Here is a 225,279-nt window from a genome sequence, read left to right as displayed (position 1 = left end):
CACGGCCGACATCGTGCTCGCGCACGAGGTGCTGCCGGACGCCGACAACCGCCTGACCCTGTCCGACAAGAAGGACTGGCTGGGACTGCCCAAGCCGGCCATCCACTACGACGTCGGCGACTACACGCGCAAGTCGGCCGAGGTGTATTCGGTCCCCATCGGCAAGCGCATCGCCGAGGCGATGGGCGCGACCGACATCAAGCTGAGTCCGAAGTTCGCCCAGAGCAAGCACATCATGGGCGGCACGATCATGGGCCTGGACCCGCGCGACTCCGTCGTCGACGTCGACTGCCGCGCCCACGACCACGACAACCTGTTCCTGCCGGGGGGCGGGGCCATGGCCAGCACGGCCTGCGGCAACAGCACCATCACCATGGTATCGCTCGGCCTGAAGGCCGCCGATGCGATCATCCGCCAGATGCGAAAGGGCTGACATGAGGACCTGGATCACGAACCTGATTGCCATCGCGCTCATCGCCTGCGCGGGCCGGTCCGCCGCACAGGGCGTCGACGCCGCCACGCTTGCGCGCGGCAAGTACCTCGCCACGGCGTCGGACTGCATGGCCTGCCACACGGCACACAAGGGGCAGCCCATGGCGGGCGGCCTGGTGCTGTCCTCGCCGGGTGGAGACATCGTCTCCACCAACATCACGCCGTCGAAGCGCTACGGCATCGGCAACTATACGGAACGGCAGTTCGCCGATGCGCTGCGCAGGGGCATCCGCGCCGACGGGCAGCCGCTGTATCCCGCCATGCCATACACGGCGTATGCAGCGCTGTCCGACGCCGACGTCCATGCGCTGTATGCCTACTTCATGCAGGGCGTGCCGGCGGTCGAGAGGGAGACGACGCCGACCGCACTGCCGTTCCCGATGGGCGTGCGCGCTTCCATGAAGGTGTGGAACGCGTTGTTCCTGGACGAACAGCCGCTCAAGCCGGAGGCGGGGCGCTCGCCCGAATGGCTGCGCGGCCGCTACCTGGCCGAAGGCGCGGCCCACTGCAGCACCTGCCACACGCCGCGCGGCGCGCTGATGCAGGAAAAGAAGGAGCTCGCCATGGCCGGCAGCCAGGTCGGTCCGTGGTATGCGCCGAACATCACCTCGCACCCGACGGCCGGCATCGGCAGCTGGAGCGAGGCCGAGCTGGTGCAATACCTGCGCAGCGGCCGCGTCGAAGGCAAGGCCCAGGCGGCCGGCAGCATGGCCGAAGCGATCGGCTACAGCTTCAGCCGCCTCGAGGAGGCCGACCTGAAGGCCATCGCCGTGTACGTCAAGTCGCTGCCGCCGGTCGACGCCGGGGAAGGCAAGGGCCAGGCCACCGCGCGCTTCGGCCAGGGCAAGCCCGGCAACGCGCTGGCCGACATCCGCGGCAAGGGGTACGCCGCCGGCATGCAGGGCCAGCACATGGGTGCCCAGGTGTACTCGGCCAACTGCGCCTCCTGCCACGGCGCCAGCGGCGAGGGCAGCGCGGATGGCTACTACCCGAGCCTGTTCCACAATTCCGCGACCGTCAGCAAGAACAACCTGGTGGCGACGATCCTCCTGGGTGTGGACCGCGAGACGCAGGACGGCCACGTGTTCATGCCGCCGTTCGGCGCGCAGCCCAATGCCCTCAACCACTTGTCGAACGACGAGGTCGCGGCGCTGGCCAATTACCTGCAGGTCCGGTTCGGCAGCGGCGCGCCGACCGTCAAGGCGGACGACGTGGCCAGCATCCGCGCTGGCGGTCCCCGATCGCACCTGCTGCTGGTGGCCCGGCTGGGCATGGCCGCCGGGGCGCTGCTGGTCGTCGTGCTTGCCGTGCTGGTCGTGCGCCGCCGCCGCGCATCGCGAGGTGCGCGATGAAGCCGGCACCGATCTCGCGCCGCCGCGCACTGCAGGCCCTTGGCGCCGCGCTGCTGGCCGGCAGTGCCGGGCGCCTGCTCTCCGCGACCAGGGCCAGGGCGGCGGTCGATGCCGCCGGTCCGGGCATGGCGGACTTCACGGACGTCTCGCGCAGGTTGACGGGCAAGCCCGACCCGGACCCGGCGCTGGCGCTGGCGCTCTACCACGCCATGCGCCAGGCCACGCCCGACCTGGATGCCGCGCTGGCCGCCCTGCGCGACGTGCTGTCGCGCGACGGCCTGGCGGACGACAGGACCGCATTCGCCGAGGCGCAGAAGCCGCAGCAGGCACTGGCCCAGGCGATCCTCCAGGCCTGGTACCTCGGCGTCGTCGGCAAGGGCGGGAAGGCGTCCTGCATCGCCTATGTCGAGACGCTCGCCAACCGCGCCGTCGCCGCCGAACTGGTCCCGCCCAGCTTTTCCTACGGCCCCTGCGGCACCTGGTCCGCCAGGCCCTGAACGACAACTTCCACGAGATGTTATGAGTACCAATCTTTCTGCAAACGTCGCCGGCGGCCTGTCCGCCGACGTCGTCGTCATCGGCGCGGGCATCTGCGGCTCGCTGCTGGCGCGCAAGCTGGCGCTGGCTGGCCACAGCGTGCTGATGCTCGAGTCCGGGCCCCGCGTCAAGCGCGGCGAACTGGTCGAGCGCTACCGCGATTCGCCGTTCAAGTCGGACTTCATGTCGCCGTATCCGTTCTCCGAGAAGGCGCCGCACCCGACCTTCACACCGGAGCCCAACCATTACATCGAGCAGGCCGGTCCGCTCGCGTTCCAGGCACAGTACATCCGCATGCTGGGCGGGACCAGCTGGCACTGGGCCGCGCAGATGTGGCGCTACCTGCCCAACGACTTCCGCACGCACAGCGAATACGGCGTCGGCAAGGACTGGCCCATCGGCTACGACGAGCTGGAACCGTATTACTACGAAGCGGAGGCGATCGCCGGCGTCGGCGGTTCGCCCGATACCGGCTCGCCGCGTGCGCGGCCGTTTCCGATGGAGCGCGTGCCGGCGTCGTGGTTCCAGCAGCGCATCACGGAACGCCTGGCGCCGCAGTTCAGGGTGATCGACGACTGCACCGCGCGCAACAGCCGCAGCTTCGATGGCCGCCCCGCATGCTGCGGCAACAACAACTGCATGCCCGTGTGTCCGATCGACGCCCAGTACCACGGCGGCATTGCCGCCGCCAGCGCCGAGCAGGCCGGAGTACGCGTCGTCACGGAGGCCGTCGCCTACCGGCTGGAGCACGACGCGGGCGGCGCCATCGTCGCCGTCCACTACTACGACTGGAACAAGGTCAGCCACCGTGTCACGGGCAGGACCTTCGTGGTGGCGGCGAACGCGATCGAGTCGGCGAAGCTGCTGCTGATGTCGGCCAGCAGCGCCTACCCGACCGGCATCGCCAACCGCAGCGACAATGTGGGCCGCAACCTGTGCGACCACCCGGCCATCGGCGTCACGTTCGACATGGACGAGCCGGTGTGGCCGGGGCGCGGCCCCGTCAGCCCTTGCTCGATCGGGCAGTTCCGCGACGGCGATTTTCGTCCGGTACATGCGCCGTTCCGCATCGACATCTCGAACGCCTCGCAGGTGGCATCCGTCACCAAGGAGCTGATCGGCGAAGGCTACTACGGCGTCAAGCTGGAGGGTGCGATCCGCGACCGCGCGTCGAGGCGCGTGAGCCTCAAGAACGCGCTGGAGCAGCTGCCCGATCCGGACAACCGGGTGATGCTGGGAGGCGCCAGGGACGTACTGGGCCTGCCTGTGCCGCGCATCCATTGGAACGTCGACGACTACGTGCGCAAGGGGACCGCGGCAACGCGGGCGCGCTACGACGAGATCGCGCGCCAGCTCGGCGCGACCAACGTGAAGCACAGCAAGGAGGGTACCTTCGGCAACCGCCAGCACATCACGGGCACCCTGTCGATGGGCAAGGATGCCGCCACCAGCGTGACGGACCCGGACGGCCGCGCGCACGACCACCCGAACCTGTACATGGCGGGCACCGGCGTGATGCCGACCGTGGGCACGTGCAACGTCACGCTCACGGCCGTCGCGCTGGCCTTGCGCACGGCCGACCGGATCGCGGGGGAGATGCGCCATGGCTGACGCGATGTCCACCTTGCTGAAGCGGCTCGCCTGCGCGCTCGTCCTGCTGGGCGCGGCCGGCCTGGGGCGGGCGGCCGATGCCGATGCCAACCTGATCGAACGCGGCCGCTACCTGGCCGTCGCCGGCGACTGCGCCGCCTGCCATACGGCGGCCGGCAAGGCGCCGTTCAGCGGCGGCGTGGCGATCGCCAGCCCCCTCGGCACGATCTATTCGACCAATATCACGCCCTCGCGCGCGCACGGCATCGGCGCCTGGACGCAGCAGCAGTTTGCCCGCGCACTGCGCGCCGGCGTGCGTGCCGACGGCAGCCACCTGTATCCGGCGATGCCCTACACGGCCTATGCCAGGATCACGGACGACGACACGGCCGCGCTGTACGCCTACTTCATGCACGGCGTGCGCGCCGACGACACGTCGCCGCCCCGCACGGAGCTGCCGTTCCCCTTCAGCGTGCGCATGTCGATGGGCATCTGGAACTGGCTCTACCTGGACGGCAAGCCGTTCGAAGCCGACACGACCCGGTCGGCCGAGTGGAACCGGGGCGCCTACCTGGCCCAGGGCCTGGCCCATTGCGCGACCTGCCACACGCCGCGCAACTTCCTGATGGCGGAGCAGTCATCGCGCTACCTGCAGGGCGCGTCCCTGGGCACGTGGTACGCCCCCGACATTCGCCCGGGCAAGCCGGGGTGGGACCGCGCCATGCTGGTCGAGTACCTGCGCACGGGCCATGCACGGAACGGCGCCACGGCCGGCGGCCCGATGCTGGAAGCGATCGACAAGAGCTTCTCGAAGATGGCACCGGAGGATATCGCCGCCATCGCCACGTACCTGAACGACCTTCCGCCGGGCCAGCGCGCCACCGCGCCGCCGTCCGCCGCCGTCGCCGTCGTGGCGCCGCTGCCGCGCGGCGACGTGGAGGCACTGGCCGGCCGGATCGGTGCCGGCGAACGCCTGTACCGCAACAATTGCGCCTCGTGCCACCAGGCGGACGGCGACGGCGTGCGCGGCCTGCCGGCCCTGCGCAACCATGCGGTGCTGCGCACGCCGAGCGCGGACAACGTCGCCATGGCGGTGCTGGAGGGCGTGTGGCCAGAGGATGGGCAAGGCATGCCGGGTTTTGCCGGCGAGCTGTCCGACCAGGAGGTTGCGGACATCGGCAATTACGTGATGGCGACGTTCGGCGGCAGCAAGGTTGCGATCGACGCGGCGCGCGTGCGGGAGCTGCGTGCGGGCGGCGCCGTCTCGCCGCTCCTGCTGCTGGCACGCGTGGGCATGGTTGCGGCCGCGCTGGCGCTGGCGGTCGTGGTGTGGCAGTGGCTGCGCCGCCGTAAGCGGCGCGCCGGCATCCCGCGCTGAGCCTGGCCGGGCGGCCAGGCGGCCGGCCAGCCCTGCGATGCACCCGGCCGCGGGGAACCGGCGCCGGCGTCAGGGCGCGCCCGGATCTTCCTCGATGCGCATCACGTCCACCAGCGCGATGCGGTGCTCGCTCACCCGCGCCACCGCGAAACGGAAGCCGTCGATGTCGACCGTGGCGCCGACGGCGGGCAGGGCGCCGAAGCGCTCCAGCAGCAGCCCGGCCAGCGTGGCGTAGTTGCCGGCCTTGTCGCCGCCTTGCTCGGTGGCGTCGCCGCCGTTGCCGAGCAGGGCCCCGGTCTGCAGCACCTGCTGCAGGTAGTGCAGGTCGGCGCTGCCGTCGACGCGCCAGCGATCCGGTCCCGTCTCCTGCACGACGGGCAGCTCGTCCTCGTCCGGGAATTCGCCGGCGATCGCTTCCAGGATGTCGATCGGTGTGACGAGGCCCTGCAGCGTGCCGTATTCGTCGGCGATCAGTACCAGCTGGCCGTGCGAGCGCTTGAGCGTCTCCATCACCTTCAGCACGCCGCTGGCTTCCGGCATGACGATCGGGGCACGGATGCTGGCGCGGTCGATGGCGCCCGTCCGGGCGATGTCGGCGACCAGGTCGCGGGCCCTGGCCACGCCCACGATCTCGTCCAGCTGGCCGCGGCAGACGGGGAAGAAGCCGTGCGGCGTGGCCATCACGCGTTCGCGGACCACGGCCGGGTCGGCGTCGATGTCGATCCACGAGATGTCGGTGCGCGGCGTCATGACCGAGCGGATCGAGCGCTGCGACAGGCTCAGCACGCCGCTGACCATGTTCCGCTCTTCCGCCTCGAAGGCCGGCGCGATGCCGACGGCGGCGGAATCGCCCTCGTGGGCCTCCTCGGCCGCGTGGCGCGGCCGGCCGCCCAGCAGGCGCAGCACGGCGTCGGCGGTGCGGTCGCGCAGCGGCACGCGCGCCTCGCGCTTGACGAAGTTGCGGCGCGCCAGCTGGTTCAGCGCCTCGATCACGACCGAGAAGCCGATCGCCGCGTACAGGTAGCCCTTCGGGATGTGGAAGCCGAAGCCTTCCGCCACGAGCGAGAGGCCGATCATCAGCAGGAAGCTCAGGCACAGCACGACGACGGTCGGATGCGCGTTGACGAAGCGCGTCAACGGCTTCGAGGCGAACAGCATCACGCTCATCGAGATGACGACGGCGGCCATCATGACGCCCAGCTCGTCGACCATGCCGACCGCCGTGATGACGGCGTCCAGCGAGAACACGGCATCCAGCACGATGATCTGCGCGACCACGGCGGCGAAGCTCGCGTAGGCGCGCTTGCCGCCGGCGGCGTGCGTCTTGCCTTCGACGCGCTCGTGCAGTTCGATGGTCGCCTTGAACAGCAGGAACATGCCGCCCACGAGCAGGATCAGGTCGCGTCCCGAGAACGACAGCGGACCGGCGGAGAACAGCGGGGCGGTGAGGGTGACCATCCACGAGATCACCGTGAGCAGGCCGAGGCGCATGATCATTGCCAGCGACAGGCCCACGATGCGGGCCTTGTCGCGCTGGTGCGGGGGAAGCTTGTCCGCCAGGATGGCGATGAAGATCAGGTTGTCGATGCCGAGGACGATCTCGAGCACGATCAATGTGAGCAGGCCGACCCAGATGTTCGGGTCGAGGAGCGCTTCCATATTGGTCCGGAGTAGTAAAGGGACAACCATTGTAGGGGACGCCCCCCGCGTGACGGCTCAGTTTACATCGAAGGAATGGTGCGGTTTTTCAGGCATGCCTGAACCTGCCGTGCGCGCGGGTACAATCGAGGCCTCTCATTGCCGCGCCCACCATGGATCAACTACTCGCCATCCGCACCTTCGTCCGCATCGCCGAAGCCGGCAGCTTCGGCAAGGCGGCCGACCAGCTGAACATTCCGCGCTCCACCGCCAGCAAATTGATCCAGGACCTGGAACAGATGCTCGGTACGCGCCTGGTCCAGCGCACCACGCGCCAGGCCACGGTGACGCCCGAAGGCGCCGCGTACTACGAGCGCGCGCTGCGCCTGCTGGGGGACCTGGACGAGATGGACGGGGAGGCGCGGCGCACGCGCGCGCAGCCGAAAGGGCGGCTGCGCGTGGACATCGGGTCGGCCCACGCGAATTTCGCGCTGATCCCGGCGCTGCCGGACTTCCAGGCGCGCTACCCGGACATCGACCTGCGCCTGGGCGTGAGCGACCGTCCGGCCGACATGGTCGGCGAAGGCATCGATTGCGTGATCCGCGGCGGCGAACTGGCCGAGAGCACGCTCATCGCGCGCAAGCTGTGCGAGCTGGACATGGTGCTGTGCGCGCACCGCGACTACATTGACCGCCATGGCATGCCTGCGCATCCTTCCGACCTGGAGTCCAGGCACCGCGTGTGCGCCTATTTTTCATCGCTGACGGGGCGACCGTTCAGCCTGCGCTTCGAGCGTGGCGGGGAGCTGGTCGAGGTCCAGCCGGGCGGGAACATCGCCGTCAACGAAAGCACGGCGCACCTGACGACGCTCGTGTCGGGCCTGGGCATCGGCCAGACCTTCCGCTACCAGGTACGGCCCTGGCTGGAGCGCGGCGAAGTGGTGGAGGTGCTGCCGGAGTGGCGGCTGGCGCGCCATCCGCTGTATGCGATGTACCCGCAGAGCCGCCACATGAATGCCAAGGCGCGCGTGTTCATCGACTGGGCGATCGAGGTGTTCGGCGCCCTCGACGCGCGGGCACGCGTTTGACACCCGGTATTGTGTGGATTAAAGTCGCATTATGTCGCAGACCAACGTCCAGTTTTCCGTCGCTTCCCACGTCATGGCGGCCCTCGGGGCCCGCTACGGCGAGCCGCTGCGCTCCACCGAGCTGGCGGGCAGCGTGAATGCCGAGCCGAGCTTCGTGCGGCGCGTGGTGTCCAAGCTGGCCAAGGCCGGCCTGGTGACGACCACCCGCGGCAAGAACGGCGCCTGCACGCTGGCCAGGCCGCCGCAGCGCATCACGCTGCTGGACATCTACCGCGCCAGCGAGGCGCCGCCGGCGTTCGCCGTGCATGCCTATCCGGTGCAGGAACGCTGCCTGATCAGCCGCAATATCAAAGGATGCATGGACGACGTGCTGCGCGACGCCCAGGATGGCTTCGAGCAGCGCCTGGCGCGCCGCACGCTGGCCGATGTGGTGGCCATGGCGGGGCAGGAGCGCTGATTTTTTTTACTCGTATCTGTGTTTTTTCAAGTCACAATAATAAGGAATGTCCATGCAAGCACTCGATGACAGGCCGCGCGCCCATGCCGACGGCGCGTCTACCGCGGCCACCGCGTCCACCGCCGCCCCGGCCTGGCTGGCCGTCGCCTCGCTGGCGATCAGCACCTTCGCCTCCGTCACCACCGAATTCCTGCCGGTCGGCCTGTTGACCACCATCGCCGCGAGCCTGCACGTCAGCGAAGGCGCGGCCGGGCTGATGGTGACGATGCCGGCGCTGGTGGCGGCGGTGACGGGTCCGGCGCTCATCATCGCGTCCGGACGGCTGGACCGGCGCACCGTGCTGCTGGTGCTGTCGGCCGTGCTGGTCGTGTCGAACCTGCTCGCGGCGCTGGCGCCGAACCTGGCCGTCATGCTGCTGGCGCGGGCGCTGCTGGGCCTCGTGGTCGGGGGCTTCTGGACGTTCGCGCCGGGCGCGACGGGCCACCTGGTGCCGGCGTCGATGCAGCCGCGCGCCATGTCCTACGTCCTGGCCGGCATCTCGCTGGCGACGATCGCCGGCGTCCCGGCCGGGGCATTGCTGGGTGGGCTGGCCGGCTGGCGCGCCGCCTTCCTGGCCTCGGCGCTGGTGGCGGCCGCCGTGCTGGCGCTGCAATTGAAGGTGCTGCCGCGCATGCCGGCGGCGCGCGCCGTCGTGCCGCGCGACCTGCTGGCGCCGCTGGCGGAGCCGCGTGCGCGGGCGGTGCTGGTGGTGGCGCTGTTCCTCGTGTCCGGCCACTTCGTCGGCTACACGTACATGCGGCCCATGCTGCAGCAGGTATTCGGCCTGCCAAACGAATCGATCACCACGCTGCTGCTCGCCTACGGCGTGGCCGGTTTCGGCGGCACCTTCCTCGGCGGACGCCTGGTGGCGCGCAGCGTGCGCGGCACGGCGCTGCTGGCGGCCGCCACCATCGGCGCCGTGCTGCTCCTGTCCCTGCTGGCCGGGCAGGGCGTGGTGCCGGCCGCCGTCGCCGTCGTCGCCTGGGGCGTGGCGTTCGGCCTGGTGCCCGTGGCGATGACGACGTGGATGCTGCAGGCGCTGCCGCGCGCACAGGAAGCGGGACAGGCGCTGCTGGTGACGTTCTTCCAGGTGGCGCTCTCGTTCGGCGCCTTCGCCGGCGGCCTGGTGGTCGATGGCGCGGGCATCCACCGCGCGCTGCTGCTGGGCGGCGGACTGGCGATCGCCGGCGCCGTGCTCGTCGCCTGGACTTCGGCTACCATGCGAACACCCTGAAAGGAGAATCGAATGTCCCTCACCATGTCCCAACTGACCGTGCCCGTGTTCGTGCGCGGCCTGAAGATCCTGTCCACGCTGCTCGCCAAGGGCGAAGAACACGCCGCACAGCACGGCATCGTGCCCGAGGTGCTGCTGGGCGCGCGCCTGGCCGACGACATGCTGCCCCTGTCGGCCCAGGTGCAGCGCGCCAGCGACACGTCGAAGTTCGCCGTCCAGCGCATCGGCGGCGGCAGCGCGCCCTCGTTCGCCGACGACGAGGCCACGTTCCAGCAGCTGCAGGAGCGCATCGCGAAGACGATCGCCTACCTGGAAAGCGCCGATGCCGCGCAGCTCGACGCGGGCGCCGAGCGCGAGCTGACGCTGGGCTGGATCGAGGGCACCGTGTTCACGGGCGAAAGCTACCTGCTCACCTTTGCGCTGCCCAACTTCTACTTCCACGTCGCCACCGCCCACGACATCCTGCGCCACAAGGGCGTCAACATCGGCAAGCGCGACTACCTCGGCCCCTTCGGCCAGCGATAAGCCTGCGGCTGCGTCCGGGGCCGGCGCCGGGCCTGCTCGTGCGCCCAGCCGTGCGGCCCGGACGTGGGCCACAGCAGCAGCGCGGCGAGGAAGGCGATGACGCAGCCGATCAGGTTGTCCTCGAGCCGGGCCAGCGCATACAGCTGGCCGGCGGCCGGCGCCGCGAAGTCGGCGACGAGGATGAAGGCCGGCGTGAGGAAGGCGACGAACACGCGGTAGCTGTGCGCGCGCAGTGCCATCGTCAGCCCGAACAGCGGGAACACGGCCAGCGCGATCGCCAGCGGCGTCGTGGCGACGAGGCCCACGCCCATCGCGATGACGGTGCCCGCGATGGTGCCCACCGCGCGCTCCAGGCAGCGCGGCAGGATGCCGGCCGCCGCCGGCTGCAGGATCAGCAGGACGGCCATCGTCGCCCAGTAGCCGTAGTGCAGCCCCATCGCGTGGACCACGAGGTAGGCCAGCGCAGCAGCCGGTCCGAGGCGGAGCGCATAGTGGGCGATGGGCGCCGGCAGCTCGGCGGGCGGCGCTGCCGGCGGCGGCGGCGCCAGCCACCAGGCGACGGCGCCCACCACGGCCGCGAACAGGCAGCCGAGCGCGTACGGCACGATGAAGTGCCAGCCGGCCGCGCCCGCCGGGCGGTCCATCATCACGACGCAGGCCGTCGCCACCAGGATCGCGCCCTGGTAGGCATGCGGCTTCCACCCGCGCACGAATCCCGCCCCGCCGGCGACGGCCAGCACGGCCAGCGTCCCCGCGGCCAGGCCCTGGTCCGCGGCCCAGGTCGCGGCCGCGCCGCACGCGGTCGACCAGGCCGCGAAGTCGACCATGGCCAGCAAGCGCTGGCGCGCGGTGCCGGAAACGGCGGCCAGCGTCGTCCAGAACGCCCCGATGGCGGCCCAGGCAAAGCCCGGCGCGTCCAGCGCCCAGCCGAGCAGCAGCATCGGCGTGCAGGCGAAGGCGCCGCGCAAGCCCTCGCGCAGGTCGAACGCCGTCAACAGCGAGCGCAGGAACGATCCCTTCATGCGCGGCCCGGGAGGGTGGCGGCGATGGCGGGCGAGGGGTGGGACATGCGAACTCCGGGCAAAGTGACGTCAACCCCGAGTCTACGACAAAAATTGTGCGCCGCACCAGAAGCTGGGGCTCGGTGGCGCTCATGTGCGCTCATGTGTGCTCCGTTGCACTCATGCGCGCACGGCCCGCTCATCCGGCGCGGCCGCCCAGGCGGCGCGCGCCAGCAGCAGGTCCGACAGCAGCGCCAGGCCGAAGGCGATGGCGCCGATCAGCATGGGCACGCGGTGCGCGCCACCGGTGGCCGCGAAGATCCACGAATAGGCATAGCCGGCCAGCGCCTGGAACAGTGCGAACACCGTCGTCGCGCGGCTCCAGGCGGCGCCCTGGGCGGCCGTGTCGTGGCGCAGCGTGTGGCGGATGCGGCCCAGCGTCAGCGGCACCACGCCGGACGGGAAGGTGCCGATCACGAAGGTGGCGAGCACCAGCACGGCATGGCCAGGGGCCAGCACCATCGCGGCCGCCGCGGCGATCTGCAGCGCCAGCGTCAGGCGCGTGGCGTTGCCGATGCCCAGGCGGTCGCCCAGGAAGCCGTACAGCATGGGGCCGGCCGTGGCGCCGGCACCGTAGACGATCCAGAACAGCGCGGCCGTGTGCGTGTCCATGTGCAGGCCGCGCGCCACGTAGTCGACGAGGAACACCATCATGGGCACCAGGCCGACGGCCTTCAGCGCGTACTGGCCGTAGATCAGCTTCAGCGCGAAGCCCGTACGGGCCGGCGCCATCGTGGGGACATCGGCGGGGGCGGCGGCCGGCGCGGCGGCTTGCGGCCACCACGTCCAGCTGGCCAGCGTCAGCAGCAGCGACAGCGCGCCCAGTCCGGCCCAGGTGGCCGCCAGTCCCCGGTCCAGCAGCAGGGGCACGATGGTGCCGGAGGCGGCGATGCCCAGGCCGATGCCGAGGAAGATCGCGCCGCTGGCCAGGCCGCGTCGCGCCGGCGCCACCTGCGGCAGGATGGTCAGCGCGGCCAGCACCATGACGATGCCGCCGGCGAGGCCGGACAGGAAGCGCCAGCCGAAGAACCAGGCCGTGTTCAGCGGTACGGCGCAGGCGAAGAAGGCGAGCGAGGCCAGCAGCATCATCGCCTGCAGCGTGCGGCGTGCACCCAGGCGCGCGGCGAGCGGGCGGCCGGCCAGCGCCCCGGCAAGGTAGCCGACCAGGTTGGCGGCGCCGAGGAAGACGACGTCGCTGGCGGCGAACCAGCGGGCGCCGATCAGCGCGGGGATCAGCGGCGTGTAGGCGAAGCGGGCCAGGCCGATGCCGACCAGGCTGGCGCACAGGCCGGCGAGGATGGCGCGCGTGGAAGATCCCGGCGTTGCGGCGGATTGCATGACGATTCCTTGTCGTTCGTTAGGCATGTTTGACAGACTAGTCAAACTTGACAGGGCTGTCAAGGATCGGAATAATCGCTGCCATGGCTGGCACAAAACAATTCGACGAAGAGGTGGCGCTGGACCGCGCGCTGGAGCTGTTCTGGCGCCAGGGCTTCGGCGCGACCTCGATGCAGGACCTGGCGCAGGCGACCGGCGTGCTGCGCGGTTCGCTGTACCACGCTTACGGCGACAAGCAGGCGATCTTCCTGCGCATCTATGCGCGCTACCGCGAGCGCTACCTGGCGCGGGTGCGCGCGGCGCTGGCGGCGCCCACGCCGGACGAGGCGCTGCGCCGCTATGTCCGGTTTGCCGTCGAGATGATCGGCGCGGCCGACGACGCATCGATGTCGCGCGGCTGCCTGACCACCAAGACGGCGACCGACGAGACGGCGATGGATGCGCCGATCCGAGATGCGCTGCGCGAGCTGCTCGACGCCGTGCGTGCGCTGGTCGAGGAGCGCCTGGCGCAGCCGGACGCGCAGGGGAGGCTGGCGCTACCGCCCGCCGCCGCGGCGCTGTTGCTCGTCACCGCGACGCGCGGCATGGTCGTGATGGAGCGGGTGTACCGCGACGCCGCGCAGCTGCTGGCCGTGGGCGAGGACATGGTGCGCCTGCTGCTACGTCCCGCCTGAGCGCCGCCTGAGCGCCGCGGCGCCGGGGCCTGACCTTTGGCCAGGCTGGCGCGGTGGGAACGGGGGTAAGATGGTGCGCATTTTGCATGCCTGAACAGGAGCTTCCATGAGCAACGATTGCCAGCATTTCCACGAAGTCGGCCCGCGCGAGGGCAATACCGACGGCTGCGAAGAATGCCTGCAACTGGGCGACAGCTGGGTGCACCTGCGCGTCTGCCTCGTCTGCGGCCACGTCGGCTGCTGCGACCAGTCCAAGAACAAGCACGCGACGCGCCACTTCCACGCGACCGGCCATCCGGTGATCCGCTCCGACGAGCCGGGCGAGACCTGGGGCTGGTGCTATGTCGACCGGGTGTTCAAGGATCCGCTCTAACCCCTTCACGCCGGGTGGGCACCCCGTGCCCGCCGCACGTGGCTCATTCGGTCGCGCGCCAGCGCACCTGGCCGCGGCCGGCCAGCTTGGCCTGGTACATCCAGTGGTCCGCTTCCTTGATCAGCGCGTCCGCGTCGAGGGCGCTGGCGGGCGGGTACAGCGCGATGCCGATGCTGGCGCCCACCTGCACCTGGCCGCCGCCGACATCGACGGGTTGCGAGACGGCGCCGATCAGCTTCTCGGCGATGGCGACGGCATCGCGCGCCTGCTGCATGTTCTCCAGCACGACGGTGAACTCGTCGCCGGCCAGGCGGTACACGCCGTCCGTTTCGCGCACCGCGGCTCGCAGGTGCCGCGCCACCTGTTCGAGCAGGCGGTCGCCGGCGTCGTGGCCGCGGCTGTCGTTCACGGCCTTGAAGCCGTCCAGGTCGATGAACAGCAGGGCCAGCGCATGGCCGGCACGCTGGGCGCGCTTTTGCGCCACGGGCAGCTGTTCCATCAGCGCGCGCCGGTTCGGCAGCCCGGTCAGGGCGTCGTGGCGCGCCTCGAAGTCGCGCCGTGCCTCGACCAGCTTGCGGTCGCTGATGTCGTGCAAAAAGGCGCTGAACACGCGCCGGCCGTTCAGGTCCAGGGCGGCGACGCGCACTTCCAGCATCAGCGTGCTGCCGTCCTTGCGCCGGCCCGGCAGCTCGCGCCGCGTGCCCAGCACCGCCGAGACGCCCGTGCGCAGGTAGCGCTCCATTCCCTCGCGATGGGCCTCGGCGTAGGCGGGCGGGACGATCAGGTCCGCCAGCGGCTGGCCGATGGCCTCCTGCGCGGTCCAGCCGAAGGTCTGCTCGGCCTGGCGGTTCCAGGCCTGCACGACACCCCCTTCGTCCATGGCGATGTAGGCGTCGCTGGCGTTCTCGATCACGCTGCGCAGCTGGGCCTCGCGCTCGCGTAGCGCGCCTTCCGCGCGGCGCTGCTGGATCACGGACGCGGTCAGCATCGAATTGGTGTTCTGCAGTTCGCGCGTGCGCGCCGCGACGCGCTGCTCGAGTTGGATGTTCAGTTGCTTGATCGCCTCCTCGGCGGCCTTGCGCGCGCCGATGTCGGTGATGACGGAGACGTAGTGTTCGATGGCGCCGTCCGGCCCCGTCTTGGCGGACACGTTCAGGCTGGCCCAGACGACGTTGCCGTCCCTGCGCACGTAGCGCTTTTCCAGCTGGTAGCGCGGGATCTCGCGGCGTTGCAGGCGGTCGAGCAGCAGCAGGTCCGCGTCCAGGTCCTCGTGCCAGGTGATGTCCTGGAAGGTCAGCCCCATCAGCTCGCGCTCCGAGTAGCCGAGGATGGCACACAGCGCCGCGTTCACGCTGATCCAGGCGCCGTCCGGCGCGACCAGGGCGATCCCGACGTTGGCCAGCTCGACGATCGAGCGGAACCGGTCTTCGCTGGCGCGTGCGGCGGCGCCGCTCTCCGCCACGCGCTCGCGCGCGAAGTCCAGGCGTTCGCGCGCCTGCACTTCCTTGCTCATGATGTCCGCCAGGTCCTCCAGCGTCTGGCGGTCTTCGGGCGACAGCACGCGCGGTTTCGAATCGATGGCGCACAGCGTGCCGATCGCGTGGCCCTGCGTCGTGCGCACGGGGACGCCGGCATAGAAACGGATGTTGGGCGCGCCCATCACGAGGGGGTTGTCGGCGAAGCGCGCGTCGTGCGCCGCATCTTCCACCACCATCGGCGCGCTGCCCAGGATCGTGTGGGCGCAGAAGGCCTGCTCGCGCGGGGTTTCGCTGGCATCCAGGCCGACGCGCGACTTGAACCACTGGCGTTCGCGGTCGATCAGCGAGAACAGCGCGACCGGCACGCCCAGCAGGCGCGCGGTCAGCCGGGTGATGCGGTCGAAGACCGGTTCCGGCATGGTATCCAGGAGCTGCAGCGCGTCCAGCGACGCCTGGCGTGCGGATTCCGTGGGCGGTCGAGCGGCGATATGCATGGGCAAGGACAGGTGAGTGGCGATGCGCTTGATGGGATGCTAGCGCATTTGGCTGATCCATGAGCGCGCTGAGGTTTCCGACCTTTTCCAGCAAGAATGTTCATGAATGGATGATGGTATTCATGATAGCCGTTCATAAGGCCATGCAAAGTCCGACCCGTTCGGCATGACGTTTCGCCATTATCATGCGGGGCCTCGTTGGCGTCCTCCACCTTGCCTGGCGTCGCCACTGCCACGAATTGCAACGAACGAAAGGAATACCATGTCCGTCAAAGCCTACGGCGCCCACGCCGCCGACAAGCCCCTCGAACCGCTCGACATCGCGCGCCGCGCGCCGGGTGCCCACGACGTCCAGATCGACATCGCCTTCTGCGGCGTGTGCCACTCGGACCTGCATACCGTGCGCGCCGAATGGGCCGGCACGCTGTTCCCCTGCGTGCCGGGGCACGAGATCGTCGGCCGCGTGTCGGCCGTCGGCACCCACGTCACCACCCACGCGGTGGGCGACCTGGTCGGCGTCGGCTGCATGGTCGACAGCTGCCAGCATTGCGCCGATTGCGCGGACGGCCTGGAAAACTACTGCGACGGCATGGTCGGCACCTACAACGGGCCGACCGCGGACGCCCCGGGCCATACGCTGGGCGGTTATTCCGAGCAGATCGTCGTGCACGAGCGCTACGTGCTGCGCGTGCGCCACGACGAAGCGCAACTGGCCGCCGTCGCGCCGCTGCTGTGCGCCGGCATCACGACGTACTCGCCGCTGCGCCACTGGAACGCGGGTCCTGGCAAGACCGTGGGCATCGTCGGCATCGGCGGCCTGGGTCACATGGGGATCAAGCTGGCGCGTGCGATGGGCGCCCACGTGGTCGCCTTCACGACCTCGGAATCGAAGCGCCAGGACGCGCACGACCTCGGTGCCCACGAAGTCGTCGTCTCGCGCGACGCCGATGCGATGGCCGCGCGTGCCAAGACGCTGGACCTGATCGTGAATACCGTCGCCGCGCCGCACGACCTGGACGCCTTCCTGAACCTGCTCAAGCGCGACGGCACCATGGTGCTGGTCGGCGCGCCGGCCACGCCGCACCCGTCGCCGCAGGTATTCAACCTGATCACCAAGCGCCGCGCGATCGCCGGCTCGATGATCGGCGGCATCCCGGAAACCCAGGAAATGCTGGACTTCTGCGCCGAGCACGGCATCGTCGCCGACATCGAGATGATCAAGGCAAGCGAGATCAACGACGCCTACGAGCGTATGCTCAAGGGCGACGTCAAGTACCGCTTCGTCATCGACAGCGCGACGCTGGCGGCCTGACGGCCCTGACGACCCGGCCGGCCCGATGGCCGGATGCAGTGGTCAACCCTTGTGGCGGATGGCGTCGATGACGAGCATCAGCGCGCGCGAGGAATGGCGCCGGCTCGGATAGAAGGCGTGCAGCCCGGGGAAACGGGGGCACCAGTCTTCCATCACGCTGACCAGCCGTCCGGCGCGCACGTCGTCGCCCACCAGGCTCTCCGGCAGGAAGGCGATGCCGACGCCGGCCAGCGCCGCGTCGCGGATCGGATACAGGCTCGAGAACACGGCCTGGCCGCGCACGCGCGCTTCCAGGTCCTGCCCACCGTGCTTCAGTTCCCAGGCATACAGCCCGCCGCTGCTGGGCAGGCGCAGGTTGATGCAATCGTGCTTCATGAGGTCCGGCAGCGAGGCCGGCAGCGGGCGCCGTGCGAAATACGCGGGCGCCGCCACCATCATCATCAGCGTATCTTCCGTCAGGCGCACGGCGATCATGTCCTTGTCGACCTGGTCGCCGTGGCGCACGCCGATGTCGTAGCGTTCCGCCGCGATGTCGACCAGGCGGTACTCGGAACTGATCTCCACGTGCAGGTCCGGGTACTGCGGCAGCAGCGGGGCGATGCGCGGCCACAGGATCGTGTCGACGACGTGGTCGATGGCCGTGATGCGGACCGTGCCGGCCGGCTTGTCGCCCAGGTCGCTGACGGCCGCGATTTCCGCCTCGATCTCTTCCAGCCGCGGCGCCACGTTCTGCAGCAATCGCTCGCCGGCCTCGGTGGGCGAGACGCTGCGCGTGGTGCGCGTGAGGAGGCGCACGCCCAGGCGCGCCTCCAGCGCGCGGATGATGTGGCTGAGCGCCGACTGCGTCATGCCTAGCTTGGCGGCGGCGCGCGTGAAGCTGCGCTCGCGCGCCACGGCGAAGAACACGAGGATGTCGTTGATATTGTCGCGCGCCATGCGTCGGACCTGGCTCATAAAGTGGGGTGCGAAATCATACCCGGTATTCATGCGCCGCATTCATCGTACGGCTTCAGTGCGAGGACACGTACTCCGCGCCAGGATGCGCGGGCGGCACGGCGAACGCCGCCTTCATCCGCTTCACTTCCGCGGCCGGGCTCCTGCCGAACAGGCGCTTGAATTCGCGGCTGAATTGCGTGGGACTCGCATAGCCCACCGCGTAGCTCGCCGCGGCCGCCGTCATGCCGGCGCGGACCATCAGCAGGCGTGCCTGGTGCAGCCGCGTCGACTTCAGGTACTGCAGCGGCGAGGTATTGGTCACGTTGCGGAAGTGCGCATGGAAGCTGGGCGCGCTCATGCCTGCCGCCTGCGCCAGGCGCTCGACGCCGAGGTCGTCGCGGTAGGCGTGGTGGATCAGGCGGATGGCCTGGGCGATCCGGCCGAACGGGCCGCGCCGGGCCAGGGCGGCCCGCAGCGCCGCGCCCTGGTCGCCGGCCAGCACGTGCACATACAGCTCGCGCACCAGCGCCGGGCCGAGGATGGCGGCCTGCAAAGGATCCGCCATCGCCTCCAGGAAGCGCAGCACGGACGCGGCCATGCGGTGGTCCATCGGCGTGGCCACCAGCCCAGCCGGCTCCGCCGTCCCACCCTCCGCGCCGCCGTGCTGCGCGATCTGCAGCAGCGTCTCGGCGGCGAGCTGGACATCCAGGTGCATGTAGATGGCGAGCAGGGGCTCGTCCATGCTGGCGTCGGTCTCCATCGTGAACGGCACGGGCACCGAGACGGCCAGGTAGTGCTGGTCGTCGTAGACGTAGACCTCGTCGCCGAAGTAGCCGCGCTTGCGGCCCTGGCAGACGATGACGATGCCGGGATCGTAGAGCACCGGCGTGGCGCTCAGCGGCCGGTTGGAGCGCAGGAAGCGCACGCCGGGCAGCGGGGAGAGGTTGTAGCCCTCGGCGGGCGCGAGCCGCTCCAGCTGCCGGACCATGCGCATGCGCAGCAGGGCGCGGTAGTACTGGTCGTCGTCGTTCATCGGTTCAGGCAGGAGCGGCCGCTACGGGCGCGTTGCGCGCGGCGGCTTCCGGTCCTGTCACGCACGGCCGCCGCCGCAAGGTCTCAGCGTTCCCCAAAACGCTTGCGCAGCGAGAAGGTGCTCAGCAACAGGCCCAGCGCAATCAGCGCGGTCGACGGTGGTTCCGGAACGTCCGCGCTCGTATCGCTCGTGGTCAGCAAGAGATTGTCCAGGTTCAGGATGTAGTTCGGATTGTCCGGCAGTACCGAAAAGCCGTAGATCAGCTGGTTGCTCGTCAACGACAGCTCCCCGCGCAGCGGTGTGCTGCCTGCTTGGGGATTGGACAGACGGCTGCTGGCGATCGCGTTGCCGTCGATATCGTAGGCGGTGAGAACCGCGTCCCAGTACGAGTAGCTGCCGATGCTGATGCCGGTGACCGGCTTGGTCAACAGGGCGATCGGACTGGTCGAGCTGATGAAATGGTTTGCCGCATTGCCGTCATAAAACGACGCTTGAAGCAGCGAGCCCTGCGTGAAGGTCAGTCCGATCGCCGAGAATTGATCGCGCAGAGGCTGAAGGTACGTATCTGGCATCGGGGTGTCGTCCGCCGTCCCGAGCATCCCGTCCACACCCGGCAAGGTCTCGAAATCGATCAGGATCTGCCCGGCGTGGGCGGGCATGGCGAGCAGGGAACACAGGCTGAGCAGCATCGATGGCAGCACATTTTTCATCGCGGTCTCCAGGGCGTGGGAGGGAAGGTGAGAGGTTGCAGGACAGAAATCCCGGAAATATTATCCTTGAGTTAAATTAATGTCTAGCAATTTAATTATCGTCCAGCTTGCGCCACGGCGTCTCGATGTGGATGCGGCCGACGCATGCTCCGGTCTTGTCGGGCCGGGGACGCGGGATGCGAAAAATGCCCGGACGCGCACACGCATCCGGGCGAAAGTCCGGCCTGGCGGCCGGCTCAGGGGAGACACGGTTACGACATCAATAATTGCCGGCGCGCTCGTTCGAGGCGCTTGCAGGCGACGTAGCGGTGCGGCGGAATGCCGACGGCCGCGCTGAACAGCTGCGTGAAACGGTCCGGGTCCAGGCAGGCAGCGCGTGCCAGCGCGCGCGTGCCGAGGTCGTCGTCGAGGTGCGTCGCGATATAGTCGAGCACATCTTGCCAGTCACGGGGCGCGGAGGGGGCCGCCGCCGCGGGGAGCGGCCCCGGGTGCACGGCAGTGCCGAGAACTTCCATGTCCATGCGCGCCTCCTGTCGTGATCGCCTGTCGGTATGTTCCCACGATAGACCAGGCGGGCCCGGCCGGCAATCATACGGAAGGATGGGGTGCCGCATGCATATGCCTGCTCGGAATTTTAGGCAAGGAACTCGGACCATCGCCCATGGAGCCGCGGCCGCGCGCTTCGTAGAATGCTTCTTCGGCGTATTCCCGTCGCCTGCAAGAGGAGAACAACGATGCCCAACGATGCCACCCTTGTCTGGTTCATTGCCGATGCCTCCGCCGGCCTGGCGGCCGCGCTGGCCGAAGCGGTGCTCGATGCCGGCCAGCGTGCCGTGCTCGCCGCGCGCGACCCGGAACGCCTGCGCTCCCTGGTGGAACGGCATCCCGGCCGGGCCAGCGCCATCGCGCTCGACGTCCTCGACGGTGGCGCCGTCGATGCCGCCCTGCGCGATGCCGAGGCGCGCTTCGGCCGCATCGACGTGCTGGCCGCGAGCGCGCAGCAGCGCTACTTCGGGGCGGTCGAGGAGGGGGATGAATCCGCCCTGCGCGCCGTGTTCGAGGAAAACGTGTTCGCGCCCGTGAACCTGGCGCGGCGCGTGCTGCCGGGCATGCGTGCGCGCCGCGCCGGCCACATCGTGCTGCTGGCGCGCGGCGTCGCCCACGTGCCGGCCGGGGAGGGTTTCTGCCATGCCGCGCGCTCGGCGCTGGAGGCACTCGCCGAAGCGCTGTTCCACGAGGTCGAGCGGTTCGGCGTGAAGGTGACGTTGGTCGATCCCGGCGCCAGCGATGGTGCCGGCCACCTGCCGGCGCCACGCGCCGCCGGCATTGCCGACTATGCCGACCTGGCCGGACGCCAGGGCGGGACCGGCGCGCAGGTCGGGCAGGGTGCGCAGGTGGATCTCGCGCGCGCCGCGCAGGCGATCCTGCGCGCCGTGACGGACGGCCGCGGGCCGCTGCGCCTAGTGCTGGGCCGCGCGGCGCTGCAGCGCGCCTATGATCGCCTGCGCATCCTGAAAGTGGGCTTCGATGCCTGGGCCGACCTGGCGGCATCGGCCGATCCGGACCTCCCCGCGGCGACGGCGGCCCGTGCCCCGCGCCGCCCGCGCGCCAGCCGCGCCCGCGTCTCCGGCGCCTGATCCGCCTACATCTGCCGGAACAGGTGCGCGAACAGGGGACTGACGCGCAGCCGTTCGGCGCGCCCGCGCAGGTGCAGCGCCAGCTTGCCGGCGTCGTCGCGGCACGCTCCCGCCACGTGGCGCAGGTTGACGATGGTGCCGCGGCTCACTTGCAGGAACTGCTGCGGATCCAGCTGCGCCAGCAATTCCTTCAGCGGCAGCCGGATCAGGGCGTCGCCCTCGGTGCCGACCACGTTCACGTACTTGTCGAGCGCCTGGAAATACACGACGTCCTGCACGGGAATCAGCCGCACCATGGCGCCGACGGCGGCGCGGATGGTCGTCAGGTGGCCGCCGCCCTGCGCGTCCGGCAGCAGCGCGCGCACCTGCGCCACCAGCGCGGCCATGGCGGTGTCGCCGTCGCGGGCGCGCAGCTGTTCCTGCACACGGGTCACCGTGCGCTCCAGCCGCGCTGCGGACACCGGCTTGAGCACGTAGTCGAGCGCGGCCTGCTCGAAGGCTTGCACGGCGTAGTCGTCGTAGGCCGTCACGAAGACGACGATGGGGAAGGGTTTTGCGCCGTCCCAGCGCTCGGCCAGTTCCTGCGCCGCTTCCAGGCCGGACAGGCCGGGCATGCGGATGTCCAGGAACAGCACGTCGGGACGGTGCGCGAGCGCGGCGTCCACGGCCGCGAGGCCGTTCGGCGCCGCCGGCAGCAGCGTGAGTCCGGGCCACAGCCCGGCCAGCGTCCGTGCCAGCACGGCGGCGAGGATCGGTTCGTCTTCGGCGATGAGGGCGCTGGCGTTCATGCGGTCTCCAGGGGAATGGTCAGGCGCGCCAGCGTGCCGCGCGGGGTGGCGGGGGCCAGCACGAGGGCGGCGCGCGTGCCGTACAGCGCCTGCAGCCGTTCGCGCGTGGTGGCCAGGCCGATGCCGCCACCGCGGCCGCCGGCGTCGCCCGGAATGCCGATGCCCGTATCGCGCACGCACACTTCCAGCATGCCGTCGCGCGCGGCCGCTTCGACGACGATCTCGCCGCCGTCGACATGCGGTTCCAAGCCATGGATGATGGCGTTCTCGACGAGCGGCTGCAGCAGCATCGGCGGCATGCGGGCGCCGCGCAGCGCATCGGGCAGCGTCACGCGATGGCGCAGCCGCGGCCCCATGCGCACGCCCATCAGGCCCAGATAGGCGTCGATGGCGTCGCATTCCTCGGCCAGCGTGGTCGTGTCCAGGCGGGTGGCGGCCAGCGTGGCGCGCAGGTACTGGATCAGGTGGTCGAGCATGGCGCCGGCGCGGGCCGGGTCGATGGCAATCAGGCCCTGCAGGTTGGCCAGCGTGTTGAACAGCATGTGCGGCTCGATCTGGGCCTGCAGCAGCCGCAGCTGCGCCTGCAGGGCCTGGCGTTCGATGCGTTCTGCGCGGGTGCGTGCCTCGGCCCGTTCGCCCTTGATGCGCTCGACGCGTTCGCGGGCCAGCACCAGCAGCACGACCACGCAGATGGCGAGCAGCGTGAACAGCACCAGGCTGACGCGCGGCACGCTCGGATAGCCGGCCAGGTCGGGTACGGGGCGGCCGAGGACCAGTCCCCCAAGCGCGATGCCGGCATAGTGGGCGACGGGCGCGGTGGCGACGATGAGCACCAGCATCGTGCGCGCCCAGCGTGGCCGCTGTGCCGGGTCGCCCAGCACGAGCAGGCGCATGCCGTCCAGGATCAGCAGGGCGACGAGGCCGACGCACAGCGAATACACGACCTGCTCGTACAGCTCCTGCGGCCGGCCGGCGGCGAGCGTCAGCACGACCCCCGCCCAGGTACTGACGATGACGGTCCAGCCGAGATCGTCCGCGAAGCGGCGCAGGCGCGGCCAGGCGGACGTGCCGGGCGCGCAGGCGGGGAGGAAACGGTCCAGGGTCAGCATGATCTTGCCTTTTTGTAATTCGATGGGTGATTGTGCCGCCGCCGTCGTGGCCGGGCAAGGCGCCTGCGACGAACCCCTTCCGGCACGGCGCGAAACCGTCCTGCGGGCGACGAAGCGAGGCGGACGCTGCGCCGCGCTGCCGTGCCCGATAATAGGGCATTGCCATTCGCATCGACCACCATGGAATTCCAGTTTCTCGGCACCTCGTCCGGCACACCCAGCCGCGCCCGCAACGTCAGCGGCCTGGCCCTGCATTCGCCCGCATCGAAGGGCTGGGTGCTGGTGGACTGCGGCGAAGGCACCCAGCACCAGATCCTGAGGACGAACCTGACGCTGCACGGCCTGCAGGCCGTCTTCATCACCCATATGCACGGCGACCATTGCTACGGCTTGCCGGGTCTCCTGGCCAGCGCGGGCATGGGCAACCGCACGGCTCCGCTGACCATCGTCGGGCCGCCGCCACTGTGGCGCTTCCTGCAGGCCGTGATGGAGACGAGCGAGCTCGCGCTGCCGTTCGCGCTCGACTTCATCGCCATCGACGACCTGCCCGGCCACGCCCCGTTCTGCGACTTCGACGTGCGCGCGACGGCGCTGTCGCACCGCTTGCCGTCGTGGGCCTATACCTTCACGGAACGTGTGCTCGAGCGCCGGCTCGACCCGGACCGCCTGCGCGCCGCCGCCGTGCCCCGCGGCGAAGCGTGGGGACGGCTGCAGCGCGGCGAGGACGTCGCCATGGACGACGGCCGCCTGGTGCGCTCGGACGACGTCGTGCAGACGCCGCGCCGGCCGCGCACGATCGTCGTCGGCGGGGACAACGACCGCCCGGAACTGCTGCTGGAAGAAGCGCGCCGGGCCGACGTGCTCGTGCACGAAGCCACCTATACGGAGTCGGTCCGCCTGAAAGTCGGGCCGGGACCGCAGCACAGTTCCGCGCTGATGGTGGGGCGCATGGCGCAGGAGGCGGGCGTCCCGCACCTGGTGCTGACGCACTTCAGCCCCCGCTACCAGGAGCGGCCGGCGCCGGGGCAGGCGGGCATCGCGGACGTGGAGGCGGAGGCGCGCGCCGTCTACGACGGCCGCCTGTTCCTGGCGCGGGATTTCGATCGGTATGTGCTCGACAAGGAGCACCGGCTGGAAGGACCCTGAGGCGGAGGATCGTTGCCCGCGTTCCCGGGCGCATGCGCCGCGACGGCTGCGGTCTCGGGCCTACCGCACGGGGGGCGGCCGCGGGCCCGAGTCGGCCTGGCGCGGATGGCGCTGCGGGATGCGCACGATGAATTCGCTGCCCCGGCCTTCTCCTTCGCTGCGCACCTCGACCGTCCCGCCGTGCAGCGTGACGATCTCCTTGACCACCGACAGTCCGATGCCCAGGCCCGCGCCGCGTTCGGCGTGCGTGCCGTCGGCCTGGGTGAAGATGTCGAAGATGCGCGGTAGTAGCGCGGCGCCGATGCCCTGGCCGTCGTCCTTCACGTAACAGGCGAAGTGGGTCTGGTCGACGGTACAGGACAGCCAGATGTTGCCGCCGGCCGGCGTGTACTTGATGGCGTTGTTGAGCAGGTTGACGACCACCTGCATCAGGCGGCTCGCATCGACGTCGACCTCGATCGGCACGGGCGGCATGACGTGGTGCAGCGTCGTGCCCTTGCTCCCGGCCGCGCTGCCGCAGGCATCGAGCGCTTCGAACAGCACTTCCTGCAGGATGGCCCGGCCGTAGGCGATGCTCATCTTGCCCGTCTGGACGCGGGTGAGGTCGACGAGGTCCTCGATCAGCCGTTCCAGGAAGCCGACCTGGCGGTCCATGATCTTGATCGGCTGCGCATGGCGCGGATTCGGGTCCGGCAGGCGCTTCATGAGTTCCAGCGCCGTCTTCAGCGGCGACAGCGGATTGCGCATCTCGTGCGCGATGGTGCCGATGAAGACGTTCTTTTCGTGCTGGCGCAGATTGCATTCGTGCTGGACGTTCTCGAGGTACCTCATGCGCGTGCGCAGGTGGGTCACGTCGCGGAAGATCTTCACGAAGCGGGTGTCCTGGGCGTCGCCGACCTGGATGGCCATGCTGGCGCCGCTCGACCAGAAGCGCGAGCCGTCCTTGCGCAGGTGCCAGCGTTCGTCTTCCGCCACGCCCACGACCCGCACCGTGTTCGCTTCGTGCTCGTGCATGCGGCGTTCCACGTCTTCGGGCACGAACAGGGTGGACGTCGAGCGTCCCAGCACCTCGCCGGCGCGCCACCCGGTGATGAAATGCGCACCTTCGTTCCAGGCGGTGATGCGCAGGGCGTCGTCGAAGAACACGACGCCGTACTGCCGCGTCGCGCCGAGCAGCAGGCGCGCGAACGCGGCGGCCTGTTCGGTATTCCAGTAGCTCGGCATGGCGTCCATGATGCGGCTTGTCTCCCCGGGGCATTCCCGCGACGTCGCCCGGCGCGCTCGCCGGACTGCAAGGCATACGCTAGCGCAAATCCGCAAACGCAGGCGCGGCAATCCTGCGCGCGTCCTGCCTGGCTGGCTCACCGGCTGGCTGGCGCCCGGGTATCGCCGCCGATGTGCAGCGTGTCGGCGAAGTGCGCGACCAGCGCCTGTACCTTGGCCGCATGCTGGCGGCTGCGCTGCCAGACCAGGTGCAGCGGCAGGCCCGGCGTCGCCAGCCCGGGCAGGATGGCGACCAGCCGGCCTGCGCGGATGTGCTGCTCCACGAGCCAGGTCGCGAGCTGGGCGATGCCCAGGCCGGCCTCGACGGCCGCGACCTGCGCTTCCGCCTGGCCCAGCACGATGCGCCCCTCGACATGGTGGCGCGTGGGCGGCCTGGCCCCGTCGCGTACGGTCCAGGGACCGGTGCTGCCGTCGGCCCGCCCATACAGCACGGCCGCGTGACCCCGTAGCTCGTCGAAGGTGGCCGGCGTGCCGTGGCGTGCGAGGTACGACGGCGCCGCGCAGAACACGAGCTCCTCGTTGCCCAGGTGGCGGCAGGCGAGCGCCGGGGGCCAGGCGTCGGCGCCGCCGATGCGCACCACGAGGTCGATGCCATCCTCGACCGGATCGACGAAGCGGTCGGTGAAGGTGACGTGCGGCGTCACTTGGGGATGCTGCTGCGCGAAGGCGAGCAGCGCCGGCATGCCGTGCATGCGGCCGAAGGTGGCGGGCATGTCGACGCGCAGCCGTCCCGCCGGTTCCAGGTGGTCCGCCGCCAGCATGCGCTCGGCGGATTCCAGCTCTTCCAGCACGCGCACGCAGGTTTGATAGAACGCGTCGCCCGCGTCCGTCATTGCCAGCCGGCGCGTGGTGCGGTCGAACAGCTGTTTTCCAACGCGGTCCTCCAGCCGGGCGATGGCCTTGCCGACGGCGGAGTTGGTCAGGTGAAGCCGTTCGGCGGCGGCGGTGAAGCTGCCGGCTTCGGCAACGGCAACGAAGGTGTCCAGGCCCTTCAGGCGGTCGGCGGAACTCATGGCGATCGATTCTGGAATTTTTTTCTTGAGAAATGAGGAATGTATGTCCAACACGGGAATTTGAGTCTTTTATACCATGGAGCCTGGGATTTTTTAAGAAAGCATTGCAATGTCCGGAATTCACACCGCCGCTCCGGCGGCCAGCGCGCCCGCTCGCGGCGGCGCCGCGTCGATCGCCATCCTCTCCGTGGCGGCCTTCGTCATCGTCACGACGGAATTCCTCATCGTCGGCCTGCTGCCCGCGCTCGCGCGCGACCTCGGCATCGCCGTGGCCAGCGCGGGCCAGCTGGTGACGCTGTTCGCCGTCGTCGTCATGGTGTGCGGGCCGTTCCTCACGGCGGCACTGGCGCACGTCGACCGCAAGCGCCTGTTCGTTTGCATCCTCGTCCTGTTCGCGGCCGCCAACGGCCTCGCCGCGATCGCCCCGAACATCTGGGTGCTGGCCGTGGCGCGCCTGCTGCCGGCGCTCGCGCTGCCCGTGTTCTGGGGCACTGCCAGCGACACGGCGGCGCAGATCGCGGGCCCGGGCAAGGGCGGCCGCGCCGTGTCGACCGTCTATCTCGGGATTTCCGCCGCCATGCTGTTCGGGATCCCGCTCGGCACGCTGGCGGCCGATGCCGTCGGCTGGCGCGGCGCGTTCGTGCTGCTGGCCGGGCTGTCGCTGCTGATTGCGCTGCTGATGGCGGCGACGCTGCCGGCCGTGCGCGGCCACGACGCCGCCGCGCCGGGCAGCCAGGCGCAGATCCTGAAAAGCCCCTTCTTCCTGGCCAACGTGGCGCTGTCCGTGCTGGTGTTCACGGCCATGTTCACGGGCTACACCTACCTGGCCGAGACGCTGGAACAATCGGCCGGCATCGCCCCCGCGCAGGTGGGCTGGTGGCTGATGGGCTTCGGCGCCGTGGGCCTGGCCGGCAACTGGCTGGGCGGTCTGTGGGTCGACAGGAAGCCGCTGGCGACGACGGGGCTGTTCAGCATCGTGCTGGCGCTGGGCATGGCGGGCACGATGGCCTTCGTCGGCCACCTGCCGGCCTTCGTGGGTGCGCTGGCCGTGTGGGGCGTGGCGAATACGGCGCTGTACCCGATCTGCCAGATCCGCGTGATGAAGGCGGCCACGGGCGGCCAGGCGCTGGCGGGCACGATCAACGTGTCCGCGGCCAACGGCGGCATCGCGCTGGGCGCCGCCGTGGGCGGCATGAGCATCTCGCACTGGGGCGCGGGCCAGGTCGGCTACGTGTCCGCCGCCATCGCGCTGCTGGCGGCGCTGGCCGTGCCGCTCGTGGCCGCCCTGGGCAGGCGGGCGGCGCGCGCGCCGGCAAACAGGTAAGGTAGGAACGACCGTCGATTCACGAGCAGGGAGGAAGGCATGAGCACGGACTTCGAACGCAGCGACAACGAACACCGCCCGCCGCTGGGCGCCACCCGGCCGGCGACGGCCGCGCCACTGATCGTCACGCCCACCTTCGTCAGCCGGGTGGACGACACGCCGCGCGGCGAGCGCCCCCAGGACGCGGGCGCATCGAAGAGCCGGCACGGACACGAGGTGCATTTCCCGAACTGGCGGCCGGGCGCGCTGGCGCTCGAAGGCGATCCGAACCTCGCCTTCGAGCACTGGGACGAGTACTGGCGCAAGGTCCACGGTCCCAAGTTCGCCTGGGACGAGCCGGGCAGCTCCTCGCAACGGGTGCTGCGCTACGACCAGGTGCACCGCATCGCCTCCGGCCCATCGAGCCTGTTCCCGCCGCCGTACCGCGCCATGGTGGGCGACGACGGCCAGCTGCCGGCGGACCCGGAAAAGCACGTGCCGCCGCTGCGCCGCCCGCGCTGGGACGGCTTCGCCTACATTGCCTACGCGGACGAGGACGACATCCGGAAGACGCTGGGCCAGGAAAAGTTCGACCAGCGCATCGTCGCCGACGAGCAGGTGGCCTTTCGCACGGTGACGCGCGAGATCACGCGCGAATACATCATCGTGCCCAGCGCGCGCCATCGCGATCCCGTCAGCGTCGTGCGCATCCACATGCGCGCGCCCGGCCTGAGCCGCGAGGAATTCCAGCACCGCCTGCTGGGCGAGCACGCGGCGCTGGTGCTGGACCAGCCGGCCACGCGCGACCTCGTGCGCCGCTACGCGCAGCTGCACAATATCGGCTCGACGCAGAAGGACCCGGAGGGCAGCAGGATCGATGCCGTCTCCGTGTTCTCGTTCGCATCGCTGAACGATGCCGAGGACTACCTCGTGAGCAGCGACCACCGCGCCATCGACGCGTCGGAAAAGGCGTTGCAGGGAGAAGGTTCGGAGTGGTGGACCGCGATCAACTACAGCGTGATCAACCGGCTGGAGAACGAGGTGGCGACGTGGCAGTTGCCGCAGCAGCCGTAGCAGCCACGATCAGGCTGCGCACATAGAAGCGCGTGTCGACGGCCATGACGGGGAAGGCGGCGGGCAGGTCCTGGCGCGCCACCAGCTCGAAGCCGTGCTTCTCGTAGAAGCGGTGCGCGGCCAGGAATTTGTCCGTCGTGCCGAGCCAGATGCGGCGCATGCCCGCCGCCCGCGCATGGGCGAGCAGCATGTCCAGCAGCCGCTCCGCCGTGCCGAATGCTTTACCCCTGTGGCTCGCGGCGACGAACATCTTGCGCAGCGCGCCGTCGCCATGGCCGCTGTCGTCAAGCCCGATGTCGCGCAGCGCGATGGTGCCGACGACCGTGTCGCCGTCCAGCGCGACCCAGAATCCGCCGCCGCCTTGCTGGTAGAAGCCCGCGATGTCGCGCAGGTCGGGCTGGTCGGCCAGCGTAATGGGGATGCCGAATTCCGCTTGCTGGATCGGCAGGATGACGTCGACGACGCCGGCGGCGTGGGCGGGAGAGAAGGGAACGATGCGCATCCCGCCAGCGTAACAGATCCTTATTCCAGGTTCTCGTGGTGCTCCGCCACGCCTTCCTTCCAGTACGCCGAGACGCGCGTTGCCTGGCGCGGAATGCCCTTGTCCGCCAGCAGCTTGCGTACCCGCGCCATCACGGACGCTTCGCCGCCGCCCCAGGCGAACCCGTGGCCGGTCGGCAGCGCCAGCCGTTCCAGCGCGGCCAGCAGCGCCTCGGGCCTGTCGAACCAGCGGATGTCGGCGGCGGCCGCGCCGGCGAAGGCGCGGCGGTCGGCGTCGTCGGCCAGCACCAGCACGAACGCGCGGCTGCCGGCCGGCAGTTCTTCCAGGCGCCGCGAGATGGCGGGCAGGGCGGTGGCGTCGCCCACCAGTAGGTGCCAGGCCGCTTCCTTGGGAATGATGAACGAGCCGCGCGGTCCGCCGACCTGCATGCGCTGGCCGATGCGGGCCCGGCGCGCCCAGTCGGACGCGGCGCCTTCGCCGTGCAGGGCGAACTCCACGACCAGTTCCCGCGCTTCGCGGCTGAAGCGGCGTGGGGTATAGTCGCGCCTCGCCGGTGCGCGGTCGCCATCGCCGTTGCCGTCGTCGAAGAAGAATTTCACGTGGTCGTCGAAGGACATCGAGACGAAGTCGGCCAGCGCCTCGCCCCCGAACGTGATGGCGACGAAGCCGGGGCTCAGCGGTTCGACGCGGACGACCTCGAGGTCGCGCAGCTTGAGTTCATGGCGCACGCGCTGGATTTCCGGTGCGGCGGCCGTGGTTTGCATGGCATCCTGTTGCATCGTTGCTCCAAAATTAGTTGATAGTGTCCACCATTATGCAAAGTAAAGTTGATAAAGTCAACCAACCCCCTGCCGCCGGCGAGGTCATCGAGGCCATGCATGCGATCATGCATCTGTTCCGCTCGGCCCGGCAGCGCAGCCTGCGCGACGGCGCGCACGAACTGGCCCACATGGAGGCGAAGGCGCTCGGGTATTTCGCCCGCCATCCCGGCGCCACCCAGAGCGACATGGTGGCGCACGCGGGCCGTGACAAGGCGCAGGTGGCGCGCCTGATCCGGACGCTGCGCGAACGGGGCCTGGTGGACGCGACGGTGGACGAGCAGGACCGCCGCATCACGCGCCTGGCGCTGACGCCGGCCGGCCAGGCCATGCACGCGGCCCTGCACCGGGACGACGGCCGCCTGGCGGAAGCGGCGCTGGCCGGCATCGCCGAAGACGAGCGGGCCAGGATGATGGCGCTGCTCGACAGGGTGCGCACCAACCTGGCGGCACAATCCGACTGAAACCAACTGTGGTTTTTTGCCGGGAGTAATGACACAGCGCAACGATGAGGCTATAGTTTCCTCAAACAAATATTGCTGGAGACGATCGATGCGCTGGTTGAAGAACTTACAAGCCCGTCTCGGCGGCACGCGCCTGCGCGGATCCCTGCGCGGCCTCGTTGCCCATGCCCGCGACGGCAGCATCGCGACGGCGATCAATGCCGCGCGCCTGCGCAAGGAAGTCGACCATGCGCTGGGCCGCGCGCGCGAACAGGCGCTGGCCGCCCAGGCGCTGGCCGGGGCCGCCCGCGAAGTGACGGACCTGTCGGCCGGCGTCAAGGCCGGCACCGACGAGATCGCCGGCACGGCCGGCCGCAACCTCGATGCGGCGCGCGTCTCGATGGACGAGCTGGCCAGCCTGGAGCGGCGCATGCGCGCCATCGAGTCGCAGGTCGAGGGCTTTGCCGGCACGGTCGAGCAACTGGTCGCGCATTCGCGCGCGATCAGCGAATTCGGCGCCATCATCGACCGCATCGCCAACCAGACCAACCTGCTGGCCATCAATGCCGCGATCGAGGCCGCGCGCGCGGGCAGCGCCGGCCGCGGTTTCGCCGTCGTCGCGGGCGAGGTGCGCCGCCTGTCCCAGCTCGTCAACGAGGAAACGGCCAAGATCGCCGGGGCCAACGGGGAAATGCGCGAGCTGGTCGAATCGGCCAGCGGGGCCACGTCCGCCATCCTCGACGGCGTGCATGTGTCGGCGCGCGAGGTGGCGCAGGCCGCCGGCCGCTTCCAGTCCTTCGTCGCGGACTTCGAACGGATGACGGGCACCGTCAACGAGATGGCCCAGGCGATGCAGGCGCTGGACGGCATCAGCCAGGACATCGGCGTCAAGGTCGGCGACGTGGCCCGCAACGCGTCCGAGGCGGGCAGGGCAATGAACGACGCCTCGCGCCGCGTCGACGAGGTGCGCGCCACCACCGAGGACATCCAGGCCACGCTGGCGGGCTTCCACACGGGCGGCACGCCGTTCGATGCCCTTGTTGAGGCGACCACGGGCCTGCGCGACGAAGTGCGGCGCTGCCTGGAATCCCACCTGGCACGCGGCGCCGACATCTTCGACCAGGCCTACCGTCCCATCCCGGATTCCGACCCGCCGCGCTACACCACGTCGTACGACGGCGCCGTCGAGCGCGACTTGCAGGCGCTGTTCGACCGCGTGCTGGGCGCGCTCCCGGGCTGCGCCTATTCCCTCGCCGTCGACAACCGCGGCTACGCGCCGGCGCACAATGCGCAATATTCGCGCCGGCCGACGGGGGAACGGGAGCACGACCTGGTCCACTGCCGCAACAAGCGCATCTTCGACGATCCGGTCGGGGCGCGGCTGGCCGCGAACCGCAAGCCTTTTCTGTTCCAGACCTATTTGCGCGATACGGGGGAGGTGATCAATGACTTGTCGATGCCGGTGGAGATCGGCGGGCGCCACTGGGGCGCGGTCAGGGTAGGGTTCGATTCCGCGAAGTTGCGGGTGGCGTTGCCGCACGCAGCCTAGGACAGCCTGGCCCAGCGGCGCGCGCCGTCATGCTGGGCCGGCGCACCGCGTGCCGGTGAATGCCGGCGGCATCCCGCGACGACCGGGGATTGCCGGATGGCGGCGGGATGGTGGAGACCTTCTTACAGCTCCATCCCGAACACCCTGATCAGGGCGAAGGTGATCAGGCCGATGCCGCCGAGCGCGACCACGAAGATCGCGGCCGCTTTCCCGCCCGCGCGCAGCAGCGCGCGCGTGTCCATCACCTTCTCCTTCTTCCCCTGGTCGTAGTGCCACTTGATGGCGAAGAACATGCCCGTCACGAGCACGACCAACTTGAACGTCGCGAAGACAATCGGGATCCAATCCATGATGTCGATTCTTTCCTGGCTAGTACTGCATGATCCGAGGCGCATTCCCTCGACACGGTGCGTCGGCAAAGCACTGCCCGTTCGCGCCACCGCCTTACTTGTAGGGCATACTACTTGAAAGCAATTTCCATACATTGAGACAAAATGTCCCAGTTGAGAACCATACAAGATGAAGGCTTGACAATCTGGTTCCCCCGTTTGGCTGCGCGCGGCGGGCCCCGTTTCCTGCAGATTGCCGATGCGCTGCAGGCGGCCGTGGAAGACGGATCGCTGAAACCGGGCGACCGGCTACCGACGCAGCGCCAGCTGGCAGCCCAGCTGGGCATCGACCTGACGACCGTCACGCGCGCCTACGACGATGCCAGGCGCCGCAACCTGCTGGAAGGCCGCGGCGCGCGCGGTACCTACGTCGCGGCGCCGAAAGCCGAGCTGACATCCGTCCTCGACCTCAGCATGAACACGCCGCCCCCGCCGGATGGCGTGGATTTCGACGACCTGTTGAGACAGGGACTCTCCCAAGTACTGATGCGCGCGGACAACGAATTGCTGATGACCTACCATCTGGGCGGGGGCAGCGACGCCGACCGCATGGCCGGCGCCAGATGGCTCGCCCCGATGTTCGGACGGCTGGACGCGGGGCAGGTGATCGTCTGTCCCGGCGCGCAAGCGGCGATCGCCGCGCTGGTGCTCGCGCTGACCGCGCCCGGCGACACCATCCTGGCCGAGCCGATGACCTATCCCGGCCTGCGCGCCGCCGGGACCCAGTTCGGCCGCCGCATCGTGGCGGTGGAAGGGGACCGGCACGGCATGCTGCCCGAGCGGCTGGAGCAGGCGTGCCGCGAGCACAAGGCCGCGCTGGCCTACCTCAATCCGACCTTGCAGAACCCGACGGCCACCACGATGCCGGAACGCCGGCGCAAGGAGCTGGCCGGCGTCGCCAAGCGCTGCAAGCTGCGCATCGTCGAGGACGATCCCTACTGGCTCCTCGCCGACGCCCCGCCGCCGCCCATCGCCACGTTCGCCCCGGAACAGGTGGTCTACGTGTCGACGCTGTCGAAATGCCTGACGCCCGGCCTGCGGATCGCCTTCGTGCTCCTGCGCGATCCGCACGAACGCGAACGTTTTCTCGCCGCGCTCAGGTCGTTCGCGCTGATGGCCACGCCGCTGACGGCCGCCCTGGCCACCCAGTGGATCCTCGACGGTTCGGCCGCGCGCTTGATGGAGGGCGTGTGCAAGGAGGCGCGCCTGCGCCACCGGATGGCCCGTGACGTGCTGGCGGGGCGCTACGGCGGCGCCGGCGACGGCCTGCACGTGTGGCTGGCGTTGCCGGCGTACTGGAATTCCTCGCAACTGGCGCTGGCCGCCGACAGCGAAGGCATCGCCGTCACGCCGGCGGAGGCATTCGCCACCGGCGGCGAGGCCGTGAATGCGATCCGGATCTCGCTGGGGAGCATCAAGGACCGTGGACGCTTGCAGGCGGGGCTGCAGCGGCTGTCCGGTCTGCTGGCCAGGCGGCCGGAGTCGTTCGGGACGGCCGTCGTCTGACTCAACGTACGATGCGCTGCTTCCGCCCGGGGCCCGCTTCACACGGCGCCGATGTGCCGAGAGGCGATCGGCCAGGGAGGCAGGCGTTCACGCCCGGTCTGTGCCGAACACCTTTCTGCAATAGTCGGCCAGCAAATCCGGTTTGGCCGCAGGGCCGCGGAAGGCAATGTGGCCGTCGGGGCGCACCAGGATGAGCGCCGGCTGGCCGCCTGTCCCGTAGGCGCCGTGGGCCACGCCATCCAGGTCGTACAGGGCCGGCGCGTCGCCGGCCTGCGCCACCGCAGCGCCCAGCACGAGCCGAGGACGGATCCATGTCCATGCGTGGACGGCCGAGAGGGCGGAGCGTAACTGCGGCAAGGCGTCGGCCTCGCGGCCATCGAATGCCAGCAAGGACCAGCCCCAGGTGTGGCCGTCCGGGTTGTACAGATGCGCGAACAGTGTCGTTGACGCGCCGCCTTCTGCGATCACGTCCGCATCCGGTGCGCGTGCGCCGGGATGCGGAACATGGCGGTGCAGCAGTTCGCGCAGGCCTCCCAGGTGATCCTCGTTGAGCGGACTGTCCGGGTAGCCCACGGACAGTTGCTGGAGGTCGTCCGTGCCCTGGATGAGTTCGCCGATATTCGGCAGGAAGGTGGCGGCGATGCCCATTGCCGCGTCCTTGAGCGCGCCACGGTAGACACTGTTGCGGAATCCCTGGTCCTGTTGCTTGTCGAGGCGGCGGTGTTCGCCGCCACGTTCGGCATCGTAGGAATCGAGCACGATGGAGCCGGCTGCGCCTTGCAGCACCATCGCCAGGCGCCAGGCGAGGCCGACGGCGTCGTGCAGTCCTGCGTTCATGCCCTGGCCCCCTGCCGGCAGCGTCAGGTGCCCGGCGTCGCCCACGAGGAATACCCGGCCCCGTGCATAGCCGGCGGATACGCCATGCTGGAAGCGGCTGTGCGTCAGCCAGACCGGATCGCTCAGGGTCAGCGTCTCGTCCCGCGTGACCTCGCGGGCGATGGCCTGCATCTCTTCCAGCGTCGGGTCGCGATCCGGCAACCCCGTATCGTCGGAAAGGAAGAACAGCCGGTGATAGCCTTCCCAGACGGGGAGTACGCCGCAGAAGCCGCGCGGATAATAGAAGAACCAGAGGTGGTCGAATTCGGTCGAACGGCGCCAGCGCAGTTTCGCATCGACTTGCCGGTTCATGCAGTTTGGCATTTTCTCGGCGCTGAAATCGAGGCCCAGCGTCTTGCGCACGAATCCCTTGTCGCCATCGGCGCCCACCAGGTAGCGGCAGCGCAGCTGCTCCACAGGCCCTTCGGTCTCGTGCCCGTCCGTCTCGCTGACGGTGGCGATCGTCACCGTCACGCCGTCCCCGTCCTGCTCGAACCCGATGACCTTGCGACCACGCTCGACCGCGCCGCCGCCAGCCTGCACCTGCTCGGCCAGGATCGTTTCGATGACGTCCTGGCCGCTGTAGAGCACGTCCGGATACGGGCTGGCGACGTCGGCCACCGCGATCGGCGCGACCGTCTCGCCATTGAGCATGGTGTTGATCTGCGTGATCCGGTAGGCCTTGTCGGCCAGCGCATCGCGAATCCCGATGCTTGCCAGCAGTTCCTGGGGGCGCGCCCACAGGTTGTTGGCACGGGAGTTCGGCTTGGGCTCGCGCCGTTGCTCGAAGAGGCGGAAGCGTATGCCGTGGTGGGCCAGCGCGCATGCCGTGGTCAGTCCGATCGGGCCGCCGCCGATGATGATGACATCGGTATCGAAGTCCGAACGCCTGGAAGTGGTCGTCATTCCTGTTCCTTTCCCTGTACGTGTCCTGCGAATGCGGTATCTGCCGGCAGGTCCAGCACCTGCACCAGTACCTCCCTGAGTTCTTTCAGCACATCGATCGCGACGGCGACCCGTTCGGCGCCGATGCGATCGATCGCGGCCCGGTCCACGGCGGCCACTTCCGCTTCCGCCGCCGCCAGCGCACGGCTGCCTGCGGGGGTCAGCACCACCAGCTTGGCGCGCTGGTGGTGCGGATTCGTGTCGAAGCGGACGAAGCCGCGCTCGGCCAGCAACTCGACCACGCGCTGCACGGCTTGCCGCGTGAGGCCCATGTTGCGCGCGATGTGCGCGACCGGCAGGGGCACCGGCGAATAGCCCAGTGCGCCCAGCACCTGCCACCAGGCCGTCGTCAATCCGATGTCGCGCACGAGTTTGTTACCCGAGTCGACGAGGCGGCCGTTCGTGGCGAAGACGTTGAGCACTAGCTCGCGGATGAGAAGTGGATCGTTTTCCTTGGTCATGCAGCATGCTCACACTTTGACAGCATGTTGTCAATTGTGTGCGCATGTGCGACTGGGGGGGGGCCAGGCTGGTTGGGTACAGCCGCATCCAGAACCAGGCCGAGGGAAGAGGGGGAGCGTGGAACCGCAGTCCGGCCCATGCTGCACCCCTGGTGTGGTCCGCCGCCCGGCAGAGCGGCGACGGCGCCAGCCCCTAGCGCATCGTCCGGAACGTCGCGCGGACGTGTTCGATGAATGCCGATGGATTCTCCATGGCCGCGAAATGGCCGCCGTGTTCCGCCTCGCCGAAGAAGCGCAAGTCCGCGAACCGCGATGCTGCCCAGCGCTCCGACAGGCGAACCTGCTCGCCGGGGAACATGCTGACGCCGGCAGGCAGGGGAACCGGGCCGGTGGGCATGCCGCTGGCCATCTCGCGCGCGGCTTCCCAGTAGAACCGCGCCGCGCTCGGCCCCGCGTTGGGCAGCCAGTAGAGCATCACGTCGTCGATCAGGTGGTCCAGGGCGATCGTCTTCTCCGGCTGGCCCTGCGTGTCCGACACGTCCTGGAACAAGGCGTACAGCCAGCCAGCCAGCCCTGCCGGGGAGTCCGCCAGCGCGAACGCGAGCGATTGCGGCCGCGTGCACTGGAGCTGCATGTAGGCCGAATACTCCTTGTGGTAGCGCGCCGCGTCGTCCAGCATGCGCCGTTCTTCCGGCGTCGCTTCCCCGATTTCCTGTTCGGTGGGATGGAACATCACCATGTTCAGGTGGATGCCCGCCAATCCCGGCGCGCGCATGTGCGCCAGCGCCGTCGTTACCGCCGCTCCCCAGTCGCCGCCCTGGGCCACCCACCGGTCGCCGTAGCCGAGGCGCCGCATCAGCGCGGCGAAGGCGAGGGCGGTGCGGCCGACGCCCCATCCGGGCGCCGTCGGCTTGTCGGAAAACCCGAACCCTGGCAGCGATGGAATGACCAGGTGGAAGGCGTCGGATGCCTGGCCGCCATGCGCCCGGGGCTGCGTCAGCGGGCCGATCACGTCGCGGAATTCGAGGATCGAGCCTGGCCAGCCGTGCGTCAACAGCAGCGGCGTGGCACCGGGCTCCGGCGAGCGGATGTGCAGGAAATGAAAGCCCAGCCCGTCGATGACGGTACGGCTGCTGCCCCAGCCGTTGAGCAGGGCTTCCGTGGCGCGCCAGTCGTAGCCGCCGCGCCAGCGTTCCACCAGCGCCTGGATGCGGCCGCGCTGCGGGCCTTGCGATCCGTCGTCGACCGTCCCGGCGTCCGGCCACCTGGTGCGCGCGAGCCTGTCGTCGAGATCATCCAGTTCGGCGTCGGGAATGTGGATGGGAAATGCGTCGATTGCGTCGTTCATGGTGTGGCCTTCGAGGTTGTGATTGAGCGGTGGAGGAGGACGAATGCGTGCGCTGGCCCGGAAGCGCCGGCGGGTTTATAGTGTGATCTCGCCTTGCCCGGCAACGTGCCAGTAGCGGATCCGCGCGGCGCGAATGTGCAGCATGACGAGCCCCGGCGTCTCAGGCCCCTGGGCGAACCAGCGGTCGAGTCCTTTTGTCCAGTGCGCGGCGAAGGCGGCCTTGTCGCGCACGAGCTCGGCCGTGCCCTCGACCGCGATGAACAGCGGAGGCTGCCCCTGTGGCCCGGTGTTGCCGGTGAAGGTCAGGCCGACTTGTGGATCGCGCCGGATGTCGGCGACCGTCCGCGTATCCTCATAGGTAAAGAAATAGCTGTCGCCCTCGTAGTCCACCTCGCCGTTGTTGCTCATGGGGCGGCTCGCGAAGGCGCCTTCTTCTGTTCTGGTCGAGAGCATGCCAAAATCGATCGTCTTCATACTGTCAGAAAGAAACTTCAAACGCATGTCCATAGTCATTTTAGCTCTTAGTAAAAAAACTAAACTATACCATGTAGTTCAGTTTATGTCGGGTGTCTCGACATGGATGTGAACGCACATCCGGTCATGACGGAAAAAGCGCCGACGTCACGCAAACGCGGCGGCAGACCCTCCGCCGAGCAGGCAGGCGAAGCGGACCGGCGTATCCTCGACGCGGCAACGACCTTGTTCCTGCGCTCCGGCTTCGATGCGACCAGTTGCGACCAGGTCCTGGCATTGGCGGGCGCCGGCAAGGCGACGCTGTACGCGCGCTATGCCAACAAGGAGGCCCTGTTCAGCGCGGTGGTGCGCCGGATGGTCGAGCAAGACCGGATGCCGGCGACGGACGTGCGGCGGGACGTGCCGGTGCGCGAACGCCTGCGCGCCGCCGGCCTCGAACTGTTGCAGCACGCCCTTGCAGCGGAATCGATTGCGCTCAAGCGGGTTTGCATCGCCACGGCGCACCGGCTTCCCGAGCTGGCCACGATGGTGGACCGCATGGAGCGCGATCGCGGCACCGCGCGCGTCGCGCATGCGCTGGCGGGACCGGAACCGGATCCCGGCAAGGCGGAACTGGCCGCGGCCGTCGCCGCGCGTTTCATCGACATGGTGGTCGTGCCCCAGCAGATGCATGCGCTGGTCGTGGACGATCGCGAGCAGCTGGACGCCGCGGCGCGACGCCGGGTCGACGATGCCGTTGACCTGTTCTCGCGAGCAGGACGGCTGGACGCCTTCGAAGCACACGATGCATCGCGGGTGCCGAAGCCGGGCAGCTGACCGTCAGCGTCGGAGAGGTTGCGTCTCGCAGACCCGCCGTCATAGGCGAAGTGCGCAGGCGCCGGCGGCTCGGAGAGAATGCGAAAGTATTCTGTTTGCAAATGTTTTCGCTAACATGCACAATGTCGTCTCAACAATAATGCGAACGTAGCCGCCACGGGCAGCGCTACGCCGGGAGACGAACCGACGCCGCTGGCGCCGGATGGCGCGCCTGCGCCGTTTTCATTCAGCTTTCCTCGGCCGTAACGATCTCCGCCACGCACGGACGCTCCGCTTACCTTGCTTTAGAGGACTGGATGAGACCGACCCTGAACCGTACCTTGTTCGCGCTAACATCGGCGTTCGCGATCGCTGCGCCCCTGTGCGCCACGCCCCTCTCGACCCTGGACCGCAATGGCGCCTGGGTTTCCGTCGAAGCCTATGGCCCGAACGTCGTGCACGTGACCATTGCGGTCGACAAGGACGAAGTGCTGAAGGGGCCGGGCTACGGCATCCTGCCGAAGCAGGCCGACAACAGCGCCTTCCGCCATACGGCAGGCGCCGATGGCGACGTGTTCGTCTCGAAGGGCATGACGCTGCGCGTGAATCCGGCGCCGCCGGCGCGCACGCCGAGCCAGGGCGAGAAATACTTCGCGCCGGCGCTCGCCTCGGTGGGCCTGCAGGTGCTGAACGCAAAGGGCGACAAGGTGCTGGAACTGGGCGGCTGGGAAATGTCGCCGCACACCGTCAACGGCGAGAAGACCTACCAGGTCGGCGCCTCGTTCAACACGGCGCGCGACGAGCACCTGTACGGCATGGGCCAGAACCAGGAATCGCTGTCCGGCCTCGACCTGCGCGGCCGCGTCCTGGACTGCAAGCACTGGTACGACGCGCCGGGCGGGGAGAGCGTGTGCGTGCCGTTCATGGTGTCGTCCAAGGGCTATGGCATCGTCTGGGACAACCCGTCGGCGACCCGCTTCCAGGGCGCCATCCACGGCCGCACCGTGTTCCAGTCGCAGGTGGGCGAGCGCGTGAGCTTCTTCGTCATCACGGGCAATACGCCGGACGAGCTGTATTCGGGTTATGCGCGCCTGACGGGCAAGACGCCGATCCCGCCGAAGTCGGCATTCGGCCTGATCCAGTCGAAGGCACGCTACGAGACGCAGGCTGAAGTGCTGCGCGTGGCGAATACCTACCGCCAGAAGAAGTATCCGCTGGACGTCATGGTCGTCGACTGGTTCTACTGGACCCGCATGGGCCAGATGGACATCAACCCGGCCGAGTATCCGGACCCGGACGGCATGAACAAGCAGCTGCACGACATGGGGATGGAATCGATCATCTCGATCTGGCCGCGCTACGAAACCTCGGGCCGTTACTTCAACGAACTCGACCGCAAGGGCTACCTGCTGAAGGACAAGGACGGCAAGACCGTCGACGGCCTGCCGTTCCGTTCCGACCGTACGGGCGGCCTGATCGACGCCACCAATCCGAAGGCACGCCAGTGGTTCTTCGAGAAGTCGCGCGACAACATCCTGTCGCACGGCTTCGACTATCCGTGGCTGGACGAGACGGAACCGGACCTGGTGCCGGACGGCTTCTTCTATTCGATCGGCTCGGGCGACCGCTACCACAACCTGTTCCCCCTCGTGCACGTCGAAGGCTTCGCCGACAATCTGCGCGCGTGGAAGCCGAACAAGCGCGTGCTGATCCTGTCGCGCGCCGCCTACCTCGGCTCGCAGCGCACGGGCGCCCTGTTCTGGTCATCGGACATCACCTCGACCTGGGAAGCGCTGCAGCGCCAGATCCCGGCGGGCCTGAACATGGTCGCTTCCGGCATCGCGCTGTGGGGCAACGACATCGGCGGCTGGCAGAAGATCCCGCAGAACACGACGGCCGTCAAGCCGCCGCTGGTCGACCCGGCCGGTGCGGAAGACGTCGTGGGCAAGAACCAGGATTATCCGGAGCTGATGACGCGCTGGTTCCAGTACGGCACCTTCCTGCCGACGCTGCGCCTGCACGGCGACCGCAAGCATGCCGACATCTGGTCCTTCGGCAAGCAGGCGGAGACGATCATGGCGCGCTACGACCAGCTGCGCTACCAGCTGATCCCGTACATCTACAGCCAGGCGAAGTTCACCCACGACACGGGCGCGCCGTTCATGCGTCCGCTGTGGATGGACTTCGGCGCCGACCCGAACGTCGCCAACATCGGCACCCAGTACATGTTCGGCCCAGCCTTCCTGGTGGCACCGGTCACGGAGCAGGGGCAGACGGAGAAGGACGTGTATCTTCCGGCCGGCACCGACTGGTATGACTTCTGGACCAATGAAAAGTTCAGCGGCGGCCGCTGGATCAAGGCGCAGGCCCCGATCGACCGCATCCCCGTGTTCGTGAAGGCGGGTTCTGTAATCCCGATGGGTGCCGACGTCCAGTCGACCCGGGGCAAGCAGGCCATCGCCCAGGTGCTCGTCTATCCGGGCAAGGACGGCGAGTTCGCGCTGTACGACGACGACGGCGTCTCGTACGACTACGAGAAGGGCAAGTCGACCGTGACGAAGCTGCGCTGGAACGATGCATCGGGCAAGCTGAGCGGCGATGCCGGCATGGCGAAGCTGGTGAAGGTGGTCGGCAAATAAGCCTGTTGGCTTCCTGGCAAGAAAAAGCCCCTGCGAAGCAGGGGCTTTTTTCAAGGTGACGGGGACGCGCGATTACACGGACGGGGTGTGGCCGTCGACGTAGGCGGCGCCGGCCAGTGCCAGGCCACGGCGCAGGCGCTTGCCGATGGCGTGCAGCAGGCCGCCAAGGGCGCCGCGCGGTGCCGGCTGTGCGGCGGCGGAAGGTTCGGTCGGGGAGCGAAAGGCGTTCATGGCGCTGTTCCTTGCATTTTGTTGGACAGTGGCAATGTAGCGCCGACACAGATAGGGATCCAATTCCGTTTTCCGATTTCCGCGATAAGCAATGGGAATGAAGGCGCCCGCGCCATCACGCAGACGCAGGACCGCCATGCCCGCGCCGCATGACACCTCTTGAAATCGCCGGCCCGTCCCCATCTGGTCCGTATCGCGGCACGGCCGCCCTCCGGTGCAATCCATGCGACTCTTCCTGCGCAGCCTCCTCATCGCCCTGGTCCTGATCGCGGCCGAGGGCGTGCTGCGCCCTTGGCTGGAGGGCGTCGCCTACATGGTCCGCCTGGGGGCGCTGCCGGCGCCGGGCGTGCTGCCCGTCCCGGTGGCCGGGGTCAGGCCCGCGCAACTGGCCGATACCTGGGGTGGGGCGCGCAGCGAAGGGCGCAAGCACGAGGGCATCGACATCTTCGCCAGGCGCGGCACGCCCGTGCTGTCCAGCACGGAAGGCGTCGTGCTGCGGGTCGGGACCAACCGGCTCGGCGGCCAGGTCGTGTGGGTGCTGGGGCCGGGCGGTCAGCGTCACTATTATGCGCACCTGGACCGCTACGGCGATGTCCATGCCGGCAGGCGCGTCGCAGCCGGCAGCATCGTCGGTTATGTCGGCAATACCGGCAACGCCAGGACCACGCCGCCGCACCTGCACTACGGGATCTATGAGGCGGGTGGCGCCGTCAATCCCTATCCTTTCCTCCGCCCGCGCAAAGGAGATTAGTGCTACGGCCATGAGAATGCGGCGGCAGGTGTCGGCAGGCTGATGCACGGCATATTCCTACACGCGCACGACTGCGGGCGAGGGATCGCCGGCCCGCACTACAATCGTGCCATGCGAGGAGGGTAGCCCGGTGCCGATGGATACTGCAGTTCCCGAAAGACATGCGATCGAAGGCCAGCTGCGCCGCGACACCGTGCTGTGGCGCTACCTGGACGCCGCCAAGCTGTTCGATTTCTTCGAGCATTCCACGCTGTTCTTCTGCCGCGCCGACCACTTTTCGGACAAGTTCGAGGGCGCGTTCACGCCCACGCTGCGTGAGCAGATCAGCCGCGCCCATGCCTGCGGCGAGATCGACTACGATTACGAGCAGTTCAAGCGGCGCATGCGCGAATCGGTATTCATCAATTGCTGGCACCGCAACCAGGACGACAGCGCCGCGATGTGGGCGCTGTACGGGAAATCCGATTGCGCGGTGGCGCTGACGAGCACCGTGGGCCAGCTGGCCGACGTACTGGAGGGCAATGCCGGGCACAAGACGTCGATCGTGCGGGTCGAGTACGTGAAGCACTGGCGCGACCCCAAGCTCGACGTGTCGCCCGACTACACGCGCATCTTCGCGTATAAAACCAAGGCCTACGAATACGAGAAGGAGGTGCGCGTGGTGATCGACCGCACGGGCCGAGACGCGGGGCCGCCGGCCGATCCGGGCATCGTGGTGCCCGTGGATGCGACGCGGCTGTTGCGCAGCATCGTCATCGCGCCGGACGCGCCGCCCTGGTTCGAGCAGCTGGTGCGGCAGTCGGCCGTCCGGTATGGGGTGAGGGCGCCGGTACGCAGGTCGAAGCTGGCGACGGATCCGATTTGATGCGTCGACGATGATGCCGTCGTCCCCGCGCAGGCGGGGACCCAAGTTTGCCAGCGCAGCCGCAACGCAGGCACATTGGGTCCCTGCCTGCGCAGGGACGACGCTCAGACGATCAGGCCGCCCGGTGCGTCGCGCTCTCCGGGGGCGCCACGCCCGTCGCTTCGGCCACGCCGCTTTCGTTCGCGTAGCTGTTGCCGCCCATGCCATCGTCGTGGTGGAAGGGCGCGAACCAGGTGGCGAGGAAGGACGGGATCGTGGCGACCATCACGAACACGAAGTAGCCGACATAGCCCATCATCTCCTGCAGGTGGCCGCTGACGACGCCCGTGATCATGTTACACAGTCCCATCAAGCCCGTGCCGAACGCGTAGTGCGTGGTCGTGTACTTGCCGGGTGCGAGCTGCTGCATCAGGTAGATCATGAAGCCGACGGAGCCGAAGCCGAAGAAGAATTTCTCGATGACGACGCCGGCGGTGATCGCCAGGGTGCTGGTCGGCAGCATGATCGCCATCGCGAGGAAGGTCGCATTCGGGATGTTCACGGCGCAGCACAGCACGAACAGCACGCGCTTCAGCCCCCGCTTGGCGACGTACATGCCGCCCAGCAGGGAGCCGAGCAGCACGGCGACGAGGCCATAGGTGCCGTAGACGATGCCCAGCTGTTCGTTCGACAACCCGAGGCCGCCCTTGCTGGCCGCGTCGACCATGAAGAACGGCCCGATCTTTTCCAGCAGGCCGATGCTCACGCGGAACAGCAGGGCGAACGCGACCATCTTCCACACGTCGCGCTTCTGGAAGAAGGTGACGAAGGAATCCCACAGGATCGCGCCCGCGCCGCGCAGGCTGGTCGGCGTATTGGCCGCGCGCGCGCCTTCCGGCATCACGCGCACGTGCCACAGCGCCATCAGCACGATGATGGCGGCGACGATGAAGAAGATGACGCGCCAGGCATCCATCCAGTCCGGCCCGAACACCTTGGGGTCATGGTGGAACACCTCGACGTGCAGCTTGCCGCTCAGGTAGACGAGCAGGCCGGAGGCGACGATGGGGCCGATGTTCCAGGACAGGCTCTGCACGCCGCAGTACAGCGATTGCGCCCGGGTGTCGAGCGAGGTCACGTAGACGCCGTCGCTGGCGATGTCCTGGGTGGCGCCGATGAAGGACATGGCCCAGAACAGGGGCAGCATCAGCGCCATCCAGTTCGGCATGCCCATGGCCAGCGCGGCCGCGGCGAAGCCGACGCCGACCAGCGCCTGGGTGCACAGCACGAAGAATTTCTTGGTGCGGTACATCTCGACGATGGGCGCGAACAGGGGCTTGATCGTGTACGCCAGGATCAGCATGCTGGAATAGGCGGCGGCGTCGCCGTTGTTCATGCCCAGGTTCTTGAACATGATGGCGGTCACGCTGGTCAGCATCATGTAGCCGAGGGCCATCGTGAAATAGCCGGTCGGGACCCACAGCAGCGGGTGGCGGTAACGTTCAGGCGTGGACATGGGGCGGGGCGGTGACGGAATCGATCGGGGCGCGCTGGAACGCGGCGCGCGCGTCGAGCAGGCGGTCCTCCAGCAGCGCGGCGGCACCGGCCAGCGCCGGGTAGGGCGCGTGGATCACGAAGCAGGGGATCTGGGCGGTGAAGCCGGAGAAGCGGCCCTTGTTCTCGAAGCGGGCGCGGAACGGCGAGCGGGCGAACCAGTCGCCCAGGCGCGGCACGACGCCGCCGCCGATATAGATGCCGCCGCGCGCGCACAGCGTGACGGCGACGTTGGCGGCCATCGTGCCGAGCATGCCGCAGAAGACCTCGAGCGTTTCGACGCACAGGGCGTCGCTGCCGGCCAGGCCGCGCTCGACGATCTGCGCCGGCTCCAGCACGGGAGAAGGAACATGCGCGGCGCCGCCGCGCGCGGCCAGCGCTTCGTGGATCAGGGCCAGGCCCGGTCCGGAGACGAGGCGCTCGGCCGACACGTGCGGCCACTTGGTCCAGCAGTAGGACAGGATCGCCTGCTCGCGCTCGTCCGCAGGCGAGAAGGCGACGTGGCCGCCTTCGCTGGCGAGCACGGTCCAGCGCGATCCGTTCGGGATCAGGCCGCCGACGCCCAGCCCCGTGCCGGCGCCCACCAGGCCGATGACGGCGCCGGCGTGCGGCGCCTGGCCGCCGACCTGCACGAGGTCGGACGGGGGCAGCTGCGGCACCGACATCGACAGGGCGGCGAAGTCGTTCACCACCAGCAGCGTGTCCAGGCCCAGGGTCGTGCGGGCAGCCTCGATCGAGAACTGCCAGCAGTGGTTGGTCATCTTGACGAAGTCGCCATCGACGGGATTGGCGATGGCGATCGCCGCGTGGCGCACTTCCTGCGCCGCGCCCGGGTGGCGCGCCAGGTAGGCGCGCACGGCGTCGGTGAACTGCGCGTAGTCGGCGCAGGCGAGCGTGGCGACTTCCTCGATGCGGCCGGGGCCGCGTTGCAGCGCGAAGCGGGCATTTGTGCCGCCGATGTCGGCCAGCAGCCGGGGACCGCCGAACAGCACGTCGTCCATGGCATCCCTCATGTCAGGCAGCCTGCAGCGCAGCGCGCTGGCCGGCGATGAAGTCGCGGTACCACAGGGCGCTCGCCTTGGGCGTGCGCTCCAGGGTGTCGTAGTCGACCCAGACGATGCCGAAGCGCTTGGCATAGCCGGAGTTCCATTCGAAATTGTCCATCAGGCTCCACAGGAAGTAGCCGCGCACGTCGATGCCCTTGTCCATGGCGTCCTTGAGGGCTTCCAGGTGGGTGCGTACGTACTCGATGCGCACCTGGTCGTCGACCTCGCCGTTTTCCAGGCGGTCCACGGCCGCCATGCCGTTTTCCGTAATGTACACCGGCGGCAGGTCCGGGTATTCGTCCTTCAGCTGCACCAGCAGTTCGGTCAGGCCCTGCGGGTAGATTTCCCAGCCCATGTCGGTGAAGCCCATGCCGCCTTCCGGCTTCCTGGGCGGCACCTCGGCGCTCATCACTTCGCGGCGGTAGTAGTTCACGCCCAGGAAGTCGATCGGCTGGGCGATGATGTCGAAGTCGCCTTCGTGGACGTCGGGCGCGTTGGCGCCGTGCGCCTGCAGCGACAGTTCGGGGTAGCGCTTCTTGAAGATCGGGTCCATGAACCACTCGATCGAGTTCGCCCATTCCAGCGCGGCCAGGCGCTTGTCCGCCTCGCTGTCGGTCGCCGGGTCGGCGGTCCACTGGTTGAGCACGATGCCCAGCTCCGCCTTGGTACGGGTGGCGCGCATGGCCTTCATCGCCAGGCCGTGCGACAGCAGCAGGTGGTGCGAGACCTGGATCGCCTGCTTCTTGTCGGCCACGCCCGGCGCGAACTGGCCGTTGCCGTAGCCGAGGTTGGCGGTGCACCACGGTTCGTTGTGGGTGGCGATGGTCGCCAGGCGGTCGCCGAAGCGGCGCGCCACTTCGTGCGCGTAGTCGGCGAAGCGGTGCGCCGTGTCGCGCGACATCCAGCCGCCGTCTTCCTGCAGGCCTTGCGGCAGGTCCCAGTGGTACAGGGTCAGGTGGCCCGCCATGCCCTTTTCGTCGAGCGCGTCGAGCAGGCGCTTGTAGAAATCGAAGCCGGCTTCGTTCCACGCGCCCTTGCCGGTCGGCTGCACGCGCGCCCAGGCCATCGAGAAGCGGTAGGCGTCCACGCCCAGCGACGCCATCAGGGCGACGTCGTCGCGGTAGCGGTGGTAGTGGTCACACGCGACGTCGCCGTTGCTATGGTCGATGATCTTGCCGGGCGTGTGCGAGAACGTGTCCCAGATCGACGGGCCCTTGCCGTCGGTATCGTGGGCGCCCTCGATCTGGAAGGCGCTGGTGGCGACGCCCCAGGTGAAGTCGCGGGGGAAGTGAAGGGAATCGGTCATGGTGGTCGGGGAAATGAATGGGCGCCGGCGTGGATGCCGGCAGCCTTGAAAACGATATCATACTGGACGGCGGCGGGCCAGGGTGGCGCGTTCGCGCTGCCCCGGCCCGGTTACGCCGGATCAGAAATCGACGCCGGTATTGAAGCCGTAGGTGCGCGGCGGCTGGTACTGGCCGACCCATGCGCCGAAGGCGTTGCTGGCGCTGGTCTTGATCTTCTCGTCGCTGACGTTGCGCACGAACAGGTCGAGCCACCACTTGTCGCGGGTGTAGCGCAGGCCGAGGTCGGCGCGGCCGAATTCCTTCTGGCGGTCTTCCGGACCCAGGTCGAACACCGACAGCGTGGTCTTGGTCTCGTAGTGGGCCGAGATGCGCGGCGCCAGCGTCTCGCCGTCACCCAGGCGGAACACGTGCTGGTACTGCACGTGGGCCGAGAACTTCGGCGTGTGCGGCATGGTGTGACCCGTCACGTCCAGGCAGGTGCTGATGCCCGGCACGCTGCAGGCCGGCAGCACGTAGTCGTTCGAGCCGCCGATCAGGTGGCCCAGCTTGGCGTGCGGCGTGAAGGTCAGCGCGGCCAGGATGCGGTCGTTCGGGCTCAGCTTGGCCGTGATTTCCGATTCCAGGCCGTAGATCTTGGCGCCTTCGGCGTTGTTGGTGGCCAGGCCGCGGGTGCCGTCCGGGTTGGTGACGGGGGCGCTGAACTGGAAGCCGCGGAAGCGTTCGTAGAACAGGGCGTTGTTGATCTGCAGGGCGCCGTTCAGGAAGGTGCTCTTGTTGCCGATCTCGTAGTTGGTCAGCGTCTCGTCGCCGTACGGACGGCCGCCGTCCTGCAGGCCGCCCGACTTGTAGCCGGTCGACACGCTGGCGTAGACCATGTTGCGGCGGTCGATGTCGTAGCTCAGGCGCGCCAGGCCGGTCCATTTGCTGCCCGTGTACTCGCCCGAGTTGGATGGGTTGTTCGGGGTGTAGCCCTGGCCCGGACGGGTCGGGTCGATCTGCGGCGAGACCGGCACCTGCGGCACGGTCAGGTCGTTGTTCCAGCTATAACCGTTGCCGCCTTCGTTGGTGCGCTTGTCGTGCGTGTAGCGCGCGCCGCCGGTCAGGTGCAGGCTGTCGTTGATGTTCCAGGTGGCCTGGCCGAAGGCGGCCGACGATTTCACGGTCTCTTTCGGCTGGATGAAGGAACCCTGCCAGTTCACGGTGCCCGACTGGGTGCCGTTGAAGATCGGGATGTCGAAGCGGATGCTGTTGTCTTCGGCGCCGTAGTACAGGCCCAGCTGCCAGTCGACCGTGCGCTTGCCCAGCGACTGCAGTTCCACCTCGTGGCTGTAGTTCTTGTAGTGCGACTGGACGGTGTTGTTGGCCTGGTAGGTGGCGCCCGTCGAGAAGCTGGTCGGGATCGCCACGCCGCCGTCCTGGTCATAGGTCGAGCTGCCGTCGAACTTGGACCAGCCGGCGATGTAGGTCAGGCCCACGTCCGGGGTCAGCTCGTATTCCAGGCGCGAGCGGACCGAGTCGGTGTCGCGCTTGAGCGTCGGCGCCACGTCGGCCAGCGTGGACCAGAAGTCCTGGCCGGCGCGCGGGTTCTGCATCAGGTTGATCGGCAGCGTGCCGCGGTCGGCGAAGCGCTCGTAGGCGACATTCCAATGCAGCTTGTCGGTCGGCTGCCACAGGAAGGACAGGCGCACGGCCGTCTGGTCCTGGGAATTGTACTTGTCGCCGCCGTTGACGAACTGGCCCGGATTGATCGGCTGGAACTTGGCCGGATCGCCGCCGCTGGCGGCCCAGGCCGCGCGCTGGCTGTCGAGGGGGATGTTCGGCAGGCGCTGGTAATCGACGTAGCCGTCGTGCTGCTCGTGGACGAAGGCGACGCGCATCGCCGCCTTCTCGCCCAGCGGGATGTTGACGGCGCCGCGCGCGCCGTAGCGCTTGTAGTCGCCCAGGCCGATCTCGGCGCTGCCGCTGCGGTTGCCCAGCACCGGCTTGGCGGTCTGCATGTTGACGGCGCCGACGGTCGAGTTGCGGCCCCACAGCGTGCCCTGCGGGCCGCGCAGCACCTCGATGGTGTCGAGGTCGAACAGCAGGCTGGTGGCGCCTTCCGGACGCGGCGAGTAGACGCCGTCGACGAACACGGCGACCTCGGGGTCGGCGTATTCGGTCTTGGCGCTGTCGTTGCCGATGCCGCGCATGGTGAACGTGGTGACGCCGTGATCGCCCTGGCCGGTGGCCTGGAAGCCCGGCACCAGGCTGACCACGTCGAGCAGGGTCTGCACGTGGTTGTCTTCGAGCGTCTGCGCGTTCAGCGCGGTGACGGCGATCGGGGTCTTCTGCAGCGAGGTGGAACGCTTGGTCGCGGTCACGATGACTTCGGCCACCTTGCCGTTGTCGGCGATCTGGGCGGTCGGCGCGGTCTGCGCCGCCGGTGCGCCCGAACCGGCCGGCACGGCCGGGTCGGTCGCCTGCGCTTGGGCGTTCATGGCGGCGAGGCCGGTGCACAGGGAGAGGATGGCGAACTGGATCGGCGTGACGATGCGCCGGCCGTGGGGTACGGTCTTGGTCATTACTGCAGTCTCCAAATAATGATGCCGCGTCGGGTGCGCGGCGATGGCTTGGCGATTATTTTTATTGAAAACGATTTCAGTAGAAGTGAAATCGATTTCATCGTACACTCTGCAGAATTCGGATGTCAAACATAATTTTTCAAAAGAACACGTCCGGCAGGACGAAGGAGACGACATGCAAGCGGACAAAACGGCCGCACGAGGCGGCGTACTGATCGTCGGCGGCGGCACCGCCGGCTGGCTCACCGCCTGCTTCCTGGCGAAGCAATTGGGCGCGGGCCGCCCCGACGGCGTGCCCGTCACGCTCGTGGAATCGCCCGAGTTCGGCATCATCGGCGTGGGCGAGGGCACCTTTCCCTCGATCCGCGGCACGCTCGCCGCGATCGGCATCGACGAGGCCCGCTTCATCCGGTCCTGCAACGCCACCTTCAAGCAAGGCATCTCGTTCCGCCACTGGGTGCGCGCCCCCGGCCAGGCGGGGCCCGCCAGCTACTTCCACCCGTTCAGCCAGCCCAGCCAGCGCCAGGGCGGCTTCGAGCTGCTGCCATACTGGCTCGCCGGCGACGCCGGCGATGCCGGTTTCGCCGCAGCCGTCACCATGCAGCAGCGCGTGGCCGATGCGGCCCACGGCCCGAAGCGCGTGCACGACCCCGATTTCCTCGGCCCGCTGAACTATGCCTACCACTTCGACGCGGCGCGCTTCGCCGCCCTGCTGGCCGAACACGGCCGCTCGCTGGGCGTGCGCCACGTGCTGGGCAACGTCGAACGCGTCGAGCTGGACGGTCAAGGCATGATCGGCGCCGTGCACACGGCGGAGCAGGGCGCGCTGCGCGCGGGCCTGTACGTCGATTGCACGGGCTTTCGCGCGCGCCTGATCGGCGACGCGCTGGGCGCGCCGTTCAAGCGCGTGGACGACGTGCTGTTCGTGGACCGCGCCGTCACGCTGCAGGTGCCGTACGCCACGCCGGACGCCCCGATCCCCTCGTACACGATCTCGACGGCCCACGAAGCGGGATGGACCTGGGACATCGGCCTGCAGGGGCGGCGCGGCATCGGCTACGTGTATTCGAGCCGTTATACGGACGACGCGCGCGCCGAGCAGGTCCTGCGCGATTACATCGGCGCCGGCGCCGACGGGCTGGAAGCGCGCCGCCTCGCGCTGCAGGTCGGCTACCGCGAGACGCAGTGGGTGGGCAACTGCGTGGCCGTGGGCCTGTCCGGCGGCTTCCTGGAACCGCTCGAGTCGTCGGGCATCGGCCTGATCGAGGCGGCCGCCTACCTGATCGGCTTCCTGTTCCCGCACGGCGGCGAATTCGCGCCGGCGGCGCGCCAGTTCAATGCGCAGATGCGTGAGCGCTACGAGCGCATCGTCGACTTCATCAAGCTGCACTACTGCCTGACGCAGCGCACGGACAGCCGCTTCTGGAGCGACAACGCCGACCCGGCCTCGATCCCGGCCTCGCTACGCGACCGCCTCGAGCAATGGCAGACCAGGCCGCCGCACCGCCTCGATTTCGTCACCGACCTGGAGATGTATCCGCCGTCGAGCTGGCAGTACGTGCTGTACGGGATGGAGTACGCAACCCGTCTGCATCCGTCGGCCCTCGATCCGGCGCGCCGCGCGGCCGCGCGCCAGGAATTCGCCACCATCGCCCAGGTGGCCGGCAAGGCGCTGGCGGACCTGCCGCCGCATCGGGCGCTGGTCGACCATTTCTGTAACAGGGCCGCGCATTCAGGAAATCCGCGCCACGTTGCATGAAACTATTTCTGAAATCGGTTTCGCCACTGCTATACTCGTTCTGACTGGCGTGGAACATCCGTCTCCACGCCAACCACGAGACGAAGAAAGCACCATGAAAAAAGAGCCCAGCAGCAGCGCAATGGTCACCGTGCACGAGGTGGCGCGCGTGGCCGGCGTTTCCGCCGCCACCGTGTCGCGCTTCCTGAACGGCACGGCGCGCGTGTCCGAGGACAAGCGCCAGGCCATCGAGAGCGTCATCAGCAAGTTGAACTACAAGCCGAACGTGCTCGCGCAGAACCTCAAGACGGGCAGCTCGCGCACGGTCGGCGTGCTGACCCAGTCGCTGGTGTCCGGCTACTTCGCCGACGCGCTGGCCGGCGTCGACGAGGCATTGCAGGGCACCGGCTACGCGCCGCTGATCGTGTCCGGCCACTGGCACGCGGACGAGGAGGCCGAGCGCATCGAGCTGCTGATCGCCCGCCGCGTCGACGGCCTCGTGATCCTGAGCGGCAAGCTGAAAGACGCGCAGATCCTGAAACTGTCGCAGCGTGTGCCCATCGTCGCCTTCGGCCGCGAGCTGCAGGGGCCGCGCGCCTACGGCTTCTGCCTCGACAACTACTGGGGCGCGTGCGAGGCGGTCGAGCACCTGATTGTCCAGGGCCACCGCAACATCGCCTTCATCGGGGGCCCGTCCGATCACACGGACGCGCTGGCGCGCCTGGCCGGCTACCGCGACACGCTGGCCAAGCACCGCATCAAGGAAAAGCAGCAGCTGATCGTGGCCGGCGACTTCCAGGAATCGAGCGGCCTGCTGGCCGTGGAGCGGCTGCTGGAGTCGGGCCAGCGCTTTTCCGCGATCTTCTGCGCCAACGACCTGACGGCCTATGGCGCGCGCCTCGCGCTGTACCGGCGCGGCATCCGCGTGCCAGAGGACATCTCGCTGATCGGCTTCGACGACCTGCACAGCTCCATGTACACGACGCCGCCCCTGACCACCGTGCGCCAGCCGCTGTTCGACGTCGGCAAGAGCCTGGGCCGCGCCATCATCAAGATGATCGGCAACGAAGCGCACGATGTCGACGTGCCCCAGCTGAACCTGGTGGTACGCGAATCCGTCCGCCGCGTCGGCTGACAAAAAACGAACCGGGGTCAGAGCCGGGTCAGAGCCCGGTTTTGGGCAATTTCCAAAAATCGGGCTCTGACCCCGGCTCTGACCCCGGTTTGAGGGAGGACATTCGTCGGTTATTTGGTGCTTGTCCTGATGAACGTCGCGATGTAGCCGGCTGCCGTTTCCGGGTACTGGTGCTGCGGGCCGTGGCCGGCTTGCGGGAAGGTCACCAGTTGCAGCGTGGGCAGCACCCCGTTCAGCGCATGCCAGTTCTCCACCGGGAACGCGATGTCGTGGTCGGCGCCGATGTGCAGGATGGGCAGGGTCGTGTGCTTCAGTGCTTCCAGGATCTGCGGCGCCGGGAAGGCGGGGAAGCGCGGCGTCGGGCCCAGGATGGCGGCGGCCCAGGCGGCGTCGATCTCGGGGCTGCGGCCCTCACGGCGCTCCCAGGTGCGCGCGTAGGAGGCGGCGGCTGCCGCGCGGCTCGCCGCGGACTTCGGCTCGAAGAACAGGATGGTGTCCTTGTCGACGCTGCTGCCGGGGATGGCGGCGGTCTCGTTGAACAGGGCCTCGCCCGGCTTGACGGCGACGTCCGGCGCGGCGGTGGCGATCAGGACGGCGTGGGACAGACGCTGCGGCTGGGTCGCCGCCACGATCTGCGCCACCATGCCGCCCAGCGACCAGCCCGCGATGACGGCGTCGCGCAGGTCCAGCGCTTCCATCAGGCCCACCGCATCGCGCGCCAGCAGCGCCGGGTTCATCTGGCGTTCGCCGCTGGACAGGCCCCAGCCCGCGTAGTCGAAGGTGATCACGCGCAGGCCGTGGCCCGCGAGCGCGTCGAGGAAGGCGGGGTCCCACAGGTCGAGGTTGCCGCGAAAACGTACGCACAGCAGGATCGGCTTGGCCGTGGGGTCGCCGATCGAGCGGTAGGCCAGGCGGCGGTCGCCGAGGTCGGCGTACTGGTTGGGCGCGTTGAGTGCGCTGTTGGTCTCACTGTGCGTGGCGGTATTCGTGTTCACTGCATCCTCTTTTCGATTGGTTCAGGCGGCAAAGCCTCCGTCCGCCAGCAGGTCGGCACCGGTGACGAAGCTCGACTCCGGCCCGGCCAGCCAGGCGACCAGCGCCGCGATTTCCTCCGGCCGGCCGTGGCGCGGCAGCGCCATGAAGGCGTGCAGCGAGCGGCCGAAGTCGGTGCCTTCCGGGTTCATGTCCGTGTCGACGGGGCCCGGCAAGACGTTGTTGACAGTAATACCACGCGGCCCCAGATCGCGCGCCATCCCTTTGGCGAGTCCCGTCAGCGCGGACTTGCTCATCGCGTAGAACGCGGCGCCGCCGAACGGCACGCGCACGGCGTTGGTGCTGCCGACGTTGACGATGCGTCCGCCATCCGGGAGATGGGGCAGGGCCGCTTTCGCGGTGGCGAACACGGCGCGCAGGTTGACGGCCACCGTGCGGTCGAAGTCGGCGAGGGAGAAATCGTCCAGCGTCCCCGGCAGGAAGATGCCGGCATTGTTGACGACGATGTCGATGCGGCCGAAGCGTGCGGCCGCCGTATCGACGGCGGCGGCGACCGCGGATGCATCGGTGGCATCGGCCTGCAGCGCGAGGGCGCGTCCGCCCGCGGCGGCGATTTCGGCGGCCAGCGCGTCGGCGGTGGCGCTGCTGCTCTGGTAGGTGAAGGCGACGGTGGCGCCGTCGGCGGCGAGGCGGCGCACGATGGCGGCGCCGATGCCGCGCGCTGCGCCGGTGACGAAGGCGACTTTGTCGTTGAGAGGCTGGTTCATGATGGGCTCCTTGGTATCGAGAGGGAATGCATGCAGTATCATTCCAACCGCCGGTTGAAACTAGCCGGCTGGATAGCACATCAATTTCAACTCCCGGTAACAGGTCCACCATGGCGACGGATGCCTTCACCCACCTCGACAGCTTCATCGCCAGCGCCGAAGAAGGCGGTTTTTCCGCCGCGGCGCGCCGGCTGGGACTGACGCCGGCCGGCGTCAGCAAGAACGTTGCCCGGCTCGAGGCCAGCCTCGGCGTGCGCCTGTTCCAGCGCAGCACGCGCCAGTTGCGCCTGACGGAAGAAGGCGCCCAGTTCCTGGCCGCCGTCGGCGAGCCCTGGCACCGCATCGAGGATGCGATGACGGTGCTGCGCGAGGGCGCCGGCCACCCGTCCGGCCAGCTGCGGGTGGCGCTGGCGCCGGCCGTGGGGAGGATGCACATCGTGCCGCTGCTGGACGCCTTCCACGCCGCCTACCCGGACGTGCTGCCCGACCTGCATTTCGAGAACCGCCAGGTCGACCTGATCGCCGAGGGCTTCGACGTCGCCATCGGCGGCGGCGTCGAGCTCACGCAGGGCCTGGTCGCGCGCGAACTGGCCAGGGTGCGGGTGATCGCCGTCGCCGCGCCGTCCTACCTGGCGCGCCGCGGCACGCCAGGCAGGCCGGAAGAGCTGGCGGCGCACGACGGCATCGGCCGCCGCGCGATCCGCAGCGGCCGCCTGCAGAGCTGGACGCTGCGCACCGACGACGGCCGCGAAGCCGCCGCCGAGCTGCGTCCGGTGGCCGTGCTGGACGACCCCGAGGCGATGGCCAGCGCGGCGGCGACGGGACTCGGCCTGACGCTGCTGCCCATGCCGCACGCGGGGCCGCGCCTGGCCAGCGGCGAACTGGTGCGCATCCTGCCGGAGTGGTATGCGGACACGGGACCGCTGTTCATCTATTATTCGAGCCGCAGGCTGCTGCCGGCCAGGACGCGCGTGTTCGTGGACTTCGTCGTCGAGCGCTTCCGCACGCTGGGCTTGGCCAGCGCCTTCACCGTCTGAGCGACACGGACAGTACCGCCAGGAGACCGCATGCTCGACACGCTACGAGAGTTGCTGCGCCCGCCGCCCGGGATGGCGTTCGACTTCAGCCAGCCGGCGGGCGAGCCGGCGCTGGCGCCGGCCGGCGGCGTGTCGTGGCGCGTGTTCGCCAATCCGGTGGTGCTGTTCGTCGGCGGCGTGGCGGCGGTGCTGCTGGAACTGGCCGAGCCGTCGGTGCGCTCGGGCGTGTGGGACCACAGCGGCTTCCGGCGCGATCCGGCGCTGCGCCTGCGCCGCACCGGCTTCGCGGCAATGATGACGGTCTACGGACCCCGCGCCGCCACCGAGGCGCTGATCGCCCGCGTCGTGCGCATGCACGACCGCGTGCAGGGCAGCACGCCGGACGGCGTCGCCTACCGCGCCAACGACCCGCGCTTGCTCGATTGGGTGCAGGCCACCGCCACGTTCGGGTTTTCCCAGGCCTACCATGCCTACGTGCGGCCCTTGTCGGCGGCCGAGCGGGATGCCGCCTTCGCCGAGGGACAGGCGGCCGCGCGCCTGTACGGCGCGACAGGCGCGCCCCGCTCGCGGGCGGAGTGGCAAGCGCTGCTGGCGGCGACGGCCCCGGGCCTGGAGGGCTCGGCGATCCTGGACGAGTTCATGCGCATCATGGCCGCGGCGCCGCTGCTGCCGCGGCCCATGCGCTGGCTGCAGCGGCTGCTGGTGCGCGCCGCCGTCGACATCGTGCCGGAACCCGTGCGTTCGCTGCCGCAACTGCGCGGCCGCGGCCTGAGGCGGGGGGAGGCGCCACTGGTGCGGGCGCTGGCGCGCTGCGCCGGCCTGCTGCCGCTGGGCGACACGCCGCCGATGCAGGCCGCGCGGCGGCTGGGCCGGACCGGCCCCGGACGCTGAAGCGCGGCCGCCTAGGCGCCGCGCAGCCGCTCGACCAGTTGGCCAAGCGGCATCGGTCGGTGGTACAGGTAACCCTGCATGCAGGGGTTGCCGTGCGCGGCCAGGTAGCGCGCCTGCGCCTCCGTCTCGATGCCTTCCGCGACGACGCGCAGGCCGAGGTGGCCGGCCATCGCCAGGATGGCCTGCACGATCGCCGTGCTGCTCGGGTCGTTCGGCGTGTCGTGCATGAAGCTCCGGTCGATCTTCAGCTCGTACAGCGGCATTCTCTTCAGGTAGGCCAGGTTGGAGTAGCCGGTGCCGAAGTCGTCGACCGAGAAGCGGATGCCGAGGGCGGCCAGTTCGTGCATGCGCGTGATGGTCTGGCCGATGTCCTCGATCAGCAGTCCCTCCGTCACTTCGAAGATCAGCTGGCTGGGCGGCGCTCCCGTTTCGGCCAGGATGGCGCGCACCTGCTGCACGAAGTCGGGCTGGCGGAACTGCAGGGGGCTGACGTTGACGGACAGGGGCAGCGGATGTCCGGCCCGTTCCAACGCCAGCCAGGTGGCGCAGGCCTGGCGCAGCGCCCAGTTGCCCAGCGCGACGATCAGGCCGCTGGATTCCGCCACGGGAATGAACACGTCGGGCCGCACCATCGTGCCGTCGGCGCGCTGCCAGCGCATCAGTAGCTCGGCCCCGACAGGGGTGCCGCCCCGGTCGACCTGCAGCTGCAGGTGCATCGCCAGTTCGCCGTTGTCCTGCGCCCGCGCCAGGTCGTGCTCCAGCGTCAGCCGGTGCTGGGCCTGCGCCAGCATGGCGCCTTCGAACAGCACGACACCGTTGCGGCCGCCGGCCTTGGCGTGGTACATCGCGGTGTCCGCTTCGCGCAGCAGGTCGTGCGCCGTCGTCGCCGATTCCGCGCCGGCGCGCGGGGCGAGCGCGACGCCGATGCTGGCGGCGATCTGGTAGGGCTGGCCGTCCAGGTCCAGCGGCGCGGCCAGCGCCGCGCGCACCTGGTCGGCCACGTCCAGCGCGGTGCGCGCGGCGGGTTGCGGTGCCGCGGCCAGACCCGCGAGCAGGACCACGAATTCGTCGCCGCCGATCCTGGCCACCGTGTCGCCCGGGCGCACCGCGCCCGCCAGCCGTGCGGCCGCGTGGCGCAGCAGGGCGTCGCCGGTGGCGTGGCCGCGCGCGTCGTTGACGTTCTTGAAGTTGTCCAGGTCCAGGTACAGCACGGCGGCGAGTTCTCCGCCGGTGCCTGCCGCTGCGAGGATCGCGTCCAGGCGTTCCATCAGCAGGCGCCGGTTCGGCAGGCCAGTCAGCACGTCGTAGAAGGCCAGCCGGTGGATGGCGTCGGCGGCGGCGCGGCGCTCGGTGACATCACGCCCGACGACGACCCAGTGGCTGGGGCGCGCCCCGGAGCGCGCGAACGGCAGCATCTGGAGCTCGACCCAGTACGCTTCGCCGCCGCGCGTGTAGCTCATCAGCTCGGTATTGCAGGGCTGGTCCGTGCGCATCGCGTCGACGAGGCGGGCGATGACGGCCGGATCGGTGCCCGGCCCCTGCAGTACCCGCAGGCTGTGGCCGACGATGTCCTCGCGCGCATAGCCGGTGCGGCGCACGAAGGCATCATTGACGAAGGTGATGGGCTGGGCGGCGTCCTCGTCGTCGACGGCCCGGGCGATCAGCACCATGTCGTTCAGGCGCGCGACGGCGGCGGAAGTCAGTTCCAGCTCGCTGTTCAAGTCGTGCAGCACCGCCTGGTTGTTTTCGAGGGTGGCGGCGGCCGTGCGCGCCTGGGCGAGCGACAGCGACAGGCCCTTGAGCAGGGTGCTGCAGGTGAGGGTCAGCATCGCCCCCACGGTGGCATAGTTGAGGGCCGCGACGAGCGAGGGCTTGAACGGGTCGCTGCCCCAGCCGGGCACGCTCAGGCTGATGTGTCCTGACGCGCCTAGTGCGACGAGGGTGACGGCGCCCAGCGCGATGGACAGCATCGCAGGGCGCAGGCCCAGCAGGATCGCGGCCACGAGCGGCGGCCCCAGCAAGTAGCTGAGGCTGGCCGCGCCCACCGTCAGCATCAGCGCGACGGACAGTCCGTAGACGACGGCCAGGAAATGCAGCACGCGCGTCGCGTACGACAGTCCCTTGTGGCGCCAGACCGCGACCAGCCAGGCCAGCGCAACCGCGTCCGCGAGCGCCACCTGCCACATGCCGTGCTGCACGAGGAAGGGGGCCATGGCGACGATCGAGAGGGCGCCGACCACCAGGACGACGGACAGCAGGGAAGAAAAGGTCCGTTCGCGCCAGCCGTCGATATCGGTGACATGGAGCATGGAGGGGCTGGGGGATGACACCGGGTGCGTCTCGGCCGGAATATTGATAAGCGGTCAGCATAAATTGCGAACGTGCAACTGTCACGCACTTTTCGCGATTTGTTTCGATTTCGTCACTTTTGCGGAGCCGCCACCCTTTTTCGGACCCGTTACCCATCTGCGGAGCCGTCACCTTGTCATGCTGCTGACACGCGCGGCCGCTACAATGTCGGGTCCCACCCATCCACCATGCCACGGAGTTCGACCACCGCCATGCCCACCGCCTTCCGCCCACGCCGCCTCACGATGTCCACGCTGTCCATCCTGCTGCTCGCCGGCGCCGCCTCGTTCGCGCCGTTGGCGGGCGCCGCCGCTCCCGCCGCCGCCAAGCCCGCCGGCGCCGCCACGGCCGCGGCGGCGAAGCCGAAGCTCGTGGTGGTGATGGTGATCGACGGCCTGCCGTCCGAACAGGTGCAGCGCTACCGCGACCAGTTCGGCCCGGGCGGCCTGCGCCGCCTGCTGGAGCAGGGCGCGAGCTTCAGCAACGCGCACCAGGCGCACGGCGTGACCGTCACGGCGATCGGCCACACGGCCGTGCTGTCCGGCGCCTATCCGTACCGCCACGGCATCATCGGCAACAACTGGCTCGACGCCGACGGCAACTCCGTCTACTGCACGGAGGACAAGCGCTTCACCTATATCGGGGAAGAGACGGATGCGCACGACGGCACCTCGCCCGCCAACCTGCGCGTCGACACGCTGGGCGACCAGCTGCGCTACGCGACGGGCAACCGCAGCAAGGTGCTCACCGTGTCCGGCAAGGACCGCGGCGCGATCCTGTTGGCCGGCAAGACCGGTACCGCCTACATGTTCATGGACAAGACCGGCGATTTCGCCAGCAGCACCTACTACATGCAGCAGCACCCGGCCTGGGTCGAGCGCTTCCAGGCGGGCAAGCCGCAGGACCGCTACTACGCCAAGTCGTGGAAGCCGCTGCTGGCGGAAGCCGCGTATGCCGACGACGCGCCGTATCCGGAAGCGACCACCAAGAGCCCGAACCGCTTCCCGTTCACCTTCTACAGCGAGAGCGGCAAGCCGGACGCCGACTACTACGGCCGCCTGAAGACGAGCCCCGCCGTCGACGAGCTGACGCTGGACTTCGCCCAGGCCGCCGTCGAAGGCGAACAGCTGGGCAGCAACCCGAGCGGCGCCACCGACATCCTCGGCATCAGCCTGTCCGGCCATGACTACGTGAACCATGCCTACGGCCCGGAAAGCCGCATGTCGCACGACCACCTGCAGCAGATCGACCGCCGTATCGCGACGTTCTTCGACTTCCTCGACCGCCGCATCGGCATGGACAACGTGCTGGTCGTGCTGACGGCCGACCACGGATTCTCGAACACGCCCGAGTTCTCGCAGTCGCGCCATATCGACGCGCAGCGCATCGATCCCAAGCCCTTGCTGGAGGGGCTGGACAAGGCGCTGGCCACGCGCTTCGGCGCCGCGGGCCTGGTCAGGAAGTCGATGCTGCCCGAGGTCTACCTCGACTACGCCGCCATCGACAAGCGCGGCCTGGCGCGCGCCGACGTCGAAAACGCGGCGGCCCGCCACCTGCTGGCCCAGCCCCACATCGCCCAGGTATTCACGCGCACCCAGCTCGAGCAGGGCGTGGCCGCGACGTCGCGCCTGGGCCTCCTGATGCAGCGCGCCTGGAACCGCCAGATGTCCGGCGACCTGATGGTGGTGCCGAGCGCCTATTCCTTCTTCGGCAGCGGCACGTCGGGCACGACGCACGGCACCCCGTACAACTACGACAGCTCGGTGCCCCTGCTCATCATGGGCAAGCGCTGGATCCGCCCGGGCGACGTGGGCCAGTACACGGAGGTCGTGGACATCGCGCCGACGCTCGCCCACATCCTGCGCGTGCGCGCGCCGGCGGCCGCCGAAGGCCGCGTGCTCGTGGAAGCGTTGCGCTGACGCCGCGGCGGGATGCGCCCCGCGCGCCGCATCCCGCTATACTCCGGACTGTGCGCACACCAGGCGCACCAAGCGCACCTTTCACTTCCGGTAAGAGCCCCATGTACGCAGCAGTCGACCTCGGTTCCAACAGTTTCCGTCTCCACATCGGCGAACCGATCGCCGGCCAGATCCACCTCGTGCGCACGGCGCGCGACCCGATCCGGCTGGCCGCCGGCCTCGGACCGGGCAACGTGCTGGGGACGGACGCCCAGGCCACGGCGCAGAAAACGCTGCGCGACTTCGGCGCCATCCTGCGCCAGTACCGACTGGACGCCGTGCGCGTGGTGGCCACCAACACGCTGCGCGTGGCCACCAACGCGGAGCAGGTGCTGCCACGGCTGGAGGAGGCGATCGGCTACCCGATCGAGATCATCTCCGGCGAAGAGGAAGGGCGACTGATCTACATGGGCGTGGCGCGCGCGCTGGGCGCGAAACCCGAACAGCGCCTCGTGATCGACATCGGCGGCGGCTCGACGGAACTGATCGCGGGCCTGGGCGACGAGATCCGGATGGTGGAGTCGTTCAGCATCGGCACCCATCCGCAGAGCGCCGCCTATTTCGAGGGTGGCCACATCAGCGCCGATGCCTTCCATTCGGCGGTGAACGCGGCGCGCGCCCGCTTCGAGGACCTGGCCGGGCAGTTCCGCGAACATGGCTGGGAGGCCGTGTACGGCTCGTCCGGCACGATCCGCGCGATCAACGAAGTCATCGCCAGGAACGGCCTGGGGGACGGCACCATGTCCTTCGCCAGTCTGCTGGCGCTGCGCGACAAGCTGATCGAGCTGGGTCACGTGGATGCGTTCGACCTGCCGGGCGTGAAGCGCGAGCGCGTGATCGTCATGGTGGGCGGCCTGTCCATCCTGATCGGCGTGATGCAGGAACTGGGAGTCAAGACGATGACAGCGATTAATGCCGGCCTGCGCCTCGGGGTGCTGTCCGACCTCGAGCTGCGCGCCAATCGGCAGGACCGGCGCGACCTGGCGATCCAGGATTGCATGCGCCGCTTCGGCGTGGATGCCGGGCGGGCCGCGCGCACCGCCAACATCGCGCGCAAGCTGTTCGACAAGCTCGCGCCGCAGGACGAAGCGGTGGTCCACCACCTGTTGCGCGGCACCATGCTGCACGAGGTGGGCCTGGCCGTTTCGCACACGGGGGCGCACAAGCATGCCGCGTACATCGTCGAGCATGCCGACCTGCCGGGTTTCACGGCGCGCGAGCAGCGCCTGATGAGCATGATCGTGCTGGGCCAGAAGGGCAACCTGCGCAAGGTGCGCGAGGTGCTGGCGTCGCCCGACCTGGCCAAGGCCGTGCTGGCGCTGCGCCTGGCCGCCGTCTTCATGCACGCGCGCGTGGACGCCGACGTCGACACGCTCAAGCTGCGCATGAAGGGCAGGATCGACGTGGAGACGCCGCGCGGCTGGCTGGGCCAGCATCCGACGGTGGCATCGTGGTTCGAGAAGGAAGCGGCGGCATGGGGCGACGTCGGCATCCCGTTCCAGGTCACCCAGGGCTGACGATGGCTTTTTAAGAAGGTTTTTTTGCAATCCGGCGCGTGCGCGGCGGCGCGGATGTGTTAAATTTGCCGGATTAATTCAACACACTTTTCCGGCACCCAAGCCACGTGCCGGCAGCCCGCCATGCCGCATATCCTTCTGGTCGACGACGAAGAAGCAGTCCGTTACGTGTTCGAACGCTATCTCAGCATCCTCGGTTATCGCATCACGACGGCGCGCGACGGTGCCGAAGCGCTCGGCCTGCACCAGGCCGATCCCGCCGATTTGATCATTACCGATTTCCGCATGCCCTATATGGACGGCGGCGAACTCCTGGCGCGCCTGCGCCGCATCGATCCGCAGCTGCCGGCGATCCTCATTTCCGCCAACCCCGTCGACGCAGGTCCGCTGCTGGACGACGTGCGCTTCTTCGCCAAGCCCGTTTCGATGCCGCAGCTGTCCGAGGCCGTGGCGGCCATGATCGGCCGCGGCCGCCCGGCGCCCGGAGAGGGCTTCGGCGAGCGCGGCAACCCCGTCTGCGAGCCGAACGACCTGCGCAGCCGCCAGTGTGCTGCATGAAAACCTCGCCCCGGCGCAGGCCGGGGCCCAGGTCCGTCGCGCAGCCGCAGCGCTTGCAGATTGGACCCCGGCCCGCGCCGGGGCGACGTGATGAAGCTGACGGAACGCCGGGCCGATGCGTCGGCCCCGTCGTCAGTTCAACCGCGCTTGCCGCGGCGACGCAGTCCGGCCAGCAGACCCAGGCCCAGGCCCATCGTGGCCAGCGTCGCCGGTTCCGGCACGGCCTTCGGGCTGATGCCGTCGTTCGCAGCGAAGGTCGCGAAGGCGGCGCTGCCGGCCTTGAACTGGGCCTGCTGGACGCCGTCGCAGCAGCTTTCCAGGCCGTAGATCGTCAGCTTGTGGTTGCCCGCCGCCAGCTGGCTGACAGCCTGCAGGTACTGCGACGCGTTGGTGTAGCTGTTGCCCCAGTACATATCCGTCGAGCTCGCCGTCAGCGCCACGCCGTCCAGGAACAGGGCGCCGCCGTTGCCGAAATCGACGCCCGTGCGGAAGGTCCAGGTGCCCGCCGTCGCCACGCTGAAGTCGATCGTCGCCTTCCATGCGATATTGCTGTTGGCGCCGCCGCTGAACTGGTTCGTGTTCGAGATATTGGTGTAGCTCGAAATGGTCTTGGTGCCGTAACCCGCACCCTGGCTCAGCAGCGCGCGCTCGACGACATCCTTGTAGGCTGCCGCACCCGTTTGCGACCCGGCGGCGCTGTAGGCGGTCTGCAGGGTGATGACGCTGGCGTTTGCCTGGGCCGCGAAGCAGGCGAGGAGGAGGACGCAGCTGGTTTTGAGGTTTTTCATTGTCTCTCAGGAAAAAATATTTGCGTATTTGCAAATATAGCATTAGCGTTGGCATATTGTCGAAATTGAGGGTCGGATAATAATGAAGAATAAGAAATTGACGTTTTTGCGCAACGGCGCGTACGCGGCATGGGGGACGGTGCTGGCGGCGCTCGCCCTTCCCGCGCTGGCGGCGGACGTGGCCAGCTGCGCAGGCAAGGCGCCGTCGGGTGAACTGCGCGCCGAGCGCGTGGCGGCCGCGGCACCGTCGCGCGCGGGCGCCTCGCTGTACGAGGGGCCCGTCTGGATCGGCGGCGCGCTGTACTTCTCGGATTTCGGCCTGGATTCGTCCTTCCCCTCGCGCATCCGCAAGCTGGCGCCGGACGGCAGCGTGAGCACCGCCTTCGAGGACAGCGGCAGCAACGGCCTGGCCGTCGATGGCGCAGGCAAGCTGGTCGCGGCCAGCCACAAGGACAAGGCGCTCGTGCGCATCGACCTGGCGGACGGCAAGCGCACCCCGATCGCGGGGCGCTACGACGGCCAGCCGTTCAATTCCCCGAACGACATCGCCATCGCCCGCGACGGCACCCTGTACTTCACCGATCCCGATTACCAGCAGGCGGCCGCACCGGGACGCCAGCCGGTCACGGGCATCTACCGCGTGGGCACGGACGGCAAGGCGGCGCTGCTGGACGGCAGCCGCAAGAACCCGAACGGCATCGCCCTGTCGCCCGACGAGAAGGTGTTGTACGTGAATGCCCTGGACGGCGTGCTGCGCGCGTATCCGGTCGCGGACGGCGCCGCGCGCCTGCCGGGCCGCGACGTCGTGACGGGCCTGGACGGCCCGGACGGCATGACGGTCGACTGCCGCGGCAACGTCTACGTGACGGAGCACGGCGCCAAGCGCGTGCGCGTGTTCTCGCCGCAGGGCAAGGAGCTGGCGACGATCCGCGTCGATGCGAACGTCACCAACGCGGCCTTCGGCGGCGCGGACGGCAAGACGCTGTACATCACGGGGGCGGGCGCCCTCTGGCAGGTACGCCTTGACCTGACGGGCAAGCCGTACTGAAAGAGGGCCGGCGCGGCGGCTGCCGCGCCGGCGTCGCGTCAGCGGGTGGAGGTGCCCGAAGTGCTGGAGGTGCCCGAGGCGCCTGATGTGTTGCCGCTGGTGCTGGACGGCTGGGTGGCGCCGCCCGTCGAAGTACCGGCGGGATCGCTGGCGGTGGGCGTGTTGTAGGCGCCGATGCCCGTCGTGTTGCCGGTGCCGCCCGAGCTGGCCCCGTTGTCGCTCTCGGTCCGGCCGGCGCCATTGCTGCTGCCCGTGCTCGAGCTCATGCCGCCGAAGGAGCCGGCGCTGTTGTCCGTCGTGCCGGTGGCGCTGCAGGCGGCCAGGCCCAGTGCCATCAGGCCGCCGATCAGTACGCGTTGAACTGTTTTCATGCTGTTCTCCCGTAGGTGGTTTACCGGGTCGATCATGGGGTGCGGGCGCGGCGGCAGGAATAGGATGGGCCCGCCGCGGGATGTAGGAACACGCTCACGGCCTGCTCCAGTTGCCCTCTTGCCGTACTTGTATCGGCAGGGCGGCCCCCGTACACTGGGATCTCCGCGCAAGCTGATCCACGGAGACGATCATGTCGGCCAACAATACGGTATGCCTGTGGTTCGACGGCGACGCCCTCGAGGCGGCCACTTTCTACGCAAACACCTTTCCCGACAGCGCCGTCGGCACGATCTTCCATGCCCCGGGCGACTACCCGTCCGGCAAGCAGGGCGACGTGCTGACGGTGGCGTTCACGGTCGCCGGCATCCCCTGCATCGGCCTGAACGGCGGCCCGGCCTTCACGCACACGGAGGCGTTCTCGTTCCAGATCGCCACGGACGACCAGGCGGAGACGGACCGCCTGTGGGACGCCATCGTCGGGAACGGCGGCCAGGAAAGCGCTTGCGGCTGGTGCAAGGACCGCTGGGGGCTGTCCTGGCAGATCACGCCGCGGGCGCTGAGCGCGGCGCTGGCCGATCCCGACCAGGCCGCGGCCCGGCGCGCCTTCGAGGCGATGATGGGGATGCGCAAGATCGACATCGCCGCCATCGAGGCGGCCCGGCGTGGATAAGTCCTCCACGAGATGTCGTCCCGGCGCAGGCCGGCGCCCGAGTCTTGCGCACGCCGGCTGTGCTTCGACATTGGGCCCCGGCCTGCGGCGGGGGGGCGGTCTCATTGCCGCCGACAGGCGTAGCCGACCGGCTGTTACGCCTTCAGCACGATCCGCTTCTTCTCGCGCGCCGACTGGTAGATGGCTTCGATGATGCGCATGTCGCGCAAGCCTTCCTCGCCCGCCACGATCGGCGTCCGGTCTTCCATCACGCACTGCGCCATGTGGTCGAGCTGGCCCGCGAACTGCGTCGCGCCAGGGCCGGGCGGCGGCGTGATTTCCTCGCCGCGGCCGCTGCCCACCCACAGGCGGTTGCCGCGGTAGGCGGTCGCCGGTTCCATCTCGATGCGGCCCTTGTCGCCCACGAGCAGGATGTGGTTCTGGTTGGCGCTGTACATCGACTGGCAGGAGCCGATCACGCCGGACGGGAACTCGAGCTGGAAGCCGATCATGTCTTCCACTTCGCGGAAGCGCGGGTCCTTGCGGTCCGTCGTTTCCTGCGCATAGACGGCGACCGGTTCCTCGCCCGTCATGTAGCGCGCCGCGTTCAGCGCATAGATGCCGATGTCCATCATCGAGCCGCCACCCGACATCGCCTTCTTGAGGCGCCAGGCGTTCGGGTTGCCGAAGGTGAAGCCGTGCTCGGAACGGAAGTAGCGCAGCTTGCCGATCTCGCCGGCGCGGGCACGGCGGCGCGCCTCCAGGTTGGTCGGCTCGAAGTGGCAGCGGTAGCCGATCATCAGCTTCTTGCCGGCCTGGCGGCAGGCGGCGATCATCGATTCGCACTCGGCCGAGGAGACGGCCATCGGCTTTTCGCATAGCACGTGCTTGCCGGCCTTGGCGGCGCGGATCGTGTATTCCGCGTGCATGGAGACGGGCAGGCAGACGTAGACGATGTCGATGTCCGGATTGTCGCGGATGCGGTCGAAGTTCTCGTAGTTGTAGATGTTCTTTTCCGGGACGTCGTATTCCGCGGCCACGCGTTTCGCCTTGGCTGCGTCGCCGCTGACGAGGGCGACCAGCTTGCTGTGCCGGCAGTTCTTGAATTCCGGGATGATGACGCCGAGGCCGTAACCGCCCAGGCCCACGATGGCATAGCCCAGCTTGCGCTGCGGTTCGGCCGCGCGCAGCGGGAAGGCGGCGGCGCCGGCGGCGAGGGCGCTGCCTGCCAGCATGAGGTTGCGTCGGTTCAGGTCGATCATCTGCTTCGTCTCCTTGTTGTTGTCGTGCGTGCGGGCCCGGCGGATGCCGTCGCCCGAGAAATCGATTTCAGCTGCATAGAAATTGTAATACGGATATGCCCATACGGGCGCAGCGAATACATGCGGCTATCCGAAAATATGCAACTAACCGACACGCCGTGACCGAAGGACGAAGGCGCGGGCCTGGCGGCCCGCCCGAGCGCCCAGCTCAGCTCAGCGCAGCTTGCCGACCATGTCCGGCCCCACGGCCAGGCGGATGAAGGGCGCCGGATCGTCCTCGCTCTTGCGCGCGATCCACAGCACGCTCGCCTTGCGGATCTTCCACTCGTGCGGGCTGCCCGAGAAGATCTGCGCCGCCACCTGGCCCAGCAGCGGCTGGTGGCCCACGATGACCACGGGCAGCCGCTGGCCGGGCCAGCCGGCCGCGTCCAGGATGCGGTCCGGCGTCGAATCCGTGTTCAGCGCGTCGACGGTGGTGAACTTGCGGCCCAGCGCCTCGGCCGTCTGCACGCAGCGCAGGGCGGGGCTGACGAGGATGCGGCACTGCGCCGGCAGCTGGCGGTCGAGCCAGGCGCCGACGCGCGAGGCGTGGCGCGCGCCCTTCGACGTCAGCGCGCGGCGCTGGTCGCCCTCGTGCGTGGCGACGTGCGGTTCAGCCTCGGCGTGACGCCACAGGATCAATTCCAAGCTCGTTCTCCTTGTGATTGGCATGCGTGTCGGCGCCGGCGCCCAGCATGTCCATCAGCGCCTGCTGGGCGCTGAACGGTTTCTGGCTGCCGCGCGGCTTGCGGCGGCGGTAGCGGCCCTCGTGGCCCAGCTCCCAGGCATTCACGTTGTCCTTCAGGTACACCTGCAGGCCTTCGCGGATCACGCGCTTCTTGAGCGCCGGCGAGCGGATGGGGAACGCGATCTCGACGCGGCGGAACAGGTTGCGGTTCATCCAGTCGGCGCTGCTCAGCCAGACGTCGTGCTTGAGGGCGTTGCGGAAGTAATAGATGCGGGTGTGCTCGAGGAACCTGCCGACGATCGAGCGCACCTTGATGTTCTCCGACAGGCCCGGCACGCCGGGACGCAGCGCGCACGCGCCGCGCACGATCAGGTCGATGCGCACGCCGTCGTTGGAGGCCTCGTACAGCGCGCGGATGACGGATTCGTCGGTCAGCGAATTCATCTTGGCGATGATGCGCGCCGGCTTGCCCTCGCGCGCCAGCGCGGCTTCCTGGCGGATCGCCTTGACGATTTCCTTCTGCAGCGAGAACGGCGCCAGCCACACGGCCGAGAGCTGGGTCGGGCGCGTCAGGCTCGTCAGGTGGATGAAGACCTCGTTGACGTCGGCCGTGATTTCCTCGTCCGCCGTCAGGAGGCCGAAGTCGGTATAGAACTTGGCCGTCGTCGTGTTGTAGTTGCCGGTGCCCAGGTGGGCGTAGCGGCGCAGGCCGGACGGCTCGCGACGCAGCACGAGGGCCATCTTGGCGTGGGTCTTGAGGCCGACGACGCCGTACACGACCTGGGCGCCCGCTTCCTCCAGGCGCTGGGCCCAGTTGATGTTCGCTTCCTCGTCGAAGCGGGCCATCAGTTCGACGATGACGGTGACTTCCTTGCCGCGCTGGGCGGCGCCGATGAGGGCCTCCATCAGCTCGGAATTCGAGCCGGCGCGGTAGATCGTCTGCTTGATCGCGACCACGTTCGGATCGGCGGCGGCGCAGCGCACGAAGTCGATCACGGGCTGGAAGGACTGGAACGGGTGGTGCAGCAGCACGTCCTGCTTGCCCAGCACGGCGAAGATGTCGTGGTGCTGGGCCAGCTTGGCCGGAAAGCCCGGCACGTAGGGCGGGAATTTCAGCTCGGGGCGGGCATTGCTGTTGACGATCTCGAGCAGCCGACCCAGGTTCACGGGGCCGTCCACCGTGAACAGGCGCGAGCGGTCGATGGAGAACTGGTCGAGCAGGAAGTCGGCCAGGTGCTTGGGGCAGCCGCGCGCCACTTCCAGGCGCACGGCGAAACCGTAGTTGCGGCTGTGCAGCTCGCTCTGCAGCGCCTGGCGCAGGTTCTTGACCTCTTCCTCGTCGACCCACAGGTCGCTGTTGCGCGTGACGCGGAACTGCGAGTACGACACCACCTCGCGGCCCGTGAACAGGTCCGCCATGTGGGCCTGGATCACGGAAGACAGCAGGCAGTAGGAAGCGCCCGGCTTGTCCGACAGTTCGTCCGGCAGGCGGATCACGCGCGGCAGCACGCGCGGCGCCTTCATGATGGCGATGCCGGTGCCGCGCCCGAACGCATCCTTGCCGGACAGTTCGACGATGAAGTTCAGGCTCTTGTTGATCACGCGCGGGAAGGGGTGCGCCGGGTCCAGCCCGACGGGCGTGAGCAGGGGGCGCACTTCCTTGTCGAAGTACTGCTTGACCCAGGCCTTCTGGGCCGCGTTGCGGTCCGAGCGGCGCAGCAGGTGGATGCCGTTGGCGGAGAGCTGGGGCAGGATCTCGCCGTTCAGCAGCGCGTACTGGCGCGCGATGATCTGGCGGCACTCCTCGGCGGCGCCGTCCAGGTCCGCGCGGCCCGGCTCCGGACCGCCCTGGTCCTGGTGCTGGGCCAGCAGGCTGGCCACGCGCACTTCGAAGAATTCATCGAGGTTGCTGCTGACGATGGTCAGGAAGCGCAGGCGCTCGAGCAGCGGCAGGCGCGGGTCTTCGGCGTTTTCCAGCACGCGCCGGTTGAACTCGAGCAGCGACAGTTCGCGGTTCAGGAAAGGCGCATGCGCGTCCGGCGGCAGCGAGGCGCTGGCCTCGTCCGTTTTCAACTTCACATCCATTTTTCGGGAATATTTCACTAGTGGCAACGAAGTGTAGAAGCCGCAGATGACAGGATTGTGACAGAGAACGGCCGAGCGATTGCTTCCGGACGCGCACGCGTGCGCACGGGGTCATGCGCCCATGGGCGATGCGGCGGCGGCGGCGGGGAGCGCATCCGGGCCCACCCGCCGTCCGCGTATCGATCAGCTGTTGTTATACAGGGGATTCGGCGCGATGTAGACCTTGGCGCCGTCGACGCCGAAGTCCTGCGGCGCGATCTTGTCCAGGGCCGCGACGCCGTCGCGCTGCACCGTATTGAAAGTCCAGGCGAAGCTGTGGTCGCCGTGCACGAAGCGCACGGTCTCGCCGTCGTTCACGTTCACGTAGCGGGCATGGTCGCCCAGCACGATGGTGCGGTTCGCGGCATCGGCGGGAGCGGGCATGCCGTAGGCGGCGGCGCCGACGCGCACGGTGGGCATGGCCTGGGCGGCCGAGGCGCAGGTCAGGACGAGGGCAGCGGCGAGGGTGGCGGTGGCTTTCATGACGTTCTCCTTCAAGTGGGTTGCGATGAAGGACAGTCTAGGGAAGCGACGCTGTCGGGTCCGTGACGGCCCGATGACAATGCTGTCATCCATGGCGCGCCTGACAGAGCCTCCATGGCGGCGTTGCATCGTCTCGCCGTACACGCGTACTGCCTTCGACGATGCGCCTTGCCCTGGAGGCTCTGTCAGGCGCGCCGGGCCGGGCCTGACAACACCTCCATGGCGGCGTTGCATCGTTTCGCCGTACACGCGTACTGTCTTCGACGATGCGCCTTGCCCTGCAGGCCCTGTCGGGCGCGCCGGGCCGCGCCGGGCCGCGTCGTGTTTATGCCGCCTGTTCGCGCCCGCGCCGCAAGTCCTCGCGGGGCGGGCGTCCGAACATGCGCGTGTACTCGCGCGTGAACTGCGACGGGCTTTCGTAGCCGACCTGGTAGGCCACGGCCGCCACGTCGCGGCTGCTGGCCGCCAGGCGCGCGCGCGCCTCGTGCAGGCGGATCTGCTTCTGGTACTGCAAGGGGCTCAGCGACGTGATTTCCTTGAAGTGGCGGAACAGCGTCGAGGCGCTCATGCCGCTTACCGTTTCCAGCTGCTGCGTCGAGACGGGCTCGGCGTAGTGCTGCTGCAGCCAGCGGATGGCGCGGCCGATGCGGGAGGAGCGGCTGTCGACCATGCCCACTTCCCGCAGCAGCGGGCCGTGCGGGCCGCGCAGCAGGCGCCACAGGATCTCGCGTTCCAGCAGAGGGCGCAGGATGCGCACGTCATCGGGATGGTCGAGCAGGCTCACGAGGCGTCCCAGCGCATCGAGCAGCTGCGGCGAGGCCGCGTGCACGGCCATCGCGGCCGCGTCGCCGTCGGCGATGGCCGCCTCGGCTTCCAGCAGCAGGCCGCCGATGTCGGCCGGTCGCAGCGTCAGTGCGATGCCGACATAGGGTTCCTCCGTGCTGGCCTGGATCACCTGGCCCACGGAAGGCATGGACAGCGACACGATCAGGCAGTCGCCGGGGCCGTAGTCGAAGGTGCGCCCGCCCACGGTGGTGCGCTTGCGTCCCTGCAGGATCAGCGCGAAGGCCGGTTCCTCGATGCCGCTGACCGGTTCGCTGGGTGCCGTGAGGGTGCGTACGCGCAGGCCGGGAACGACGCAGTCCGGACCGGTGCCGGCATGGCGCAGGGCGAGGCGGGTGAGGTCGTCGAGGGTCATCATGGCGTCGGGATGTGTCGGGAGAAACCGGCTGCCGGATGGCGCGCCGGCGGCGCCATCGGGCGCGACGTCGAAGCGGGAAGAACGCTGTGCATCTACCCATTGTAATGGACGCACGCGCGCAACGCATCTCCCATCTGTGACAGGCGGGTCTGTCAGTTTGGACGCTTCCCGTCGCCGTTCAGCGCGCTCCGCGGAACAGCGCGAGGCCGGGTAGGTGCCGGCGCCGCGGCGGCGTGGCATACGCCAGGCGCGCATCGAGGCGCAGCGCCACCAGCGTACCGTTGCCGGGCGCTTCGGCGGCGCCGATCGCGATGCGCGCGCCGATGGCGGCGGCGCGCTCGCGCATGCCGGCCAGGCCCCAGTGCCCGGGGCGGGCCGGGCCCGGCGCCAGGCCGCGGCCGTCGTCGCGCACGTCGAGCGCGAACTCGGTCTCGCCGTAGCGCAGGCGCAGGACGACGTGCGTGGCCTGCGCGTGGCGGAACGCGTTCTGCAGCGCCTCGCGCGCGATGAAGCAGGCTTCTTGCGCCACTTCCGGACGCAGCGCGCGCGGCGCGCCGTCGACGGCGATGTCGAAGCCGACGCCGTACTGTTCCCCCAGCATGTGGCCGATGGGCGCCAGCGCCGCGGCCAGGTCCTGTCCCGGCGCGCCCGCGCCGCGCAGCGCGTACAGCTCGTCGCGGCCTTCGGCCAGCGTGCGCCGGGCGTGGTCGAGCGTGCGATCGAGCAGGGGCCGCGAAGGATTGTCGGCCGGCAGGCGGTCGCGCGCCGTCTCGAACAGCATCAGCAGCGCCTGCACCGATTGCATCAGCGTGTCGTGCAGCGTGCGCGCGATGCGTTCGCGCTCGCCGGCGCGTTCGCGCAGCAGGCGCCGCAGCTGGCGGGTGGCGGCGCGCAGGCGCAGCCGGTACAGCAGCCAGGCGGCGAGGGCCGCGGCGGCCGCGCACAGCGCCTTGAAGGCCGTGCCTTGCACGAAGGTCGGGGCGATGCCGAAGGACAGGGCGGCGCCCCGTTCGTTCCATACGCCGTCTTCGTTCACCGCCTGCACGCGGAAACGGTAGTCGCCCGGCGCCAGGCGGCTGTAGTAGGCGCTGCGGCGCGTGCCCGCATCCTGCCAGTCGGCGTCCACGCCTTCCAGGCGGTAGCGGAAGCGCACCCGTTCCGGCATCGTGAAACTGGCGGCGTCGTAGTCGATCTGCAGCGCGCGCGTGCCGGCGGGCAGCTGCATGCCGTCGCGCGGGGACCACGCTTGCCCGTTCGCGGCCACGGCGCCGATGCGCAGCGGCGGCGCCACCGGATTGCGGTACAGGCGGCGCGGATCGAGCCACGCGGCGCCGTCCGTCGCGGCCAGCACCAGCCGGCCCTGGCGGTCCAGCAGCAGGCTGGGCTGGGCAGCGCGGAAATGGGCGATGCCGGGATAGCCATCGAGCGTGTCGAACACCTCGCACGGCAGCCGTGTGCGCGCCGGATCGGCCAGCAGGGCGCGCCAGTCGGCGCCGCGCACGTGGACCAGGCCGCGGCTGCCGTTGAGCCACAGGTCGCCGTCGGGCGTTTGCACTACGCCCGTCACGCCCGCGAGCGCGCCCGGATCGGCCGCCTCGACCTGGCGGAAGCGCGCGCCGGACAGCACCGCCAGCCCGCGGTCGCCGCCGGCCACCAGCGTGCCGCCGACGTCGGACAGCGTGGCGACCAGCCCGACGTCGAGGCCGTCCTGGCGGCCGTAGCGCCGCGACTTGCCGTCGCGTAGCGCGCGGATATCGTTGTCGTAGCCGAACCACAGCGTGCCGTCATGGCCGCGGCCGATGCCGTTCGGCGGGCGCTCCGGCAGGCCGAAGTCCGTGCCCGGGCGCCAGGCGCCGTCCGCGTAGCGGTACAGGGCGTCGCTGACGAAGCTTGCCCACAGCGCCGCGCCGTCGTCCACCATCAGGCGCGCGCCTTCGTAGCGCTCGCCGCGGCCTTGCAGGTGGGCGGGGAAGGGAATGCGTTCGGTCTTGCCGTTCGCGCGGCGTTCGATGTGGGTGCCGGTGCCCACCAGCAGGCTTCCGTCGTGGCCGGACGCCAGCGCCGTGACGCGCCCGTCGGGCTGCAGGACCGGACCGTCGGCATCGAGGCGCCAGAACTGCCATAGCGGGCCGACCTTGGCCGAGGCCCACAGTGCGCCGGCGCCGTCCTGCGCGAGCGTGATGTAGCCGCTGTCGGGCGCCAGCGGCAGCGGCATGATGCGGTTGTGGCGCAGGCGGTCCACGCCGCGCCGCGTGCCGAGCCAGATATTGCCCTCGCGGTCTTCGAAGATGGTCTTCACGGTCGTGCTGCTGAGGCTATCCGGCCGGGCCAGCCGCTCGCCGTCCGCGACCATGACGGTGTCCTTGCCGGCAAGGGCGGCCGGCGTGGTGCGCGCCACGCCGCCGGCCAGCGCGGCCCACAGGTTGCCGTCGCGGTCGAAGATGTGCGAGAAGGCGGTGGGCAGGCCAGCACGGGGCCGCCCTGCCGGATACGCGGCGAGCGCCGCCGGCACGCGGCGGATGCGGTCGTTGGCGTCGTTCCACAGCTGGCCGTCCGGAGACAGCAGCAGGCCGTAGCCCGTGGCCGCGATGCCGGTGGCGACGAAGCGCTGCGTCGCGTCGTCCATGCGGAACACGGCGCCATCGCCGGCGGCCAGCAGGGCGCCGTCGGGGGCGCGCCACAGGTCCTGCGCGGGCCCCGGCAGTCCATCCTCGGCACGCACCCAGCGCGCGCCGTCCAGGCGCAGCAGGCCCTTCGTGGTCAGTACCCAGTCGCGCCCGGCGCGGTCGCGTTCGAAGCCGCGGATGCCGCCCGCCGGCAAACCTTCGGCCGTGCCGTAATGGCGCAGCATGCCGCCGTGCCAGACGTCGACGCCGCCGTAGCGGTGGCCGATCCACAGCGCGCCGTCGGCATGGGTGCGCAGGGCCGACAGCACGTTCGATTGCAGCGCCGCACCGCCGAGCTTGCGCACGTGCTCGAAGCGCACGCCGTCGAAGCGGTACAGGCCGGAGGTGGCGGCAAACCACATGGTCCCGTCCGCCCCCTGTGCCATGTCCCAGATGTCGCCGGGCATGCCATCCTTGCTGGTCCAGCTGTCGCGGTGCAGGTGATCGAGCGGAACATGCGGGTCCAGGGCGAGGGCGGCAGAGGCGACGCCGCACAGCGTCGCGAACAGGGACGCTCGGAAGAAATTGGAGAGCAGCATGGCCGGCATTGTAATGGAACGTGCTTGCCTTGCGCGGGCGCGCCGCTCCCGTCGATATACGAACGGATACTGGTGACGCCCGGATGGTCGAACTACCATGGCCTGCCGGTGGACATCCGGCTCCAAGACTACGGTGCCGCGCCAGCGCCGTCCGATAACCCTGACGAGGACACACCAATGAACAATCCGAAACTCGAAGTGCTGACACCGCAGAACAGCCAGCTGATCATCATCGACCAGCAGCCGCAGATGGCGTTCGCCGTGCAGTCGATCGACCGCCAGACACTGAAGAACAACGTCGTGGGCCTGGCCAAGGCGGCGTCCGTCTTCAACATCCCGACCACCATCACCACCGTCGAGACCGAAAGCTTCTCCGGCCCCACTTTCCCGGAACTCCTGGACGTGTTCCCGGGCAAGCCCATCCTCGAACGCACCTCGATGAACTCGTGGGACGACCAGAAGGTGCGCGACGCGCTGGCCGCCAATGGCCGCAAGAAGGTCGTCGTGGCCGGCCTCTGGACCGAGGTCTGCAACACCACCTTCGCCCTGTGCGCCATGCTCGAGGGCGACTACGAGATCTACATGGTCGCCGACGCCTCGGGCGGCACCTCGAAGGAAGCGCACGACTGGGCCATGCAGCGCATGGTGCAGGCCGGCGTCGTGCCCGTCACCTGGCAGCAGGTGCTGCTCGAGTGGCAGCGCGACTGGGCCCGCCGCGAGACCTACGATGCGGTCGGCGCCATCGTCAAGGAGCACTCGGGCGCCTACGGCATGGGCATCGACTATGCGTACACGATGGTGCACAAGGCGCCGCAGCGCGCCAAGCCGGGCCACGAGACGCTGGCACCCGTCGCTGCACCGGTGCGCTGAGCGAGCCATCCCGCCGGGCCGCGACGAGGCGGCCCGGCGCCACTTTTCCCACTGGAGCGCCCATGAAGTTCTACCTGGTTTCCCTCGCGGTCGGCCTCCTGGTCGGCTGCATCTATGCCTTGCTGCAGGTGCGCTCGCCGGCTCCGCCGGCCATCGCGCTGATCGGCCTGTTCGGCATGCTGGTGGGCGAACAGGCGGTGCCGATCGCCAAGCGCCTGATTGCCGGCGAGCCGGTCACGATCTCCTGGTTCCGGACCGAGTGCGTCAGCCGCATCAGCGGCGTCGAGCCCCCGCGCCAGGCGCCGCAAGACCCCACGGCATGAATCTCGTTGCCGACGCGCCGCACCGCGTCCTCGTCGTCGACGACGACGAGGCCGTGCGCGCGGCCATGCTCAACCTGCTGACGGCGGCCGGCTATGCCCCGGTGGGCTTCGGCGATGGCGCCGCGCTGCTGGCGGCGCAGGACGCGGGCCTGGCCCATTGCGCGATTCTCGACATCCACCTGGGCGATGGCGACGGCTTTACCCTGGGCGAACGCCTGCGTGCCGGCGCCCCGCACCTGCCGCTCATCTTCATCACGGGCGACGAAGATCCGCGCCTGGACGAACGCGCCCGCCGCGCCGGCGCGCTGGGCCTGATGCGCAAGCCGGTCGACCCCGACTGCCTGCTGGCGCTGATCGACGCGATACCGGCCGCGAGCCAGCCTGCGAGTCCGCCCCAGTGAACCGCGATTTCCGATTTCCCATTTGGCGCGACGCAGCATTTTCCGCTATTCTTGCCCCAATGAATGAAATGGAGACAGGGATGAGCGAGCGCCTCGTGATGGTGCTGGACGACGACCCGACGATCCGCAGCGCCGTGTCCGACCTGCTCGAGGCGGAAGGCTATCGCGTGGCCACGTTCGCGTCGGCCGCCGATTTCCTCGATACACCGGCGCCCGCCGTTCCCTCCTGCGTGATCCTGGACATGCAGATGCCGCAGGTCGACGGCATGACAGTGCTCCAGCACATGGCGCAGCGCCGCCTGGCCCTGCCCGTGATCTTCCTGACGGGGCACGGCACGATCCCGCTGTCCGTCGCCGCGATGAAGGCGGGGGCCAACGAATTCCTGACCAAGCCCGTCGATCCCGACGCCTTGCTGGCGGCCGTGGGCGAGGCGCTGGCCGCCGACAGCGCGCGCATCGCCGAGCGCCGCGAAACGGACCGGCTGGCCGCGCTCCACGCCCAGCTGACCCCGCGCGAACGGGAAGTGTTCGCGCTCGCCATCGGCGGCCTGCTCAACAAGCAGATCGCGGACGAGATGGGCATCAGCGAGATCATGGCCAAGGTCCACAAGCGCAACCTGATGCAGAAGATGCAGACCCGCACGCTAGCCGAGCTGGTGCGCATGGCCGAGCGGCTCGGCATCGAGATCACGCGCCGGCGCTGAGCGCCCGCGCGCCACGACGTCATTTCCCCTGGCGCTCCTGTCGCAGCCCATCCAGCGTGCGGCCGACCCAGGCGGCCAGCCCATCGTCGTCGCCCATGCGGCCCGGGTACGGGTAGTCGGGCACGAAGGGTTCGCGCGTCGCCTGCGCCGTCACGTACAAGGCGGTGGGGATGTACAGCGCGCCGCGCCCGCTCGGCAGGTCGACGCGCGCGATCTCGCCCAGCGGCGAATAGCCGATCGTCGCCTCGCCCAGCAGCACGGCGTCGCCCGTCGCCTGCAACTGCTGGACGAAGTTCATGCACGAGCTGAAGCAGTTGCGGTCGATGACGGCGGCCAGGCGCGGACCGTGCGGACGCTTGACGACGAGCGGCAGCGGCGGCGCGTCCGACGCGGGCGGCGCGCCGCTGACCTGGGCCATCCTGCGGCCGGCGCGCATCGCTTCCCGCACCTTCGCCAGGTCGGCGGCGAATTCATCCTTCGACGCGGCGAACTCGGGCGCCGCCGCATAGTGCTGGAGCAGGGCGATGGTGGCGGCGTCGGCGATCAGGTATTTCTGCATGCCGCCCGCTTCCGCCAGCTCCCGGCCGTAGGCTTCTCCAAACAGCACGCCCAGCGCGCGCCGGCCCCAGGACGAGTCGCCGCCGCCGTTGCCGCGCAGGTCGAACACGATCCAGTCCGCGTCCTTCACGGTGGCGAGCTGCCGGTACAGCGCCCCGTAGGCGGCACCCGACGCGGCGCCGTTAAAGTCGGGCATGCCGACCCAGTAGCGGCCCTTGCCCAGCGCCGTCATGCCGACCGGTTTCGCGCGCGCAGCGGCGCCCCGGCGCACCGTGTCGAAGCGTGCGACAGTGGCCGCATCGCCCGCCGCATCGCCCGCCACCTGCAGCGGCAAGGCATAGCGCCGGCGGCTGCCGTCGGGCAGGTCGAATACGCAGGCCTTGGGCGTCCAGCCCAGGCCCGCGTCGAACATTACCTGCTGGGCCAGGGCCGAAAAGGTGCCCGCATACTCGACGCTGGCGCTGTTGAACGGCGCGACCTCTTCCTTGAGCCAGGTGCCGATCCAGGCGCCGTCGCAGCTTTGCACAATGGCGCCGGTGGGCGGCAGGGGCGTCGGCCAGCCCGGTTCCGCCCACACCACGCGGTAGCGGCCGTCCACCAGGTCCAGCACGATGCCCGTCCAGCCGCGCGTCTTCTGGCGCAGGTCGATGCCCGTATGGGGATCGCCGAAGCCCGCGATGAAGCGCCGCATCAGGCGCAGGTAGTCCTGTTCCGACTGTACTTTGTCGACCTGTGCGAGTGCAAGGGCGCTGCCCGCGGCCAGCGGCGCGGAGACGCTGGGCAGCCCGGCGACGATGCCGGCATGGCGTGTCGCGACGGTGTCGATGGCGAAGCGGATGTCCTGGCGCGCGCTGGCTGCCCAGTCGGGCGCATCCGGCGCGGCGTGGACGGTGGCGGACAGGAGCGCCAGGGAGAGCAGGGCAGTGCGCAGGAGATGACGGGCGGGCATGGCGGGCGGTCGGGGTGGGGATGCACGAAGCGTAACAAACGATGACGCAGGAAAATGCGCGCTTTGTCACGCCCGCGGCGCCCGCCCGCGTGCCGGGGGCGAAGGCGCTATACTGGCCGCATGCGCATCCAGCTTTTTTCCGATCTCCACCTCGAACGCAATGCCGGCTTCGTCCCCTTCATCGCACCCGACACCGACGTCGTCGTGCTGGCCGGCGACATCGGTTCCTACCAGTCCCACTCCCGCCTCACGGACGAGGACTTCGGCCTGGCGCGTTTTTCGCCGCGCCGTGCCGATGCGCCCAAGGCGCGCGTGCTGTACATCCCGGGCAACCACGAATTCGATGCGCTCGAGTACGACGTGGCATATGCGCGCCTGCGCGCCAGTTGCGAACGTCTGGGCATCGAGTGGCTGGACCGCGAGACGGTGACGATCGACGGCGTGCGCTTCGTCGGCACCACGCTGTGGGCCGACTTCGATGCGCTCGCGAGCCGCGAGTCCGACGTCGCCAAGCGCCTCAAGGCGCGCGAGAAGGCCTTCCGCGCCGCCAACTACTACCTCGCTCGGAACACCACCCTGAAGGACGGCCAGCCCGTGCTGGCCGAGCAGCAGCGCGAGATGTCGCTCGACTGCCAGGACTGGCTGCGGGCCGCCCTGTCCGCGCCGTTCGACGGCACCACCGTCGCCGTCACCCACTATGCGCCCAGCCTGAAGAGCGCCGATCCGCGCTACGGCCTGACGCCCGGCACGGCGGGCTTCTGCAATGCGCTGGACGACATGTTCGCCCTGGCCGACGTGTGGATGCACGGCCACCTGCACTGCGCCAACGACTACCGCGTCGAGACGGAAACGGACGGCCGCCGCCGGACCTGCCACGTCATCGCGAATCCGCTCGGCTATGCGGGCAAGGGCGAGCAGGAAGCGTTCCGCCCCGACCTGGTCATCGTGTTGTAGGCGCGCTCGCCGCCGGTGCGCCGGCCGCCTGCAGGTGCGACGCCAGCGTCGCCTCCGACAATTCGCCGATGCGGCGGCCCACCAGGTGCCCGCCGGCGTCGAAGAACAGCGTGGTGGGCAGCCCCGGCGACCCGGTCGCGCGGCCCAGCGCGCCGCTGCGGTCCAGCAGCAGGCGGTCGAGTTCGACCCCTGCCGCGCGCAGGTAGGCGGCGACGGCCGCCGCGTCCTCGCCCTGGTTCACGAACACGAAGCGCACGCCCGGATGCGCGCGCTGGGCGCGGGCCAGCAGCGGCATCTCGCGCCGGCACGGCGGACACCAGGTGGCCCACAGGTTGAGCACGACGGGCTGGCCCGCCAGCGTGCGCAGGTCGATACGTGCGCCGTCCGGCGTCTCCAGCGTCAGCGCCGGCAGCGCGCCGGCCGGTTCGCGCGCCGTCCACCACAGGTGGCTCGCTCCCCAGGCGAGGAAGGCGGCCGCGAGGCCGGCGGCGATGGCGCCGCGGGCCGGGCGCTGCCGCCACGCCAGCAGCGCCCCGCACAGCACGGCGGCGATCGCGGCGACGGGCGCATCGAAGCCGCCGTCGCGCAGGTCCAGCAGGCGCAGCGGATCGGCCGCGTAGCCGGACCACCAGCGCGCGACGAAGCTGGCGCGGCCCGCGAGGAGGGCGGCCGCGGCGCACAGCCACAGGGCGCGCTCGACGTTCACGCTGGCGCGCCTGGCCACGGCATTGCCGACGCCCAGCGCGGCGAACAGGGCCAGCAGTGCCGTCAGCACGCCGGGCGCAAAGGAAAATGGTCCGATCGTCATGTTGTTCCTATTCGTCGCGCAGTTCGCGCGGGATCGCATAGCCGAATCGCTGCGGGTCGAAGGCCAGCGCCCAGGTGTGCGCCTCGACCGGCCGGCCGTCCAGCGTGCCGCCGGCCGTCACCGTGATTGGCGCCGGCAGCGGGCCGTCGGAAGGGGCGATGCGGTAGGACCAGGTGCGCTGCTCGCAGCGCAGCGGCTCCTCTTCTTCGTCCTCTTCCGTGTCGTCGGCATCGTCAGCCGCGGCGGCCGCAGCGGGCGCTGCCGGCGCCGTGTCCCGGTCCCAGGCCGTCCAGGCAGCCTGCGCCGCCTCGCACGGCACGGCGGGACGCGCCGTGCGGGCGGCCAGGAATTCGCCCAGCACGGCGATCTCGCCGCCGTGCGGCGCGAGCACGGTATTGGTGGTCGTCACGGGCGCCTGCGTGGGATCGGTGCCGCTTTGCGCCTGCACGATCCAGCCGCGCAGGTTCGCGCCCAGCGCCAGGAAGCGCACCTGTTCCGGCCGCACGGCCAGCGTGGATTCGTACTTGACCTGCAGGCTCGCCTGCGCCAGGTTGCCGTCCCAGGGCCGGGCCGGGTGGAGGTGGAAGGCGCCGTAGACGGCGTGCTCGCTGCCGTCCACGGCGGCCCCGCTGGCGATGAAGTACAGCTCGTCGCCGTCGGCGCCGTCGGTGATCTTCTGTTGCTGCACCACGCGCATCAGGTAGGTGACGTCGTCGTCGCCCTTGTACAGCCAGCCCTCCTTTTCCGTCGAGTAGCCGCCATAGGTCGCGGCCATGACGCTGTCGATCACCGCCCCCTCGTCGATGGCGACGCGCGGCGTGCCGCGGTAGGCAGCCGTGCCGACGACGACCAGCGCCAGCAGGACGGCCCCGGCCAGCACGTAGAGCAGCACCCGCAGCCGCGAGCGGCGCGGCCGGGCGCCGGGGTGCGCCGCCCGGGCCACGGGTTCCTTCAGGTCGTTCATCGGTTCCTCGACTTTGAAAACGGGATTGCGAATTTCCAGTTATCAAATTTTACAGGATCGAGGCGTCAATACGGGGCGCGGCCCCGGCGGCGGCGGCTCAGCCGCGCGCGGCATGTGGATCACGGGCGCTTCAGTTGCCCGATAACGCTCGCCACCTTGGTGGTGATGACGTCGACCGCGGGGCCGTTGGCGCCGTGCGGCAGGATGACGTCGGCATGGCGCTTGGTCGGTTCGATGAACTGCTTGTGCATCGGCCGCACCGTGTCCATGTACTGGGTGACGATGCTTTCCATCGTGCGGCCGCGCTCGGCGATATCGCGCTGCATGCGGCGGATGAAGCGCACGTCGGGCGCCGTGTCGACGAAGATCTTCAGCGACATCATGCTGCGCAAGTCTGCGTCGTACAGGGCGAACAGGCCCTCGATGACGATGACGGGGGCCGGCTTGACGGGAATCGTCTTGTCGGAGCGGTTGTCGACCGTGAAGTCGTACTCGGGCATGGCGATCGTTTCGCCGGCCCGCAGCGCGCGCACGTGCTGCACCAGCAGGGGCCAGTCGAACGCCTGCGGATGGTCGTAGTTCTGCTTGCGCCGTACTTCGGGGGACAGGTCGGACTGGTCGCGGTAGTAATCGTCCTGCATCACGACCGACACCATCTCGGTGCCGAACGACGCCAGGACCTGCTGCGTCACCGTCGACTTGCCGCTGCCGCTTCCGCCGGCGACACCGATGACAAACGGAGGGGTGGAAATTGCATTCATCCCCGCATGATACCGGAGTGGCGGGGGAACCGACAGGGTCGTCGATCCGACGCAGGTGTCCCGCGTGCGCGCGGCACGCCTGCGTCGGTCGAGGTGGCCGCCCTGCAGCTGGTCGGTGCAGCCCGAAGGGGGCGCGTCGGAAAGCGTGTTAGCGGGGGTACTTGATCTTGTAGTAGCGCAGCAAGAGCTGGCCGGACTCGCGCGCCACGGCCGGGTCCGCGCTCTTGTCCAGTTCCTTCAACGTGCCCCACGCATGCAGGCGCGGTTCGGCGCCGACGTAGACAATCGCATAGGGCACCTTCACGTAGTCCACGTTCGACGTACAGGACTGGGAACACACCGTCTTCTTCAGCACGGTGTCCTGGACCCAGTCGTACAGACGGAACTGGTAAGGCACGCCACCGACATCGATGCTGTCCGTTGCGAGCACACGCGTATTGCCCAGCGCCTTGTCGACCTCGGCCATTGGCGCGCCTTTCCCGAGCGCCTGCAGTTTGGCTGGATCGCCGTGCCACATGGGAATATTGTTCAGGCCGGGGATGGAGGCGCAAGCGGAGAGCGCCATGGCGAGGGCTAGTCCGCACAATGCTGGATAAATACGCATGGGGTCATTCAGGGAAATGAAGGGTGATCAACGCGCCTGGAGTGCGTCTGCGCGGCATAGACAGGCACTATAGCATTTCCATATGGCAATTTCTACGGTGCGGCGACCATCCTTGTCCGGTGCGGATATCACACCGCAGGAATAGGCAGCCCCAACCTTAACGTGCTCCCGTCAAGACGCGGCCGAGGCAGAATCGCCGCAGCGTCGCATGCCGCGCCGCGTCCCGACCACTCATGGAGAGCCCTAATGAAGACAAGCGCCGTCCTTCCGCTGTTGGCAGCCTGCATCCTGGCTGGCCCGTCCGCATTGGCAGCAACGACCTCGATTACCTCGATTGAAGATGTGCAGTGGAAAGTGATCGACCTGACACCCGACGACGGGGTGGCGGGCGGCTACCTGGCCTTGAACCAGCAATACCGGCAGTTGCGTGGCGTCGTGTCGTCGGCCACGGCGCCGTACTACGGTGTCGACTTCCAGGCGTCCGTCGACGAGACGACGGACCTGGACAGCCTGCACACGTTCGGCACGTCGTTCGCCCAGGGCCATGCCGGGGCGGGCTTCGGCAGCACGACCGTCAAGGCGTTCGCCGACGATGCGCTGGGGCCCGATGGCCGCGTCAGTGTCAATATGTCCGGCGGCGTCGATTTCATGCTGCTGCCGCATACGCAGCTGGTCATCACGGGGTTCGTGAGCTGGGCCGACTCCGTGACGGGGGGCGTGCCCGGTTGGGCGCAATCTTCCCTGCAGGTCGGCGCGCTGGACGGCGACAATCCGAATCCGCCGATCGATTTCCGGTTCACGCATACTGCCGTGCCGACGAACGACAGCGCCGGCCACCAGGGCCTGACGCTCGTCTACCTGAACGATACGGATACGGCGGTGCAGACCAATTTCTACGTCTCGGTGAATGCGATCGCCGCCGTGCCGGAACCGACGGAGGCGGCGATGCTGCTGGGCGGCCTGGCGGGGCTGGCCGTGATGGGGCGTGCCGGCCAGCGGCGCAAACGCAGGCACGGCGGCCGTTCGTGACGTGAGTCGCTGACGTGTCGCCCCTGCGCAGGCAGGAGCTCAACGTTGCTCGCGGCATGCAAACCTGGGCCCCTGCCTGCGCAGGGGCGACGGTGTGTTTGCGTGGCCAGCCTTACTCGTCGAAGTCCTCGGCAAGATTCTTCCAGCCGCGGCCCTTGGCGAACGGCGCGAACTCCTCGGGCGCCTCCAGCACGATCAGGCTGCTTTCCTGCAGGCCCGGGTCGCCCAGGCCGAAGTCCGGCCCCTTGTAGCCGACCGCGCGCAGGCGGTCGACGATCTGGCGCAGCAGCACGGGCTCCTTGTGCGCGCCGGGTTCGAGCCTCGCCTTGAAGTCCACGTACACGTCGATGATCCCGTAGCCCTCGTCGAAGATGCGGATCGCCTTGACGTCGAGGGTACGGCCTTGTCCGTCCTTGGCCTGGAAGGGGCCGGACAGTTCGATATCGGAATCGGTAGTCATGGCCCTAGCATAGCACCGCCGGTGCCGCCGCGCCGCATGCACGGCGCGGCGGTCGGGGAAAAGACGCTCAGGAAGCTCAGGCCGCCTTGGCCGCCGCCGCGGGGACGGGCACGGGCCAGTCCAGCACCGCCAGCCACGCCAGCAACGCCAGCGCGGGCAGCAGGCACCAGAAGCCGATCCACATATAGGCCGAGCCGCCGGCGATGCAGCCGATGGCGAAGGCCAGCACGGGCCAGAAGAACTTCGCGAAGCGCTCGCGCACGGGGGGCGTCGCGCGGCCGGTGGCCATGTCGGTGGCGTCGATCAGGATGCCCGTCACGTTGCCCGTCATGACGGTGGTCGGCGCCAGCCGCGCGAACTCCAGCTTGCCGGCCGCGTTCTGCACGCCCATGCCCGCCGCTCCCAGCATGCCGGCGACCAGCACCAGCGGCGCCTGGGGGGCCAGGTCGGGGGCGGCGGCGAGGCCGGCCACCATGAAGCCGGTCAGCAGCACGAACTGCATGAGCAGCAGCGGACGGGCCGGATTGTGCTGCAGGCGCGCGCAGCGGAAGTCGAGCAGCCGCGCGACGATGACGCCGGCGGCGAACGCCGGGATCGCCAGCAGCTTGAGCGGCAGCACGTGGCCGGCGGACGGCCTGGCGAGCTCCGTCCCGATCAGCACGAAGTTGCCCGTGACGTGGGCGGTGAACAGGCCGAACAGCGCGACGAAGCCGGCCGTGTCGACGTAGCCGGCGATCAGTCCGAGACTGACGCCGAGCAGCAGGTCGCTGGGTTTCATCATCGTCGTCCCCCCTCAGAATGCGAAGCAGGAGCAGCCGAACGCGCCCCAGAAGGACGAGAAGTCAGAGACCGGCACGTTCGAACGGCGCGCCTTGTCGTGCGCGTGGGCGTGTACCGAGCAGGCGCCGCGGCACTGGTGCGGCAGCGCCGCCGCCTTCTGGGCGACGGGGCGGTAGTGGCCTGGCACTTTGGCCACGGGGGACCACTCCGGCAGCACGGGGATCGCCGGCGGCGCGTAATCGCCGAACGGACCCTGGCCGAACACGACCTTGCCGCCGACGACCGTCAGCACGGATTCGATGGCCTTGATCGCTTCCTCGTCCACGCGGAAGAAGTCGGCCGACAGCACCGCCAGGTCGGCCAGCATGCCTTCCTGGATGCGGCCTTTCTTGTTCTGCTCGCTGGAGAACCAGGCGCTGCCCGCCGTCCACAGCTCCAGCGCCGTGTGGCGGTCCAGGCGCGACGCGGCGTCGTACAGCTTCAGGCCGCCGACGGTGCGGCCCGAGACGAGCCAGTACAGCGCCGTCCACGGGTTGTAGCTGGCCACGCGGGTGGCGTCGGTGCCGGCGCCGACGGGGATGCCGGTATCGAGCATGCGCTTGATCGGCGGCGTGTGCTGCGCCGCCTCGGCGCCGTAGCGGTCGACGAAGTACTCGCCCTGGAAGGCCATGCGGTGCTGGATCGCGATGCCGCCGCCCAGCGCCTTCACGCGGTCGATGTTGCGCTCGCTGATGGTCTCGGCATGGTCGAACATCCAGCGCAGGCCGGCGAAGGGGATCTCGCGGTCGACCTTCTCGAACACGTCCAGCATGCGCGAGATCGATTCGTCGTAGGTGGCGTGCAGGCGGAACGGCCAGCGCTGGCTGACCAGGTGGCGCACCACCTGTTCCAGCTCGTCTTCCATGCCCGCCGGAAGCTCGGGGCGTGGCTCCAGGAAGTCCTCGAAGTCGGCGGCCGAGAACACGAGCATCTCGCCGGCGCCGTTGTGGCGGTAGTAGTCGGTTCCCTGTCCCGGCGTGACCATGTCCGTCCACTTCTGGAAGTCCTGCAGCTCCTTGCCCTTGTTCTGGGTGAACAGGTTGTAGGCGATGCGCACGGTGAGCTGGTCCTCGGCTGCAAGCTGCTCGACGACCTGGTAGTCCTGCGGATAGTTCTGGAAGCCGCCGCCGGCGTCGATGGCGCTGGTCAGGCCCAGGCGGTTCAGTTCGCGCATGAAGTGGCGCGTCGAATTGATCTGCTGCTCCAGCGGTAGGGTCGGACCCTTGGCCAGCGTCGCATACAGGATCATGGCGTTGGGACGCGCGATCAGCATGCCCGTCGGGTTGCCGGCGCCGTCGCGCACGATCTCTCCGCCCGGCGGGTTCGGCGTGTCCTTGTCGTAGCCCACGGCGCGCAGCGCGGCGCGGTTGAGCAGGGCGCGGTCGTACAGGTGCAGCACGAAGACGGGGGTGTCCGGCGCGGCGGCGTTCAGTTCCTCGAGCGTCGGCATGCGTTTTTCGGCGAACTGGAATTCGTTCCAGCCGCCGACCACGCGCACCCATTGCGGATGCGGGGTGCGCTGCGCCTGCTCGCGCAGCATGCGCAGCGCGTCGGCCAGCGAGGGCACGCCTTCCCAGCGCAGTTCGAGGTTGTAGTTCAGGCCCCCGCGGATCAGGTGCAGGTGCGAGTCGTTCAGGCCCGGGACGACGGTGTGTCCGGCCAGGTCGATCACCCGGGTCGCGTTGCCTCGGTGGCGCATGACCTCCTGGGCGTCGCCGACCGCCACGAAGCGGCCGTCGGCGATGGCGACCGTATCGGCTTCGGGACGGCTGCGGTCCAGTGTATGGAAGCGCCCGTTGGTGAGGATCAGGTCGGCAATGGCGGGTGTGGTCATGTAAAACTCCTGTGACGGTTGATGCTTGCGTCCGTTTGGACAATGGTCGCACCGTTCCGGTTCAGTGGGCGCGGCTGTATTGCAGCGGCGATTGACCGGTACGGCGGCGGAAACTGCGGCAGAAATGGCTCTGGTCGGCGAAATGCAGCAGCATGGCGATCTCGCACACGCTGTGGCGGCGGTCGGCGAGCATGCCCTGGGCGTGCTCGATGCGCCGGCGCATCAGGTAGCGCATGGGCGGGTCGCCCGTGGCGGCGCGGAACAGGCGCGAGAAATAATGGCGCGACAGGCCGGCGTGGCCGGCGAGGTCGGCCAGCGTGAGGGGTTCGGTCAGGTTGGCGTCGATGTAGCGGCGCACCCGTTCCACGGGCGCGAAGAAAAGGTCGTTCATGATGCGTTCTTGTCCGTTGGAAGGGCGGGCGCGCAGCGCAGCGGCAGCACGACCCGGAACGTGGCGCCGCACGGCGCGGCCGGCTCCAACTCGATGCGGCCGCCGTGCGCCTCGGCGATGGCGCGGCTGATCGACAGGCCGACGCCGGTACCGTGCGGCTTGGTCGAATACAGCGCGTCGAAGATGCGCGCCGCTTCGTCGGCCGCCACCCCGGGGCCGTTGTCGGTCACGCGCAGCTCCACCTGCGCCGCCCCCACGATCTCCGAGGCCAGGACGATGCGGCGCGCGCGGCCCTTTACGCCGGCCAGGGCTTCCACGGCATTGAGCAGCAAGTTCATCACGATCTGCTGGACCTGGGCGCGGTTGGCGTGCAGCTGCACGCCCGGCAGCTGCAGGCGGCATTCGAACTGCACGCCCTGGCGCTGCATCAGCGCGCGCAGCAGCTGCACGACTTCGAGCAGCGCGGCGTCGATCGGGAAGGTACTGACGTCCTCGGTCTGGCGCCGCGCCAGGCCGCGCACGCTGCGCACGATGTCGCCGGCCTGGCGTCCGCAGGCGGTGATCTGTTCCAGCGCCTCGAGTGCGCGCCCGGCGTCGGGCTGGGCGCGGCGCAGCCAGCGCCGCGCCGCCGCCGCATGCAGCAGGATCGCGGCGAGCGGCTGGTTGACCTCGTGCGCGATGGCGACGCCGAGTTCGCCCACGGTATCGGCGCGGGCGGCGCGGCGCTCTTCGGCCGGCTCGTCCTGCGCGCCCCGGTGCGCCGGCGGCTGCGCGTCCCAGGCTTGCATCAGCTCGCGCACGCGGCCGTGCGCGCCCCAGTCGCGCCAGGCGTCCAGCGCCAGGCGCCGGTAGGCCGGCAGTGCCGCCTGCAGCTCCAATCGGGCGCACAGGGCGGCGGCGCGTTCCCACGCCAGCGCGGCGACCCAGGTCAGCTGGGCGGCGCGGGCGCGGCCTGCCGCCTGTTCGTAGGTGGACAGCGCGCGCGCGCCGCCGGCCGCGTCCTGCTCGGCGGCGCGGGCCAGCTCGGCCAGCGCGCCGGCGTGCCCGGGACTGCGCTCGGCCCATTCCTGCAGGACGCGGCGGTGTCCGCGCAGGCGGCTGCGCAGCGCCGGCGTCGTGCCGTCCGGCTGGGCCAGCGTCAATACCGCGAACAGGTGGTAGGGCAGCAGCTCGCACGGCGGCGTCAGGGGTGTCAGCAGGCCGGCCGAGGCTTCCAGCGCGCTGCGCGCGACGGCGGTGTTGCCGCGCAAATAGGCCACCTGCAGGCGCGTCAGCCAGCAGCCGAAATGGGGCGCGTCGATGGGCGCCAGCGCGGACCGGGCCACGGGGGCGTCGATGGCGCTGCCGGCCAGGTAGTGGTACAGCGAGATGCGGCCGGCCAGCTGGCTCACGGCGACGGGGATGTCGTCCGCTTCCTGGTAGCGCGGGGCGGCCTGGTGCACGGCCTCGGCGTAGTGCAGCAGCTCGGGCAGCGGGGCGCCGCCCAGCAGGCGCAGGCTGGTCCACAGCGACGCGTTGCGCGCCATGACGCTGGGGCGCACCGGCGCGAAACGGCAGGCTTCGGCCTGCAGCATGGCTGCCTCGCGCAGCGGACTCACGCGCGCCAGCACCAGCGCGCCATGGGCGCGCAGCACGGCGCCGGCGACGTCGCGCGCTTCCGGCAAGCGCGCCAGTTCGGCGCAGGCATGGGCCAGCGCCAGCGCGCGCCGGGCGCCATGCCAGCGTTCCAGCGCGGCCGCCGCCAGCAGCGTCAGGGCCAGCAGCGTGGCGTCGCTGGGGCCGTCCTCCAGCGCGCGCCGCAGCTCGGCCTCGATCAGCGTGCCGGGCAGGCGGCCGGCATTGAAGGCGTCCTGCAGTTCGCGGGCGAGTTCCGGATCGCTGCTGCGCGGCGCGGACGGCAAACGGCCGCCGGCGCTGCGCAGCAGCAGCCAGGCGCGGTGGCAGGCTTGCTCCTGGAGGTCCGTGGGCGCGCCTGGAAGGCGCGACGTGGACCGGGTGCGGGTCGGGAAGATCGGTGAGTTCATCGGCGCGTAAGGGGCACAGGCCTCCGGCAGGTGTTGGGCCAGGGTAGGACCAGTATCGCGTCGATGTAGGAATATGCCCTCATACGAAAGAAGGAGCGCAGGTCGCTTCGCCCGGCGCCCATGCATGGCGGGTAGGCGTGCCGGGTAGGCGGGAGCGGGCAGTATCGGGTCGCCATGCCGGCAACGGCTGCGCAGGTTCATTCGGTCGTCCTCGGGTCGGATACGTGGATTGTCGGTAGCGGCGGCCATGGGCGCCAGTTATACGAACGGATAGGCGCGAACGGACAGGCGCAAACGGACAGGCGCGAACGGGCAAAGTAAACGGACCGGCGCCTGCAGGCCGGCCCGTTTCGCGCAATACTGGGAGGCAGACCACGCAAGGAGGAACGATGCAAGAGGACGAGCGCGAAAGCGCATTCGATGGCGCCCGCTTCAACCGCGCGCATGCGCAGGTGCTGGGCGCCGGCCACCTGACGCTGGGCCTCATGACCCCGCTGCTGCGGGCGCCCGATGCACCGGCCGACGTCGCCCGCGAGACGGCGCTTGCGGCCCGTGCCGGCGCGCTGGGCATCGCCGCGCTGTGGACGCGCGACGTGCCCCTGATCATCCCGCAGGGGAGCTTTGGCGAGGCGGCGGTGCTGGACGACCCGTTCGTGTGGCTGGCGGCGCTGGCACTGGCGGCGCCCGGCACCGCGATCGGCACGGCGGCCGCGGTGCTGCCCCTGCGCCAGCCGCTGCACCTCGCCAAGGCCGCCTGGTCGCTCGACCGCCTGAGCGGCGGGCGCATGATCCTCGGACTGGGATCGGGCGACCGTCCCGAGGAATTCGCGGCCTTCGGCGTCGGCGCCGAGCGCGACGCGCTGTTTCGCGAACGCTGGGCGCTGCTGCGTGCCGCGCTCGCGCCGGACGCGGACGAGCGGGCGCCGCTGCTGGAGACGACGGCCGGCTTCGTGCCCACGCCGGCGCCGGCCGCGCGCATTCCGATGCTGGCCGTGGGCAGCGCGCGCCAGTCGCTGCAATGGATCGCGGCCCATGCCGACGGCTGGGCCACCTACCACCGCGAGGAGGCGCGCCAGCAGGGCCGCATCGCACTGTGGCGGCGCGCCCTGGAGGAACGGGCCGGCGGGGCGTGCAAGCCCTTCGTGCAGTCGCTGCAGCTCGAACTGCTGGCCGATCCGGCCGCGCCGGCCCAGCCGCTGGAACTGGGCCTGCGCGCGGGAAGGCATGCCTTGCTCGGCTACCTGGAGCGCATGGCGGACCTGGGCGTGGCCCACATGCTGCTCAACCTGCAGGGACCGCGCGCGGTCGCCGAGCAGATCGAGGAACTGGGAAGCGAGATCGTACCGCGGCTGCCGGCGCTGCGGGCCGCCTCCTTGACCTCTGGTAGGTCCGCCTCATACGAATAGATGATGGCGCACGGGCGCGCGCCGTCCTAAGATGGATTCCATGGCAGGCCGCTGTCAGCGGAATCCCCTGCAGGCGCGTTAATCTGCCTAGTCGCCAATCCGGCTTATCGACAGCGAAGCCGATCCAAGGAGCGGAACATGAAATACTATCTGACGTTCGTCCTGTTCGGCCTGCTGATGGGCGGCTTGTGCGTGGTCCTGCAGGTGCATCCGGCCTCGTCGCCGGGCATCGCCATGTTCAGCCTGTTCAGCGCCCATGACGAGCCGGTGCCGGCAGGCCAGCCGCATCCGCTCGACGGGATGCACCATGTCGCGGAGCTGCCCGCTTGAACCATCGATCCCCGTTGCTCAGGACGCATCCGTCCGGTCCAGCGCCGCATGCCAGGCCGCATACGGCGTCCCGGCGACCATCCGGCGATTGAAGTCCGGCGCGCCGTCGGTCCACCACACGGGGCCGCGTTCGCCCAGCGCGCGCTTGGCCGCGTCCACGTCGGATCGGGCGCAGCGCTCGGCTTCAGCATCGCCGGTCTTCCTGGCGGCGCCGACCTGGCGCCGGGCCAGCATCAGCGCATCGACGAGGCGCTGGCGCTCGCCGGGAGGCAGCGCCGGATTGCTGGTGCGCCAGAGGCGGCCCGCGACGACGAAGTAGCGGCCGTCGGGGGTGGTGGGGTAGCGTTGCTGGTCGGCCATGGCCCGACTATAGCGCGCCGGCGGACGGGCGGCCGCACGGCAGGCTCCGCGGAATTGCGAAAACAATTAATGATAGGCAATGAGCGCCGACCGGTGCACAATATTGCACTGACTGCTTTATCGTAACGACGACCGTACATGCTTCACTCCTTGCTGCGCAGCTGCGTCTTTCTCTTGCTTGCCTTGCTGCTGCCGGTAGTGCTGTCTCCTGCGCGCGCCGCGCCGCCCTTGCCCGGTTATACCCATACCGCATGGCGGGCCGCTGATGGGGCGCCGCTCGACATCCGCAGCATGGCGCAGACGGAGGACGGCACCTTGTGGCTCGGGACCCCGAACGGCTTGTACCGGTTCGACGGCATCGAGTTCAGTCGCGTCAAGGTGCCGCGCATGCGCCGCATGCCCACCCGCATCGACGTGCTCGTGGCGCGCCCCGGCGGCGAGCTGTGGATCGCCGACGACGCGCGCGGCATGTTCGTGCTGCGTGGCGGCGTCGTCAAGGACATCACGCCTGAGCTGCCGGGCGAAGGCGTCGGGTTCGCGCTGGCGTTCGCGTTCGACGCGGACGGCAGCGCCTGGGTGGCGTCCAGCACCGGCCTGTGGCACTTCGCGCAAGGGCGCTGGCGCCGCATCGAGGCGCAGCGCACGGTCGACGCCGACGGCACCCCGCACCATCTCGACGGTGCGGGCCTGTCCAACGAGGGTACCTCGACGGTGCTGGTCGACCAGTATGGACGCGTCTGGTGGAGCAGGCGGGACGGGATCTACCTGCTGGACCGTGCGGCACAGCGGCTGCGCCGCGTGGTGCGCACGACGTCCCTGATGCGCCTGGCCCAGTCGCCCGATGGCCGCCTGTGGGCACTTCCCGAGGAGCCGGGTCACGGCCAGCCGGTCGCGAGCCCGGTGCCGGCACCCGTGCCCACGCCGGCGCTGCCGGCCGCGCGTGACGCCAACCATGTGGAATCACGCGCGCGCGGCCAGTTCGACCGCGACGGCAACCTGTGGCTCGCCGGGTGTCCGGCCGGCGTATGCCTGGCTGCGGGCGCCGGTGCGCTCGACGGGGCGGTGATGCCGACACCGGGCGGCCAGCCGCCCCAACTGGCGCCGTTCGCCGCGACGAACGTCAACTGCCTGCTCGAAGACCGTTCGGGGAACCTCTGGTTCGGCACCAGGGACGGACTGGACCGGCTGCATGCGGACAAGGTAACGCGCGTCCCCATCGATTCCGGCAAGAACAGCTACACGATGGCGCGCGACACCGAGGGCGACGTCTGGGTCGCCGAATCGATCGAGCGGCGGGTGTGGAAGATCCGGAAGGACGGCAGCGTGCAGGAAGACCGTTCACGCCCAATCACCGTCGTCGCGAACGACCGCGACGGCGCGCTGCTGCTGGGCGGGAGGAACGCCATCTTCCGGCGCAGCCATGGCGTGGAGACGCGCATCGACTTGCCGCCCACGCCGGACGGCAGACATGTCCCGCTGTCGCTCTTCGGCCTGCTCGACGACGGCAAGGCGCTGTTCATCGGCGCATCGGAGATCGGCGTCGTGGGCCTCGAGGACGGTACCTGGCACTACCGCGACCACTGGCGCTTCCCGCGCAACTTGTACACGTCGGCGCCGGGCGGCAAGGGCAGGATCTGGCTGGCCACGCTGGACGGCACCGTCGTCCTCTGGGAGCGTGCGCGTACGGCCACCTACGGCGCGGGCATGATCGGCCGCCTCGTCACCGTGATCGACGGCCCCGACGTGCTGGCGACGGGGGAGGAGGGCATCGCCGTGCTGCAGCGGGGCCGCTTCCGCATGCTCAGGGCGGCCGTTCCGGCCGTGCTGCGCAACGTGTCGGGGCTGGGCATCTCGCCGGACGGCGACCGCTGGCTCAACGGCGCGCGCGGCATCGTCCGCGTCGCCGCCGCCGACTGGCGCGCCGCGATGGCGGATCCGGCCGTGCCGCTGCGCTACACGCTGATCGATTCCTACGACGGCTACCCGGGCCAGGCGATGCTGGAAAGCCGCCTGCACAGCGTGTACACGCACCCCGACGGCCGGATGTGGTTCATGACCTCGAGCGGCATCGTGCAGCTCGATCCGCGGCGGCTGGAACGCGATACGCTGCGGCCCGTCGTGTCGATCTCCGCCGTCCACGCGGCCGGACAGATCCACGGCGGCGCCCGGGTGCGCCTGCCGTCAGGGACCCAGGACTTCTCGATCGCGTACGGCGCGCCGAGCCTGTCGCGCGCCGACGGCGTGCACTTCCAGTACATGCTGGAAGGGCGCGACCCCGGCTGGCAGGACGGCGGCCTGCGGCGCACGGCGTGGTACACGAATATCGCGCCGGGGCGCTACACGTTCCGCGTACGCGCCATCAACGAGGATGGCGTGGCCAGCGCCGCCGATGCCGCGACCGTCATCGTCATCGAGCCGACGGTCACGCAAAGCCTGGCCTTCCGCACGGCGCTGGTCGCCTGCGCGGCGCTGGCCCTGTACGGCCTGTATCACTACAGCCTGAGCGTGGAGACCCGGCGCATCGCCGAACGGCACGACGCGCGCCTGGCCGAGCGCGAGCGCATCGCGCGCACGCTGCACGACACCTTCCTGCAAAGCGTGCAGGGCCTGGTGCTGCGGGTCCACGCTGCCGCGAAAAAGCTGCCGCCGGGAGACGCCGTGCGCAAGCAGCTCGAGACGGTGCTGGACCAGGCCGACGGTACGCTCGCCGAAGGCCGCAACCAGGTGCACGAACTGCGTTCCGGCCGCGATGCCGAGCGCGTGCTCGAGGAAGCGGGCAAGACACTGGCCGCCACCTTCCCCGACACGGCGTTCCGGATGACGGTGACGGGCGCGCGCGTGCCCATGCGCGCGCAGGTGCAGGACGAGATCGCCGAGATCGGCGCCGAGGCCCTGCGCAACGCCTTCTTCCATGCGCGCGCGACGCTGGTCGAACTCGTCCTCGACTATGGACGGGGCGGGTTGGCGCTGCGCGTGACGGACGACGGCGTCGGCTTCGACGAAAGCCTCGTGCGCAAGCGCGTCAAGGGGAAGCACTGGGGGCTGGTCGGCATGCGCGAGCGCGCCATGCGCGTCAACGGCCGCCTGGACATCGGCCGGATGCGGAGCAGGGGCACGCGGGTGGAGCTGCAGGTCGCCGCCCGTATCGCCTACTTGGTGGATGCCGAAGCGGCGTGGGGATAGGAGCGCCCGGTAGCTTGCGCCTATCGCGACAATAAATTTCTAATACACAACAAAAATTGTCTATTGGTATTGATCTTCCCAGCACATGTTGGGTAGAATCTCATCAGTGCAATTAGTTTTGTCAAATTTCAGCTAAGTGCGCGTCAAAGGTTCGACGGAATTGCAGCCGTCGCGCCGCCGTCGGCCCAAACACTGCCGGCAGTCCCCCTCTACTGTCCGACATTGATTGGAGAACGCACCATGCACCTGAAATCGATCCTGCTGTCCCTGTCCGCCGCCGCCGCCCTGAGCGCGAGCATCGCCGATGCGGCCCCGCTCCTCGTCACCAACGGGAATTTCGAGCTGACCACCTACGGCGGCAACAAGCAGCTGGCGGCGAACACCACGACGGCGGCCGCCAAGGGCCAGACGACGCTGGTTGGCTGGACCAGCTACAACGGCAACGATGGCGGCTACAACTTCCTGCTGAACGCGTCGACCGCGACGACCAGTGCCTCCGCCCTGCAGTTGAAAGGCGGCAGCAACGGCTTCGGTGCTTCGCCGGGCGGCGGCAACTTCTTCGCCTCCGATCCGCTGTACTACCCGGGCTACCTGTTCCAGACGATCAGCGGCCTGACGGTGGGCAAGGACTACACGCTGACCTTCGATTATGCGCTGTCGCAGCAGGCCGGCTTCAACGGCGACAACCTGAACAATTACTGGCAGGTCGGGCTGGGCAGCACGTTCCAGAACACGAGCATGCTGAGCATCGCGAACGGCGGCTTCAGCGGCTGGAAGGGCGCCAGCATGACCTTCACGGCGACCAGCACCAGCGAGATCCTGTCGTTCCTGGCGAAGAGCAGCTCGTCCGGCGCGCCGCCGTTCCTGCTGCTGGACGATGTCAAGCTGGAGTCGAAGGTGCCGGAACCGTCGACGCTGAGCCTGCTGCTGGGCGGCATCGGCCTGGCCGGCTTCGCGGCGCGCCGCCGCCGCGCCAAGCGCGTCTGAGCGCGGCCTTCCGGCCGCCGTGAACGTCGACCAGATCGTCTATCCATGAGTGCTTCCCTGCACGAATTCGCGCTGACCGCGCTGCGCCTGTGCGCCTGGCTGGTACTGCTGACGGCCGTCTTCGTGCCGCTCGAGCGCTGGTTCGGCGCCCACCACACGCGCGTGTCGCGGCGCGAGCTGCTGCATAACGTCGCCTACTACGTGATCAGCAGCCTGGTGCCCATCCTCGTGCTGAGCGTGCCGGTGGCGCTGCTGGCGGCTGCCGCCGGTCACGTCGTGCCCCGTGCGCTGCTCGCGGCGGTCCAGGACCTGCCGGCCCTCGCTCGCGTCGCGCTGGCCTTCGTGGTCGGCGAGATCGGCGTCTACTGGGGCCACCGCCTGAGCCACGAGCTGCCCTGGTTGTGGCGCTTCCATGCGCTGCACCACAGCACCGAGCACATGCATTTTCTCGCGAACACCCGCACCCATCCCGTCGACATGGTCGTCACGCGCCTGTGCGGCCTGGTCCCGCTGTACCTGCTGGGCCTTGCCGCTCCGAGCGTCGCGGGCAGCGGCTTGCCCGTGGCCCTGACGCTCGTCGGGCTGGCATGGGGCTTCTTCATCCATGCCAACCTGCGCTGGCGCCTGGGTCCCCTGGAATGGCTGGTGACGACGCCGGCGTTCCACCACTGGCACCACAGCCGCCACGACCATATCAACCGCAACTACGCGTCCACGCTGCCCGTCCTGGACCGCCTGTTCGGCAGCCATTATCTGCCGCGCCACTGGCCGGCCGAATACGGCACGGACACGCCGCAGCCGGCGACGCTGGCGGGCCAGTTGCTCGATCCGCTGGCGCCGGCGCCGGCACCGGCGACCAACGAGCGCTGAACGGTGGGCACGTGGTGGCCACCCTGCCTGACCACGGCAGCCGTTCCACCGAATGAAAAAAACCGCCCGATCCCGGCAGGGAAGGGCGGTTTTTTTCATGCCAGGGCAGGCAATCAGCTGCGCAGGAACTCCAGCAGGTCGGCGTTCAGGCGATCCTTGTGGGTCGACGGCAGGCCGTGCGGGGCGCCTTCGTACACCACCAGGCGACCCTGCGGCAGGAACTCGACGGCGCGGCGGGCCGCGGCGTCGATCGGGACGATCTGGTCGTCGCTGCCATGCACGAGCAGGGTCGGGATGTCCATCTTCTTGAGGTCTTCCGTGAAGTCCGTTTCCGAGAACTGCTTGACGCACTCGTAGGCGGCGCGGATGCTGCACTGCATGCCCTGCAGCCAGAAGTTGTCGCGCAGGCCCTGCGAGGTCTTGGCGCCGTCGCGGTTGAAGCCGTAGAACGGGGCGCTCAGGTCCTTGAAGAACTGCGAGCGATCCGATTGCACGCCGTTGCGGATGCCGTCGAACACGTCCATCGGCAGGCCGCCCGGATTGGTCGGCGACTTCACCATCTGCGGCGGCACGGCGCCGACCAGCACGGCCTTCTTGACGCGGTCGCTGCCGTGGCGGCCGATGTAGCGCGCGACTTCGCCGCCGCCGGTCGAGTGGCCAACCATGGTGATGTTGTGCAGGTCGAGCGCCTCGATCAGCTGGGCCAGGTCGTCCGCGTAGTCGTTCATGTGGTTGCCGTGCCAGGTCTTGCTCGAACGGCCGTGGCCGCGGCGGTCGTGGGCGATGACGCGGAAGCCTTTCTCTGCCAGGAACATCATCTGGTCTTCCCAGGCATCGCCATTCAGCGGCCAGCCGTGGCTGAACGTGACGACCGGGCCATGGCCCCAGTCGGTAAAGTAGATCGTGGTGCCGTCGCGGGTGGTGATGGTGTTGCTGGTGCGGGTGATGGTCATGGCAAGTCCTTTCAGGTGAGAAATCTCGGAACCGAATGGACCGCTTGCTGCCGCCACATCCGGACCCGGACATTCTGGACATGCCATCCGCGCAGGTCTAGTCATCCGAAGGTATAGGTTTTACGTGGCAATGGCAGTTGCTCGCTCCACATTGCAGTTCTGTGACAGCATCCGCTCCAGCGGCGGCCGGGCGCGCAGGCGCTCGCGCCACCACTGCATGGCGGCCCCGTCCTCTCCCGTGCGCCAGGCCATGTACAGCGTCTCGTCCGGCTTCGGCTCCTCGACCTCCTTCACGACGAGGCGCCCGGCATCGATGTCGGCGCGGGCCCAGGCTTCGGGCAGGAAGCCGAAGCCCAGGCCGGCCAGCTGGAACTCGTACTTGGTCTGCATGTCGGGCACGGTCAGCGTGTCCTGCCCGAACAGCAGGCCCACCGTGCGCGCCTGCAGCACGCGCACGGAATCGGCCACCGACACGGCGCGGTGGACGGCCAGGTCGGCCTTGTTCAGGCGGTGGCGCACTCCCGCCAGCGGGTGGGTCGGCGCGACCACGAACACGAAGGACATCGTGCCCAGCGGCTCGGCCGTGTAGCCGCCGCCGGACGGCCCTTCGCCGGCCGCGCCCACCAGCAGGTCGACGCGGCGGTCGAGCAGGCTTTCCCAGGTGCCTGACAGCGCCTCGCGTACGATGCGCAGGCGGGTCTGGTCGGCGACGTCGTAGAACGCGCGGATATCGTCCTGCAGGCCCAGCGGGGCCAGTGCCGAGTCCATGCCCAGCGCGAATTCCGTCTCCCAGCCCGACGCCACGCGGCGCACCCGGCTTTCCAGGTCGCTGGCCGCCTTGAGCAGGTAACGGCCTTCCTTCAGCAATTCCTCGCCGGCCGCCGTCAGCACGACGCGCGGGCCGAAGCGCTCGAACAATTGCACGCCCAGGTCTTCCTCCAGCTTGGCGACCGTGTACGAGATCGTCGACGGCACCCGGTACAACTCCTTGGCGGCGCCGGAGAAGCTGCCGCGGCGGGCAATGGTGTCGACGGTGAGGAGGGCATCGAGGCTGATCTTGAGCATTGATGTTCTATTCGGATTACAGTTAAATGTAGGGTGATGATGACGGCGAATTCATTTTTTTAAATAAAATTAGCTGTTTTCTTTGTTATCTTTAGTCTCTTTGTTTTCCTTGCTTTTTTCCACTTCTTTGCCCTTCTTTTGATCCTCTGATCGTGCGGCATTAAAGGCTGCAACAATTATTTCTTGAAGATTGATTGGGTAGCTTTCTTTTGTTACATGATCAAAACTTTTTGTCGTAAAGATTCTCGTTGCCATTTCCTCTTTGAGTTTATGTTGAATTTCCGTTGGCAGAGATGCGATGTAGGGCGTGATTGCTTGCACGTCTAATGCGGTCTGTAAATATTCATATTGTTGCTTTCGATGTTTGGCCGATTCTCTTGCTAAATACGCTGCGGGAACTGAGAGGATTATGATGAAGCTAAGGCGAAATAATGTAGGGACAATATGAAACTCTTTATCGAAAGCGTAGACGAATGAAATTCCCGCCAAGATGCAGACTAAAGCCATTACACCAAGTGCGGCAGAGCGAAGGTCATCCGCCGCTTTTCTTTCGTATATAGAGCCTTTAGTGTAGCTCGACGTAATCGCTTTATCTGTCACTACTGCAGTGAGCCCGTTGATTTCCTTTTTCTTTTGATCAATATGCTGGATATCAGAGATGAATCGTAACTGAATCTCATCATACTTACGTTGCAAAGGACCATATGCAGTGTTTAATTCTTTTGAAATTTCTGAAAGTCGAGCTTCAATCGCGGAAATTTCTCTGTGTTGGGAGTCGAGGCTGCCTTTTAAGAGGTTGAATTCGTTCCGAAGAGCCTCCGGTCGTCCCTGTTCAATGACTAACGAGGTTAAATATTTACTATACCCGTTCGCCATCTTTAATGTGCCGATACGAATTTTTTTAGCTTCGTCTGAGTTGCCTAGCCATGTAGCATTAACATAGACTTCCGCAGCCTTAATAAATTCGAATAAAGCATCTACCATCTCTGAAGCATTAGATCGTGTTTCTAAGCTTCGACTCAAAATTCTGCGAGATGCTTGATATTTTTCATGAAACGGTGCGGCAGCAAGAGTCCCTTCTTTTGACGCTAAAGCTCTCAGCTCCACAATTCTTTCATCAACATTTTGGTGAATGCGAAGTGCGATCGATGTTAAATCATCACGGCGTTTGGATGTCATAGGTCATTCTCAAGTTTATTACCTGCTGTGCATCGGCTCAAAAACGGTTCGAAAACTAGCATGATAATAATTTACATGCTGCAATACAGTCAATTTATCGCTGGGCGTTGCCCAGCAGCCCTTCGCAAAACGCCAAACTTATGATAATCGAATTTTTCGATCATAGAACAAAAAATAACTCGTTTTTCTTCCGCCCGGGCGGCGCCCATAATGGCTCCATCGAAACGCGCCCCGGCGGACGTGGCAGGCAGATCGCCCGACCCGCAAGGCGCACCGCGTTCGAACAGTTCGAACGCGCTCAACAGGAGAAACACCATGCTGAACGTACGTAAAAGCCAGGATCGCGGTGTTGCCAGTTTCGGCTGGCTGCGCTCGGAGCACACCTTCTCGTTCGGTCACTACTTCGACCCGGCCCACATGGGCGTCGGCCCGCTGCGCGTCATCAACGAAGACCGCGTGGCGCCGGGACGCGGCTTCGACCCGCACAGCCACCAGAACATGGAGATCATTTCCTACGTGCTGGACGGGGCGCTGGAACACAAGGACAGCATGGGCAACGGTTCCGTGCTGCGCTACGGCGACGTGCAGCGCATGAGCGCGGGTACCGGCGTCACCCACAGCGAGTACAACGGCTCCAAGACGGAACCCGTGCACTTCCTGCAGATCTGGGTCATCCCGTCCGAGGCGGGCGGGGCGCCGGGCTACGAGGAAAAGCATTTCGATGCGACCGACAAGCGCGGCAAGCTGCGCCTGATCGCTTCCCGCGACGGCCGCGACGGCTCGGTGTCGCTGCGCCAGGATGCCGCGATCTACGCGACCATCCTGGACGGCGCCGATGCCGTCAGCCACCCGCTGCCGCCGGGCCGCCAGGCCTATGTCCAGGTGGCGCGCGGCAGCGTCACGGTGAACGGCTGCGCGCTGCAGGCCGGCGACGCCGTGCAGGTGACGGAGGAAGCCGTGGTCGGCCTGTCCGCTGCGCAGGACGCCGAGGTGCTGCTGTTCGACCTGCCCCTGTGAGGGTAGCGCCGGGCCGGCGAAGGCACTAGCATTCAAGGTGGAGCGGTATGCCTCCGGCGTACAATCCACCGAACGAAACCGAAGAGACAGCACGAGGGGAAGACCATGGAAGTGAAGACCCATCGCGGCACGGGGCCGCTGCAGCAGGTGATCGACATCGGCCCGCACCGCATCCTGACCGACGTGAGCCGCGAACTGGGCGGCGAGGACAGCGGCCCGGAGCCGCACGACATCCTGGCCGCCGCGCTGGCCGCCTGCACCACGCTCACCGTGACGCTTTACGCCAGGCGCAAGGGCTGGCCGCTGGAAGAGATCAAGGTCGCGATCAAGCACGGCCAGGAAGGCGCGGCGTATGCGCTGCACCGCGAGATCGACTACGTCGGCGCCTTGAGCGAGGAAGAAAAGGCGCGCCTGACCGAGATCGCCAACAAGTGCCCGGTCCACAAGACCCTGAGCGGCACGATCGCCATCACCACGGAGGCACGCTGACATGAGCATCATTGATCCCCGCGACGAACTGGAAATGGTGCAGACCCTCGTCGTCCCGCGCACCCACGACCTCGGCGACGGCTTCGAGGTGCGCCGCGCGCTGCCGCACAAGGAGCGGCGCATGGTCGGCCCCTTCGTCTTCCTCGACCAGATGGGACCGCACGTGTTCCAGCCCGGCCAGGGCATCGACGTGCGTCCGCATCCGCACATCGGCCTGTCGACCGTGACCTACCTGCTGTCCGGAGAAATCTCGCACCGCGACAGCCTGGGCACCTTCCAGGACATCAAGCCGGGCGAAGTGAACTGGATGACGGCCGGCAGCGGCATCGTCCATTCCGAGCGCACGGGCCCGCAGGTGCGCGCCGCCGGCTCCACGCTGTCCGGCCTGCAGTGCTGGGTGGCGCTGCCGCAGGCAAAGGAAGAAAAGGACCCGAGCTTTTCCCATACGGCGGCGGCCGAGCTGCCGGTGATCGAGGGCGAGGGCGCCACGGCCCGCCTGATCGCCGGGGAATACTTCGGCAAGCGCTCGCCGGTGCCGGTGGAGTCGCCCATGTTCTACGTCGACCTGGCGCTGGCGCCCGGTGCGCGCCTGACGCTGCCGGCCGAGTATCCGGAGCAGGCCGTGTACATCGTCGAAGGCACGCTCGACCTGGGCCGCGACGGCCGCTTCGGCCCCAACCAGCTGGTGGTACTGAAACCGGGCGCCGTCGTCACGCTGGGCGCGACGGGGGAGGCCGGCGTGCGCCTGATGCTGCTCGGCGGCGAGCCGATGGACGGCCCCCGCTACCTGACCTGGAACTTCGTGTCCAGCTCGTCCGACCGCATCGAGCAGGCGAAGGAAGACTGGCGCGCACAGCGTTTCGCACGCGTGCCCGGGGAGACGGAGTTCATTCCCTTGCCCGATCTGCCGGGACGTCCCGTCCGCTACCCGTGAGGCGTCGCCAGCCGTAGGGTGGGCACCATGTGCCCACCTTGCGCGTCACGCGGCAACGCATCGGTGGGCAGGTGGTGCCCACCCTACGAAACCATAAACATTCACGCCGCATGCGGTGCGGCTGCTTACGTCCATCCAAAACAGAGGGAGAACCCATGAAACTCGTCCAGACCACCATCGCCGCCATGCTCGCCGGCCTGCTCGCCGCCGGCGCCGCCCAAGGCCAGGACCAAGGCAAGGCCGACCTGATCCTCACTAACGGCAAGGTCGCCACCATGGTCAAGGAGGGCGAGTTCGTGCAGGCCGTCGCCGTCAAGGACGGCAAGGTGCTCGCCACCGGCACCAACGCCCAGATCCTGAAACTGAAGCAGGCGGACACGCAGGTGATCGACGCCGGTGGACGCACCGTAATCCCGGGACTGAACGACTCGCACCTGCACGTGATCCGCGAAGGCCTGAACTACAATATGGAGCTGCGCTGGGACGGCGTCACGACCCTGAAGCGCGCGCTGGAGATGCTCAAGGAGCAGGCCGCGCGCACGCCGGACGGCGAGTGGGTGAAGGTGGTCGGCGGCTGGAACGAATACCAGTTCGCGGAGAAGCGCCTGCCGACGCTGGAGGAAATCAATGCCGCCGTGCCGGACAAGCCCGTGTTCATCCTCTACCTGTACGGCCTCGGCTTCCTCAACAAGAAAGGCATCGAGACCCTGGGCTACAGCAAGGACACGCAGTACAAGGATGGTGAAGTGGAGATCGGCGCGGACGGCAAGCCGACGGGCAAGCTGATCGCCAAGCCGAACGCGCTGATCCTGTACTCGACGCTGGCCAGGACGAACAAGCTTTCGCCGGCCGACCAGGTCAATTCCACGCTCCAGTTCTACCGCGAGCTGAACCGCCTGGGTGTGACGAGCGCCATCGATGCCGGCGGCGGCTTCCAGAACTACCCGGACGACTACGGCGTCTCGCTGCAGCTGGCCAAGGACGGCAAGCTGACCGTGCGCACGTCCTACTACCTGTTCGCCCAGCGCGCCGGCAAGGAGCTGGAAGACTTCCAGCGCTGGCTCACGCTCACGCACCCCAAGCAGAACGACCACATGTTCTACCCGAACGGCTTCTCGGCCGAAGGCGGCGGCGAGAACCTCGTCGCCAGCGCGGCCGACTTCGAGAACTTCCTGGAGCCGCGCCCGGACCTGCCGGCGTCGATGGAGGGCGAGCTGGAACGGGTGGTCGAACTGCTCGTCAAGAACCGCTGGCCGTTCCGGTTGCACGCCACCTACGGCGAGAGCATCGCGCGCGACCTGGACGTGATCGAGAAGGTGAATGCGCGCACGCCCTTGAACGGCCTGCGCTTCATCATCGACCATGCCGAGACCATTACGGATCGCGACATCGCGAGGATCAAGAAGCTGGGCGGCGGCGTCGCCGTGCAGGACCGCATGCACTTCCAGGGCGAGGCGTACTGGAAGCGCTACGGCGCCCAGACGCGCCAGATGCCGCCGATCCGCAAGCTGCTCGATGCCGGCGTCCCCGTCGGACTGGGCACGGACGGCACCCGCGTCTCCAGCTACAACCCGTGGCCGTCCGTGTACTGGGCCATGACGGGCAAGACGGCGGGCGGCATGAAGATCTGGCAGGACAAGGACGTGCCGTCGCGCTACCAGGCGCTCAAGCTCATCACCACGGGCTCGGCCTGGATGAGCGGCGAAGAAAAGCTGAAGGGCACCATCGCGCGCGGCCAGTATGCGGACCTCGTCGTGCTGCCGAAGGACGTGTTCACGATGGACGTGGAGGGCGTCAAGCGCCTGGAAAGCGTGCTGACGGTGGTGAACGGGAAGGTCGTGTACGGCGCCGGGCCGTACCAGCAACTGGCGCCGGCGCTGCCGCCCGTGTCGCCGGCATGGAGCCCGGTGGCAACGTATGGCGGGTACCAGAACCGCTGAACCCGCCCGTTACGACCGCACGTCCTCCCTGCGCAGGCAGGGACTCATTTCCGCATGCGCGCCAACTGCGCAGAGAAACGTCATCCCTGCGAAGGCAGGGATCCAATTTTTGCATGCTTGTCGACTGCCTGGAGGAATTGGGCCCCTGCCTGCGCAGGGGCGATGGTCGGACACACTAGCATTTCTACCAGTACAAAATTGCTTTGCAGTTAATCAATTGTTGGGTACCATCACGGACGTTACACCATTACATAATTACGTAACGTTGAGGGAGACCCAATGAGCACCACCGAGATTTTCCTGCTCGCGATGCTGTTGATTTTCGTCGTACCGTTCCTGGTCTGGCGCCTCGGCCGGACCGATTACATTGCCCCGCTGGCGATCGTCCAGATCATCATGGGCATCGTGCTTGGCCCCGGCGTCATGGGGGCCGTGTTCCCCGAGTACCACAAGTTCGTCTTCAATCCGGACGTCGTCAAGACGCTGAACGGCATCGCCCAGTGGGGCGTGATGCTGTTCGTGATGCTGGCCGGGATCGAGCTGGACCTCAAGAAGGTCTGGCAGTTCCGCGGCGAGAGCGCCACCACGGCGGGGCTGTCGCTGGGCATGCCGCTGCTGTTCGGTTGCGCCGCCGCCTTCCTGCTGCTGGGCTACCAGGGCTGGATCGGGCCCAAGGCTGCGAGCTGGCAATTCCTGCTCGGTACCGGCATGGCCTGCGCCGTCACCGCGCTGCCGGTGCTGGTGCTCCTGATGGAAAAGCTCGAGATCCTGCGCCAGCCCATGGGCCAGCGCATCCTGCGCTACGCCAGCCTGGACGACGTCGCCATCTGGGGCGTGCTGGCGCTGATCATGCTGGACTGGGAGCGCATCGGCCGCCAGGCCGGCTTCCTGGCCGCATTCACCGTGCTCACCTTCGTGTTCCGCCGCCTGATGGCGCGCCTGGAAGAGAGCGACCGCTGGTATGTGGCGCTGATCTGGCTGATCGCCTGCGGCTTCGGCGCCGACTGGGCCGGCCTGCACTTCATGGTCGGCGCCTTCCTGGCCGGCGTCGTGATGGATGCCGACTGGTTCGGCCGCGACAAGCTCGACGCGCTGTTCAAGAACGTGCTGCTGGTGCTGATGCCCGTCTTCTTCCTCAGCACGGGCCTGCGCACCAAGTGGGACATGGGAGGCTACGCGGTGTTCTTCGCCGGCGGCCTGCTGCTGCTCGCCTCGGTGGCCGGCAAGCTGGCCGGCGCCCACATCGCTGGCCGGTTGCTGCGCTGGAAGAGCGGGGAAGCGACGATCATCGGCTGGCTGCTGCAGACCAAGGGCCTCATCGAGATCATCTTCGCCAACATCCTGCTCGACAAGGGCATCATTACCAGCGAGACCTTCACGGCGCTGCTGCTGATGGCCGTGGGCAGCACGATGCTGACCGTTCCGTTCGTCCATCCACGGCTGAACCGCCAGGAGCACCGCGCCCTGGTGGAGCAGGCCAGCTCCTGAGGAATCCGCCATGGCGCGCAGCGGCATCACCAAGACGCAGGTGCGGGCCATCCGCGACGACCTGCTGGCGCAGGGCCTGCACCCGTCCGTCGACGCCGTGCGCCATGGACTGGGGGACGTCGGTTCCAAGTCGACGATCCATCGCCTGCTGAAGGAGTTGCGCGAGGAGGAGGGCGGCGACGCGCCGGGCATCCGGCGCGAGGACACGGCGGGCGCGCTGGCGGCGCTGGTCGAGCAGCTGGCGGAACGGCTGCATGCGGATGCGGAAGCGCGCATCCAGGCCTTGCGGCAGGAGCATGCGCAAGCGCTGGCCGGCAAGGACCGTGAGCTGGCGCTGCTGCGCGAGAAGGTGGCGGCGCTGACCGATCGCCTGCAGCTGGTCGAGGACGATGCGATGTCCGCCGTACCGCCGCGACGGAGAATGCCGTCGGGCGGCTTCGACGGTTTCGGCAGCTTCGACAGCATGCTCCTCACGACGCGCTCGGCGGGCCATGGTGGTTCGCCATTCACCGCGGTGCGCACGGCGGCGCGTTCGCTGGCGCCGGAACTGGGCCTTGGCTGGCCGGGGCGGCCAAGCTGAACGGGCTTTTACTTGGCATGCCGCGCACGTCCCGCCGTTTGGCATGATACGGATGTACCCGATTGCATCATTCGCCAGCTGCCCACGTGCGCGGGGAAATCGCCGAGCGGTCGTCGCGATCGTCAAATCGACGTCATACTTACCCCTTGATGGGGGTGTGGAGACACAAATACGACACACTCATCGATAAATCTATCAAATGTTCTTGAATATTGCTACAATGCATTAAATCTTTCTTTTTTGCATGGTGCAACGATGAGTATCGAACAAGAGATTGTCTGGCTGCGTGTCCTGCTGCAGGTCATGCGCGAAAACGTGGTGGTCCGCAAGGGCGCCCACCAGCACTGAAGTCAGGCGCCCGTCCAGCGTCCCGACAATTCCGGATTGGCGCGGATGACCACTTCCGCCAGGAAGTCCGCTACCGCGCGTATCCGTGCCGACGCTCCCAGGTCGGCATGCATCACCAGCCACACGCCGTTGCTGAACACCTGTTCCGACGGCAGCACGCGTACCAGGCCGTCGCCCACGGCCAGGAAGTCGGGCAGCACGGCCAGGCCGATGCCGGCCTGCATGGCCGCGATCTGCGTGCGCAGGCTCGACGTGGCCAGCGCCACCGGCGCGCCGGGCGCGCGCTGTGCCTGCCATTGCGCGGCCGGCAGGTGCGCATGGGCCTCGTCCCACACGATCCACGCCCGTCCCGCCAGCGGATCGCCGTCGCGCGCCGGATGGCGATCCAGGTAATCCCTTCGTCCATACACGCCATACGTCATCTCGCCCAGCCGCCGCACCTTCAGGTTGCCGTGGCTGGGCCGCACCATGCGCAGCGCCAGGTCGGCCTCGCGCCGTCCCAGCTCCACCGTCGCCGTCGTCGTCAGGATTTCCAGGCGTAGCTGCGGATGGCGGCGGATGAACGCGGGCAGGGCGGGGATCACGAGGTCGGATGCCAGGTTGTCCGACGTGGCCAGCCGCACGTTGCCGGACACGCCCGGGTTGCGGCCGGAGGCGCCCCGCTCGAAGGCTAGCATGTTCTCCTCGACGGCTTCCGCCCGCGCCAGGATCGCGCGGCCCTCGTCGGTCAGGAAGTAGCCCGTCTGGTGGCGGGCGAACAGGCGCGTATCGAGCCGGGCTTCCAGCTCGGCGATGCGGCGCCCGACCGTCGACTGGCTCACGCGCAGCGCATTCGACGCCGCCGTGAGGCTGCCGCCGCGCGCCACCTCGAGAAAGTACTTCAGGTCGTTCCAATCCATCCCTGTTTTCCATTTTTGGAAAATGATGCGCCGATTATTGGTGTTTTCCTCGCATCGATCAAGGAATACAGTATCGATAACGACGCCATCCCGGCGCATCCATCGAAGGAGAACACATGCTACCGAAACGCACACTCGGCACCCAGGGACTCGCGGTCTCGGCCATCGGCCTGGGCTGCATGGGCATGAGCCACGCCTACGGCACGCCGGACGATGCCGAATCGATCGCCACGATCCACCGCGCCATCGACCTGGGCTGCACCTTCCTCGACACGGCCGAGGTCTACGGCCCGTTCACGAACGAGGAATTGCTCGGCCGCGCGCTCGAAGGCCGCCGCGACCAGGTCCAGCTGGCGACCAAGTTCGGCTTCGTCATCGGCCAGGGCCTGTTCCAGGGCGCCGACAGCCGTCCGGAGCACATCCGCGAGGTCGTCGAGGCATCGCTCAAGCGACTGCGCACGGACCGCATCGACCTGCTGTACCAGCATCGCGTCGACCCGGACGTGCCGATCGAGGACGTGGCCGGCACCGTGAAGGACTTGATCCGCGAGGGCAAGGTGCTGCACTTCGGCCTGTCCGAAGCGGGCGTCGACACGATCCGCCGCGCCCACGCCGTGCAGCCCGTGTCGGCCCTGCAGAGCGAGTATTCGATCTGGGAGCGCAACCTGGAAGCGGACGTGATTCCCGTCCTGCGCGAGCTGGGCATCGGCCTGGTGCCGTTCAGCCCCCTGGGCCGCGGCTTCCTGACGGGCACGGGAAAACGCGCCGAGGAATACGCCGCCGACGACTACCGCTCGAAAGGCGACCCGCGCCTGCAGGGAGACAACTTCGACAAGAACATGCAGATCGCGGCGCTGGTCAAGGACATCGCCCAGGCGCACGGAGCAGCGCCGGGGCAGGTCGCGCTGGCCTGGCTGCTGGCCAAGGGCGACGACATCGTGCCGATCCCCGGCACCAAGCGCCGTACCTACTTGGAGCAGAACCTGGGCGCCGCCGACGTCGTGCTCACGGACGGCGACATGCGGCGCCTGGACGCGGCGCTGCAGACGATCGGCGTGGCGGGACCGCGCTACGGGGAGCGGGCGATGGCGATGGTGGATCGCTGATCCGGCACAGCACCGGATTGGCGGCGTCGCGGCTCCATTCGCACCAGCCGCCATCGTAGACGGCGATGCGCTCCCAGCCCATCAGCCAGGCGTAGAAGAACGCCAGCGACGCGCGCCACCCGGTGCCGCAGTAGAACACGTTCAGGCCGGCCCCATCGATGCCGGCGGCGCGCCACAGCGCTGCGATCTCGGCCGACGGCTTCATGCGGCCAGCCGCGTCGTGGAATTCCGTCATGCTGTGGACGTCGTCGTCGTCGCCGGCCCGGCCCCACAGGGCGCCGGGGATGTCTCCCTTGGCGGCGATATAGCTGTAGCCCGACGTCTTGCCGATGAATTCGTTCCAGGTGCGGGTGCTGACCAGCGCGCCGTCCGCCCGCGCCAGCAGCGCGCGCGTGTCGTCCATGTCGAACAGGTAGTCGGGGCGGGCGGGAAACGCCGCGCCGAACGCCGTGGCCGCCGGCCAGGAGCGCGGCGCGCCCCGCTCGAGCGGCCTGCCGCTGCGGACCCAGGCCGCGAAGCCGCCGTCGAGCAGGCGCACGTCGGCCACGCCCGCGTACAGCAGCAGGTGCGCGGCGCGCGCCGCCGCCAGCGGATTGCGGCCGTACAGCACCACGGTGACGTCGTGGCGGATGCCGTGGCCCAGCAGCAGCCGCTCCAGCATCGCGTCGGGCACCTTGTTCCACAGGGGACCGTGCTCGAGCTGCGCCGTATCGAGATAGCCCGCGCCGGACACGTGGCCGGCCGCGAAGGCGGACGCGTCGCCGTATCCCACCTCGAACAGCCGCCAGGCGCCGGCGGGCGCCGCCACGACGGGCGTGCCGGCGACCAGGCCGGCGATCCACGCGGGCGTGACGAGCTGGCGCCAGCGCGGCAGGTCGCGGCGCAGGCCGAAGGGGCAATCGGCCGCTGGGCCGTGGGCGGAATCGGGATGCATGGTCGGGTGGACGGGGATTATACCGGCCTGCGCGCCGGCGCTCGCCGATGCGGCAAGGCCTGCGCATTTCTTTGCCGGAGGGTGTCACAGCGCGGCAGCGCCGTCCGTCTTGTCATGGACGGGGCGGCGATGTCGCCGCCACCGTGTCACCATCAACCATAGGAATTTCAAGCAATGCAACGCGCAAACTGGTTTCACGTCGCGCCCGAAGGCGCAAAGGCGCTGGGCGCCGTCCATCACTACGTCACGCAGGGCACGAACCTTCCGGCCCAGCTCATCCACCTCGTGTTCCTGCGCGTCTCGCAGATCAACGGCTGCGCCTACTGCATCGACCTGCATGCCCGCGACCTGCAAAAGGGCGGCATGTCCGTCGACAAGCTGCTGCTGGTGCCCGTGTGGCATGAAGCGGCCTACCTGTTTTCCGACCAGGAGCGCGCGGCGCTGGCCTGGGCCGAGGAAGTGACGCGCGTCGGCGAGACGCACGCGTCCGACGAGGCTTACGCGGCGGCAGCGGCGGCGTTCGGCGAGAAGGACCTGGTCGACCTGACGATCACCATCGCGGCCATGAATGCGTTCAACCGGATGGGGATCAGCTTCCGCCTGAAGCCGGCGGCGAAGGCCGGAGCGGCCAGCCCCGCCAGTTCGGCCGGCACGGCTCAGAACCGGGTGTAGTCGGCCTCCGCCGCGTCATAGACCTGCACGCTTCCAGTGGCGCTGACCGCGTAACGGTCGCGCACATGCGATATCGCGGGATCGCCGCCGCATCGGGCATCATGGATTTCGCGGGCGGCGAATTCCCAGCGCTCCGCCTTGCCATTGGCGGGCGCATCGGTTTCGCTCGCGAACGTGAGGCAGTCGAGGTCCGCGACCTTGTGCGCCTTCAGTTGCGACACGAGCAGGGCCAGCGCCTGCTGTTCCGATATCCGGCCACTCGCGGCGGCGCGCTTGTCCGCCGACGGCGCGTTGGCACGTGCGGGCGGCTCCGGCGTGCGGGAGCAGGCGACCGCCATGGCGGCCAGGACGAGCAGCGGTACATGCTTCATGAATGACACGAACGGATTCCTTTCTTGGTTTTCCTTGTATTGCGGGTTCAGACCACCAGGACCCGCGCCTGGACGGCGTGGCCCGCCGGGTCGACATGGCTTCCGCCCAAGCTCACGATGTCGTCATCCGAGAAATGAGGGGCCGGCAGGGGCCCGTGGGACCGCGTGCGCCAAGTGTGAAGTCGCGACATCATGCCATCGATTCGGACGGGGACGATGTCGATGCGGTACGAGGCATTCCCGCCGCTCATTCTTCGTAACTGAAGCGGAACTGACCCTTCGGCAGCATCAGGGCCGGCGCTGGCTTCCCGGCTTCGACCATCACCATGTCGGCGGGGATGGCGCCTGGTCCGTCGTCCCGATGGAAGGCCTGGATCAGCCGGCGGCCGCGCGCCGGCAACATGTCCATGGGAACCGGGCGAGGAGCCAGGCCAGCCTGGCGCTCCATCCACAACGGACGCCCTGACGTCGCGTGCATGGTCTCGTCCGGGTGGAAGACCTGCATATCGTAGCTGCCTGCGGTGACACCCGATACGACGTAGCCGCCCGTGGCCGCCTTCAGCACCATCGGCCCGGACGGCGCGTAGCGCTGCATCGCCTCGCGGTAGAGCGGGTTGTCGACGCGAACGTCGCCGCGACCGTACATGAGCGACTGGTCGATCGTCAACGGCTCGATCGCCAGCGACTCGCGCAGCAGAGTGGCGATGGACTTCCAGCCTTCCGCGTCCGCTTCGGGCTGCTTCTTGGCATGACCGTATCCCACATACATGAAGACCTTCGCCTTCGGATTCCTGGCGAAGATGGCTGTCATCAGGTTGCCGAGCGCACCGGTTTCGCGCAGGCGTTCCGCCTCGGCCTGCGTCGCCGCGTCGGGATTCGTGTCGTAGCCGACGAACGACCAGCCGTCACGCAGCGCGCCGCGCACGAAGGCGCCGTACATCGGCTCGCTGACGTAGAAGCCCATGTCCTGGCTGACGGCGGCGGGATGCATCGGCATGTCCGGAACGAACGCTTCGGCCGCCAGGTAGTCAAATCCGATCTTGCGTAATTCATGGGCCAGCTTGCCGGCGAACACCCGGTGAAACGGGACGTGGTGGGCCTCGTTCAGGATCACGACCTGGCGGTTCCTGGCCTCATGCACGATCGCTTCGATCGCGTCCTGGGCCCTTGCCGTCTCCGGAAGCGTGTCCTTGTTGCGGGCGTACTTGTCGGGCGTGCCGATGGCGATGTCGTACCACACGGACGTCAGCGCCGCACCGGTGGCATCTTCGCTCAGCGCCTGCATCGTCCTGAGTCCGTCCAGCGCGCCTCTGTGCTTCTTGAGCCAGGCGCCACGCGCTTCCACGGGCATGGTGTCCAGCGTCAGGAGGCTACCCGGCGCGCCGGCCTGGGCTTCGGCCTCTTTCAGCAGTTTGAGGTAGTCGAACCGTAGTGGTTCCGCGTGGGCGCAGAGCGCCATGCCGAGGGAGAACAGGGCGGCCATGACGCCATTCGCCACACGCTGTTTGCTTCGCCCACCCTTCGTCGCATGCATTGCCCGCCCTCCCATGAAGCTATGAATGATGCCACCGATCGCTGGGGTGCAAACTCTCGGATTATCACGAAATCAGGTCCGGCCGGGCGGAACCGGTCGCACGCCCGCATCGCGCAACCGGTACCAGCCGATGCCGAGCAGTTCGTAGATCGCATACCAGGAGCGGCGCATGCCTTCCGCGCTGGGCACCCAGCCCTGCAGCAAGGGGCCCTGGTCGCTGAAGAACATCGTCGGCGCCTCGACGACGTCCAGGCCGGCGCGCGCGAAGGCGGCGCGGGCGCGCGGCATGTGCATCGCATCCGTCACGAGCAGGATGCGCTGCACGCCGTCCGCGCGCAGCAGCGCGGCGCTGTACGACGCGTTCTCGCCGGTGTCGCGCGAGCGCGGCTCGATCCAGCGGACCGGCACGCCGAAGTCCTCGCGCAGGGCGGCCGCCATCGCATGGGCCTTGGACCAGGCGCGGTCGCCGATCTCCGGGTCGACGCCACTGCTGCCGTTGCCGCCGCTGACCAGCAGCGGCAGCCCCGTCAGCCGCTGCAGGTGCGCGGCGTAGCGCAGGCGCGCGAGGGCAGTGTAGTCGGGGATGTCGCGGCCGCCGTATTCGGGTGCCCGGCGCACGCGTCCCGCCGCCAGCACGACGATGGCCTGGGCGCCTGCGCGCCCGGGCGCGCGCAGCGGCGCCGTCATCGTTTCCAGCGGCGCCACGAACAGGCCGGCGCCGCCGGGCGTCGACAGGAATGCCAGCGCCGCCAGTGCCGTGCCGGCGACGATGCGGCCCGCACGGGGCCAGCGGCGCCACAGCAGCAGGCCGATGGCAATGAGGAGGAACAGGCTGGCGGGAGGAAGAATGAGGTCGCGCGGTATCGCGTTGAGCAGGTCGAGCACTGGTAGGGGCGGATAAGAGTCAAGAAGGCACGCCCTTCGCTGCGATCTTCATCTGGCGTGAGGGGAACGGCATGGTGAGTATAGCGGTGCGCGCCGGTATGCGCACATCGAACGCCGTGTCCGTGGCGAAGGTGAGGATGGGCGGGTGCGGCCAGCCGGGGCGCATCCCGCACGGAGCATCTTGCGGCGCTCGCCCGGGCCGCCGCCGCCGAACGTCGCTTGCGCGAACGCTCGACGGCGTGGTCGTTGCGTCCTACCGGACGATACGCAGCACGGCGTTCTCGCTCATGACGTAGACGGTGCCGTTGGCGTCGACCGCCAGCGCATCGACCTTTCCAAGGCTGCCCGGGGCGCCGGGGCGCACCCCGTACTGGCCGGGCGTGCCGGCGATGAGCGTGTCGCTGCCGTCCGGCGCGATCCTGTGCACGGAATACCAGTTCGGCGTTTCGTGCCAGGCCACGTAGAGGTTGCCGGCCCGGTCGACGGTGCTGGCGACGACCTGTGCGCCGCTGGTGGAGGATACCGTCCGCACGACGCTCGTCGTGCCGTCGACATCCCGCCGGCTCGCCACGCCGGACTGGGACACGTACCAGATGCTGCCGTCGCCCGCCGCGAATCCCGGGTAGAAGGCGCTGCGCAAGTCGGTGACGGCACCGTCCGCCGTGATCTTGCACAGGTAACTGGCATAGCCGGACCCGACGCCGTTCGGGAAGGAGTCCCTGACGTAGACATTGCCGAAGGGATCCCCGACCAGCGCGTCGGGAGCGTAGAAGCTGGCCTGGTCCCCGCTGCCCTTGCAGACGGGATACTGCTTGACTCCGCCCGCCAGCAGGGCCAGGCCGCCATCCGCGTTGACGCGGCTGATCCGGACCCCGGCAATCAGCATGGGGCTGCCACCGAACGCCAGGCCACCGAGGTAGAGCCGTCCATCGGCCAGCCCCGTCGACCGCGGCATCAAGGTGCTGACATTGCCCGCCGCGCTGACCTTGCGGATACGGTCGTTCTCGAGGACGTGGACGTTGCCCTGCGCGTCGGCGGCAAGGTCGTAGGCCGGCAGCGACAGGAACGGATGCGTGCTCGCGCGACGGTCGTAGGTGTTGAGGAGGAAGCGGGCGTTGGCGCCCGCGCCGTCCACGTTGGCGGCTGCCGGGGCGCGGCCGGCCACGGTAGTCACGGTGCCGTCGGGCGCGATGCGGCGGACCGTCGTGTTGTCGGTGTCGGCCACGTAGAGGTTCCCGGACGCGTCGATGGCCAGGTTGCTCATCTTCCCGTTCTGGTTCGCCAGCGGGTCGTTGCCGACGTCCTTGCAGAACGCGGCCGCCGTGCCTTTGCCGTCGTCGCTGCCGCGCCCGTCCGGCTTGCCGGCCAGGGTGGACACCAGTCCATCGGGTGCGATCTTGAGGATGCGGCAGCCGGACTGGGTGCTGGTGATGTACAGGTTGCCGGCCTTGTCGACCGCGATGCCGTCATTGCCCTGGTAGGGCGTCGTGATGGTGGCGTCGCCCCTGAGCGTGCGGGTCGTCACGGCACCTGCGGGCGTGACCACGCGCACGCGCTGGCCGTCGAGCACCTGCAGGTTGCCGCCGTCGTCGATCGCCAGGGCCGTGATGCCGGTAAAGCCGGCCTTGCTGCCGGTGCCGTCCAGCGGGTTGCCGGCGGCGTCCTGTCCCGCGCCGCCTGCGAGGGTCGTGACGACGCCCTGTGGCGTGACCTTGCGCAGGAAGCTGGATTCGCCCACGTACACATTGCCCTGGGCATCGGCAACGAGCGCCTTGATTTGCGTGAAGCGCGCCGCGCTGCCCGTGCCGTCCACTTCCCCGATCTGGCTCCGCGAGCCCGCCAGCAGGGTGCGCTGGCCGCCCGCCGTGGTCCTGTAGAGCGCCGACCAGTCCGACTCGTAGAGGTTGCCGCTGCCGTCGAAGGCGAGGGCGTACGTGCTCGTCAGCGATGCCGCCGTGGCCGTGACGGTGGCGATGGCGCCCGTGGCGACGTTCACCGTGCGCAAGGCGAAGCTGCCGCTGTCGGCGGGGGAGTAACCCTCCCACTTCAGCGTGTCGGCATTGTCGGCGACGTACAACTGTCCGGACGGGCTCATCGCGATGCGCGTCGGATACGCGAGGCGCCCGCCGACGCCGTCGAGATTGCCCGGCCCGCCCACCGCACCGGCCAGCAGGGACAAGCCCTGCGGCGGCGGCGCCACCGCGCTCACGCTCAGCGTCGCGGCGCTGCTCGTCACGCTGCCGCCGGCATTCCGGACGACCACTGCAAAGGCGGCGCCGTTATCGCTCGTCCCGGCCTCGGGCAGCGTGTAGCTGGCCGATGTCGCCCCCGCGATGTCCTTGCCGTCCCGCTGCCATTGGAAGGACAGGTTCTCCCCGCTGGCTTTGACGGTGAAGGTGACGGACTGGCCGGCGGTCACGGATTGCGCTGCCGGCTGCACCGTGATGGCCGGTGCCTGCACCACGGGCGGCGTCGGGGTGGAGCCGCCCGGCGATGTGCTTCCGCCCCCACCGCCGCCGCTGCCGCCGCCGCCACAGGCGGCCAGCGCAAGTGCGACGAGCACGGCGCCGGCATTGCGTGTACGGGGGTAAGCGGGCGTCCTGGTTTCAGCAGTCTTGTCCATCGGATTCCTTCCTGTCGTTGTGCAAACGCGGTGTTATATGTCGACAAGAATAGCAAAACGTGTCGCATGAAATTTCACAAATTTCCACGCCGCAGGCAGAAAGTCGCCGACCATCGATGACGGGTGCTGTCGTCCCATGCTATGTTGCGCGTTTTCCTGCAAAACGATTCACACGATGGGTTTGATTTCCATATCGACGTCGCCGCGTCCTTTTCCCGCCAAGCTGGCCTGCCTGATCGGCGCCTTCATGTTCGCCGTCGCGGCCTGGCAAGGCTTCCAGCGCATGGAATTCCTGCGCGCCGCGGAGACGGCGGCCGGGCAGGTCGTCGGCGTCAAGGCCGCCGGCACGCAGCCGCAGGTCCTGTTCCATGCGGGCGACATGCGCATCAACTACCTGCAGGGCGGCATGGCGCTCGGCTACGCGCCGGGCCAGGCCGTGCAGGTGCGTTACCTGCCGGAGCGGCCGGCCGCCACGGCCGTGCTCGACGACGTCCTGCCGCTGTGGGGCGCCACGGGGCTGTTCGCGCTGCTGGGCGCCGCCGCGGGCGCCATCGGCCTCGTCACGCTGCGCGCGCAGCGCGCCGCACGGGCGAAGCAATAAGCGTTCAGTGCGCCGCCGCCGGCGCCTCGCTGCGCAGGCGGCTGGCGTCGCGCGCCGGCGGGGCGCCGAACAGCCTGGCGTAGTCGCGGCTGAACTGCGACGGGCTCTCGTAGCCGACGCGGTAGCCCGCGCTCGCCGCATCCAGGCCCTCGGCCACCATCAGCCGGCGTGCCTCCTGCATGCGCAGCTGGGTGCGGAATTCCAGTGGGCTCATCGACGTCACCCCCTTGAAGTGGGTATGGAAGGTGGAGCGGCTCATGCCCGCCACGTCGGCCATGTCGTCGATGCGGCATTCCTGCGCATAGTGGGCGCGCAGCCAGACGATAGCGCGGGCGATCGCGTTCAGCCGGCTGTTGGCGCGGGCCATCTGGTGCACGACGCCGTTGCCCGGACCGGTCAGCAGGCGGTACAGGATCTCGCGGGTGAACAGCGGCGCCAGCGCGTCGATGTCGGCCGGGGTGTCGAGCAGGGCGGCCAGGCGCAGCGCGGCGTCCAGCAGTTCCGGCGTCGTGCGGTTCACGCTCAGGCCGGGGCTGTCGTCGGGCAGTTTTTCATCCGACGGATGGCGCAGCGCCAGGTCGGACAGCGCCGTCATGTCCAGGTTCAGGCGCAGGCACAGATAGGGCTTGTCCGCGCTCGCTTCGATCACTGACCCCATCACGGGCAGGTCGACCGAGGCGACCAGGTAGTTGGCGGCGTCGTAGACATAGGCCGTGGTGCCGAGCATGGCCTGCTTGCGGCCCTGGGCGACGAGGCACAGCGTGGGTTCGTAGACGACCGGCATGGGCATCGTCGGCGTCGACGTGCGCATGAGGCTCACGCCTGCCAGCGGCGTGTCGAAAGCGCCATCGCCGTGGGTATGGCGCGCAAGGATGTCGGCGAGTCGTGCAAGCTTTTCCATGGATGTCAGGATAGCAGCATTGGGGCGCTGGAGGGCGCCACGGGTCACGCGCCGGACGATCGTGCAAGCATCCTGGACGTTCCCGCTACCGCGAACAGGGCCTGGCGCAGCACACTGTGCGTCATTCACCACACCAGAGGAGCATGAGCATGACTGCACTGAACGACTACCGACTGCTGGGCCGCTCGGGCCTGCGCGTTTCGCCGCTGGCACTGGGCACGATGACCTTCGGCCAGGACTGGGGCTGGGGCGCGGACGAAGCGGAGGCCGGGCGCATCTTCGGCGCCTATGTCGAACGCGGCGGCAATTTCGTCGACACGGCCGTCAACTACACCAACGGCGCCTCGGAACGGATCGTCGGCAAGCTGATGGCGGGACAGCGCGACCGCATCGTCCTGTCGACCAAGTTCACCATGTCGCGCGCTCCGGGCGACCCGAACGCGGGCGGCAACCACCGCATGAACATGGTGCGCTCGGTCGAGCAGAGCCTGCGCCAGCTGGGTACCGACCGCATCGAGCTGCTGCACCTGCACGCCTGGGACGACACCACGCGGCCGGAAGAGGTGCTGCGTGCCGTCGACGACCTGGTCCGCGCCGGCAAGGTGCTGTACGTCGGCATCTGCAACACGCCGGCCTGGCGCGTGGCGCAGCTGCAGACGATGGCCGACCTGCGCGGCTGGACGCCGCTGGCGGCATTGCAGATCGAGTACAGCCTGGTCGAGCGCAGCGTCGAGCACGAGCTGATGCCGATGGCCCTTGCGCTGGGCCTGGGCGTGATGCCGTGGTCGCCATTGGGCGGCGGTATCCTGAGCGGCAAGTACGGCAAGGCGGACCTCGACACGCAGGGCGAGCGCGAGGTGGCGGCCACCCGCAAGGGCGTCATCGCCTCGTCGGGCCTGCTGAACGAGACGTCGCTGCGCATCGCCGACGAAGTGACGGCCGTGGCGCGCGACCTGGGCGCCACGCCGTCCCAGGTGGCGCTGGCGTGGACGCTGCTGAACCCGGCCGTGACGGCGCCCGTGATCGGCGCGCGCACGCTGGACCAGGCGCTGGGCAATATGGGGGCCCTGGACGTGGCGCTGGCCCCCGAACACATCGAGCGGCTGGACGCGGTCAGCCGTCCCGCGCCGATCTTCCCGCAGCGCTTCGTGGGACAGCCGATGGTGCAGCAGCTGATCTTCGGCGGGGCGCAGGTCGCGCGCTGATCAGGTTTCCTGCGACGGCGCGCGGATCGCCGAACGCACGGCGGCCAGGATCTGGTCCGATGCGGCCGGATCCTTGACGGCGCGCGCCAGCGTGATCGCGCCGACCATCGCGGCCAGCGCCACGAGGCTGCGCTCGGACGGGTTGCTGCGCAATTCCGCTCCTTCGAGGCGCTGCGTCATGCGCTGGACCAGGATGTCGCTGGTCGCGCTGGGATTGCCGCGCAGGCCGAGTTCGGCGCACAGGCTGGGCAGCGGACAGCCTTCGTCGGGCTCGTCGCGGTGCTCGGGCGACAGGTAGCTGGCCACGAAGGCGAGGAGTTCCTCCGAGTCGCGCGGTTCGGGCCAGCGTTCGAACGATTGTTCGGCGGCCGAGGCGAGCGACGCCTCGACGAGCGCATCCTTCGATGCGAAATGGGCATAGAAGCCGCCATGGGTCAGGCCGAGCGCCTTCATCAGGGGGACCAGGCCGGTGCCTTCGACGCCATCCTTGCGGAAGCGGCGCGACGCCTCGCCGATGATGCGCTTTCGGGTTTCTGCCTTATGGTTACTCGAGTAACGCATGTTGTTGCAATTCTGCTGAGGTTGGAGTGGCGGGGCTGTGGAGGACCCCGGAGACCCGAACGCGCCGCCTCAAATTTGGCAACGCGCCGTGTCACGATTGTAATCAATTGTAATGGGTAAGCCACAATTGTACAAATAGATCAGCAGCGAACTGTCGACCCCATGTAACGGATCGAATCCGGAACAAACCCGAATGAAAAGCGGCGGATAAGCGACTGTACCGCACGAGCGTGCGGCAGGGAAGACAAGTGTTGTTGAAGTGCTAAATAAGGAAGGACGGTTGAGGCGAAGCGGGCGCGCCGGCCGGACGCGCCCGTAGCGGATCAGCGGGCCAGGTGGCGGCCGAGGAAGTCGCGCATCAGGCCGGCGATCTGCTCGCCGTCTTCCTCGAGCGCGAAGTGGCCCGTGTCGAGCAGGTGCAGTTCGGCCTGCGGCAGGTCGCGCAGATAGGGCATGGCGCCCGCGGCGGGGAAGATCTTGTCGTTCTTGCCCCAGGCGATCAGCATCGGCGGCTGGTGGGTGCGGAAGTATTCCTGCCACGCCGGGTAGCGCGGCGGATTCGTGCCGTAGCTGTAGAACATTTCCAATTGAATAGCCTGGTTGCCCGGCCGGTCCAGGTAGGCCTGGTCGACGACCCAGGCGTCGGGGCTGACGTTGGTGGCCGGATCGCGGAAGCCTTCCGCATACTGCCAGCGCGTGGCCGCGAGCTCGGTCAGCGGGCGCAGCCTGGCGGCATTCGCTTCCGACTTGTCCTTCCAGTAGGCCTTGATGGGCACCCAGAAATCGTTGTCCAGCCCTTCGTCGTAGGCGTTGCCGTTCTGGACCACGATGGCGCTGATGCGCTCCGGATGGGCGGCGGCCAGGCGGTAGCCGACGGGGGCGCCGTAGTCCTGCACGTAGATCGCGTAGCGGTCCAGCGCGATGCGCTCGGTCAGCTTGTCGACCATCGCGGCGATGTTGTCGAAGCTGTAGTCGAACCGGTCGACGGGCGGGGCGTCGCTCTGGCCATAGCCCGGGTAGTCGGGCGCGACCACGCGGTAGCGGTCCGCCAGGCGCGGGATCAGGTCGCGGAACATGTGCGACGACGAGGGAAAGCCGTGCAGCAGCAGGATGGCGGGCGCATCCTTGGGACCGGCTTCACGGTAGAACACGTTGATGCCGTCGATGTCGACGGTGTGGTAACGGACAGCTGACATGATCGCTCCTTTCGTGGCGGGTGGTGAACGGCGCCAGTGTCGCGCGCACCGCCATGGATGGGAATCGCCGGGGATGGCAAGAGACTTTTTCGCGGCGCGGAAGAAAGGGAGCTCGGAAGGTGAAGGGGGCGGGACTGGCTAGCTCCAGTCGAGCAGTGGATCGCCGCGCAGGCGTTCCACCGCGAGGTCGACGAAGCTGCGCACCTTGGCGGCCGACTGCCGGCCTTCGCGGTGGATCACGTGGATTGGCAGCGCCGGGGTCTCGAACGGTTCCAGCACGCGTCGCAAGCGGCCCGTCTCCAGCAGCGGCACCACCTGGTAGGACAGCAGGCGCGCGATGCCGAAGCCGGCGCAGGCCGCCTCGATTGCGCTGTCGTTGGTATTGACGACGAGGCGCGGCGCGATCTTCAGGCCGAACGTCTCGCCGCCGCGCGCGAAGCGCCATTCCGGCTGCGGCGAGATGCCGCTGGCGGCCACGAGCACGTGGCGCGCGAGGTCGTCGGGTGCTTGCGGTACGCCGTGGCGTTCCAGGTAGTCCGGGGCGGCGCACAGCACGCTGCGCACGCGGCCCACGCGGATCGCCTGCAGGCTGGAATCGGGCAGCTCGCCGATGCGCACGCCCACGTCCAGGCCTTCCTCGACGAGGTGCACGACGCGGTCCAGGAACAGGGTCGAGACCGTCACGTCCGGATGGCGTCCCAGGTAGTCGACCACGATGGGCATCACGAACATGCGTCCGAACAGGGCCGGCGCCGTCAGCATCAGGCGTCCGCGCGGCGCCGCGTTGATGCCGCGCGCCGCCTCGTCGGCCTCGTCGGCTTCGGCGATGATGCGGCGCGCGTCGTCCAGGTAGCGCAGTCCCGCCTCGGTGGCGCGCACGTGGCGCGTGGTGCGCGTCAGCAGGCGCACGCCGAGCCGCTGTTCGAGCGTGGAGATGGCGCGCGTGACGGCCGGCGGCGACATCGCCAGGCGGCGCGCCGCGCCGGACAGGCTCTCGGCCTCGGCGACGGCCACGAAGACGCTCATCAGGTAAAGGCGGTCCATCGTCGATTATTCCACTTCGCGAAAAAGTATTCTGTATTCTACGGATATTCCTGTCGTGCGGTAAATCGGTCATCGTGACGGTCGTCATCCGTTCGCAAGGAGATTCCATGTCCCCAGATCCCACCGGCCGCGCCTTGTCGGCCATCGCCTTCACCCCGTCCGTGCGCCGCGTGCAGGAACGCCACGGCAGCCGCGCGGCCAACGACCGCATCGATGCGCATGCCGGTGCCCAGGACCGCATCGGCCCGGACGAACGCGCCTTCATCGAGGACGCCGATACCTTCTTCATGGCCAGCACGGGAGAGAACGGCTGGCCCTACGTGCAGCACCGGGGCGGTCCGCGCGGCTTCTTGCGGGTGCTCGACGAGCGCACGCTCGGATTCGCGGATTTCGCCGGCAACCGCCAGTACATCTCGGTCGGCAACCTGGAGCACGACGGGCGGGTGATGCTGATCCTCGTGGACTTCGCCACGCGCGGCCGCTTCAAGCTGTGGGGCCGGGCACGCATTGTGGAGGCGGACGCCGACCCCGCGCTGGCCGTGCGGCTGGCGGTGCCGGGCTACAAGGCGAAGGTGGAGCGGGCCTGCATCATCGACGTGGAGGCGTTCGACTACAACTGTCCGCAGCACATCGTGCAGCGCTTCTCGGTGGCGGAGCTGCGCGCGGTCGCCGGCACGCCGGATGGGCGGGCGTGGCTGCAGCACGAGCTCGGATTATGATGGGCGCAGGGTGGGGGCGGCCGGCGTGGGCGCCACGTGCCCGGCGCGCGCCTGAGCCAGGCGGGCAGATGGTGGGCACATGGTGCCCACCCTACGGTTGACGTCGGGGCTTCAGCTCGCAATGCCGCGGCCGGCCGGTCTCTCGTGCAGGCGCAGGTAGTCCTCGCACGCCTGCGCATCCAGCGGCCGGCTGAAATAGAAACCCTGGATCTGGTCGCAGCCCGCCTGGCGCAGCGCCTCGTACTGCTCGGCCTTGTCGACGCCCTCGGCGATCACCTCCAGGTGCAGGTTGTGGGCCATCGCGATGATGGCCTGCACCATCGCCAGCGACTCCGCGCTCTGGTGCACGTCGAGCACGAAGGAGCGGTCGATCTTGAGCTTGTCGACGGGCAGGCGCTTCAGGTAGCTCAGGCTCGAATAGCCGGTGCCGAAATCGTCGATGCTGAGCGTGACGCCGAGTGAGCGCAGCTGGTGCATCAGCTCGCTGCTGCGCAGCGGGTCGTCGATCGACATGCTTTCCGTGAGTTCCAGTTCCAGCGCGCCGGGCGGCAGGGCTGCGTCGCGCACGACGGCGGCCACGGTGGCGACGATGTCGGTGCGCAGGAACTGGCGCGCCGACAGGTTCACGGCCACCGGCACCGCGGGCACGCCGGCGCCGCGCCAGGCCCGGGCCTGGGCCACGGCGCCGCGCAGCACCCATTCGCCGATCTCGACGATGAGTCCCGAGTCCTCGGCGATGGGGATGAATTCGACGGGCGAGATGGTGCCGTGCTCGGGATGCCGCCAGCGCAGCAGCACTTCCAGCCCGGCCACCGCGCCGTCGGCAAGACCGATCTTGGGCTGGTAGACCAGGTAGAGCTGGTCGGTGCCGATGGCCTGGCGCAGCTGGGTTTCCAGCGTCAGCTTGCGCTGCACGGCGCGGTGCAGCTCGTCGGAAAAGCGCTGGATCTGGCCGCCGCCCAGTTCCTTGGCGCGGCGCGTGGCCATCGTCGCGTGGTTCAGCAGCACGTCGCCGCTGGCGCCGTCCTGCGGGAAGATCGCGTAGCCGATGCTGCACGTCAGGGGCACGGTGCCGCCTCCCGACTTGAATTCGCGGTGCACGGCCTGCATCAGCTGGCGCAGGCGGTCGCGCGCGACGGCGTCGTCGCCCAGGCCCGGCAGCAGCAGCACGAATTCGTCGTTGCCCGCGCGCGCCAGCGTGTCGCCGGGGCGCAGCAGGTGCTGCAGGCTCAGGGTGACGGCGACCAGCGCCTTGTCGCCGGCGTGGTGGCCGAGCAGCTCGTTGAGGCGCTTGAACTTGTCGATATTGATCGTCGCGACGAGGGTCTGGATGCTTGCCTTGCCCCAGTTGCCCAGGTTCTGCTCGATCGTGCGCACCAGCGACTGGCGGTTGGCCAGGCCCGTCAGCGCATCGTGGTTGAGCAGGAACTCGACCTGGCCCGCCGCCGCCGACAGCTCGCCGCTCGCGCCCGGCTCGACGTACACGTGTGAGTGGAGCGAATGATGCAGGGACTGGGCGGCGCTGGCCAGCTGGCGGTGGTGGATCAGCTGCTCGGCCATGCGCGCCAGGTCGCGCAGGATGTCGAGCTCGTCCGCCGAGAGCTCGCGTGGCACGCGGTCCAGCACGCACAGGGTGCCCAGCGGCATCCGGTCGATCGAGTACAACTGCACGCCGGCGTAGAAGCGCACGTAGGGCGGCCCCGTCACGAGCGGGTTGTCGGCGAAGCGGGCGTCGAGCGCGGCATCGGGCACGACGAGGGGCTCGTGGTCGAGGATCGCGTGGGCGCAGAACGAGATGTCGCGCCCCGTCCGGTCGACGTCGATGCCGCAGCGCGACTTGAACCACTGGATGTCCTGGTCCACCAGCGATACCGTCGCCATCGGCATCTTGAGCAGGCGCGAGGCCATGCGGGTGATGCGGTCGAAGGCCTCGTCGGGCTGGCTGCCCAGCAGGCGGGTCGCGTGCAGCGCGGTCAGGCGCCGGGCTTCGTCGAGGGGGAGGGATGGGATCTGCATGCTCAGTGTGCGGGGAGCTGTCCTGCGCCTATTCTGCCATGGCCTACCGTGCGGCGCACGGCGCACGAGTTTGCCTGCACGCACGCGCCGTCGTGGCCGTTGCGCCGTGGCTGCGCTGTACTACGTTATTTCTTCGCGGCCATGTCCAAAAACCGGGCTCTGACCCCGGCTCTGACCCCGGTTTGGGGTGGCTCAAGCGCGCAGGCAAGCGACCAGCCAGTCGGCGAACACGCGCACGCGGGGCGAGAGCTGGCGTTGTTTCGGGTACAGCACGGACACGGGAAAGGTCGGGGGCGGCAGGTCCGGCAGCACTTCGCGCAGCAGGCCGTCCGCCAGTTCCTGGGCGATGCGGTAGCGCGGCACCTGCACCAGGCCCAGGCCGGACAGGGCGGCGGCCGTGTAGGCGTCGGCGCCCGTGACGGAGACGACGGCCGGCGGATTGGCCAGGCGCAGGCCCTCGGGCGTGACGAATTCCAGCGGGTAGGGGCGGCCGGTGGCGGTCGAGACGTAGTGCACGGCCTGGTGCCGGTCGAGGTCCGCCAGCGATTGCGGGACGCCGAAGCGCTCCAGGTAGGAGGGGCTGGCGACGGTGGCCTGGGGCAGGTCGGCCGCGCGCCGCGCCACCATCGAGGAATCGTGCAGCGGGCCCGCGCGCAGCACGCAGTCGACGCCTTCGCGCACCAGGTCGACGAGGCGGTCGCCTTCGCCCACGTGCAGCTGGATGCGCGGGTAGCGGGCCAGGAAGGCGGGCAGCGCCGGGAACACGAACGTGCGGGCCAGCGTCGGCTGCAGGTTGACGCGCAGCAGGCCCGCCGGTTCCGTGGCGCGGAACGCGCCTTCCGCTTCGTCCAGGTCGGCCAGCAGGCGCACGCAGCGCTGGTAGTAGGCCTCGCCGTCCTGGGTCGGCGCGACGGCGCGCGTGGTGCGTTCCAGCAGGCGCACGCCGAGGCGCCCCTCCAGGCGCTTGATGGCGTTGGTGGCCGTGGCGCGCGGGATCAGGAGGTCCTGGGCGGCCAGCGTAAAGCTGCGCCGCTCGACGATGCGCACGAACACCTGCATCTCCTGGAACCGGTCCATCTGGGCGCTGGCCATCGCCGCTTTCCTCAGGCCAGGCCGCCGTTGGCGCGCAGCACTTGGCCGTTGACCCAGGCGCCGTCCGGGCCGGCCAGGAAGGACACGACGCGGGCGATGTCGTCCGGTTCGCCCAGGCGCTCCAGCGGTGCGGCCTTGGCCATCTGCTGCACCTGCTCGTCGCTCTTGCCATTGAGGAACAGCTCGGTGGCGACGGGGCCCGGGGCGACGGCATTGCAGGTGATGTGGCGGCCGCGCAGCTCCTTCGAGAACACGCGCGTCATGGCTTCCACGGCCGCCTTGCTGCCGACGTAGACGCCGTAGGTGGGCGGGGCCAGGTGCAGTACGGTGGTCGAGAAGTTGACGATGCGTCCGCCTTCGTTCAGGCGCGTGGCCGCTTCGCGCATCGTGTTGAACGTGCCCTGCACATTGATGGCGAAGGTGCGCGCGAAGTCTTCGTCGCTGGTCTCGGCGATCGTCACGTAGGGCAGCACGCCGGCATTGTTGACGAGGACGTCGACGCGGCCAAAGCGGCCCTCGATGGCGTCGAACATGCGCTTGACAGCGGCGCTGGCCGCCACGTCCGCCTGCACGGCGAAGGCGCGGCCGCCGGCCGCCTCGATCGCGGCCACGACGGCATCCGCCTCGGCCTGCTTGCTGGCGAAGTTGACGGCGACGGCGAAACCGTCCCGGGCGAGACGCTGGGCGACGGCGGCGCCGATGCCGCGCGAGGCGCCGGTGACGAGGGCGACGCGGCCGGCGGTCTGGTTTGCTTGGGTGTTCATCCTGCACTCCTTCGGTTGGTTGACGGTGAACACATGATGATTGATATCGCGAAAAAGATAATCATGAAATCAATAGCTTCAGTATTCCGCTTCGTCCAACAATCAGGCCAGGCATGGGCCTGGCGAGGGAGAGGGGCAGATTCAAGCGGTGCCCACGGCCGAACTCAAGCATTCGGCGAGGATCTCGTCGTCGACGGGCTTGCTGAGGAAGCAGACGGCGCCGGCGGCGAGCGCGCGCTTGCGCACCTGGTCGTCGGGGAACGCCGTCATCAGGATGCAGGGCGGACTGCCGGGGTCGGCGCGCAGGCGGCCGAGCAATTCCAGGCCGCCCATGACGGGCATCTGGACGTCGCTCAGCACGCAGTCGACGCCGGCGAGGCCGGTCGCGAGCAGCTGTTGCGCGCCGTCGTACAAACTGACGCGCCATCCATAGGAACGCAGCAGGGCGTGCATGGCGTCGCGCACGTCGGCATCGTCGTCGACGACGGCGACATGGGGGGAGGAGCGGCGGGAAGTATCCATGGGCGCCAGCATACCCTGCGCCCGTGCGGCCCGGTAATCATACGTAGGTATAAGACTTGTCACGAAGTTTGCGACATGTCAAGCAAAAAGTATTGACACCTACGCTTCGCGGTCGGGCGCCAGCGCCTCGGCCATGCGCACGAGGTCGGCGAAGGTCTTTGCTTCCATCTTGCGCATCGCATTGCCGCGGTGAATCTTGACGGTGATCCCGCTGGTGCCGACTTCGCCGGCGATCTGCTTGTTCATCAGGCCGCGCACGGCCAGGCCCATGACCTGGCGTTCGCGCGGGCTCAGCGTGCGGTAGCGCGCTTCCAGCTCGGCGTGGGAACGGCCCCGTTCGCGCCGGCCGCGGTCGCGCGCCAGCGCCAGCTGGATGGCATCCAGCAGGTCCTGCTCGCGGAACGGCTTGCTGAGGAAGTCGATGGCGCCGCCCTTCATGGCGCGCACCGTCATCGGGATGTCGCCGAAGCCCGTCATGAAGATCACGGGCAGGGCGATGCCGTCGCGGTTGAGCTGGTCCTGCAGGTCCAGGCCGCTGGCACCCTGCAGGCGCACGTCCAGCAGCAGGCAGCTGCAGACGTCGGGCCGGGGCGCCTGCAGGAACTCGGCCACGCTGGGGTAGGTGGCCACGCCCATGCCGACCGAGCGCAGCAGGCGCGACAGGCTGTCGCGGACCTCCGCGTCGTCGTCGACGACGTGGACGAGTTCGGAAATGGCGGCGGCGGTGCTCGGGTTACTGCTCATGCGCGTGCGTCTCCTGGGTGACGGGTAGTTCGACGTGGAAGGTGCAGCCCGGCGGCGTGCTGCGTGCGCCGATCTGGCCGCCGTGCTTGGTGATGATGGAGCGGCAGATCGACAGGCCGAGGCCCATGCCGTCCGCCTTGGTCGAGAAGAAGGGCTCGAACAGGCGCGCGCAATCGCTGTCCGGGATGCCCGGCCCGCTGTCGCGCACGGACAGGCGCACGGTGCCGCCGTCGAACAGCGTGCGCACTTCCAGCCGCGCGCCGCGCGCGCCGGTGGCGCCGGCCGCGGCCATCGCCTGCAGCGCGTTCATGACCAGGTTGATCAGGACCTGTTGCAGTTCGACGCGGTCGCCCACCACCTCGGGCAGGCCGGGCGCCAGGTCCACGCGCAGCTCGAGGGGACTGCGTTCCAGCTCGCGCTGCAGCAGCTCCAGCGTTTCCTCGACCAGCGCGTTCAGGTCGAGGGGCCGGTGTTCGGGGTCGGCGCGGCGCGCCAGCGCGCGGATGCGGCGGATGACTTGTCCGGCGCGCTCGCTGGCCTGGACGATGCCGTCCAGCGCGGCCATGGCCTCGGGCAGGTCCGGCTCGGGCCGCGCCAGCCAGCGCCGCGCCGCCTTGGCGTTGGCGAGGATCGCCGTCAAGGGCTGGTTGACCTCGTGCGCGACCGAGGCCGCCAGCTCCCCCAGCGTGCTGACGCGCGCCGCGTGCGCCAGCTGGATCTGCGAGCGGTGCAGCTGCTCCTCGCTCTCGACGCGCTCGGTGATGTCGGTGATGGCGCCCAGGTACTCGCAGTCGCCGTACTCGTCGCGCGAGACCTCGGCCAGCACGTGCACGTGGCGCAGCAGGCCGCCCGGCAGCAGCAGGCGGTGGGCGAAGTCGATCTGGCCCTCGCAGGCCAGCGCGCGCCCGAACGCGGCGCGCACGGCGGCGCGGTCTTCCGGCAGCGTGCGCTCCAGGATGCGCTCCATGCTCGGCGCCGCGTCGCCGCCGTAGCCGAAGATGCGGGCCGCTTCCTCCGACCACACCATCGACCCGTCCGGCACCTTGATGCCGAAGCTGCCGGTACGCGTCAGGCGCTGGGCGCCGGCCAGGAAGGCCTCGCTGCGGCGCAGCGCTTCCTGGCGCTGGCGCAGCCGGTCCAGCGTGTCCTGGCACTTGATGGCCAGCCAGGTGGCGATGCCGATGGCGCCGATGCTCACCAGCGCCCGCCCGGCCGGCGAAGGATGCACCGTGAAGCCGTGCGCGATCAGGTAGGCGCTCATCGTCAGCAGCACGCAGGCCACGCTCAGCGCAAGCGCGGCGGTGCGCGGCCAGATCGACGCCGCCAGCATCAGCACGACGATGTACATCACCGCGATGGCCGTATCGAGGCGCGTGAAGGCGTCGATCGCGAAGATCGCGACGGTGAGCAGGAGCAGGAGGGCGGTGTGCGCGGGATAGCCTTGGCGTCGGGGCATGGTGATATAGACAAGCTGCGGATTTGCGCGAGCTTACACCCCTTCGATATGCAGGCCAACTGGTAAAAGGATGGGGTTTTTACGATGGCATGCAGCCGAAAACGCGGGATCAATGGGAAACCGCGCGCAGCGCGGCGAATTCGGCCGCCGGCATCGGGCGCGCGAACAGGTAGCCCTGGAAGCCGTCGCAGCCGATCTCGCGCAGCCGGTCCCATTGCGCTTCCTGCTCGACTCCCTCGGCCACCACCTGCAGGCCCAGGCTGGACGCCAGGTGGACGACGGCCTGCACGATGCTGGCCGCGTGCGGCGTGCGCAGCATGTCGCGCACGAAGGACTGGTCGATCTTGAGCTGGTCCAGCGGCAGGCGCTGCAGATAGCTCAGCGAGGAATAGCCCGTGCCGAAGTCGTCCAGCGAGAAGCCGATGCCATGGCGCTGCAGCGAGGCCATGCGCGCGATGGCGTCTTCGACGTCGGCCAGCAGCACCGTCTCCGTCAATTCCAGCTTCAGGCGGCGCGGGTCGGCGCCGCTGGCGTCCAGGATCTCGAGCAGGCGCGGCGCGAAGTCGCACTGGCGGAACTGGCGCGCGCTGACGTTGACGGCCAGCGTCAGGCCCGCCGTGGCGGGATCGGCGCGCCACGCCGCCAGCTGGCGGCAGGCTTCCTCCAGCGCCCAGTCGCCGATGCCCACGATCAGGCCGGACTTCTCGGCCTGGGGGATGAAGGCGCCGGGGCCCGTCAGCCCGTTGCGCGGATGGCGCCAGCGGATCAGGGCCTCGGCGCCCGTGGTCCGGCCCATGCGGTCGACCACGGGCTGGTACCACAGCTCGAATTCGCGCCGCGCCAGCGCGAAGCGCAGGTCGGTCTCGAGGCTGGTCGTCGCATCCACCGCCGCCTGCATGGCGGGATCGAAGAAGCGGAACGCGGCGCCGCCGGCGGACTTGGCGTCGGCCATCGCCAGGTCGGCCTGGCGCAGCAGGTCGGTGCAGCCGGCGTGGCCGGCGCCGAACAGCGCCACGCCCACGCTGGCCGTGCTGCGCAGCTCGCGACCGTCCAGCGCGTACGCCAGGCCCAGGGCGTTGCCGACCTTGCGCGCCACCAGTTCGGCATGGGCGCAGGCGCTGTCGGCCACCGTGCCCAGGTCTTCCAGCAGCAGCACGAACTGGTCGCCGCCCAGGCGCGCCACCGTGTCGGTGTCGCGCGTGACCTGCTGCAGGCGGAACGCCGCCATTTCCAGCAGGCGGTCGGCGGCCGCGTGGCCCAGCGTGTCGTTCAGCAGGCGAAAGCCGTCCAGGTCGATGAACAGGACGGCGCCGTAGCCACCCTTGCGTTCGGACTTGGCCAGCGCGCGGCCCAGGCGGTCCATCAGCAGGCGCCGGTTGGGCAGGTTGGTCAGGCCGTCGTGGAAGGCGAGGTGGGCCAGGTCGGCCTCGGCCTGCTTGCGCGCGCCGATGTCGCTGCGGGTGCCGACCATGCGCACGGGCGCGCCGTCGGCGCCCCGTTCGACCACCTTGCCGCGCGACTGGATCCAGACCCAGTGGCCGCTACGGTGGCGCATGCGGAACTCGGCTTCGAAGTCGTGGCTGGCGCCCTGCAGGTGGCGCGCCAGCCTTTCCTGGACCAGTTCGCGGTCGTCCGGGTGCACGAGGGCGAGGCCGTCGGCGGCCGTGTCCGCCGCGGCATGGGCGTGCGCCTGCTCGTGCTCCTCGCCGTAGGCCGCGTGGCCGAGGATCGCGCACGCGCGCTCGTCCACGTTGCGGCGGCCGGACGGGATGTGCCAGTCCCACAGGCCGATGCCGGCGCCGGCCAGCGCGAGTTCGATGCGCGCGGCGGCGTCCAGGCGCTCGGCCTCGGCCTCGCGCGCAAGCCGCTCGAGCGCGCCGCGCCGGCGCTGGGCCAGCAGCAGGGCGACCGCGCAGGCGAGCCAGAACAGTACCCAGCCGGCCAGGCTGGCGAACGCGAGGCCGCGCCAGCCGGCATCGACCTGTTCGCGCAGGCGCGCGGCGTCCGCATACGGCGCCGCATGGCGCTCGTTCCAGACCATGGCCGCGAGCAGCACGGCGGTGGACAGCATCCCGGCGGCCAGCAGCAGCCACTCGGTGAGGCGGCGGCGCGGGGCCGTCAGGCGCAGCAGCAGATGAAGAGGCATGATGGGCTCCCTGACAATGGTGCCATCGTAGGCGGCGGGCACGGCTTGCGCCATCAGACGTGGGTATCGGTCGCCATACCATCGTATGAGCATCGTAGGAGCGCTCCACATCCGGAAGCGGCGCCGCACGATTGGCCCATGCCGCGGATTGGATTAACATGCGCAGCTGACGGGCGGGCCGCTGCGCCGCGCGGCGCCTGTCGCGGAGAGGAACATGAAAGCGATCGTAACGGGCCACACCAAGGGCCTCGGCGCCGCCCTCGCGGCCAACCTGCTGGCGCGCGGCGTACCCGTGCTGGGCCTCGCGCGCAGCGGCGCCCCTGCGCTGCATGAGGCCTACCCGGACCTGTTCGAGGAAATCGAGCTGGACCTGGCCGACGGCGCCGCGCTGGCGGCCTGGCTCGCAGGCGGCGCGCTGCAGCACTACCTGGACGGCACCGGTGCCGTCCTGCTGCTGAATAACGCCGGCGTGGTGGGCCCGGTCGGCCCGCTCGATGCCCAGGATCCGCAGGCCGTCCTGCGTTCGGTGGCGCTGAACGTGGCGGCGCCGATGGCGCTGTCGGCGGCCGTCGTGCGCGCCAGCAGCGGGGCGCAGCGGCGCATCCTGCACATCTCCAGCGGCGCGGCGCGCAATGCCTACCCGGGCTGGAGCGTCTACTGCGCCACCAAGGCGGCGCTCGACCAGCACGCGCGCGCCGTGGCCCTCGACGGCGAGCGGGGCGTGCGCATCTGCAGCCTCGCCCCGGGCGTCATCGACACGGGCATGCAGGCCGAGATCCGCGACACCCCCGAAGACCGCTTCCCGATGCGCCAGCGCTTCGTCGACCTGAAGGAGACGGGCACGCTGGTCGATCCCGAGCAGTGCGCGGAGCAGCTGGTCGACTACATGCTGGGCGCCGGCTTCGGCGCCGAGGTGATCGCCGACCTGCGCACGCTGTCCTGAAGCCGGCCGGCGCCGGCCGGAGGCGCGGCCAGGGTCTTGACTGGCGTCAAAGTAATGCCGTGGCGGCGATGGGACCATGCATCTTGGTCTCAAGCAATTGCACATCGGGGGAGCGATGGACGAGCTGCTGCGCTATTACGAGGAAGAGCTGGGACTGTTCGGGCAATTCGCACGCGAGTTCCGTGCCCGCTACCCGAAGCCGGCCAGCGAGCTGCACGTGGCCGGCGACACCTGGGAAGACCCCAGCGTCGCGCGCCTGATCCAGTCGGTGGCCCTGCTCAGCGCGCGCATCCAGAAGCGCCTCGACGACGACTACCCCACGTTCACCGAGGCGCTGCTGGACAGCCTGTACCCGCACTACCTGCGTCCGCTACCCGCATACTCGATCGCCCAGGTCGGCTGGCGCGGCGACGGCGAAGTGCCGGACAACGTCTCGGTGCTGGCGCGCGGCAGCATGCTGCGCAGCAGCGCCGCGCACGGGCAGGTGGTCCGCTTCCGCACCGTCTACGACGTGCTGCTGGCGCCGCTACGCGTGGCGCTGCTGCGCTTCGATCCCTTGCTGGGGGCGCCGCGCGCCGCCCAGGCGCCACGCGGTGTCGGCAGCGGCATCGCGCTCGGGATCGCGCTCGCCGGAGCGGGACCGGGCGTCGCGGCTGAACTGCCCGCGCGCCTGCGCCTGTTCGCCGACGGCGAAGCGTCCGTGCGTGCGGCCCTCATCGACGCGCTGTTCCTGCGCACCGCCTGCGCCTGGCTCGAGGTCGACGGGGACGGCCGCTGGCTGCCGCTGGCGGCGCTGCCGCTGCGCCTGGCCGGGCTGGACGAGTCCGACGCCATGATCCCGTATCCGGCGCGCTCCCACCCGGCGCTGCGCCTGCTCAGCGAATACTTCGCCTATCCGGAAAAATTCCATTTCGTCGACGTCGACCTGGCCGAGGTGCGCGCGCTGCTGCCGCCGCGCTGGCGCCGCTTCAGCCTGCACCTGGGCATGAGCGGGATCCGCCCGGACGGCGGCGAGGCGCGCCTGCTGCAGGGGATCGATGCGCGCAACCTGCTGCCGGGCTGCACGCCGGTGATCAACCTGTTCCCGAAGGCGGCCGCGCCGCTGCAGCTCGCGCACACGGGCGCCGACTATCCGCTGCTGGCCGACGGCGCGCATGCGGCCGACTACGAGATCCACAGCGTCGACGCCGTGCGCCTCGTGCGGGCGGGCGCGATGCCGGCGGTGTCCACGGGCGTGACCCGTTTTGCGCCGCTGTATTGCACCGACGAGGGACATGGCTTTGAAGCACAGGCCGACGGAGCCCGCGCCGGCGCCCATTACTGGATCGTGCGGCGCGACCATGCCACCGCCGCCGTCAGCCCGGGCCACGAGATGCGCATCGCGCTCGTCGACGCCGATTTCCGCACGACGGAGGCGGCCGGCGCCACGCTGTCGGCCGACCTCACCTGCAGCAACCGCGACCTGCCGGCGCGGCTACCCTGGGGCGAGGCGCAGGGCGACCTGCAGAGCAGCGAGGTGGCGGGACTGCCGCCCGTGCGCCTGCTGCGCAAGCCGACCCCGACGCGCCGCTTCGAGGGCGCGCGCGGCGCGCACTGGCGCCTGATCTCGCACCTCGCCCTGAACCACGCAGGGCTGACGATGGCGGGGCTGGCCGACTTCCGCAAGATGCTGGCGTTGTACGACCTGGCGCGCTCGCCGGTGGCGCAGCGCCAGATCGCCGGCATCGTCGGCCTGGAGCACGGCGCCGTGCGCGCCTGGGTCGCCACGGCGCCCGTCGCCACGCTGATGCCGGGCATCGGCATCCGCCTCACCGTCGACGAGGAGGCATTCGCCGGCAGCGGCCTGTACCCGTTCGTGCAGGTGCTGGACCGCTACTTCGCGCTGAACGGACAACTGAACTGCTTTACCCGGCTGCAGGTCGTGTCGCGCCAGACCGGCCAGGAGATCGCCGCCTGCGCCCCCCGCATGAGCGCGGGCGGGTTCGACGCGGCGCCGGGCGGCGCAGGATGGAAGTGATCGCGCGCCTGCTGGCCGACCCCCAGCGTTTCGAATTCTTCCAGGCCGTGCGCCTGCTGCAGCTGTGGCTGGGCGAGCACGGCATCGCGCCGCGCCAGGCGCTCGACAGCCACCTGCGTTTTCCCAACAGCCTGTCGCTGGCGTTCCCGGCCAGCGAGATCGAGCGCCTGGCCGTCGAGCGCATGCACGGCGGATTGCCGCGCTTTCTGCTCACGCCCGGTTTCATGGGCCTGCTCGGCGCCCATGGCGCGCTGCCGCGCGACGTCACGGAACGGATCCTGGCCTGGCAGGGCGGGGAAGCCGATGCGGTGCTGGCGGACGCCCCGCGCGCATTCCTCGACATGTTCTCGACGCGCATGCTGGCGCTGTTCTACGGCGCCTGGAAGAAGCACCGCGTCGAGCTGATGGCGGGCGGGCCGGACGACGGGTTCCTGCCGCTGCTGCTCGCCGTGGCCGGCCTGCCGGAGGCCGCACTGGCAGGCATCGACGGCAAGGCGCTGGCGCCGTACGCGGGACTGCTGGGCCGCCGTCCCGTGTCGGCGGCCGTGCTGGGGCGGATCCTGTCCGGCCATTTCGCGCTGCCGGTGCGCATCGTCGAGGGCATCGGCCACTGGGACCGCCTGGTGCCGGCCGAGCGCAGCGCGCTGGGTGCCGGTGCCGGCGGCACCCCGGCCGCGCTGGGCCGCGCTGCGCTCCTGGGCGAGCGCTGCTGGCGTCCGGACCTGCGCGTGCGGGTGCGCATCGGCCCCCTGGACCGGCAGGACTACTCGCTGTTCCTGCCGCACGGCGCGCGGGCGCGCCGGCTGCGCACGCTGCTCGGCCTGTTCGCTGCGCCCGCGCTGGCCTACGAGGTGGAGCTCGTGCTGCGCCGTACCGACGTCCGGCCGGCGCGGCTGGCGCGGGACGGCCAGCGGCTGGGCGTGGACGGCTGGCTGCTGGGCGGGCCGGCGCCGGAGGACCGCGCCGACCTGCGCTACGAACTGCGCCCGCTGGCGCCGCTGCCGGCCTTGCCCGCCTTGCGACCCCGTCTCGCTGAAACTCCTTGACCTTCCCACCGTGGGAAGGAATATCCTGTCAGGGAATCGACAGGAGAACCCATGCCAGACCCATCGCCATCCCCATTGCCCTCCCAGGGCACCACCGCCACCCACGCCTTCGCGATCGAGGGCATGACCTGCGCGTCCTGCGTGGCGCGTGTCGAAAAGGCGCTCAAGGCCGTGCCGGGCGTGGACAGCGCCAGCGTCAACCTGGCCACCGAGAAGGCCAGCGTGCAGGGTAGTGTCGCGCCGGCAGCCATCCTTGCCGCCGTCGAGCGGGCCGGCTACGGGGCGCAGCTGCTCGACGCAGACCGTCCGGCGGCGGCGCAGGCGGACGCGCCCGGATCGGGCTGGCCGGCATGGTGGCCCGTGGCGGTGGCCGCGATCCTGAGCGTGCCGCTGGCGGCGCCCATGCTGGGGGCGGTGCTGGGCCGCAACTGGATGCTGCCCGGCTGGCTGCAGCTGGCGCTGGCCACGCCCGTGCAGTTCTGGCTCGGCGCGCGCTTCTATCGCGCCGGCTGGAAGGCGCTGCGCGCCGGCAGCGGCAACATGGACCTGCTGGTGGCGATCGGCACCTCGGCCGCCTACGGCCTGTCGGTCTATCTGCTGCTCGCCCACGGCGGCATGGAGCACCTGTATTTCGAATCGTCGGCGATCGTCATCACCCTGGTCCTGCTCGGCAAATGGCTGGAGGGACGGGCCAAGCGCCAGACGGTGGCGGCGATCCGCGCGCTCGAATCGCTGCGGCCGGCCACGGCGCTGGTGCGGCGCGACGGGCGCGACACGGAGATCGCGCTGGACGCGCTGCGCGTGGGCGACCTGATGGTACTGCGCCCGGGCGAGCGCGTGCCCGCCGACGGCCGCGTGGTCGACGGCGAGAGCCACGTGGACGAGTCGCTGCTGACGGGCGAAAGCCTGCCCGTCGCGAAACGCGCGGGCGACCCGGTGACGGGCGGGGCCGTGAATGGGGAGGGCCTGTTGCTGGCCGAGGCGACGGCCGTCGGTGCGGCGACGATGCTGGCCCGGATCATCCGCATGGTCGAGGATGCGCAGGCCGTCAAGGCGCCGATCCAGCGCCTGGTGGACCGCGTCAGCGCCGTGTTCGTGCCGGTCGTGCTGCTGGTGGCCGCCGTCACGCTGCTGGGCTGGGGCCTGGGCACGGGCGATTGGCAGGCGGCGCTGCTGAACGCCGTCGCCGTGATGGTGATCGCCTGCCCCTGTGCGCTCGGCCTGGCCACGCCGACGGGCATCATGGTCGGCACCGGCGCCGCGGCCCGCCACGGTATCCTGATCAAGGACGCGGAAGCGCTGGAAACGGCGCATGCCGTGCGCACCGTGGTGTTCGACAAGACGGGCACACTGACGGAGGGGCGGCCGGCGCTCGTGGCGCTGGAGACCGCGCAGGGCGCCGACGCGCGCCGCGTGCTCGCGCTGGCCTGGGCCGCCCAGCAGTTCAGCGCGCACCCGCTGGCGCGCGCCGTGGCCGAGGCGGGCACGGCCAACGGCATCGCCTGTCCCCCGGCATCGGACGCGGCCGCCTTGCCGGGACGCGGCGTGCGTGCCGTGACGGACGACGGCGTCGTCTACCTGGGCAATTTGCGCCTGCTGCAGGAGCTGGGGGCCGACGCGGCGATCGATCCGGCGCTGCAGGAGTCGGCCGCGCGCCACGAGGCCGACGGCCGCACCGTGTCGTGGCTGGCGCTGGCGCGCAACGGCGGTGCGCCCGCCGTGCTGGGCCTGCTGGCCTTCGGCGACCGCGTCAAGTCCGGCGCCGCCGCGGCGGTCGCGCGCTTGCAGGCGATGGGCGTGGCAGCCATCATGCTGACGGGCGATAATCGCGGCAGCGCGACCGCCGTCGCCCGCGTGCTGGGCATCGAGCGCTATGTCGCCGAGGTCCTGCCGGGCGCCAAGGCCGACGAGGTCCGCGCCCTGATGCAGGGTGGCGGGAGCAGGGTGGCGATGGTCGGCGACGGCATCAACGACGCGCCCGCGCTGGCGGCGGCCGACGTCGGCATCGCCATGGCGGGCGGCACCGACGTCGCCATGCACACGGCCGGCATCACGCTCATGCGCGGCGATCCGGGGCTGGTGGCCGATGCCATCGCTATCTCGCACCGTACCTACCGCAAGATCCGCCAGAACCTGGGCTGGGCCTTCGTCTACAACGTGGTCGGCATCCCGCTGGCCGCGTTTGGCCTGCTCAATCCCGTGCTGGCCGGCGCCGCGATGGCGCTGAGCTCCGTGAGCGTGGTGACCAACGCGCTGCTGCTGCGCCGCTGGCAACCGGCGCGGCCGGAGGCGGCAGCGCCGGCCCCGGCCGCCTGGGAACCTCTACGCCTGCCGCTGCAGGAAACCGTATCAACCATCGGGGCGCAAGCCGCCCCTGTTCGAGGAGAAGCGAAGATGTATGAATTGACCGTCGAAGACATGACCTGCAAACATTGCGTGGGTCGCGTGACCAAGGCCGTGCAAGGGGTGGACAGCGGTGCCGCGGTGGAGATCGACCTGCCGACCGGCAAGGTGAAGATCGACAGCACGGCGGAACTGGAGCGGATCGCGCAGGCGATCGACGAGGCGGGGTATCCGGTGAAGGAAAAGAAGGCGGCCTGATGGCCGCCTTCCGGGGTGTGCTTGCGGACGCGGGCACGTGGTGCCCAGCGTGCCGCGGGGGGCTTAGAAACCGTACTTGACGCCCACCGACACGATGTCGGCCTTGGTGCCGGTATCCTTGTCGCGGCCATAGCGTTCGTACTCGCCGACGATCGACGTGTTCTGGTTCAGTGCGTATTCGACGCCCAGGCCGCCGTACAGGCCGGTGTCACGCTCGTTGTAGTCGCCATAGCCGGCGACGCGGTTCTTGCGCTCGTTGTACGAGGCACCCAGCTTGCCGTAGGCCGAGAAGCGCTCGTTCAGCGGGTAGGCGTACTTGGCGGCGACGTAGGAGCTGTTGCCCTTGACGCTGGCGCGGCCCGGGAGGCCCGACGGGACGTTGGTATCGTAGTCGCGGCTGCCGAAATGGGTGTAGCCCAGTTCGACGGCCCAGTTCTGGTCGATATTGTAGCCACCGAAGACCTTGCCGCCTGCGCGCCAGTCGTCGGATGCCTGGTTCTTGCCACCCGAGACGCCAACGCCGACGTAGGGGCGCGGCGCAACGTAGTTCGAGGTGTCGATGGTGGACTGGGCCTGGGCGGCGCCCATGGCGGCGACGCCGGCGGCGAGAGCGATAATCAGTTTTTTCATTGAATGGTTCCTTTGCACTGTTCGCGGTTCCTCGTGAACCGCGTAAGGAAACGATAGCAGTGTGGGCAATATTGACCGAGTCACAATCCGTAAGTAACTGTAACGGACCGGGGTACTAACTGACCCGCTGGTCAATATGCATGGCGGATATGACGCGAAAATAGCGGCGAGATGGGCGATGATGCCCGGCGTAGTCACTCGCAAAGAGGGTGCATTGTCTGTGACATTCTGAAACAACTTGTCCCTGTGGCATGATTGCAACAAGGATTTGACAATCCAGTAAAAACGCCGTGCCTGGCGCAAGCCCGGCACGGCGTTTCTGCTTACAGCGCGACGAGGGTGACTTAGAAGTCGTACTGCAGGCCGACGGTGTAGACGTCCGCCTTGGCGCCGAGGTCCTTGTCCTTGCCGTAGCGTTCGTATTCGCCGATCACCGACACGTTCTGGTTCAGCTTGTACTGGACGCCCAGGCCGCCATAGACGCCCGTGTCGTTGTCGTTGTAGCCGCCCACGTTGCTGCGCAGCTTGCGCTCGGTGTAGGCCACACCCAGTTTCGCGAAGCCCGAGAAGCGGTCGTTGAACGCGTAGGTGTACTTGCCGGCGATGTAGCTGTTCTCGCTCTTCACGTCGCCACGGACGCCGGAGCGGTTGAAGTCCTGCTTGTCGAACCAGGTGTAGCCGCCTTCGACGGCCCAGTTCGGGTCGATCTGGTAGCCGCCGTAGATCTTGGCGCCAGTGCGGTAGTCGTCGGTGGTGACGTTGTCCGAGGTGGCTGCGCCGATGCCGGCGTAGAAGTGCGGCGTGGTCGAGCCGACGGTCTGGGCTTGTGCAGCGCCCACGGCAGCGATGCTAGCGATCAGGGCAAAAACGAGCTTGTTCATGGTCTTTCCTTTCGGTTCTTGTTTTGGTCTGTTTCGCAGTTCGTCGTGAATTGCGTAAGGGAAAGATAGTCCTCTCGAGACCGGAAAAAAAGGTGCCATTCGTAAGCAGCTGTAACATCATCGGTAGTTACTGACCTTTGGGTCAGGTAGTTCCGTAGCGATAATTGAGAAAAAAGGCTTCTTTTAAAAAATTCTTTGCGTAAAGTATCATTTTTCGATACTTTGATTTGGTGACATCTTGCAACAAATTCCTGCCGTCACACGGGTGGCGGCGGCAGGTTCCATGCATGGCGGATGTCAGTGACCGCCGTGCCCGCTTCCGCGCTTGACGCGGGCAGGGGGCGCCGACGCCGGAGCGGGTGTGGAGGCAGCCCGCACGGGCTCGTCGAGCGGGCCGTTCCACTCGGCGGCGACAGTCCCCTTCGGATACGTGTACCAGCCCGGATCCTTGTAGTCGCCGCGTGCCAGCCCCTCGCGCACCTTGATCGTCGTGAACATGCCGCCCATCTCGATCTCGCCGAACGGTCCTTTGCCATCCATCATCGGCAGCGTGTTCTCCGGCAGCGGCATGCGCATGCCGCCCATCGAGCCGCCCTTGTCGCCCATGACCATATAGCCGGGCACGAGGTCGTTGATCTTCCTGGCTACGCCGCGGTGGTCGACGCCGATCAGGTTCGGCACATCGTGGCCCATCGCGTTCATCGTGTGGTGCGACTTGTGGCAATGGAAGGCCCAGTCGCCCGGCGCGTCGGCCACGAATTCGATGGCGCGCATCTGGCCGACGCCCACGTCCACCGTCACTTCCAGCCAGCGCGCCGCCGGCGGGATCCAGCCGCCGTCGGTGCCCGTGACCTCGAAGCGGTGGCCGTGGATGTGGAAGGGGTGGTTCGTCATCGTCAGGTTGCCGATGCGGATGCGCACGCGGTCGTCCTTGCGCACCACCATCGGGTCGGTGCCGGGGAAGGCGCGGCTGTTGATGGTCCACAGGTTGAAGTCGAGCATCGTGTTGACCTTCGGCGTGTAGCTGCCCGGTTCGATGTCGTAGGCGTTGAGCAGGAACACGAAGTCGCGGTCCACCGCATGCTGGCGCGGATCCTTCGGGTGCGTGACCCAGAAACCCATCATGCCCATCGCCATCTGCGCCATCTCGTCCGTGTGCGGGTGGTACATGAAGGTGCCGGCATAGCGCGCCACGAATTCGTAGACGAAGGTCTTGCCCGGCGCGATGGCCGGCTGGTTCAGGCCCGCCACGCCGTCCATGCCGTTCGGCAGCAGCTGGCCGTGCCAGTGGATCGTGGTCGCTTCCGGCAGCTTGTTGGTGACGAAGATGCGCACGCGGTCGCCCTCCACGACTTCGATGGTCGGGCCGGGACTCTGGCCGTTGTAGCCCCACAGGTTGGTCGTCATGCCGGGCGCGATCTCGCGCACCACGGGTTCGGCCACCAGGTGGAATTCCTTCACGCCGTCCTTCATGCGCCACGGCAGGCTCCAGCCGTTGAGCGTGACGACGGGGTTGAACGGGCGGCCGTTGGGCGGCGGCGGGGGCGGGACGGTGAGCGGCGAATTCTGTACCGGTGCTTCCGGGACGGCGGCCTGGCCGGCCTTGCCGACCAGCGCGGCGCCCAGGAAGGCGCTGCCGGCGCCGCCGATGAAGTGTCTGCGGGAGGTCATTCTGCGTGTTCCTTGTATTCCATTTGTTCCTTGTGTTCCTGTGCCGCGGCCGCCGCCGGTGCGCCCACGCGGGCGCCGAGCGCCGCTTCGAGGTTGGCTTGCGCGGTCCAGAATTCCTTCAGGGCGTCGATGTAGGCGTTGACGGCGCCGGCCTGCTCGCGCGCGTCGGCGAGCAAGGCCTGGGTGCTGGCCAGCATGCCGTTGTAGCGCAGCAGCACCTCGCGCGAGATCTGCTTGCGCAGCGGGATCACGGTGTCGCGGTAGTGCCGCGCGACGTCGTACGAGGTGCGGTAGTCGAGATAGGATTCGCGCGCCTCGCTGCGCGCCGTCACGGCCGTTTCCGCCACGCGCTGCAGCGCCTGCATGTAGACGGCTTCGGCGCGGGCCGTGCGCGCGCCGCCCCAGTCGAACAGGGGCAGTTCGATCGACAGCTCGTAGCCGCGCGCGGAAGGGGATCCCGTCTCCGACTTGCCGGCATAGCCCAGCTCCAGCGCATTCACGAAGCGCGTGACGCGCGTGAGGCCGAGGTTCTCGGCCGTCGCCTGCGCGTCGGCCTTCGCCGCCTGCACGTCGAGGCGCTGTTCGAGGGCGATGCGTTCCACGTCCTGCAGCGCGGCGGGGGAGCCCGGCAGGTCGGGCAAACGGTCTGGCAGCGCGTACCCGGTGTCGGCGCCCCACAGGCCCATCAAGCGGGTCAGGCGTTCGCGCGCGGCCGTGGCCTGCTTGCCGGCGCGCGCCAGCGCGGCCGCGCTTTCCGCATGAAACGCCTGCTCGCGTGCGAGGTCGAGCTTCGCGATATTGCCGGCCGCCGTCATGCGCGCCGCCAGTTCGGCGCTGGCCTCCGCCGACGCATTAACCTGGCGCGCGTAGTCCAGTTGCTGGCGCGCGGCGACGGCGTCGATCCAGGCGCGCCGCGTGTCCGCCGCATGCCGCTCGATGGCGGCACCGACGTCGCGCCGCACGGCCTCGAAGCGACGCGATTCCATGCGCGCCGCCAGCGGCATGGTCAGCAGGCCGGCCAGGTTGAACGACAGGCTGCGTTCGATCTCGATGTCGCCGTCACCCGAGACGCGCTTGAAGCCGAGCGCCGGATTCTGCAGCCGCGACGCCTGTGCCAGCTCGGCCTGGGCGATGCCCACGTTCCAGTAGGTCGCCTGCAAGCCCGGATGGTTGACGAGGGCGATGCGCACGGCCGCGTCCATGTCGAGCGGCCGCCCTAGTTCGGCCCGCACGCTGTCACGGAGCAGGCGCGCGGCCTGCTCGTCGCTTGCCAGGCGCGGGGTCGCGCCGATGCGGCCCGCCGTCGTATCGGCCACGGCGCCGAAGCCGCCGTCGGGCGCGACCGTCGTGCAGGCGCTGGCCAGCAGGGCCGTCGCCAGCAGCGCCGCGCCCGTGCGCAGATGCGCGCTCATTGCTGGTCTCCGTGATGGTGCGCATGCGGGTCGTGCGCCGGCGCCTGTTGTTGTTGCTCCTGCCGCGGCGGCATGGCGTGGCCGGCATGCGGATCGGCCGGCGCCGCGGGCGCAACATGGTCCGCGTGGCCCGCATGGCCCGCATGTGTCGCGTGGCCGCCCATAGGCTTCATGGTCAGCGCCATCGAGTTCGTGCTGGCGACGACATCGTTGCTGGCTTTCCAGTGGCGGTCGGGTTTATCGGGCACGGGTGCGGCGCGGTAGTCGACGGCCGGCCGGTAGACGGTGGCGGGCACGGGCGCCTGCGCATCGGCGGGGCCGGGCTGCCGGTCCTGGCGGGCCTGGGCGAAGCTGCAGGCGCAGGCGGCTGCCAGCAGCAGGCCGGCGGCGCGCGCCGGCATGGATGTTCGGTTCATGGTTCCTCGTACGGTCTGGCGTAATGGACGCCGCGGCCGGATGGCGGCGGCAACGCTGGCCTGCGGCGGGCGCGAACCGCCGGCGCAGGCCGGATGACGTCAGGCGCGGCGTGCGCGCGGTGGCCGTTCGAGGAGGGTGGGGTCGACGCTCGGCACGTGGCCGGCGCGGAAGGGAATCGAGGTGGAAGCGGGCGTCGCCAGCGCCAGCGGCAGGGGCACGGCGGGCGGCGCCATCGCGGCGCCGATGCAGCAGGACGCGCACGAGCCCTTGCCATGGTGGGCGCCGCCGTCGTGGCAGTCCGGCGCATTGGACGCTGCATTGGACGCCGCCTGGACGGCGCAATGCGTGTCGGCATGGTCCGCCCCGGCCATCGCCGCCGCATGGCCGTGGCCAGCCGTCGGCGCGGCTGCCGCCGGCACGGCCGCGGGCGGCGCGCACGGCAGCATGCCCGCCGCGGCGACGCCCTGGAAAGGCAGCGCCAGCAACAGCAGCCAGGCGAGGAAGACATGGGCAAGGGATTTCACGCGCTTATTCTAGCATGTGGCATCGGGCCGACAATCGCGTCGTCGGGCCGTTGCAAGGGGCGTGCGGCCCTTGCCGGGACCGGTGCAAATGATAATATATTGACATCGCTAACGACGGGGCGGCGGCACATGAACGTGATGATGCGGAAGCTGGTGATGCGCAAGCTCGTAATGCGCTTGCTCGCGGCGCCGGGCATGCGCACCCAGCACGGGGTTGCCGAGCGTGCCGCGCACGTGATCGACAAGGTGATCTTCGACATGGGCGTCGAGCGCCTGCTGCAGGGGACCATGCAGCTGGATTGGCGCCTGCGCCCCAGTTTCCATGGTTGCCCGGAAGGCGCCGCCCGGGCGCCGCTGGCGACGGTGGCGCTGGGCCGCCTGGACGGGGCCGCGGCACTGTGCGCCGCCGGCGAGCGCGGCGCGCCGCTGCAGCCCTACACGCGCGCCGTCGTCGACGCGCTGCTGCGCGAATTCCGCGCCCAGTCGCCGCAGTTCCGGACGCTGCCCTGAACCCGGCCGCGGCTACAATGCCGCATGCCGAAAAAATCCCCCATCTTTCCCGGCCCGCGCACCGCGCGCGGCGCCGTCCTCGCGGTACTGCTGTCCAACGGCGACCAGGCCGGCGCCGAACCCCTGCGCGGCCGCGTGACGCTGGCGGCGATCGTGCGGGCGCTCAAGCGCAAATACCATTGGCCGATCGAGACCACGAGCTTCCCGTCGAACGCGGCGGACGGCCGCGCCACCTGGGCCACCGTCTACAGCCTGCCGCCCGACGTGATCGCGGCCGCCCTCGACGAGCGGGGGCGGGATTGGCTGCGTAGTGCGGGCAATGAGGCAGCGCACTGAGGCAGCGCACTGAGGCAGCGCACTGAGGCAGGGCAACGAGGCGGGCCAATGAGACCGTAGCGCCCGGCCGCCCCGGGTGGGTCAGGACACCTGCGCGAACGCCTCCGCCTGCGCGCGCGCGGCGCGCTTGATCGCCTGCGGTGGCTGGCCGAAGGCGCGCACGAAGGCACGGCGCATGCGCTCGGAATCGGCGAATCCCGTTTCCCGCGCCACCACGTCGACCGGGTGGTTGCTGTCTTCCATCATGGCGCGTGCGGCTTCCACGCGCAGCCGCTCGATCGCCCGTGCCGGCGACTGGCCCGTCTCGGTGCGGAACGTGCGGCTGAACTGGCGCGTGCTCAGGTTGGCGGCGTCGGCCAGCTCGTCCACGGACAGGGGCTTGCGCAGATGCCGCTTGGCGTAGGTGAGCGCCTTCTGGATGCGGTCCGACTTGGGCTGCAGCTCGAGCAGCGACGAGAACTGCGACTGGCCGCCGCTGCGGCGGTGGTACAGTACCATCCTGCGCGCCACGTTGCACGAGACCTCGGTGCCATGGTCGTCTTCCACCAGCGCCAGGCACAAATCGACGCAGGCGGCCATGCCGGCCGAGGTCCAGAACTTGCCGGCATTGATGAAGATGCGGTTCTCGTCGACCTGCAGGCGCGGGAAGGCGTGCTGCAGCGTGCGCCCCAGTTCCCAGTGGGTCGTGGCGCGGCGGCCTTCCAGCAGCCCGGCCTGGGCCAGCAGGAAGGCGCCGGTGCACAGGGCGGCGACGCGGCGCGACTCCTGGCCCGCGCGGCGCAGGATGTCGAGGAAACCGTCCGATGCGGGTGCCGCGCCGGGCATCATCTGTCCCGCCACCAGCAGCGTGTCGTAGTCGTAGCGCGTGACGGGCGCGGTCAGCACCTGGATGCCGGACGAGCTGGCGAGCATGCCGCCATGTTCGGACAATACCGTCACCTCATAGCAGGGTTCGTCGAGCAGGGTGTTCGCCACTTCGAAGACGGTGCTGGCCATGAAGTCCAGTGCCTGGAAGCCGGGGGGCAGGAGTAGTCCGATCTGTTTCATGATGTCCTCAGAGTTTTCGATGCGTGCGGATGTCGGCGAGCACGCGCCGGCGCCCAAACAACCTGGCATCCAGGGAATACGCCCCGGGCCCCGCAAGGCCCACAGCCAGGCTACAAAGGATCGGATCCGCCAGCGATCCGATATCCTGCGACGTGCCGAGGAAGCAGCACAGCAGTTCGCAGCCGAAGCACGACGCCGCGGCCAGCGGCGTCAGGAACCCCGTTACGAGCAGCAGGGCCGCCACGCCGCACGCCGCCGCCAGCGCCAGCGGGGGCTGCGCGGCGATGCCACTCCCGGCCAGCTGATACGCCGCGGCGGTGCGCAGGAGCAGCAGGCCGATGCCTGCGGCGCCGCGCGGAAACGCACTTGCGAACAATTTCACGTGCTGCGCTCCGGTCAAGGTGGGCCGTGCAGTCTCGGCAAATCGCACATCCCGGCCGTTCGGACGACTATCGCCTTGCCGCTCCGGAATGTAGAATGAATGTTAAAGTTTTTTGCGGTCGCAGCAATCTCCAGATCATTCAGGGTCGAACTACCCAAATCTGGGGATGACAGCGCGGCGGCGTATTGCCATCGTCGGCATCGCGCGCCTTTCCTCCCACCACACACAAGGTCCGCCATGCCCATCTCCGTACTGATCGTCGACGATCACCCCTTGTTCCGTCAGGGCCTGGCCAGCATCCTGGATGGCGAACCCGATATCGTGCTGGCCGGGGAGGCGGGCACCGGACGCGAGGCGCTGGCGTGCTGCCGCACCCTGCAGCCGGACGTGGTGGTAATGGATATCCAGATGCCGGAACTGGACGGCATCGAGGCGACGACGCTGATCCGGCGCGATTTTCCCGACATCCGCGTGGTCGTGCTGACCACCTACGAGGGCGATGTCCACGCCATGCGCGCGATGAAGGCCGGCGCCAGCGGCTACATGCTGAAGGGCCAGGCGCGCAAGGACCTGCCCGACGCGGTCCGCGCCGTGTACTCCGGCGAACGCCGCATGGCGCCCTCGGTGGCCATGGCGATGGCCTGCCACGTGCACGACGACGCGCTGACGCCGCGCGAGATCCAGGTGCTGGAACTGGCGGCCACCGGCAAGACCAACCGCCTGATCGGCATCCAGCTGGGCATCTCGGAAGCCACGGTGGCGGCGCACATGAAAAGCGTGCTGGCCAAGATGGACGCGAACGACCGCACCCACGCCGTCGTGCAGGCGCTCGAGCGCGGCATCATCGACCTGCGCCGGCGCGGCGCCTGAGCGCCACTCAGCGGCCGGTGCGGCCCAGCAGTCCGCGCAGGCCGCAGCGCCAGCGCGGTTTCTCTTCCGGGACGTACAGGCGCGCGGCGGGGAAGCGCGCGATTACCTCGGTGCCGAGGCCGTCGCGGCTCCACCATTCGAGCGTGCCGCCCAGCGCCGCGGCGCGTTCCTTCATGCCCGGCAGTCCCCAATGTCCGTCGCGGCCCCCGCGCTGCTGGATGTCGTCGTCGATGCCGCGGCCGTCGTCGCGCACGACCAGGCCGAATTCGTTGGTGCCGTAGGTGAGCTCGACCTCGATCTTGCGGGCATGCGCGTGCTGGTAGGCGTTGAACAGCGCTTCGCGGGCGATGTAGTAGATCTCCTGCCAGGCCACGTCCTGCAGCGGACGGGCCGTTCCGCCGACGAAGAGCTTGAACTCGGCGCCGAACTGCGCCTGCAGCGCGGCGCCGAAGGCGGCCAGCGCCTGCCCGATGTCGGCGTGGCCGCCGTCGCCGCTACCGCGCAGCCCCTTGATTTCCTCGCGCGCTTCCGTCATCACCGTGTCGGCCTGGTCGAGGATCGCGTCGAGCCGGCCGCGCGCCTCGCTGCTGCGCTCCATCGGCTTGACGGCGACGTGCAGGCGCAGGATCAGCGCCTGCATGTTCTGCAGCAGCGTGTCGTGCAGGGTGCGTGAGATGCGTTCGCGCTCGGCGAGCCGCTCCTGGAAGCGCTCGTTGAGGCGCTGCGCCAGGCGGCGCGTGCGCCAGCGGTAGGCGAGGGCCAGCAGGCCGATGGCCGACACCGCGCATAGCAGGCGGAACCATGTGGTCTGCACCATGGTGGGCCGGATGACGAGGTCGACCTGTGCCGGCGCGAGCGCGGGCACGCCATCCTCGTTGGTCGCGCTGACGCGGAAGCGGTAGGTGCCGGGACCGAGGCCGCTGTAGAAGGTCGAACGGCGGCTGCCTGCATCCTGCCAGTCGGGGTCGACGCCGTCCAGCCGGTAGCGGAAGCGGACCCGCTCGGGGTTCGTGTAGCTCAGGGCTGTGTACTCGAAGCGCAGGCTGGTCGTGCCGGCGGGAAGGATATAGCGGCCCCGCGAGTCCCTGGATGCGCCTTGTATGCTGGGCGGTTCGATGACCATCGTCGGCGCCACCTCGTTGTGGTGGACGCGGGACGGGTCGAGGTAGACCACGCCGGCCTGGGACGCGAACCACAGCCTGCCGTCGCGCGTCCTGGTCGCAGTGGGAAAGCCGTTGTAGGACAGCGCAGTGCCGGAATAGCCTTCGGTGCCGTCGTACAGGGTAGCCTGTACTTGCCCGGCGCCGTCGAGCGCCGCCTTCCACGCCGAGGCCGCCACGTGCACGACGCCTTTGCGGCCGTTGAACCAGCGGTCGCCGTTCGGGTCCACGATGTGGCCGGTGATCCCCGCGAGCAGCTCCGGGTCGCTTGCATCGAGCCGGCGGATGCGACCGCCGTCGACTACCGCGAGCCCATCGGTGCCGGCCACGACCACGCCACGCTGCGCGTCGATCAATGCGATGGGCCCGATACCGGCATTGCCCTCTACCGCGGATAGCGCGCCGTCGCGAAACCGCATGACCGTCCCGTCGCGGAACCCGAACCACGCGGCATTGGGAGCATCGGCCTCGATGCTTGTCACTCCCTTCGGCGCGCCGTAGTCGCGCGACGGGATCCAGGCGCCGGCATGATAGTGGAACAGCCCATGTCCGGACAGGCCGAGCCAGATGTCGTCGCCGCTCCCGGTAAGGCGGATCGCCAGGCCCTTCAGCGGTTTTCCGTCCGGCCCCGGGGGATAGTCGATCGTCGAGACTACGCCGCCGCGCGTGCGCGTGATGCGGCCGTCGCTGGCGCAGAGCAGGCTGCCGTCACCCGTCCCGGCGAACAGGGCAGGCGGGCGCTGGCGCCCGAAGGACGTGCTTCCCGCCTCGAACCGAAGGCCGCTGCCCGTGGATGCAACGAGAGGGGCGCCATCGGGTGCGGCAACCACCTGGAACCAGCGTTCGCCCGGCGGCAGCGGGATCGGCGCCAGACGGTTATGGCGAAAGCGTTCCAGGCCTGTCCGGGTCGCTACCCAGATATTGCCTTCGCGGTCTTCCAGCATCGTCTGGGTGGTGAGGTCGCTGAGGTCCCATGCGCGGTCGAGGCGGTCCGTGGCCAGCGCGGCTGCGTCGAACGGAGCGTGCGCCTGCAGGCTGCCGGGCGTGGTGCGGCACAAACCCGTCGGACACATCAGTGTCCACCGATTGCCGTCGCGGTCCACGATCCCGCCGGAGGCGCTTGTCGGCGCGCGCATCGTCCCCACCGCCAGGGTCGCGGTCGGGCCGGGCATTGGCAGCGCCTGCCACCGGCCATCCCGGATCAGCCACATGACCCCATCCGGTGCCGGCACAACGGGATTGCCACTGTCCGGCATGCCGGTCGCGACGAAGCGCCCGTGGTCGCGATCCAGCAGGTAGAGCCCGGTGTCCTTGCTGCTGGCCCACAGCCGGCCGTATCCGTCCAGGGTAACGGCATCGGCGACGGGGCCGGGGAAGCCCTGTTCCCGGCCGTACGCGGTCCAGCGTCCGCCGTGGTAGCGCAGCATGCCCTTGACCGTTGCAGCCCAGATACTGCCGTCCGTGTCGACGGCCAGCTGGTAGCTGGCCGGCACATCGGCGGGACTGGCCAGGCGCGTGACGGTCGCGCCACGCAACTGCACGATCCCGCCCATCAGGTAGCCAACGAGCAGGTCGCCGTGCGTAGTAGCATACAGCGTCGAGACGCCGCCGTTGGGCAGCTCGATGCCCGCGCCGCCGTACCTGGAGAACCGAACGCCGTCGAAGCGGTACAGTCCGGAAGTGGTGCCCAGCCACAGCCATCCGTCGGTCGTCTGCGCCATCGTCGTGATGTTCGACGGCGCCCCGGACTTGGCCGTCCAACTCGTGTGGTTGTAGTCAGCGAGCCCCACGCGCGGGTCGAGGGCATGGGCGGTCATCACCGAAAAGGCCAGCAGGCTGCCCAGCACGAGGCGGACGGATCGGCGGAGCAGGGGCGTTACGTCGGGGCGTTGGTTCGGCATCGGCGAGTGCGCTCGGTCAAGGGCATGGCGCCGCGGGGAATGGGCAGCGCCAGATTGGCCACGATTGCCAATCTTTCTTTACTGAACGATCACTCTACCATTTAATGGCGAACTGTTCTAATACTAAGTAACCATGATGGGAATCATGTCATGGCGGAACCGAGAACGAAGATGAATTTGATTGTATATACAATCGTAAAAGAACTCATCGGGCGTCGGCCGCGGGTGGCTCGCTCATCGCCGAGCGCAGTGCCCCCGACTCGAAGTAGATCCGCTGGATCGACGGATACGCTTGCGCCACCGTGCGTTCGAGCCGCGCGATCGCCCCCTCGACCTCGTCGATGCGCATGCCGCGCTTGAACGTGACGGAGGCCGTCAGCAGCGCCTCGTCCGGCCCAAGCTGCATGCTGAGCAGCTTGCCCACGCTCAGGACGGCGGGGTCGTCCTCGAAGATGCGGCGCAGCTGCTGCGTCGTTTCCACGCCGACGGTCTCGCCGACCAGCAGGGCGCCCGTCTCGCGCGCCAGCGTGAACGCGGCGCCCACCAGCAGCAGGCCGATCAGGATCGAGGCGGCCGGGTCGATGTAGGGGTTATCGAGCAGGTGGCCGAGGAAGATGCCGGCGCCGGCGATGACCAGGCCCGCGAGCGCGGCCGAATCCTCGATGAAGACGCTGAACACGGCGGCGTCCTTGCTGGCGCGCACCGTCTGCCACAGCGAGGCGCCCGGCTTGCGCACCTTGTTCAATTCCTTGCGCGAGACGTTCCAGCTATAGCCCTCGAAGCCCGCCGAGACCAGCAGCACGATGTAGTTCCACAGCGGGTCCTCGAGGGGCTCCGGCTGGCGCAGCGCGACGATGCCGTGGTGGATCGACAGGCCGCCGCCGAGCGCGAACACGGACATCGCCACGATCAGCGCCCAGAAGTACATGGCCTTGCCGTAGCCGAACGGGTGGCGCTTGTCGGGCGGCCTGGCGCTGACTTTCTCGCCGATCAGCAGCAGCAGTTCGTTGCCCGTGTCGACGGCCGAGTGGATGCCTTCGGCCAGCATGGCGGCGCTGCCCGTGATGGCGGCGACGACGAACTTCGCCGCCGCGATGCCCAGGTTGGCAATGATGGCCGCGTAGATGACCTTGCGCGAGCCGCCGCCGTCCCCGTCCTTCGATTGCTGCTGTTCCGGTTCCGTCTTCGGTTGTGCCCCTGCTTGCGCTATGCTGTCGCTCATGAATGCCATCGTCCTCGTTGTCCATCGGCTCAAGTGTAGCCAAAAGCGTCCGCGACCCCTGCACGGGTGGACGCGGGACGGGGGCCATGCCGGAGACCCGCATGAGCGTACGTAACCTTCGACAATTGTTCGCCCCCAAGTCCGTGGCGCTGGTGGGTGCCTCGCAGCGTCCCGGCAGCGTGGGCGCCACGCTGCTGCTCAACCTTCGCGAAGGCGGCTTCAAGGGCGAGCTGTATCCGGTCAACCCGAAGTACCACGAACTCGACGGCCTGCAGGTATGGCGCGACGTCGCCGACCTGCCGGCGGCGCCGGAGCTTGCGATCATCTGCACGCCGCCCCCGACGATCCCCGGCATCGTGCGCACGCTGGGCGCGATGGGCACGCGCGCGGCCATCGTGATGAGCGCCGGGCTGGCCACGGCAAGGGACTCGCGCGGAAGGAGCCTGAAGCAGGCCACGCTGGACGCCGCCCATCCCTACCTGCTGCGCATCCTGGGCCCCAACAGTTCCGGCCTGCTGGCGCCGTCGATCGGCCTGAACGCCAGCATCGCCGCCGGCGGCGCGGCCTCGGGCCGGATCGCCTTCGTGTCCGAATCGGGCGCCATGATGACGGGCGTGCTCGACTGGGCGCGCATGCGCGGCATCGGCTTTTCCAGCTTCGTGTCGCTGGGCGAGTCGGGCGACGTCGACTTCGGCGACGTGCTCGACTACCTCGCCAGCGATCCCGGCACGGCCGCCATCCTGCTGCACGTGGAAAGCGTGCGCTATGCGCGCAAGTTCCTGTCGGCCGCGCGTGCGGCGGCGCGCAGCAAGCCGACCGTCGTGCTCAAGGCCGGCCGCTCGCTGGAAGGGGCGGCGGTGGGCGCCTGCCTGTCCGGCGTGCTGGCGGCGCCGGACGACGTCTACGACGCCGCGATCCGCCGCGCCGGCATGCTGCGCGTGACCACCACCGAGCAGCTGTTCGCCGCCGTCGAGACGCTGGCGCGCGCCAAGCCCCTGTACGGCGAGCGCCTGGCGATCCTGTGCAACGGCGCCGGGCCCGTGGTGCTGGCTGCGGATGCCCTGCAGGCGGGCGGCGGCCAGGCCGCCGAGCTGGACGAAGCCACCGTGTCCCGCCTGCGCGACGTGGTGCCCGAGTGGCGCGGCAGCGGCCCCCTGAACCTGCGCGGCGACGCGCCGCCGGAACGCTATCGCGACGTCGTCGAGCTGCTGCTGCGCGACCCGCGCGTCGATGCCGTGCTGGTGATCCACGCGCCGAACGCCGTCGTCGATCCGGCCGACGTGGCGCGCGCCGTGGCGCCGCTGGCCCAGGCCTCGTCGCGCAACGTGCTCGCCTGCTGGCTGGGCGGGCAGTCCGTCAGCGCCGCCCGCGTCATCGCGGCGGAGGCCGGCATGCCGTCGTACCGCACCCCCGAGGATGCCGTCAACGGCTTCCTGCAGATCGTCCATTACCGCCACAACCAGCAATTGCTGATGGAAGTCCCCGGCTCCTTCGGCGGCGACGAGCCGGACCGCGAGGGCGCGCGCCGGCTCGTGCGCGCAGCGCTGGACAAGGGCCGCTACCTGCTGGCCGATCCGGACACCAAGGCGATCCTGTCCGCCTACGGCATCCCCGTCGTGCCGACCCGTTCCGCCGCCACGCCGGAGGAAGCGGTGCTCGCCGCCGCCGACATCGGCTTTCCCGTCGCCGTCAAGATCCTGTCGCCGGACGTGGCGCAGAAGAGCGACGTCGGCGGCGTCACCCTCGACCTGGACACGCCGGAAGCCGTGCGCGCCGCCACCGAGCGCATGCGCCGCCGCCTGGCCGAGCTGCGCCCGGACGCGCGGCTGGACGGCTTCATCGTGCAGGCGATGGCGCGCAATCCGCAGGCCCACGAGCTGATCGCCGGGGCCGCCACCGATCCGGTGTTCGGCCCCGTGATCCTGTTCGGCCAGGGCGGCCTGGCGGTCGAGGTGGTGGGCGACTACGCGGTGGCCCTGCCACCGCTGAACATGGTGCTGGCGCGCGACCTCGTGCGGCGCACGCGCATCGCGCGCCAGCTGAAGGGCTACCGCAACCATCCGGCCGCCGACATGGATGCCGTGCTGGCCGTGCTGGTGCAGGTGGCGCGCCTGGTGGCGGAGATTCCCGAGATCGTCGAGCTGGACATCAATCCGCTGCTCGCGCACAGCGGCGGTGCCGTGGTGCTGGACGCGCGCATGCGCATCGCCATGGCCGACCGCTCGGGCAGCACGCTGGACCGGCTGGCCATCCGCCCCTATCCGGCCGAGCTGGAGGAAACCATTCCCTGGCAGGGCGGCGAGCTGCTGCTGCGGCCGATCCGGCCGGAAGACGGCCCGGCCCATGTCGCCTTCTTCAACGCGCTCACGCCGGACGACGTGCGCTACCGCATGTTCGTGCGCGTGCGCGAGCTGCAGCCGGCGCAGCTGGCACGCTTCACGCAGATCGACTACGACCGCGAGATGGCCTTCATCGCCACCCGCCATACGGCCGACGGCACGCCGGAGACGCTGGGCGTGGGCCGCGTGGTCGCCGATCCGGACAATATGAGTGCCGAATTCGCCGTCACCGTGCGCTCCGACCTGAAGGGCAAGGGCCTGGGCATCCTGTTGATGAACAAGCTGATCGCCTATTGCCGCGCACGCGGCACACGCGAGATCGTCGGCGAGGCATTGCCGCAGAACGCGCCCGTGATCGGCCTGGTGAAGAAGCTGGGCTTTACCGTGGGACCCGTGGACGAGGAAGAGGGCGTGCGCAAGTTCTGGCTGCCGCTCCGATGAGTCGTGATCTTTTTTATATCGTTTGTGCATTGGCGAACGGAAGCGAGCCCCTGGCTGTGGCATTCTGGAGGCGTCAACCAAGCACATTCAAAGGAGAGCATCATGGGCAAGTATTTCATCGCATGGCTGCTGGGCGTCCCGGCTTTCGTCCTCGTCCTGTTCTACCTGTTCTTCCATTGATCCACGATGGCGAACGGTCCCGCAAGCCCGCCTAGCGGACTGCGCGGACCGCTTTCGTTGTCGTTTTCGTTTGCGCTGCCGCCTGCCACGGCGCATCCGTGAGCGTGCGCAGGAAGGCCACGATGGCGTCGATCTCCGCGTCGTCGAGCGCCGGCCGCATCCCCTTCACCCGGTTGTAGGGCAGCGTGGCGGCGTTGACGTTGCCGCGATGGCGCCTGGGCACGTCGTCGAACATTTCTCCCTCTTTGCCTTTTCCCTTATACCAGCGCTCCGGCGTGACCGACCGCGTTGCATAGAACGCGACGGCGTCGCGCAAGTCGTCGAAGATCCCGTTGTGCATCAGGCGCTCGCGCACGGCGACGTTGCGCAGGCTCGGCGTGCGGAAGTAGCCGCAGTACTGGCCGCTGTCTGGCCAGCCCTTGGCGGCGGCCACCGTGCACAGGCCCGTGTCGAAATACGTCGGGTCCGCATTGGCCGGAATCGCGCGGTTGCGGGGCAGGCCGGCCGCGTCGAAGCCGAAATCGGTGAACAGCGAGCGTGCAGGATTGGACGAGGTCTCGTTGAACTTGTGGCAGCTCGCGCAATTGCCCTTGTCCGGGTCCTTGAACAGCTTCAGGCCGCGCAATTCCTGCGCAGTGAGTTTTTCCCTTCCTTGCACCCAGGCGTCGTAGCGCGACGAGAACGGCGCCATCTCGGGGCTCTGGAAAAAGCTTTCCAGTGCGCTGCCCAGCGCGGCGAACGCGGCGCCATCGGTGTCGAACACGCGCGCGCCGAACGCGCGCCGGAACGCGTCGGCATAGGGCGCGGCGGCCAGCTTGCGGCGCACCTGGGCGGCGCTGGCGTTGTGCATCTCGCGCGCGTCGAGCAGGGGATGGCGCGCCAGTTCCGCGACCGTGTCCACGCGTCCGTCCGCGAACAGGCCGCCGAACGGGATCGGCGCGGGCGCATCGTCGTCCTGGTAGAAGAACAGGCGCGGGATGTAGGCCACGTACAGCGCGGACGGGGTGTTGCGGATGCCGACCAGGCCGGGCCGGCTGCCCAGCGGCACGCCGAGGCGCGAACCGTTGTTGCCGGAAAAGGCCTGGCGCGGGTCGTGGCAGCTGGCGCAGCTGGTGCCCGCGGGCTCGGACAGGCGCGGGTCGAAGAACACCTTGCGGCCCAGTGCGACGCGCGCCGGGGCCGGCGTGAACGGTCCCGCAACCTCGGGCATGGAGGCGTGCTGCGGCGTGACGCCGATGCGCGCGACTTCCACGGGCGGCGCCGCAGTTCCAGCCAACGCGGCCGACGCGGCCAAGCAGGCCGCGAGGAGCGCAGCGCCGGCGGCGCCCGTGAACCTAGCCAGCAAGGAAGCCCGCCTTGTCGCAGCTGATCTTGTTGAGCGACTGCGCGCAGGTGGCCATCAGCTTGCCGGCCTTCGTGTACGCCTTGAAGGTCCAGCTGGTACCGCTGCGCTCCATCGTCATGAAGCCGAACGTCACGCTGTGCGTGATGCGCTCGACGGACACGCCCGGCGCGGGGGCGAGGTTGGCGGGGAACGGGTCGGGCAGGGCGACGTCGAGGTTGTCGCCGCCGTTCCCGCTGACGAAGGTGGCAGGGTGGTTCGAGCTGAAATTGATCGCCTGGAAGTCATGCACGTGGCCGTGCAGCGCCAGCGAGATACCGGCCGGATAATAGGCCGTCGGATTCACCTGCGCCGCCACGGACAGCAGCGCCGCGTTGCCGCCCGCGGGCGGGCCGCCGGCGATCGGCGCGAAGCCCAGGATCGGATGGTGGTTGACGAACAGGCTCGTCGTCTTGGCCTTCGCCGCCAGTTTAGCCACCGTGGCGAAGTCCTTCTGGTAGGCGACGAATTGCGGATCCGTCGCGGCCAGCGCCGCCTTGCCCGTGCGGGCCGAGTCGAACACGATGAACTGGGTGTCGCTGCCGACGGGGACGGCGTAGGGCGTCGTGTAATTCGCGCCGGCGTCGTTGGCCGGGTCGTCGCAGCTGCGCGCGGCGCTGTAGGCCTGCGTGTCGAGCAGGCGGAACCAGCCCTGGCCCGCGCGGGCGCATTCCTCATGGTTGCCGCGCACGACCACCCACGGTGCGGCGGCCAGCAGCGGCGCGGCCGGCTTGAACAGGTCGGCTTCCCAGGTGTCCCAGCCATAGCCCCACGGGCTGTCCTTGCAGCCGCCGATGTCGGACGGGCAGGCGTTCTCGCGGTAGTGGTAGTCGCCGATGTGCAGCACCAGGTCCGGTTTCATGGCCGCGGCGGTGGCCGCGATCTGGGCCAGCGGCCACGCGTCGGCGTCGTTGCAGTTCTGGAAGGCGTTGTCCGCCTTCTTCATGCGGCAGCCGGTATCGGCCAGGATCAGGATGCGCTGCGGGTCCGCTTTCGGCAGCGGCAGAAGCTTGTCGCCGACCTGGGCGACCTTGGCGCCGGACGGCAGTGCCGCTTCGCACGTCGTCAGGGGGAAGGCCGAAGGCTTGGAGTCGGCCGGGCTGCTGGCCGTCGTGCGCAGCGCCGCGGTGCCGGGGGCGGCGCGCACGGTCATGCGGGTGGAGGTGCCGTCGACGGTGACGTAGGGGCAGCTGGCGTAGTCGGTGGCGACGCGCGCGATCGGCGTGCCGCCGTCGCCCAGTACCACCCAGGCGTACTTGACGTGCTGGTCGCGGCTCGCTTCGTCATTGGTGGTGCTGCAGCCGGCGAGCAGCGCGCCGGCGAGGCACAGCAGCGTGGCCGCAAGGAGGCGGGGGCGCTTGGAGCGGGTCATCGTGATCCTCGTTTTTATGAAATGGCAACACGATAAGCACCGAATATGACCTCGGCGTGACACCGCCCTGAAGTTGCCGATATTGAACAAGTGAAGCCCGAAAGTAACGCGTGGTCATTTTTGCCACAAAACCGCTACAGTGCGCCCATGTCGGATTTTTATATTTCATTTACCGCGCGCTCATTGCGCGGCCGCAGGAGGTAGGGCCGATGCTGCCGACCGAGCCGCTGCCCCTGCTGATCCTGCTCCCGTTCATCGGCGCCTTCGTCGCGGCCAGCTGTCCGCCGGGCTCGCGCACCCGTCCCGCGCTGGTGGCGACCCTGACGGCGCTGGCCGGCCTGGCCGTCGCCATCCTGCAATTCCGCCGCATCGAGGGCGGGGAAGTACTCGACACGCGCTTCACCTGGCTGCCGCAATACGGCCTCGACCTGGTGTGGCGCATGGATGGCCTGGCCTGGCTGTTCACGATCATGGTGCTGGGCATCGGCGTGCTGGTGATGGTCTATGCGCGCTACTACATGTCGCGCCGCGACCCCGTCGCGCGCTTCTTCGCCTACATGCTCGCCTTCATGGGCGCGATGCTGGGCGTGGTCCTGTCCGGCAACCTGATCCAGATGGTCATGTTCTGGGAACTGACCAGCCTCGCATCCTTCCTGCTGATCGGCTACTGGACCGAGCGCAACGACGCCCGCCGCGGCGCGCGCATGGCCTTCACCGTGACGACCAGCGGCGGCCTGTGCCTGCTGGCCGGCGTGCTGATCCTGGGCCATATCGCGGGCAGCTATGAACTGGAGAAGGTGCTGGCGGCCGGCGACGCCATCCGCGCGCACCCCCTGTACCTGCCGGCCCTCGTGCTCGTCGCATTGGGCGCGCTGACCAAGAGCGCGCAGTTCCCGTTCCACTTCTGGCTGCCGCATGCGATGGCGGCGCCCACGCCCGTGTCGGCCTACCTGCACTCGGCCACGATGGTCAAGGCCGGCGTGTTCCTGCTGATGCGCCTGTCGCCGGCGCTGTCCGGCACCCACGAATGGACGTGGATCGTGGGCGGCGCGGGCGTGTGCACGCTGCTGCTCGGCTCCTTCTACGCGATCTTCCAGAACGACATGAAGGGCCTGCTCGCGTATTCGACGATCAGCCACCTCGGCCTGATCGTCGTGCTGCTGGGGATCGGCAATCCGCTGTCCGTGGTGGCGGCGATCTTCCACACGATGAACCACGCCGTGTTCAAGGCCTCGCTGTTCATGGCCGTCGGGATCATCGACCACGAGACCAGCTCGCGCGACATGCGCGTGTTGCGCGGCCTGCGCCGGGCGATGCCGATCACGGCGGCGCTGGCGATCGTGGCCAGCGCCGCGATGGCCGGGGTGCCGCTGCTGAACGGCTTCCTGTCGAAGGAGATGTTCTTTTCCGAGGCCGCGCTGGTGGGTGGCGACGAGGACTGGTCGATGGCGGTGGCGGCCACGCTGATGGGGATCTTCAGCGTCGCCTATTCGCTGCGCTTCATCAGCGTGTTCTTCGGGCCGCTGACCCAGGACCTGGAAGACCCGCCCAACGAGCCCCCGCACTGGATGCGCCTGCCCGTCGAAATCCTCGTCGTCGTGTGCGTGGCCGTGGGCGTGGTGCCGCACCTGGCGGTGGGCGCCGTGCTGGCCGTGGCCGCGCGCGCCGTGCTGGGCAGCCGCATGCCGGAATACGACCTGGCGATCTGGCACGGCTTCAACCTGCCGCTGGCGATGAGCTTCGCGGCCCTGGGCGGCGGCTGCCTGTTCTACATCTGGCTGCGGCGCCGCGCCAACCTGCGCGAACGCAGCGACGTCCCGGTCCTGCACCACATCAAGGGAGCGCAGGCCTACGAGAACGTGATGTCGGCCCTGGGCCTGGCGGCCGACCGGCTGATGCGCTACACGGCCACGCGCCGCCTGCAGCCGCAATTCCTCGCGATCGCCGTGCTGCTGGTGGCGGTGCCGCTGCTGCTGGCGGGCCCGCTGCCGCCGATCCCGCTGCCGAACCTGGACGGCTTCGATCCCGCGTTCGCCCTGCTGTGGACGATCGGCGCCGCCTGCGCCGTGGCCGCGGCCTGGAAGGCCAAGTACCACCGCATGGCCGCGCTGGTGATGGTGGGCGGCACCGGCATCGTCGTCAGCATCACCTTCCTGTGGCTGTCCGCGCCCGACCTCGCGCTCACCCAGCTGATGGTGGAGACAGTGACCACCGTGCTGATCCTGCTCGGCCTGCGCTGGCTGCCGCCGCGCAAGCGTCCCGCCGAACTGCTGCCGCAGGCGCCGCTGCGCACCTGGTGGCGGCGCGGCCGCGACGCGAGCGTCGCGCTGGCCGGAGGGCTCGGGCTGGCGACGGTGAGCTGGATCGTGCTCACGCGCCCGCCGGGCGCCCCGATCAGCGACTTCTACGTGCTGCGCGCGCTGTCGGAAGGGGGCGGCGCCAACGTCGTCAACGTGCTGCTGGTCGACTTCCGCGGCTTCGACACGATGGGCGAGATCACGGTGCTGGGCGCCGTCGCGCTGACGGTGTACGCGCTGTTGCGCCGCTTCCGCCCCGCGGCCGAGAGCGTCGCGATTCCGGTCCAGCAGGCCAACGACGTGGATCCCGCCGTTTCCCAGCTGCCCGGCGAGCAGGCCGCCGGCGGCTACCTGATGGTGCAGGCCGTGTACGTGCGCTTCCTGCTGCCGGTGATGGGCGTCATCGCGCTGTATTTCTTTATGCGCGGCCACAACCTGCCGGGCGGCGGCTTCGTCGCGGGCCTGATTTTTTCGACGGCGCTGATCGCGCAGTACATGGTGGCCGGCACCGACTGGGTCGAGGCCCACCTGCGCCTGCGTCCGCACCGCTGGATCGCCGGCGGCCTGGCGACGGCCGTGCTGACGGGCGCCGGCGCCTGGCTGTTCGGCTACCCCTTCCTCACCAGCCACACGGCCCACCTGACGCTGCCCGTGCTGGGCGAGCTGCACGTGCCGAGCGCGTTCTTCTTCGACGTCGGCGTCTTCCTCGTCGTCGTCGGCGCCACCATGCTGATCCTGGTGGCGCTCGCGCACCAGTCGCTGCGCAGCCACCGCATGCCCATGCCCACGCGCGCCGTGGTGCCGGAAGCGCTGCCGCCATCCAAGGAGATCAAGTGATGGAAATCGTAATCGCGCTGGCCATCGGCATCGTGTTCGGCTCCGGCATCTGGCTGGTGCTGCGCCCGCGCAGCTTCCAGGTGCTGATGGGGCTGATGCTCATGTCGTACGCCGTGAACCTGTTCATCTTCGTCATGGGCCGGCTGTGGGTCGATCGCGCGCCGCTGACGCCGGCCGGCAGCGTGCCCGATCCCAAGCTGCTGGCCGATCCGCTGCCGCAATCTCTGGTGCTGACCGCCATCGTGATCGGCTTCGCCACCACGGCGTTGTACCTCGTCGTGATGATCGCCGCGCGCGGGCTGACGGGCACCGACCACGTCGACGGCAGGGAGCCGGACGCATGACGCAGCCCTGGATCCAGCACATCCTGCTCGTCCCGATCCTGCTGCCGCTGGTGTGCGGGGCGGCGCTGGCGCCGCTGACGCAGGGCTGGCACCGGCTCAAGTTCGCGCTGAGCTATGCGTCGGTCCTGGGACTGCTGGCCACCAGCCTCGTGCTGGTGGCGATGACGGACGGCGGCTACTGGGCCGACGGCATCGGCGTCTACCTGGCCGCCAACTGGGCGGCGCCGTTCGGCATCGCCCTCGTGGCCGACCGCCTGTCCGCGCTGATGCTGCTGCTGACGGCCCTGCTGGCGCTGGCGTCGCTGCATTTCGCCAAGCTGCGCTGGGGCCGCATCGGCGTGCACTTCCACACGCTGTTCCAGTTCCTCGTCATGGGCATCGACGGCGCCTTCCTCACCCACGACCTGTTCAACCTGTTCGTGTTCTTCGAGGTGATGCTGGCCGCGTCCTACGGCCTGGTGCTGCACGGGTACAACGCCGAGCGCCTGCGCGCCAGCATGCACTACGTGGCCGTCAACCTGGCCGCCTCGCTGCTGTTCCTGCTCGGCACGGCGCTGATCTATGCGACGGCGGGCACGCTGAACATGGCCGACCTGGCCGCCCGCGTGGCCGCGCTGTCGGGGCAGGACGCGGGCCTGCTGCAGGTCGGCGCGGCCGTGCTGGCGCTGGCCTTCCTGATCAAGAGCGCCATGTGGCCGCTGGGCTTCTGGCTGCCCACGACCTATGCTGCTGCCGCGCCGCCGGCCGCCGCCATGCTGGTGCTGATGACCAAGGTCGGCGCCTACGCGATCCTGCGCCTGTGGCTGCTGCTGTTCCCGGCCGGCGCGGGTGCGGCCGCCGGCTTCGGCTACGACGCGCTGCTGGCCGGCGGCCTGGTCACCATCGTGTACGGCGCCGCCGGCATGCTGTCGACCGACAGCGCGGGCCGCATGGCGGGCTATGGCGCGACGGTGTCGTCCGGGACGCTGCTGGCCGTCATCGGCTACGGCCAGCCCTCGCTGGTTGCGGCCGGCCTGTACTACCTCGTCGGCTCGACGCTGGCCATTGCCGCCTTCCTGCTGCTGATCGAACTGATCGACCGCATCCGCACACCGCGGGCGGCGATCCTGGCCGTCACCATGGAAGCCTGGGCCGTCGAGGACTCGCCGATCGACCCGGTCGGGCGCGGCGTGCCGGCCGCGATGGCCTTCCTGGCGCTGTCGTTCGCCGCCTGCGCGCTGATGATCGCCGGCCTGCCGCCGCTGTCCGGCTTCATCGCCAAGTTCGGCATGTTCCACGCGCTGCTCAATCCCGATCCGGGCCAGGCGATCCGCCCGGCCGGCTGGGTCCTGATGGCGCTGGTGATCCTGTCCGGCCTCGTCACGCTCGTATCGATGCTGCGCTTCGGCGTGCGCACGTTCTGGGCCGGCGGCAGCGCGGTGCCGCCGCGCCTGCACCGCTCGGAAGTGGTGCCCGTGCTGTTCCTGCTCGCCATCTCCGTGTTCATGACGGTGCAGGCCGGGCCGATCCTCGACTACCTGGGACGGGCCAACAACGGCATCCACCGGCCGCAGGACTACATCGAGCGCGTGCTCCACACGGCGCCGGTGGCGGGCGCCGCCGCCGTTGCAAGAGGCGTTGCAAGAGGCGGGGAGGGCGCATGAGGACCTGGCTGCCGTATCCGATCGTCTCGCTGGGCCTGTGCGGGCTGTGGCTGCTGCTGAACCAGAGCGTCGATCCCGCCCACCTGCTGCTCGGCGCGCTGGTCGGAATCGCGGGACCGCTGCTGGGACGCCGCCTGCAGCCGCGCGGCTATCCGCGCCTGCGCGCGCCGTGGGCGCTTTTCCGGCTGCTGGCCATGGCCTCGGTCGAAGTGGTGCGTTCCTGCTTCAACGTCTGCCGCATCATCCTGTTCGCCGACTACGCGCAGGTCAATGCCAGCTTCGTCCGGGTGCCGCTGACGCTGCGCGACCCGTACGGACTGGCGCTGCTGTCCTGCCTGATCAACATGACGCCGGGCACCGTATGGGTCGAGATCCTGCCGGACAGCCACGACCTCGTGCTGCACGTGTTCGACCTGCAGGACGAGCAATTCTGGATCGACACCATCCAGCGGCGCTACGAACAACCCTTGCTCGACATTTTTACGACGGAGGCCGACCGTGCCGACCTTGCTTGAATATGCGTTGAACTATGCGCTGGCCTGCGTGATCGGCGCCATGCTGCTGTGTACCGGGAGGCTGCTGCGCGGCCCGTCCGCACACGACCGGGTCCTGGCCCTGGACACGCTGTGGATGACGGGGATGGTGCTGGCCCTGGTGCTGGGCATCCGCTCCGGCACCGAGCTGTACTTCGAGGCCGCGATGCTGATCGCGCTGGTCGGCTTCGTCTCGACGGTCGCGATGGCCAAGTTCCTGATGCGCGGGGAGATCATCGAATGAGCCCCCTGCACGCGATTCCCGACTGGGCCGCAGCCGCCGTCGCCTTGCTGCTGGTGCTGGGCGCGACCATCGTGTTCATCGGCGCCCTCGGCCTCATGCGCCTGCGCACCTTCTACCAGCGCATGCACGGCCCCGCGATCACGGTCACGCTGGGCACGGGCAGCATCCTGCTGGCGTCGGTCGTGTACTTCACGGCGGCGCAGGCGCGCCCCGTGGTGCACGAGGCGATCATCGCCGCCTTCGTGATGGCGACGGCGCCCGTGGTGTCGATGATGATCATGCGCGCCGCCGTGTACCGCGACCTGCGCGCCGGCAGGGCCGACGCCGGCGCGACGGCGGGCGAGGTGTATCGCCTGCCGGCCGGGGAGTAGCGCTCAGGGTGCAGGCGCGGCGGGACGTGACGTCACTGCACCCAGTAATCGACGACGAGGGCGCGCTGCACGCAGTCGCCCAGCGTCCCGACGAAGGCCTGGTGGGCCGGGTGCACGAGGTAGGCGTCGCGGTCTTCGGCCGAGGTGAACGTCAGCGTGAAGCAGTGGGTGAAGCCGTCGTTCATGTTTTCTGGGCTGACGTTGGTGCCCCATTCGTAGCCGGCGATCTGGGGAATGGCGTGGCGCAGGCCGCCGAGGCCGGCGACGAGGGCGTCGATGCGTTCGGGCGTCGTGCCTTCCTTGAACGAGAACATCACGATGTGGCGCAGGGCGGCGGTGGCAGTTGCAGCGGTCATGGCGGTAAAGGATGAGTGGTGGGGACGCCATCTTACGGCAGCCGCGCAAATTTTGCTGGCGGCCGTCCCGCGCGCCGCGGCGGGGTCAGGAGCGGCGGAAGCGCACGTCTTCCTGCACCACCTTGGCATCGGCCTGGGCGCGCCGCTCGTCCTTGTTCTTCTTGGGCTTCTTCGGCTTCTTGACGACCTGGCCGCCCGCATTCGTCTGCGGCACCCGGTGCTCGGCCTCGAAGCCGGCCTCTTCCTTGCGCTGGAGGGTCTGGCCCGTGAGCGCCTCGATGGCGGCCAGCTGCTGCACCTCGTCGGCGCACACCAGCGACACCGCCTCGCCCGACGCGCCGGCGCGTCCCGTGCGGCCCGTGCGGTGCACGTAGTCCTCGGCGACGATCGGCAGGTCGACGTTGACGACGACGGGCAGCTCGTCGATGTCCAGGCCGCGCGCGGCGACGTCGGTCGCCACCAGCACCCGCACCTCGCCCGCCTTGAAGCGCTCCAGCGCACGCAGGCGCGCCGGCTGCGGCTTGTCGCCGTGGATGGAATCGGCGGCGATGCCTTTCGCTTCCAGCAGCTCGACCAGCTGGTCCACGCCCTTCCTCGTCTTGACGAAGGCCAGCACCTGGCTCCAGCCGTGGCGTCTCAAGAGGTGCAGGAACAGGTCCGGCTTGCGCTTCTTGTCGGTCGTGACGATCCACTGGCGGATCGCCTTGGCCGTGGTGTTGCGCGGCGCCGTCTCGATGTCGACGGGATCGTGCAGCAGTCTGGCGGCCAGTTCCCGGATCGGGCCGGAGAACGTGGCCGAGAACAGCAGCGTCTGGCGGCGCCTGGGCAGCAGCGCCAGCAGCTTGTCGATGTCGCGCGAGAAGCCGAGGTCGAGCATGCGGTCGGCCTCGTCCAGCACCAGTGCCTGCACCTGGTTGAATTTCACGGCGTTCTGGCGCTGCAGGTCGAGCAGGCGGCCCGGCGTGGCCACCAGCACATCGACGCCCTTGCGCAGGCGCATCATCTGCGGATTGATGCTGACGCCGCCGTAGGCGACCATCGTGCGCAGCATCAGGCCGTCGCCGTAGGCGCGCACGCTCTCGTGCACCTGCTCGGCGAGCTCGCGCGTGGGTACCAGCACCAGCGCGCGCACGGCATTGCTGCCGACCTGGACGCCATCCTTCACGAGGCGCTGCAGCAGGGGCAGGGCGAAGCCCGCCGTCTTGCCGGTGCCCGTCTGGGCGGCGGCCATGACGTCGCGTCCGGCCAGCACGGCGGGGATCGCCTGGGCCTGGATGGGAGTCGGCTGGGTGTATTCGAGCGAGGCGAGGGTGCGGACGATCTGGTCGATCAGGCCGAGCGAGGCAAACGACATGGGCGGAGGTGGACTGTGCAAAAGCGACAGTGTACCGCGTCCATGTCGGAGGACGCCAGGCGAGCGGCAGCGGGCACGCGGCGTCGCGGCGCACCCGGCCGAGGATGTGGCTATCGCGCGGCTGCCAGGCGGCTCATGCCGCTGGCTGGTCGGCCGTCGATTGCGCCACGGTCGGCTTGACGGGGTCGCGCCGGTCCTGGCACGCCGTCAGCAGCAGGCAGGCCCCGAGCAGCAGGGACCAGGCGAAGCGGGGCTTGTTCATAGGATGTCCTCCGGAGAGCGTGGCACCATGCTAGCGCACGCGCCGCACGGGGCGCGCGCAGGAGGACGACGCGGACGCGTCAGAAGCTGTAGCCGACGCTGGCGCGCAGGACGGGATAGACCTTGAAATCGTCCAGGTGCTTCTTCAGGCGTTCGGCCTCGGCTGCCACGTCGCTGGCGACCAGCGAGCACACGAGCGCGATGCTGCGGCAGTCGGCGCTGGCCAGGTGGACGTTGGCGTTGCCCTGGTAGTACACGCCGGCATCGAAGCCGTAGTTCCAGCCGGTCTTGCCGCCCTTGGCGGGCTTGAGGGCATTGCCCCAGCCGATGCCGATGTAGGGCGCGGCCTTGCGGTAGTCGACGTTGCCGATCACCTTGCCGATGATGCTTGCGGGCCAGGCATGACCGTTCAGCGCGATGTTGCCGCTCGCGTCCGGGCGGGCGTCGGCCGAGAGGCGGTTGGCGTTGTACAGCACGCCGGCCGTCACGCGCATGTCGCTGCCCTCGCGCAGGTACCAGTCGAACAGCAGGTCGATGGTCTGCAGCTTGCCCTTGACGTCATAGTGCACCGCATGCGCCGTCGAATCGAAGTCGTGCTTGACGTAGTTGATGCCGAACCGGCCGTTCAGGTTGGTTTCCATCGGCACGACCAGGTGGGCGCCCACGCCCGTGGTGCCGACATCGGCCGTGACACCCAGGCCGACCTGGGCGCCGGCGCTCGCCGACAGCAGCATTGCGGTCGAGGCCAGCGCAACATATTTCTTGAACATCTTCGAATCCCGAAAAGAAAGCGGCGATTGTAGCCTTCATGGAATGAAGGGCGCCATCCATCCTCCGGCATCGGATGGGAGAAGTGTTGCTTTCTTGCACCTTGCTTCAGGCCTTGGCTGCCCTTTCGGCACCCACGGCGACGGGGCGGGCGCCGCCTTCGCCGCGTGCGCCGATGACGGCATTGAACGCGCGCGGTGCCACCCGCATCAGGACGCGATACAGCGCGACCAGGGCGGCGATGGTCAGCACGGGGCCGACGAACCAGAATGCTGCGTAGGGAAGGCTGGGAACGAAGGTGCGGTAGCCCAGGTAGACGAGCTCGAGGAGCGGTGCGTGGCCGACGAAGACGAAGAAACTGTACTTGCTCATCCGCAGCGCCCAGCCCCACAGCGCGCTGCCCTGCAGCAGCGACACGGCCGGCCAGATCAGGAACGGCGCCGAGTAGACGAGGAAGGTGTTGTCGTCGATGCGCAGGGCCATCGGCGCGGCGCACAGCAGGCACAGCAGAAGGAGCGCGGGCAGCGCGTAGCGGTCGGCGGCGCGCAGGTCGCTCCCGGCCAGCGCCAGCCAGCCGCCGAGGTAGAACACGACAGCGCTGCTGTCGCGGCGCAGGAAGAAACCGTCGAAGCCGCAGCCGAAGACGAGCGCCACGGCCAGCAGGCCGACGATGGGCCGGCGCCGCAGGAACCAGCCGAACAGGGGCGCCAGTGCGATCAGGACGATCAGGTCGCGCAGGAAGTACAGCGGGTAGTTGAAGGGCACGGCCTTCACCCCGAACAGCGCATTGATCCAGTCGCGCGCCTCGACGCCGACCAGGTTGCGCATGAAGACGAAGCCGGTGCGGTACTGGATGGCGGCCCCCAGCAGCGCCAGCAGCACGTTGAAGACGAGGAAGGGGACGACGATGGTCTTGAACTTCTTGCGGTACAACTTGGCCGGGGCCAGGTCGAGGCCGGCGCGGAACAGCAGGAAGCCGGCGATCAGCGACAGCATCGGGACGGTGCCACGGAACAACCCGATCTGGAAAAAGCCGGAGACGTATTCGAACCAGGTCGAGCCCATCATGCTGGGCTGGTCGAGCTGGCCCGGCACGTGCACGAAGGCGATGCCAAGATGAGCAGGGGCCGCAGCACGGCGATGCGTTGCGCGATATGGCTGTCGAGTTTCATCCGCTTGTCCGGGAGTGATCGGGGGCGCATGCTGCAATGCATGATCCGACCGATCTTAGCGCCGACTTCCCGATGGCCTGCGCACGCTACCCCTGAGACACGAATAATGAACACGGGAACTGAGCATTGAGCACGCACGCTGGCGCGCGTAACAAGATTCCTGACTGTGTAAGGATGTGTTGCAGCGTACCGAAAGTGAAGATTTCATGCGGTAAACTTGAATCATTCCTACAAGAGAGAGGTCGTCATGAAATCCTTCGTCCTTGGCCTGGCGCTGTGCGCGGCCGCCTTCCCCGCGTTGGCCCAGACCAATGTCAGCGTCTCCATCGGCCAGCCGGGCTTCTACGGCCGCATCGACCTCGGCGACTTCGCCGGCCGTCCCGTCCTGTACGGTCCCCAGCCCGTGATCGTGACGCGCGGCCCCCAATACATCGCCGAACCGGTCTACCTGCGCGTGCCGGTCGAGCACCGCCGCCACTGGAACCGCTGGTGCGGCCGCTACGGCGCCTGCGGCCGTCCCGTGTATTTCGTGCGCGACGAGTGGTACCGCAACACCTACGTGCCGCGCTGGCATGAGCACTACGGCCGCCGCCCGGAGTTCCGCGGTCCGCCGCCGCGTCCGCCCGTGTACGTCGTCGACCGCGGCCATGGTCCCGGCTGGGACCGTCACGATCGCGGCCGCCACGAAGGCTGGGACCGCGGCCACGGCCATGAATGGGGCCACGGTCCGGATCGTGGGCATGGTCCGGATCGCGGCCATGGCCACGATCGCGGGCACGACGACCGCGGCCATGGGCGCGGCCACGACCGTTGACCCTGTTGTGGTTTCCTATTCGTAACGCGGCAAACCCCACCGTTTTGTCTGCCACGTAGTAAACTCCCTTCGTCAGCCCGCCGCCGCACGTCGCGGCGGCGGGCGTTTGCATCATCGAAGGAGAAAAGTTTGCAAAGTGAAATCGTGATCGTGGGGGGAGGGGCCGGCGGACTGGAGCTGGCCTGCAAGCTGGGGCAGAAGCTGGGCCCGGGCAAGGTGATGCTGGTCGACAGCCGTCTGTACCACATCTGGAAACCCTCGCTGCACGAAGTGGCGGCCGGCACCCTGGACATCCACCAGGAAGGCCTGTCTTACCAGATGCTCGCGCACGACCGCGGCTTCACCTTCGTCTACGGCGCCATGACGGCCCTGGACGCGGGCGCGCACCAGCTGACGGTGGCGCCGGTGGCCGGCACCGACGGCGAGGAAGTGCTGCCGGAACGCAGGATCGGCTACAAGTCGCTGGTGATCGCCGTGGGCAGCACCTCCAATTACTTCGGCGTGCCTGGTGCGCGCGAACACACGATTTCCCTGAACGCCACGGAGGATGCCGAGCGCTTCCGCCTGCGCCTGCTGCGCCTGCTGGCCCAGGCCGAGCAGGACCGGGAGGATGGCGCCAGCCGCAGCGGCCTGGACATCGTCATCATCGGCGGCGGCGCCACCGGCGTCGAGCTGGCGGCCGAGCTGCGCGAAGCGTCGGGCGTCTACGCCGCCTACGGCTTCAACCGCCTGCAGGTGCAGCGCGACGTGCGCATCACCTTGCTGGAAGGGGCGTCGCGCATCCTGGCGCCGTTGCCGGAGCGCGTCTCGGGCGCGGCCACGCGCCTGCTGGACCAGCGTGCCATCAAGGTCGTGGCCGACTGCCGCGTCGCCGCGATCGCCAGGGACCATGTCACCGACAGCAACGGCAATGTCTATCCGGCCGACCTGTGCGTCTGGGCCGCCGGCATCCGCGCGCCGGAATTCCTGGGCTCGCTGGGCCTGCCGACGACCCGGGGCGGCCAGCTCGAGGTCGACGGCCACCTGCGCGTGCGCGACGTGCCGGACGTGTACGCGCTGGGCGATTGCGCCGCCTGCATGGACGGCAACGGCAAGCCGGTCCCGCCGCGCGCCCAGGCCGCGCACCAGCAAGCCGACTACCTGCTCAAGACCTTCATGAACATGGCGTCGGGCTATCCCCCGCAGAAGAATCCCTACGTCTACCGCGACTACGGTTCGCTCGTCTCGATCGGCCACCAGACCACCGTCGGTAGCCTGATGGGCTCGTTGCGCGGCGCGAGCTGGTTCGTGGAAGGGTTCATGGCGCGCATCATGTACCTGAGCCTGCACCTGTTGCACCACAAGGCGGTGCTGGGCACGATGCGCACGGGCTTGATGGCGTTCGGGCGTTTCCTGATCCGCAGGACGACGCCGCTGGTCAAGCTGCACTGAGTTCGGACGGAAAATGAATACGTCGCTCCTGCCTGTGCGGGAGCGACGTCGTTTTATTGGTTCGGGAATTGCCTAGGAGGCTTGTTTCGGCAGGATCAGCGTCAAGGCCGTTCCCTTGCCGTCGGGCCCGGGCCCCAGCGTCAGCGAGCCGCCGAGCAGGCGCGCACGTTCGCGCAGCAGGCGCAGGCCGTAGCCGCCGGATGAGGCGCTCGCCTCCTGGCCGGGGCCGACGCCGTTATCGCGGATAGTCAGCATGGCCTGGTCGCCGTCGTCGTCGAGGATGACGTCGACCTCCGTCGCCCTGGCATGCGCGAGGGCGTTGCGCAAGCCTTCCTCGGCGCAGCGCAGCAGTGCCACGCCTTGCGGCCGCGAATATTCCGGATCCTCGTCGGGGAGGCTGGCGCGCGCCTTGATGCCGTGTTCGCGGCCCCAGTCGCTCACCAGCTCGGCAATCGCCGCCTTCGGGCCGAGGAACTCCAGCTTGTCGTTCCACAGCTGCAGCTGCATCTTGCGGTTGGTCTCGATGACGTTGTTCAGCAACCCCTTCATCTGCGCGGCGCGGTCGCGCTGGGGCTGCTCCTGCAAATGCTGGGACAGGAGGCCGAGGTGCATGGTAAGCGCCGTCATCGACGAGCCGAGACTGTCGTGCAGGCGCCGCGCAAGCAGCCGCCGCTCCTCGTCCCAACTGGTCGTCAGTTGGCCCAGGAGTTCGGTCAGTTCCGCGACGCGTGCCGCGGATGCGTCCTGACCGGGGGCGGCTTCTTCAGGTGCTGGAACTTTCATGAGGGCAACCAATTTATGTTTCCATGGATGATACAACAGCTTGCCCCGTGGTGGCGCGCAGGAATGGACTGTGTGTTGCCGTACCGTCGGCACGATGGATTTAGGCGAAGCTGGAGGCTCCATCAGCCCCACACTGAAAGGGAACCACCATGACTACCAAGCAAACCGCAAGCGGCCGCAAGTCGGCCGACACCATGCCCGGCGTCCAGGACGCGATCGCTATGCTGACCGAGGAACACCGCGAGGTCTCCGACATGTTCGAGCAGTTCGAGCAGTTGGGGGACCGCGCCAAGGTCGCCAAGACGAAGCTGGTCGAGAAGATCTGCACCGCGCTGATCGCCCACACGACCATCGAGGAAGAGATCTTCTATCCGGCCGTGCGCGAAGCGCTGAAGGACGGCGACGACATGGTCGACGAAGCCGTGGTCGAGCACGCCTCGGCGAAGGACCTGATCCGCCAGCTGCAGGAAATGAATCCGGACGAGGACCTGTACGACGCCAAGGTCAAGGTGCTGGGCGAGCAGATCGAGCACCACGTCGAGGAAGAAGAGAAGGAAATGTTCCCGAAAGCGCGCAAGTGCGGACTCGACCTTACCGAGCTGGGCTCGGAAATGGCGATGCGCAAGCAGGAACTGCTGGCGTCGATGTGATAGGGCGGCTTCAGCCGGCCGCGGCCGGCTGGTCCACCTTGCCCGCCGGCGCCGCGGCCACGTCGCCCAGCCGCTCGAGCAGGGCGTTCAGCTCCACGGGTTTCACCATGTGCAAATCGAAGCCCGCTTCCAGTCCGCGCCGCTGGTCTTCCTCCAGGCCGTAGCCGGTGAGGGCGATCAGGCGGATGCCGCGCGTCGCCTCGTCCTGGCGCAGCCGGCGCGCCACTTCATAGCCGTCGATGCCCGGCAGGCCGATATCGACCAGGGCCACGTCCGGCTGCTGCGCCAGCGCCGTGGCCACGCCTTCGACGCCGTCGCGCGCTTGCAGCACGGGATAGCCGAACGAGGACAGCATGGTCGCCATCATCTCGCGCCCGTCGTCGTTGTCCTCGATCAGCAGGATGGTCGGTTTGTCGGCCTCGCCCGCGCCGTGCAGCGCCGGACCATCAGTGCCCGCCGCCGCCTCCGTGCGGGGCAGGCGGATTTCGAACGTGCTGCCGCTGCTGGTGCCCGCGCTGCTGGCGCTGACGCTGCCGCCGTGCAGTTCCACCAGGCGCCGTACCAGCGACAGGCCGATCCCCAGTCCGCCCTGCGAGCGGTCGATCGAGATCGCGCCCTGCACGAAGATGTCGAACACGTGCGGCAGCAGGTCGGGGGCGATGCCCACGCCCGAATCGCGCACGCGCAGCACGACCTCGTCGCCGTCCAGCGCGACCGTGATCTCGATATTGCCGCCGGCCGGCGTGTACTTCAATGCATTGTCGATCAGGTTCGAGGCGATCTGCTCCAGGCGGGTGGCGTCGCCGTCGACCCAGCCCGGCGCCAGGCGCGTCTCGATGGCGTAGCCGGCCATGCGGCCGGTGGCGCGGAACGTGTCCAGGCAGCTCGACACGAGCGCGCCCAGGTCCAGGCGCTTGCGCGACAGCAGGATTTTGCCGGACATCGCGCGCGACAGGTCCAGCAGGTCGTCCACGATGCGCGACAGGTGCTGGCTCTGGCGCTGGATGATGAGGCGGGCGCGCGCCAGCGATTCCGGCGCCGCGCCGGGCATGCCCAGCAGCGAAGCGGCGCTGCTGATCGCCGACAGCGGATTGCGCAGCTCGTGGCCCAGCATCGCCAGGAATTCGTCCTTGGCGCTGCTCTTGCGCTCAGCCGCGCGGCGTTCTTCCATCTCGCGCACCAGGCGCTGGTTGGTCGCGGTCAGCTCGGTGGCGTGCTGCGACAGCTTCTCGGCCTGGCGCTTGAGCTGCTCGTTCTTGGTCGCCAGCGTCACGAACACCTGCACCTTGGCGCGCAGCACCTGCGGGATCACGGGGGTGAACAGGAAGTCGGCCGCGCCGCGCTGGTAAGCCTTGAGGCGGTCGATCTCGTCAGCCAGGAAGGCGGTGACGAAGATGATCGGGATGTCGGCGGAACGGGGGCGCTGGTGGATTGCCTCGGCCGTCTCGAAGCCGTCCATGCCGGGCATGTTGACGTCGAGGAGGATCACGGCGAAATCGTGCCGCAGCACCTGGCGCAGGGCATCCTGGCCGGAGCGTGCCGACAGCACTTCGTAGTTGCTTTCGTCAGCCCATTGCTCGAGCAGGCTAGTCAGCGCAAGGAGGCTGGCGGCGTCGTCATTGACGACGAGAATCTTCGGTTTCGAGAAGTCGGACACGGCGTTTCGAGCAAGGCGTCGGGTACACGTATGCGCAATCTCCCTAGATTAGCAGAGGCTGCTCGCTGGCAAATGAAATGTTAAGAACTGTTGCAATTAGTCATGATACCACGCCCTCATCAATACACGAAACCAATCGTGCGGCCTGTTCGTGCGCGGCACAGGCACATGGTACGGTGTCGCACATACGTGCCATTTCGACCATGACATACTCTAATCGTGTCTGGTTCCACCGTGTCAATGGAAGACAGGCGCCAACTTGAAAGGACAGACATGAATATTCAAATCATTGTGAACGACACTCACCACGACAAATGCTTCCGCGAGCTCGTCAACGAGCCGGTAAGCGCGCTGCGCGGTGTCACGCCGCAGCAGGCCGATGCGCTGCGCGAAGCCTTCGGCATTTCCACCATCGGCGATCTGGCCGAACTGAAGCTGGTCAAGTGGGCCCGCGCGATCCGCACCATGGCGTCGGCGGAATCGGAGCCGCGCGAATCGGTGGCGAAGGAAAGCCTGATCGACGATGCCGTCGAGATGACGTTCCCGGCCAGCGATCCGGTGGCCATCGAGTCCAGCATCACCCGTATCGAAGTGCCGCCGGACAAGGTCGATGCCAGCTCGGATCACCAGGCTGCAACGTCGATCGAAGCCAATAACGAGCAGGCCCTGGGCGAGCGCGCCCTTGGCCCGGGCGGGGAGAAGAAGGCCGGCGTCGCCTGATCGGCACCTGACCCTGGCGCCTTTTCGCCCGCTGCATCGCGGCGCGGCCGGTAACGGCCGCGCCGCGATGCGTTTTGCTTGCCGCGTCCGCCGGCAAGCGCTTATCCTTGTTGCAAATTTTTACAAGGATTTACGCTAACGTGCGCTAAAAATGTTGCACCACGACATACAATCTCGCCACGATGATTGTTTCGGCAGCATGAGCGTGTTTCCGGAACTTCCGCGATAACCTGGAATCGGAACAGGACATGACTTTTTCGAGTGAGCAAACGGTGAGATTCGATGCCTGGCATGGCCAGTCCCGTGCGCGTGCCGCCGCCTTGCCCGGCGGGTTCGACGACGCGGCCTTCGACATGGCAACCGACGCGGCACCCCTGGTCGATGCACGGCTGCTGGAACGCGCCGACAAGATCCTGTTCATCGCCCACCTGGCGCTGGGCGACTACACGTACCTGCAAGCCTGCTTCCGCGCCTTTGCCGCGGCCTATCCGCATGTGAAGATCCACCTGTGGGTCGACGAGCGGCGCCGTACCCGCAAGGCCTCGGAATGGGAGCATCTGCGCAAGTACGCCTTGTACGACTGGCTGGCCGAGTGCCCCCATTTCGACAAGGTCTATAACGAGACCTACAGTCCGGCGTCGTACCGGCGCTCGCTGGAAGAGGCGCAGGCCGAGGACTACCCGATCGTCGTCACGCTGACCACGCTGGACCGCCATCGCTACGCCGTCATGGCCCGCAAGATCAGTCCGCGCGGCTTCATCGTCGGCCAGAAGAAGCCGGTGCGCCGCTACGACCTTCCCAAGCACCTGTGCTATCGCAAGCTCGACGCCGCCATTCTTGCCTACAAGTCGTCCAGCGATTCCGAGCAACACATCAGCGACATCTACGCCGGCTGGTTCACCCGCATGTTCGGCATGCGCATCGCCCCGGAGGCGCTGTTTCCCGTGCTGGACATCCCGCAGCAGTGGGCCGACTGGGCGCGCGCGCAGTGCGCCGCCTGGGGCATGGGCCGCGCCAGCGGGACGGACGGCAAGCTGGTGTTCCTGAACGCCTTTTCCAAGTCGATCGAACGCAGCTGGCCGCTGGAACGCGTCATCGAGCTGGTGCGCGCGATGCAGGCGCGTCCCGAGTGGCGCGACGCGGGCTTCATCGTCAATGTCGTGCCCGAGGAGCTGGCGCGCGCGCGGGCCCTGTTTGCCGGCGCCGGTCTCGCGCGCACGCAATTGTTCAGCGCCGAAGACAACTTCTTCCAACTGCCGGCGATGCTGCGCGAGTGCGATCTCGTCGTGTCGGTCGAAACGGCCGTGATGCACCTCGCGAACGCCGTGCACGTGCCCGTGATCGCGCTGATGCGCCAGAAGAATCCCGAGTGGACGCCGATCGACCGCGTCAACAGCACCGTCATCACGGTCAGGAAGCGCGAGGACTGGGTCGACAAGATCGGCGTCGACGAGGTGATGGCGGTACTGGCGTAAGGCGGGCATGGCCTCTCAGGCGACGTCGGCCAGAAGGATTTCGCGGCGCTCCCGCGCGCTGGCCCGGCCCGCGTCCAGCAGGCGCATCACCGTCAGGGCCTGCTCGGCCGTGACCGGGTTCGGTCCCTTGCCCAGGATCGCATCGCGTACCCCGGCATAGTAGGCCGGGTAGGCGCCGTCCGGTGTCGGGACGGGGCGCGTTACCAGCGTGCCGTCTTCCTCGATGGTGGCGATCCCATCCTCCACATCCACGCCCCAGCGCGCGCTGCCGTCCGGCAGCAGTCCCGCCTTCAACGCCGCTTCCTGCGGATCCAGCGATGGCTTGACGTAGCTGCCGCGGGTGCCATGCAGTACCACGCGCGGCCGCGGCGCCGCGGCCAGCATGCTGGCGCCCAGTTCGACGCGCAGCCCATCCGCGTAGCGGAGCACGGCGTGGAAGGCGTCGTCGGTACGGGCGCCGGGACGCAGCTGCACGATGTCGGCCTGGATCGCCAGCGGGGCGCCGAAATACAGCAGGGCTTCGTCGAGCAAATGGGGGCCGAGGTCGAGCCAGATGCCGCCGCCCGGCGTGTCGTCCTCGCGCCAGCGCGCCTGCGGCACCGGGCGGAAGCGGTCGAAGTGCATCGCCGCATGGCGGACCGTGCCCAGGCGGCGCTCGTCCAGCATGCGCCGCGCGCCCAGCGTGCTGCTGTCCCAGCGGCGGTTGTGGAACACGCTGAGTACCTGGCCGGGGACCGGCATGCGCGCCAGCTCCACCGCTTCGCGGGCGTCCAGCGTGAATGGCTTGTCGACGACCACGTGCTTGCCGGCCGCCAGCGCCGCCCGTGCCAGGGGGAAGTGGGTGACGTTGGGGCTGGCGATCACGACCAGATCGACGTCCGGATGGGCGGCAAGCTGTGCCGCATCGGCGGCGACGTGGACGTCAGGGCCGAGCGCGGCGTGCACCTTGGCGGGATCGCTGCTGGACACGGCGGCCAGTTGCAGGCCCGGCGTCGTGCGGATGAGCGGGGCGTGGAAGGTCTTGCCGGCGAAGCCGAAGCCGACGAGGCCGACGCGTAATAGCTTATGTTCCATATTAAGTCCTCGAGATCGATCCCGTATTATTGCGCGTTTTTGCATGGTTTGCCGCACTCATGCATAAAAGCGTTCCGGGCCACGCACATTCACGAACGGTCGGACGAACAAAAGCCCACGCGGGGTGGGCTTCGAGGTCGGGGCGCGGTGCCGGTGTCAGCGATGCTGGGCCAGTTCCGGCGCCGCCACCGGGGCCGCGGGCGGCGCCGGCATCGTCGGCTTGACGGCGAGGGCGGCCTGGCGGGCGGCGCTGCCGTTCGAGCAGAAACGGTTCTTGCCGGCACGCTTGGCTTCGTACAGCGCATAGTCGGCGATGCTGATCAGGTCGACGACGTTTTCCGCGTCATCCGGATACAGGCTGATGCCGATGCTGGTCGACAGTTGCAGTGTCAGGTCGTTCACGAAGAACGGCTCGGACAGGGCTTCGACCAGCTTGGCCGCGGGACCCTGGGCGTCGCCCAGGCTGTGCACGTCGGCCAGCAGCACGATGAATTCGTCGCCGCCCAGGCGCGCAACCGTGTCTTCCTTGCGTGAATTGGACAGCAGGCGCTGCGACACCATCTTGAGGATCTCGTCACCGTAGGCGTGGCCATACGTGTCGTTGATCGCCTTGAAGCCGTCCAGGTCGAGGTACATGACGGCGGCCTTGTGGTGATTGCGGTTGGCGTGCTGCAGCGCGTTCTCGATGCGGTCCTCGAGCAGGCGGCGGTTGGGCAGGCCGGTCAGCGCGTCGTGCAGCGCCAGCTCCTGCTGGGCGCGGCTGTATTGGGCGAGTTCCTTGTACAGCAGGCGTACTTCGAGCATGTTGTGGATGCGCTTGTGCACTTCCAGCAGGTCGAAGGGCTTGCTGATGAAGTCGCGCGCGCCCGCTTCCAGCGCGGCGATCTTGAAGCTCGGCTGCGCCGTCAGCGCCAGCACGGGCAGGTAGCCGCCTTGCTCGATCTCCTTCAGGCCCTTCATGACCTGGAAACCGTTCAGGCCGGGCATTTGCAGGTCCAGCAGGATCAGGTCGTAGTTGTGCTCGCGATGCAACGGGCAGACCTGCTCGGGCAGCATCGTCGAGCTGACATCGGTGTAGCCTTCCTCGCGCAATATCTCTTCCATCAATTCGATATTGTCCGGGGAGTCATCTACGACCAGGATCTTTGCGTTCAAAATGTCTTGTCGGCTCGGCATGCGTACTCTCGTCAAATCAAGGCTGGACGTGTGGCGTTTCAGGGTTGATTCCTGAACGTATACCAGCTCCAGTGCAACATTTGTAGTCTAGCAGCTCAGACAGAATTTCTTGTAGGACAGCGCCGCGTGTGGAGGTAGGAGCGCTATCGATACGGGACGACTGTTAGCGTACGCCGTTTCGGCCCGCCGTGGCAGCCGTGTCACGATTGAACAACGGTGCGGATGGACCGATGACCGCTGCGACTGTAGCGATCAGCTCGCTCGGCTCGACGGGTTTGGAGATGTGGGCGGAAAAGCCCGCTTCCAGCGCGCGCAGCCGGTCCTCGGAGCGGGCGAACGCCGTCAGGGCGATCGCGGGCACGAGTCCGCCGGCGTCGCGCGGCAGCTGGCGCACGCGGTCGAGCAGCTCGAAGCCGTCCACTTCCGGCATGCCCAGGTCGCTGATCAGGAGCTGGGGCGGAGCGCTGCGCACCATGTCGAGCGCTTCGCGGGCGCTGCCGGCGATCTCGACGTCGGCGCCGCAATCGTTCAGGATGCGCTTGATCAGTTCGCGCGCATCGCGGTCGTCGTCCACGACGAGCACGCGCGCGCCGGACAGGTCGAGCATCGTCATTTCCGGCGTGGCCGGGGCCTCGCGAATCATGGCGGCGCGCGCCGAGCGCGGATTCGGCGCCGCCTGCTTGGCCAGCGGCAGCTCGATGGTGAAGCTGGCGCCCAGGCCTTCGCCCGCGCTGTCCGCGCGCACGGTGCCGCCATGTTGTTCAATCAATTGTTTGACAATGGCGAGGCCCAGGCCGAGGCCGCCATGGCGCCGCGTCATCGACGCGTCTGCCTGGCGGAAACGCTCGAACACGTGGGTGATGAATTCGGGACGGATGCCGGCGCCGTTGTCGCGCACGGTGATGACGACGTTGGCATCCGTGTGCGCCAGGTCGATCTCGACACGGCCATCGCGCGGCGTGAACTTGATCGCGTTCGACAGCAGGTTCCACACGACCTGCTGCAGGCGCGCCGGGTCGCCCGCCACCATGCCGGCATCGGGCGCGTAATGCTTGTCGATGCGGATGTTCTTGGCATCGGCGGCCGGGCGCACGGTCTCGACGGCGGCGTCGATGAAGCTGGCCGGCGCCACCGTCTGCATGTCGAGCAGCGCCTTGCCCGACGTGATCCGGCTCATGTCGAGCAAGTCCTCGATCAGCTGGGCCTGGGCACGGGCATTGCGCTCGATCGTCTGCAGGCCCTTCTGCAGGTCGTTCTGGTCGCGGCTGCCGCGGCGCAGCACCTGGGCCCAGCCGAGGATCGCCGACAGGGGCGTGCGCAATTCGTGCGACAGCGTGGCCAGGAACTCGTCCTTCATCTGGCTGGTGCGCTCGGCCTCGGCGCGGGCCAGGCGCTCGTTCTCGAGCAGCACCTTGCGCTCCTCGGCGGCGCGCTGGGCCGCCTCGTACAGCCGCGCATTGTCGATCGCCACCGCGGCCTGGGCGGCGATGCCGCGCACGATGCGTTCCGTGCGCTCGCTGAAGATGTCCGGTTCCGGATGCCCGAAGAACATCGTGCCCAGCAATTCGCCGGAGGGTGCGACGACCGGCACGGACAGGTAGCTGCGCACGGCCGGGTGGCCGGCCGGCAGGCCGAGCGTCCCGAGCGGGCCGGAGGGGGCGAAGCGCTCGTCGCGGGTCACGTCGTCGGAGCGTACAAGGGTCGCGGTCCCGGCCGGATTGCCGGGACCGAACAGGCCGTCCGGTCCCATCTCGCCGAATGCCTCGAACTCGGAGGGGCTCGCGCCGGACACCGTGTACAGCGAAAACATATTGCCGTCGGCCTGCTGCTGGGCCAGGTACAGGAACGCCCCCTGGCGCGCGCCGGCGATGCCGGTGGCGGCGTCCGTCGCCGTCTGCAGCAGCGAGCGCAGGTCGCGCGTGGAGGCGAGGGCGCTGCCCGTGCTGTTGAGCAATTCGAGCACGTGCGACTCGTCGCGCAGCGCCTGTTCGGCGCGCTTGACCTGGTCCACGTCGGTGTTGGTGCCGAACCAGCGCAGCACGTGGCCGTGGCGGTCGCGCACCGGATTGATCCGGGTCAGGAACCAGCGGTACTTGCCGTCGGCCCCGCGGATCGGGTATTCCATCTCGAACGGGTCGCCGCTGCGCATGCTCGCGGCCCAGCGTTCCTTGACGGCCGGCAGCACACTCGGCTCGCACGTCGATTGCCAGCCCCAGCCGACGACCTGGTCGGGCGTCGTGCCCGTGTAGTCGAACCAGCGCTCGTTGAACCAGACGATGGCGCCGTCGGCCTGCGCCATCCAGGCCAGCTGCGGGATCGTGTTAGCGAGGGCGCGCAATACTTCCTCGCTCTGGCGCAATGTCTCCGAGGCGCTGCGGCGCGTCGTCACGTCCTGCACGACGCCCGTCATGCCGAGCACGCCTTCGCGCGCGCCCTGGTCGGCGTAGTCGACGCGGCCCACCAGGGTGATCCAGCGCCCGGCACCGGTCGCGTCCGGCACGCGGAATTCGAGCTCGACGTCGCTGTGCACGGCAAAGGCCTGCAGCACGGCGCGGCGCACGTTCTCGCGGTCGGCCGGATCGAGGCGCGCGCGCAAGTCGCTCCATGGCAACGGTACCTCGGCCGGCAGGTCGAACAGGGCGGCCGCGCGTTCGCCGAGGAACACGCGGTCGGTCGCCGCTTCCCAGCGCCAGTCGCCCAAGCGGCCGGCGTCGAGCGCCACTTGCAGGCGCGTGTTGCCGTCGCGCAGCGCCTGCTGGTCGGCCTTGCGCTGGTTGATGTCCTGGAAATACAGGGTCAGGCCGTCCGGCGACGGATGGGCGCGCACTTCGAACCAGCGTTCGAGCACGGGGTGCAGGAATTCCTCGACCGCCGTTTCGCGCGCCGCCATGGCGTGGCGGTAGACGGGTTCGAGCTGGCTGCCGCGCAGCATGGGGACCGCTTCCCACAGGTCGGCGCCCAGCACGTCGGCGCGGGTGCGCTGGCCGGGCATCAGCATGTCCAGCGCGCGCCCATTGATATAGGTGATGCGCCAGGCGGGGTCGATGGCGCAGACGCCGTCGGACAGGCTGTCGAGCATGTTTTCCATGCGCGCCTGGGCCTGGCGCAAGGCCTCGCGGGTGGCGGCCAGCTCCTGCCGTGCCGCTGCGCCGTCGTCCGGCCGGATGTCGCGGTCGCGGCTCACGGGGACCTCGGCGGAACTGCGCTGCCGCTGCCTGGTCCGATGCCGGCGCCGCGCGGCGCGCGCGCGGGGCAGGGGACGGGACTGAAGGCGGATGCGAAGTGGTTCATGGCGCTTGGTCGTGCGTGCAGGTGCCGGCGCGGGAGCCGTGATGCCGGGCGCATGGCACGCGGCGTCCCGCCGGTTTTGCTCGGCAAGACGTCGCTCGATTCTAGCCCAGCGCGGACCGTTCGCTGCACACCGTTGACCACTGCGTCAGGCCCGCTTGGGCGTCTTGCTCGCCACCTTGTCCAGCGCTGCCTGCAGCTGGTCCAGCTCGTACGGCTTTTGCAGCGACAGGTAGGGGAATTCCACGTGGCGCAGCAGCGTGTCCCCATAGCCGGACGCGAAGATCACCTGCATGGACGGTGCCTCGGCGACGGCCTTGCGCGCCAGGTCCACGCCCGACATGCCGGGCAGGCTGACGTCCGTGAACAGCACGTCGTAGCTGCGCGCGGCCAGGTGGGTCAGCGCGTCGTTCGGGTGGCCCACGCCGTCGGCCTCGTGGCCGAAGGCGCGCAGCATCTCGCAGACGAGGTACTGGGAGTCCAGGTTGTCCTCGACCACCAGGATGCGCAGCGCGCCGGTACCGGCGTCGGGCGCGCCCAGCGACGGTTCCGCCGCGGCCAACGCGCACAGGACGCCCGCGACGTTACCGCTATCACGGACCGGAGTGAAATACAGGTCGTACGCAAGGTCCAGTCCGGCATCGCCGTCGAAGCCGAGCGCACGGGTGCCGGCCACGGCCGCTTCGCCGTTCCAGGCGCGCTGGAGTTCTTCCGGCGCGGCGGCCAGCGGCGCGGGCGTCCGCTGGGGCACGCCACCACCCGGCACCTGGCCCTGGACGGGACCCGCCAGCCGCGCATAGGCGTCGTTGAACAGCACGGTGCCGTCCCGGCCCCAGGCCAGCAGCATCGGTGCCGGGTTGTTGAACATCAGGTCGGCTGCCAGGCGCAGCGCGGGAGACCATTGCCCAGGATCGCCGACCCGGGATGCGGACCAGTCGAACGACGACGAAGAGAGGGCGGACTTGCCGGAAGCAACCATAGCAACCTGTAAATATTGTTATCGAAACGAAAAGAGGAGGAATCGTACACCAAAATCGCCACGAGGGGCGGCACGACTGGCGCCTTTGGCACGGCGTTTTCGCAGTGCGCGCCACTCTCGGGAGGCGGGGATTGCCGGCACGGTGCCGGGCATGCGGGACAGGCAAAAAAAAAGCCCGCTGAGTCAGCGGGCTGAATCTATCCTTGGAGGAGAATAGAGGAGACAGGTGCATCATGCTGCATCGCAAAACATAAATCCAATTCCGTTTCATGATGACTGTTATCTAAAGTGTCAATATCAGCTTGCCAACACGGGCCACCACGTCACGCTTGGTGCAAAAAAGAAAATGTTTTACGATAGCAAAATGTTGAGAAACGTTTTGCTGTCGCCGCCGCACCACGGCGACCAGCCTTTCACCCGGCCCGGCCGAATCTCCGCCGCCGCCCGCGTTCCCGGATCCGTTCCCCGTCATGCCCGAGGAGAACGGCCGCGCCCGTCCATGCACGCGGCATACGGCGCCTGCAAGATGCGCCGTCGCCCGTGCGCGCACGATAGGCGCGCCGTGGCGGCGCCGGCCTGGCCCGGCTATCATCGACTCGACCGTCCCGCACGGCCCTGCGCGGCCTGCCGTCCACGTTCCCCCTTCCACCTTTCCTGACCCCGCCGATGCATCGTCAACTGAAACCCTTCGCGAACCGCGACCTGCGCCGGCGCATGGCGGTCTGCCTGCTGGCCTGCCTGGCGGTACCGCTGGGCCTGGCCATGATGGCGCCCTCGGCCGCGGCCCAGAGCGCCATCGCGAACATCCAGCTGCAGCGCCGCGTGAAGGCGGCCTTCCTCGTGAAATTCCTCGGCTACGTCGATTTTCCCGCCGGAGCGTTCGGCGGGCCCGCGGCGCCGGTGACGATCGGCGTGATCGATGCGGACGACCTCGTCGGCGAACTGGAACGCGCGGTGGCCGGCCGCACCATCGACGGCCGCCACATCGCCGTGCGCCGCCTGCGTGAAGGGGAAGGGGCGCCCGTCCACCTGCTGTTCGTGGGTGGGCGCGACCCCGTGCGCGTGGGCCAGGTGGTACGCCAGGCCGCCGGCGCGATGCTGGTGGTGACCGAATGCGAGAACGGCCTGCGCCAGGGCAGCGCCATCAATTTCCGCCTGGTCGACGAGCGCGTGCGCTTCGACGTGGCGCTGGAAGCAGCGGAACGCAACGGCGTCAAGCTCAGCTCGCGCCTGCTGACGGTGGCCAGCCGGGTGCAGAAAGGAGCGCAATGATGATGCGGGATGGCGGCACCGTCCGCGGCAAACTGATCCTGATGGCGGTGTCCACGACCTTCGTGGCGCTGCTGGCGGCGTCGTGCGCGATGCTGGCGTTCGACCTGCGCGCCTTCCAGCGCTACTGGGTCGACGACCTGGTGGCGCAGGCCGACATCATGGCGCGCGTCACGGCGCCGGCGCTGGCCTTCAACGACGACGACGCGGCGCGCCAGAACCTGGCTGTGCTGCGCGCCCGCCCGCAGATCCTGGCGGCGGCGATCTATACGGCGGCCGGCCGGCGCGCGGCCGTGTACGGCGCGGCCGCCGGCCAGGCCGTGCCGCAGCAGCCGGAAGCGTCCGGCTACCGCATCGACGGCGCCGAAGTCGTCGTGTTCCGGCCCATCGTGGAGAACGGCGAGCAGCTCGGCACCGTCTACCTGCGTTCGCGCTACGGCCTCGTGGACCGGCTCGTCAGCTACGCCGCCATCCTGGGCTTCGTGATGCTGGGCGCCCTGCTGATCGCCGGCCTGGTGGCCTCGCGCCTGCAGGCGGCCATCACCCGTCCGCTCGAGGCCGTGACCAACGTCGCGCGCCAGGTGATGCAGCGGCGCGACTTCACGCTGCGCGTGCCCGGCAATGCGGGCGGCGAGATCGGCGTGCTGGTCGACGCCTTCAACGACATGCTGGCCGAGATCGGCCGCCGTTCGCATGCGCAGCAGGAGGCGAATGCGACGCTGGAACACGAGATGCAGGTGCGCAAGCAGGCCGAGGAAGCGCTGCGCACGGCCGACCGCCGCAAGGACGAATTCCTGGCCACGCTGGCCCACGAGCTGAGGAATCCGCTCGCGCCGATCCGCACGGGCCTGGACATCCTGCGCCTGCGCAGCGGCGACGCCCAGGCCACCCAGCGCGCCACCGACATCATGGAACGCCAGCTGCGCCAGATGGTGCGCCTGGTCGACGACCTGCTCGACGTCTCGCGCATCAATACGGGCAAGTTCGCCATCAAGACGGGGCGGGTGGAACTGAAGGCGATGGTCAACGACGCCCTCGAGGTGGTGCGCCCCTATATCGAGCTGCACGGCCACGACCTGGTGATCGACCTGCCGGACCGCCCCGTGTTCCTGCACGGCGACGCCACGCGCCTGGCGCAGATCCTGTCCAACCTGCTGAACAATGCCGCCAAGTACACGAACCGCGGCGGCAGGGTGAGCCTGAAGGCGACCGTCGAGGACCGTACCCTTGTGATGGTGGTGGCCGATACCGGCATCGGCATCGCGCCGGACATGCTCGATACCGTGTTCGAGATGTTCGTGCAGGTCGATTCGACGCTGGAACGCTCCAACGCCGGCCTCGGCGTGGGCCTGTCGCTGGCCCGCAAGCTCGTCGAGCTGCACGGCGGTTCCATCGAGGCGCACAGCGCGGGGCTGGGCCACGGCAGCCAGTTCGTCGTGCGCCTGCCGATCGTGGTCGATCCGGAACTGCCGGCCAAGCCGACCCCGGCCTCGTTCATCTCGGCCGAGACCTACCGCATCCTGCTGGCCGACGACAACGTCGACTTCGTCAACAGCATCGGCGCGCTGCTGACCGCGATGGGGCACAGCGTCGTCATCACCCACAACGGCCTCGATGCGCTGGCCGCGGCCAAGCGCTTCTGCCCGGACTACGCCTTCCTCGACATCGGCCTGCCGCAGATGTCCGGCTACGACCTGGCAAGGCACATGCGCGAGCTGCAATGCTGCGCCATGACGGTCATGATCGCGGTGACGGGATGGGGGCAGGAAAAGGACCGCCAGCTGGCGTTCGAGGCGGGCTTCGACCACCACATGGTCAAGCCGGTGCGCTTCGAGCAGATCGAGGAAATCCTGAACAACCGCAGCATCATCAAGAAGCTGCGCACCTGAACGTCGGGACGGCGAGACTGCCGCGCGGGGAGGGCGGGGACATAAAAAAAGCGGAAGCGCATGCGCTTCCGCCCATTGGTTCAGCGTAAGCTGCGATTACGCTTGCTTGGCTGCCTTGCGGCGACGGGCCAGGAAGCCCACCACGCCCAGGCCGGCCAGCATCATGCCGTAGGTTTCCGGTTCCGGAACCGGAGCTGCCAGGGAGACGGCGCCGCCGAAGCTGGCAGCGTCGGCCGAGACCAGATTGCCGCTCACGGCCAGGTAGTAATCGCCGGCTGCCAGGCTGCCGCTCGACACGGTCCAGACGTCGAGCGCGCCCGACGAGCCCATGACGCCTTCAGCGATCAGGGTGTCGCCAGTGGCGCTGTACAGCGACAGGCCGGTGATGTCCAGGCCGGTGCTGGCCGAACGGCTGATCGACGACACGACGGCGTCGAAGGTCCAGCCGGTCGTGCCTTCCACCGAGAAGGTGAAGTGGTCGTTGAACGAGGCGCCGCTGTTGCCGGCGGCCAGGGTGTCACCGAAGAAGCCGGTGCCATCGGTCAGGTCCAGGACCTGCGGGGTGGTACCGACGGTCTGTGCCATGACGGCCGACGAGCCGAACGAAGCAGTAGCGAATACAGCAGCAGCAATCAGAGATTTTTTCATTTGTTTCCTCGCGTAGAAATCAGCCGCGTCATGCAGCTTGGTTTACAAGAATCGGGGAACTTCATGCTATCAAATTGTCGACAAAGCGCGGGAAAATCTACAGATGTGTGCGCTTCTGCGTGGAAATATTCCTCTGTTCAATAATTTCCTGGTGGATTCATTACAAACCCGCTCTTCATAGGGAAAATGGTCGAATTGGCATGAGCAAAACGGTAAATCTGGACGAGTTGCACAGTATTTGTCAGTCCAGTCCTACTTCACGACGCGGGAAATTCCTCGGCAGGGGCTGTTTCGCGTAGACAGTTTTTTATGAACAGACAGCAAGCCCAGCCGCGTTTTGCTGCTTCCGCGCGGCAAGGAATGGATGAGGGAAGGGAAATGAAAAAGGCCAGATCCGGAGATCTGGCCTTTCGTAAAAGTTGGTGCGGCTGGCAGGAATCGAACCCACGACCCCTTGGTTCGTAGCCAAGTACTCTATCCAGCTGAGCTACAGCCGCCCGAGGCACGCATTATAGCGGCATTCTGCTGATTCGAAAAGCGCAAGAATGGCGGGAATGCAAGACGATATGGCTGATCGCTTTTCGGCGCTCTACGACGGTTGAGGGTTGAGTTGTTACTGGCGAGCAGGAGTCTCCCGGAGAAGTGCTTGAGCCATGGAACTAACGAGCTTGCGAACACTGCCGTCAACTCGACCGGAGAACATGGCGGCCTACGTGCACCCGTCGAATCCCCTGTCAGTACCGGGCCGTCGGCACGGCCCGGCGCCCCCACTACTGCGTGCAGCGCAGCAGGGCGGTGTCGTCAGGCGTTGTAAACCTGCTACCGGAAAAGAAAAAGGCCAGATCCGGAGATCTGGCCTTTCATATAAGTTGGTGCGGCTGGCAGGAATCGAACCCACGACCCCTTGGTTCGTAGCCAAGTACTCTATCCAGCTGAGCTACAGCCGCCCGAGGCACGCATTATAGCAGTGCTTTTCCGAATGGCAAAGTATGCTCTGAGGATGTTGGCTTATAGCCCCGCGTCGATCAGCGCTCGCAACAGAACGGCACCTCGTTCGATCCGGTCCTCGACGTCGACGCCGCCGTGCTGCGCGACGGCCAGCACTAGGTCGCTCCCGATGCCGAGGCCCGCGCATACCTGCTGCAGCGATGCCAGTCGCGCTTCCGGCAGCGTGGGGCAGACCACCCGCCACCCCGTTTCGACACATTCGACCTCGATCCCGCTGACCTGGAGCTTCACGCGGCGCGCTTCGTTCTCGTAGCCGTAGAAGCAGCGTGGCCATCCTTCGTTGGCGATACGGTCGCGGTCGATGACGGCAAGCCGGACGGCGGCCAGCAGGTAGGGATCATAGTAATAGCTGCGCATGACCGAGTGGTCGAGCATGCAGGCCATGTAGCCGGCCTGCGTGCCGAGCATGTAGCGGCCCGAAGCGCCGGTGCGCATGACCTCGTATTTCACGAAGTAGTAGCGCCAGTCCCTAATGGTACCTGCATCGTCGAGGTAGGCGCCGGACTGTCCCTCCAGGGTACCGCCGCCGTCAAGCGCGTCGAGAAGCGCCATCAGCGGCGCCGATGCCGGGTGTACTGCCTCGTCCTTCTTGCCGCGGAACAGCCTGTTCCAAGGCTCGTCATTGCGGGGCGCGCCCAGGTCGACGATACGGTAGCCGGTCCAGCGCGCCTCTTCCCGCCCATAATGGCCCTGTGCTAGCAGGGCGCCCGTCACCGCGAGCCAGGGTGTTGTGCCGCCGGCGGCCGATTTGTCGAACAATCGCAGGAATGCGCCGCCGCGGGCCGCGAACCGTTCCGGGGCGAGCGCGAAGACGGTCAATCCGCCGCGCAGCAGGTGGTGGTCTTCCAGTTTATCGACGTCGGCACGCAGGGCGGGTGCCTTGGACAGCATGGCAGCCTTGTCGCGTTCGTTGCGTAGCTGGACCTGGTTGAAGGCGGCGACGGCGTCCAGGTTGCCGTGCCTGACAATCTGCTCGACGTCCGCCAGCAGTCGTGGCATGTTGTTGCGTTCGCCGGCGCGGATCTCGTCATCCGACGCTTCCACGAGATTGCGCACGATTCGCAGCCCCCGGCGCACGGCGTCGCCGGGATGCATCTCGGCCAGCAGCGCCGCATACAGCAGCAGCGTATGGGCCAACGTCCATTCGCGCGTCCCGTAGTGGCGGCAGCAGGCTTCGAACAGGTTGACGCCTTCCTGGCTAAAGGCATTGAACAGCGGTACGCGCCCGCCTGAATCTTCCCCAGCACTGACGAACAGCCGTTCGAAGGCGGCTTCAATGTCCTTGCCTTCCCAGGTCTTCCATGCATCTAGCATGAACGCTACGTTGTCGTCGGCGCCGCGACCATAGACCAGCTCGGCGCGGTCCTCATCGCGCGTCTTGCCCCTGAGGTCAATGCCGCTTCTCCACGCCAGGACGTCGGTAATGAAGCGGAAATAGCGCAGGAATTCGTCGTCGATTAGCTGGTCGGAGCCGCGGTAGGGCCACAAAAGGTCCGACCATTCCTTATCAACCTTCCGGGCGAAATGGCCGGCATGGCCAGGATGTGCCTGTTCCAGCAGTTCTTCGAAATGGGCCTTGAAGTTCTCGAAGTCCGTCAGCGGCTTGCCGCGCGAATTCATTTTGATGTACAGCGTGTCGGTCAGATTGTTGGCCCGCATCGGTAGCACGTGGAACCGAATTGCCGGGTCCAGCGGGTCGGTGAGGCGTTGCAAAGCCATATGCCGGTCTGCGTCGTGGGCGAGGAACCAAGCGTTTAGGGCATCGAGCATCACGAGCATGGAGTGGATAGTGGGGTCGTGGCGCCAGGTCGGCAGGTACGCGGCGTCGTCCCTAATCCATGCGGACGGCTCCACCCGGGCGTCCGGGCGGCAGCGGACGAGGAAGCCGCAGAAGTCGCGCGCACTGGCGCGCGTGGCGTAGCTGAAGCGACTCCATGGCTGCGTGGATGGCGCGACACCCACGTGCCATGCCAGGTAGCAGTGCAGCAGGAACAGCGTCGTCAGGCGTTGCTGGCCGTCGAGCGGATAGAAGCGATATTCGCCTTCCTGTTGCTCGACGTCGCCATATACGAAGTCGAGGTCAGCAGGCGCCGCGCCGGGCAACAACGCGCGGCACAGTGTGTCTACAAACGTGCCGCGAATGCGCGCGACGTGGTCGCCGTCGCGGCCCTGAGCGTAGTCGCGCTGGATCATAGGGATCTCAATGGCCTGGATACGCTGGCCATCGATCTCGTCCTGGAACATGCGGGAAAAGCTGGTGATGACTGCGGGCGTCAGGGCAGGGGCATTCATTGCTTCGGTTCCTGTGTGGAGGGGCGCAGGTAGGGGTGCAGGCGAATTAGCATTTCCTTCAAGTAACTATCCTTGTCGCTCTCGCTCCAGAAATGCGGGTGCTGTGCGTCCGCCTGGGCGTAATACTTGAGGAAGACATTGCGTGTGCAGGCCGGCACGTAGCTCCCGGCACGGTCGAGTTCGAGGATCATCTGGCGTTTTACCTCGAATACCGAATTGCTCAGGCGGCTGTTGTGAGCGCTCGACAGCAGGGCGATGTTCCTGATCGAATGGTCGAGTAGCTCGCCGGCATCCAGCATTTTCAGCACGGCGGCGCCCAGCGTCTTGAATTTTTCGCTGGAGAATTTTCCTTCTTCGATTTCGGCGAGGGCCGCGTCCAGGTGCGCATCCACTGCCTGGATGTCCGACGCCGACTGCTCCAGTGTCATGGCAGCCAGCGCGGCCCGGTGGGTCAGCAGCCAGGTCTTCCATTGGTCCGCGCGGTTCAACGTTTCGGCCTGTTGCGCATGGATGTGCTCGAGCGACCACTTATGACCGGCGTGGCGGTGGAACGGGAAGCGCGAGCCCGTGCCCGTTGCCGTCTCGACATTCATCAGCAGCAGCACCTGCAGGATTTTCGCCGAGTGCTTGCCGTACTGGAGTTCGGCCAGGGCGGCAGGCGACAGGTCGAGCAGGGCGCTGATGCGTTCGACGAGGGACTGCGCGAATTCACTTTTCTTCTTGCCGTCGGCGGCCATGGCGATGTCGCCCAGCGACGTCTTGTTCGCCACCAGGAAACCGATGTTGTTATGGAGTGCCGGCTGCTCCAGCCAGCCGCGGATGCGCGCATGCAGGGTAACGACCTGCTGCCAGAAGCCCTGTGGGTCCGCTTCAACGGCGCCTCGCAGCTGGTCGAAGGTGTGGTAGCGGGGGCGCTTTCCCTCGGGGCGCTTGTGCTGGTCGGCCAGTGTATCGAGCAGCAAGCTGATACGCGTAGGATAAGCGTCGGCGCCGCTGCCCACTCCCAGGCCGGCGACAAACGCCCATGTATCGGGGTCGTGCAGGTCGCGCTCGATGCCGTCCCATTGTGCAGCGATCTCGTGGGCGCGCTCGCGCGAGCTCGCGCGGACCGCGGAAAGCAGCGCGGCCTTGATGAGTTCCGCGTCAGTCAGGGGGATACGTCCCACGTTCAGGCGCGTGAAGAGGGCGGTCGCGCTGGTCTCTGCCGGTGCTTCGTACCAGATGACACGGATGGAGCGGAACAGATAGCCGTGGATCGTGTTGGCGACGCTGTTGCGTTCGAACTCGTCGCCATGTCGCTTGAACCAGCCGTCGATCGCGGCGTGCGCTCCGTACAGGTGGAAGTAGTCGATATTGGTATCGTGAATCGACGGGTCGAAGGTCTGCAGATAGGCTTCGCTACCGTCGCGCGTCTCGTAGTACAAGGCGTAGGGAGCGCCGATGCCGCAGTTCGCATGGACCTTCATATAACGCAGCAGAACGTACAGCGTCGTAAGTCGCTGCTGGCCGTCGATCAGTTCCCATTCATGGTCCTTGTCGGTAGCGCCGCGCCGATGCATCTTCACGACGACAGGCTGCAGGCTGTAGTCGATGCCTCCGCTGGCGTAAATATCGTCCAGCAGGCGCGTCACATCGTTGGCATCCCAGCGATAGCCACGCTGGTAGCGCGGTACGAAAAAGCGACCGCGGATCGTACCGACCGGCCTGTGCGTCAGGCTTGCCGTCGAAGCAGGCAGTGCCGCGAGTTCCCCATGATTTCCCATTCGTTTTTCCTTGCGGAACAATAATCGCAAAGCCTACGCGTTTTTTGCTCTAAGGACAATGTCATTGCGGCGCTAGTTGAGCTAGCGCAAAAGAGATGAGAAAAATGGAAAAGAAAAAAGGCCAGATCCGAAGATCTGGCCTTTCAAATAAGTTGGTGCGGCTGGCAGGAATCGAACCCACGACCCCTTGGTTCGTAGCCAAGTACTCTATCCAGCTGAGCTACAGCCGCCCGAAGCACGCATTATAGCAGTCCTTTCCAGATCGTCAAAGCCCGATGTGCCGGGCACGACATGGGACGCGTGCACAAAAGCAAAAGGCCGGATCCAGAGATCCGGCCTTTCAAAATAAGGTGGTGCGGCTGGCAGGAATCGAACCCACGACCCCTTGGTTCGTAGCCAAGTACTCTATCCAGCTGAGCTACAGCCGCCCCGAGGCCGGCATTATAGCAGCGGTTTCCGGATTGGCAAAGCCTGTATCGACGACCACTGTTTCGGCGGACTCACATCGCCAACAACGCAGGCAAAATGGGCGACGGAAAAAGAAAAAGGCCAGATCCGAAGATCTGGCCTTTCAAATGCATTGGTGCGGCTGGCAGGAATCGAACCCACGACCCCTTGGTTCGTAGCCAAGTACTCTATCCAGCTGAGCTACAGCCGCCCGATGCACGCATTATAGCGGCGCATGCCGGATTGCGGAAGTCTTAATTTTATTCAACGTCTGATGGGCTTCTGTTAGATTAGGACACTCGTCTTCGACCCCATTCCGTCCCGCCGAACCATGCACCACCCGCATCCCATTTCCTGGCGCCGTCCGGCCTGGCAGCGCGCCCTCCGCGCGGTCCTTGCCGGCCCCGTTCTGTTCGCCGTCCTGTTGTGCGCCTGCCATGCGGCGCTGGCCGGCGGACCGCGCAGCCTGCGCTTCGAACACGTGGGGCTGGAAGAGGGCTTGTCGCAGGAATCGGTGCTGACCATCCTGCAGGACCGCGAGGGCTTCATGTGGTTCGGCACCCAGGCCGGCCTGAACCGCTTCGACGGCTACCGCAACCGCGTGTTCCGCAACGACCCGAACGATCCCGGCAGCCTGGCCGACAATTTCGTGCGCGCCTCGCACGAGGATGCGCAGGGGCGGTTGTGGTTCGGCACGCGCGGCGGCCTGGTCCGCTTCGACAAGGCCAGCCAGCGTTTCGCCCGCTATCCGCTGAGCCGGCGCAACGACGGCATGGCCCGCAACAGCGCCGTCAACGCCATCGTGGGCGACGGCAAGGGCGGCCTGTGGGTCGGCACCGGCGACGGCCTGGTCCACCTGGACCCCGACAGCGGCAAGTTCCGCTCGCTGCAGCGCGAGGCCGGCATCGCAGGCACGCTCAGCGACGAGCGCGTCAATGCGCTGGCCGTGGATGGGCGCGGCGGCCTGTGGGTGGGCACGGGCGTGGGCATCGACTACCTGGCGCCCGGCGCCGTGCGCTTCGACCATTTCGATGTCGGGCCGCGCCGCGACAGCAAGCGCAACAGCGTGGCCGCCCTGTCCATCGACGCCCAGGACACCTTGTGGATCGGGACCGGCGCCGGGCTGGAAGCCTGGCATCTCGGCGACGGCCCGCCCCGGCGCGAGCGGGTGGACCTGGGCGAGGGGGAGGGCGCGGACGACGTGCGCATCCGCACCCTGTACCACGACAGCGGCAACAACCTCTGGGTCGGCACCGATCTCGACGGGCTCAAGTGGCGCGACCCGAGCAGCGGCCGTTTCGTCGCCTACGCCAGCCAGCCCCTCGACCGCCATGCGCTGTCGGACAACCAGGTCAGCGCCATCTGGGTCGACCGTACCGGCACCTTGTGGGTGGGCACGATGTTCGGCGGCGTCAACCGCGCCGACCTGGCGAGCGGCGGCTTTCGCCGCTTCAGCTACCTGCCGAACGAGGAGAGCGACGGCGGCGCGCGCAAGGTGCGGACGATCGCCCCCGGTCCCGGCGGCAGCCTGTGGCTGGGGACGGTGGGCGCCGGCCTCCTGCACCTCGATCCGGCCAGCGGCCGCGTGAGGCGGGTGCGCAACGATCCGCGCGATCCGTCCAGCCTGCCGGACGACGTCGTCACCACGCTGTTGCGTGGCAAGGGCCGGCTGTGGGTCGGATCGCCGAGCGGCTTGTCCTGGCGCGACGACGCCGGCGGACGTTTCACGCCGGTCCCGCTGGGGGGCGACGCGGCCGGCAACTACGTGCAGCGCCTGGCCGCTGGCCGCGACGGCAGTGTGTGGGTCGTCACCCATGGCGGGCTGTTCCTGGTGGCGCCGGACGGACGTATCGCGGGCGCGTGGCGGCACGACCCGGCCGATCCGTCCAGCCTGGGTGAGAACTACGGCTATGCGGCGCTGGAGGACCGGCACGGGGCGGTCTGGGTCGGCACCGAGAACGGCCTGGACCGCCTCGACCGCAAGACCGGCAAGTTCACCCACTTCCGGCGCGATCCCCGCGTTCCCGGCAGCCTCGTGCACAACCGCATCGCCGACCTGTACGAATCGGCGCGCGGCGACATCTGGGTCGGCACGGCGGGCGGCCTGGCAAGGATCGAGCGCGGCGCCGACGGACGGGTGTCGTTCAAGGCGTTCCCCGTGGCGGCGGGGCGCGCGCAGGTGCCCATCGGCGCCATCCTCGAGGATGCGCACGGCAGCATCTGGGCCAGCACCACGGCGGGCATCACGCGCGTCGACCCGGACACGGGCCGGTTCAAGACCTACGGCGCCCGGGACGGCCTGCTGGACGGCACCTATTTCATCGGCTCGGCCCTGCGCGGCGCCGACGGCGAGCTGCATTTCGGCGGGGGCAACGGCATGACCTCGTTCGCGCCGGATGCGATCCGCGACAATCCGTTCGCGCCGGTCGTCGTCATCACCGACTTCTCGGTCTTCAACCGTCCCCGCGCACTCGACACGGATCCAGGCAAAGGGCAGGCCGTCGAGCTGGATTACCGCGACTCCGTCTTCACGCTCGAATTCGCCGCCCTGCATTACGCTGACCCGCAATCGAACCGCTATGCCTACCGCCTGCGCGGCTTCGACCAGGACTGGACCGAGGCCGACGCCAACAAGCGCTTCGCCACGTATACGAACCTGGACCCCGGCACCTACCTGTTCGAAGTGCGCGCCGCCAACAAGGATGGCGTTTGGAGCGACAAGCCGGCCCAGCTTGCGATCACGATCACGCCGCCGTACTGGCGCACCTGGTGGTTCCGCTTCCTCGCCACCGCCGCCGTGCTGGGCGGCGCCGCGTTCGTGTACCGCCTGCGCGTGCGCGTGCTGGTGCGCCAGACGGAGCGGCTGGAACGGCAGGTCGGGGCGCGCACGGCCGAACTGGTGCTGCAGAAGGACCGCGCCGAGCGCCGCAAGCAGGAAGCGGAAGCGCAGAAGGAGGCCGTTGAGCAGGCACGCCGCAATATCGCGCTGCTGTCGGAGATCGGACGCGAACTGACGGCCAACCTGGACAGCGAGGCGATCATGGCCAATGTTTACGGCCAGGTGCGCCGCCTGATGGATGCGCGCGTGTTCGCCATCGGCGTCGTCCGGCCGGGCGGACGCCTGGAGTACCCGTACGTCGTCGAGGATGGCTGCCGCGCCGAGGGCGAACACGCCTGGCCGGACAGCGTTCGCCGCCTCGGCGAGCAATGCGTGGCGAGCGGCGAGGAGATCGTCATCGGCGACCTGGCCCAGGAAGCCGCCGCCCATCCCGGCGCCGACGGCGCGGTTCCCCGTTCCCTGTTGTTCGTGCCGATCGCCGTCGGCACGCGCGTGCTGGGCGTGATCTCCGTGCAGGCCTGGCGCGCCTGGGCCTACCAGAACGTGCAGCTGGACATGCTCAGCACGCTGGCCGCATATGTTGGCGTCGCGCTGGACAATGCCGACGCCTACCGCCAGTTGAAGGAGACCCAGGCCCAGCTGGCCGCGCACGAGAAACTGGCCTCGCTCGGGTCGCTGGTGGCGGGCGTGGCGCACGAGCTGAACACCCCGATCGGCAACAGCCTGCTGATGGCCAGCACGCTGCAGGAAAAGACGGAGGATCTGTCGGCGCGCTTCGCCGCCAACAACCTGAAGAAATCGGACCTGGAGGCGTGGATCGGCGCGGCGCGCGATGCCAGCGCCCTGATCCAGCGCAGCCTCCAGTCGGCCGCCGACCTGGTGAACAGCTTCAAGCAGGTGTCGGTCGACCAGGCCAGCACCCAGCGCCGCCGCTTCGACCTGGCCCGGGCCTGCCACGAGATCGCGGCGACGATGATGAACCAGGTGCGCCGCGCCGGCCATGCGCTGGAGCTGGACGTCCCGGCGGGGATCCTGATGGACAGTTACCCGGGCCCGTTCGGCCAGGTCGCAATCAACTTCATCAACAACGCGCTGCTGCATGCCTTCGATGCGCCGGGCGGGCACATGGTGCTGTCGGCCTCCATGCTCGACGGGGAACGCGTGCGCATCGTGTTCCGCGACGACGGCCGCGGCATCGCGCCGGAATACCTGGGGCGGATCTTCGATCCCTTCTTCACGACGCGCATGGGGCAGGGTGGCACGGGCCTGGGCTTGAACATCGCCTACACCATCGTCACGACGCTCCTGGGCGGCACGATCCGCGTGGACAGCGAGCCGGGGCGGGGCACGGCCTTCGTGCTCGACCTGCCCCTGCGCCCGGCCGATGCGCCGGCGCCGAGCGGCGTGCAGCCGGACCACGAGACCGCGTAGGCGCGGACCCTTACACGACGACGTTCTTCGGCGTCCCCGCGGCCCACGCTTCCAGGTTATCGACCAGCATGTCCGCCAGGGTCTGCATCGCCCCGCCGCTGGCCCAGGCCACGTGCGGCGTGAGCACGAAGTTCGGCAGGCGCAGTTGCAGCAAGGGGTTGTCGGGCACGGGCGGCTCCTTCGACAGCACGTCGAAGCCGGCGCCCGCGATGGTGCCGTCCTGCAGCGCCGCCGCCAGGGCCGCCTCGTCGACGAGGCCCCCGCGCGCCGTATTGATCAGGATGGCGCTGCGTTTCATCGACGCCAGTTCCGCCGCGCCGATCAGGTGGCGGGTCGCGTCGGACAGCGGCAGGTGCAGGCTGACGACGTCCGACGTGGCCAGCAGTTCGTCCAGCGGCAGCGCCAGTACGTCCGGATCCTGGATCGGCGAGCGCGACGTCGCCGCCACCTCCATACCGAAGGCGCGCCCGATCTGGGCGACGCGCTTGCCCAGCGCGCCGTAGCCGACGATGCCGAGGCGGCTGCCGGCCAGGTCGCCGATCGGATGGTCGAGCAGGCAGAAGCGGGTCGAGCGCTCCCAGCGTCCCGCCTCGACGTCGGCCATGTAGGCACACAGGTTGCGGCGCACGGCCAGCATCAGCGCGAAAGCGTGTTCGGGAACGGAGACCAGCGAGTAGTCGCGGATGTTCGCCACCACGATGCCGCGCGCGCGGCACGCGGCCAGGTCGACGTTGTCGGTGCCGGTGGCGGCCACGGCGATCATCTTCAGGTCCGGCAGCTGGGCCAGCGCGTCGGCGCGGAGCGGCACCTTGTTGGTGACGGCGATGGCGGCGCCCTGCAGGCGCTCGACCACCTCGTTCGGCGCGGTGGCGGGATAGTCGCGCCAGCGGTGCGCGAACGAAGGAGGGCGGATCGTGGCGATCAGGCTGTCGCGGTCGAGGAAGACGATATCGTGCATGGCGGTCCCGGGCAAGGTCGGACTGCCATTCTAGAACAAGGCCGCCCAGGGCGTGGGCGCAAGAAAAAAGGACAGGCGAACCTGTCCTTCGAGGAGGGAGGGGCTTGAGCCGGGATTATTTCGCCGCGGTGGCGTCGGCTTTCTTGTCTGCGTGGTCCACTGCCTTGTCGGCAGCGGCCTCCGCTTTGGCTTTTTCGGTTTTCTTGTGGGCCTTGGCCTTCTTCTTGTCGGCGTCGGCCTTGGCTTCGGCGACGTCCGCCTTCGCCTCGGCCGTTTCTTTCTGCACCTTCGCGTCGGCCTTCGCGGCAGCCTTGCTTTCCTTGGCTTGCGCCTTGGCGACATCCTTGTCGGCCTTCGCTTCGGCGTGGGTGGCCGGCATCGCCGTCGTAGCCGGTGCGGTGGCGGTCGACTGGGCGAATGCGGAAGTGGCGAACAGGCCTGCGATCAGGGTAGCGACGATTTTATTCATGGCGGTTTCCTTCAGGTGTCTTTGATATGTGTGGGACATTCCCGGTACTACTGAGCGGAAAACGCGGCCGCTCGCGCTGCGGTTGACCGCCTCTTACATCTGATTACAAAGTCTGCGATACTCATCTGGCATTTCCGAGTGTCACCTTCTTAAACACAAAATCGACGCCAGAGAGAACGCCAACGTGAAATCCACCATCTTTGCCCTGACCGCCGTCGCGCTCGCCGCCGCGACCCTCGCCGCGCAGGCGGCCGACACCGTCCACATCGACCCCAAGCGCCTGTCCGAGGACGTGCGCATCCTGTCCTCCGACGCGTACGAAGGCCGCGCCCCGAACAGCGCGGGCGAGACGAAGACCGTCGACTACCTCGTGAAGCAGTTCCAGGCCGCGGGCCTGGAGCCGGGCGGCACCGTCGTCAACGGCAAGCGCGGCTGGACGCAGGACGTGCCGCTGGGCCGCTTCGAGATCAAGGGCCCGGTGGAGGTCGCCGTCAACGACGGCAAGGCGCGCCAGGCCTACACCCAGGGCAAGGAAATCGCGATCCGCGCCGCCATGACGGGCGCCAAGTCCGTGGCCTTCCAGGATGCGCCGCTGGTCTTCGTCGGCTACGGCGTGACGGCGCCGGAACGCAAGTGGGACGACTTCAAGGGCGTCGACCTGAAGGGCAAGCTGGCCGTCGTCCTGATCAACGACCCGGACTTCGAGACGGGCAAGGGCGACTTCGGCGGCAAGGCCATGACCTATTACGGCCGCTGGACCTACAAGTTCGAAGAGATGGCGCGCCGCGGCGCGCTGGGCACCATCATCGTGCACGAGACCGACCCGGCCTCCTACGGCTGGGCCACGGTGAAGAACTCCAACACCAACGTCATGTACGACATCGTCCGCAGCAAGCCGCTCGAGGCGCATGCGCCGGTGGAGGCTTGGATCCAGCGCGACGCAGCGCGGGACCTGTTCAAGCGCGCGGGCCTGGACTTCGACAAGCTCAAGAAGGAAGCGCAGGGGCGCGCCTTCAAGCCCGTCCCCCTGAAGGGCATCACGCTGTCGGCCAAGTACGACGTCGACGCCCAGGTCATCACGTCGAAGAACGTCGTCGCGCTGCGCCCGGGCAGCAAGCATCCGGACCAGGTCGTGATCTACAGCGGCCACTGGGACCACCTGGGCGTGGGCCTGCCGGATGCGAAGGGCGACAAGATCTACAACGGCGCCGTCGACAACGGCACCGGCATCGCCGCCCTGCTGGAGCTGGCGCGCGCCTACGGCAAGGCACCGGCACCGCAGCGCAGCGTCGTGTTCCTGGCCGTCACCGCCGAGGAAAAGGGCTTGCTGGGGTCGGAATACTATGCGTCGAACCCCGTCTACCCGCTGGCCAAGACGGTCGGCGTCATCAATATGGATGCGCTGAGCCCCTACGGTCCCGCGAAGGACTTCACCATTTCCGGCAACGCCAAGCTGGAGCTGCTCGACCGCCTCGTCGCCAAGGCCAAGGAACGGGGCATCCGCTATTCGCCGGATCCGAAGCCGGAAGCGGGCCACTTCTTCCGCTCCGACCACTTCCCGTTCGCCAAGGCCGGCGTGCCGGCGATCTCCTACGGTTCGGGCGAGGACTGGGAGCAGGGCGGCGTCGCGGCCGGCAAGGCATCCGAAGAGCAGTACGTGATGGTGGCCTACCACCAGCCGGCCGACGAGTGGAAGGCCGACTGGCCGTTCACGGGCATGGCGCGCGACCTCGACATGCTGTATTCGCTGGGCCGCGACCTGGCCGATTCCGGCGCCTGGCCGAACTGGGCAAGCGATTCGGAATTCCGCGCCGCGCGTGACCGCAGCGCGGCAGAGCGCAAGTAACCCCGTCGCCCCTGCGCAGGCAGGGGCCCAAGTTCGTCTTGGGCCGGGCCCCAGCGCAGGGGCAACGGTTCTAACAGGCAACCCACTAGCGTTACCTATCGTACAGTCCCGTTCGCACAATCTGGCTACACTACGTCCATCCTGGATGTAGAGGTGATGCCATGCCCGACGCACTCAAGCTGTACAAAGCCAAGCGCAATTTTTCCGTCACGTCGGAGCCGGAAGAGGGCGGCCAGGCGAGCCCGGATGCCTTGACCTTCGTGATCCAGAAGCACTGGGCGACGCGGCTGCACTACGACTTCCGCCTGGAGCTGGACGGCACCATGAAGAGCTGGGCCGTGCCGAAGGGCCCCAGCTACGACACCCACGACCGCCGCATGGCGATCCACGTCGAAGACCACCCCATCTCGTATTCCGACTTCGAAGGCACGATCCCGCCGCAGCAGTATGGCGCCGGCAAGGTCATCATCTGGGACAAGGGTACCTGGGAGCCGATCGGCGACCCGCGCGCCGGCTTCGCCAAGGGCGAGGTCAAGTTCGAGATGCATGGCCACAAGATGCACGGGCGCTGGGTGCTGGTGCGCCTGCGCGGCCACGAGGACGACAAGCAGGAGCCCTGGCTCCTGATCAAGGAAAACGACGAGTACGCGCGTCCCGCCGCCGAATTCTCCGTCATCGACGAATTCCCGGACAGCGTGAAGGACTTGCCCATGCCGGGCCGCACCACGGACACGGCCGTGGCCAATGCCAAGGTGGCCCAATTGAAGGCCGAACGCGATGGCGCGGAGCCGGCGAAAGCGGGCAAGGCGGCCAAAGCGGCCAAGCCCGGAAAGGAGACGGCCGCGGCGGCGGCCAAGACGCCCGCCGCGTCCAAGGCGCCGCGCACCCGCCGCGGCGCCATGCCGGAAGGCGCCGTGAAGGGCGACCTGCCCGCGACGCTGAACCCCGAACTGGCCACCCTCGTCGATGGGCCGCCGCAAAAGCCCGAGGAATGGATCTACGAGATCAAGTTCGACGGCTACCGCATGCTGACCCGCATCGAGGGCAAGGACATCCGCCTCATCACCCGCAACGGCAACGACTGGACCGACAAGCTGCTGCCGCTGCAGAAGGAAATCCGGCGCATGAAGCTGCCGGACGGCTGGTATGACGGCGAGATCGTCGTGCACGACGAGAACGGCAAGCCGAACTTCAACCTGCTGCAGCTCGCGTTCGACGGTTCCAACAAGGCGCAGGTCGTGTACTTCGTGTTCGACGTCCCCTATTGCAAAGGCCACGACCTGCGCGACGTGCGCCTGGACGACCGCCGCGCGCTGCTGCAGGAGCTGCTGGCGGCCAAGCCTTCCGACACCGTGCGCTTCTCGGCCGAATTCGGCACCGACCCGGACCAGCTCGTGGTCGCCGCCTGCCAGATCGGCCTGGAGGGCGTGATCGGCAAGCGCCGCGATTCGCGCTACGTGACGCGCCGCTCGCCCGAATGGATCAAGCTGAAATGCGGCCAGCGCCAGGAATTCGTCATCGGCGGCTACACGGACCCGCAAGGCTCGCGTACGGGCATCGGCTCGCTGCTGCTGGGCTACTACGACGACGAGGGCGTGCTGCGCTACGCCGGCAACGTCGGCAGCGGCTTCAACGGCGCCTCGCTGCGCCACCTGCGCGAGGTACTGGAAGGCATGGAGACGGAGAAGAGCCCGTTCCCCGCGCGCGCCGTGCCGGGCCGCACGAACCACTGGGTGCGGCCGGAACTGGTGGCCGAGGTCAGCTTCTCCGAATGGACGGCGGGCGACGCCGTGCGCCATCCCGTGTTCCAGGGCCTGCGCAAGGACAAGCCGGCAAGGAGCGTCGTGCGCGAGCAGGCGAAGCACGTGCAGGAGACGCCCGACACGTCGACGCCGGCCAAGGGAGGCAAGGCCGCGGCCAAGGCGGCCAGCAAACCTGCCGCCAAGCCCGCAGCCAAGGCCGCAGCTAAGCCTGCAGCAAAATCGGCCCGCGCCAAGCCCGTCGACACGGACCTGCCCGGCAACCTGCCGGCCACCTTCCGCGTCACCCACGGCGAGCGCGTGATGGACAAGGAGAGCGGCGTCACCAAGATGGACCTGGTGCGCTACTACGCGCTGGTCGGCCAGCTGATGATGGAACACCTGGAAGGCCGCCCCGTCTCGCTGGTGCGTGCGCCGGAGGGCGTGGGCGGCGAGCTGTTCTTCCAGAAACACGTCACGGACACGGCGAAGATGCCCGGGGTCGCCCAGATGGACCAGGCGCTCGACCCGGACCATCCCAGCATGACGCGCATCGCCACGGCCGAGGGCTTGCTCTCCAGCGCGCAATGGAACGTGGTCGAGATCCACAGCCAGAACGCCACCGGCAAGCACTACGACACGCCGGACCGCTTCGTGTTCGACCTCGACCCGGGCGAGGGCGTGTCCTGGGCCCAGGTGCAGGAAGCGGCGGCGCTGATGCGTGTCTTCCTCGAGGAGCTAGGGCTGACGCCTTTCCTGAAGACGAGCGGCGGCAAGGGCCTGCACGTCGTCGTGCCGATCAAGCCCAAGCTGGACTGGGACACGGTCAAGGATTTCACGCACGCCGTCGTCGACCACCTGGCCCGGACGTTGCCGGACCGCTTCGCGGCCAAGAGCGGCGCCAAGAATCGCGTGGGCCGCATCTTCATCGACTACCTGCGCAACGGCCGCGGCGCGACGACCGTGTCGGCCTGGTCACCGCGCGTGCGTCCGGGCATGGGCATCTCGGTGCCCGTGCGCTGGGACGAACTGCCGGGGCTGACGTCGGGCGCGCACTGGACCGTCAAGACGGTGCACGAGCGGCTGGACGAGGGGAATGCGCCGTGGGCGGAGTATGCCAAGAGTGCGGCGACCTTGACCAAGGCGATGAAGGCAATCGGTTTTAAGCCTGCCAAGAAAAAATGAACGTCGCCCCTTCAGTCACCGTCGCCCCTGCCTTCGCAGGGGCGACGTAGTTTGTCGTACCGGGCGTCCTATGTTTTGTCGTTCCTGACGATCCCCCGCACATTCATCGCGCACAGCCCCGCCTGCAGCGCGATCAGCGCCCAGGCGCCGTCGTGCACGCCCCAGATGATCCACAGGATGTTACTGACGATGAAGGTGTAGAAGCCGACGATGCGCCGGCGCGCGTGGCGGGCGCCGACGAGGAAGGCGGCGCACAGCGTCACCACCATCGCCGGCCACTGCAGCAAGTCGATGATCGTATCCCAATCCACTAGGCGGCCTTCCTGCGTGCCGCCGGCTTGGCGGCGGACTTGGCGACGGCCTTTTTCGCGGGCGCCTTCTTCGCGGCGGGTTTCGCAGCTGGCTTGGCGGCCGTCTTAGTTGCCGTCTTCGCTGCCGTCTTCGTCGCGGTAGCGCGCTTGGGCTTGGCCGCGCTGGCGCTCGTATGCGCCGTGCCGCGTGCCGGCGCCTTGCGGGCCCGCGGCGGCGGGGCGTCGTCCTCGTCCTCGTCGTCGGACGGCTTGCGCGAACGGCGCGGCGGCGGGTCGTCGTCGTCGTCATCGTCGTCGCCGGCGCGCGCGGGCTTCTTGCCCAGGCTGGCCTGCAGCAGGGCGACGAGGTCGATGACGTTGGACTTGGCCGGTTTTTCCTCTTCCGGCTCGGCCTCGGTGATGGTCTTGGTCTGGTTGGCGGCGACCTTCTTCTTGATCAGCGCCAGCAGGTCTTCGCGGTAGGTGTCGTGGTACTGCTGCGGTTTCCAGCGCTCGCTCATGCCTTCCACGAGCGCCCTGGCCATCTGCAGTTCCTTCGGCGTCACCTGCGCCGCCTTGGAATCCTCGGACGGGATCTTGAGTTCGTCCGTGGGGCGGATCTCGTCCGGATAGCGGATCGTGTTGAGCACGATGGTGTCGCCCACGCAGACGAGGGCCGCCAGGTGCTGCTTGACGCGGATGACGACGTTGGCGATGCCGATCTTGCCGACGTCGCGCAGCGTCTCGCGCAGCAGCGCGTACACCTTGTCGCCGCCCTTGCCGGGGGCGAGGTAGTAGGGCTGTTCGTAGTAGATCAGCGGGACCTGTTCCGCATCGACGAAGGCCAGGATATCGATCGTGCGCGTCGCCTCCGGATTGGCCCGGCGCAGGTCCTCGTCGGACAGGACGACGTATTCGCCGTCCTTGTACTCGTAGCCCTTGATGATGTCGTCCCAGGAGACTTCCTTGCCCGTGTGCTTGTTGTAGCGCTTGAAACCGATCGGCGAGAAGTCGCGCCGGTCGAGCATGGTCAGGTCGAGCGCATGATCGCTCGTCGCGGGATACATCTCGACCGGGATGTGCACCAGCCCGAAGCTGATCGCACCTTTCCACATGCTTCTCGCCATGATCGGCTCCTTTCGCTTATTCGCCCACGCTGCCGGTGATCGGCAGCACCACGCCCGTCACATAGCCCGAGCACACGTTCGAGGCCAGGTAGACATAGGCGGGCGACAGTTCTTCCGGCTGCGCCGGACGGCCGAAGGTGGTGGCCTGGCCGAACTTGGCGACCTTGTCGGCCGACTGGTCGGCCGGGTTCAGCGGGGTCCAGACGGGACCCGGCGCCACGGCGTTCACGCGGATGCCCTTGTCCAGCAGGTTCGCGGCCAGCGACATCGTGAACGCGTGGATCGCGCCCTTGGTGGTCGAGTAGTCGAGCAGCTTGGGCGAGCCTTTCAGGCCCGTGACGGAACCCGTGTTCACGATGGCGGCGCCGCGCTTCATGTAGGGCAGGCAGGCCTTGGCCATGTGGAAGTAGCCATAGATGTTCGTGCGCATCGTCTCGTCGAAACGTTCCTCGTCGAGGTCGAGCAGCGATTCGGCGTGTTCCTGGAAGGCGGCGTTATTCACCAGCACGTCCAGCCGGCCCCACTTGGCGACGACCTGGTCGACGGCCTGCTGGCAGAATTCCATGTCCTTGACGTCGCCGGCGATCGTCACGCACTGCTGGCCCTCGGCCTCGATCACGCGCTGTGTCTCGGCGGCGTCCTCGTGCTCGTTCAGGTACAGGATGGCGACGTCGGCGCCTTCGCGCGCGAACAGCACGGCCACCGCGCGGCCGATGCCGGAATCGCCGCCCGTGACGATGGCCACCTGGCCGGCCAGCTTGCCGCTGCCCTTGTAGTGTTCGGCCATGAACTTCGGTTTCAGCTCGAGCTGGGCCTCGATGCCCGGCTTGGCGAGGTGCTGGGCCGGGAAGTCGCCGGACGGCTGCTGGATGCCCGTCTGGGCTGCCTTGCTTTCGCCGCCCGCGTCACCCTTCTGCATGCTGCCGTCGCGCTGGTCCTGGCGGTTCTGGATCGCCTTCTGCTTGTTTGCCACATCATCCTGGTTTGCCATCGTACCCTCCATAAGCTTGATCGTTCGAGTATTCGGGCGCACGGCAGGGCTGACCGTGCGCTCCCACACACATGCACGCGATTGCCCCGGCCTTCCGGGTCCTAGGCGCGGCATGTGCTTTATGGCAAACTGCCGCCACCGTCTTCCAGGAGTCCACGATGTCGCAGCATGCCGAGCAGCCCGCCGCAGGGACCTGTCTCTACGTCAGCCCGATGGCGCGGCGGCGCGCGGAGTTCGCCGCCGCCTGCGGATCCCGGTTCGCGGCGCTGCGGCTGGCGGACGGCGCGGACGAGGCGGCCCAGTGGCTGGCCAGCGAGCAGCCGGCGCTGCTGGTGCTGGACCTCGAACGCTTCGACCCCGGCATCGACCTGGCGCCGCTGGGCGCGCTCGTCGCGGCGCGCGGCGGCCGCCCCACGCTGTTGCTGTGTCCCTTCGGCGGCGCCGCGTGGGTGCCGGCGCTGATGGGCTTCGGCCCCGTCGCCTATGCCATGACGCCGCTGGAACCGGAAGACCTGCAGGATGCGGTGGCGCGCGCGCTGGCGCCGGCGGTGGGCGGCGCCGAAGCCGATGCCGATGCGTTGCGCGAACTGCTGCACCTGCGCACCCGCGTCCAGGATGCGCTCGACGGCGCCGACGCTGCCGATGCGCTGGCCGAGGCCTTATGCAGTGCCTTGTCCGCCTGGCCGGGCGTGCTGCACGCGGCCGTGCTGCGGCGCCAGCCGGACGGCGACCTGGCCGTCGCGGCCCAGCATGGGCAGCCCCGCCTGTCGCTCGGCGTGCTGCTGCAGCGCACCGACCGCCTGCTGCACGCGCCGCTGCGCCATGCCTTCCCCGGGCTGCTGGCGGCCGCCAGCGGCGCCATGGTGCTGCTCGATCCGCCCGAGCAGGCCGGCGAGCCGGCGCTGGCCGAGGCCTTGCGTTCACACGGCGTGGCGCTGGCGCTGGGCGTGCCGGTTCCGGCCGACGGACCCGGCCCCGCGCGCGGCGCCTTGTCGCTGCTGTTCGGCACGGCGCGTCATTTCAGGCCCGAGGAACTGGCGACGCTGCAGGACGTGGCCCGTTGCTGCGCGCTGGGCCTGCGCCTGGCCGACACGCAGCTGGAAAATGAACAGCTGCTGGCGCGCCTGACGCACATCTCGAACAGCGACGCGCTGACGGGCGTGGCGAACCGCCGCCATGGCGAGGCGCTGCTGGAACGGGAGGTCAAGCGGGCGCGCCGCTACCGCGTGCCGCTCGCGCTGCTGTCCTTCGACATCGACCGCTTCAAGGCCATCAACGACACGTTCGGCTATCCGGTCGGCGACGTGGTGCTGCGCACCGTGGCCGACGTGGCGCGCGCCATGCTGCGCGCGAGCGACATGCTGGTGCGCTCGGGCGGGGAGGAGTTCCATATCCTGGCACCGCACACGAGCGCGATCGACGGCCTGCGCATGGCCGAGAAGCTGCGCGCCGCGATCGAGCAGGCCGAGGTTCCCGGTTGCGACCACGTGACGGTCAGCCTGGGCGTGGCCCAGCTGGGCGAGCAGGAGAGCGCCGATTCGCTGGCGCAGCGCGCCGATGCCGCCATGGCGCGCGCCAAGCGGGCAGGGCGCAACTGCGTCGAACTGGCGATGCAGTAAGCGATGCTGGCCTGGCTGAAGAATTACCGCCGCGCCGACCTGGCCGGCGACGTGGGCGCCGGCATCGTCGTCGCCATGATGATGATCCCGCAGGGCATGGCCTATGCGCTCGTGGCCGGCCTGCCGCCCGTCGTCGGGCTGTACGCGAGCATCGTGCCGCCGCTGCTGTACGCCTTGTTCGGCACCAGTTCCACGCAATCGGTCGGGCCGATGGCGATCATCTCGCTGATGACGGCATCGGCGCTGGCGCCGCTGGCGGCGGCCGGCGGCGCGCTGTACGCGGTTCTGGCGGCGCAGCTGGCGGCCCTGTCCGGCGCCGTGCTGCTGGCCTGCGGCCTGCTGCGCATCGGCTTCCTCGCCAATTTCTTTTCGCGACCCGTGATGAACGGCTTCACGCTCGGCTCGGCGGTGGTGATCGCGCTGGGCCAGGTGGACACGCTGCTGGGCGCGCCGTTCCCGTACTGGCATGGCCCCAGCGCGGCGCTGGGCCTGGCCGGCATCGCCTTTTTGCTGGCCGCGCGGCGCTGGCTGGCGCCGGTGCTGCGCCGCCTGGGCCTGGCGCCCGGCGCGGCCGACATCGGCGCGCGCCTGGCGCCGATGCTGCTGGTGCTGGGCAGCGTCCTGCTCGTCGCACTGCTGCACCTGGACGCCGGCGGCATGCGCACGATCGGCCACGTGCCGGCCGGCCTGCCGCACCTGAACACCATGGTCTCCGGCGAGCACTGGCAGCAGCTGCTGAAACCGGCCCTCCTGATCGGCTTCATGAGCTTCCTGATCGCCATGTCGGGCGCCCAGACGCTGGCCGTCAAGCGCGCGGAGAAGCTGCACACGGACCGCGAACTGGTGGCGCTGGGCGCCGCCAACATTGGCAGCGCGCTGAGCGGCGGCTTCCCCGTGACGGGCAGCCTATCGCGCTCCGCCGTCAACTTCGCCGCCGGCGCCAACACCCAGCTGGCCGGCATCATCACGGCCGCGCTGCTGGCCTGCGCGCTGGTGCTGCCGACCGGCTGGCTGGCGCTGCTGCCGTTGCCCGTGCTGGCGGCCACGATCATCGTCGCCGTGCTGGGCATGCTCGAATGGAATACGCTGCGCACGTCCTGGCGCTACGACCGCGCCGACGCGCTGGCGCTGCTCGCCACTGCCGGCGGCGTGTTGCTGCTCGGCGTCGAGGCCGGCGTCGTGCTGGGCCTGGTGCTGTCGCTGGGTGCCATGATCTGGCGCGAGAGCCGTCCCCATATCGCGCTGCTGGGCCGCATCGCCGGCACGGAACACTTCCGCAACGTCGACCGCTATGCGGTGGAGACGGCGCCGGGACTGTTGCTGCTGCGCGTCGATGCCGGGCTATTTTTTGGCAATGTCGAGGCCGTGAAGGGCAGGATCGAGGAAGAGCTCGCCGCACATGCCGACACGCGCGACCTCGTGCTGGTGTTGTCGGCCGTGAACGCCATCGACACGTCCGCGCTGTTTGGTTTGATCGATCTCAACCATACGTTGGGGCAGCGGGGCGTCAAGCTGCATTTTGCCGAGGTCAAGGGCCCTGTGATGGACCGTTTGCGCACATCGGCCCTTGTAGAACAGCTCCATGGCCATATCTTTCTCAGTACTGCCAATGCGTGGGACGCGCTCACACATTACAACACGTGATTGCAAGCAAAACCCAGCTGTGGCAGGATGGATCCAACGGATTTTGACAGAAAGGTGACATCATGCCCCGTTCGAGTACCCTCGTTATCCTGATTGCAAGCCTGGCGCTGACCCTGTTCGGTTTCGCCGCCGCCCTGCCGGCCGGTATCGCCATGGCCCTGGCGCTCGAACTCGTCGTCTGGAAGGCGGAAGTCGACCGCCAGCGCGAACTGCAGCTGGCCCGGGTCACCCGCAGCGCGCGCCCCATGCGCAACCAGCGCCGCCGCTGATTCGCCGCCCCATCGCCGCAGCCAGCGGCGATGCGGTTCAGTCAAGCCGCTTCGGCGGCTCGAACACGTCGTCCCTGCGAAGGCAGGAACCCAAGCTTGCGGGCGTCATAGCGCTGCTTGCAGAGATTGGGTCCCTGCCTTCGCAGGGACGACGTCGTTTCGTAGGGACGTCGTCGCTTCGTAGGGACGACGTCGTTAATGGAGATGGATGACATCTCCAGCTACTCCCACTCCCGCTCCCTTCACTGAGACTTTCGTCTTCGCCTCGCGGTCGCACCTTCATGGTGCGTTCGGTCTCCCTTGGTGCGTGCATGCCGTCCCGGCGCGCATGAGAGGGCATATCGCACCGCTTTCGGGCTTGGCATGCATCGTGCTAATCCATCAATATGCCCGATTGCAGCCTTTCCGATCCTCCCACCGCGACGCCTTCCTGGCAGGCCAGCCTGCAGTTAGGCTTCGCCCGCAACGGCGGCGCCACGCGCCTGGCGCGCCGCGAACACCGCGGTCCGCTGCGCGTGCAGAAGGCGCTGTATCCCGAAGGGCCGGACGCCTGCCACGTGATCGTCGTGCATCCGCCCGGCGGCGTGGTCGGCGGCGACCAGCTTGACGTGGGCATCGATGCGGGCGCCGATTGCCACGTGCTCGCCACCAGCCCCGGCGCGGCCAAGTGGTACCGCGCCAACGGCCGCGTCTCCCGCCAGAACGTGCGGCTGCAGGCGGGCCCCGGCGCCGCCATCGAATGGCTGCCGCAGGAAACCATCTTCTACGACGACGCCAGCGTGGAGCTCGACCACGAGGTCGACCTGGCGCCGGGCGCCCGCTATCTCGGCAGCGAAGTCCTCGTGTTCGGCCGCCGCGCGTCGGGCGAGCGCTTTTCCCGCGGCCGCATCCGCCAGCGCACCCGCATCCGCGAGGGCGGCCGCCTGCTGTGGTGCGAGCAGGGCATCCTGACGCCGGCCGGCATCGCCAGCCCCTTCGGCCTCGGCGGCCATGCCGTCTGCGCCACCTTCCTCGCCGTCGGCGCATCCGTGCCCGCGGCCGTGCAGGCCGGCCTGCGCGCCGCCGATCCGCTGCTGGCGCTGAGCCAGGTGAAGTCCGTGTTCGTGGCGCGCCACCTGGGCGACGACGCCGAGGCCGCGCGCGCCGCCATGCGGCGCGTGTGGCAGGCGCTGCGTCCCCATTACCTCGGCCGGCCCGCGTGCCTGCCGCGCATCTGGAACACCTGAAGGAACACCAGCCCATGGACCTGACCCCACGCGAAAAAGACAAGCTGCTGATCTTCACCGCCGCGCTGCTGGCGGAGCGGCGCCGCGCGCGCGGCCTGAAATTGAACTATCCGGAAGCCGTCGCGCTGATCACGGCCGCCATCATGGAAGGCGCGCGCGACGGCCGCAGCGTGGCGGAACTGATGAGCGAAGGAACGACGATCGTCGGGCGCGACGACGTAATGGAAGGCGTGCCGGAGATGATCCCGGAAATCCAGGTCGAGGCGACCTTCCCGGACGGCAGCAAGCTGGTCACCGTCCACCATCCGATACCCTGAATGCCCCACGCGAAGGAGGTGCGATGAAAATCCACAAACTCGATGCATCGGCCTGTGACGAGGTGCAGGACCAGCTGGCCGCGCTGCTGCTCGACGCCGTGTCGAACGGCGCCTCGGTCGGCTTCCTGGCTGGCCTGGATCCGGCCGACGCGCGCGGCTACTGGCTTGACGTGCGCGCCGCCGTGGCGCAGGGCTCGCGCGTGCTGCTGGCCGCCGCCCACGACGGCACGGTCGTCGGCACCGTGCAGCTGGACTTGTGCCAGAAGGCCAACGGCCGCCACCGCGCCGAGCTGCAGAAGATGATGGTGCACAGCCGCGTGCGCCGGCGCGGCATCGGCGGCGTGCTGCTGCGGGCGGCCGAGGCGGAAGCGCGCGAGCTGCGCCGCGGCCTGCTGTTCCTGGACACGGAGGCCGGCTCCGGCGCCGAGCACCTGTACCAGGGTTTCGGCTATACCCGCGCGGGCGAGCTGCCGGACTACGCGTGCACGCCGGACGGTGCCTGGCGCCCGACGGCGATCTACTACAAATCGCTGTTCGCGCCGGAGGCCGCATGATCCCGGGCGCGTATCTGCTGGAAACGGGGGACGTGGAGATCAACGCGGGGCGGCCCACCGTCTCCGTCACCGTAGCCAACGCGGGCGACCGCCCCGTGCAGGTGGGCTCGCACTACCATTTCTACGAAGTCAACGATGCCTTGCAGTTCGACCGCGCGCTGGCGCTGGGCATGCGCCTGAACATCGCGGCCGGCACCGCCGTGCGCTTCGAGCCGGGCCAGCGCCGCACCGTGGAGCTCGTCGGCCTGGGCGGCAAACGCGTCGTGCACGGCTTCCAGGGCCGCGTCAACGGCAGCCTGCCGCAGGGAGGAGACTGATGGCCACCATCTCGCGCCAGGCCTATGCCGACATGTACGGCCCGACGAAGGGGGACCGCATCCGCCTCGCCGACACCGAGCTCGTGATCGAGATCGAGCGTGACCACGCGGTCTACGGCGAGGAAGTGAAGTTCGGCGGCGGCAAGGTGATCCGCGACGGCATGGGCCAGTCGCAGCTGCCGCGCGCCGGCGTCATGGACACCGTCATCACGAACGCCGTCATCATCGAGCACTGGGGCATCGTCAAGGCCGACATCGGCATCAAGGACGGCCTCATCGCCGGTATCGGCAAGGCCGGCAATCCGGACATCCAGCCGGGCGTGACCCTGCCCATCGGCGGCGCCACCGAGATCATCGCCGGCGAAGGGATGATCGTGACGGCGGGCGGCATCGACACCCACATCCACTTCATCTGTCCGCAGCAAATCGACGAGGCGCTCATGTCCGGCATCACGACGATGCTGGGCGGCGGCACGGGGCCGGCGGTCGGCACGGCGGCCACCACCTGCACGCCGGGCGCCTGGCACATCCACGCGATGCTGATGGCGGCCGATGCCTTTCCGATGAACCTGGGCTTCTTCGGCAAGGGCAACGTCAGCCAGGCGAGGCCGCTCGAAGAACAGATCGAGGCGGGCGCCGTGGGCCTGAAGCTGCACGAGGACTGGGGCAGCACGCCGGCCGCCATCGACAACTGTCTGTCCGTGGCCGAGCGCATGGACATCCAGGTGGCGCTGCACTCGGACACGCTGAACGAGGCGGGCTTCCTGGAGTCGACCGTCGCCGCGTTCAAGGACCGCACCATCCACACCTTCCACACGGAAGGGGCGGGCGGCGGCCACGCGCCGGACATCATCGCGGCCGTGGGCCAATCGAACGTGCTGCCGTCGTCGACGAACCCGACCCGGCCGTTCACCGTCAACACGCTGGACGAGCACCTGGACATGCTGATGGTGTGCCACCACCTCGACCCGGCCATCGCCGAGGACGTCGCGTTCGCCGAATCGCGCATCCGCCGCGAGACCATCGCCGCCGAGGACATCCTGCATGACATCGGCGCGATCTCGATGATGTCGTCCGACTCGCAGGCCATGGGCCGCGTCGGCGAGACCATCATGCGCACCTGGCAGACGGCGCACAAGATGAAGGTGCAGCGCGGCCTGCTCGACGGCGACTCGGCGCGCAACGACAACGAGCGGGTGAAACGCTACGTGGCCAAGTACACGATCAATCCCGCCATCGCCCATGGCATCGCGCACGCCGTCGGCTCGCTGGAGCCGGGCAAGATCGCCGACATCGTGCTGTGGCGGCCCGCCTTCTTCGGCGTCAAGCCGTCGATGGTGCTCAAGGGCGGGATGATCGCCGCGAGCCTGATGGGCGACCCGAACGCGTCGATCCCGACGCCGCAGCCGGTGCATTACCGGCCGATGTTCGGTTCCTTCGGCGGCGGCTTGAAGAAATCGTTCACCTTCGTCTCGCAAGCCGCGTTCGACGCCGGCATCGCCCGCGAACTGGGCCTGGCGAAGACCGTGATCCCCGTGCGCGGCACGCGCGGCCTGAGGAAGCGCGACATGATCCGCAACGGAGCCACTCCGCACATGGAGGTGGACCCGGAAACCTATGAAGTGCGGGCCGACGGGCAGCTGCTGGTGTGCGAAGCCGCCACCGTGCTGCCGCTGGCCCAGCGTTATTTCCTTTTCTAGAGAGCCAACCATGTATTCTCTCCATACCAGGATCGCGCATGCCCCGGTCGTCCACGACCTGCTGGTGCTGCCGTTCGAGCAGCGCGAGCGCTGCCGCCAGCGTGCCCGTCTCGCGTCCGGCGAAGAGGTCGCGCTGTTCCTCGTGCGCGGCACCGTGCTGCGCGATGGCGATTTGCTGACGGGCGAGGACGGCCGCGTCGTGCGCGTCGTGGCCGCGCCCGAGCCGACCTATCTCGTGCGCTGCAGCGACGCGACGATGCTGGCGCGCTGCGCCTTCCACCTGGGGAACCGCCACACGCAGACCCAGGTGGGCGCCGGCTGGCTGCGCATCCGCGTCGATCCCGTGCTGAAGGAAATGGTCGAAGGCCTGGGCGCCCAGGTCGATACCGAACTGGCCAAGTTCGAGCCGGAAGCGGGCGCCTACGCGGGCGGGCATGCCCACGGCCACGACCACGAACATGACCATGGCGGCGGCCGCGGCGGCCTGCTGGCGCCCGTGCCGGTGCGCCAGAAGATCCACCGCCCGTCCGACATCGTGCGGCCCGAGCCGGCATGAACGCGGCGGCCCTGCTGCACCTGCTGCAATTCGCCAGCCCGGCGCTGCCGATCGGCGGCTACAGCTATTCGCAGGGCCTGGAAGCGGCGCTGGAGCAGGGACTCGTGCACGACGCCGACACGGCCTGCGCCTGGATGGCGCGCTACCTCGACGAGGTCGTCGCGCGCTGGGATGCGCCGATCCTGTGGCGCCTGCTGAAGGCCTTCGCGGCGCGCGACGCGGCGGCGATCGCCGAGTGGGGCGAATGCTTCCTCGCCTCGCGCGACACGGCCGAGCTGCGCGCCGAGACGGTCCAGATGGGGTACTCGCTGGCGCGCCTCGTTGCCGAGCTGGGCGTGGCCGACACGGCGGCGCTGGGCCCCGACGTCACGCTGCCGCTGGCCTACGCATGCGCCGTGGACGGCCTCGACATCCCGCACGAGGAAGCGCTGCTGGCGATGATCTTTTCCTGGCTCGAGAACCAGGTGCTGGTGTGCGTGAAGTCGGTGCCGCTGGGGCAGGTAGCGGGACAGCGCCTGCTGCTGGCGCTGCGGCCGGATATCGAACGCGCCGCGCAGGTGGCGCAAGCGCTGGCAGACGACGAACTGTCCAACTGGGCGCCCGGGCTATCGATGCTGTCGATGCGGCACGAAGTGCAGCATGGCAGGTTGTATCGCTCGTGACCACAACGATGACTTCGTCGTCCCTGCGCAGGCAGGGACCCGATCTTCTCCGTGCCGCGGCAACGCGTGCACATTGGGCCCCTGCCTCCGCAGGGGCGACGGTCTTTAAGCTGACAAGGAAATTGACATGACTTCGAACCCCCTGCGCGTCGGCATCGGCGGCCCCGTCGGCTCCGGCAAGACGGCGCTGTGCGAACAGCTGTGCCGCGACATGCGCGACCGCTACGACATGGCCGTGATCACCAACGACATCTATACGCGCGAGGACATGGAGATCCTGCTGCGCGCCGGCGCGCTGGCGCCGGAACGGCTGATGGGCGTGGAGACGGGCGGCTGCCCGCACACGGCGATCCGCGAGGACGCCTCGATCAACCTGGAAGCCATCGCGCGCCTGCAGGCCGACTTTCCGGACCTGGAACTCGTGCTCGTCGAATCCGGCGGCGACAACCTCGCCGCCACGTTCAGCCCCGAGCTGTCGGACCTCACGCTGTACGTGATCGACGTCGCCGGCGGCGAGAAGATCCCGCGCAAGGGCGGGCCCGGCATCACGCGCTCGGACCTGCTGATCATCAACAAGACCGACCTCGCGCCGCACGTGGGCGCCAACCTGGACATCATGGCCGAGGATGCGCGCCGCCAGCGCGGCACCCGCCCGTTCGTGTTCACCAACCTGCGCACGGGCGAGGGCGTGGCCGAGGTGGTCGCGTTCATCCGCGAACAGGGCTTGCTGGACCACCGCGAGAAAGCACACCACTGATGGAGAAGACGATGAAGACGATGCACAAGGCCGGGCTGCTGGCGGCCGGCATGGCGCTGGCGCTGCCGGCGGCGGCGCACCCGGGACATGGCGTGGACACCGGCTTTTTGGCCGGCTTCCTGCACCCGCTGACGGGATTCGACCACCTGCTCGCGCTGCTGGCCGTGGGCCTGTGGAGCCGCCAGCAGCGCCAGGGCGTGGTGCTCGCCCCCAGCTTCCTCGTGATGATGGCGCTGGGCGCCTCGTGCGCCGGCTTCCTCGTGCTGCCGCTGCTGGAGACGTCGATCGCCGCCACCGTGCTGCTGCTCGGCGCCCTGGCTGCCTGTGCGCCCAGCGTGCAGGCGCGCGTGCCGCGCGAAGCGGCGGTGCTGACGGTGGGCGCGTGCGCCTTCCTCCATGGTCTGGCGCATGGCCGCGAGCTGGCGGGCATGGCCAGCGGCGCCGGCTTCATCCTGGCCAGCTGCCTGGTGATCGCGGCGGGCGCAGCGCTGCCTGGGCCGCGCCTGCGCCGCCTGTTCGGCGCGGCAATCGGCGCGGCCGGCTTATGCCTGCTTGCGGTAGCCGCCTGAGCCTTCGTCCGGACGCACCGCATCGTTCGGCGCGAGGCGGATCGGCGCGGCGTCCTGCGGATGCTTGGCCTGCACGCCGTCGAAGGCGCGCGCGATGACGGCCATGTCGGCCGCCTCATCCCCCGTCAGGACGACGCTCTGGGTGACGTCGATGACCTTCTTGCCGTAGTCGATCTTCACCAGCAGCACGGGCACCTTGGCCGCCAGCGCGATGCGGTAGAAGCCGCTCTTCCAGTAAGGACGGTAGCCGCGCGTGCCTTCCGGCGTGATGGCCAGCCAGAACCAGTCGGCCGCGCGCATGGTCTGCGCCAGGCGCGTGATGGCGCCCTGCGGCGCGCTGCGGTCGACGGCGACGCCGCCCCAGTAGCGCATCAGGCGTCCCGTCGGACCGCGGAACAGCGAATCCTTTGCGAGCCAGCGGAACTGGTGCGTGACGGTCCACTTGGCCAGCAGGCCGATAGGGAAATCCCAGTTCGAGGTATGCGGATAGACGACGGCGATGCCGTGCGGGCCGGGCAGGGGTTTCCAGCGGAAGTTCCAGCCGAAGAAATTCAGCAGGCGCAGCGAGGTGCGCTGTCCCCAGCTGGGCAATGCCGCCGGGCGCATCAGGTATTGGTCGGTCGATTCCATATTCTCTCCTTCGCGGTGGGCCGTGGGCGGCCTCTTGATCGCGTCGTTGGGTACTGCGTGTCGGTCCTGCAACGAGCGTGCATGCTGGCAAATCGCATTGTGCCTCGGAAAACAAACCGCGCATTCTATATGGCCGTCAAAATGGGAACAAGCAAAAAAGACTGGAAGCGTTGTAGCGCCGTCGGTATCATCCTTGCCTTTCGCGTAACACCTTGACGAGGATATGAGGATGGATATCACGATTTTCCACAACCCGCGCTGCGGCACATCGCGTAATACCCTGGCCGCCATCCGCGAAGCGGGCATCGAGCCGCGCGTGGTCGATTATTTGACGGACACGCCGTCGCGCGAGGAACTGCGGGACATGATCGCCCGTGCCGGACTGAACGTGCGCGATGCACTGCGCGCCAAGGAAGCGCTGGCTGCCGAGCTGGGCGTGAACGACCCGGCCGTGGGCGACGATGCGCTGCTGGACGCCATGCTCGCCCATCCGATCCTGATCAATCGTCCTTTTGTCGTCACGCCCAAGGGCGTGCGGCTGTGCCGGCCGGCCGAGCTGGTGCACGAGATACTTTGATGCAGTAATGGTGAGAGCGGGTGTTGGCGTGAACATCCCGATGGGCGGCGGTGCCTGCCGCTGCTCGCGCTGCCACTGTGCGAGCGCGGAGCGCAAAGCGGGCTTCGGGATTTCGATACGCTGTCGTGGTTGATGGGCGCCAGGTTTGCTTTGGTCAGTTTGTCTTCTTGTGTTTCTGAACAATCGAAGCAATCTCGGCGTCAAGTTGCTGCTGATCCCGCTTGAGCTTGTGCGCCGCCTTTTGCTGTGCATCGCGTTGCGCCCTCGCGCCTAACGGATCGAAGCGCCCGTTGACGTAGTTGGCCTGATCCTCTTCCGGAAAATCCTCGAAATACTCCGACCATTCGCCCATGTTGTTCTTCCTTTTCCTTGGTTGGTTCAGACCCTATGCAGTGCCATCTCGGCGACGACGAACACCTTTCTGCGCAATGTTGAATGCTTCATTCACGCCCGCTGCTGCAGCGCCCGCGCAATCTTCTTGTCGGTCTTGTACTGGCCCAGCGCGTACACGGCCCAGATGGTGGCCGGGAGCCAACCGATGACGGTCAATTGCAGGATGAGGCAGATGATGCCGGCGAACGGGCGGCCGATGGTGAAGAAGGTCAGCCAGGGCAGGATCAGGGCGATGATGAGGCGCATGCGTTTCTTTCTCGATTTCTTTCTCGGTTTTTTTGTCGATGGACATCCGGTGCCGCGAGGTGCAGGTTTGACTTTGGCCCAGGATAGGCTGAGCACAGGACTATCTGGGACGCCAGCCACCGTCCAATGCACAAGTTTCTTTCCGGCATTTTACTCGGCTGCCGGGTGGCGAAAATGCGCGCAATGTCACCGAGCCGTCCGCATCGTGTGGAGAGAGGCGCGATAGCCTGACCCGCTATGGCAGGCTCGCCCCCAGATTGCCGGAAGCGCCCGCCGTGCCGTGCTTGCCAGTCCCGACGGCCTCGGCGCGCCCCCGTGCCGGCGACGTCGCCGTCAGCCGCAGGTCCGGCGTCCCGCTTCGCGAGTAGCCGACGAAACCGGGCAGGGCGGCCACGGTGCCGCTGTGCGTCATGCCCGGCGCCAGCCGCCAGTCGGCCTTCGTGTTGCCGAACACCAGGTTGTGGCGGTAGCTGTTGTGCTTGCCCGTCGCGCCCTGTTCGGCGATGCCGTAGCGGTTGTCGAACACGATGTTGTTGAGCACGCGGGTGCGGTCGTTCGGCCCCTTTGTGTAGTAGAAGTCGCCGCCGCCCACGAGGATGCCCGTGTTGCAGCCCACCACCGTGTTGTTGACGACGAGGACGTCGTGGGCGTCGTGCCACATGTGGATGCCCGCCTCGGCGACGCGGTAGACGATGTTGTCGCGTACCGTCGCCGGCGTGTTCACGTAGATGCCTTGCACCCAGCGGCAGCCGGGCGGCCCGATGTCGTGCACGACGTTGCCGATCACGTCCGTGTGCTTGCCCCGGTAATAGCTGTCCACGCCGATGGCCGAGCCACCCGCGCTCGTGCAGGGCACCTCGACGGCGATGTGGTGCACGCGGTTGCCGGCGATGCGGTTGTACGAGCCGCCGCTGTAGATGCCGATGAGCCAGCGCGCGCCGGCTTCGTGCCGGCTGCCGTCGATCTCGAAGCCCTCGATGTCGATCCAGCTGGCCCGGTTGTCCCAGGCGATGTCGTGCTTCGACCGGGGCGGCGGCACGATGCGGGCCCGTCCCGGCTCGGTGGCGCGGAACGCGATGCGGGCGTCCGGCAAGCCGTTGACGTCCGTGCGGAAGCCGCCGTGATAGGTGCCGGGCAGGACGTTGACGACGGTGCCCGGCCCGACGGCGCGCGCGGCCTGGGCGAGGGTGCGCAGGGGCGCCGCCCGCGTGCCCGGATTGTCGTCCAGCCCGCTAGGCGCGACCCACAGCTCGCCCGGCACCACCTGGGGCGTGAGGCTGACGGCGGGCTTGTCCTTGACGGAGCAGGCGGCCAGCAGGGGCAGGGCAGCGAGGATGAACGCGATCACGATATGCATGGTGCCCAAGTCTGCGCCCGGGACGACGCCGGTTGCTTGCCTGGCGCAAGCGGGCGCTTGACGTCGCACAAGCCCTATCCGTGTTTTTGACAGTGAGAAATAACGACGGTATAGTGCGCCAGACAAGATTGGCAACGTTTCCAATCTCGCTGCGCGAGAGAACGATGCCGGCGAATGGAGGAGACCAGATGAAGAACGAGCTGCGGCGCATCGGCGCCGTCGTGTTGCTGGCCGCGTGCGCCGGCACGCAGGTGCATGCCCAGGCCCAGGCCGTGCAAGGCTGGGTCACCACGGGAGATCGCGGCAAGCTGCTGGCGCGCGCCCCGGATGCCGCCTTCGCGAAGGACGCGCCGGCATCGATCGTGATCGACGTCGATCCGGACAAGCGCTACCAGGAGATCGCCGGTTTCGGCGCCGCCATCACCGATGCTTCCGGCTGGCTGATCCAGCAGCGCCTCCAGCCCGCCCAGCGCGACGCGCTGCTGCGCGAACTGTTCGGGCGCGCATCGCTTGGACCGGAAGTGCAGGGTATCGGCCTGTCGTTCACCCGCCTGACCATCGGCGCCTCCGACTTCTCGCGTTCCCACTACAGCTTCGACGACATGCCGCCGGGCCAGCAGGATCCGACGCTCGAACGCTTCTCGCTGGCGCCGCAACGGGAGACGGTGCTGCCGACCGTGAAGGCGGCGCTGGCAATCAATCCGCAGCTGAAGGTGATGGCCTCGCCCTGGAGCGCGCCGGGCTGGATGAAGAGCACGGACAGTCTCGTGAAGGGCACCCTGAAGCCCCAGGCCTACGATGCCTTCGCGCGCTACCTGAGCCGCTACGTTGGCGAGATGAAGAAGGAGGGCGTGCCCGTCTCCGCGCTGACGCTGCAGAACGAGCCGCACTTCGAGCCGGCCGACTATCCCGGCATGCGCGTGGAGCCGGCCCAGCGCGCGGCGCTGATCCGCGATTTCCTGGGCCCCCGCCTGGCCGCCGAGCAGCCGGGCGTGCAGCTGTTCGACTGGGACCACAACTGGGACGAGCCGGAATCGCCCGCCATCGTGCTGTCCGATCCGCGCGCCGCGAAGTACGTCAGCGGCATCGCCTGGCACTGCTACGGCGGCGACGTGCGCGCCATGGGCCGGCTGCACGACCGCTTCCCGGACAAGGACACGTGGTTCACCGAGTGCTCGGGCGGGAAGTGGGCGCCCGACTGGGCCAAGAACCTGATGTATTTCACGCGCACCCTCATCATCGACACCACGCGTGGCTGGGCGCGCGGCGTGCTGCTGTGGAACCTGGCGCTGGACGAGAACGACGGTCCCTTCCTGGGCGGCTGCAAGAACTGCCGCGGCGTCGTGACGATCGATTCGCGCACGGGGGAGGTGACGCGCAACGTCGAATACTACGCGCTGGCCCATGCCAGCCGCTTCGTGCTGCCGGGCGCGCGCCGCATCGCGTCGGACACGCAGGACAAGGAGCTGGGCAACGTCGCCTTCCGCAATCCGGACGGCACGCTGGTGCTGCTGGTCGCGAACGGGGCCGCGCAGGAGCGTGCGTTCTCGGTGCGGGTGCAGGGACAGAGCTTCCGCTGGCAGCTGCCGGCCGGCAGCGTGGCCACGCTCACGTGGCGCGGCCCCGGTTCCTGATGCCGCTAGGCTGGGCATGCGGTATGCTTGCGCTGTTCAAATAACGGAGCGGGTGTGGCAACGATCAAGGATGTGGCGCGCATGGCCGGCGTGGGACTGGGCACCGTGTCGCGCGTGGTGCGCGGCAAGGGTTCGGTGTCGCAGGCCAAGCTGGAACGGGTCAGGCGTGCCATCGATGCGCTCGGCTACCGGCCCTCGCACGCGGCGCGCTCGCTGCTGTACGGGACCAGCCGCATGGTCGGCGTCTATATCCCCCTGCTGTCCGGCACATTCTATGCGGCCGTGCTGCAGATCATCGACGCGGAGCTGCGCGGCGCCGGCCTGCACATGATGGTGACGTTCGGGCGCGAGCGCGAACATGCGCGCGCCCAGGCAGTGGAGGGCATCGGCTTCCTGCTGGAGCGGGGCTGCGACGGCGTCATCGTGCTGAACAGCCCCCTCACGGACGAGGACCTTGCGTCGTTCGGCGCCAAGCGCGAACGCCTCGTGGCGCTGAACCATCGCTTCGACAGCATCCCCGCGCAATGCTTCACGGTCGACCACCGTCTGGGCGGCCGGTTGGCGGCGCGCGCCTTGCTGGACCACGCGCACCGCGACATCGCCGTCATCGCCGGTCCGCCGGACGCCCTCGACAACGTCGAACGCATCGCCGGTTTCATGGACGAACTGCGCGCGGCGGGCATCGACACGGCGGCGCTGTGGTGCGCGGAGCGCGACTTTTCGCCGGGCGGCGGACGCTCGGCCGCGCAGGAGCTGGTGGCGTCGGGCCGCCCGTTCAGCGCCGTGTTCTGCGCCAACGACGAGATGGCGCTGGGTGCGCTGTCCTATTTCCACGAGGCGGGCATCCAGGTGCCGCGCGACGTGTCCGTCATCGGCTACGACGACGCGCCCGGCGCCGCCTACGCCACGCCGCGCCTGACCTCCGTGCACATCCCCTGGCGCGAGATGACGCGCAACGGCATCGCGGCCCTGATGAACCTGTGCTACGGCCTTGATCGTCCCGTCACCCGCACCTTCCCCGTCAGCGTCAGCCTGCGCTCGACGCTCGTGCATTGCGCGGCGCCAAAGCGGACGCGCAAGCCGCGCGCCTAGCTGTTGCGCACATACAAATTCGTCTTGACAGTAAATTTCACAAACGTCAATAATGCGCATGAGTTTGGCAACGTTTCCAATTCCATGAACCTGGCTGGGAACCTGCCGATACGAGGAACCTGACGCCGCCATTGCTCGCGATGGGTAGAGCGCGGTCCGACCAGACTGGCAATGTTTCCAAATTGCGCTCCGATTTGGCAACGTTTCCAAAACAATGATAACGACGACACTGGAGACACGACGATGAGCAACCGAGGCGCCGCGCGCACACGCGGCCATTCCCGCATTCATTCCCGCACCCACACCCGCGCGGTGTCCCTGCGCCCGATCGCCGCCGCGTGCGCGCTGCTGCTGTGGAGCGCATCGGCAGGCGCCCAGGACGGCGCCGGTACGGACAACGCCTCGCGCGTCGTCGTCACGGGCATCCGCGGCAGTATCGAGAGCTCCACCGCGATCAAGAAGGACGCGGACCAGATCGTCGAGGCCATCACGGCGGAAGACATCGGCAAGCTGCCGGACGTGTCGATCGCGGAATCGATCGCGCGCCTGCCGGGCCTGACCGCGCAGCGCGTGGCGGGCCGCGCCCAGGTGATCTCGCTGCGCGGCCTGGCGCCGGACTTCGCCGTCACGCTGCTCAATGGCCGCGAACAGACGTCGACCAGCAACGACCGCAGCGCCGAATTCGACCAGTACCCGTCCGAGCTGCTGGGCGGCGTCACCGTGTACAAGACGCCGGACGCATCGATGACGTCGGCCGGCCTGTCCGGCACCATCGACCTGCGCGCCGTGCGTCCGCTGGACCGGCGCGGCCGCACCGTGGCCCTGAACGCGCGCGGTGAGCGCAATGGCAACGGCAGCATCAACGAAGGCTGGTCGCGCAACGGCGGCAGGTTCTCCGTGTCGTACATCGACCAGTTCCTCGACAATACCTTCGGCGTGGCCGTCGGCTACGCCCACCTGGATTCGCCGGGCCAGCAGAAGGAATACAAGTCCTGGTACTGGGGCACCAACAACAAGCTCCCGCCCGGGAACGAGGACGTGACGGCGCTGAAAGGCGCGGAAGTCACCGCCACCTCGCGCGAGCAGAAGCGCGACGGCCTGATGGCGGTGCTGGACTGGAAGCCGAACCGCAACCTGCGCTCCGTCGTCGACCTGTACTACTCGCAGTTCGACCAGAAGGAAATCATGCGCGGCGTGATGTGGAACTCGGCCGACAGCGTCACCTACCGCGACCCGATCATCGAGCAGATGGGCAATGTGCGCATGCTGACCGGCGGCACCCTCGTGAACCTGGAACCGATCGTGCGCAACGACGCCAACCGCCGCAAGGACCACCTGGGCGCGGCCGGCTGGAACACCAACTGGCGCGACGGCAAATGGACGCTGGACGGCGATCTGTCGTACTCCACCGCCAAGCGCAAGGAAGAAACGTCCGAGACCTATTCGGGCCTGGGCCGCGCGGGCACCGGCGCCGCGGACAACAATTTCGGGTTCTCGATCCCGACGGGCGCAGGCCTGCCGATCTTCACGCCGGGCGTCGATCTCGCTAATCCCGCCATCATCAAGCTGACCGACCCGGGCGGCTGGGGCCACGACGCCACCATGCACCACCCGATCGTCGAGGACAAGCTGGGCGCCGCCAAGTTCAACGCCAAGCGCGAACTGGAGATGCCGATCCTGCGCGACGTGCAGGTGGGCCTGTCGTATTCCAAGCGCGACAAGTCGCACGAAGACGTGTCCCAGCGCTACGCCCTCAAGAACGGCCGCGCGCTGACCACCGTGCCGGCGAACCTGATCCAGCAAAGCACCTCGCTGGCCTGGGCCGGCATCCCCGGTGTGCTGAGCTACGATCCGCTCGCCGCGCTGAACCAGTTCTACGACAAGATGCCGATCGATACGGACGTCGCGCAGCAGGACTGGGCCGTCACCGAGAAGCAGACGGTCGGCTTCGTACGCTTCGGCATCGACACGGAACTCGGCAAGATCCCCGTGCGCGGCAACGCCGGCGTGCAGTACGTGCGCGTCAACCAGGAAGCCGAGGGCAAGGCCGTCAACGGCGGCATCGTCACCGACCTGCGCGACGGCGCCACCTACCACGACGTGCTGCCCAGCGTGAACCTGAACTTCGACCTCGGCAACTACCTGGGCGACACCTACCTGCGCTTCGGCGCGGCCAAGACGGTGGCCCGGCCGCGCATGTCGGACATGCGCGCCGGTATCGCGGCCGGCGTCAGCCAGAGCACGCTGGAATGGAACGGCAGCGGCGGCAACCCGCACCTGGAACCGTGGCGCGCCAACTCCTACGACCTGTCGCTGGAACACTACCTGGGCAAGGGCAGCTACGTCTCGCTGGCCTACTTCTTCAAGGACCTGAAGAGCTACATCTACAACCAGCAGCGCGCCTTCGACTTCACGGGCTTCCCGAACCCGAGCACCGTCGTGCCGATCTCGAACATCGGCACGGTCAACCAGCCGTCCAACGGCCAGGGCGGTTTCGTGCGCGGCATCGAGGCGACCGTGTCGCTGCAACTGGGCATGCTGTGGAACCGCCTGGACGGCTTCGGCGTGCAGGCCAGCGCCTCCGGCACGGACAGCTCGATCCATCCGAACGGCCCGGGCACCAAGGAAAAGCTGCCCGGCCTGTCGGGCGTGGTCGGCAACCTGACGGCGTTCTACGAAAAATACGGCTTCTCGGCGCGCATCAGCGAACGCTATCGCTCCGCCTTCCGCGGCGAAGTCACGGGCCTGTTCGCCCAGCGCTCGTTCAGCGAGATCCTGGCCGAGAAGCAGATCGACGTGCAGGTCGGCTACGAGTTCCAGGACGGGCCGTACAAGAACCTGGGCCTGCTGGTCCAGGTGAACAACCTGAACAACCAGCCGTACCAGACCAAGCAGGGCAGCCCGTTCGCCAGCGGCGCCTATGCGCCCGAGCGCTACACGACCTACGGCCGCCAGGTACTGTTCGGCCTGAACTACAAGCTGTAAGCTGCCATGGCCGGCCGCATGGGCGCGCCGGCCACGGACGACACGAACGACGAGGAGACACGATTTGACCACACGACGAGATGCATTGCGGCTGATGGGTGCCGCCACGCTGGCCGCAACCCCGTTGGCCGCCGCGCCGCTGGCACGCGCCGCCGGCCAATCCGGCGCGGCGGCCCCCGCAGCCAACCCGGCGGCAGGCCGCCCATGGCAGGTGGTGACCACCGCCATGGGCGCCCAGCGCTTCGCCACGCGCGCGTTGGGAACGCCGCAAGCCGCCACCCAGCCGGTGGAGACCGACATCTCGGTCTTCGTCGACACGGGCAAGCGCTTCCAGGCGATCTTCGGCTTCGGCGGCGCCGTCACCGACGCCACCGCCGACCTGTATGCGAAGCTGAAGCCCGCCGCGAAGAAGGCCTTCATGACGGCCTGCTTCGACCCCCGCGAAGGCATGGGCTACAACGTCATGCGCACGACGATCAACAGCTCGGACTTCGGCACCGACACCTATAGCTACGTGCGCGAGGGCGACACTTCGCTGGCGTCGTTCGACATCGCCCACGACATGAAGCACCGCGTGCCCTTCCTGCGCGAGGCGCTGGCGCTGGCCAAGGGGCACGGCAGCGACATGCGCATCTTTGCATCGCCGTGGAGCGCGCCGGCCTGGATGAAGTCGAACAAGAACATGCTCCAGGGCGGCAAGCTGCTGCCGGAATACCGCGATGTCTGGGCGCGCTACTACGTGAAGTTCATCCAGGCCTACGAGAAGGCCGGTGTGCCGATCTGGGGACTGTCGGTGCAGAACGAGCCGATGGCGACGCAGAAATGGGAATCGATGCTGTACACGGCCGAGGAGGAGACCCGCTTCCTGGGCGACTACCTTGGCCCGACGCTGAAGAACGCCGGCATGGCCGACAAGAAGATCATCGTGTGGGACCACAACCGCGACCTGCTGCCGCAGCGCGCCGCCCACATCCTGTCCGACCCCAAGGCGCGTCCCTACGTCTGGGGCGTGGGCTACCACTGGTACGAGACTTGGGCCGGTGGCGATCCGATGCACCGCAACGTGGCGGCCGTGCACGAAGCCTATCCGGACGTGCCCCTCTTGATGACGGAGGGCTGCATCGAGAAGTACGACGCGAGCCGCCTGCAGGACTGGGCCAATGGCGAGCGCTATGGCAGCCAGATGATCGCCGACCTGAACGCCGGCGCGAGCGGCTGGATCGACTGGAACATGCTGCTCGACATGCGCGGCGGCCCGAACCACGTGCAGAACTACTGCTTCGCGCCGCTGCACGCGGGCGACGACGGCGAGCTGGTGATCACCCCGATCTTCCCCTACATCGCCCACATCAGCCGCTACTTCAAGCCGCAGGCGCGCCGCGTGTCCGCCACCACGAGCCGCAGCGTGCTGGACACGACGGCCTTCCGCAACCCGGACGGCAGCGTGGCCGTGGTCGTGATGAACAAGACGGCGCAGGCGCAGCGCTACCGGCTGTTCATCGACAAGGTCGAGACCACGGTGGAGATTCCGGCGCGGGCGATCCAGACGGTGCTGGCGTAGGCATCTGCACGTAAAACCGTCGTCCCTGCGCAGGCAGGGACCCAGGTTGTCGTGCACTACGATGACGCGCGCACATCGGGTCCCTGCCTTCGCAGGGACGACGTCGTTTCATGGTCGCCGCCTGCAAACAGCGCCGACTTCGGCTACATTGCTCCTTGGTGCAGCGCCGCGTCACCCGCCGTGCATATCCGCCTATCTTCGGATAGGGATGGCTGGCCTTGAAACGCGGAAACAAGCCTCCACCTACGCGTCCTCGCTGCCTGGTGCCAAGCGCCGGGTGCTAATCCAAGGAGATTGTGATGAGCCGTAAAACCCCCATCGACCGCTACCGCAACATCGGTATCAGTGCCCACATCGACGCCGGCAAGACGACGACGACGGAGCGCATCCTGTTCTACACGGGTGTGAACCACAAGATCGGCGAAGTGCACAACGGCGCGGCCACGATGGACTGGATGGAGCAGGAGCAGGAACGCGGCATCACCATCACCTCGGCCGCCACGACGGCCTTCTGGAAAGGCATGGCCGGCAACTTCGCCGAACACCGCATCAACATCATCGATACCCCGGGCCACGTCGACTTCACCATCGAGGTCGAGCGCTCGATGCGCGTGCTGGACGGCGCCGTGATGGTGTACGACTCCGTCGGCGGCGTGCAGCCGCAATCGGAAACCGTGTGGCGCCAGGCGAACAAGTACAAGGTGCCGCGCATCGCCTTCATCAACAAGATGGACCGCGTGGGCGCGGACTTCTTCCGCGTGCAGCAGCAGATCAAGGACCGCCTGAAGGGCAACGCCGTGCCGATCCAGGTGCCGATCGGCGCCGAGGACCGCTTCGAGGGCGTCGTCGACCTGGTCAAGATGCGTGCCGTCAAATGGGACGACGCCAGCCAGGGCGTGCGCTTCGAATACGGCGACATCCCGGCCGAGCTGCAGGACGTGGCGCGCAAATGGCGCGAGAACATGGTCGAGGCGGCAGCCGAGGCCACGCCCGAGCTCACCGAGAAATACCTGAACGGCGAGGAGCTGACGGAAGACGAGATCAAGGCGGCGCTGCGCCAGCGCACCATCGCCGGCGAGATCGTGCCCATGCTGGCCGGCAGCGCCTTCAAGAACAAGGGCGTGCAGGCGATGCTGGACGCCGTGGTCGAGTACCTGCCGTCTCCGGTAGACGTGCCCGCGATCGCCGGCACCGACGAGGACGACCATCCGATCGAACGCCATCCGGCCGACGACGAGCCGTTCTCGGCGCTCGCCTTCAAGATCATGACCGACCCGTTCGTGGGCCAGCTGACCTTCTTCCGCGTGTATTCCGGCGTGGTCAACTCGGGCGACAGCGTCTACAACCCGACCAAGGGGCAGAAGGAACGCCTGGGCCGCATCCTGCAGATGCATGCCAACGAGCGCAAGGAGATCAAGGAAGTGTTCGCCGGCGACATCGCGGCGGCCGTGGGCCTGAAGGCGGTGACGACGGGCGACACGCTGTCCGATCCGGACAAGGTCATCGTGCTGGAAAAGATGATCTTCCCGGAGCCCGTGATCTCGCAGGCGGTGGAGCCGAAGACCAAGGCCGACCAGGAAAAGATGGGCATCGCCCTTAACCGCCTGGCGCAGGAAGACCCGTCGTTCCGCGTCCGTACCGACGAGGAATCGGGCCAGACCATCATGTCCGGCATGGGCGAGCTGCACCTGGAGATCCTGGTGGACCGCATGAAGCGCGAGTTCGGCGTCGAAGCCACCGTCGGCAAGCCGCAGGTCGCGTACCGCGAGACGATCCGCAACACCGTCGAGAACGTCGAGGGCAAGTTCGTCAAGCAGTCGGGCGGCAAGGGCCAGTACGGCCACGTGGTGCTGAAGCTGGAGCCGCTGGAGCCGGGCAAGGGCTACGAATTCGTCGACGCCATCAAGGGCGGCGTCGTGCCGCGCGAGTACATCCCGGCCGTCGACAAGGGCATCCAGGAGACGTTGCCGGCCGGCGTGCTGGCGGGCTACCCGGTGGTCGACGTGCGCGCCACGCTGACCTTCGGTTCCTACCACGACGTGGACTCGAACGAGAACGCCTTCCGCATGGCGGCCTCGATGGCGTTCAAGGACGGCATGCGCCGCGCGGCGCCGGAACTGCTGGAGCCGATGATGCAGGTCGAGGTCGAGACGCCGGAAGAGTTCACCGGTAACGTGATGGGCGACCTGTCGACCCGGCGCGGCGTGGTGCAGGGCATGGACGAGATCCCGGGCGGCGGCGGCAAGATCATCAATGCTGTGGTGCCGCTGGCCGAGATGTTCGGCTACTCGACCACGCTGCGCTCGCTGACCCAGGGCCGCGCGACCTACACGATGGAGTTCAAGCACTACGCGGCGGTGCCGAAGCACATCCTGGACCAGATCGCGACGGCGCGGGCCAAGTAAG

The 225,279-nt window shown here is 68.6% G+C and carries 197 protein-coding genes and 5 tRNA genes (1 of these 202 only partly in view); 96 read left to right on the top strand and 106 right to left on the bottom strand.

Features of this window, described 5'->3' with window-relative positions; translation table 11 throughout:
- The 5 genes in view from ACI1V7_RS23960 to ACI1V7_RS23940 are tightly spaced (at most 22 nt apart) and all read left to right on the top strand, a layout consistent with a single transcriptional unit that may run on beyond the window.
- Positions 1–433: the 3' portion of a GMC family oxidoreductase gene (locus tag ACI1V7_RS23960; protein WP_404534457.1), read on the top strand. Its footprint begins 1,214 nt before the window's first position; only the last 433 of its 1,647 coding nucleotides appear in the window; its start codon lies beyond the left edge, outside the window; it ends in the stop codon at positions 431–433.
- Between the two features lies 1 nt (position 434).
- A complete protein-coding gene (locus ACI1V7_RS23955; protein ID WP_404534456.1) occupies positions 435–1,844 on the top strand; it encodes a c-type cytochrome in 1,410 nt (469 codons plus the stop codon).
- A complete protein-coding gene (locus ACI1V7_RS23950; protein WP_404534455.1) occupies positions 1,841–2,341 on the top strand; it encodes a sugar dehydrogenase complex small subunit in 501 nt (166 codons plus the stop codon). The genes ACI1V7_RS23955 and ACI1V7_RS23950 overlap by 4 nt, the downstream gene beginning before the upstream one ends.
- A 22-nt stretch (positions 2,342–2,363) precedes the next feature.
- Positions 2,364–3,992, top strand: coding sequence for a GMC family oxidoreductase (locus ACI1V7_RS23945; RefSeq protein ID WP_404534454.1), 1,629 nt, complete (start codon positions 2,364–2,366; stop codon positions 3,990–3,992).
- Complete coding sequence (locus ACI1V7_RS23940) at positions 3,985–5,349, top strand: cytochrome c (RefSeq protein ID WP_404534453.1); 1,365 nt, start codon at positions 3,985–3,987, stop codon at positions 5,347–5,349. The genes ACI1V7_RS23945 and ACI1V7_RS23940 overlap by 8 nt, the downstream gene beginning before the upstream one ends.
- Positions 5,350–5,418: 69 nt before the next feature.
- Here ACI1V7_RS23940 and ACI1V7_RS23935 read toward each other — a convergent pair whose 3' ends face one another.
- On the bottom strand, positions 5,419–7,008 hold the full coding sequence (locus ACI1V7_RS23935; protein WP_404534451.1) for a TerC family protein: 1,590 nt from the start codon (positions 7,006–7,008) through the stop codon (positions 5,419–5,421).
- A 152-nt stretch (positions 7,009–7,160) separates the two neighbouring features.
- Between ACI1V7_RS23935 and ACI1V7_RS23930 the strand changes: the two genes are divergently transcribed.
- The 4 genes from ACI1V7_RS23930 to ACI1V7_RS23915 are packed head-to-tail and all read left to right on the top strand — an operon-like array spanning position 7,161 to position 10,330.
- Positions 7,161–8,075: a LysR family transcriptional regulator gene (locus tag ACI1V7_RS23930; protein WP_404534449.1), complete on the top strand. Its 915-nt coding sequence runs from the start codon at positions 7,161–7,163 to the stop codon at positions 8,073–8,075.
- Between the two features lie 31 nt (positions 8,076–8,106).
- Complete coding sequence (locus ACI1V7_RS23925) at positions 8,107–8,532, top strand: Rrf2 family transcriptional regulator (RefSeq protein WP_404534447.1); 426 nt, start codon at positions 8,107–8,109, stop codon at positions 8,530–8,532.
- Positions 8,533–8,584: 52 nt separating this feature from the next.
- Positions 8,585–9,805, top strand: a complete 1,221-nt coding sequence (locus ACI1V7_RS23920; RefSeq protein WP_404534446.1) for an MFS transporter — start codon at positions 8,585–8,587, stop codon at positions 9,803–9,805.
- Between the two features lie 12 nt (positions 9,806–9,817).
- Positions 9,818–10,330: a DUF1993 domain-containing protein gene (locus ACI1V7_RS23915; protein WP_404534445.1), complete on the top strand. Its 513-nt coding sequence runs from the start codon at positions 9,818–9,820 to the stop codon at positions 10,328–10,330.
- Here ACI1V7_RS23915 and ACI1V7_RS23910 read toward each other — a convergent pair.
- Together ACI1V7_RS23910 and ACI1V7_RS23905 are read right to left on the bottom strand one after the other, a co-directional pair.
- A complete protein-coding gene (locus ACI1V7_RS23910) occupies positions 10,303–11,352 on the bottom strand; it encodes an FUSC family protein (RefSeq protein WP_404534444.1) in 1,050 nt (349 codons plus the stop codon). The genes ACI1V7_RS23915 and ACI1V7_RS23910 overlap by 28 nt on opposite strands.
- Before the next feature lie 159 nt (positions 11,353–11,511).
- Positions 11,512–12,729, bottom strand: coding sequence for a YbfB/YjiJ family MFS transporter (locus ACI1V7_RS23905; protein ID WP_404534442.1), 1,218 nt, complete (start codon positions 12,727–12,729; stop codon positions 11,512–11,514).
- 83 nt (positions 12,730–12,812) lie between these two features.
- Here ACI1V7_RS23905 and ACI1V7_RS23900 point away from each other — a divergent pair, with 83 nt between their 5' ends.
- The gene (locus ACI1V7_RS23900) at positions 12,813–13,403 is read left to right on the top strand and encodes a TetR/AcrR family transcriptional regulator (RefSeq protein WP_404534440.1); all 591 of its coding nucleotides are present in this window, start codon (positions 12,813–12,815) and stop codon (positions 13,401–13,403) included.
- Positions 13,404–13,509: 106 nt separating this feature from the next.
- Positions 13,510–13,776 (top strand): UBP-type zinc finger domain-containing protein, encoded by a 267-nt coding sequence (locus tag ACI1V7_RS23895; RefSeq protein WP_404534439.1) that lies wholly within the window; start codon positions 13,510–13,512, stop codon positions 13,774–13,776.
- Positions 13,777–13,819: 43 nt separating this feature from the next.
- Here the strand turns inward: ACI1V7_RS23895 and ACI1V7_RS23890 are convergent, their stop codons facing one another.
- The gene (locus ACI1V7_RS23890) at positions 13,820–15,673 is read right to left on the bottom strand and encodes a sensor domain-containing diguanylate cyclase (RefSeq protein WP_404534438.1); all 1,854 of its coding nucleotides are present in this window, start codon (positions 15,671–15,673) and stop codon (positions 13,820–13,822) included.
- A 337-nt stretch (positions 15,674–16,010) separates the two neighbouring features.
- On the opposite strand from ACI1V7_RS23890, the gene ACI1V7_RS23885 reads away from it, so the two are divergent.
- Positions 16,011–17,060 (top strand): NAD(P)-dependent alcohol dehydrogenase, encoded by a 1,050-nt coding sequence (locus ACI1V7_RS23885; protein WP_404534437.1) that lies wholly within the window; start codon positions 16,011–16,013, stop codon positions 17,058–17,060.
- Positions 17,061–17,102: 42 nt separating this feature from the next.
- On the opposite strand, the gene ACI1V7_RS23880 is transcribed toward ACI1V7_RS23885, so the two are convergent.
- The 4 genes from ACI1V7_RS23880 to ACI1V7_RS23865 all read right to left on the bottom strand — a co-directional run bounded on the left by ACI1V7_RS23880 (position 17,103) and on the right by ACI1V7_RS23865 (position 20,260).
- Complete coding sequence (locus ACI1V7_RS23880; protein ID WP_404534598.1) at positions 17,103–17,996, bottom strand: LysR family transcriptional regulator; 894 nt, start codon at positions 17,994–17,996, stop codon at positions 17,103–17,105.
- Between the two features lie 73 nt (positions 17,997–18,069).
- Positions 18,070–19,029 carry an AraC family transcriptional regulator gene (locus ACI1V7_RS23875; protein ID WP_404534435.1) on the bottom strand — a complete coding sequence of 320 codons (960 nt, stop codon included), beginning with the start codon at positions 19,027–19,029 and terminating at the stop codon, positions 18,070–18,072.
- Between the two features lie 83 nt (positions 19,030–19,112).
- Positions 19,113–19,739 carry a PEP-CTERM sorting domain-containing protein gene (locus ACI1V7_RS23870; RefSeq protein ID WP_404534433.1) on the bottom strand — a complete coding sequence of 209 codons (627 nt, stop codon included), beginning with the start codon at positions 19,737–19,739 and terminating at the stop codon, positions 19,113–19,115.
- Positions 19,740–19,990: 251 nt separating this feature from the next.
- Positions 19,991–20,260 carry a hypothetical protein gene (locus tag ACI1V7_RS23865; protein WP_404534432.1) on the bottom strand — a complete coding sequence of 90 codons (270 nt, stop codon included), beginning with the start codon at positions 20,258–20,260 and terminating at the stop codon, positions 19,991–19,993.
- 213 nt (positions 20,261–20,473) lie between these two features.
- Between ACI1V7_RS23865 and ACI1V7_RS23860 the strand changes: the two genes are divergently transcribed.
- Positions 20,474–21,376 (top strand): SDR family NAD(P)-dependent oxidoreductase, encoded by a 903-nt coding sequence (locus tag ACI1V7_RS23860; protein ID WP_404534430.1) that lies wholly within the window; start codon positions 20,474–20,476, stop codon positions 21,374–21,376.
- Between the two features lie 5 nt (positions 21,377–21,381).
- Here ACI1V7_RS23860 and ACI1V7_RS23855 read toward each other — a convergent pair whose 3' ends face one another.
- Together ACI1V7_RS23855 and ACI1V7_RS23850 are read right to left on the bottom strand one after the other, a co-directional pair.
- Positions 21,382–22,164, bottom strand: coding sequence for a LytR/AlgR family response regulator transcription factor (locus ACI1V7_RS23855; protein ID WP_404534429.1), 783 nt, complete (start codon positions 22,162–22,164; stop codon positions 21,382–21,384).
- Positions 22,161–23,273 (bottom strand): sensor histidine kinase, encoded by a 1,113-nt coding sequence (locus ACI1V7_RS23850; protein ID WP_404534428.1) that lies wholly within the window; start codon positions 23,271–23,273, stop codon positions 22,161–22,163. The genes ACI1V7_RS23855 and ACI1V7_RS23850 overlap by 4 nt, the downstream gene beginning before the upstream one ends.
- Before the next feature lie 180 nt (positions 23,274–23,453).
- Here ACI1V7_RS23850 and ACI1V7_RS23845 point away from each other — a divergent pair, with 180 nt between their 5' ends.
- On the top strand, positions 23,454–24,419 hold the full coding sequence (locus tag ACI1V7_RS23845) for a ribonuclease Z (protein ID WP_404534426.1): 966 nt from the start codon (positions 23,454–23,456) through the stop codon (positions 24,417–24,419).
- Positions 24,420–24,479: 60 nt separating this feature from the next.
- Here the strand turns inward: ACI1V7_RS23845 and ACI1V7_RS23840 are convergent, their stop codons facing one another.
- Positions 24,480–25,652 carry a PAS domain-containing sensor histidine kinase gene (locus ACI1V7_RS23840; protein ID WP_404534424.1) on the bottom strand — a complete coding sequence of 391 codons (1,173 nt, stop codon included), beginning with the start codon at positions 25,650–25,652 and terminating at the stop codon, positions 24,480–24,482.
- Positions 25,653–25,780: 128 nt separating this feature from the next.
- The gene (locus ACI1V7_RS23835) at positions 25,781–26,716 is read right to left on the bottom strand and encodes a LysR family transcriptional regulator (RefSeq protein ID WP_404534422.1); all 936 of its coding nucleotides are present in this window, start codon (positions 26,714–26,716) and stop codon (positions 25,781–25,783) included.
- 109 nt (positions 26,717–26,825) lie between these two features.
- Between ACI1V7_RS23835 and ACI1V7_RS23830 the strand changes: the two genes are divergently transcribed.
- Together ACI1V7_RS23830 and ACI1V7_RS23825 are read left to right on the top strand one after the other, a co-directional pair.
- Entirely contained in the window at positions 26,826–28,040 is a 1,215-nt protein-coding gene (locus tag ACI1V7_RS23830; RefSeq protein WP_404534421.1) for an MFS transporter, read from the top strand.
- A 39-nt stretch (positions 28,041–28,079) separates the two neighbouring features.
- Positions 28,080–29,093: an EthD domain-containing protein gene (locus ACI1V7_RS23825; RefSeq protein WP_404534419.1), complete on the top strand. Its 1,014-nt coding sequence runs from the start codon at positions 28,080–28,082 to the stop codon at positions 29,091–29,093.
- On the opposite strand, the gene ACI1V7_RS23820 is transcribed toward ACI1V7_RS23825, so the two are convergent.
- Both ACI1V7_RS23820 and ACI1V7_RS23815 read right to left on the bottom strand, forming a co-directional pair.
- Positions 29,041–29,595, bottom strand: a complete 555-nt coding sequence (locus ACI1V7_RS23820) for a GNAT family N-acetyltransferase (RefSeq protein WP_404534417.1) — start codon at positions 29,593–29,595, stop codon at positions 29,041–29,043. The genes ACI1V7_RS23825 and ACI1V7_RS23820 overlap by 53 nt on opposite strands.
- 20 nt (positions 29,596–29,615) lie before the next feature.
- Positions 29,616–30,374: a siderophore-interacting protein gene (locus ACI1V7_RS23815; protein WP_404534416.1), complete on the bottom strand. Its 759-nt coding sequence runs from the start codon at positions 30,372–30,374 to the stop codon at positions 29,616–29,618.
- A 107-nt stretch (positions 30,375–30,481) separates the two neighbouring features.
- Between ACI1V7_RS23815 and ACI1V7_RS23810 the strand changes: the two genes are divergently transcribed.
- Together ACI1V7_RS23810 and ACI1V7_RS23805 are read left to right on the top strand one after the other, a co-directional pair.
- Positions 30,482–30,877, top strand: coding sequence for a MarR family winged helix-turn-helix transcriptional regulator (locus ACI1V7_RS23810; protein ID WP_404534415.1), 396 nt, complete (start codon positions 30,482–30,484; stop codon positions 30,875–30,877).
- Between the two features lie 88 nt (positions 30,878–30,965).
- Complete coding sequence (locus ACI1V7_RS23805) at positions 30,966–32,405, top strand: methyl-accepting chemotaxis protein (RefSeq protein ID WP_404534414.1); 1,440 nt, start codon at positions 30,966–30,968, stop codon at positions 32,403–32,405.
- Between the two features lie 122 nt (positions 32,406–32,527).
- Here ACI1V7_RS23805 and ACI1V7_RS23800 read toward each other — a convergent pair whose 3' ends face one another.
- Positions 32,528–32,755 (bottom strand): hypothetical protein, encoded by a 228-nt coding sequence (locus ACI1V7_RS23800; protein ID WP_404534412.1) that lies wholly within the window; start codon positions 32,753–32,755, stop codon positions 32,528–32,530.
- Positions 32,756–32,899: 144 nt separating this feature from the next.
- Between ACI1V7_RS23800 and ACI1V7_RS23795 the strand changes: the two genes are divergently transcribed.
- Positions 32,900–34,300: an aminotransferase-like domain-containing protein gene (locus ACI1V7_RS23795; protein ID WP_404534411.1), complete on the top strand. Its 1,401-nt coding sequence runs from the start codon at positions 32,900–32,902 to the stop codon at positions 34,298–34,300.
- Positions 34,301–34,387: 87 nt separating this feature from the next.
- Here ACI1V7_RS23795 and ACI1V7_RS23790 read toward each other — a convergent pair whose 3' ends face one another.
- From ACI1V7_RS23790 to ACI1V7_RS23775, 4 genes are all read right to left on the bottom strand, one after another.
- Complete coding sequence (locus tag ACI1V7_RS23790; RefSeq protein WP_404534409.1) at positions 34,388–36,082, bottom strand: FAD-dependent monooxygenase; 1,695 nt, start codon at positions 36,080–36,082, stop codon at positions 34,388–34,390.
- On the bottom strand, positions 36,079–36,582 hold the full coding sequence (locus tag ACI1V7_RS23785; RefSeq protein WP_404534407.1) for a MarR family winged helix-turn-helix transcriptional regulator: 504 nt from the start codon (positions 36,580–36,582) through the stop codon (positions 36,079–36,081). Before ACI1V7_RS23785 ends, ACI1V7_RS23790 begins: the two co-directional genes overlap by 4 nt.
- 193 nt (positions 36,583–36,775) lie before the next feature.
- On the bottom strand, positions 36,776–37,930 hold the full coding sequence (locus ACI1V7_RS23780; protein WP_404534406.1) for an epoxide hydrolase family protein: 1,155 nt from the start codon (positions 37,928–37,930) through the stop codon (positions 36,776–36,778).
- 75 nt (positions 37,931–38,005) lie between these two features.
- Positions 38,006–38,443 (bottom strand): pyridoxamine 5'-phosphate oxidase family protein, encoded by a 438-nt coding sequence (locus ACI1V7_RS23775; RefSeq protein WP_404534405.1) that lies wholly within the window; start codon positions 38,441–38,443, stop codon positions 38,006–38,008.
- Positions 38,444–38,506: 63 nt separating this feature from the next.
- On the opposite strand from ACI1V7_RS23775, the gene ACI1V7_RS23770 reads away from it, so the two are divergent.
- Both ACI1V7_RS23770 and ACI1V7_RS23765 read left to right on the top strand, forming a co-directional pair.
- Complete coding sequence (locus ACI1V7_RS23770; protein ID WP_404534404.1) at positions 38,507–39,220, top strand: TetR/AcrR family transcriptional regulator; 714 nt, start codon at positions 38,507–38,509, stop codon at positions 39,218–39,220.
- A gap of 296 nt (positions 39,221–39,516) precedes the next feature.
- The gene (locus ACI1V7_RS23765; protein ID WP_404534403.1) at positions 39,517–41,838 is read left to right on the top strand and encodes a glycoside hydrolase family 31 protein; all 2,322 of its coding nucleotides are present in this window, start codon (positions 39,517–39,519) and stop codon (positions 41,836–41,838) included.
- A 72-nt stretch (positions 41,839–41,910) separates the two neighbouring features.
- Here the strand turns inward: ACI1V7_RS23765 and ACI1V7_RS23760 are convergent, their stop codons facing one another.
- A complete protein-coding gene (locus tag ACI1V7_RS23760) occupies positions 41,911–42,069 on the bottom strand; it encodes a hypothetical protein (protein WP_404534402.1) in 159 nt (52 codons plus the stop codon).
- 223 nt (positions 42,070–42,292) lie between these two features.
- Here ACI1V7_RS23760 and ACI1V7_RS23755 point away from each other — a divergent pair, with 223 nt between their 5' ends.
- Together ACI1V7_RS23755 and ACI1V7_RS23750 are read left to right on the top strand one after the other, a co-directional pair.
- A complete protein-coding gene (locus ACI1V7_RS23755) occupies positions 42,293–42,820 on the top strand; it encodes a M23 family metallopeptidase (protein WP_404534597.1) in 528 nt (175 codons plus the stop codon).
- Positions 42,821–42,956: 136 nt separating this feature from the next.
- Positions 42,957–43,685, top strand: coding sequence for a hypothetical protein (locus ACI1V7_RS23750; RefSeq protein WP_404534401.1), 729 nt, complete (start codon positions 42,957–42,959; stop codon positions 43,683–43,685).
- Positions 43,686–43,797: 112 nt separating this feature from the next.
- Here the strand turns inward: ACI1V7_RS23750 and ACI1V7_RS23745 are convergent, their stop codons facing one another.
- The 4 genes from ACI1V7_RS23745 to ACI1V7_RS23730 form a co-directional block, all read right to left on the bottom strand.
- A complete protein-coding gene (locus ACI1V7_RS23745) occupies positions 43,798–45,180 on the bottom strand; it encodes an MFS transporter (protein ID WP_404534400.1) in 1,383 nt (460 codons plus the stop codon).
- A complete protein-coding gene (locus tag ACI1V7_RS23740; RefSeq protein ID WP_404534399.1) occupies positions 45,167–46,231 on the bottom strand; it encodes a glucokinase in 1,065 nt (354 codons plus the stop codon). Before ACI1V7_RS23740 ends, ACI1V7_RS23745 begins: the two co-directional genes overlap by 14 nt.
- A gap of 1 nt (position 46,232) precedes the next feature.
- The gene (locus tag ACI1V7_RS23735) at positions 46,233–47,570 is read right to left on the bottom strand and encodes a GH1 family beta-glucosidase (protein WP_404534397.1); all 1,338 of its coding nucleotides are present in this window, start codon (positions 47,568–47,570) and stop codon (positions 46,233–46,235) included.
- A gap of 120 nt (positions 47,571–47,690) precedes the next feature.
- Complete coding sequence (locus ACI1V7_RS23730) at positions 47,691–50,132, bottom strand: TonB-dependent receptor (RefSeq protein ID WP_404534396.1); 2,442 nt, start codon at positions 50,130–50,132, stop codon at positions 47,691–47,693.
- 175 nt (positions 50,133–50,307) lie between these two features.
- Here ACI1V7_RS23730 and ACI1V7_RS23725 point away from each other — a divergent pair, with 175 nt between their 5' ends.
- Both ACI1V7_RS23725 and ACI1V7_RS23720 read left to right on the top strand, forming a co-directional pair.
- Positions 50,308–51,891 carry a tryptophan halogenase family protein gene (locus ACI1V7_RS23725; protein ID WP_404534395.1) on the top strand — a complete coding sequence of 528 codons (1,584 nt, stop codon included), beginning with the start codon at positions 50,308–50,310 and terminating at the stop codon, positions 51,889–51,891.
- A gap of 94 nt (positions 51,892–51,985) precedes the next feature.
- Entirely contained in the window at positions 51,986–53,005 is a 1,020-nt protein-coding gene (locus tag ACI1V7_RS23720; RefSeq protein WP_404534393.1) for a LacI family DNA-binding transcriptional regulator, read from the top strand.
- A 110-nt stretch (positions 53,006–53,115) separates the two neighbouring features.
- On the opposite strand, the gene ACI1V7_RS23715 is transcribed toward ACI1V7_RS23720, so the two are convergent.
- On the bottom strand, positions 53,116–54,000 hold the full coding sequence (locus tag ACI1V7_RS23715; RefSeq protein WP_404534392.1) for an alpha/beta fold hydrolase: 885 nt from the start codon (positions 53,998–54,000) through the stop codon (positions 53,116–53,118).
- 21 nt (positions 54,001–54,021) lie between these two features.
- Positions 54,022–54,765, bottom strand: a complete 744-nt coding sequence (locus ACI1V7_RS23710; protein ID WP_404534391.1) for an SDR family oxidoreductase — start codon at positions 54,763–54,765, stop codon at positions 54,022–54,024.
- Between the two features lie 110 nt (positions 54,766–54,875).
- On the opposite strand from ACI1V7_RS23710, the gene ACI1V7_RS23705 reads away from it, so the two are divergent.
- Positions 54,876–55,802 (top strand): LysR family transcriptional regulator, encoded by a 927-nt coding sequence (locus ACI1V7_RS23705; protein WP_404534389.1) that lies wholly within the window; start codon positions 54,876–54,878, stop codon positions 55,800–55,802.
- A 30-nt stretch (positions 55,803–55,832) separates the two neighbouring features.
- On the top strand, positions 55,833–56,693 hold the full coding sequence (locus tag ACI1V7_RS23700; RefSeq protein WP_404534387.1) for an oxygenase MpaB family protein: 861 nt from the start codon (positions 55,833–55,835) through the stop codon (positions 56,691–56,693).
- An 11-nt stretch (positions 56,694–56,704) separates the two neighbouring features.
- On the opposite strand, the gene ACI1V7_RS23695 is transcribed toward ACI1V7_RS23700, so the two are convergent.
- Positions 56,705–59,002, bottom strand: a complete 2,298-nt coding sequence (locus tag ACI1V7_RS23695) for a putative bifunctional diguanylate cyclase/phosphodiesterase (RefSeq protein WP_404534386.1) — start codon at positions 59,000–59,002, stop codon at positions 56,705–56,707.
- A 252-nt stretch (positions 59,003–59,254) separates the two neighbouring features.
- Between ACI1V7_RS23695 and ACI1V7_RS23690 the strand changes: the two genes are divergently transcribed.
- The 3 genes from ACI1V7_RS23690 to ACI1V7_RS23680 all read left to right on the top strand — a co-directional run bounded on the left by ACI1V7_RS23690 (position 59,255) and on the right by ACI1V7_RS23680 (position 63,075).
- On the top strand, positions 59,255–60,961 hold the full coding sequence (locus tag ACI1V7_RS23690; protein WP_404534385.1) for an alkaline phosphatase family protein: 1,707 nt from the start codon (positions 59,255–59,257) through the stop codon (positions 60,959–60,961).
- Between the two features lie 101 nt (positions 60,962–61,062).
- The gene (locus ACI1V7_RS23685; protein WP_404534384.1) at positions 61,063–62,517 is read left to right on the top strand and encodes a Ppx/GppA phosphatase family protein; all 1,455 of its coding nucleotides are present in this window, start codon (positions 61,063–61,065) and stop codon (positions 62,515–62,517) included.
- 123 nt (positions 62,518–62,640) lie between these two features.
- On the top strand, positions 62,641–63,075 hold the full coding sequence (locus tag ACI1V7_RS23680; protein ID WP_404534382.1) for a response regulator: 435 nt from the start codon (positions 62,641–62,643) through the stop codon (positions 63,073–63,075).
- A gap of 137 nt (positions 63,076–63,212) precedes the next feature.
- Here the strand turns inward: ACI1V7_RS23680 and ACI1V7_RS23675 are convergent, their stop codons facing one another.
- Positions 63,213–63,863, bottom strand: coding sequence for a CCXG family PEP-CTERM protein (locus ACI1V7_RS23675; RefSeq protein WP_404534381.1), 651 nt, complete (start codon positions 63,861–63,863; stop codon positions 63,213–63,215).
- An 82-nt stretch (positions 63,864–63,945) separates the two neighbouring features.
- Here ACI1V7_RS23675 and ACI1V7_RS23670 point away from each other — a divergent pair, with 82 nt between their 5' ends.
- Positions 63,946–64,911 (top strand): SMP-30/gluconolactonase/LRE family protein, encoded by a 966-nt coding sequence (locus tag ACI1V7_RS23670; RefSeq protein WP_404534380.1) that lies wholly within the window; start codon positions 63,946–63,948, stop codon positions 64,909–64,911.
- A gap of 38 nt (positions 64,912–64,949) precedes the next feature.
- Here ACI1V7_RS23670 and ACI1V7_RS23665 read toward each other — a convergent pair whose 3' ends face one another.
- The gene (locus ACI1V7_RS23665) at positions 64,950–65,282 is read right to left on the bottom strand and encodes a hypothetical protein (RefSeq protein WP_404534379.1); all 333 of its coding nucleotides are present in this window, start codon (positions 65,280–65,282) and stop codon (positions 64,950–64,952) included.
- Between the two features lie 191 nt (positions 65,283–65,473).
- Between ACI1V7_RS23665 and ACI1V7_RS23660 the strand changes: the two genes are divergently transcribed.
- On the top strand, positions 65,474–65,953 hold the full coding sequence (locus ACI1V7_RS23660; protein ID WP_404534378.1) for a VOC family protein: 480 nt from the start codon (positions 65,474–65,476) through the stop codon (positions 65,951–65,953).
- 134 nt (positions 65,954–66,087) lie between these two features.
- Here ACI1V7_RS23660 and ACI1V7_RS23655 read toward each other — a convergent pair whose 3' ends face one another.
- From ACI1V7_RS23655 to ACI1V7_RS23630, 6 genes are all read right to left on the bottom strand, one after another.
- A complete protein-coding gene (locus ACI1V7_RS23655; protein WP_404534377.1) occupies positions 66,088–67,194 on the bottom strand; it encodes a Gfo/Idh/MocA family protein in 1,107 nt (368 codons plus the stop codon).
- Between the two features lie 213 nt (positions 67,195–67,407).
- Positions 67,408–67,881: a SixA phosphatase family protein gene (locus ACI1V7_RS23650; RefSeq protein ID WP_404534376.1), complete on the bottom strand. Its 474-nt coding sequence runs from the start codon at positions 67,879–67,881 to the stop codon at positions 67,408–67,410.
- Complete coding sequence (gene ppk1, locus ACI1V7_RS23645) at positions 67,847–70,006, bottom strand: polyphosphate kinase 1 (protein ID WP_404534375.1); 2,160 nt, start codon at positions 70,004–70,006, stop codon at positions 67,847–67,849. Before ppk1 ends, ACI1V7_RS23650 begins: the two co-directional genes overlap by 35 nt.
- A gap of 183 nt (positions 70,007–70,189) precedes the next feature.
- Entirely contained in the window at positions 70,190–70,528 is a 339-nt protein-coding gene (locus ACI1V7_RS23640) for a CzcE family metal-binding protein (RefSeq protein WP_404534374.1), read from the bottom strand.
- 325 nt (positions 70,529–70,853) lie between these two features.
- On the bottom strand, positions 70,854–71,729 hold the full coding sequence (locus tag ACI1V7_RS23635) for an AraC family transcriptional regulator (RefSeq protein ID WP_404534373.1): 876 nt from the start codon (positions 71,727–71,729) through the stop codon (positions 70,854–70,856).
- A gap of 178 nt (positions 71,730–71,907) precedes the next feature.
- Positions 71,908–74,934, bottom strand: a complete 3,027-nt coding sequence (locus tag ACI1V7_RS23630) for a sensor histidine kinase (RefSeq protein ID WP_404534372.1) — start codon at positions 74,932–74,934, stop codon at positions 71,908–71,910.
- A 177-nt stretch (positions 74,935–75,111) separates the two neighbouring features.
- Here ACI1V7_RS23630 and ACI1V7_RS23625 point away from each other — a divergent pair, with 177 nt between their 5' ends.
- The 4 genes from ACI1V7_RS23625 to ACI1V7_RS23610 all read left to right on the top strand — a co-directional run bounded on the left by ACI1V7_RS23625 (position 75,112) and on the right by ACI1V7_RS23610 (position 77,232).
- Positions 75,112–75,804, top strand: coding sequence for a hydrolase (locus ACI1V7_RS23625; protein WP_404534371.1), 693 nt, complete (start codon positions 75,112–75,114; stop codon positions 75,802–75,804).
- Between the two features lie 62 nt (positions 75,805–75,866).
- Positions 75,867–76,127 carry a XapX domain-containing protein gene (locus ACI1V7_RS23620; protein WP_404534370.1) on the top strand — a complete coding sequence of 87 codons (261 nt, stop codon included), beginning with the start codon at positions 75,867–75,869 and terminating at the stop codon, positions 76,125–76,127.
- The gene (locus tag ACI1V7_RS23615; RefSeq protein ID WP_404534369.1) at positions 76,124–76,528 is read left to right on the top strand and encodes a response regulator transcription factor; all 405 of its coding nucleotides are present in this window, start codon (positions 76,124–76,126) and stop codon (positions 76,526–76,528) included. Before ACI1V7_RS23620 ends, ACI1V7_RS23615 begins: the two co-directional genes overlap by 4 nt.
- A gap of 80 nt (positions 76,529–76,608) precedes the next feature.
- Positions 76,609–77,232: a response regulator transcription factor gene (locus ACI1V7_RS23610; protein ID WP_404534368.1), complete on the top strand. Its 624-nt coding sequence runs from the start codon at positions 76,609–76,611 to the stop codon at positions 77,230–77,232.
- 19 nt (positions 77,233–77,251) lie between these two features.
- On the opposite strand, the gene ACI1V7_RS23605 is transcribed toward ACI1V7_RS23610, so the two are convergent.
- Positions 77,252–78,739: a S41 family peptidase gene (locus ACI1V7_RS23605; protein ID WP_404534366.1), complete on the bottom strand. Its 1,488-nt coding sequence runs from the start codon at positions 78,737–78,739 to the stop codon at positions 77,252–77,254.
- A 120-nt stretch (positions 78,740–78,859) separates the two neighbouring features.
- Between ACI1V7_RS23605 and ACI1V7_RS23600 the strand changes: the two genes are divergently transcribed.
- Complete coding sequence (locus tag ACI1V7_RS23600) at positions 78,860–79,693, top strand: metallophosphoesterase (protein WP_404534365.1); 834 nt, start codon at positions 78,860–78,862, stop codon at positions 79,691–79,693.
- Here ACI1V7_RS23600 and ACI1V7_RS23595 read toward each other — a convergent pair.
- The 4 genes from ACI1V7_RS23595 to ACI1V7_RS23580 all read right to left on the bottom strand — a co-directional run bounded on the left by ACI1V7_RS23595 (position 79,680) and on the right by ACI1V7_RS23580 (position 82,791).
- Positions 79,680–80,501: a TlpA family protein disulfide reductase gene (locus ACI1V7_RS23595; protein ID WP_404534364.1), complete on the bottom strand. Its 822-nt coding sequence runs from the start codon at positions 80,499–80,501 to the stop codon at positions 79,680–79,682. The genes ACI1V7_RS23600 and ACI1V7_RS23595 overlap by 14 nt on opposite strands.
- A gap of 7 nt (positions 80,502–80,508) precedes the next feature.
- A complete protein-coding gene (locus ACI1V7_RS23590; RefSeq protein WP_404534362.1) occupies positions 80,509–81,465 on the bottom strand; it encodes a hypothetical protein in 957 nt (318 codons plus the stop codon).
- A gap of 119 nt (positions 81,466–81,584) precedes the next feature.
- Complete coding sequence (gene udk, locus ACI1V7_RS23585) at positions 81,585–82,226, bottom strand: uridine kinase (RefSeq protein WP_404534360.1); 642 nt, start codon at positions 82,224–82,226, stop codon at positions 81,585–81,587.
- A gap of 148 nt (positions 82,227–82,374) precedes the next feature.
- The gene (locus ACI1V7_RS23580; protein WP_404534358.1) at positions 82,375–82,791 is read right to left on the bottom strand and encodes a hypothetical protein; all 417 of its coding nucleotides are present in this window, start codon (positions 82,789–82,791) and stop codon (positions 82,375–82,377) included.
- A gap of 285 nt (positions 82,792–83,076) precedes the next feature.
- Between ACI1V7_RS23580 and ACI1V7_RS23575 the strand changes: the two genes are divergently transcribed.
- Positions 83,077–83,859: a hypothetical protein gene (locus ACI1V7_RS23575; RefSeq protein ID WP_404534356.1), complete on the top strand. Its 783-nt coding sequence runs from the start codon at positions 83,077–83,079 to the stop codon at positions 83,857–83,859.
- A gap of 112 nt (positions 83,860–83,971) precedes the next feature.
- Here the strand turns inward: ACI1V7_RS23575 and ACI1V7_RS23570 are convergent, their stop codons facing one another.
- The 5 genes from ACI1V7_RS23570 to ACI1V7_RS23550 form a co-directional block, all read right to left on the bottom strand.
- Positions 83,972–84,319: a hypothetical protein gene (locus ACI1V7_RS23570; RefSeq protein WP_404534355.1), complete on the bottom strand. Its 348-nt coding sequence runs from the start codon at positions 84,317–84,319 to the stop codon at positions 83,972–83,974.
- Positions 84,320–84,395: 76 nt separating this feature from the next.
- On the bottom strand, positions 84,396–85,100 hold the full coding sequence (locus ACI1V7_RS23565; protein ID WP_404534353.1) for a YoaK family protein: 705 nt from the start codon (positions 85,098–85,100) through the stop codon (positions 84,396–84,398).
- Between the two features lie 12 nt (positions 85,101–85,112).
- Positions 85,113–86,972 (bottom strand): amidohydrolase, encoded by a 1,860-nt coding sequence (locus tag ACI1V7_RS23560; protein WP_404534351.1) that lies wholly within the window; start codon positions 86,970–86,972, stop codon positions 85,113–85,115.
- Positions 86,973–87,033: 61 nt separating this feature from the next.
- Positions 87,034–87,363: a helix-turn-helix domain-containing protein gene (locus ACI1V7_RS23555; RefSeq protein WP_404534349.1), complete on the bottom strand. Its 330-nt coding sequence runs from the start codon at positions 87,361–87,363 to the stop codon at positions 87,034–87,036.
- On the bottom strand, positions 87,360–89,387 hold the full coding sequence (locus ACI1V7_RS23550; protein WP_404534348.1) for an ATP-binding protein: 2,028 nt from the start codon (positions 89,385–89,387) through the stop codon (positions 87,360–87,362). Before ACI1V7_RS23550 ends, ACI1V7_RS23555 begins: the two co-directional genes overlap by 4 nt.
- 389 nt (positions 89,388–89,776) lie before the next feature.
- Between ACI1V7_RS23550 and ACI1V7_RS23545 the strand changes: the two genes are divergently transcribed.
- Positions 89,777–90,793 (top strand): TIGR03571 family LLM class oxidoreductase, encoded by a 1,017-nt coding sequence (locus tag ACI1V7_RS23545; RefSeq protein ID WP_404534347.1) that lies wholly within the window; start codon positions 89,777–89,779, stop codon positions 90,791–90,793.
- 138 nt (positions 90,794–90,931) lie between these two features.
- Positions 90,932–91,123, top strand: coding sequence for a hypothetical protein (locus tag ACI1V7_RS23540; protein WP_404534345.1), 192 nt, complete (start codon positions 90,932–90,934; stop codon positions 91,121–91,123).
- A gap of 18 nt (positions 91,124–91,141) precedes the next feature.
- Here the strand turns inward: ACI1V7_RS23540 and ACI1V7_RS23535 are convergent, their stop codons facing one another.
- Positions 91,142–91,483, bottom strand: coding sequence for a hypothetical protein (locus ACI1V7_RS23535; RefSeq protein WP_404534343.1), 342 nt, complete (start codon positions 91,481–91,483; stop codon positions 91,142–91,144).
- A 138-nt stretch (positions 91,484–91,621) separates the two neighbouring features.
- Here ACI1V7_RS23535 and ACI1V7_RS23530 point away from each other — a divergent pair, with 138 nt between their 5' ends.
- The 3 genes from ACI1V7_RS23530 (at position 91,622) to ACI1V7_RS23520 (ending at position 96,523) form a co-directional block, all read left to right on the top strand.
- Positions 91,622–94,666, top strand: coding sequence for a sensor histidine kinase (locus ACI1V7_RS23530; protein WP_404534341.1), 3,045 nt, complete (start codon positions 91,622–91,624; stop codon positions 94,664–94,666).
- Between the two features lie 240 nt (positions 94,667–94,906).
- Positions 94,907–95,653 carry a PEP-CTERM sorting domain-containing protein gene (locus tag ACI1V7_RS23525; protein WP_404534340.1) on the top strand — a complete coding sequence of 249 codons (747 nt, stop codon included), beginning with the start codon at positions 94,907–94,909 and terminating at the stop codon, positions 95,651–95,653.
- A 45-nt stretch (positions 95,654–95,698) separates the two neighbouring features.
- Positions 95,699–96,523: a sterol desaturase family protein gene (locus ACI1V7_RS23520; RefSeq protein ID WP_404534338.1), complete on the top strand. Its 825-nt coding sequence runs from the start codon at positions 95,699–95,701 to the stop codon at positions 96,521–96,523.
- A 113-nt stretch (positions 96,524–96,636) separates the two neighbouring features.
- Here the strand turns inward: ACI1V7_RS23520 and ACI1V7_RS23515 are convergent, their stop codons facing one another.
- From ACI1V7_RS23515 to ACI1V7_RS23505, 3 genes are all read right to left on the bottom strand, one after another.
- Positions 96,637–97,476, bottom strand: a complete 840-nt coding sequence (locus tag ACI1V7_RS23515) for an alpha/beta fold hydrolase (RefSeq protein WP_404534336.1) — start codon at positions 97,474–97,476, stop codon at positions 96,637–96,639.
- A 120-nt stretch (positions 97,477–97,596) separates the two neighbouring features.
- Entirely contained in the window at positions 97,597–98,541 is a 945-nt protein-coding gene (locus ACI1V7_RS23510; protein ID WP_404534334.1) for a LysR substrate-binding domain-containing protein, read from the bottom strand.
- Between the two features lie 69 nt (positions 98,542–98,610).
- Positions 98,611–99,720: a hypothetical protein gene (locus tag ACI1V7_RS23505; protein ID WP_404534333.1), complete on the bottom strand. Its 1,110-nt coding sequence runs from the start codon at positions 99,718–99,720 to the stop codon at positions 98,611–98,613.
- Between the two features lie 315 nt (positions 99,721–100,035).
- On the opposite strand from ACI1V7_RS23505, the gene ACI1V7_RS23500 reads away from it, so the two are divergent.
- From ACI1V7_RS23500 to ACI1V7_RS23475, 6 genes are all read left to right on the top strand, one after another.
- Positions 100,036–100,737 carry a pirin family protein gene (locus tag ACI1V7_RS23500; protein WP_404534332.1) on the top strand — a complete coding sequence of 234 codons (702 nt, stop codon included), beginning with the start codon at positions 100,036–100,038 and terminating at the stop codon, positions 100,735–100,737.
- Between the two features lie 105 nt (positions 100,738–100,842).
- A complete protein-coding gene (locus ACI1V7_RS23495; protein ID WP_404534331.1) occupies positions 100,843–101,226 on the top strand; it encodes an OsmC family protein in 384 nt (127 codons plus the stop codon).
- Between the two features lies 1 nt (position 101,227).
- A complete protein-coding gene (locus ACI1V7_RS23490) occupies positions 101,228–102,160 on the top strand; it encodes a pirin family protein (protein ID WP_404534330.1) in 933 nt (310 codons plus the stop codon).
- 155 nt (positions 102,161–102,315) lie between these two features.
- The gene (locus ACI1V7_RS23485; protein WP_404534329.1) at positions 102,316–104,100 is read left to right on the top strand and encodes an amidohydrolase; all 1,785 of its coding nucleotides are present in this window, start codon (positions 102,316–102,318) and stop codon (positions 104,098–104,100) included.
- Between the two features lie 279 nt (positions 104,101–104,379).
- Entirely contained in the window at positions 104,380–105,588 is a 1,209-nt protein-coding gene (locus ACI1V7_RS23480) for a cation:proton antiporter (protein WP_404534328.1), read from the top strand.
- A gap of 10 nt (positions 105,589–105,598) precedes the next feature.
- Positions 105,599–106,168 carry a DNA-binding protein gene (locus tag ACI1V7_RS23475; protein WP_404534327.1) on the top strand — a complete coding sequence of 190 codons (570 nt, stop codon included), beginning with the start codon at positions 105,599–105,601 and terminating at the stop codon, positions 106,166–106,168.
- A gap of 350 nt (positions 106,169–106,518) precedes the next feature.
- Here ACI1V7_RS23475 and ACI1V7_RS23470 read toward each other — a convergent pair whose 3' ends face one another.
- The gene (locus ACI1V7_RS23470; protein ID WP_404534326.1) at positions 106,519–107,415 is read right to left on the bottom strand and encodes a LysR family transcriptional regulator; all 897 of its coding nucleotides are present in this window, start codon (positions 107,413–107,415) and stop codon (positions 106,519–106,521) included.
- Positions 107,416–107,531: 116 nt separating this feature from the next.
- Here ACI1V7_RS23470 and ACI1V7_RS23465 point away from each other — a divergent pair, with 116 nt between their 5' ends.
- Entirely contained in the window at positions 107,532–108,521 is a 990-nt protein-coding gene (locus ACI1V7_RS23465; RefSeq protein WP_404534325.1) for an aldo/keto reductase, read from the top strand.
- On the opposite strand, the gene ACI1V7_RS23460 is transcribed toward ACI1V7_RS23465, so the two are convergent.
- The gene (locus tag ACI1V7_RS23460) at positions 108,421–109,455 is read right to left on the bottom strand and encodes a sulfurtransferase (protein ID WP_404534324.1); all 1,035 of its coding nucleotides are present in this window, start codon (positions 109,453–109,455) and stop codon (positions 108,421–108,423) included. The two genes, ACI1V7_RS23465 and ACI1V7_RS23460, sit on opposite strands and share 101 nt — an antisense overlap.
- A 174-nt stretch (positions 109,456–109,629) precedes the next feature.
- Here ACI1V7_RS23460 and ACI1V7_RS23455 point away from each other — a divergent pair, with 174 nt between their 5' ends.
- Positions 109,630–110,127: a carboxymuconolactone decarboxylase family protein gene (locus tag ACI1V7_RS23455; protein WP_404534323.1), complete on the top strand. Its 498-nt coding sequence runs from the start codon at positions 109,630–109,632 to the stop codon at positions 110,125–110,127.
- Here ACI1V7_RS23455 and ACI1V7_RS23450 read toward each other — a convergent pair.
- From ACI1V7_RS23450 to ACI1V7_RS23435, 4 genes are all read right to left on the bottom strand, one after another.
- The gene (locus ACI1V7_RS23450; RefSeq protein WP_404534322.1) at positions 110,112–110,507 is read right to left on the bottom strand and encodes a flagellar basal body L-ring protein FlgH; all 396 of its coding nucleotides are present in this window, start codon (positions 110,505–110,507) and stop codon (positions 110,112–110,114) included. The two genes, ACI1V7_RS23455 and ACI1V7_RS23450, sit on opposite strands and share 16 nt — an antisense overlap.
- Before the next feature lie 238 nt (positions 110,508–110,745).
- Complete coding sequence (locus tag ACI1V7_RS23445) at positions 110,746–111,981, bottom strand: hypothetical protein (protein WP_404534321.1); 1,236 nt, start codon at positions 111,979–111,981, stop codon at positions 110,746–110,748.
- Positions 111,982–112,104: 123 nt separating this feature from the next.
- Complete coding sequence (locus ACI1V7_RS23440) at positions 112,105–112,917, bottom strand: YdcF family protein (protein WP_404534320.1); 813 nt, start codon at positions 112,915–112,917, stop codon at positions 112,105–112,107.
- A gap of 253 nt (positions 112,918–113,170) precedes the next feature.
- Positions 113,171–115,540, bottom strand: coding sequence for an NHL domain-containing protein (locus ACI1V7_RS23435; protein ID WP_404534319.1), 2,370 nt, complete (start codon positions 115,538–115,540; stop codon positions 113,171–113,173).
- 175 nt (positions 115,541–115,715) lie between these two features.
- On the opposite strand from ACI1V7_RS23435, the gene ACI1V7_RS23430 reads away from it, so the two are divergent.
- Positions 115,716–116,141 (top strand): DUF3592 domain-containing protein, encoded by a 426-nt coding sequence (locus tag ACI1V7_RS23430; protein ID WP_404534318.1) that lies wholly within the window; start codon positions 115,716–115,718, stop codon positions 116,139–116,141.
- A 4-nt stretch (positions 116,142–116,145) separates the two neighbouring features.
- Here ACI1V7_RS23430 and ACI1V7_RS23425 read toward each other — a convergent pair whose 3' ends face one another.
- Positions 116,146–117,042: an AraC family transcriptional regulator gene (locus ACI1V7_RS23425; protein ID WP_404534317.1), complete on the bottom strand. Its 897-nt coding sequence runs from the start codon at positions 117,040–117,042 to the stop codon at positions 116,146–116,148.
- 149 nt (positions 117,043–117,191) lie between these two features.
- On the opposite strand from ACI1V7_RS23425, the gene ACI1V7_RS23420 reads away from it, so the two are divergent.
- Positions 117,192–118,247, top strand: coding sequence for an aldo/keto reductase (locus ACI1V7_RS23420; RefSeq protein WP_404534316.1), 1,056 nt, complete (start codon positions 117,192–117,194; stop codon positions 118,245–118,247).
- Here the strand turns inward: ACI1V7_RS23420 and ACI1V7_RS23415 are convergent, their stop codons facing one another.
- From ACI1V7_RS23415 to ACI1V7_RS23405, 3 genes are all read right to left on the bottom strand, one after another.
- Positions 118,248–118,808 (bottom strand): TetR/AcrR family transcriptional regulator, encoded by a 561-nt coding sequence (locus ACI1V7_RS23415; RefSeq protein ID WP_404534315.1) that lies wholly within the window; start codon positions 118,806–118,808, stop codon positions 118,248–118,250.
- Between the two features lie 323 nt (positions 118,809–119,131).
- Positions 119,132–120,004 carry an alpha/beta fold hydrolase gene (locus ACI1V7_RS23410; RefSeq protein ID WP_404534314.1) on the bottom strand — a complete coding sequence of 291 codons (873 nt, stop codon included), beginning with the start codon at positions 120,002–120,004 and terminating at the stop codon, positions 119,132–119,134.
- A 138-nt stretch (positions 120,005–120,142) separates the two neighbouring features.
- A complete protein-coding gene (locus ACI1V7_RS23405; RefSeq protein ID WP_404534313.1) occupies positions 120,143–121,048 on the bottom strand; it encodes a LysR family transcriptional regulator in 906 nt (301 codons plus the stop codon).
- A 107-nt stretch (positions 121,049–121,155) separates the two neighbouring features.
- Here ACI1V7_RS23405 and ACI1V7_RS23400 point away from each other — a divergent pair, with 107 nt between their 5' ends.
- A complete protein-coding gene (locus tag ACI1V7_RS23400) occupies positions 121,156–121,767 on the top strand; it encodes a pyridoxamine 5'-phosphate oxidase family protein (RefSeq protein WP_404534312.1) in 612 nt (203 codons plus the stop codon).
- Between the two features lie 111 nt (positions 121,768–121,878).
- Here ACI1V7_RS23400 and ACI1V7_RS23395 read toward each other — a convergent pair whose 3' ends face one another.
- From ACI1V7_RS23395 to ACI1V7_RS23365, 7 genes are all read right to left on the bottom strand, one after another.
- Positions 121,879–123,783 (bottom strand): putative bifunctional diguanylate cyclase/phosphodiesterase, encoded by a 1,905-nt coding sequence (locus ACI1V7_RS23395; protein WP_404534311.1) that lies wholly within the window; start codon positions 123,781–123,783, stop codon positions 121,879–121,881.
- 192 nt (positions 123,784–123,975) lie between these two features.
- Positions 123,976–124,860, bottom strand: a complete 885-nt coding sequence (locus ACI1V7_RS23390) for a LysR family transcriptional regulator (RefSeq protein ID WP_404534596.1) — start codon at positions 124,858–124,860, stop codon at positions 123,976–123,978.
- A gap of 26 nt (positions 124,861–124,886) precedes the next feature.
- On the bottom strand, positions 124,887–125,639 hold the full coding sequence (locus ACI1V7_RS23385) for an SDR family oxidoreductase (RefSeq protein ID WP_404534310.1): 753 nt from the start codon (positions 125,637–125,639) through the stop codon (positions 124,887–124,889).
- A 141-nt stretch (positions 125,640–125,780) separates the two neighbouring features.
- Positions 125,781–126,161 (bottom strand): response regulator, encoded by a 381-nt coding sequence (locus ACI1V7_RS23380; RefSeq protein WP_404534309.1) that lies wholly within the window; start codon positions 126,159–126,161, stop codon positions 125,781–125,783.
- A 99-nt stretch (positions 126,162–126,260) separates the two neighbouring features.
- Positions 126,261–126,905: a response regulator transcription factor gene (locus tag ACI1V7_RS23375; RefSeq protein WP_404534308.1), complete on the bottom strand. Its 645-nt coding sequence runs from the start codon at positions 126,903–126,905 to the stop codon at positions 126,261–126,263.
- A complete protein-coding gene (locus tag ACI1V7_RS23370) occupies positions 126,895–128,361 on the bottom strand; it encodes a sensor histidine kinase (protein ID WP_404534307.1) in 1,467 nt (488 codons plus the stop codon). The genes ACI1V7_RS23375 and ACI1V7_RS23370 overlap by 11 nt, the downstream gene beginning before the upstream one ends.
- A gap of 109 nt (positions 128,362–128,470) precedes the next feature.
- The gene (locus ACI1V7_RS23365; RefSeq protein WP_404534306.1) at positions 128,471–130,507 is read right to left on the bottom strand and encodes a putative bifunctional diguanylate cyclase/phosphodiesterase; all 2,037 of its coding nucleotides are present in this window, start codon (positions 130,505–130,507) and stop codon (positions 128,471–128,473) included.
- Between the two features lie 214 nt (positions 130,508–130,721).
- Between ACI1V7_RS23365 and ACI1V7_RS23360 the strand changes: the two genes are divergently transcribed.
- The 4 genes from ACI1V7_RS23360 to ACI1V7_RS23345 all read left to right on the top strand — a co-directional run bounded on the left by ACI1V7_RS23360 (position 130,722) and on the right by ACI1V7_RS23345 (position 137,114).
- Positions 130,722–131,450, top strand: coding sequence for an SDR family oxidoreductase (locus ACI1V7_RS23360; protein WP_404534305.1), 729 nt, complete (start codon positions 130,722–130,724; stop codon positions 131,448–131,450).
- A gap of 76 nt (positions 131,451–131,526) precedes the next feature.
- Positions 131,527–133,467 carry a type VI secretion system baseplate subunit TssF gene (gene tssF / locus ACI1V7_RS23355; RefSeq protein ID WP_404534304.1) on the top strand — a complete coding sequence of 647 codons (1,941 nt, stop codon included), beginning with the start codon at positions 131,527–131,529 and terminating at the stop codon, positions 133,465–133,467.
- A complete protein-coding gene (gene tssG, locus ACI1V7_RS23350; RefSeq protein WP_404534303.1) occupies positions 133,458–134,513 on the top strand; it encodes a type VI secretion system baseplate subunit TssG in 1,056 nt (351 codons plus the stop codon). Before tssF ends, tssG begins: the two co-directional genes overlap by 10 nt.
- A 123-nt stretch (positions 134,514–134,636) precedes the next feature.
- A complete protein-coding gene (locus ACI1V7_RS23345) occupies positions 134,637–137,114 on the top strand; it encodes a heavy metal translocating P-type ATPase (protein ID WP_404534595.1) in 2,478 nt (825 codons plus the stop codon).
- 63 nt (positions 137,115–137,177) lie between these two features.
- On the opposite strand, the gene ACI1V7_RS23340 is transcribed toward ACI1V7_RS23345, so the two are convergent.
- From ACI1V7_RS23340 to ACI1V7_RS23315, 6 genes are all read right to left on the bottom strand, one after another.
- Positions 137,178–137,744, bottom strand: coding sequence for a porin family protein (locus ACI1V7_RS23340; RefSeq protein WP_404534302.1), 567 nt, complete (start codon positions 137,742–137,744; stop codon positions 137,178–137,180).
- Between the two features lie 344 nt (positions 137,745–138,088).
- Complete coding sequence (locus ACI1V7_RS23335) at positions 138,089–138,625, bottom strand: porin family protein (protein WP_404534301.1); 537 nt, start codon at positions 138,623–138,625, stop codon at positions 138,089–138,091.
- Positions 138,626–138,922: 297 nt separating this feature from the next.
- Complete coding sequence (locus ACI1V7_RS23330) at positions 138,923–140,296, bottom strand: multicopper oxidase family protein (protein ID WP_404534300.1); 1,374 nt, start codon at positions 140,294–140,296, stop codon at positions 138,923–138,925.
- Positions 140,293–141,708, bottom strand: a complete 1,416-nt coding sequence (locus tag ACI1V7_RS23325) for a TolC family protein (protein ID WP_404534299.1) — start codon at positions 141,706–141,708, stop codon at positions 140,293–140,295. Before ACI1V7_RS23325 ends, ACI1V7_RS23330 begins: the two co-directional genes overlap by 4 nt.
- Complete coding sequence (locus ACI1V7_RS23320) at positions 141,705–142,124, bottom strand: hypothetical protein (RefSeq protein WP_404534298.1); 420 nt, start codon at positions 142,122–142,124, stop codon at positions 141,705–141,707. Before ACI1V7_RS23320 ends, ACI1V7_RS23325 begins: the two co-directional genes overlap by 4 nt.
- Before the next feature lie 99 nt (positions 142,125–142,223).
- Positions 142,224–142,649, bottom strand: a complete 426-nt coding sequence (locus tag ACI1V7_RS23315) for a hypothetical protein (RefSeq protein WP_404534297.1) — start codon at positions 142,647–142,649, stop codon at positions 142,224–142,226.
- 156 nt (positions 142,650–142,805) lie between these two features.
- Here ACI1V7_RS23315 and ACI1V7_RS23310 point away from each other — a divergent pair, with 156 nt between their 5' ends.
- Entirely contained in the window at positions 142,806–143,159 is a 354-nt protein-coding gene (locus ACI1V7_RS23310; protein ID WP_404534296.1) for a hypothetical protein, read from the top strand.
- A gap of 24 nt (positions 143,160–143,183) precedes the next feature.
- A complete protein-coding gene (locus ACI1V7_RS23305) occupies positions 143,184–143,495 on the top strand; it encodes a hypothetical protein (RefSeq protein ID WP_404534295.1) in 312 nt (103 codons plus the stop codon).
- Between the two features lie 81 nt (positions 143,496–143,576).
- On the opposite strand, the gene ACI1V7_RS23300 is transcribed toward ACI1V7_RS23305, so the two are convergent.
- Both ACI1V7_RS23300 and ACI1V7_RS23295 read right to left on the bottom strand, forming a co-directional pair.
- Positions 143,577–144,542, bottom strand: coding sequence for a GlxA family transcriptional regulator (locus ACI1V7_RS23300; RefSeq protein WP_404534294.1), 966 nt, complete (start codon positions 144,540–144,542; stop codon positions 143,577–143,579).
- A 7-nt stretch (positions 144,543–144,549) separates the two neighbouring features.
- Complete coding sequence (locus ACI1V7_RS23295) at positions 144,550–144,924, bottom strand: hypothetical protein (RefSeq protein ID WP_404534293.1); 375 nt, start codon at positions 144,922–144,924, stop codon at positions 144,550–144,552.
- 237 nt (positions 144,925–145,161) lie between these two features.
- Here ACI1V7_RS23295 and ACI1V7_RS23290 point away from each other — a divergent pair, with 237 nt between their 5' ends.
- Positions 145,162–145,794 (top strand): response regulator, encoded by a 633-nt coding sequence (locus ACI1V7_RS23290; protein ID WP_404534292.1) that lies wholly within the window; start codon positions 145,162–145,164, stop codon positions 145,792–145,794.
- Between the two features lie 7 nt (positions 145,795–145,801).
- Here the strand turns inward: ACI1V7_RS23290 and ACI1V7_RS23285 are convergent, their stop codons facing one another.
- A complete protein-coding gene (locus ACI1V7_RS23285; protein ID WP_404534291.1) occupies positions 145,802–148,855 on the bottom strand; it encodes a two-component regulator propeller domain-containing protein in 3,054 nt (1,017 codons plus the stop codon).
- Positions 148,856–149,060: 205 nt separating this feature from the next.
- Positions 149,061–150,077 (bottom strand): cation diffusion facilitator family transporter, encoded by a 1,017-nt coding sequence (locus ACI1V7_RS23280; protein ID WP_404534290.1) that lies wholly within the window; start codon positions 150,075–150,077, stop codon positions 149,061–149,063.
- Between the two features lie 101 nt (positions 150,078–150,178).
- Here ACI1V7_RS23280 and ACI1V7_RS23275 point away from each other — a divergent pair, with 101 nt between their 5' ends.
- Complete coding sequence (locus ACI1V7_RS23275) at positions 150,179–152,857, top strand: bifunctional acetate--CoA ligase family protein/GNAT family N-acetyltransferase (protein WP_404534289.1); 2,679 nt, start codon at positions 150,179–150,181, stop codon at positions 152,855–152,857.
- A gap of 211 nt (positions 152,858–153,068) precedes the next feature.
- Here ACI1V7_RS23275 and ACI1V7_RS23270 read toward each other — a convergent pair whose 3' ends face one another.
- Both ACI1V7_RS23270 and ACI1V7_RS23265 read right to left on the bottom strand, forming a co-directional pair.
- Entirely contained in the window at positions 153,069–154,382 is a 1,314-nt protein-coding gene (locus tag ACI1V7_RS23270; protein ID WP_404534288.1) for a cytochrome-c peroxidase, read from the bottom strand.
- Positions 154,372–155,790 (bottom strand): metallophosphoesterase, encoded by a 1,419-nt coding sequence (locus ACI1V7_RS23265; protein ID WP_404534287.1) that lies wholly within the window; start codon positions 155,788–155,790, stop codon positions 154,372–154,374. The genes ACI1V7_RS23270 and ACI1V7_RS23265 overlap by 11 nt, the downstream gene beginning before the upstream one ends.
- Before the next feature lie 209 nt (positions 155,791–155,999).
- Between ACI1V7_RS23265 and ACI1V7_RS23260 the strand changes: the two genes are divergently transcribed.
- From ACI1V7_RS23260 to mnhG, 6 genes are read left to right on the top strand one after another with little or no spacing between them, the layout of a single operon-like run.
- Positions 156,000–158,924: a monovalent cation/H+ antiporter subunit A gene (locus ACI1V7_RS23260; protein WP_404534286.1), complete on the top strand. Its 2,925-nt coding sequence runs from the start codon at positions 156,000–156,002 to the stop codon at positions 158,922–158,924.
- Complete coding sequence (locus ACI1V7_RS23255; RefSeq protein ID WP_404534285.1) at positions 158,924–159,268, top strand: Na+/H+ antiporter subunit C; 345 nt, start codon at positions 158,924–158,926, stop codon at positions 159,266–159,268. The genes ACI1V7_RS23260 and ACI1V7_RS23255 overlap by 1 nt, the downstream gene beginning before the upstream one ends.
- Positions 159,265–160,911: a monovalent cation/H+ antiporter subunit D gene (locus ACI1V7_RS23250; protein ID WP_404534284.1), complete on the top strand. Its 1,647-nt coding sequence runs from the start codon at positions 159,265–159,267 to the stop codon at positions 160,909–160,911. The genes ACI1V7_RS23255 and ACI1V7_RS23250 overlap by 4 nt, the downstream gene beginning before the upstream one ends.
- Positions 160,908–161,426, top strand: coding sequence for a Na+/H+ antiporter subunit E (locus tag ACI1V7_RS23245; RefSeq protein WP_404534283.1), 519 nt, complete (start codon positions 160,908–160,910; stop codon positions 161,424–161,426). Before ACI1V7_RS23250 ends, ACI1V7_RS23245 begins: the two co-directional genes overlap by 4 nt.
- Positions 161,410–161,688 carry a K+/H+ antiporter subunit F gene (locus tag ACI1V7_RS23240; protein ID WP_404534282.1) on the top strand — a complete coding sequence of 93 codons (279 nt, stop codon included), beginning with the start codon at positions 161,410–161,412 and terminating at the stop codon, positions 161,686–161,688. The genes ACI1V7_RS23245 and ACI1V7_RS23240 overlap by 17 nt, the downstream gene beginning before the upstream one ends.
- Positions 161,685–162,059, top strand: coding sequence for a monovalent cation/H(+) antiporter subunit G (mnhG, locus tag ACI1V7_RS23235; protein WP_404534281.1), 375 nt, complete (start codon positions 161,685–161,687; stop codon positions 162,057–162,059). The genes ACI1V7_RS23240 and mnhG overlap by 4 nt, the downstream gene beginning before the upstream one ends.
- 32 nt (positions 162,060–162,091) lie before the next feature.
- Here the strand turns inward: mnhG and ACI1V7_RS23230 are convergent, their stop codons facing one another.
- The 5 genes from ACI1V7_RS23230 to ACI1V7_RS23210 form a co-directional block, all read right to left on the bottom strand.
- Entirely contained in the window at positions 162,092–162,415 is a 324-nt protein-coding gene (locus ACI1V7_RS23230; protein WP_404534280.1) for a Dabb family protein, read from the bottom strand.
- Between the two features lie 85 nt (positions 162,416–162,500).
- On the bottom strand, positions 162,501–163,769 hold the full coding sequence (locus ACI1V7_RS23225) for a DEAD/DEAH box helicase (RefSeq protein ID WP_404534279.1): 1,269 nt from the start codon (positions 163,767–163,769) through the stop codon (positions 162,501–162,503).
- Between the two features lie 133 nt (positions 163,770–163,902).
- A complete protein-coding gene (locus ACI1V7_RS23220; protein WP_404534278.1) occupies positions 163,903–164,031 on the bottom strand; it encodes a hypothetical protein in 129 nt (42 codons plus the stop codon).
- A 79-nt stretch (positions 164,032–164,110) separates the two neighbouring features.
- On the bottom strand, positions 164,111–164,800 hold the full coding sequence (locus tag ACI1V7_RS23215; RefSeq protein WP_404534277.1) for a hypothetical protein: 690 nt from the start codon (positions 164,798–164,800) through the stop codon (positions 164,111–164,113).
- 106 nt (positions 164,801–164,906) lie between these two features.
- A complete protein-coding gene (locus ACI1V7_RS23210; protein WP_404534276.1) occupies positions 164,907–166,007 on the bottom strand; it encodes an acyltransferase family protein in 1,101 nt (366 codons plus the stop codon).
- Positions 166,008–166,217: 210 nt separating this feature from the next.
- On the opposite strand from ACI1V7_RS23210, the gene ACI1V7_RS23205 reads away from it, so the two are divergent.
- Together ACI1V7_RS23205 and ACI1V7_RS23200 are read left to right on the top strand one after the other, a co-directional pair.
- Positions 166,218–166,784 (top strand): hypothetical protein, encoded by a 567-nt coding sequence (locus tag ACI1V7_RS23205; RefSeq protein ID WP_404534275.1) that lies wholly within the window; start codon positions 166,218–166,220, stop codon positions 166,782–166,784.
- Positions 166,785–166,913: 129 nt separating this feature from the next.
- Positions 166,914–168,215, top strand: a complete 1,302-nt coding sequence (locus ACI1V7_RS23200) for an NAD(P)/FAD-dependent oxidoreductase (protein ID WP_404534274.1) — start codon at positions 166,914–166,916, stop codon at positions 168,213–168,215.
- A gap of 72 nt (positions 168,216–168,287) precedes the next feature.
- On the opposite strand, the gene ACI1V7_RS23195 is transcribed toward ACI1V7_RS23200, so the two are convergent.
- Positions 168,288–168,998, bottom strand: a complete 711-nt coding sequence (locus ACI1V7_RS23195; RefSeq protein ID WP_404534273.1) for a sensor histidine kinase — start codon at positions 168,996–168,998, stop codon at positions 168,288–168,290.
- 149 nt (positions 168,999–169,147) lie between these two features.
- Between ACI1V7_RS23195 and ACI1V7_RS23190 the strand changes: the two genes are divergently transcribed.
- Positions 169,148–169,648, top strand: coding sequence for a hemerythrin domain-containing protein (locus ACI1V7_RS23190; RefSeq protein ID WP_404534272.1), 501 nt, complete (start codon positions 169,148–169,150; stop codon positions 169,646–169,648).
- Positions 169,649–169,658: 10 nt separating this feature from the next.
- Here the strand turns inward: ACI1V7_RS23190 and ACI1V7_RS23185 are convergent, their stop codons facing one another.
- Positions 169,659–171,305: a response regulator gene (locus tag ACI1V7_RS23185; protein ID WP_404534271.1), complete on the bottom strand. Its 1,647-nt coding sequence runs from the start codon at positions 171,303–171,305 to the stop codon at positions 169,659–169,661.
- 273 nt (positions 171,306–171,578) lie between these two features.
- On the opposite strand from ACI1V7_RS23185, the gene ACI1V7_RS23180 reads away from it, so the two are divergent.
- Both ACI1V7_RS23180 and ACI1V7_RS23175 read left to right on the top strand, forming a co-directional pair.
- Complete coding sequence (locus ACI1V7_RS23180) at positions 171,579–172,025, top strand: hypothetical protein (protein WP_404534270.1); 447 nt, start codon at positions 171,579–171,581, stop codon at positions 172,023–172,025.
- A gap of 248 nt (positions 172,026–172,273) precedes the next feature.
- A complete protein-coding gene (locus ACI1V7_RS23175; protein WP_404534269.1) occupies positions 172,274–173,500 on the top strand; it encodes a glycosyltransferase family 9 protein in 1,227 nt (408 codons plus the stop codon).
- A 15-nt stretch (positions 173,501–173,515) separates the two neighbouring features.
- Here the strand turns inward: ACI1V7_RS23175 and ACI1V7_RS23170 are convergent, their stop codons facing one another.
- The 4 genes from ACI1V7_RS23170 to ACI1V7_RS23155 form a co-directional block, all read right to left on the bottom strand.
- Positions 173,516–174,574 (bottom strand): oxidoreductase, encoded by a 1,059-nt coding sequence (locus ACI1V7_RS23170; protein ID WP_404534268.1) that lies wholly within the window; start codon positions 174,572–174,574, stop codon positions 173,516–173,518.
- 156 nt (positions 174,575–174,730) lie between these two features.
- On the bottom strand, positions 174,731–175,750 hold the full coding sequence (locus tag ACI1V7_RS23165; RefSeq protein ID WP_404534267.1) for a GGDEF domain-containing response regulator: 1,020 nt from the start codon (positions 175,748–175,750) through the stop codon (positions 174,731–174,733).
- A gap of 163 nt (positions 175,751–175,913) precedes the next feature.
- The gene (locus tag ACI1V7_RS23160; RefSeq protein WP_404534266.1) at positions 175,914–178,934 is read right to left on the bottom strand and encodes a PAS domain-containing hybrid sensor histidine kinase/response regulator; all 3,021 of its coding nucleotides are present in this window, start codon (positions 178,932–178,934) and stop codon (positions 175,914–175,916) included.
- Between the two features lie 252 nt (positions 178,935–179,186).
- On the bottom strand, positions 179,187–180,017 hold the full coding sequence (locus ACI1V7_RS23155) for a response regulator (RefSeq protein WP_404534265.1): 831 nt from the start codon (positions 180,015–180,017) through the stop codon (positions 179,187–179,189).
- A gap of 666 nt (positions 180,018–180,683) precedes the next feature.
- Between ACI1V7_RS23155 and ACI1V7_RS23150 the strand changes: the two genes are divergently transcribed.
- Positions 180,684–181,289 (top strand): TOL_0243 family YfiR-like periplasmic protein, encoded by a 606-nt coding sequence (locus tag ACI1V7_RS23150; RefSeq protein WP_404534264.1) that lies wholly within the window; start codon positions 180,684–180,686, stop codon positions 181,287–181,289.
- A complete protein-coding gene (locus ACI1V7_RS23145; protein WP_404534263.1) occupies positions 181,286–183,175 on the top strand; it encodes a sensor histidine kinase, YfiR-like protein-associated in 1,890 nt (629 codons plus the stop codon). The genes ACI1V7_RS23150 and ACI1V7_RS23145 overlap by 4 nt, the downstream gene beginning before the upstream one ends.
- Positions 183,176–183,271: 96 nt before the next feature.
- Here the strand turns inward: ACI1V7_RS23145 and ACI1V7_RS23140 are convergent, their stop codons facing one another.
- The 8 genes from ACI1V7_RS23140 to ACI1V7_RS23105 all read right to left on the bottom strand — a co-directional run bounded on the left by ACI1V7_RS23140 (position 183,272) and on the right by ACI1V7_RS23105 (position 189,544).
- Positions 183,272–183,823, bottom strand: coding sequence for an FxDxF family PEP-CTERM protein (locus tag ACI1V7_RS23140; protein WP_404534262.1), 552 nt, complete (start codon positions 183,821–183,823; stop codon positions 183,272–183,274).
- Positions 183,824–184,243: 420 nt separating this feature from the next.
- Positions 184,244–184,320, bottom strand: a tRNA-Arg gene (locus tag ACI1V7_RS23135).
- A gap of 373 nt (positions 184,321–184,693) precedes the next feature.
- Positions 184,694–184,770: transfer RNA gene (locus tag ACI1V7_RS23130), tRNA-Arg, on the bottom strand.
- Positions 184,771–184,831: 61 nt separating this feature from the next.
- Complete coding sequence (locus ACI1V7_RS23125) at positions 184,832–187,123, bottom strand: DUF262 domain-containing protein (protein WP_404534261.1); 2,292 nt, start codon at positions 187,121–187,123, stop codon at positions 184,832–184,834.
- Positions 187,120–188,907, bottom strand: a complete 1,788-nt coding sequence (locus tag ACI1V7_RS23120) for a DUF262 domain-containing protein (RefSeq protein ID WP_404534260.1) — start codon at positions 188,905–188,907, stop codon at positions 187,120–187,122. Before ACI1V7_RS23120 ends, ACI1V7_RS23125 begins: the two co-directional genes overlap by 4 nt.
- 132 nt (positions 188,908–189,039) lie before the next feature.
- Positions 189,040–189,116, bottom strand: a tRNA-Arg gene (locus ACI1V7_RS23115).
- 121 nt (positions 189,117–189,237) lie between these two features.
- Positions 189,238–189,314, bottom strand: a tRNA-Arg gene (locus tag ACI1V7_RS23110).
- 153 nt (positions 189,315–189,467) lie between these two features.
- Positions 189,468–189,544 (bottom strand) — tRNA-Arg (locus ACI1V7_RS23105).
- Between the two features lie 120 nt (positions 189,545–189,664).
- On the opposite strand from ACI1V7_RS23105, the gene ACI1V7_RS23100 reads away from it, so the two are divergent.
- Entirely contained in the window at positions 189,665–193,603 is a 3,939-nt protein-coding gene (locus ACI1V7_RS23100; protein WP_404534259.1) for a sensor histidine kinase, read from the top strand.
- 10 nt (positions 193,604–193,613) lie between these two features.
- Here ACI1V7_RS23100 and ACI1V7_RS23095 read toward each other — a convergent pair whose 3' ends face one another.
- Together ACI1V7_RS23095 and ACI1V7_RS23090 are read right to left on the bottom strand one after the other, a co-directional pair.
- Positions 193,614–194,561: a D-2-hydroxyacid dehydrogenase gene (locus ACI1V7_RS23095; protein WP_404534258.1), complete on the bottom strand. Its 948-nt coding sequence runs from the start codon at positions 194,559–194,561 to the stop codon at positions 193,614–193,616.
- A gap of 115 nt (positions 194,562–194,676) precedes the next feature.
- Positions 194,677–195,030 carry a hypothetical protein gene (locus tag ACI1V7_RS23090; protein WP_404534257.1) on the bottom strand — a complete coding sequence of 118 codons (354 nt, stop codon included), beginning with the start codon at positions 195,028–195,030 and terminating at the stop codon, positions 194,677–194,679.
- A 184-nt stretch (positions 195,031–195,214) separates the two neighbouring features.
- Between ACI1V7_RS23090 and ACI1V7_RS23085 the strand changes: the two genes are divergently transcribed.
- On the top strand, positions 195,215–196,876 hold the full coding sequence (locus ACI1V7_RS23085) for a M28 family metallopeptidase (protein WP_404534256.1): 1,662 nt from the start codon (positions 195,215–195,217) through the stop codon (positions 196,874–196,876).
- Positions 196,877–197,037: 161 nt separating this feature from the next.
- Positions 197,038–199,800 carry a DNA ligase D gene (ligD, locus tag ACI1V7_RS23080; protein ID WP_404534255.1) on the top strand — a complete coding sequence of 921 codons (2,763 nt, stop codon included), beginning with the start codon at positions 197,038–197,040 and terminating at the stop codon, positions 199,798–199,800.
- 68 nt (positions 199,801–199,868) lie between these two features.
- Here the strand turns inward: ligD and ACI1V7_RS23075 are convergent, their stop codons facing one another.
- From ACI1V7_RS23075 to ACI1V7_RS23065, 3 genes are read right to left on the bottom strand one after another with little or no spacing between them, the layout of a single operon-like run.
- Positions 199,869–200,111, bottom strand: coding sequence for a hypothetical protein (locus tag ACI1V7_RS23075; RefSeq protein WP_404534254.1), 243 nt, complete (start codon positions 200,109–200,111; stop codon positions 199,869–199,871).
- Positions 200,111–201,217 (bottom strand): non-homologous end joining protein Ku, encoded by a 1,107-nt coding sequence (gene ku, locus ACI1V7_RS23070; protein ID WP_404534253.1) that lies wholly within the window; start codon positions 201,215–201,217, stop codon positions 200,111–200,113. Before ku ends, ACI1V7_RS23075 begins: the two co-directional genes overlap by 1 nt.
- Before the next feature lie 16 nt (positions 201,218–201,233).
- Entirely contained in the window at positions 201,234–202,208 is a 975-nt protein-coding gene (locus ACI1V7_RS23065) for an SDR family oxidoreductase (RefSeq protein ID WP_404534252.1), read from the bottom strand.
- 158 nt (positions 202,209–202,366) lie between these two features.
- On the opposite strand from ACI1V7_RS23065, the gene ACI1V7_RS23060 reads away from it, so the two are divergent.
- The 12 genes from ACI1V7_RS23060 (at position 202,367) to ACI1V7_RS23005 (ending at position 212,398) form a co-directional block, all read left to right on the top strand.
- Positions 202,367–203,827: a GGDEF domain-containing response regulator gene (locus ACI1V7_RS23060; protein ID WP_404534251.1), complete on the top strand. Its 1,461-nt coding sequence runs from the start codon at positions 202,367–202,369 to the stop codon at positions 203,825–203,827.
- Between the two features lie 3 nt (positions 203,828–203,830).
- Positions 203,831–205,471, top strand: coding sequence for a SulP family inorganic anion transporter (locus ACI1V7_RS23055; protein WP_404534250.1), 1,641 nt, complete (start codon positions 203,831–203,833; stop codon positions 205,469–205,471).
- A gap of 62 nt (positions 205,472–205,533) precedes the next feature.
- Positions 205,534–205,740, top strand: a complete 207-nt coding sequence (locus tag ACI1V7_RS23050) for a hypothetical protein (RefSeq protein ID WP_290415588.1) — start codon at positions 205,534–205,536, stop codon at positions 205,738–205,740.
- Between the two features lie 386 nt (positions 205,741–206,126).
- A complete protein-coding gene (locus ACI1V7_RS23045; RefSeq protein WP_404534249.1) occupies positions 206,127–206,966 on the top strand; it encodes an urease accessory protein UreD in 840 nt (279 codons plus the stop codon).
- A gap of 14 nt (positions 206,967–206,980) precedes the next feature.
- A complete protein-coding gene (locus ACI1V7_RS23040; protein WP_404534248.1) occupies positions 206,981–207,283 on the top strand; it encodes an urease subunit gamma in 303 nt (100 codons plus the stop codon).
- Positions 207,284–207,306: 23 nt separating this feature from the next.
- On the top strand, positions 207,307–207,837 hold the full coding sequence (locus ACI1V7_RS23035; RefSeq protein WP_404534247.1) for a GNAT family N-acetyltransferase: 531 nt from the start codon (positions 207,307–207,309) through the stop codon (positions 207,835–207,837).
- A complete protein-coding gene (locus ACI1V7_RS23030) occupies positions 207,834–208,154 on the top strand; it encodes an urease subunit beta (RefSeq protein ID WP_404534246.1) in 321 nt (106 codons plus the stop codon). The genes ACI1V7_RS23035 and ACI1V7_RS23030 overlap by 4 nt, the downstream gene beginning before the upstream one ends.
- A complete protein-coding gene (ureC, locus tag ACI1V7_RS23025; protein ID WP_404534245.1) occupies positions 208,154–209,854 on the top strand; it encodes an urease subunit alpha in 1,701 nt (566 codons plus the stop codon). Before ACI1V7_RS23030 ends, ureC begins: the two co-directional genes overlap by 1 nt.
- A gap of 10 nt (positions 209,855–209,864) precedes the next feature.
- Positions 209,865–210,410, top strand: a complete 546-nt coding sequence (gene ureE, locus ACI1V7_RS23020; protein WP_404534244.1) for an urease accessory protein UreE — start codon at positions 209,865–209,867, stop codon at positions 210,408–210,410.
- Positions 210,407–211,072, top strand: coding sequence for an urease accessory protein UreF (locus ACI1V7_RS23015; RefSeq protein WP_404534243.1), 666 nt, complete (start codon positions 210,407–210,409; stop codon positions 211,070–211,072). The genes ureE and ACI1V7_RS23015 overlap by 4 nt, the downstream gene beginning before the upstream one ends.
- Positions 211,073–211,199: 127 nt before the next feature.
- A complete protein-coding gene (gene ureG / locus ACI1V7_RS23010) occupies positions 211,200–211,829 on the top strand; it encodes an urease accessory protein UreG (RefSeq protein ID WP_404534242.1) in 630 nt (209 codons plus the stop codon).
- A gap of 11 nt (positions 211,830–211,840) precedes the next feature.
- Positions 211,841–212,398: a HupE/UreJ family protein gene (locus tag ACI1V7_RS23005; RefSeq protein WP_404534241.1), complete on the top strand. Its 558-nt coding sequence runs from the start codon at positions 211,841–211,843 to the stop codon at positions 212,396–212,398.
- On the opposite strand, the gene ACI1V7_RS23000 is transcribed toward ACI1V7_RS23005, so the two are convergent.
- Complete coding sequence (locus tag ACI1V7_RS23000) at positions 212,372–213,028, bottom strand: 1-acyl-sn-glycerol-3-phosphate acyltransferase (RefSeq protein WP_404534240.1); 657 nt, start codon at positions 213,026–213,028, stop codon at positions 212,372–212,374. The two genes, ACI1V7_RS23005 and ACI1V7_RS23000, sit on opposite strands and share 27 nt — an antisense overlap.
- Before the next feature lie 229 nt (positions 213,029–213,257).
- Here ACI1V7_RS23000 and arsC point away from each other — a divergent pair, with 229 nt between their 5' ends.
- Positions 213,258–213,605: an arsenate reductase (glutaredoxin) gene (gene arsC, locus ACI1V7_RS22995; RefSeq protein WP_404534239.1), complete on the top strand. Its 348-nt coding sequence runs from the start codon at positions 213,258–213,260 to the stop codon at positions 213,603–213,605.
- Positions 213,606–213,759: 154 nt separating this feature from the next.
- Here the strand turns inward: arsC and ACI1V7_RS22990 are convergent, their stop codons facing one another.
- From ACI1V7_RS22990 to ACI1V7_RS22980, 3 genes are all read right to left on the bottom strand, one after another.
- Complete coding sequence (locus tag ACI1V7_RS22990) at positions 213,760–213,957, bottom strand: hypothetical protein (RefSeq protein WP_404534238.1); 198 nt, start codon at positions 213,955–213,957, stop codon at positions 213,760–213,762.
- A 92-nt stretch (positions 213,958–214,049) separates the two neighbouring features.
- Positions 214,050–214,244, bottom strand: a complete 195-nt coding sequence (locus ACI1V7_RS22985) for a YqaE/Pmp3 family membrane protein (protein ID WP_404534237.1) — start codon at positions 214,242–214,244, stop codon at positions 214,050–214,052.
- 235 nt (positions 214,245–214,479) lie between these two features.
- A complete protein-coding gene (locus tag ACI1V7_RS22980) occupies positions 214,480–215,601 on the bottom strand; it encodes a DUF1565 domain-containing protein (RefSeq protein WP_404534236.1) in 1,122 nt (373 codons plus the stop codon).
- Positions 215,602–215,789: 188 nt separating this feature from the next.
- Here ACI1V7_RS22980 and ACI1V7_RS22975 point away from each other — a divergent pair, with 188 nt between their 5' ends.
- The 5 genes from ACI1V7_RS22975 (at position 215,790) to fusA (ending at position 225,278) form a co-directional block, all read left to right on the top strand.
- Positions 215,790–217,235 (top strand): glycoside hydrolase family 30 protein, encoded by a 1,446-nt coding sequence (locus ACI1V7_RS22975; RefSeq protein ID WP_404534235.1) that lies wholly within the window; start codon positions 215,790–215,792, stop codon positions 217,233–217,235.
- 54 nt (positions 217,236–217,289) lie between these two features.
- A complete protein-coding gene (locus tag ACI1V7_RS22970; RefSeq protein WP_404534234.1) occupies positions 217,290–218,327 on the top strand; it encodes a LacI family DNA-binding transcriptional regulator in 1,038 nt (345 codons plus the stop codon).
- A gap of 243 nt (positions 218,328–218,570) precedes the next feature.
- Positions 218,571–221,312, top strand: coding sequence for a TonB-dependent receptor (locus tag ACI1V7_RS22965; RefSeq protein ID WP_404534233.1), 2,742 nt, complete (start codon positions 218,571–218,573; stop codon positions 221,310–221,312).
- A gap of 64 nt (positions 221,313–221,376) precedes the next feature.
- Positions 221,377–222,873: a glycoside hydrolase family 30 protein gene (locus tag ACI1V7_RS22960; RefSeq protein WP_404534232.1), complete on the top strand. Its 1,497-nt coding sequence runs from the start codon at positions 221,377–221,379 to the stop codon at positions 222,871–222,873.
- 299 nt (positions 222,874–223,172) lie between these two features.
- Positions 223,173–225,278, top strand: a complete 2,106-nt coding sequence (fusA, locus tag ACI1V7_RS22955) for an elongation factor G (protein ID WP_404534231.1) — start codon at positions 223,173–223,175, stop codon at positions 225,276–225,278.
- Position 225,279: the final 1 nt, after the last annotated feature.

The organism is Massilia paldalensis (assembly GCF_044901715.1).
In the GTDB taxonomy this organism is placed as follows: Bacteria; Pseudomonadota; Gammaproteobacteria; order Burkholderiales; family Burkholderiaceae_D; genus Telluria; species Telluria paldalensis.
Note: the sequence above shows the minus strand (reverse complement) of the source record. Positions and strands in the feature narration are given on the sequence as shown.

Excerpts from the sequence above, each read along its gene's own strand:
- ACI1V7_RS23305 (WP_404534295.1), top strand. The coding sequence starts at position 143,184 with ATGCCGAAAAAATCCCCCATCTTTCCCGGCCCGCGCACCGCGCGCGGC.
- ACI1V7_RS23485 (WP_404534329.1), top strand. The coding sequence starts at position 102,316 with ATGAAACTCGTCCAGACCACCATCGCCGCCATGCTCGCCGGCCTGCTC.
- ACI1V7_RS23820 (WP_404534417.1), bottom strand. The coding sequence starts at position 29,595 with ATGCGCATCGTTCCCTTCTCTCCCGCCCACGCCGCCGGCGTCGTCGAC.
- ACI1V7_RS23805 (WP_404534414.1), top strand. The coding sequence starts at position 30,966 with ATGCGCTGGTTGAAGAACTTACAAGCCCGTCTCGGCGGCACGCGCCTG.
- ACI1V7_RS23640 (WP_404534374.1), bottom strand. The coding sequence starts at position 70,528 with ATGAAAGCCACCGCCACCCTCGCCGCTGCCCTCGTCCTGACCTGCGCC.
- ACI1V7_RS23835 (WP_404534422.1), bottom strand. The coding sequence starts at position 26,716 with ATGAGTTCCGCCGACCGCCTGAAGGGCCTGGACACCTTCGTTGCCGTT.
- ACI1V7_RS23850 (WP_404534428.1), bottom strand. The coding sequence starts at position 23,273 with ATGCTGACCCTGGACCGTTTCCTCCCCGCCTGCGCGCCCGGCACGTCC.
- ACI1V7_RS23895 (WP_404534439.1), top strand. The coding sequence starts at position 13,510 with ATGAGCAACGATTGCCAGCATTTCCACGAAGTCGGCCCGCGCGAGGGC.
- ACI1V7_RS23495 (WP_404534331.1), top strand. The coding sequence starts at position 100,843 with ATGGAAGTGAAGACCCATCGCGGCACGGGGCCGCTGCAGCAGGTGATC.
- ACI1V7_RS23925 (WP_404534447.1), top strand. The coding sequence starts at position 8,107 with ATGTCGCAGACCAACGTCCAGTTTTCCGTCGCTTCCCACGTCATGGCG.
- ACI1V7_RS23400 (WP_404534312.1), top strand. The coding sequence starts at position 121,156 with ATGTCCCCAGATCCCACCGGCCGCGCCTTGTCGGCCATCGCCTTCACC.
- ACI1V7_RS23545 (WP_404534347.1), top strand. The coding sequence starts at position 89,777 with ATGCAAGAGGACGAGCGCGAAAGCGCATTCGATGGCGCCCGCTTCAAC.
- ACI1V7_RS23840 (WP_404534424.1), bottom strand. The coding sequence starts at position 25,652 with ATGGACGCCATGCCGAGCTACTGGAATACCGAACAGGCCGCCGCGTTC.
- ACI1V7_RS23520 (WP_404534338.1), top strand. The coding sequence starts at position 95,699 with ATGAGTGCTTCCCTGCACGAATTCGCGCTGACCGCGCTGCGCCTGTGC.
- ACI1V7_RS23900 (WP_404534440.1), top strand. The coding sequence starts at position 12,813 with ATGGCTGGCACAAAACAATTCGACGAAGAGGTGGCGCTGGACCGCGCG.
- ACI1V7_RS23325 (WP_404534299.1), bottom strand. The coding sequence starts at position 141,708 with ATGAGCGCGCATCTGCGCACGGGCGCGGCGCTGCTGGCGACGGCCCTG.
- ACI1V7_RS23365 (WP_404534306.1), bottom strand. The coding sequence starts at position 130,507 with ATGCCTCTTCATCTGCTGCTGCGCCTGACGGCCCCGCGCCGCCGCCTC.
- ACI1V7_RS23060 (WP_404534251.1), top strand. The coding sequence starts at position 202,367 with ATGTCGCAGCATGCCGAGCAGCCCGCCGCAGGGACCTGTCTCTACGTC.
- ACI1V7_RS23245 (WP_404534283.1), top strand. The coding sequence starts at position 160,908 with ATGAGGACCTGGCTGCCGTATCCGATCGTCTCGCTGGGCCTGTGCGGG.
- ACI1V7_RS23765 (WP_404534403.1), top strand. The coding sequence starts at position 39,517 with ATGAGACCGACCCTGAACCGTACCTTGTTCGCGCTAACATCGGCGTTC.
- ACI1V7_RS23125 (WP_404534261.1), bottom strand. The coding sequence starts at position 187,123 with ATGAATGCCCCTGCCCTGACGCCCGCAGTCATCACCAGCTTTTCCCGC.
- ACI1V7_RS23550 (WP_404534348.1), bottom strand. The coding sequence starts at position 89,387 with ATGAACTCACCGATCTTCCCGACCCGCACCCGGTCCACGTCGCGCCTT.
- ACI1V7_RS23410 (WP_404534314.1), bottom strand. The coding sequence starts at position 120,004 with ATGTCAGCTGTCCGTTACCACACCGTCGACATCGACGGCATCAACGTG.
- ACI1V7_RS23695 (WP_404534386.1), bottom strand. The coding sequence starts at position 59,002 with ATGCTCCATGTCACCGATATCGACGGCTGGCGCGAACGGACCTTTTCT.
- ACI1V7_RS23885 (WP_404534437.1), top strand. The coding sequence starts at position 16,011 with ATGTCCGTCAAAGCCTACGGCGCCCACGCCGCCGACAAGCCCCTCGAA.
- ACI1V7_RS23935 (WP_404534451.1), bottom strand. The coding sequence starts at position 7,008 with ATGGAAGCGCTCCTCGACCCGAACATCTGGGTCGGCCTGCTCACATTG.
- ACI1V7_RS23455 (WP_404534323.1), top strand. The coding sequence starts at position 109,630 with ATGCAACGCGCAAACTGGTTTCACGTCGCGCCCGAAGGCGCAAAGGCG.
- ACI1V7_RS23880 (WP_404534598.1), bottom strand. The coding sequence starts at position 17,996 with ATGGCGCGCGACAATATCAACGACATCCTCGTGTTCTTCGCCGTGGCG.
- ACI1V7_RS23435 (WP_404534319.1), bottom strand. The coding sequence starts at position 115,540 with ATGGACAAGACTGCTGAAACCAGGACGCCCGCTTACCCCCGTACACGC.
- ACI1V7_RS23865 (WP_404534432.1), bottom strand. The coding sequence starts at position 20,260 with ATGGACATGGAAGTTCTCGGCACTGCCGTGCACCCGGGGCCGCTCCCC.
- ACI1V7_RS23915 (WP_404534445.1), top strand. The coding sequence starts at position 9,818 with ATGTCCCTCACCATGTCCCAACTGACCGTGCCCGTGTTCGTGCGCGGC.
- ACI1V7_RS23255 (WP_404534285.1), top strand. The coding sequence starts at position 158,924 with ATGGAAATCGTAATCGCGCTGGCCATCGGCATCGTGTTCGGCTCCGGC.
- ACI1V7_RS23275 (WP_404534289.1), top strand. The coding sequence starts at position 150,179 with ATGAGCGTACGTAACCTTCGACAATTGTTCGCCCCCAAGTCCGTGGCG.
- ACI1V7_RS23630 (WP_404534372.1), bottom strand. The coding sequence starts at position 74,934 with ATGCTGCTCTCCAATTTCTTCCGAGCGTCCCTGTTCGCGACGCTGTGC.
- ACI1V7_RS23385 (WP_404534310.1), bottom strand. The coding sequence starts at position 125,639 with ATGAACACCCAAGCAAACCAGACCGCCGGCCGCGTCGCCCTCGTCACC.
- ACI1V7_RS23605 (WP_404534366.1), bottom strand. The coding sequence starts at position 78,739 with ATGCCCGCCCGTCATCTCCTGCGCACTGCCCTGCTCTCCCTGGCGCTC.
- ACI1V7_RS23055 (WP_404534250.1), top strand. The coding sequence starts at position 203,831 with ATGCTGGCCTGGCTGAAGAATTACCGCCGCGCCGACCTGGCCGGCGAC.
- ACI1V7_RS23670 (WP_404534380.1), top strand. The coding sequence starts at position 63,946 with ATGAAGAATAAGAAATTGACGTTTTTGCGCAACGGCGCGTACGCGGCA.
- ACI1V7_RS23830 (WP_404534421.1), top strand. The coding sequence starts at position 26,826 with ATGTCCGGAATTCACACCGCCGCTCCGGCGGCCAGCGCGCCCGCTCGC.
- ACI1V7_RS23745 (WP_404534400.1), bottom strand. The coding sequence starts at position 45,180 with ATGTCCACGCCTGAACGTTACCGCCACCCGCTGCTGTGGGTCCCGACC.
- ACI1V7_RS23340 (WP_404534302.1), bottom strand. The coding sequence starts at position 137,744 with ATGAAAAAACTGATTATCGCTCTCGCCGCCGGCGTCGCCGCCATGGGC.
- ACI1V7_RS23290 (WP_404534292.1), top strand. The coding sequence starts at position 145,162 with ATGCCCATCTCCGTACTGATCGTCGACGATCACCCCTTGTTCCGTCAG.
- ACI1V7_RS23205 (WP_404534275.1), top strand. The coding sequence starts at position 166,218 with ATGAAATCCTTCGTCCTTGGCCTGGCGCTGTGCGCGGCCGCCTTCCCC.
- ACI1V7_RS23050 (WP_290415588.1), top strand. The coding sequence starts at position 205,534 with ATGCCCCGTTCGAGTACCCTCGTTATCCTGATTGCAAGCCTGGCGCTG.
- ureG (WP_404534242.1), top strand. The coding sequence starts at position 211,200 with ATGACTTCGAACCCCCTGCGCGTCGGCATCGGCGGCCCCGTCGGCTCC.
- ACI1V7_RS23420 (WP_404534316.1), top strand. The coding sequence starts at position 117,192 with ATGACTGCACTGAACGACTACCGACTGCTGGGCCGCTCGGGCCTGCGC.
- ACI1V7_RS23905 (WP_404534442.1), bottom strand. The coding sequence starts at position 12,729 with ATGCAATCCGCCGCAACGCCGGGATCTTCCACGCGCGCCATCCTCGCC.
- ACI1V7_RS23565 (WP_404534353.1), bottom strand. The coding sequence starts at position 85,100 with ATGATGAAACCCAGCGACCTGCTGCTCGGCGTCAGTCTCGGACTGATC.
- ACI1V7_RS23260 (WP_404534286.1), top strand. The coding sequence starts at position 156,000 with ATGCTGCCGACCGAGCCGCTGCCCCTGCTGATCCTGCTCCCGTTCATC.
- ACI1V7_RS23615 (WP_404534369.1), top strand. The coding sequence starts at position 76,124 with ATGAATCTCGTTGCCGACGCGCCGCACCGCGTCCTCGTCGTCGACGAC.
- ACI1V7_RS23590 (WP_404534362.1), bottom strand. The coding sequence starts at position 81,465 with ATGAACGACCTGAAGGAACCCGTGGCCCGGGCGGCGCACCCCGGCGCC.
- ACI1V7_RS22990 (WP_404534238.1), bottom strand. The coding sequence starts at position 213,957 with ATGGGCGAATGGTCGGAGTATTTCGAGGATTTTCCGGAAGAGGATCAG.
- ACI1V7_RS23035 (WP_404534247.1), top strand. The coding sequence starts at position 207,307 with ATGAAAATCCACAAACTCGATGCATCGGCCTGTGACGAGGTGCAGGAC.
- ACI1V7_RS23665 (WP_404534379.1), bottom strand. The coding sequence starts at position 65,282 with ATGAAAACAGTTCAACGCGTACTGATCGGCGGCCTGATGGCACTGGGC.
- ureE (WP_404534244.1), top strand. The coding sequence starts at position 209,865 with ATGTATTCTCTCCATACCAGGATCGCGCATGCCCCGGTCGTCCACGAC.
- ACI1V7_RS23170 (WP_404534268.1), bottom strand. The coding sequence starts at position 174,574 with ATGGAACATAAGCTATTACGCGTCGGCCTCGTCGGCTTCGGCTTCGCC.
- ACI1V7_RS23710 (WP_404534391.1), bottom strand. The coding sequence starts at position 54,765 with ATGAACCAGCCTCTCAACGACAAAGTCGCCTTCGTCACCGGCGCAGCG.
- ACI1V7_RS23380 (WP_404534309.1), bottom strand. The coding sequence starts at position 126,161 with ATGGATACTTCCCGCCGCTCCTCCCCCCATGTCGCCGTCGTCGACGAC.
- ACI1V7_RS23825 (WP_404534419.1), top strand. The coding sequence starts at position 28,080 with ATGAGCACGGACTTCGAACGCAGCGACAACGAACACCGCCCGCCGCTG.
- ACI1V7_RS23740 (WP_404534399.1), bottom strand. The coding sequence starts at position 46,231 with ATGAGGGATGCCATGGACGACGTGCTGTTCGGCGGTCCCCGGCTGCTG.
- ACI1V7_RS23220 (WP_404534278.1), bottom strand. The coding sequence starts at position 164,031 with ATGAACAAGCCCCGCTTCGCCTGGTCCCTGCTGCTCGGGGCCTGCCTG.
- ACI1V7_RS23580 (WP_404534358.1), bottom strand. The coding sequence starts at position 82,791 with ATGGCGCTCTCCGCTTGCGCCTCCATCCCCGGCCTGAACAATATTCCC.
- ACI1V7_RS23790 (WP_404534409.1), bottom strand. The coding sequence starts at position 36,082 with ATGACGACCACTTCCAGGCGTTCGGACTTCGATACCGATGTCATCATC.
- ACI1V7_RS23730 (WP_404534396.1), bottom strand. The coding sequence starts at position 50,132 with ATGACCAAGACCGTACCCCACGGCCGGCGCATCGTCACGCCGATCCAG.
- ACI1V7_RS23195 (WP_404534273.1), bottom strand. The coding sequence starts at position 168,998 with ATGAAAGTTCCAGCACCTGAAGAAGCCGCCCCCGGTCAGGACGCATCC.
- ACI1V7_RS23390 (WP_404534596.1), bottom strand. The coding sequence starts at position 124,860 with ATGGACCGGTTCCAGGAGATGCAGGTGTTCGTGCGCATCGTCGAGCGG.
- ACI1V7_RS23445 (WP_404534321.1), bottom strand. The coding sequence starts at position 111,981 with ATGGCCGCCCTGTTCTCCCTCGGCATGGCGCTCTGCGCCCACGCGGAA.
- ACI1V7_RS23175 (WP_404534269.1), top strand. The coding sequence starts at position 172,274 with ATGACTTTTTCGAGTGAGCAAACGGTGAGATTCGATGCCTGGCATGGC.
- ACI1V7_RS23090 (WP_404534257.1), bottom strand. The coding sequence starts at position 195,030 with ATGAATAAAATCGTCGCTACCCTGATCGCAGGCCTGTTCGCCACTTCC.
- udk (WP_404534360.1), bottom strand. The coding sequence starts at position 82,226 with ATGAATGCAATTTCCACCCCTCCGTTTGTCATCGGTGTCGCCGGCGGA.
- ACI1V7_RS23225 (WP_404534279.1), bottom strand. The coding sequence starts at position 163,769 with ATGTCGTTTGCCTCGCTCGGCCTGATCGACCAGATCGTCCGCACCCTC.
- ACI1V7_RS23910 (WP_404534444.1), bottom strand. The coding sequence starts at position 11,352 with ATGAAGGGATCGTTCCTGCGCTCGCTGTTGACGGCGTTCGACCTGCGC.
- ACI1V7_RS23140 (WP_404534262.1), bottom strand. The coding sequence starts at position 183,823 with ATGAAAAAATCTCTGATTGCTGCTGCTGTATTCGCTACTGCTTCGTTC.
- ACI1V7_RS23430 (WP_404534318.1), top strand. The coding sequence starts at position 115,716 with ATGGGTTTGATTTCCATATCGACGTCGCCGCGTCCTTTTCCCGCCAAG.
- ACI1V7_RS23475 (WP_404534327.1), top strand. The coding sequence starts at position 105,599 with ATGGCGCGCAGCGGCATCACCAAGACGCAGGTGCGGGCCATCCGCGAC.
- ACI1V7_RS23530 (WP_404534341.1), top strand. The coding sequence starts at position 91,622 with ATGCTTCACTCCTTGCTGCGCAGCTGCGTCTTTCTCTTGCTTGCCTTG.
- ACI1V7_RS23815 (WP_404534416.1), bottom strand. The coding sequence starts at position 30,374 with ATGCAACAGGATGCCATGCAAACCACGGCCGCCGCACCGGAAATCCAG.
- ACI1V7_RS23685 (WP_404534384.1), top strand. The coding sequence starts at position 61,063 with ATGTACGCAGCAGTCGACCTCGGTTCCAACAGTTTCCGTCTCCACATC.
- ureC (WP_404534245.1), top strand. The coding sequence starts at position 208,154 with ATGGCCACCATCTCGCGCCAGGCCTATGCCGACATGTACGGCCCGACG.
- ACI1V7_RS23250 (WP_404534284.1), top strand. The coding sequence starts at position 159,265 with ATGACGCAGCCCTGGATCCAGCACATCCTGCTCGTCCCGATCCTGCTG.
- ACI1V7_RS23320 (WP_404534298.1), bottom strand. The coding sequence starts at position 142,124 with ATGAACCGAACATCCATGCCGGCGCGCGCCGCCGGCCTGCTGCTGGCA.
- ACI1V7_RS23785 (WP_404534407.1), bottom strand. The coding sequence starts at position 36,582 with ATGACCAAGGAAAACGATCCACTTCTCATCCGCGAGCTAGTGCTCAAC.
- ACI1V7_RS23535 (WP_404534343.1), bottom strand. The coding sequence starts at position 91,483 with ATGGCCGACCAGCAACGCTACCCCACCACCCCCGACGGCCGCTACTTC.
- ppk1 (WP_404534375.1), bottom strand. The coding sequence starts at position 70,006 with ATGGATGTGAAGTTGAAAACGGACGAGGCCAGCGCCTCGCTGCCGCCG.
- ACI1V7_RS23930 (WP_404534449.1), top strand. The coding sequence starts at position 7,161 with ATGGATCAACTACTCGCCATCCGCACCTTCGTCCGCATCGCCGAAGCC.
- ACI1V7_RS23370 (WP_404534307.1), bottom strand. The coding sequence starts at position 128,361 with ATGCCCCGACGCCAAGGCTATCCCGCGCACACCGCCCTCCTGCTCCTG.
- ACI1V7_RS23770 (WP_404534404.1), top strand. The coding sequence starts at position 38,507 with ATGGATGTGAACGCACATCCGGTCATGACGGAAAAAGCGCCGACGTCA.
- ACI1V7_RS23040 (WP_404534248.1), top strand. The coding sequence starts at position 206,981 with ATGGACCTGACCCCACGCGAAAAAGACAAGCTGCTGATCTTCACCGCC.
- ACI1V7_RS23735 (WP_404534397.1), bottom strand. The coding sequence starts at position 47,570 with ATGACCGATTCCCTTCACTTCCCCCGCGACTTCACCTGGGGCGTCGCC.
- ACI1V7_RS23215 (WP_404534277.1), bottom strand. The coding sequence starts at position 164,800 with ATGTTCAAGAAATATGTTGCGCTGGCCTCGACCGCAATGCTGCTGTCG.
- ACI1V7_RS23570 (WP_404534355.1), bottom strand. The coding sequence starts at position 84,319 with ATGACTACCGATTCCGATATCGAACTGTCCGGCCCCTTCCAGGCCAAG.
- ACI1V7_RS23680 (WP_404534382.1), top strand. The coding sequence starts at position 62,641 with ATGCCGCATATCCTTCTGGTCGACGACGAAGAAGCAGTCCGTTACGTG.
- ACI1V7_RS23600 (WP_404534365.1), top strand. The coding sequence starts at position 78,860 with ATGCGCATCCAGCTTTTTTCCGATCTCCACCTCGAACGCAATGCCGGC.
- ACI1V7_RS23945 (WP_404534454.1), top strand. The coding sequence starts at position 2,364 with ATGAGTACCAATCTTTCTGCAAACGTCGCCGGCGGCCTGTCCGCCGAC.
- ACI1V7_RS23285 (WP_404534291.1), bottom strand. The coding sequence starts at position 148,855 with ATGCCGAACCAACGCCCCGACGTAACGCCCCTGCTCCGCCGATCCGTC.
- ACI1V7_RS23725 (WP_404534395.1), top strand. The coding sequence starts at position 50,308 with ATGCAAGCGGACAAAACGGCCGCACGAGGCGGCGTACTGATCGTCGGC.
- ACI1V7_RS23870 (WP_404534433.1), bottom strand. The coding sequence starts at position 19,739 with ATGAAAAATGTGCTGCCATCGATGCTGCTCAGCCTGTGTTCCCTGCTC.
- ACI1V7_RS23875 (WP_404534435.1), bottom strand. The coding sequence starts at position 19,029 with ATGAACGACGACGACCAGTACTACCGCGCCCTGCTGCGCATGCGCATG.
- ACI1V7_RS23625 (WP_404534371.1), top strand. The coding sequence starts at position 75,112 with ATGAACAATCCGAAACTCGAAGTGCTGACACCGCAGAACAGCCAGCTG.
- ACI1V7_RS23375 (WP_404534308.1), bottom strand. The coding sequence starts at position 126,905 with ATGAGCAGTAACCCGAGCACCGCCGCCGCCATTTCCGAACTCGTCCAC.
- ACI1V7_RS23460 (WP_404534324.1), bottom strand. The coding sequence starts at position 109,455 with ATGCATCCCGATTCCGCCCACGGCCCAGCGGCCGATTGCCCCTTCGGC.
- mnhG (WP_404534281.1), top strand. The coding sequence starts at position 161,685 with ATGAGCCCCCTGCACGCGATTCCCGACTGGGCCGCAGCCGCCGTCGCC.
- ACI1V7_RS23855 (WP_404534429.1), bottom strand. The coding sequence starts at position 22,164 with ATGAACGCCAGCGCCCTCATCGCCGAAGACGAACCGATCCTCGCCGCC.
- ACI1V7_RS23660 (WP_404534378.1), top strand. The coding sequence starts at position 65,474 with ATGTCGGCCAACAATACGGTATGCCTGTGGTTCGACGGCGACGCCCTC.
- ACI1V7_RS22975 (WP_404534235.1), top strand. The coding sequence starts at position 215,790 with ATGAAGAACGAGCTGCGGCGCATCGGCGCCGTCGTGTTGCTGGCCGCG.
- ACI1V7_RS23500 (WP_404534332.1), top strand. The coding sequence starts at position 100,036 with ATGCTGAACGTACGTAAAAGCCAGGATCGCGGTGTTGCCAGTTTCGGC.
- ACI1V7_RS23810 (WP_404534415.1), top strand. The coding sequence starts at position 30,482 with ATGCATCTGTTCCGCTCGGCCCGGCAGCGCAGCCTGCGCGACGGCGCG.
- tssF (WP_404534304.1), top strand. The coding sequence starts at position 131,527 with ATGCATCTTGGTCTCAAGCAATTGCACATCGGGGGAGCGATGGACGAG.
- ACI1V7_RS23005 (WP_404534241.1), top strand. The coding sequence starts at position 211,841 with ATGAAGACGATGCACAAGGCCGGGCTGCTGGCGGCCGGCATGGCGCTG.
- tssG (WP_404534303.1), top strand. The coding sequence starts at position 133,458 with ATGGAAGTGATCGCGCGCCTGCTGGCCGACCCCCAGCGTTTCGAATTC.
- ACI1V7_RS22965 (WP_404534233.1), top strand. The coding sequence starts at position 218,571 with ATGAGCAACCGAGGCGCCGCGCGCACACGCGGCCATTCCCGCATTCAT.
- ACI1V7_RS23555 (WP_404534349.1), bottom strand. The coding sequence starts at position 87,363 with ATGAACGACCTTTTCTTCGCGCCCGTGGAACGGGTGCGCCGCTACATC.
- ACI1V7_RS23335 (WP_404534301.1), bottom strand. The coding sequence starts at position 138,625 with ATGAACAAGCTCGTTTTTGCCCTGATCGCTAGCATCGCTGCCGTGGGC.
- ACI1V7_RS23950 (WP_404534455.1), top strand. The coding sequence starts at position 1,841 with ATGAAGCCGGCACCGATCTCGCGCCGCCGCGCACTGCAGGCCCTTGGC.
- ACI1V7_RS23465 (WP_404534325.1), top strand. The coding sequence starts at position 107,532 with ATGCTACCGAAACGCACACTCGGCACCCAGGGACTCGCGGTCTCGGCC.
- ACI1V7_RS23230 (WP_404534280.1), bottom strand. The coding sequence starts at position 162,415 with ATGACCGCTGCAACTGCCACCGCCGCCCTGCGCCACATCGTGATGTTC.
- ACI1V7_RS23845 (WP_404534426.1), top strand. The coding sequence starts at position 23,454 with ATGGAATTCCAGTTTCTCGGCACCTCGTCCGGCACACCCAGCCGCGCC.
- ACI1V7_RS23525 (WP_404534340.1), top strand. The coding sequence starts at position 94,907 with ATGCACCTGAAATCGATCCTGCTGTCCCTGTCCGCCGCCGCCGCCCTG.
- ACI1V7_RS23100 (WP_404534259.1), top strand. The coding sequence starts at position 189,665 with ATGCACCACCCGCATCCCATTTCCTGGCGCCGTCCGGCCTGGCAGCGC.
- ACI1V7_RS23795 (WP_404534411.1), top strand. The coding sequence starts at position 32,900 with ATGTCCCAGTTGAGAACCATACAAGATGAAGGCTTGACAATCTGGTTC.
- ACI1V7_RS23505 (WP_404534333.1), bottom strand. The coding sequence starts at position 99,720 with ATGACATCCAAACGCCGTGATGATTTAACATCGATCGCACTTCGCATT.
- ACI1V7_RS23635 (WP_404534373.1), bottom strand. The coding sequence starts at position 71,729 with ATGATGACCCTCGACGACCTCACCCGCCTCGCCCTGCGCCATGCCGGC.
- ACI1V7_RS23480 (WP_404534328.1), top strand. The coding sequence starts at position 104,380 with ATGAGCACCACCGAGATTTTCCTGCTCGCGATGCTGTTGATTTTCGTC.
- ACI1V7_RS23415 (WP_404534315.1), bottom strand. The coding sequence starts at position 118,808 with ATGCGTTACTCGAGTAACCATAAGGCAGAAACCCGAAAGCGCATCATC.
- ACI1V7_RS23360 (WP_404534305.1), top strand. The coding sequence starts at position 130,722 with ATGAAAGCGATCGTAACGGGCCACACCAAGGGCCTCGGCGCCGCCCTC.
- ACI1V7_RS23015 (WP_404534243.1), top strand. The coding sequence starts at position 210,407 with ATGAACGCGGCGGCCCTGCTGCACCTGCTGCAATTCGCCAGCCCGGCG.
- ACI1V7_RS23940 (WP_404534453.1), top strand. The coding sequence starts at position 3,985 with ATGGCTGACGCGATGTCCACCTTGCTGAAGCGGCTCGCCTGCGCGCTC.
- ACI1V7_RS23095 (WP_404534258.1), bottom strand. The coding sequence starts at position 194,561 with ATGCACGATATCGTCTTCCTCGACCGCGACAGCCTGATCGCCACGATC.
- ACI1V7_RS23165 (WP_404534267.1), bottom strand. The coding sequence starts at position 175,750 with ATGCCGAGCCGACAAGACATTTTGAACGCAAAGATCCTGGTCGTAGAT.
- ACI1V7_RS23750 (WP_404534401.1), top strand. The coding sequence starts at position 42,957 with ATGGATACTGCAGTTCCCGAAAGACATGCGATCGAAGGCCAGCTGCGC.
- ACI1V7_RS23425 (WP_404534317.1), bottom strand. The coding sequence starts at position 117,042 with ATGGAAAAGCTTGCACGACTCGCCGACATCCTTGCGCGCCATACCCAC.
- ACI1V7_RS23540 (WP_404534345.1), top strand. The coding sequence starts at position 90,932 with ATGAAATACTATCTGACGTTCGTCCTGTTCGGCCTGCTGATGGGCGGC.
- ACI1V7_RS23655 (WP_404534377.1), bottom strand. The coding sequence starts at position 67,194 with ATGATCGACCTGAACCGACGCAACCTCATGCTGGCAGGCAGCGCCCTC.
- ACI1V7_RS23155 (WP_404534265.1), bottom strand. The coding sequence starts at position 180,017 with ATGGTTGCTTCCGGCAAGTCCGCCCTCTCTTCGTCGTCGTTCGACTGG.
- ACI1V7_RS23955 (WP_404534456.1), top strand. The coding sequence starts at position 435 with ATGAGGACCTGGATCACGAACCTGATTGCCATCGCGCTCATCGCCTGC.
- ACI1V7_RS23860 (WP_404534430.1), top strand. The coding sequence starts at position 20,474 with ATGCCCAACGATGCCACCCTTGTCTGGTTCATTGCCGATGCCTCCGCC.
- ACI1V7_RS23405 (WP_404534313.1), bottom strand. The coding sequence starts at position 121,048 with ATGGACCGCCTTTACCTGATGAGCGTCTTCGTGGCCGTCGCCGAGGCC.
- ACI1V7_RS23490 (WP_404534330.1), top strand. The coding sequence starts at position 101,228 with ATGAGCATCATTGATCCCCGCGACGAACTGGAAATGGTGCAGACCCTC.
- ACI1V7_RS23690 (WP_404534385.1), top strand. The coding sequence starts at position 59,255 with ATGCCCACCGCCTTCCGCCCACGCCGCCTCACGATGTCCACGCTGTCC.
- ACI1V7_RS23510 (WP_404534334.1), bottom strand. The coding sequence starts at position 98,541 with ATGCTCAAGATCAGCCTCGATGCCCTCCTCACCGTCGACACCATTGCC.
- ACI1V7_RS23395 (WP_404534311.1), bottom strand. The coding sequence starts at position 123,783 with ATGCAGATCCCATCCCTCCCCCTCGACGAAGCCCGGCGCCTGACCGCG.
- ACI1V7_RS23190 (WP_404534272.1), top strand. The coding sequence starts at position 169,148 with ATGACTACCAAGCAAACCGCAAGCGGCCGCAAGTCGGCCGACACCATG.
- ACI1V7_RS23610 (WP_404534368.1), top strand. The coding sequence starts at position 76,609 with ATGAGCGAGCGCCTCGTGATGGTGCTGGACGACGACCCGACGATCCGC.
- ACI1V7_RS23760 (WP_404534402.1), bottom strand. The coding sequence starts at position 42,069 with ATGAACGCCTTTCGCTCCCCGACCGAACCTTCCGCCGCCGCACAGCCG.
- ACI1V7_RS23560 (WP_404534351.1), bottom strand. The coding sequence starts at position 86,972 with ATGACCACACCCGCCATTGCCGACCTGATCCTCACCAACGGGCGCTTC.
- ACI1V7_RS23720 (WP_404534393.1), top strand. The coding sequence starts at position 51,986 with ATGAAAAAAGAGCCCAGCAGCAGCGCAATGGTCACCGTGCACGAGGTG.
- ACI1V7_RS22985 (WP_404534237.1), bottom strand. The coding sequence starts at position 214,244 with ATGCGCCTCATCATCGCCCTGATCCTGCCCTGGCTGACCTTCTTCACC.
- ACI1V7_RS22980 (WP_404534236.1), bottom strand. The coding sequence starts at position 215,601 with ATGCATATCGTGATCGCGTTCATCCTCGCTGCCCTGCCCCTGCTGGCC.
- ACI1V7_RS23675 (WP_404534381.1), bottom strand. The coding sequence starts at position 63,863 with ATGAAAAACCTCAAAACCAGCTGCGTCCTCCTCCTCGCCTGCTTCGCG.
- ku (WP_404534253.1), bottom strand. The coding sequence starts at position 201,217 with ATGGCGAGAAGCATGTGGAAAGGTGCGATCAGCTTCGGGCTGGTGCAC.
- fusA (WP_404534231.1), top strand. The coding sequence starts at position 223,173 with ATGAGCCGTAAAACCCCCATCGACCGCTACCGCAACATCGGTATCAGT.
- ligD (WP_404534255.1), top strand. The coding sequence starts at position 197,038 with ATGCCCGACGCACTCAAGCTGTACAAAGCCAAGCGCAATTTTTCCGTC.
- ACI1V7_RS23470 (WP_404534326.1), bottom strand. The coding sequence starts at position 107,415 with ATGGATTGGAACGACCTGAAGTACTTTCTCGAGGTGGCGCGCGGCGGC.
- ACI1V7_RS23515 (WP_404534336.1), bottom strand. The coding sequence starts at position 97,476 with ATGACCATCACCCGCACCAGCAACACCATCACCACCCGCGACGGCACC.
- ACI1V7_RS23310 (WP_404534296.1), top strand. The coding sequence starts at position 142,806 with ATGCGCAAGCTCGTAATGCGCTTGCTCGCGGCGCCGGGCATGCGCACC.
- ACI1V7_RS23145 (WP_404534263.1), top strand. The coding sequence starts at position 181,286 with ATGATGATGCGGGATGGCGGCACCGTCCGCGGCAAACTGATCCTGATG.
- ACI1V7_RS23890 (WP_404534438.1), bottom strand. The coding sequence starts at position 15,673 with ATGCCGGAACCGGTCTTCGACCGCATCACCCGGCTGACCGCGCGCCTG.
- ACI1V7_RS23705 (WP_404534389.1), top strand. The coding sequence starts at position 54,876 with ATGGCGACGGATGCCTTCACCCACCTCGACAGCTTCATCGCCAGCGCC.
- ACI1V7_RS23800 (WP_404534412.1), bottom strand. The coding sequence starts at position 32,755 with ATGGATTGGATCCCGATTGTCTTCGCGACGTTCAAGTTGGTCGTGCTC.
- ACI1V7_RS23045 (WP_404534249.1), top strand. The coding sequence starts at position 206,127 with ATGCCCGATTGCAGCCTTTCCGATCCTCCCACCGCGACGCCTTCCTGG.
- ACI1V7_RS23000 (WP_404534240.1), bottom strand. The coding sequence starts at position 213,028 with ATGGAATCGACCGACCAATACCTGATGCGCCCGGCGGCATTGCCCAGC.
- ACI1V7_RS23180 (WP_404534270.1), top strand. The coding sequence starts at position 171,579 with ATGAATATTCAAATCATTGTGAACGACACTCACCACGACAAATGCTTC.
- ACI1V7_RS23595 (WP_404534364.1), bottom strand. The coding sequence starts at position 80,501 with ATGACGATCGGACCATTTTCCTTTGCGCCCGGCGTGCTGACGGCACTG.
- ACI1V7_RS23280 (WP_404534290.1), bottom strand. The coding sequence starts at position 150,077 with ATGAGCGACAGCATAGCGCAAGCAGGGGCACAACCGAAGACGGAACCG.
- arsC (WP_404534239.1), top strand. The coding sequence starts at position 213,258 with ATGGATATCACGATTTTCCACAACCCGCGCTGCGGCACATCGCGTAAT.
- ACI1V7_RS23265 (WP_404534287.1), bottom strand. The coding sequence starts at position 155,790 with ATGACCCGCTCCAAGCGCCCCCGCCTCCTTGCGGCCACGCTGCTGTGC.
- ACI1V7_RS23150 (WP_404534264.1), top strand. The coding sequence starts at position 180,684 with ATGCATCGTCAACTGAAACCCTTCGCGAACCGCGACCTGCGCCGGCGC.
- ACI1V7_RS23920 (WP_404534446.1), top strand. The coding sequence starts at position 8,585 with ATGCAAGCACTCGATGACAGGCCGCGCGCCCATGCCGACGGCGCGTCT.
- ACI1V7_RS23620 (WP_404534370.1), top strand. The coding sequence starts at position 75,867 with ATGAAGTTCTACCTGGTTTCCCTCGCGGTCGGCCTCCTGGTCGGCTGC.
- ACI1V7_RS23775 (WP_404534405.1), bottom strand. The coding sequence starts at position 38,443 with ATGACTATGGACATGCGTTTGAAGTTTCTTTCTGACAGTATGAAGACG.
- ACI1V7_RS23700 (WP_404534387.1), top strand. The coding sequence starts at position 55,833 with ATGCTCGACACGCTACGAGAGTTGCTGCGCCCGCCGCCCGGGATGGCG.
- ACI1V7_RS23065 (WP_404534252.1), bottom strand. The coding sequence starts at position 202,208 with ATGGCAAACCAGGATGATGTGGCAAACAAGCAGAAGGCGATCCAGAAC.
- ACI1V7_RS23755 (WP_404534597.1), top strand. The coding sequence starts at position 42,293 with ATGCGACTCTTCCTGCGCAGCCTCCTCATCGCCCTGGTCCTGATCGCG.
- ACI1V7_RS23780 (WP_404534406.1), bottom strand. The coding sequence starts at position 37,930 with ATGAACGACGCAATCGACGCATTTCCCATCCACATTCCCGACGCCGAA.
- ACI1V7_RS23330 (WP_404534300.1), bottom strand. The coding sequence starts at position 140,296 with ATGACCTCCCGCAGACACTTCATCGGCGGCGCCGGCAGCGCCTTCCTG.
- ACI1V7_RS23345 (WP_404534595.1), top strand. The coding sequence starts at position 134,637 with ATGACCTGCGCGTCCTGCGTGGCGCGTGTCGAAAAGGCGCTCAAGGCC.
- ACI1V7_RS23575 (WP_404534356.1), top strand. The coding sequence starts at position 83,077 with ATGAAGACAAGCGCCGTCCTTCCGCTGTTGGCAGCCTGCATCCTGGCT.
- ACI1V7_RS23300 (WP_404534294.1), bottom strand. The coding sequence starts at position 144,542 with ATGAAACAGATCGGACTACTCCTGCCCCCCGGCTTCCAGGCACTGGAC.
- ACI1V7_RS23030 (WP_404534246.1), top strand. The coding sequence starts at position 207,834 with ATGATCCCGGGCGCGTATCTGCTGGAAACGGGGGACGTGGAGATCAAC.